This is a genomic window from Allobosea sp. P2_B12 (assembly GCF_056404835.1).
Genome location: NZ_JBFUDG010000003.1, coordinates 1 through 223,363, shown reverse-complemented (window position 1 = coordinate 223,363; position 223,363 = coordinate 1). Strand labels below are relative to the sequence as shown.

The window sequence follows — 223,363 nt, the reverse complement described above, 5'->3', positions numbered from 1 at the left end:
CCGCGCTCAAGCAGCACAAGATCGAGTGGAAATGGGTCAAGGGCCATGCCGGCGACGCGATGAACGAGCGCGCCGACGCACTGGCGCGGGCCGGCATGGCGCCGTTCAAGCCGGGGCGGTAGGGCGCAAACGCCTGCCGCCGCCCCTTCCCAGCGCCGCCGCGCCTGTGACAGGATCGTCCACCTGAACGGTCTATGTCCAAGGAGTTTCGCTATGCCCAAAGCCTACTGGATCAGCAGCTACCGCGCGGTCAGCAATCCCGACGCGCTCGCGGCCTATGCCAAGCTGGCTGGCCCGGCGATTGCCGCCGGCGGCGGCAAATTCCTGGCGCGCGGCCTGCCGGCACAGGTCTACGAGGCCGGGCTCCAGCAGCGAACCGTGCTCATCGAGTTCGACAGCGTCGCGCAGGCGCAGGCGACCCATGACAGCCCGGCCTATCAGGAAGCGCTCGCCGCGCTCGCCGGTGGAGCGGAGCGCGACCTCCGCATCGTCGAGGGTGTTTAGCTGCTGATCTGAGACGGAACCACTTCGTCATCCTGGACAAGCTGCGAAGCAGCGCAGATCCGGGATCCATCGTAAGGCGACAACGCTCTACGATGGATTCCGGGACGCCCTCCGGGCGCCCAGGATGACGCGCTTTTCTTTGCGAAGTCAGCGTGCTTTAGACATTCGGCCTCACCTCCAACCCAACCCCGGCGCGACCTGCGTCAGGATCGCCTCGATGACATGGGCGTTGTAATCGACGCCGAGCTGATTGGGCACCGTCAGCAGCAGCGTGTCGGCTTCCGCGATGGCTTCGTCCTGCGCCAATTCCCTGATCAGCTTGTCCGGCTCGGCGGCATAGCTGCGCCCGAAGATCGCCCGCGTGTTGTCGTCGATATAGCCGATGCTGTCGTCGCCCTGGTTGCCGCGGCCGAAATAGGCGCGGTCGCGGTCGTCGACCAGCGCGAAGATGCTGCGGCTCACCGAGACGCGTGGGCTGCGCTCGTGCCCGGCCTCCTTCCAGGCCTCGCGATAGGCGCGGATCTGCTTGGCCTGCTGGATGTGGAAGGGTTCGCCGGTCTCGTCATTCTTCAGCGTCGAGCTTTGCAGGTTCATGCCGAGCTTCGCCGCCCAGATCGCGGTGGCATCCGAGCTGGCGCCCCACCAGATGCGCTCGCGCAGGCCCGGCGCATGCGGTTCCAGCCGCAGCAGGCCGGGCGGATTGGGAAACATCGGGCGCGGATTGGGCTTGGCGAAGCCTTCGCCGCGCAGCACGTCGAGGAAGACCTCGGTGTGGTGCCGGGCCATGTCGGCGTCTGTCTGGCCCTCCGTGGGCGCGTAGCCAAAATGCCGCCAGCCCTCGATCACCTGTTCCGGCGAGCCGCGGCTGATGCCGAGCTGTAGGCGCCCGCGCGAGATCAGGTCGGCAGAGCCGGCATCCTCCGCCATGTAGAGCGGGTTCTCGTAGCGCATGTCGATCACGCCGGTGCCGATCTCGATGCGGCTGGTCCTCGCGCCGACCGCCGCCAGCAGGGGGAAGGGCGAGGCGAGCTGCCGCGCGAAATGATGCACCCGGAAATAAGCGCCGTCGGCGCCGAGTTCCTCCGCCGCCACGGCAAGCTCGATCGACTGAAGCAGGGTGTCGCCGGCCGAGCGGGTCTGCGATTGCGGGGAGGGGTTCCAGTGCCCGAACGAGAGGAAGCCGATCTTTTTCATGAAGTGCCGTCCGCGATGCGTTGCCGACGCAGCTGCGCCGGAGGTGAAACGATGTCACACCGGCATATAGGGATGGTGGCGTCCGCCCCCGATTGCGGCGATGCAAACGCGACGCTGCAGCAGCGCCATCGGCGGGCGGCATTCGAATGGAGGATGTGCCGGCGCCCAAGCTGGGCGGTAACGGCTTTGCGCGCGCGTGGCGATCGGATCAGGCGGCTTGCGGCATTCGCGAGGTGAAGGTCGCGCGCGTGATCGAAATGGTCATGCCGTCCGTGCTGTTGACGGTCTCCATGACTGCACCCAGCTGTTTGACGAGCGCCTGGATGATCGCGGTGCCCAACCCGCTATTGTGCCCGGCTGCGTCGTTGACGGTCTTTCCCGCGCCGTTGTCGGAAACGGTCAGTTTCCAGTCCGTGTCGTCGACCTCGTAAGTCACTCGGATCACGGCGTCCGTCCTGGCCGACGGAAACGCATACTTGACCGCGTTGATGATGAGCTCGGTGACGATCAGACCGAGGCTGACAGCCGTGTCCGACCCGATCTTGCCGCCGTGCGCCCTCACCTCGACGGCGATCGGCTGGCTTTCGCCGATCATCGAGGAGGCCAGGCTGCTGCACAGCTTGTTCAGGTAGGAGCTGACCTCGACCTGATCGATTCCTTCGGATGAGTGCAGGTGTCGTTGCACCTCTGCGACCGACATCACCCGCTGATGAGCGTCCTTGAGATGCTGGCGTGTTTCCTCCGACAGGACCCCCCGCGCTTTCAGCAGCAGGATGCTGGCGATGATCTGCAGGCTGTTGGCGACGCGGTGCTGCATTTCCTGCAGGAGAGTATCTTTCTGCCGCAGCAACTCCTTGGTTTGCTCCAGCAGCTGTTCCTTCTCCCGCTCGATCATGCGGCGGGCCGTGACATCCATGAAAGCGAGAAGGATCGTCCTCTTCGCGCTGTCTTCGTAGACCACCTGACGGGCATTCAGCAGCATCGTCCTGCGGCCGAGATTGGGAAAATCGTGCTCGACTTCGAAGCCATCCATGGCGGCATGCTGGGGAATGATCGTCTCAAGCAGCAGGCGAAGGGCGGGAATGTCCCATTGGCCGTCGCCGAGCGAATACAGCAGGTGTCCCAGCGTCTGCTCGGGCGCAACCTTGAAGGTGTTGTAGAACGACACGCTGGCGGCCAGCACGCGAAACTCGGCGTCGAGTGCGACGAAGGGCTCGGGGATGGTGTTGACGATCGCCTGGGCGAGCGTCTGGGCATCTTCGATCTTCTGGAAGTCCAGCATGGCGCGATCACTCAGTCCGATTGGAACGCGGATGCGCTCCTGCGAGCCAAGGAATGGACGACCCTCCAGGGAGATTACACCTTGTCGAGTGCGCTGTCGCGATTTGATCGGGCCTGCCATCGCCCTCGCGCGACGGACGAGAACCGTAGCGCGGTGCGAGCACGAATGCCCGCTCACCCCAGCGGCTGGCGATAGACGATGAAGCCCGCCTTCTCCGCGACCTTGTCATAGAGCGCCTGCGCCTGGAGGTTGCTCTCATGCGTCTGCCAGTAGACGCGGAAGCAGCCCTTGGCCTGCGCCATCTGCTTCACCGCCTCGATCAGCATGCGCCCGGCGCCGCTGCCGCGCGCTTCGGGGACGGTGAACAGGTCCTGCAGATAGCAGATGTCGCGGATGTTCCAGGTGGTGCGATGGATCACCCAGTGCACGATGCCGATGAACTGGCCGTCGCGCTCGGCGACGAAGCCGCCCATCGGTTCGACGAAGCCCGTCAGCCGTGCGAAGGTCGCGGCCGTGATGTCAGGGGTCAGCGAAGCCTTGTAGAATGTGAGATAGCCCCGCCAGAGCGGCTCCCAGGCTTCGCGATCGAAGACGGCGAGGGGGCGGATGGTGATCTCGGACGTCGCGGTCTCGCGCATGGCAGGCTCCGGCAGAGGCTCGGTCGCGCGGCTTGCGCGCAAACTCACCGGAATCTAGCGCCGGCCGCACCGCCTGTCTCATGACAAGGCGACATCGCATCGATCAAACGCCGCGCAGAATGGACATGAAAAAGCCCGCACCGACCCAATGTCGATGCGGGCTGATCAAGCCAGAATGCGGTCGCTCAGAGCTGGCCGAGCAGCGCCTCGGCGCCGGAGATCTCGGCCTTGCCCGGGCCTTCCTCGACATTGAGCGAGGTCACGACGCCGTCCTCGACGATCATCGAATAGCGCTGCGAGCGGGTGCCGAGGCCAAAGCCCGAACCGTCGAGCGACAGGCCGATTTCCTTGGCGAAGTCGGCGTTGCCGTCCGAGAGGAACTCGATCACGCCGGCGCCGCCGGTGGCCTTCGACCAGGCGTCCATGACGAAGACGTCGTTGGTGCTGGTGACCATGATCGCGTCGACGCCCTTGGCCTTGATCTCGGCCGCCTTGCCGATATAGCCGGGCAGATGGTTCTTGTGGCAGGTCGGCGTGAAGGCGCCGGGAACGGCGAAGAGCACGATCTTCTTGCCCTTGAACAGATCGTCCGTGGTCTTGGCGGCCGGTCCATCCGCAGTCATCACCCGGAACGTTGCCTGCGGAAGCTTGTCACCCACCTTGATGGTCATCGCGCCTGTTCTCCGTGAAGCTCGCGGCAGGGTGCCGCCCGGCTCACGGATTAGGGCTTGGCGGCGGGGATGTCGAGTTCGAGCCGCGTCTCGACCGCGTTCGGCTTGCCACGCACCGTGATGATGAAGGGCACCGGGCCGGCCGTGCCCTTGGGCTGCTCGGTGATCCGCAGCAGCGCGACGGTCGTCCCGTCGGCCTGGCGGCTCAGCGTCGGCTTGCTGAAGGACCACATCCCGGCCCCCTCGATGAAGACATCCTGGACCATGCCCTCGGGCGGTCCCTGCAGCACGAGGCGAAGGCCGGGATCGATCGCGCCGTGGTCGAGCTTGGCCTCCAGGACCGAGATCTTCTCCTTGTGCGGACCGAGCGCCACCGCCTTCGGCACGCGCGCTTCGAAGCTCTCCAGGCGCGGCGAAGTCACCGAGGTCACGCCCGGCTCCAGCCAGAGCCTGGCTTCGCCCTTCACGGGAATGCAGATCTTGTCACAGACCGCATAGTCGAGCTTCAGCACCAGCATGACCGGCTTGGCCGGATCCACCGGCTGCACCGAGACCGGGATCACCACCTCGCCGACATAGCCGATCGAGTAGCCGCCCGCGTCCTGGAAGCGCTCGGGCGTCGGCCAGCGCACGTCGAGTCCGCCGATATTGGTCGACCCGCTCCAGTCGAAGACCGGCGGCACGCCGAAATCGCCGGGGCTGCGCCAATAGGTCTTGTAGCCGGGCGCCATCACGATCTCGACGCCAACGCGCTGCTTGCCGGACGCAGCGGTTGCGCCCGCGATCAGGCGCAATGACGAATGATCGCCCTTCGACCAGGGCGACATCGCAGCCTCTTGCGCATGCGCGGGTGCCGTCAGCACGGCGACGAGGAGCGCCAGGAGGGGAAGTATGCGTTTCACCATCGGATTTTATGCGTTGCAGTTGGAAATTGCGACCAAAACCAGCGTGCCACGCCGAACAATCGCGTGATGAATCGGATCACATCATGGTGGCGCGGCATTGGAGCGCAATGACGGTGCGGGATTTTCCGGCGCCGCCCCCGTTCCCAGGGCGGGTCAAAGTGATCTAGCATGGCCTCCATGAAGATCGGCTCAAATCAGCGCGTCAGCGGTCGCAGCTATCTCGACGGGCAGTGCCTGATCGCGATGCCCGGCATGGCGGATACGCGCTTCAGCCGCAGCGTGGTCTATGTCTGCGCCCATTCCGAGGATGGCGCGATGGGCATCATCGTCAACAAGCCGGCGGCCGATACACGGTTTCCCGACCTGCTGGTCCAGCTCGACGTCATCCCGCCAGAGGAGCTGATTCGGCTCCCAAGCCAGGCCGAGCGCCTGCAGGTGCTGCGCGGCGGTCCGGTCGAGACCAAGCGCGGCTTCGTGCTGCACTCCGCCGACTTCTTCCTGGAGTCGGCGACGCTGCCGATCGACGATGGCATCTGCCTGACCGCGACGCTCGACATTCTCAGAGCCATCGCCATCGGCAGCGGCCCGGAGAATGCGGTGCTGGCGCTGGGCTATGCCGGCTGGGGGGCGGGCCAGCTCGAATCCGAGATCCAGGCGAATGGCTGGCTGCATTGCGCCGCCGATCCGGCCCTGCTCTTCGACGACGGCATCGACACGAAATACAACCGCGCGCTGGGCAAGATCGGCATCGACCCGGCCTTCCTGTCGAGCGAGGCCGGGCACGCCTGAGGCGGGCCTCCAGCCTCAATCACCATCGGCTTCGGCTGCAAGAGCAGCATGGATACAGTCGCCGAAGCGCTGATAATTTCCGGCATGCGCGGCTTTCGAGGCCTCCATCCAATGCTCGCGGACGATGCGGGTCAGGTCGACCGGGTGACCCGCCTGTCGTGCCAGAGCTTCCAGATAGAGCGCCTGCGTCCGCCCATTCCCTTCGCGAAACGAATGGACGTAGTTGATGTCGCCGATAATCTCGCCGGCCTTGTCGGCGAAGGCGCGTGCGGACATGCCCTTGAGGTAACCGGTGGCGACGATGCGCCTGTGAACATCGGCCATGCCGGTTGCGATATACTGGCGAAACTGGAACTGGTTGCCGCCCTTGGCGATCTCAACGGTGCGAAGCTCACCTGCCCAGTCGTAGACATCCTGGAACAGGTGGCGGTGAATCGCGCGAAGATGAGCGAGATCGAACTTTCCTGAGGGGATGCCTTCAGCCGTGCGTTGCGCAACAAGCTCCCTCTCGAAGAAATCGAGCTGTCCTGCATCCCTGAGATTGAGCTTGTTTCTCAAAACCAGATGATCTGGCGGGTAGCAGTAGATGGGATCGCTCATTCGGCGGCTGAAACGAAGCGCGCCTTGGCGACCCTCTCAAGAATGTAGGCCAACCGCTTTTCGTGCGGCCATCGCTCACGCTCGAACATCTCGAACATCGCGACTTGCTCAGTATCGAGTGGATTGCCTTCGATCTCTTGCAAGTGCATGGCAACCAGCCGCCGCTCGCGTGCGAACTCAGCATCGGACTCCGTCAATTGCTTCGGCACGTCATGCATGGGGCTACAATACCAGATCGAGCCGTTGAGCACCATCAGCTCCGCGCCCGGTCGGCTCCCTCAAGCCGCCTCGCTCGAACTCGCCGCAGCCGCGCCCATCAGCCTCCGCGCTTCGGCTGCGCTCATCGGCTGGCCGAAGATATAGCCTTGCGCGTACTGGCAGCCGAGTTGGTAGAGTTCGATCGCGTCGGACTCGCTCTCGGCGCCCTCGGCGACCACGTCCATGCGCAGATCGGCGGCGAGCTGGACGATCGAGCGCAGGATCACGGGCGGCTTGCCGTTGCCCATCTGGCGCACGAAGCTCTGGTCGACCTTGATCGTGTCGAAGGGGAAGCGCTGCAGATAGGACAGCGAGGAATAGCCCGTGCCGAAATCGTCGAGCGAGAGGCCGGCGCCGAGATCGCGGATGCGCGACAGCATCTGCGCGGCATATTCCGGGTTCTCCATCACCAGGCTTTCGGTGATCTCGAGCTTCAGCGTGCCCGGCAGGATGCGTCGGCGGCCGAGCACGGTCTTCACGTCGTGCAGCAGGTCGTGGCGCAGCAATTGCCGGCTGGAGACGTTGACGCTGGCGAAGATCGGCGGATCGACATCCAGCGCCGCCTGCCAGGCCTCGAGCTCGCGCGCGGTGCGGTCCATCACATAGACGCCGAGATCGACGATCAGCCCGGTTTCCTCGGCGATGGCGAGGAAGTCCTGCGGCATCAGCCGGCCTTCGCGCGGATGGTCCCAGCGCACCAGCGCCTCGAAGCCGGCGATGGTGCGGTCCTCCAGCCGGACGATCGGCTGGTAGACCACCTGGATCTCGCCGCGCTCGATCGCGCGCCGCAGGTCGCTTTCGAGCGCGAGGCGGTCGTTGCGGTCGGTCCGCATCGCCGGCACGAAGACCTCGATCTTGTTGCCGCCCTGGCGCTTGGCATGGGCCATGGCGAGCTCGGCGTTCTTCAAGGCGTCGTCCTTGCGCGCCGCCGGCGCGGGGTCGAACAGGGCCAGACCCACCGAAGGCGTCAGCAGGATCTCGCGCTCGGCGAAGGTGATCGGCGTGGAGACGGCGCGGCGCACCAGCTCGGCCAGCGCCAGGATGCGCTCGGGGTCACGCTCGGAGACGAGGATCATGGCGAAGGTGTCGCCGCCGATGCGCGCCAGCGTGTCCTGCGCCCGCAACAGCCGGCCAAGTCGGCGCGCCAGCGTCAGCAGGATCGAATCGCCGGCAGAGAAGCCGACGGATTCATTGACCTGCTTGAACCGGTCGATGTCGATGACCAGCACCGTCGGACGGATGCTTTCATCGGCGCGGGTGAAGCCGAACACGGCCGAGAGCCGATCCTGGAAGAGCTTGCGGTTGGGCAGGCCGGTCAGGTTGTCGTGGACGGCGTCATGCAGCATGCGCTCCTGCGCAGTGCGCTGTTCGGTGACATCCGCGAGCGTGCCGATAACGCGGACGACCTCGCCATCGGAGCCGATCACCGGTCGGGCCTTGAGATTGAACCAGTGATAGGCGCCGTTGGCCGAGCGCAACCGGACATCGAGGTTGAGCTTGCCCCGGCGCTGCTCCAGCACGGCGTCCAGCGAGACGCGGTAGCGGTCGCGATCGGCGACATGCATATGCTCGAACCAGCGCGCGGCCGAGCCTTCGAGCGCGCCTTTTCCCAGGCCCAGCAGCGCTTCGATCTGCGGCGAGACGAAGATCTTGTCGGCGCTGACATCCCAGTCGAAGACGAGGTCGCCCGATCCCGACAAGGCCAGCGCCCGCCGCTCGGTGTCGGAGACGAGGCCTTGCGACAATCCGCTGCCGGCGAAAGCGTGCTGGATCACGGTGAAGCCGATCAGCAGCACGATCAGCACGAGCCCGCCCAACAGGGCAGGCGCGACCAGATCGCGCTGAAACTGGCCGGTGACCGTGAAGCCCGCCGCCGTCACCCAGACCGCGAGCAGGAACCAGGTCGGGATCAGCATCACCGCGCGCTCATAGCCATGCGTTGCCAGATGCAGGATCAGCACGAAACCGACGGCCGCCACGGCCGCGATCGAGATGCGCGCGATGCCGGACGCCATCGGCGCGTCGAAGACGGCAAGGCCGACGAGTGCGGCCAGTCCCAGCATCCAGACGATGGTGACGTGGCTGTAGCGCACATGCCAGCGCGCCAGGTTGAGATAGGCGAAGAGGAAGACCAGCAGCGTCGCTGCCAGCACGACTTCCGCACCGGCCCGGTAGATTCGCTCGATTGCGGGCGTCAGCGGGAAGATGCGCTGGAAGAAGCCGAAATCGAGCCCGGCATAAGCCAGCACCGCCCAGGCCAGCGCCGCGGCTGCGGGAAAGATCACCGCGCCCTTGACCACGAAGATGATCGTCAGGAACAGCGCCAGCAGGCCGGCGATGCCAATGATGATGCCCTTGTAGAGCGTCAGCCCGTTGGTCTTCTGGCGATAGGCCTCCTGCTCGTAGAGATAGAGCTGCGGCAGGTTCGGCGATTTCAGCTCGGCGACGAAGGTCACGGTCGTGCCGGGGTCGAGCGTGATCAGGAAGACGTCGGCGTCGGGGCTGACCTCGCGCTCGGGGCTGAGGCCTTGGCTCGCGGTCACCGCCTCGATCCGGCGGTCGCCGAGATCGGGCCAGATCACGCCCGAGCCGATCAGCCGGTGGAAGGGGGCGACCAGCAGCCGGTCGATCTGCTCGTCGGAATCATTGGTCAGCGCGAACACGATCCAGTCGGGCCGCGCCCCGGATTCGCGCGCCCGGACCGCGATGCGGCGGACGATGCCGTCGGGCCCCGGCGCGGTCGAGATCTGGATGACGTCGCCGTCGGATTTGTTGCGCTCGACGACATTGGTCAGGTCGAGCACCGTGGCATCGACCGGCACGCGCACGGCCTCGACCGCCGCAGCCGGTTCGGCCGCCGCGAGCAAGAGCCAGAGCGCAAGCCCGGCGATAGCGAGGCCGAACCGGATCAGTCGGTCGGGGAGGGTCAAGCTGCGCTCGGATCTGGGGTGGGGAATTGTCATGCGTCTTCGGGGGTCAGTCCTATCGGCGGCTCGTGGCAAGGGCAAGGCATCCGACGCCCTGTCGGCGAGCCATGCACCGCCTGCCGTCACCGGGCGTCGCCCGGGAGCCTGTCGCTCGCCAGGGCGGCATAAAGCAGATGGTCGGCCCAGGCGCCGTTGATCCTGAGATAGGACCGCGCCATCCCCTCATGCTGAAAGCCGACCCGGTCGAGCAGCCGGCGGGAGGGCGCGTTGTTGGGCAGGCAGGCGGCCTCGACGCGGTGCAGCGCCAGCTCCGAGAAGGCAAAACGCAACGCGCCGCGCACGGCCTCACTCATATACCCCTTGCCGGCATGGCGCTGGCCCATCCAGTAGCCCAGCGTGCAGGCTTGGGCGACGCCGCGCCGGACGAGCCCCAGCGTCAGTCCGCCGAGCAGTGTCTCCGAGCGCCCGTCGAGGATGAAGAGCGAATAGGCTTCGTCGGCGGCGATCTCGCGGGCGGCGCGCTTGACCCGCAAGCGGAACGAGGTCCGCGTCAGGTCGTCCTCGTTCCAGGTCGGTTCCCAGGGCGTCAGGAACTCGCGGCTCTCCATGCGCAGCACGGCCCAGGCGGCATAGTCCGTCGCCTGCGGCGCGCGCAGGATCAGGTTCTGTGTCCGGATCAGCGGGCGGGTGGGCGGCTCTGTCGAGAAGCGGAACAGCGCCATGGTCTAATCCGCCGACCGCGCCGCATGTCGCAGCCGTTTGGCCGGGGGCAATCCCTGCAAGGGACCCACCGCCGCGATCGTCGGCTGATGGCCGAGCAGCGAGCGGCCGGCCGCCCGCACATCCTCGAGCGTCACCGCGTCGAGCCGCGCGGCCAGCTCCTCGCGCGGGATCGCCCGGCCGAACAGCAGCACCTGCCGCGCCATCTGTTCGAGCTTGCCGCCGGGGCTCTCCAGCGAGGCCAGCAACCCGACCTTCATCTGCGCCCGGGCGCGCGCCACCTCCGCCTCGCTCGTATCCTCCGCCGCCTGGCGCAGGCAGGCGAGTGCGACCTCGATCAGCTCGCCGACATCTTCCGGTCCCGTCCCCGCGCCGATGCCGAAGACGCCGCAATCGGAGAAGGGCCAATGGAAGGCGTCGATTGCATAGGCCAGGCCGCGCTGCTCGCGCACCTGCTGGAACAGCCGCGACGACAGCCCGCCGCCAAGCACCGCCGAAAAGATCTGCAGCGGATAATGCGCGCCGTCCTTGAAGGCCTGGCCGGGAAAGCCGAGCACGAGATGGACCTGCTCCTCGTCGCTGGTGACCCGCGCCTCGCCGCCGAGATAGCGCCCGTCCTCACGCACCAGCGCGATCGCCGGGCTTGCCGGCAGGGCCGCGAGGTGGGTCTCTGCGAGCTTGACCAGTTCGGCATGATCGACGGCGCCAGAGGCCGCCAGCACCATGTTGCCGGCATGGTAGTGTCGCGCCAGATAGGCGCGGATCGCCTCGGGGGTGAAGCTTTTGACCGTCTTGGCCGTGCCCAGGATCGGCCGGCCGAGCGGCTGGTCGGGGAAGGCGGCTTGCAGGAAACGATCATAGACGAGGTCGTCGGGCGTATCCTGCACGGCGCCGATCTCCTGCAGGATCACGCCCTTTTCGCGCTTCAGCTCCTCTGGGGTGAGCGAGGGCGAGGTCAGGATGTCGGCGAGGATATCGACGGCGAGAGGCAGGTCAGTGCCCAGCACGCGCGCGGTGTAGCAGGTGTATTCGACCGATGTCGCGGCATTGAGATCGCCGCCGACGCTCTCGATCTCCTCGGCAATCTGAAGTGCGTTGCGCCGCGCCGTGCCCTTGAAGGCCATGTGCTCGAGCAGATGGGCAAGGCCATGCTCATGAGGCAGCTCGTCGCGCGAGCCGGAGCCGATCCAGATGCCGAGCGACACCGTCGCGGCATGGTCCATGCGTTGCGACACGACGCGCAGGCCCGATGGCAGCGTCGCCAGCCCGACATCGGGGTCATGCGCGCCGCGCGTGCTGCTGGCCGCGACCTCGGCGATCTCGGCGGGACCGGTTGCGCTCATCTCCGCGCTCATGCCGCCACTCCCCGCACGGCACGGGCCTTGGCCCGGACGAAAGCTTCGATGGCGCTCTGGTCGTTCGGCAGCAGGGTGAAGCGCTCCTGCCGCTCCATCAGATCGGCGAGATGGGCGGGCAGGGCCGGCGTCACGCCGCTTGCGGCCTTCACCGCCGCCGGGAACTTGGCAGGATGGGCGGTGCCCAGCACGATCATCGGCGTCGCCGGATCCTTGGCAAGCCCGCTGCGCGCCGCCGCGACGCCGACCGCCGTATGCGGATCGAGCAGATAGCCGGCGTCGCGCCAGGTCTGGCCGATCTCAGCCGAGGTCGCGGCTTCGTCGATCCCGACCGCGTCGAATTCGGCCCGGATCGCGGCGAGCGGGCCGGGCGCGATCTCGAAGCGGCCGGATTGCTGCAGGGACTGCATCAGCCGGCGCACAGCTGACCCGTCGCGGCCATGCACCTCGAACAGCAAACGCTCGAAATTCGAGGAAATCTGGATGTCCATCGAGGGCGAGGTCGTGGCATGCACGCCCTTCATCTCATAGGCGCCGCTTTCGAGCGTACGCGCCAGGATGTCGTTGCTGTTGGTGCCGATCAGCAGGCGCTCGATCGGCAGACCCATCCGCTTGGCGACGAAGCCGGCGAGCACGTCGCCGAAATTCCCCGTCGGCACCGCAAACGAGACCTTGCGGCCGGGCGCGCCGAGCGAGACGGCGGCGGTGAAGTAATACACCACCTGCGCCGCGATCCGCGCCCAGTTGATCGAGTTGACGCCCGACAGCCCGATCTCGTCGCGGAAGGCGTGGTGGTTGAACAGCGCCTTCACCAAATTCTGGCAGTCGTCGAAGGTGCCGTCGATCGCGATAGCGTGGACGTTATCGGCCTCGACCGTCGTCATCTGACGGCGCTGCACATCGGAGACGCGGCCCTGCGGGTAGAGGATGAAGACGTCGACCCGCTCCAGCCCCTTGAAAGCGTCGATCGCCGCCCCGCCGGTGTCGCCCGAGGTCGCGCCGACGATGGTCGCGCGCTGGCCGCGCTGCTTGAGGACATGGTCCATCAGCCGCCCGAGAAGCTGCATCGCCACATCCTTGAAGGCGAGCGTCGGGCCGTGGAAGAGCTCCAGCACGAAGAGATTGTCGCCGATCTGGTTCAGCGGGCACACCGCCGGGTGGCGGAAGGTGGCGTAAGCCTCGGCGATCATCGCCGACAGCGCCGACCCCTCGATGTCGCCATCGGCAAGCGCGCCGATCACCCGCTCGGCGACCTGCGCGTAGCTCTGACCGGAAAACCCGGCGATCTCGTCGGGCGTCAGCGTCGGAAACGTCTTGGGCACATAAAGCCCGCCATCGCGGGCAAGCCCGGCGAGCAGCGCATCGGAGAAGGAGAGGGCGGGAGCCTCCCCGCGGGTGGACACATGCAGCACGGCGTCTTGTCTCGGTCTGGGCTCGTGGAGGTGGTGCCTGAAGCTATAGGCCCGTGGGCCGTGGAGGGCAAAGGGCCAAGGCTGCCCCAAACTCGGCCCTCATCCTGAGGAGCCGCGCAGCGGCGTCTCGAAGGGTGCTTTAGAAGCCTCCGGAACCGACTGGATCATCCTTCGAGACGCCGGCTTTGCCTGCTCGGCAGGATGAGGGCTGAGTATCGGACGGCGCCGTCTCAATCCGTCTCGTTGACTCTCCTGCGCCCCTGCCAGGCAAAGGCCACAAACACCCCGATCAGCGTCGCCGCCAAGCCGAACCAGGTCAGCGCATAGGACAGGTGGTTGTCGGGGATGCGCGCGATCAGCTCCTTCGCGTCGACGCCGGCCGGCGGCGTCAGCCCGTCGCCCTGGCGCTCGGCCTCGAGATAGAACGGCGCGGCGGCTCCCAAGCCCAACGAAGCGGCGATGGCCGCCGGGTCGCGGGTGTAGAACTCGCGATTGGCCGGCAAATCGGCCGGCGTGAACGAGCCGCGTGGCTCGGGCGCGCGCAGGAAGCCGGTGACGGTCGCTGCGCCTGAGGCCGGCTTGATCTCGCCGAGCCGGCTTTCCGGCACGAAGCCGCGATTGACCAGCACCACGCCGCCGTCAGTCAGCTTGAAACCCTGGAAGATCCAGCGGCCGAAGCCCGAGAGCTGGCGCGTGCCGGGCGCCCCGGCGGCGATCGTCGTGCGAACGCCGGCGAAGGCGCCGTCGAGGAAGCTGCCCTGCGCTGTGACGCGGGTCAGGTCGAGCGTCGCAGGATCGAGCCCGGCCCAGGAGGCCGAGGCCGGCATCGGCGCCGGAATGCCCGCCGACTGCGCGGAAAGCCGCTCGATGAAGACGCGCTTATCGCCCATGCGCGCGATCTGCCATGTCCCCAGCGTGCACAGGATCGTAACGCCCAGAATCGACAGCAGGGCCGGCCACAGCAAACGCGGGCGCGGCCCTTCGTGAGACGCTGTGCCGCTCACCTGTCCGAACCGCCCTTGTCGAGCCTGCCTTCCTGCGCCTTGTGGGCGTATTGCAGCGCGACCGCGAGTCCCTTCATCGGCCGCAGCAGCGACAGGCAGACGATCACGGCGAGCGGCAGCCAGATCATCATATGCACCCAGATCGGCGGCTCGTAGGCGATCTCGACATAAAGCGCCGAGCCCAGCACGGCGAACCCCGCGATCAGCATGATGAACACCGCTGGCCCGTCGGCCGAATCGGCGAAGCTGAAATCGAGCCCACAAGCCGAGCAGCGTGGCCGCACCTTCAGGAAGCCGTCGAACAGCTTGCCCTCGCCGCAGCGTGGGCAGCGGCCGGCAAGGCCGGTCGAATAGGGCGAGGGCGGGCTGTGCTGGTCGTCGGCCATGATGGCCTCCATGAAGCATGATGCTGGAGCATGATGGCCTCGGCCAGAACTGCGCCGTCATCCTGGACAAGCCGCGAATGCGGCGCAGCTCCGGGATCCATCATAGGGCTGCGCCGTGCCCTATGATGGATCCCGGGACGACCTTCGGTCGCCCAGGATGACGACGTGTTTCCACGCGAAATCATCAAGCTCCAAAAAGCGCAAAGGCGGCCGCGAGGCCGCCTTTGCCGTTGCGGTATCGTGTCGGCTCAGTGCGCCGCGGCGACGCCTGAGCCCGCCCCCCAGACATAGATCGCGGCGAAGAGGAACAGCCAGACCACGTCGACGAAGTGCCAGTACCAGGCGGCGAACTCGAAGCCGAGATGCTGGTCCGGCTTGAAGTGGCCGAGATAGGCCCGGTACAGGCAGATCGCCAGGAAGATCGTGCCGATCACTACATGGGCGCCGTGGAAGCCGGTCGCCATGAAGAAGGTCGCGCCATAGATGTGGCCGCTGAAGGCGAAGGAGGCGTGCGAGTACTCGTAGACTTGGCAGGCTGTGAACAGGATGCCGAGGATCACCGTCAGCCAGAGGCCCTGCTTCAACCCCTCGCGGTCGCCATGAATCAGGGCGTGGTGGGCCCAGGTCACGGTGGTGCCCGAGGTCAGCAGGATCAGCGTGTTGAGCAGCGGCAGGTGCCAGGGGTCGAAGGTTGCGATGCCGGTCGGGGGCCAGACGCCGCCGGTGAATTCCTTGCGGGTGAAGTTGATCGCCTCGCCCGAAAACAGGCTGGCGTCGAAGAAAGCCCAGAACCAGGCGACAAAGAACATCACCTCGGAGGCGATGAACATCAGCATCCCGTAGCGGTGATGCATCTGGACGACGCGGGTGTGGTGGCCCTCATGCTCGGCCTCGCGGACGACGTCCATCCACCAGGCGAGGAAGGTGTAGAGCACGCCGATCAGGCCGACGAAGAAGACGAGCGGGCCGAGCTTCATCCCGCCCAGCGTCATCGCCTTCATCCACATCACGGCGCCGGTCGCCATGATCGTCGCGCTGGCGGCGCCGACGAGCGGCCACGGGCTCGGATCGACGAGGTGGTAGTCGTGGTTCTTGGTATGGGCCCCGGCCATCGTAATCAGTCTCCGCGTCCGACTTTGCAGCACCCGTCTCCGGGGCCGATATTTACAGGTTCGATGTGGCTGCGTCACCCTTGGCGGGGGCATCCCCGCTTTGGGCGAGCGGCTGCCCCGCCTTGGAGGCGAAATAGGTGTAGGACAGCGTGATCGCGTTCATGCCGTCGAGCTCGCGATTCCCCGCGATCTCCGGGTCGATATAGAACACGACCGGCGCTTCCAGGCTCTCGCCCGGCTGCAGCGTATGCTCGGTGAAGCAGAAGCACTGGATCTTGACGAAATAGGCGGCGCCTTTTTCCGGCGCGATGTTGTAGCTGGCGATGCCGGTAGAGGCGCGGCTGGTCTTGTTGGTGATCTTGTAGAACACCGTCTTCGTCTCGCCGACGCGCAGGCGAATCTCGGGGCTTTCGGGCGTGAAGCTCCAGCCCAGACCCGGCGCGACATTGGCATCGAAGCGCACCGCCATCGTCCGGTCGAGGATCGTGCCCGCGCCGGCCGTCCCGGTCATCGGCGTGCCGCCAAAGCCGGTCGCCTTGCAGAACATGTCGTAGAGCGGCACGGCGGCGAAGGAGAGCCCGGTCATGCCCATGGCGACGCCGGCGCAGATCAGCGCCGTGCGGCCGAGATTCTTGGGCTTCTCGCGAACAGGCTCGGGCGCGCTCATCACAGCGGCCTGTTCATGATGGCGGGGCCGGTCTTCACCAGCGTCACCACGAAGAAGAACACCACGAGTCCGGCCAGAACCAGCGCCAGCGCGATGTTGCGGCGCTTGCGGCGGGCCATGTCCTCCGGCGAGAAGGCGGCCGGCGCGGGCAGCTTTCTGCGCGACTCGCTCATCCCATCACCTTCGGCAGCGCCCACATCAGGCCGAGACCGTTCTCGACCAAGAGGACAGCGAACAGCGCGAACAGATACAGGATCGAGAAGCCGAACAGGGAATAGCAGGCCTTGGTCGCGGCCTCGCCCTCGGTGATCAGCCAGACGCGGATGGCCAGCGCGATCATGGCAAGCCCGGTCGTGACCGAGACGACGAGATAGGCCAGCCCGCCGAAGCCCATCAGGGCCGGCAGCACGGCGACGGGCGCCATCACCAGCGAGTACAGCACGATCTGCCGGCGGGTCGCGGCGGGGCCGGCGACATTGGGCATCATCGGAATGCCGGCGCGGGCGTAGTCGGCCGACTTCACCAGGGCGAGCGCCCAGAAATGCGGCGGCGTCCACAGGAAGATGATCGCGAACAGCACCAGCGAATGCATGCCGAGATCGCCGGTGACGACGGCCTCGCCGATCATCGGGGGGAAGGCGCCAGCCGCGCCGCCGATGACGATGTTCTGCGGCGTCCAGCGCTTCAGCCACATCGAATAGACCACGGCGTAGAAGAAGATCGTGAAGGCGAGCATGGCCGCCGAGAGCACATTGGCGACGAGGCCCAGCACCAGCACCGCACCGATCGACAGCGTCAGGCCGAAGGCCAGCGCCTCGGCCGGCAGCACGCGCCCGGCCGGGATCGGCCGCTTGGCCGTGCGGGTCATCAGCACGTCGATATCGGCATCGTACCACATGTTGAGGCAGCCGGACGCGCCGGCCCCGACCGCGATCGCCAGCAGCGATGCCAGCGCGATGACGGGGTGCACCGAGCCCGGCGCCGTCGCCATGCCGGCCAGCGCCGTGACGATGACGAGCGACATCACGCGCGGCTTCAGCAGCGCGAAGAAATCGCGCGCCTCGCCGGTGGAGGTCAGCGCGACGCCGTCATTGCGGGTGTCGAAGGCAGCGGACATGAGCGTGGTCGTCTCGTTCCTCAAAAGCGCGTGGACGCGCCTGTGGGCTTGGTACGGCGGCGGGGTCCTGGGAGCCCCGCCGCCGAAAGATCAGTGGTCCGAGCCGGTGATGCGCGGCAGGGTCTCGAACTGGTGGAAGGGCGGCGGCGAGGACAGGGTCCACTCCAGCGTGGTCGCACCTTCGCCCCACGGATTGTCGCCCGCCAGCACCTTCTGCGAGAAGGCGACGTAGATACCGTAGAAGAAGATCAGCAGGCCGGCGGCGAAGATGTAGGAGCCGATCGACGAGACGAAGTGCCAGCCTGCGAAGGCGTCGGGATAGTCGGCATAGTGACGCGGCATGCCGGCAAGCCCGAGGAAGTGCTGCGGGAAGAACAGCACGTTGGCGCCGATGAAGGCGATCCAGAAGTGCAGGCGGCCGATCCAGTCCGGGATGATGTAGCCGCTCATCTTCGGGAACCAGTAGTAGAAGCCCGCGAAGATGCCGAACACGGCGCCCAGCGACAGCACGTAGTGGAAGTGGGCCACGACGTAATAGGTCGCGTGCAGCGAGCGGTCTACGCCGGCATTGGCCAGCACGACGCCGGTGACGCCGCCGACGGTGAACAGGAAGATGAAGCCGATCGCCCAGATCATCGGCGCCGTGAAGCGGATCGAGCCGCCCCACATCGTCGCGATCCAGGAGAAGATCTTGATGCCGGTGGGCACCGCGATGACCATCGTCGCGAACACGAAATAGCGCTGCGTGTTGAGCGACAGGCCGGCGGTGTACATGTGGTGCGCCCACACGATGAAGCCGACGACGCCGATCGCGACCATGGCATAGGCCATACCGAGATAGCCGAAGATCGGCTTCTTCGAGAAGGTCGAGATGATATGGCTGACGATGCCGAAGGCCGGCAGGATCATGATGTAGACTTCGGGGTGGCCGAAGAACCAGAACAGGTGCTGGTACAGGATCGGGTCGCCGCCGCCGGCCGGGTCATAGAAGGTCGTGCCGAAATTGCGGTCGGTCAGCAGCATGGTGATGGCACCTGCCAGCACCGGCAGCGCCAGCAGCAGCAGGAAGGCCGTCACCAGAACGCCCCAGGCGAAGAGCGGCATCTTGTGCAGCGTCATGCCGGGCGCGCGCATGTTCAGGATCGTGGTGATGAAGTTGATCGCGCCGAGGATCGAGGCCGCGCCGGCCAGATGCAGCGCGAAGATGCCGAAATCGACCGACGGGCCGGGATGGCCCGAGGACGAGAACGGCGGATAGATCGTCCAGCCGGTGCCGACGCCATGGGCGCCGGGAGCGCCCTCGACGAACATCGAGATGATCAGCAGGACGAAGCCGGCGACCGTCAGCCAGAACGAGATGTTGTTCATGCGCGGGAAGGCCATGTCCGGCGCGCCGATCATCAGCGGCACGAACCAGTTGCCGAAGCCGCCGATCACGGCGGGCATGACCATGAAGAAGATCATGATCAGGCCGTGGCCGGTGACGAAGACGTTGTAGCTCTGGCCGTTGGCGAAGATCTGCAGGCCGGGCTGCTGCAGCTCGATGCGCATCATGATCGAGAGGAAGCCACCGACGAGGCCCGCCATGATCGAGAAGATCAGGTAGAGCGTGCCGATGTCCTTGTGGTTGGTGGACATCAGCCAGCGGCGCCATCCGGTCGGATGCGCGTGTTCCTCGTCGTGATGTCCGTGGGCGTGAGCGTGCGGAGCCGCTGTTGCCATCGCCTTGGTCTCCTCGTGCGAATTCACTTCGCCACAGTCAGTCAAATCAGGTTCGATGCGGGCCCCGGAAGGCCCGCGACGCGTGAACGGGCCGTTACTTCGTCGCCGCCGCGACCTTGCCGACCGCATCGCCGGCATTGGCGAATTTCTGCTTCGATTCGGCGAGCCAGGCGGCATAGCGCTCCGGGCTGACGACGCGGAAGGCGATCGGCATGTAGGCGTGGTTCTGGCCGCAGATGAAGGAGCACTGGCCGTAATAGATGCCCTCGCGATCAGCCTTGAACCAGGTCTCGTTGAGGCGGCCCGGGATGGCGTCGATCTTGATGCCGAAGGAGGGAACGGTGAACTTGTGGATCACGTCGGCGCCGGTGACCTGCACCCGCACGATCTTGCCGACCGGCACCACCGCCTCGTTGTCGACGGCGAGCAGGCGCGGTGCCTCTTCGGCGGCGATCTTCTTGCCGGCGATGGCCTCGGCGCGCTGCTTCTCGTCCAGCATCAGCGAATCGAAGCCGAAGGCGCCGCCGTCCTGCGCGTATTCATAGGACCAGTACCACTGCTTGCCGGTCACCTTCATGGTGATGTCGGCCTGCGGGATTTCGAGCTGGAGCTTGAGCAGGCGGAAGGACGGGATCGCGATCACGACCAGGATCAGCACCGGGATCACCGTCCAGGCGACCTCGAGCAGGGCGTTGTGGGTCGTCTTGGAGGGAACCGGGTTGGCCTTCTCGTTGAAACGCCAGGCGATGTAGATCAGCAGCCCGAGCACGAAGATCGAGATGACGAAGATGATGACGTTGAGCCAGTCGTGGAACCAGTGGATGTATTCGGCGACCCCGGTCGCGGCACCCTGCAAGTTCAACTGCCAGGGGCTCGGCATGCCGGTTCCGGCGAACGCGTTGCCCGTGACGATCGTCGTCGCGGCGACGGCAAGGGCCGCGGCGGCCACGCTTGCTGGGGTCCTGCTCAGAAATCGCATCGATCCGACATAGCTCCTCAAATCATGCCCTGCATGGGGTGTTCGCCATGGCACATTCCCTGGGGAACGCACATGAAGAACGGATGTCCATGCGTGGCTCGTGCGACCGCGAGGCCACCTTGCTCTTCGAGATTGCGATAAATCAAACATCACGCTTGCGCCAGTGGGGCAATGCGGGGCGTCAACGCATCTCGTGCGGCATAATCGCGCGAGGTCTGGCGTGAACGGCACTCTCGGCTGAGCCCTTTGCCTTGACAGGACAGGGCCTGCATGGTCCCAACGCAATCCACGACGGGACGAAGCAGGATTCCGCAGCGAGGAGCCGGTTTTCTGCCCGAATTCCGCTCTTTACTTCGGTGACAGGTTTGCGCGGCAGGCGCCGGTTTGGAGGAATCGCAAGGATGGGTAGGCATATCGGACCTGTCTGGGCGGCTGTTCTTGTGTTCGTCGGTGCTGTTTGGGCCGCTGGCCCGGCTCTGGCCCAGGGCGCTGTCAAGTCGACCCATGGCGACTGGCAGATGCGCTGCGAGGTTCCGCCGGGCGCCAAGACCGAGCAATGCGCGCTCGTGCAGAACGTCGCGGCCGAGGACCGGCCCAATCTGACCCTCCTCGTCATCGTGCTGAAGACGGCCGACCAGAAGAGCAGGCTCTTGCGCGTCGTCGCACCGCTCGGCGTGCTGCTGCCGTCGGGCCTCGGCCTCAAGATCGACGACAAGGATATCGGCCGCGCCGGCTTCGTGCGCTGCCTGACGACCGGCTGCGTCGCCGAGGTGGTGATGGACGACGCCCTGCTCGGCCAGCTTAAATCAGGCAAAAGCGCCACCTTCATCGTATTCCAGACGCCGGAAGAGGGGGTGGGCGTGCCTGTCTCCCTCAACGGCTTCGGCCCCGGCGTGGAGACCTTGCCGTGAGTGAACAGCTTCTTCGCCGGCAAACCCTGCTGGCTCTCCCCTTTCTGTGTCTCGGCCTCGCCGGTTGCGGCTCGTCGAGTTCGTCCTCGGGCCAGCCGAGCACGATGCAGACACTGGGCAACGTCCTGATGTTCCAGTCGACGACGCCGCCGCCGCCCGATCAGTTGCCGAAGGACGAGGCGGAGGAGCAGCAGGTCTGTCCCCAGGTCATTATCGCGGACGGCGGCGCGGCCGTTCGGGCCCAGTCCGGCCAGGACAGCGGCAGCCTGCGCCACCAGATCTCGATCCTCAACGTCGCTCGCGAGTGCACGCCCACCGGCAATGGCGGCTTCCGCCTCAAGGTCGGTGTCGAGGGCCGCATCCTGCTCGGTCCGGCGGGTGGCGCCGGCAATTACGGCGCGACACTGACGACGGTCGTTATGCGCGGCACGACGCAGGTCGCCCGCCGCGCCGCCCGCGTCGGCGGCGCTGTAGGCTCGGGCCAGGGCGGCACCGACTTCTCGCATGTCGAGGACGGCATCGTCGTCCCGGCCGGCCGCGGCGATGTCGAGATCATCGTCGGCCTGGGCGGCGGCGCGGCCACGCCGGTGCGTTCGCGCCGGCGCTAGGCCGATTTGGTGACGCGCCGCAAAGAGCAGCGTCGATTGCCGTGAAACGAGGCAGCGCCGCGATTGACTTAGGGCGGCGCTCTTGTATCTCTGCCAACAGCCGCAACATCCCCGCGGGAGAGACCGGGACTGGTTTTTGGCCAGACCCGGCGCCGAAGGCGCAACCGCCCCGGAAACGCTCAGGCAAACGGACCGCGTGGGAACTGGCACTCTGGAAAGTGGTGGGGGAAACTCCGCCCACCGACGGGTGTAACCTGTCCGGCGCCACCATGCCGGTATGGGGAAATCTCTCAGGTTCCAAGACAGAGGGGGCGCGTTCCGGACACATCCGTCCGGGGCTTGCGCTTGTCTCTGGAAGGGGCCGTCCATGGCTGATGTTGCCGATGCCACCGTTGCCGATGTCGCGGCTGCGCCCGAGGCCGTCGTTCTCAAGACCCCGCTCCATTCTCGCCATGTCGCGCTCGGCGCCCGCATGGTGCCGTTCGCCGGCTACGACATGCCGGTGCAGTATCCGACAGGCATCCTGACCGAGCACAACTGGACGCGTGAGAAGGCGGGCCTCTTCGACGTCTCGCATATGGGCCAGTGCTTCCTCGTCGGCCCCGACCACGAGACCACGGCGCGTGCGTTAGAGGCCCTGATTCCCGCCGATATCGTCAATCTCGCTCCGGGCAAGCAGCGCTATTCGCAGCTCCTGAACGAGGAGGGCGGCATCCTCGACGATCTGATGGTGACGCGCTCGATCGATCCCGACGAGGACGGCGCGCTCTATCTCGTCGTCAACGCCGCCTGCAAGACGCAGGACTACGCCCATGTCGAGACGCGGCTGCCCGCCAATGTGAAGCTGATCAAGGCCGAGCATCGCGCTTTGATCGCGCTGCAGGGTCCTGCCGCCGAGGCCGCGCTGGCGGCCATCGCGCCTGAGGCTGCCGAAATGGGCTTCATGACCTCGCGCACCATGAAGGTCGCCGGGATCAAGGCCAATGTCAGCCGCTCCGGCTATACCGGCGAGGACGGCTACGAGATTTCCGCCGCCGCGACGAAGATCGGCGAGATCTGGGACACGCTGCTGCTCGACGCCACCGTCAAGCCGATCGGGCTCGGCGCGCGTGATTCGCTGCGGCTCGAAGCCGGGCTTTGCCTCTATGGCCACGACATTGACACCACGACCTCGCCGGTCGAGGCCGCGCTGACCTGGTCGATCCAGAAGCGCCGCCGCGAGGAAGGCGGTTTCCCTGGCGCCGGGCGCATCCAGGGCGAGTTCGCGAATGGCGTCTCCCGCGTCCGTGTCGGCCTGCTGCCGGAAGGCCGGGCGCCGGCCCGCGAGGGCGCCGAGATCGCGACCCCCGAGGGCGAGATCGTCGGAAAGGTCACCTCGGGTGGCTTCGGCCCCACGCTGAACGCACCCTGCGCCATGGGCTATGTCGCCAAGGCTCATTCCGCGCCGGGCACGCAGGTTCACCTGATCGTGCGCGGCAAGCCGCTGCCGGCCGTCGTCGCGGCGATGCCCTTCGTTCCCAACGGCTACAAGCGCTGATTCCCAACCGAACCCGTTCCCTATCCGGAGACTGAGATCCCATGGCCGAGACCCGCTACAGCAAGGACCACGAATACATCCGCGTCGAGGGTGACATCGGCACCGTCGGCATCACCGACTATGCCCAGGGCCAGCTCGGCGACGTCGTCTTCGTCGAGCTCCCCGCCATCGGCAAGGCCGTCGCCAAGGGCGGCGAAGCCGCGGTGGTGGAAAGCGTCAAGGCGGCCTCCGAGGTCTACGCCCCGGTCTCCGGCGAGGTGGTCGAGGTCAACAGCGCGCTCGAAGCCGCGCCCGGCACCGTCAACGAGGACCCGGCCGGCAAGGGCTGGTTCCTGAAGCTCAAGCTCAAGGACGTGGCAGAACTCGAAGGCCTGATGAGCGAGGCCGAGTACCAGAACTACGTCAAGACGCTGTGATTTCAGGCGCACCGTCATCCTGGACAAGCGGCGAAGCCGCGCAGCTCCGGGATCCATCCTAGAGCACCACAGCCCTCCGATGGTTCCCGGGACGACCTGCGGTCGCCCAGGATGAACGTTGCGGGTTTGGCCGGCCTCATCGCCAATTGAACGATACGGACATTTGCCATGCGCTATCTCCCCCTGACCGACACCGACCGCGAGGACATGCTCGCGCGCATCGGCGTTCCCGATGTCGACGCGTTGTTCTCCGACGTGCCGGCCGGCAAGCTGCTGACGGCCCCGCTCGATCTGCCCCGCACCAAGGGCGAGCTCGAGGTCGAGCGCATCATGGCGCGCATGGCGGGCCGCAACGTCGCGGCCTCCTCGGTGCCGTTCTTCGTCGGCGCGGGTGCCTACAAGCACCATGTCCCGGCGACGGTGGATCACCTGATCCAGCGCTCGGAGTTCCTGACCAGCTACACGCCCTACCAGCCCGAGATCGCGCAGGGCACGCTGCAATATCTTTTCGAGTTCCAGACCCAGGTCGCGGCGCTGACCGGCATGGAGGTCGCCAATGCCTCGATGTATGACGGCTCGACCGGCACCGGCGAGGCGGTGCTGATGGCCCATCGCGTCACCAAGCGCCGCAAGGCGGTGCTCTCGGGTGGCCTGCATCCGCATTATGTCGAGGTCGTCCGGACGCTGTCCGAGATGGCCAATGACGCTGTCGTCTCGCTGCCGCCGGACGTTTCGGCGAGCGAGGACATCCTCTCGCAGATCGACGACGAGACCTCCTGCGTCGTCGTCCAGAACCCCGACGTCTTCGGCAATCTGCGCGACCTGACGCCGATTGCGCAGAAGGCCCAGGCCCATGGTGCGCTGCTGATCGCTGTCTTCACCGAGGTGGTGTCACTGGGCGCCGTCGTGCCGCCCGGTGCGATGGGCGCCGACATCGTCGTCGGCGAGGGCCAGTCGATCGGCAATGCGCTGAACTTCGGCGGCCCCTATGTCGGCCTCTTCGCGGCCAAGTCGAAATATATCCGCCAGATGCCGGGACGGCTTTGCGGCGAGACGGTCGATTCGACCGGCCAGCGCGGTTTCGTGCTGACGCTCTCGACCCGCGAGCAGCATATCCGCCGCGACAAGGCGACCTCGAACATCTGCACCAATTCGGGCCTCTGCGTGCTCGCCTTCACCATCCACATGACGCTGCTCGGCCAGGCCGGGCTGTCACGGTTGGCGGAGGTCAATCACGCCAATGCGGTCAAACTCGCCGACATGCTGGCGGGCGTGAAGGGCGTGACGGTCCTCAACGCCAGCTTCTTCAACGAGTTCACGGTGAAGCTGGGCAAGCCTGCAGCCGCCGTCGTCGAAGCACTTGCCGCAAAGGGCATTCTCGCTGGCGTCCCGGTCTCGCGCCTGCTGCCGAAGGCCGGGCTCGACGACCTGCTCTTGGTCGCCTCGACCGAAATCAACACGGATGAAGATCGGGCGGCCTTCGTGGCGGCGCTCGCGGAGGTGCTGTGATGCTGAACCGTCAGGGACGACCCACCCAATCCAGCGCTGCCGCTACCGAGCAGCACGCCACCTTCACCGGCAACAAGGCGCTGCAGCAGATCGAGCCGCTGATCTTTGAGATCGGCCATCACGAGACCACCGGCGTCGATATCGACGCGCCGGCGCCGTTCAAGAGCCGCCTCGGCAAGCACGCCCGAAAGGGCGAGATCGGCCTGCCCGGCCTTTCCGAGCCCGAGACGATGCGCCATTACGTGCGCCTCAGCCAGAAGAACTACGGCATCGACACAGGGCTCTTCCCGCTCGGCTCCTGCACGATGAAGCACAATGCCCGTCTCAACGAGAAGACGGCGCGGATGCCGGGCTTCTCCGACGTGCACCCGCTCCAGCCGGTCTCGACAGTGCCGGGCGCTCTCGAGGTCATGCTCGAGCTCTCGCACTACCTGATGACGCTGACCGGCATGCCGGCCGTGGCGCTCTCGCCGAAGGCCGGCGCCCATGGCGAGGCCTGCGGCATGATGGCGATCAAGGCCGCCATTGCCGCCAAGGGCGAGGGCGCGACCCGCACCGTCGTGCTCGTTCCCGAATCGGCCCACGGCACCAACCCGGCGACGGCGGCCCTGATCGGCTTCTCGGTGCGCTCGGTTCCGGCTCGCGATGACGGCACGGTCGCGGTCGAGGACGTCAAGGCGCTGCTCGGCCCCGACATCGCCGCGATCATGCTGACGAACCCCAACACCTGCGGCATCTTCGAGCCGCAGATCGTCGAGATCGCTGCCGCCATGCATGAAGCCGGCGCCTATTTCTACTGCGACGGCGCCAACTTCAACGCGATCGTCGGCAAGGCGCGCCCGGGCGATCTCGGCGTCGACGCCATGCACATCAACCTGCACAAGACCTTCTCGACGCCCCATGGCGGCGGCGGGCCGGGCGCAGGTCCCGTCGTGCTCTCGGAGCGGCTGGCGCCTTATGCGCCGGTTCCGTTCATCCATGTCGAGGCCGGCACGCCCCGCCTCGTCGAAAACGCTGCCGACGCGCCGGCGGGCAACGTCCCCTTCGGCCGCATGACCGCCTTCCACGGCCAGATGGGCATGTATGTTCGCGCGCTCACCTACATGCTCAGCCACGGCGCCGACGGCATGAAGCAGGCCTCCGAGGACGCGGTCCTCAACGCCAACTACATCCGCGCCGGGCTGTCGGATCTGATGTCGCTGCCCTTCCCGGACCACCCGTCGATGCATGAGGCGCTGTTCGACGATGAATGGCTCAAGGGCACCGGCGTCTCGACGCTCGATTTCGCCAAGGCGATGATCGACGAGGGCTACCACCCGATGACGGTGTATTTCCCGCTCGTCGTCCATGGCGCCATGCTGATCGAGCCGACCGAATCGGAATCGAAGGCCTCGCTCGACCTCTTCATCGCGACGCTGCGCGACCTCGCCATGGCCGCCAAGGGCAATGACAAGGAGCGCTTCACGGCAGCCCCCCACCACGCCCCGATCCGCCGCCTTGACGAGACCCGCGCGGCCCGCCAGCCGGTGCTGAAATGGGTGAAGCCGGCGCCGGTGGCCGAGGCGGCGGAATAGGTAGCGGGCACAAGCTGGCGGCCCGGGCCGCCAGCAACATTCCGATACGGAAATCTCCGCGCGCCTTAAGGCTTCCTTGACCATGCGCGAGGGATGCTTGGCCTCATGCGCCGATGGCGCAGTGTGGGATTGACATCCATGGCCGTGCGTTTCGTCAGATCAACCGTCGCTGCGGCCTTTGCGGTCCTTCTCGGCACCACTGCCGTGCGCGCCAATGAGCCGAGCTACGGCCCCAACACCTATGACCGCACGCTCGACGCCCTGATCGCCCATGAGGACATCGCGGGGCGTGGCGGCTGGCCGAAGCTGCCCGGCAGCGTCACCGCGCTGAAGCCAGAGGCTCAAGGTCCCGATGTCGCGGCGCTGAAGCAGCGCCTGCTTTTGAGCGGCGATCTCTCGCCTGACGCGCTGCCGGGCGATGTCTACGACGCGAATGTCGTCGCCGCCGTGAAGCGCTTCCAGATTCGCCATGGCCTCTCGGACCTTGGCACCGTCGGCCGCCTGACCCTGAAGGCGATGAACACGCCGGTCGAGGTTCGCCTGAACCAGCTCACCGCGACGCTGGAGCGGCTGAAAGGCAACGGCTTTTCCTTCGCCGAGCGCTATGTCGTGGTCAATATTCCCGGCGCCAGCGTCGAGGCGGTCGAGAATGGCCAGGTCCAGCGCCGCCATCTCGCCATCGTCGGCCGGCCGGACCGGCCCTCGCCGGTGCTGCAGGCCAGCATCTCCTCGGTCAACCTCAACCCGACCTGGACGGTGCCGACCTCGATCGTGAAGGCCGACATCATTCCGCATATGCGCAAAGATGCCGGCTTCCTGACCAAGTCGCACATGCGCCTGCTGGGCGCCGAGAACCGCGAGATCGACCCGGCCACGGTCAACTGGGCGACCCTGACATCGCCCTATTTCACCGTGCGGCAGGATCCGGGTCCCGATAATTCGCTCGGCCAGATGAAGATCGACATGCCCAACACGGAGGCCGTCTATCTGCACGACACTCCCAAGAAGTCGCTCTTCCGCAACGATGTCCGCTTCAATTCCTCCGGCTGCGCCCGCATCGAGGGGGTGCGTGACCTCGGCGCCTGGCTGCTGGAGGGCACGGAATGGACCCTGCCGGCGCTCGAGGCCGAGATCGCCAAGGGCGAGCGCAAGAACATCCCCCTGAAAAAGCAGGTCCCGGTCGCCTGGGTCTACCTCACGGGCTGGCAGGGGGCCGACGGGCTCGTCCAGTTCCGCGAGGACATCTACGGCCTCGACACGCCGCAGGGCATCGTGACCTCGACGATTGCGGCGCGTAAGACCAAGCCGAAGCCGGTGCAGCCAAAGCTCGAGGCAAGGCCCGCGGTCGTTGCACCTGTGCGGCCGGCCAAGACACTGACCGTCTCGAACTGAGGTCTCTTACATCCCCTGCAGGATCGCCATCGTCGCGGCGATCGCTTGCGCGCGTGCATCGGCCTGCGTGCCGAGCGTCACCAACCCGTCCGCACGTTCCGAATAGCCTGCCTTGCGTTCGCGCAGAGGCAGGTTGGGATGGTCGAAGCCGTGATAGGCCTCGGGGTAGCCGACAAACTGTGCGCTGCCCTTGCTGGCGAGCCGCTGGCAAGGCGCAGCCGGAGTCCAGTCATCGGCCAACCCGTGCAGGATCGTCGTCGGGGCACGCGCAATCCAGCCGCGCTTGAGGAGGAGGCGGCAGGCTGGGTAGAACGCGATGACCGCGCGAAGCCCGCCCGCACCCGTTGCTGCGGTCTCTCCAGCGACCTCGAGCGCGGTCGATCCTCCGTTGGACCAACCGATGAGCCCGACGCGTTCGGATGCGATGAAAGGTTGTTGCGCCAGCCAGTCGCGCGCGCCGAACGCATCCTGCGCCCGGTCGGCAGGCATCAGGCTGCGAATTCGGTCATTGCAGAGGGCTGATACGCCACGAGGGCGAAAGCTGTCGGGCAGCAGCACGGCATATCCTGCGCCGACAAGCCGTGCGGTCCAGTCGGTTTCGCGAGCGCTCAACTGGCCGGAACCGGTCCACAACCCGGCGCAGCCATGCAGCATTATGACCGCGGGGAAGGGCCCCAGCCCCTCGGGCCTGGAGAGCCAGCCCGAGAGCATGGTCCCGTCACGCGAGGAAAAGGCAACCTGTTCCAGCGCCTGCGCTGGCGCCGCGATGCCGACGACCAGGGCGACGAGGCTACGAAGGAGCCGCATGACAGGATCCGTTTCGATTTAGAGCATTTTCGAGCGAAGTGGACACCGGTTCGCGTGAAGAAAATGCGATAAGACAATAGCTTGGAGAATTTTCGTGATTTAGAGAAGCGCGGAAATGCTCAGTTGCGCCAGAAACGTCAACGCCGCGATCCCGGGAGATCGCGGCGTTGACATCAATATCGGTGCGGCAGGCTTCAGTTCAGCTTCGCCTTGACCTCGCTCAAGCCAGCGGCGAACAGCGCCTCGCCGGTCTTGCCGCCCACCTGGGCGCGGATGATGACCTCGGCGGCCTTGGTCGCAGCCTCGGCGGCGGCGGCGCGGACTTCGGCTTCGGCCTGGCTTTCGGCCAGCGCAATCTTGTCTTCCGCCGATTTGGTCCGGCGGGTGACGAAATCGTTCAGCTTGGCTTCCGCCTCGGCAGCGAGGCGCTTGGCCTCTTCATTCGCGGCGGCGATGATCGAGGCGGCCTCGGATTCGGCAGCCTTCCGCTTGGCCTCGTATTCTGCCAGCAGCTTCTCAGCCTCGACGCGCAGGCGGCGCGCCTCGGCGAGCTCCTGCGCGACCTTCTCGCCGCGCGAATCAAGCGCGGTGACGATGGCCTTGGGCACGCCGAAATAGGCGAGGATGCCGATGAAGATGAAGAAGGCGACGCCGACCCAGAACGTATCCATTGATATTCTCCTCAGCCGCGCGCCAGAACCTGGTCGACCGCCTCGGACGCCTCGCTGGCGCTCGGAGCCTGGCCGGTCAGCTTGGTGACGATCGCGATGGCGACCTCGCTGCCGAGGCCGCGGACATTGGTCATCGCGCTGGTCTTGGTCGTGGCGATCGTCGCCTCGGCCTTGGCGAGCTTGGCCGAAAGCTCGGCCTCGACGGCATGGCGCCGCTCGTCCGACGCCTTGGCGCCGGCATCGCGTGACGCCTGGGCGATGGCCTGCGCGTTCTTGCGGGCCTCGGTCAGGGCGCTCTCATAGGCCTGGGCGGTCTCTTCCGCCTTGGCCTGCATCTGGGCGGCATTGTCGAGATCGCGCGAGATCGTCGTGGCGCGCTCCTCGAGGATCGCTCCGACGCGGGGCAGGGCGATCGTCGACATCAGCCAGTAGAGCGCGCCGAAGGTGATGGCGAGCCAGAACAGCTGACCCGAGAAGGTCGCGACGTCGAAGGGCGGGAAGGCGGCCTTTTCGCCGCTCAGCGGCGGCGTCGCGGCAGCAGCCGCTCCTGCCAGCAGCGTGGCGGACAGCACTGATGCGACGAGGCCGGCCCATCCGTGCCTGACGAACCGTGAAGATCGAACCGGCATGGGCTGCCTTTCAGCGGAAGGAACAGAAAGCCGCGCCCGAACCCTCGAGGGGCGATCGGGCGCGACGGGAAGCAGGTGGGCTGAAGCGTCAGACCACGAAGAGCAGGACGAGCGCCACGACGAAGGCGAAGATGCCCAGGCCTTCGGCGAGCGCCGCGCCGATGAAGGCGCGCGGGAACTGGCCGTCGGCGGCCGACGGGTTGCGCAGGGCGCCCGAGAGGAAGTTGCCGAAGATGGTGCCGACGCCGATGGCGGCGAGGCCCATGCCGAGCGAGGCGAGGCCAGCGCCGATGTACTTGGCTGCAACGGGATCCATGGTCTTTCTCCAGTGTGAAAAGGCTAAGAGGCGGGTTGGATGGTCTCGCGAACTCTGCCTGGCTCAGTGGCCGGGGTGCAGAGCGTCGTTGAGATAGACGCAGGTCAGGATCGCGAAGACATAGGCCTGCAGGAAGGCGACGAGGAATTCGAGGGCGGTCAGGGCGACCGCCAGCAGCAGCGGCAGCGGCGCGATGATGGTCGCAGCGCCACCGGCGGCGAACAGCGCGACGACGAAGCCGCCGAAGACCTTGAGCGCGATATGGCCGGCCAGCATGTTACCGAACAGGCGCAGGCTGAGCGAGATCGGCCGCGAGACGAAGGACACCGCCTCGATCAGCACCATGAAGGGCAGGAGCCAGCCCGGCACGCCTGACGGGACGAACAGGCCGAAGAAATGGCTGCCATGTTTGACGATGCCGTAGACCAGCACGGTGCCGATCACCAGGAAGGCGAAGGCGGCGGTGACGATGATGTGGCTCGTCACGGTGAAGGAGCCCGGGATCATGCCCAGCATGTTGCCGGCCAGCACGAACATGAACAGCGAGAAGACGAGCGGGAAGAACGTCATGCCTTCCTTGCCCATCACGCCGGTGACGGTGGAGGCGACGAATTCGTAGATCATTTCGGCGAGCGACTGCAGCCGGCCGGGAACGACCGAACGCTGGCTCGAACCATAGATCATGATGACCGAGACCACGGCCACAACGCAGACCATGAGCAGCGACGCGTTGGTGAAGGACAGGTCGAGGCCGAACGGCCGCAAGCCGACGATCGGCTTGATCTCGAATTGGTGGATCGGATCGATTCCGCCGCCAGCCGCCATGTCTCTCCAGCCCCTTGTCGTGCGGCCATCCGGCCGCCAGCCTCGGTCAGTCCTTCGGTGCGCTGTCCTTGGACCCGGAGGTCGGACGCGAACCGAGCCGATAGACGGAACGCAGCCCAGCCATGGCGCCGATCACCAGGAAGATGATCAACAGGAACGGAGACGTTCCAAGCCACCGGTCTGCGAGGATCCCGATCAGGGCGCCTGCGATGATGCCGCCTGCGAGATCCGTCGCGGCGCGAAAGCCTGAAGACATGGCACCTGCAAGGGCCCCGTCCGGTCCAGCCTGGCTCGCGCCCGGCTTTTCGTTCTTGTCGGCCTGCCCGAGGGCAGTCTTCAAAGAACCCAGTCTTGCGCGCAACTCCGAGTCTGAAGCGTTTTTGTCGGGTTCGGACATGGCAGCAGCTCCTTGTACGATCGTGAAATGGCCACGATCCTGCAAAAAAACCACACGATCCCTGTTCGAGCCCGCGCATCGAGCCGTCGTCAGCACGGCCTCCTTTATTGCCCGTCCCCGATGCTGTCAAGGCAGGGCAATGTCACCTAACGCATTGGAATATCTATAAATTCGGGGCAAGTGCGACATTCTTGCCGCATTGCGAAGACGATTGTGGCGTTTTTTCAGCCGCTCAGACCGCTTCGCGGATGCGCTCGGCCGTCGCGAGATCGACCGAGACCATCTGGCTGACGCCGCGCTCGGCCATGGTGACGCCGAAAAGCCGGTCCATCCGCGCCATGGTGATCGGGTTGTGGGTGATCAGGATGAAGCGGGTCTGGGTGTCGCGCGCCATCTCGTCGAGCAGGTCGCAATAGCGCTCGACATTGGCGTCGTCGAGCGGCGCATCGACCTCGTCGAGCACGCAGATCGGCGAGGGATTGGTCAGGAACACCGCGAAGATCAGCGCGGTCGCGGTCAGGGCCTGCTCGCCGCCCGAGAGCAGCGTCATCACCTGCGGCTTCTTGCCGGGCGGCCGGGCGAAGATCTCGAGCCCGGCATCGAGCGGGTCCTCCGCATCGACCAGTTTCAGCTCGGCCGTCCCCCCGCCGAAGAGCACGGCGAACAGCCGCTGGAACTGTCCGTTGACGATCTCGAAGGCGGCCAGAAGCCGCTCGCGCCCCTCGCGGTTGAGCGCGCTGATCGCCTGCCGCAACCGGCGGATCGCCTCGCTCAGATCGTCGCGCTCGCCCGTCAGCCCCTCGCGCTTGGCCTTGATCTCGATCAGTTCGTCCTCGGCCCGCAGATTGACCGCGCCAAGCCGCTCGCGCTCGGCCTTCAGCCCCGCTAGGCGCCGCTCGACCCCGTCCTGCTCCGGCGGGTCCTCGCCGGCCTTCAGCCCGGCCATCGCCTGTAAACCGTCGAGACGGGTCTCCAGACCATCCTCGATCTGCCGAGCCACATCCGAGGCGCGCTGGCGCGCCGCCTCCAGCTTGGCCTCGGCGGCGGCCCGGATCTCGCGCGCGCCCGACAGGCCTTCCAGCGCTATGCGCGCCTGCCGATCAGCCTCGGCCAGCGCCGCCTCGCCGATGGCCAGCCGGTCGGCAGCCTCGCGCCTTTGCGTCTCCGCGCTCTCGATCTCGGCGACCAGCCGGCGCCGCTCGGTCAGGAAGGTGTCGGGGGCCTCCAGCAGCGCTGCTTGCTCCGCAGCGACCGTCTCGATTCGGCGCCGCGTTTCCTCGGCAGTCTGGCCGCCGGTCTCTGCGCGCTCGCGCCAGGCTTTGACGTCGGCGGCGATGGCGGCGCGGCGGCTCGCCCGCAGTTCCGCCTCGCGCGACAGGGTCTGCACCCGCGCCCGGGCATCCGAGGCTGCGATGCGCTGTTCGCCAAGCGCGACGCGCGTCTTCAGCAGCGTGCTCTCCAATTCGGCCGAGGGCGGCAGCGCCGCGACCGACTGCTCCTGCGTTGCAGCCTGCGCGGCAGCCTCCGCGATGGTCTGGCCGAGCCGGCCGATCGCCTCCGTCAGGGCCGAGCGCCGCGTCGCGACCTCGCTGGCCTTGCGTTCCGCCACAGCGAACTGCTCGCGCGCCTGGTCGAGCAGGCGCCGCGCCTGGCGGGCGGCATCGAGCGCCGTCGCCTCGGCCTGCGCGGCCACTTTCGCGTCCTGCATCGCCAGATCGAGCGCCTCCCGGGCGGCTTCGGCGGCTTCCTGCGCGCCTTGCGCCTCGCGTTCGAGATCGCCGAGCCGGTTCTTCTCGGCGAGCCGCCGGGCGGCGGGGGAGGGCGCCTCGGCCGCGCCGGTAAAACCGTCCCAGCGCCAGATGTCGCCCTCGCGCGAGACCAGCCGCTGCCCGGGCTTCAGGGCTTCGCGCAGGCGCGGGCCTTCGCCGCGCGCCACGACGCCGATCTGGGCGAGGCGACGTTTCAGCGCGTCGGGGCCGCGCACATGCGCGGCAAGCGGCTCGGCGCCCGCCGGCAGGGCCGGATCGTCCGCACCCGGCCCGGTATCGCGCCAATGGCTCGGTGCGGAGAGATCGGTGGCGGCATCGAGATCGTCGCCGAGCGCCGCCCCCAGCGCCACCTCGAAACCCTTGGCGACAGCGATCGAATCGAGGATCGCTGGCCAGCGCCCGCCGCTCGCCGGCGCCAGCAGCTTCTGCAGCGTCCGGATCTCGGTCTCCAGCCGCTGCGCCCGGCGGTCGGCATCAGTCAGCGGCGCCCGCATCTGCGTCTCACGCTCGCGGGCAGTCGCCAATGCCGATCGTGCCGTGGCCGCAGTCGCATCGCTGTCGCGCATCGCGGTCTCGGCGCTGGCGACGGCATTGCGCAACCCTTCGAGCGGCACGGCGGCTGCGCTGGCATCGAGCGCTGTCTGGTCGCGCAGCAGGCGCTCGCGCTCCGAAGCCGCGCGGGTCTCACGCTCCCTGGTCTCGCGCAGCGCCCGTTCCAGCGCCCCGCGCCTCGCGCCGAGCTCGGACAGAGCCGCTTGCGCTGCGGTGTGGTCGGCCTCCGCCGTGGCGAGCGCGGCTTCGGCCTCAGCCAGCGCTGCGGCAGCCGTCTGGGCTCCCTCAGTCGCGCCCTCGCCATCGCGGGCCAGCGCCGCATCCTCGTCGGCCAGCCTTGTCAGGCTCTCGGTCGCGTCGCGCGCCACGCTCTCCTGCCGGGCGAGATCGCCCTGCAACTCCGCCAGCCGCCGGCCAAGCTCTTCGGCCCGCTGTTTGGCGCGCCTGTTCTCGGCTTCCAATTCGTCGAGCCCGCGTTTGAGCCGCACCAGCCCTGCAGCGGCTGACGCCTCGCCTTCACGCAGCGCCGGCAATTCATGGGCGGCCACGGCCTGCCGTTTGGCGGCTTCCGCCTGGATGCCGGTCTGGTCGGCGACCCCGCGCAGCGCCGCCTCCAGCGCCCGCTCGGCATGGGCCTCCTGCGTCCGCGCCTCGTGATGCGCGATCAGCGCCAGCGTCGCCTCGGCCCGGCGGATGTCGGAGGCGAGGCTACGATAGCGCGAGGCCTGCCGTGCCTGGCGCTGCAGCGCCTCGATCTGCTGGTCGATCTCGCCGAGCACATCTTCCAGCCGGGTCAGGTTCTCCTCAGCGCCCTTCAGCCGCAATTCCGCTTCGTGGCGGCGGCTGTGCAGCCCGGCGATGCCGGCGGCGTCCTCAAGGATGCGCCGGCGCGATTGCGGCTTGGCCGAGATGATTTCGGCGATCTGACCTTGCCTGACGAGAGCGGGCGAGCGCGCGCCCGTGGCGGCATCGGCGAAGAGGAGCTGCACGTCCCGCGCCCGCACCTCCTTGCCGTTGACGCGATAGGTCGAGCCCTCCTCGCGCTCGATCCGGCGGGTGACTTCGAGCACGTCGGTCTCGTTGAAGGCGGCCGGCGCCTTGCGGTCGGTATTGTCGAGCGTCAGCGCGACCTCGGCCATGTTGCGGCCGGGGCGCTCGTTGGAGCCGGCGAAGATGACGTCGTCCATCCCCGAGCCGCGCATGTTCTTGAATGAGCTTTCACCCATCACCCAGCGCAACGCTTCGACGAGATTGGACTTGCCACAGCCATTGGGCCCGACGACGCCGGTCAGCCCGGGCTCGATCAGGAATTCCGTCGGCTCGACGAAGGTCTTGAAGCCGGTGAGTTTCAGGCGCGTGAGATGCATCGACGCGCCTCGCTCGCCCTACCCACCGCCGTCATCCCGGACAAGCGGCGCAGCCGCGCAGCTCCGGGATCCATCATAGGGAACGACGGCGCTCTAGGATGGATCCCGGAGCTCCGCTTCGCTGCGTCCGGGATGACTTGGAGACTGTATCGACGAAGACAGCCATCCTCAGCCCGCCAGCAGCGGCTCCAGCAGCTTGTCGAATTCGGCGATCGAGAGCGCACCTGAACGCTTCTGCCCGTTGATGAAGAAGGTCGGCGTCGAGTCCACGCCAGCCTTGGCTCCACGATCCTTCACGACTGTGACGGCGTCATAGATATCCTGCCTTTTCAAGCAGGCTTCAAACGAATCCTGTGTGAAACCGGCCTGCTTGACCATGGCCGAGAGCGCATCGACCGGCTTGTCGGTGAAGGCCCAGGCCCGCTGCTGGGCGAAGAGCAGGTCGGTCATCGCGACGTATTTGTCGTTGCCATTGCAGCGCGCCAGCATGAAGCCCGCCGTCGCCAGCGGATCGAGCGGGAATTCGCGCAGCGTGAAGCGCACCTTGCCGGTGTCGATGTACTTCGCCTTCAGCGCCGGCCAGGTGTCCTTGTGGAAGGCCGCGCAATGGCCGCAGGTCAGCGAGGCGTATTCGATGATCGTGACCTTGGCGCTCTCCGGGCCGAGCCAGACATCGCCGAGCGGGCCGGGCGTGGCGAGATCGGCCTGGGCCTGCGCCGCGGGCGAACCCAGCATCGCGGCGGCCGCGAGCCCGGCTGTCCCCGTCAGAAGCTGTCGCCTGTTCGTCATGGTACTCGTCCCTGGAAGTGCAGATGGCTGAAAGTCGCAAATCGCTTGCCGGGACCATAGAGGCCGCAACGATTGTGGCAAGATCGTCACCGCCCGTTGTTGCGCCTGCTCACGAAGCCGTGTCGAGGGCGCTGCGCTTCGTGCCCTGAACCACATGCTTCTCCGCGACATGGCGCCCGAGCCGCTCCAGCGAAGCCCGCAAGGCCGGGTCGGAAACGCCGGAGACCTGCTGCTCGACACGCGCCGCGATGGCCGGATCAAGCGGCTGCGGCGCGCGTTTCGGCGCGGCTGCCTCGACCGGCCCCTGCTTGAGCACGAGCTTGCCGACGGCGCGCCAGCCGAGATGGGTGTTGACCCGTTCCAGCACGATCGGTCCGAGCTGCTGCATTTCGAGCGCAAAGGCGCTCTCGACGCGCACCACCATCGTCGCCGGCTCGGCCGTCTCGCCCGGCGCTGGCCTGCGGCGCGGCCAGTCGATCTTGAGCGGCCGCGTGCGCAGGCTCAGCCGCTCGCCGACGATCTCGGGCCAGAGCGAGACGATCGCCCGCCCGGCAAAGCCCTGCGCCGCCAGCGCGGGCGCCAGCAAATCGTCGATCAGATCGGCAAGGGGTTTCACGGCCATGCGCCATTGTGGGCGCGCGTCGATCCGCCCGCAAGCCTGCGGGCGGATCGGATCGTCAGGGTGAGCGGATCGTTGCGGCTCAGGCGTTAGCACCGCCATCGACGGAGATGCCGGTGCCTGTGATCTGCCGCGCGGCCGGGCTGGCCAGGAAGGCGACGGCCGCCGCGACATCCTCCGGCTTGCCGTAATGGCCGAGTGCGGTCAGTGCGCGCTGGCCGTCCGCGTCCTCGCCCGTCGCCGGGTTCATGTCGGTGTCGGTCGGGCCAGGATGCACCAGGTTGACGGTGATGCCGCGCGGCCCAAGTTCGCGGGCCAGTCCACGCGTGAAGGCGAGCAGCGCCGACTTCGTCATCGAATAGATCGTGATGCCGGGGAAGGGCACACGCTCGGCGAGGCAGGAGCCGATCGAGACGATGCGGCCGCCCTCCGACAGATGCGCGATCGCGGCCTGCGAGGCCAGCACGACGGAGCGGATGTTGACGGCGAGCAGCGCGTCGATATCGGCAAGGCTCGCCTCTGCCACGGGGCCACCACGGGCGATGCCGGCATTGTTCACGAGGATGTCGAGGCCGCCGAGGCTCTGCGCCGCCTGATCGACGGAGCGTTTCACGGCCTCCGCATCGGCGCTGTCGGCCTGGATCGCGAAGCCGCGCCGCCCCTTCGCCTCAATGGCGCGCACCACCTCCGCCGCCCGTTCGGCCGAGCGCTCATAGGTGATGGCGACATCTGCGCCCTGTTCCGCCAGCGCCAGGGCGATCGCCGCTCCGATGCCGCGCGATGCGCCGGTGACGAGGGCGCGCTTGCCAGTCAATTCAATCATGGTTCGATCTTTCTGTATTGAACGATACAGAATTAGCTAGGCACGTTGCCTCCTGGCGTCAAGGGAATTATATATCGACCGATGCAGAAATCGGGTGGACAGAATTCCGGAGTTGAGTCGGCGCGCAGCCGGGGCCGCCCGCGCCGCTTCGATCGTGAGGCGGCGCTGGCAACGGCGACCCGCCTGTTCTGGCTGAAGGGCTATGCGGCAACCTCCGTCGCAGACCTCACCGACGCGATGGGGATCGGTTCGCCGAGCCTCTATGCGGCGTTCGGCTCCAAGGAGGAGCTCTATGCCGAGGCTTTGCGCTATTACGCAGAACGTTACGAGGGCCTGGTCTGGCAGAACTTTCGCGCTGCTCCCACGGCACGCGAGGCGGTGACGGCGCTGCTCATGGATTCGGCGGCGGCGCTGACCGGCTCTTGCAGCCAGAACGACCCGCTCGGCTGTATGGTAACCCTCTCGGCCGTCGGCAGCGAAGGCCATGCCGAACTCGGCGAGCGGGTGCGGGCCGCGCGGACCTTGGCTCTGACGCGTGTGGAAGAGCGCCTCGCCCGCGCGGTCGCTGACGGCGAACTCCCCGCGGATACCGACATTCCCGGCCTCGCGCGTCTTGGTGTGGCGGTGCAGAACGGCATGTCGATCCTTGCCCGCGACGGCGCCAGCCGCGCCGAACTCGAGGCCGCGGCCCGTCACGCCATGCGAGCCTGGCCGGAGCCGGATCGAACCTGAACCACATCGACCATCGCATGATTGTGCGTCTGTAGCCGGGGTCCTAAAAGGCCCACGGGCTGGTTGGGGAACGACGATGCGCTGGGTTGTGGCGGCGATGGCCGCTTTTTTTGGGTTGGGTGGCGAGGCCTTGGCGGTCGAGTTCCTGCAGAAGGGGATCGTGCTGGCGATCGGCGGACCCATCCGCAATGGCGATCAACATCTGCTGCGCGACTATCTCGGGCGGCCGGAAGCCGGCCAGATCAAGGTCGTTTATCTGAGCAGCGTCGGCGGCTTCATCTTTCCGGCGAATGAGATGGCCCGGCTGATCCGTGAAAAAGGCTATGCCACGGTTGTCGACGCGGCTCGCGGACAGTGCAGCAGTGCCTGCACCGGGCTCTTCGCCGCCGGCACGCGACGTTACTACCTGAACGCCGGCTTTTCCGACGGTGACGCCAAGCAGCGCGGCGGCCTCGGTTTTCATGCCGGCAGCTCGGTCGGCCGTACCGGCCATGACTATTCCGGCGCTGCCAGCGCCGCCATGATCGCGATGTATTATGAGATGGGCGTCCCCGGCGCCGCCTCGTTGATGACGGGCTCCGAATTCAAGGGCGTCCATCGGCTCTCCGGCAAGACGGCGCTCTCGCTCGGCATCGCGACCAACCTGTCGCTTCCATGAGAGCAGGGCCCGCCGCCGCCGATCTCCTCGCCTGGTACGACCGCCACCGTCGTGTCCTGCCCTGGCGCGCGCTGGCCGGTGAGCGGGCCGATCCCTACCGGGTCTGGGCCTCCGAGATCATGCTGCAGCAGACCACGATCGCGGCGGTGAAGCCCTATTACGAGCGCTTCATGGCGCGCTTCCCGACCGTGGCCGCGCTCGCGGCCGCGCCCTCCGAGGAGGTCATGCAGGCTTGGGCGGGCTTGGGTTACTATTCGCGCGCTCGCAATCTCCATGCCTGCGCGATGGCCGTCGTCGCCAACCATGGCGGGCGCTTTCCCGACACCGAGGACGGCCTGCGCACCCTGCCGGGCATCGGCGCCTATACGGCCGGCGCCGTCGCGGCGATCGCCTTCAACCGGCCCGCCGCAGCGGTGGACGGCAATGTCGAGCGGGTGATGACGCGGCTCTTCACCATAGAGGATCTGCTGCCCGGCGCCCGCCCGCTGGTGCGCGAGCGCGTTCTGGCGCTAATGCCGCACGACCGGCCGGGCGATTTCGCGCAAGGCTTGATGGATCTCGGCGCCACCATCTGCACACCGCGCAATCCGGCTTGCGGCCTGTGCCCCTGGCGCGAGCCCTGCCTCGCCCGCATCGCGGGCACGCAGGAGAGCTTTCCGAGAAAGGCGGCGAAGAAGGCTGGCGCCACCCGCTATGGCGCGGCTTTCGTGCTGCGGCGCGAGGATGGCGCGCTGCTGCTGCGCACCCGTCCGCCCAAGGGCCTGCTCGGCGGCATGGCCGAGGTGCCGACCAGCGAGTGGCGCGCCGACTACGAGCTGGACGGCGCCGCTCAGGACGCGCCGGTCGTCACCCGCTGGCGCCAGTTGGCCCCGCCGGTGCGGCATGTCTTCACGCATTTCCCGCTGGAGTTGACGGTGTTTGTCGCGACGGCCCCCGCCGGCATGCAGGCCCCGCCGGGCATGCGCTTCACAGCCGTCGGCCGCCTCGGCGAGGAGCCGTTTTCGAGCGTGATGTTGAAAGTTCTGGAGACGGCCGGCGCTATGGCATGACGCCCCGGGCTTATTGCAACTCGAAGACGCGATAGGTCATCGTCGGCAGCTCGACGGCCCATTTCGCATAGCCCTTAGAGTAGATCTTGCCGCGATTGGGCGGCCAGGGGTCGTGGATCCGCAGAGTGGTGCCGAGCCCGTCGCCCTCGCCATCGCCGCGCATACCAACGATCACGATCATATGGCCGGGGCTGCCGCGGCCGGCGGTGTATTCACCGACGTTCCAGAGCATGTCGAACATCAGCGGGCCGCGCATCAGCGCCTGTTTCAGCTTGTCGACCGACCAGGATTGCGGCGCGTTGCAGAGCAGCCCGTGAATCTTGCCGTAGCGGGTGCCGGAGACGATGGCCTGGTCGGTTTCAGACGAGTTCGCCAGGCTGCCATCGGGCAGGATCATGTCCGCCGGCGTCTTGGCGATGACGATCGGCACCGTCGACCTCTTCATCATCGCGGTCGATGTCGCCCAGCAGGTCGTATTCGTCGGCTGGGCGATGAAGGAAATCTTGTGCAGGATCGGCGTGAAGGCTTCCGTGTTGTAGAGGCAGGACTGCGTGGCAGCTCCCGCCTCGCCATCCTCGACGAGCCAGTTCGCCTTCTGGAATGCCTTGACCGCGGTGCGCGTCAGGTTGCCGAAGCGTGCATCGGGTACGAGTGGCGGCTTGGGCTTCAGCTTGGCGTTCAGGGCTTCCTGGAGTTTCTTGACCTCCGCCCCTGTCGAGCCGGCCTTGAGGATCGTCACCATCGCCGCCGCCTCCGTGCCAGACGCCTCTCTTGGCGGAGACGACCATAGGTCAGCGCGGCAGGCCCAACGTCATTTGAACGAAGGATAGGCCGCCAAGATCGGCACTGGGGCCGCCTGTCAGGCCGCCGCCATCTGCGTCCGGATTTCGGCCCGAAGGTTGTCGAGCAGCATCAGCCCGCCCGGCCGTTCGACATGCCAGAAGGTCCAGCCATTGCAGCTCGGCAGGCCCTGCGCCAGCGCGCCGACCTTGTGGATCGAGCCGACTGCCGGCCCCAGCACCAGCGTGCCGTCGGCGCGGATCACCGCCTTGTGGCGGCGCTTCTCGTCGGTCACGGCCTCGCCGGCCTTGACCAGCCCGGCCTCGACCAAAGAGAGGAACGGCACGCGCGGCTCGCTGCGCTTGGAGGGCGCGATCGCGAAGGCCTCCGGCGGCAGCGGCGTGATCGCGTCGATGCGCTTGCGGGCGGCATCGGCATAGGTGGCGTCGCGCTCGCAGCCGATGAAATGCCGGCCGAGCGCCTTGGCGACGGCGCCCGTCGTGCCCGTGCCGAAGAACGGATCGAGGATCACGTCGCCGGGATTGCTGGCCGAGAGCATGACGCGGGCGAGCAGGGCTTCCGGCTTCTGCGTCGGATGCACCTTTGCGCCGAGTGCGTCCTTCAGGCGCTCCTCGCCGGTGCACAGCGGCAGATACCAGTCCGAGCGCATCTGGAGGTCGTCATTGCCCCCTTTCAGCGCCTCGTAATGGAAGGTGTATTTGGAACTCTCGCCGCGCGCCGCCCAGATCAGCGTCTCATGCGCATTGGTGAAGCGCCGGCCGCGGAAATTCGGCATCGGGTTGGCCTTGCGCCAGACGATGTCGTTCAGCATCCAGAAGCCGAGATCCTGCAGGATCGAGCCGACACGGAAGATGTTGTGATAGCTGCCGATGACCCAGAGCGCGCCGTCGGGCTTCAGCACGCGGCGGCAGGCCGAAAGCCAGGCGTGGGTGAAGGCGTCGTATTCGGCAAAGGACGAGAACTTGTCCCAGTCGTCGTCGACGGCATCGACGAGGCTGTCGTCCGGCCGGCGCAGATCGCCGCCAAGCTGGAGATTATACGGAGGGTCGGCGAAGACGAGGTCGACGCTGGCCGCCGGCAGCCGTTCGATCGCGGCGATGCAGTCGCCGACGAGGACCTGGTCGAGCGGGAGTTCGAGCGGGACGCTCGCAGGCTTCAATCGGGACTGCAGCGCGGGCCGTCCGGTACGCGGAACCTGAATCCGGACGGCGGCGCTGGTAGCCTCGGCACGCAAAATACCCATGACGCCCCAAGACCGTTACGCAACTTCAACAGTCGCGATCATGCCGAGTCAGGGTAAAAGCCGGGTTTCCGCGATGAAAAAAATGCGTCTCGTTTTGGGGCTGCAGTTTTTGCCCAGCCCCTTTGGTGGATAAGGGCAATTGCTAAGAGCGGGTTAATGGTCGGAGGCTCGCAGCGCACGCGATTCCCTCGCTGTCATGGTCGGGACAAGCCCGACCATGACAGCGGAAACGTCTGGCGACGCTCCCGGTCACCGCCGCCAGACGCCCTTCACCGGCGCGAACGAGTAGCGATGCTCGGCGCAGGGGCCGTGCGCCTGCAGCGCCGCGCGATGCTGCGGCGTGCCGTAACCGGCATGGGCCGAGAAGCCATAGGCCGGATAGCGCTGGCACAGCCGCGCCATCATCGCGTCGCGCGTCACCTTGGCGATGATCGAGGCCGCCGCGATCGAGGCCACCAGCGCATCGCCGCCGATGATGGATTCGCAGGAGCAGGCCAGCACCGGCGGGTCGTTGCCATCGACCAGCACGCTGAGCGGCTGGACCGGAAGCGCCGCCACCGCCCGGCGCATCGCCAGCAACGTCGCCTGCCGGATATTGATCGTATCGATCTCGACGGCGGTCGCGCTGGCGATGCCGATGGCGAGCGCCGATCCGGCGATGATCTCGAACAGTTCCTCGCGCCGGGCCGGCGTCAGGTTCTTGGAATCATCGAGCCCATCCGGCACGGCCTGCGGATCGAGGATGACGGCAGCCGCCACCACAGGCCCGGCCAGCGGCCCGCGCCCGACCTCGTCGATCCCGGCGAGCGGCCAGAGTCCTTTGGAGATTGCATGCGTCTCGCGATGGAAATGGGCGGTCATGGCGGGCTTATGCAACATCCGGTGCCGGTGTGCGATGCTCTCGACGAAGCTGTCCACGGCATCAGCCCGATCATTGCCGCCGAACGGGAGCCATGCGAGATTCTGCCAATGCAGGACGTGCCGTCATCCTCCCCGCCGCTGATCTCGATTGCGATCGAGCCAAAGTCCAGGGCCGATCAGGCGAAACTGGGCATGGCGTTGACGAAGCTCGCCAGTGAAGATTCGTATCTGCGCGTCTCGACCGATCCGGAGTCCGGGCAGACCATCCTGGGCGGCCGGAGCGAGTCGCACCTTGACGATGTCATCCATGCGTTGAAGGACGGATTTGGGCCCTCCTTCAACATCGGTGGGCCGCAGGTGGCCTATCGCGAGACGATCACCAGCAAGGTGGAGATCGACTACATCCACAAGACGCAGACCGGCGGCCTCGGCCAGTTCGCCCGCGTCAAGCTGGTGGTCGAGCCCAACGAGATCGGCAACGGCCTCGCATTCGACGAGGGCGTCGCGTTTGAGTCGAAGATCGCCGGCGGCGCGGTGCCGGAGGACTACATCGTAGGCGCCGAGAAGGGCGTGAGCTCGGTCATCGGCTCGGGTGTGCTCGCCGGTTTCCCCGTGGTCGACGTCAAGGTGACGCTGATCGACGGCGCCTTTCACGAGGTCGACTCCTCGGCCCTGGCCTTCGAAATCGCTTCGCGCGCTGCGTTTCGCAAAGGCCTGCAGCAGGGCAGCCCGGTGCTGCTCGAGCCGATCATGGAGGTCGAGGTCGTGACCTCGGAAGATTATACCGGTTCGGTCATCGCCGATCTCAAATCGCGCCGCAGCCGCGTCGAAGGCCGCCAGAACCGCGGAGCCGACATCGTCATCGACGCGACGGCGCCGCTCTCGCATCTGTTCGGCTACGCCACCCAGTTGCGCGCCCTGACCGAGGGGCTTGGCACCGTGACGATGCGGTTCTTCCGCTACGAAATGGTCCCTTCGACGCAAGATGGCGGCGAGCCTCCGCCCGCCGTTGCCGCGGCCCTGCGCGCCTGACGGCCACCGACCCGACCGCGCCGCCGTCAGAACAAGCTCAGCTGCACCTTCTCCTTCTCCGGCCTAAGGAACAGGTCGCTGCGCAGCCGCGTCCTTGCCCCGTTGAAGCCGAACCGCTCGGCCGCCATCTCGAAGCGCCGGCCGATCATCCAGGCATAGGGGCCCGAGCCGACCATGCGCTGGCCCCAGTTCGCGTCGTAATCCTTGCCGCCGCGCGTCGAGCGGATCAGCGAGACGACATGGCGGAGCTTGTCGGGATGGTGCGTCAGGAGCCAGTCCTGCACGAGGTCCTTCACCTCCAGCGGCAGCCGCAGCAGCACATAGCCAGCCTCGCGCGCACCGGCAGCCTTGGCGGCGTCGAGGATGCGCTCGATCTCGTGCTCGTTGATCGCCGGGATGATCGGCGCGACCAGTACGGTCACCGGGATGCCCGCCTCCGACAGCGCCTTGATCGTCTCCAGCCGCTTGGCCGGCGAGGCGGCGCGCGGCTCCATGCCGCGTGCGACCTTGGGGTCGAGCGTCGTCACGGAGATCGCCACCTTGGCCAGCCCCTTGGCCGCCATCGGAGCGAGGATGTCGATGTCGCGCTGCACCAGCGCCGATTTCGTCACGATCCCGACCGGATGGTTGAAGCGCTCCAGCACCTCGAGGATGCCGCGCATGATCCGCAGCTTCCGCTCGATCGGCTGATAGGCGTCGGTGTTGGTGCCGATCGCGATGGTGCGCGGCTGGTAGGAGGCCGCTGATAGCTCCTTCTCGAGCAGCAGCGCCGCATCGGGCTTGGCCGTCAGCTTGCTCTCGAAATCGAGCCCGGGCGACAGGCCGAGATAGGCATGGGTCGGCCGCGCGAAGCAGTAGACGCAGCCATGCTCGCAGCCGCGATAGGGGTTGATCGAACGGTCGAACGAGATATCGGGCGAGTCGTTCTTGGTAATGATGGTGCGCGCCCTCTCGACCGAGACCTCGGTCTTGAAGGCCGGCAACTCGCCGAGCGAGCCCCAGCCATCATCCTCAGGCGTACGCTGCTCGGCCTCGTAGCGCGCGCCCGGATTGAGCGTCGCGCCGCGCCCGCGCCGCCGGTCTGGATCGATGCGATGGCCGATATGGGCGAGCGGATCGACGGGCGCGACGCGCGCGGACACCGACATTGGCGCCGCGTCATGCCGCTTGAGCGGCTGGGCCGGAATCGGCCGCGATGAGGCTCTGCCTTGGCTCATGGCGTTGAACCATTCCTGAAAATCGCCGGGAATCGACGATATCTGTGACTGTGAATGTGAACATATAGAGAACAGATTGCAAGTGACAGGATTGCGACATGCTGCGCTGCGCCATAAGGATTTGCGCATGCTCACTGCGGTCATACGCGTCGCTGGCTCGGCTGAGGCGCTGGCCGCGACCTTCTCGGTTCTCATCCCGGCCGTCGCCGACGGCTTCCTCGGCCACGCCGTTGTGGTCGATGCATCGGGCCATGCCGATATCGAGCGCCTCGCCGATGCGACGGGCGCGAGCTATCTGCGCGTAGGCGGGGCCGAGGGCTGGCATCTCGGCGCGGCCCAGGCGCGCGGTGACTGGCTGTTCCTGCTCGAAGCAGGCGACGTGCCGCAGCCGCACTGGGCCCAGGTCGCCGAGCGCCATCTTATCGTCGCGCCCGACGCACCGGCGCTGATTCCGCTGCGCGGCGTCGCAGGCTCGCTACGCGAGCGGGCCGCCATCTCCTTCGGTCCCCGCCGCCTGCGTCCCGGGCTGATCGTCCCCAAGGGCCATGTCCTCTCGGGCCGCCTCGGAGCCGCGCCGCGTCGTCTGTCCGTCAGGCGCGAGCGCGCCGGGGACTGATGGGGGTGACGTCGCCGTAAGCCGGCGCACTGCGGCGTCAGGCTCTCCGGGCCATATCTATGCCGGAGACGGCAGTGAACAGGAGAAAGCGACGATGGAGATCAAGCGAAGCGGTTCTCAGCCCTCAGGCTAAGAGGTCGGCGGACCATTTCACAGGCGCTGTCCGCATCGGCCTGCTGTTCAACCCGCCCGAGCCGGCGCGGATCGCCACGGCGCTGGTCACCTTCGAGCCCGGCGCGCGCAGGGCCTGGCACACCCGCTCGCTCGACCTGACCCTGATCGTCACCGCCGGCTGTGGCTGGGTGCAGCGTGAGGGTGGCCCGATTCCGGCAGGCGCTTGAAAACGCCGCCCGCTTTTTGCGTGGGTTGATGATGAGGGGCGGGCGGCGCACCGCCAGGCGCGTTTTGTAATTTTCCGCAGAATGACCAGGCGCGGGGCCGGTTGGCCCGCGCCTGGCAACGGCGAGTGGGGCGAGGATCAGGCGGGCCTGACATTGAAGGGGTAGGGCGCGATCCCCTGCAGCACCCCGGTGATGGATTTGCGGTACGCTGTCTTGATGAAAAAGCGCCCGACGGGAATCGTCGCGCAATCTTCCATCGCCGTCGCGCCGATTGCCTCGGCGATGCGCGTCCGGTTCGCCTCGTCCTTCGCGTCGAGCCAATCCTGTATCATGGCCTCAGCCTTGGGGTTCTCCGGCCAGCCGAACCAACCAGATGTTCCCTGCTCGCGAACCAGCGAGGAGACCGCAGGGTTGGAGTAATTTGGTGCGCTGCCAAAGCTATGGAAAACGCTCCAGCCGCCCTTGTCGGTACTCTCGCGGCTGGCTCTTCTCTGCACCACCGTACCCCAGTCGCTTTCCCGGAGATCGACGTTGAAGCCGACGCGCTGCAGGAGGTCGGCAGTCACCTGCCCGAGCGGGCCGATGGCTGGAAAATCCGTCGGGTTGATGACGACGGTCTGCTCGCCCTTGTAGCCGGACTCCGCGAGAAGCTTCTTGGCAGCCTCGATATCGCCCTTCATGAGGGTCGAGCCGTAATCCTTTTCGTAGGCCGTCCCGCACGGATAGGGGCTCCGGCAGGCCGACCAGAGCGATTTGTCGTCGCCCTGTACAGCCTGCATGTAACTCTGCTGGTTCACCGCCATCATGAAGGCCTGGCGCACCTTCTTGTTGTTGAACGGCGCTTGGAGGTGATTGACCCGTGCGAAGGCGTGGCGCCCGCCCGGCTGATCGACCTGCAGCGTGATGCCGGCCTTCGCAAGCACCGGCAGAAGATCCGGCAGGGGCTGTTCCCACCAGTCGATTTCGCCATTCTGAATGGCAGCCGCGGCGGTTGCAGGGTCCGGCATGATGGTCCATTCGATGCGCGGAAAATGCGCGATCTTGGCCCCTGAACCCCATTCGACAGGCTCGGAGCGCGGAACATAGGCGCCGAATTTCTCATAGGCGCAGCGGCTGCCCGAGACGTATTCCCCGGGAAGGAAACGGTAGGGACCGGAGCCGACCGCCTCGGTGAAGGCCTTATAGGGATCGGTCTCGGCAAAACGCGCCGGCATGATCCAGGCAATACTGGAATCGGGTTTTGCGAGCGCATCCAAGAGGAGAGGGAAGGGGCGCGTGAGTTTGATGACGAGGGTCTTGTCATCCGGCGTCTCGTAGCGGTCGACGGTCTTCCCCATGATCTGGCCGAACGTGTCACGCTTGCTCCAGCGCTCGATGCTCGCCGCGCAATCACGGCTGCGCACGGGAGTCATGTCATGGAACATCAGGCCATCGCGCAACTTGATCGTCCAGGTGCGACCATCGTCCGAGACCTGGTGTCCCTCCGCCATCTGCGGGCGCGGCTTCATATCGGCCCCGCAGGCGTATAGGACGTCATAGACGTAATAGGCGTGGTTGTTGGTGACCGTTGCGGTTGTCCAGATCGGATCGAGCGACGTCAGATTCGCTTGCGGCACGAAACGCAGCGTCGCGACCTTCTGCGCGATGGCGGGCGCAGCAAAAAGCGTAGCGGCGCTTCCTGCCAGAAACGTACGGCGTCGCATGGTAACCTCCCTGTTATTATTTTTTTGAAAAGTAGGCTGTTGAGGCCAGTTTAGCGATGCCTTTTCTTCTCATTCCGGGCTGCACGGCGTACATCTATGATCGGGCTCATGGCGTGGCGCAGATCGGCCTCTCCCTCCCCGATCCGCGCCCTCATCCCCCTACAACTGCTGCGCCCTGAACGTGTCGCAGCTCTGCATCGAGCCGCTCTTCAGCCCGGTGTTGAACCAGCGCTGGCGCTGGGCCGAGGAACCATGCGTGAAGGAATCGGGCACCACCTCGCCGCGAGAGGCCTTTTGCAGCATGTCGTCGCCGATCGCTGCGGCCGTGCGCATCGCTTCCTCGACATCGCTCTGATCGATCCGCCCCATCGCCTGGATGTTATGCGCCCAGACGCCGGCGAAGCAGTCGGCCTGAAGCTCGATCCGCACCGAGATCTCGTTGGCCTTGACCTCGTTCGAGCGCTCGCGCAGCTCGTTGGCCTTGGGCAGGATGCCGATCAGGTTCTGGATGTGGTGGCCGACCTCGTGGCCGATCACATAGGCATAGGCGAAATCGCCGCCGCCGCCGAGCTTGCGCTGCATCTCCTGGAAGAAGGAGGTGTCGAGATAGACGCGCTTGTCGGGCGGGCAGTAGAACGGCCCCATCGCCGACTGCGCCCGGCCGCAGGCCGAACTGGTGGCGCGATTGAACAGGACCAGGCGCGGCTGCTCGTAGCGCTTGTTGGCCTGTTGCGGCAGAAGCTTCGTCCAGACATCCTCGTTCTGCGCCAGAACGGCCGAGACGAAGCGACCCATGTCGTCCGCCGGTGGCCCGGCCGAGCGGCGCGTTTCCTGCGTCGGAGCCTGTCGCCCACCGATGCCGCCGATCAGCTCTGCGCCGCCGATCAGCAGGCGCGGATCGATGCCGAGCGCCCAGCCGACGAGGCCGAGCACGACCATGGTGCCGATGCCCAGGCCTCCGCGCCCGCCGGGAAGGCCGGCGAAATCGCCGCCGCCACCGCCGCCGCGCCGGTCCTCGACATTCTCGGACTGGCGATAATCTTCCCATTGCATGGCGTCGGTCCCCGTAAGCCTGCGGGCAATCTCCGAGCCCGCCCGCAATCTCAAGGAGAGACGGCCGGAACTCAAGCCGTCATTCAACCCCGGCCGTCGCTGCCGGTTCCGGCGTCCCCGCCGCTTCGAGCGCCGTCTTCAGCGCCCTCATGTCGCGCCAGGCCAGGCGCTTCTGCAGCGGCTGGCGCAGCAGATAGGCCGGGTGCAGCGTCGCCATGGCGCGGATGCGCCGCGTGCCGGTGTCGTATTCCAGCCATTTGCCGCGCGAGGCCAGGATGCCGGAGAGCCCGAGCAGCCCCTGCGCCGACGGTCCGCCGATGCAGATCAGGATGTCGGGGTCGGCGAGCTGGATCTGGCGCTGGATGAAGGGCAGGCAGATCGAAACCTCCTGCGGCGTCGGCGTGCGGTTGCCCGGCGGCCGCCAGGGCAGCAGATTGGCGATGTAGACGTCGTCCTTGCGGCTGAGCCCGATCGCCGCCAGCATCCGGTCGAGCAACTGCCCGGAACGTCCGACGAAGGGCAGGCCGATCCGGTCCTCGTCGGCGCCCGGCGCCTCGCCGACGAACATCACGCGCCCGGCGGGGTTGCCGTCGGCGAAGACGAGGTTCTTCGCGGTCGCCTTGAGCGCGCAGCCCTCGAATTTTGCCAGAGCCTGCTTCAGATCGTCGAGCGTCGCCGCCTCCGCAGCCAGCACCTTGGCGCTGACCGTGGCGTCGTCGGGCGCAGTCGCAGTGGCCGCGCTGGGGCGTGCGACCACGGCCGGCGCCTGTCCGGGACGCGGCGGGAGCGTGGGGCGGGGGCGCGGTGCGTCGCCCACGGATTGCGTGCTTGCGACACGGTCCTGCGCCTGCGCGAAATGGTCGTGGGTCACCTCGTCCAGCGCCTCGGTGATGCCCATCTCGGCATACCAGGCGACAAGCTCGGCGGGTTCGGGCGTTGTGGTGAGGGACATCGTCGCGTGTCTACCACGGCTGCATGCGACTTCGCGAGCCAGCGCGGTTGCAAATTGGAACGCGTGCTTGGATAGAGGGTTTCCAGACTGTCGTTATGCCCGTCTTGAATGGGCAAGCAAGATAGTTCATATATAAACTAATTGGTTTTGAGGCCGGCGCGGGCCTTCGGGAGAGCAGGATGGATCTCGAACAGGCACAGGCCGAACCGCGCGAGAGCATGGATTATGACGTCGTCATCGTCGGTGCCGGGCCTGCGGGCTTGGCCGCGGCGATCCGCCTCAAGCAGCTCGACGAGAACATCTCGGCCGTCGTGGTCGAGAAGGGCGCCGAGGTCGGCGCGCATATCCTCTCGGGCGCGGTGATCGATCCCTCGGGGCTCGACGCGCTCCTGCCGGATTGGCGCGAGGACGCGGAGCGGCCCCTGACCACCGAGGTCAGCGAGGACATCTTTTATTTCCTGACCGAGCCGAACGGCATCCGCCTGCCGAACTTCGCCATGCCGAAGCTGATGAACAATCACGGCAATTTCGTCGGCTCGCTCGGGTTGGTGACGAAATATCTAGCGGCCCGCGCCGAGGCGCTCGGCGTCGAGATCTATCCGGGCTTCGCCGCTGCCGAACTGCTGTTCGACGAGAACGGCGCGGTGCTCGGCATCGCCACGGGCGACATGGGCATCGCCAAAAACGGCGAGGTCTCCGAGCGTTATACCCGCGGCATGGAATTGCGCGGCCGCTATACGCTGCTGGGCGAGGGGGCCCGTGGCTCGCTCTCCAAGATCGCGATCCGCAAATTCGGCCTCGACGCCGGCCGCGAGCCACAGAAATACGGCATCGGCCTGAAGGAAATCTGGCAGGTCAAACCGGAGAAGTTCCACAAGGGCCGCGTGCAGCACTCCTTCGGCTGGCCGCTCGATGCCGGCACCGGTGGCGGCTCCTTCCTCTACCATTTCGACGATAACCTGGTGACCGTCGGCTTCGTCGTCCACCTCAACTACACCAATCCGACGCTCTCGCCCTTCGACGAGTTCCAGCGCTTCAAGACCCACCCGATGATCCGCGACCTGTTCGACGGGGCCAAGCGCCTGTCCTACGGCTCGCGCGCCATCACCGAGGGTGGATACCAGTCCGTGCCGAAGCTGACTTTCCCGGGCGGCGCGCTGATTGGTTGCGCGGCCGGCTTCGTCAACGTGCCCCGCATCAAGGGCAGCCACAACGCCATCGTCTCCGGCATGCTGGCGGCCGAGAAGCTGGTCCCCGCGCTGGCGGCCGGGCGTTCGCATGACGAGATCGTCGAGATCGAGACGAGTTGGCGCGATTCAGCCATCGGCGCTGATCTCAAGCCGGTGCGCAACGTCAAGCCGCTCTGGTCGAAATACGGCACCCTGCTCGGCATCGGGCTCGGCGGCATCGACATGTGGCTGAATCAGCTCTTCGGCTGGTCGCCTTTCGGCACGCTCAAGCATGGCAAGCCTGACCACGCGACGCTGAAGCTCCTCAGCGAGGTCAAGCCGATCGTCTATCCCAGGCCCGACGGCAAGATTTCGTTCGACAAGCTGTCCTCTGTCTTCCTGTCCTCGACCAATCACGAGGAAGACCAGCCGGCTCATCTCAAGCTGACCGACCCCTCGATACCCATCGACAAGAACCTGCCGCTCTACGGCGAGCCGGCGCGGCTCTACTGTCCGGCGGGTGTCTATGAGGTCGTCTACAAGGATGCCGAGGCGAAGACCGATCCCCGTTTCGTGATCAACGCGCAGAACTGCGTCCACTGCAAAACCTGCGACATCAAGGACCCGGCCCAGAACATCACCTGGACGGTGCCCGAGGGCGGCGGCGGCCCCGGATACGCGAATATGTGATGCGGCCGATCATCGCGGCCTGTTCCCAAAATCTCAAAGAAAAAGGGCGTGCCGGGTTACGGCACGCCCTTTTCGTGGCTGTCTGCGTGATCGTCCGCGAGGACTGATCAGCCCTTGCGGATCACGGCCGGAGCCGGCTTCTCCGGCTGGGCGCAACCGGCAGCAAAACCGGCAAGCAGAACAACGGCGGCAACGCTGAGAACGATCTTTTTCATTAGAATGATCCTGTTCGAATCGTCGCGGCACAGGCACGACGCAAGCACAGTAGCGCGTCAATCCCTGATGTAACGATAACGAATGCTTGGGAACGTTGCGGCGCCGCACGGTTTCGCGCGACTGTGACATGGCCGCTACGGCGCCGCACCATTCGGCCGGCGCACGGCTTGCCCGCCCGCCTGGAAACGGCCATCTTGCACCTCTACGCGAAGCGGTCACGGTCGAGCACAAAGACCACGCCCCCCGCGACTGGCGAGGCGGCCGACCGAGGGAGAATGGCAGTCGTGGTATTTGGAATGAACAGCCGTGGCCCGATCACGGCGGCTGCCTTGGCGTTGCTGCTGGCCTTGCCGGTCGGCGCAGCGGCGCAAGGTGCGACTCCCCGCGCGCATGATCAGCTCGACACGGCCGAAAGCCTCGAGGGCAATTATCTCGCGGCCATCGTCGCCGGAGCCGGGCGAGATCTGGGCGCGGCCTCCGTCTATTTGCGCGAAGCGATCAAGGGCGATCCGCAGAACAATGACCTGCTGGAACGGGCTTTCGTCGCCTTTCTGGCCGATGGCGCGATGCCGGACGCCTTCCGCGCCGCCGACAGACTGATCCAGCGCGATCCGAGCAACGGGCTGGCGCAGCTCGCCGTCGGCATCCGCGCACTGAAGCAGAAGAGCTACCAGACCGCCCGCAACCACCTCCAGCGCGGCGGCCGCGGACGCGCCGCCGACATCACCGCGACGCTGCTCTCGGCCTGGTCCTATCTCGGCTCCGGCCAGGCGACGCGCGCCGTCGAGACGCTGGAGCGGCTGAAGGGCGAGACCTCCTACAACCTCTTCCGCGACTACCATGCAGGGCTGATTCTCGACGCCGCCGGCCGCAAGGCTGATGCCGAGAAGCGCCTGAAGAGTGCTTATGATTCGGAGAAGACGACCCTTCGCCTGGTCGATCTCTGGGCCCGCATGCAGGCGCGCAATGGCGATTTCGAGGCTGCCGCCGCGACCTATGGCGAATTCGATCGCCTGCTGCCCAATCATCCGATCGTGCGCGAGGGCCTCGCCAAGGTCGCCGCGAAGCAGGCTCCGCCTCGCCAGGTCGGCAATGCCCAGCAGGGCGCCGCCGAGGTGCTTTATGGCCTCGCCAGCGCCGGCAACCGCCAGGGCGACGAGGCGGCCGCGCTGCTCTATCTGCGGCTCGCCATCTATCTCGACCCCAACCACGATCTCGCCATCCTGACGCTGGGCGACATCCTGGAGCGCGCGCGCCAGCCCGAGGACGCGGTCGCGGTCTATGAGAAGATGCCGACGACCTCGCCGCTGCGTCCCAATGCCGAGATCCAGGCCGGTCTCGCGCTGGAGAACCTCGGCAAGCCTGACGAGGCTGTGAAGCATCTGACGGCGCTGATCAGCGAGCGGCCCGACGATGTCGATGCGCTCTCGGCGCTCGGCAACATCTACCGCTCGCGCAAGCTCTTCCAGGAAGCCGCCGACACCTATGACAAGGCGATCGCCAAGATCGCTGCGCCCGGCCGCGCCAACTGGGATCTGTTCTATTTCCGCGGCATCGCCCGCGAGCGCATCAAGCGCTGGCCCGAGGCCGAGGCCGATCTGCGCAAGGCGCTCGAACTCCTGCCCGAGCCGCTCGGCCGCGAGCGCGCGCTGGTGCTGAACTATCTCGGCTACTCGCTGGTCGATCAGCATCTCAAGCTCGACGAGGCGCTCGACATGCTGCGCCGCGCCGTCGAACTGCGCCCGCGCGACGGCTACATCACCGATTCGCTGGGCTGGGCCTATTACCGTCTCGGCCGCTATGCCGAGGCCGTGCGCGAGCTCGAACGCGCCATGGAACTGCGCCCCTCCGACCCGGTGATCAACGACCATCTCGGCGACGTCTACTGGAAGACCGGGCGCAAGCTCGAAGCCGGCTTCCAGTGGAACCATGCGCGCGACCTCAATCCCGAGCCCGAGGATCTGGTCAAGATCAAGCGCAAGATCGAGCGCGGCATCGAAGACGGCCCCTCCGCCAGCGCGGTCGATCCGAACGCGACCGAGCCCAAGAAGGACGGCGGCTGAACCCTGCCGCCGATCCCCGCGTGCCCGCATCGCTGACCACCCGCGCGCGGGCCAAGATCAACCTCACCTTGAAGGTGATCGGCCGGCGCGCCGACGGCTATCACGAGCTTGAAAGCCTGGTCGCCTTCGCCGGTGTCGGCGATACGCTGACGCTCGAACCCGGTCCCGAACTCGGGCTGACAATCGGCGGGCCGCGCGGCGAGGGCTTGGCTGTCGATGACAGCAATCTCGTCCTGCGCGCGGCGCGCGCACTCGCAGAAGAAATCGGCCCGCTTCGCAGCGGCCACTTCCACCTCGTCAAGCGCCTGCCGGTGGCCTCGGGCATCGGCGGCGGCTCGGCCGATGCGGCCGGCGCGCTGCGCCTGCTGGCGCGGCTGAACGGTCTGGCGCCGGACGATCCCGCGCTGTTTCGCGCCGCGGCTAAACTCGGCGCTGATGTGCCTGTCTGCGTCGAGTCACGCGCCCGCATCATGACCGGCATCGGCGAGCGCCTCGGCCCACCCCTGCCGCTGCCGCCTCTGTTTGCCCTGCTGGTCAATCCGGGCGTGCCGGTCGAGACGGTAGCGGTGTTCCGCGAACTCGGATTGCAGGCCGGCGAGGCGGGCTTGGGGGCAGGGATATCGGCCTCGCTCGTCCCCGACACGATGCCCGGCCTGATCGCGGCGCTTGCCACAAGCGGCAACGACCTCGAAGCCCCGGCACTGCGGGTCGCCCCGGTCATCGACGCGGTGCTGGCGGCGCTGCGCTGCCAGCCGGGCTGCCGTCTCGCCCGCATGTCGGGCTCGGGCGCGACCTGCTTCGCCCTGTTCGATGACTGCCGCGCGAACGCTGCAGCGGGCAGAGCGCTGGCGCAAGCGCAGTCGGGCTGGTGGGTCAAGGCCACCCTGCTGCGGTGAGACCGCACGCCGTTGCCCATGGGGCAACCAGGCGGTAGCGTCGAGATCGCGTTCGGACGCTCTGTGGCGTTGCGACAGACAGAAGGAATCCGCCCGATGCGTATCCTCCTGGCCTTGGCTCTCATTTTTTCGGCCGTTTGCCCCCTGCGTGCCGCAGCGCTCGATGATGCGATCGCGGCCTGGCTTGCGGGTGACGACGCGGTCGCGCTTCCTGCCCTGTCGGCTCTGGCGAAGGCCGGCGACGAGGACGCGATGCTGGCTCTGGGCGTGATCGAGCCTCGCGTCTGGCAAGGCGACTATGTGCCCGCTCTGGAGCGGGCGCAGCGCATCGCCCTGCTGCGCAAACCGGGCGGGCTTTCCGGCGAATCCTGGCTGAACAGCGTCAAGGCCCGGCGCGCGCTGGCCGAGGCGTTCGAGGCGGCGCAGCAGAAAAGCGATCCTGCGCCCTTGCTGGCGCTCGGCCAGATCGATGCGGCGCGGACGGCCCTGGCCATGGCGTTCAACCACAGGCCGGAATCGCTCGCCGAGTTCGATGCCGGGTCCCGCCTGCCCAACGAGATGCGCTTCTGGGTCTGGTGGGGCGCGGCGGTGCGCCTGTGGCCGGCGGCCTATCCGACACCGCCCGCGCCCGAGGCGGCCGGACGCTTGCGCGCCGCCGTCGCCGAGGCGCTGTCGCCGGAATGGACCGGCAGCCTGCAGCAGATGCTGTTCTTCAGCGTTGATGTCGGAGGCCTCGCGGGCATACCCGTTCCGACGGCGGCCAATCTCATCGGACGCGTCCTGCGCAAGGGGCGGATTGCGGCCGAAGCAGACGTCGCCTTCAAGGCCGCCTCCGCTCCGGCACGCGAGCAGGCCCTGACATCGGCGCGCGCCATCCTGATGACGGCCCCCGAGGCAAAGCCGGTTCGGGATTTCTGCGCCGCATCCTGTGCGGAAACGCGGGAGGCTTGCGTGGAAACGCTCTGGACGCTGACCGGCGGCGCCGAAATCCAGACCTTCCTGCACACGCCGCTCGACACGCTGATCCCGCAGCAGGCCTATCTCGGCAGCCCGCGCCATCGCGCCGACATGGTCCACATCGCCCGCAAGCGATTTCCGGCAGGCGCGCCGCCCAACCTCGACGCCTGCGGAGCAAAGCTGATGTTGGGCCGCTGAGCGCTGCCCGCCCGCTCCCGCAATCGGCGGTGAGCCGGATCACCCGGCATCCGGTGCGACGCTGTCGATCACCTCGTGATGCGTGACGTGCGCGTCATAGTCCCGCAGCGCGGCCACCGCGCCGGGCTCGACCACCGCCTTGGCTGCGTCCTCGCCGGCGAAGGTGCGGATCGCAGCCATCGACGCCCATCGCGTCAGCACCGTGAACTCGACCGCATCACCGAGATCGCGCCGGACAAGCTCCGCCCACAGGAAGCCGGGAACGTGCCGGAGTTCCTGCACCACCCTTGCGCGAAAATGCGCGGGGTAGGCGCCCGCTCGGCCGGGCTCGGCGCGGCCACGCCATTCTCGAAGGATCACGACAGCTCCTTGGTCATCACGTCGAAGGCTCCTCCCACGCCTCGCTTGCCGCTGCGCGTAGCCGGGCAGGAGTGGCTGCCAAGAGCCGGGCTCGCAGTTTGTTAAAGATGCACAGGCATTTTAAGTCCCGAAGCGAACCATATGCCTGGTCGGGGGTTGGTGGGCGTTATGGGAGTACCATCGATGGAACCGCTCGTCGTGCTGGTGATCGAGGATGAGCCGCTGATCCTCATGGATGTCGAAGCAGCTCTTGCCGAGGCGGGGTTCGAGGTCATCACCGCTTCCTCAGCCGCCGAGGGCATGGCGGCCTTCGATGATCGCGCGGGCGACATCAGAGCCGTTGTCTCGGACATCAGACTGGGTAAAGGCGTTAGTGGCTGGGAGGTCGGACGGCATGTCCGGCAAGCCGTGCCGACGATGCCAATGATCTATATGAGTGGCGATAGCGCCGTCGATTGGTCCGCACAGGGCGTTCCAAACAGCGTGATGATCTCAAAACCCTTCGCATTCCCCCAGATGATCACAGCGATTTCGACTCTGCTCAACCAGTTGGAGCAGATCGACGCCGTATCCGGCGGACTCGGAAACGATCGTTAGAGCGTTTTCGAGCGAAGTGGATACCGGTTCGCGTGAAGAGAATGCAGAAAACGAAATGCGTAGCCTGCGCTTGATGCCATCGCTGTGATCGCGATCCAGCGGGCATAACCCTCACCACCTTATCCCCGCCCCACCACTCCCATGCCTATCCTCCCCGCGCTGTGCCCGACCAAGGGGGCTGTCGCGAGGCGTCGTGCGGCCGGGTGCAGTTGCGGGTTTCGTGAGGTCTCGCCGTCGCTGGCGGGGACTTGCGGAGGCGACCCGATCCGACGTTCCTTAGCCAGGGACAATGGACCGGCCATGCCCAAAATCCCCGCGCGCGGAGCCGGGCGGCGCGAGATCGGCGTCGCATCGACATCTCGACATCGACATTCGACATCGGCACGCGGCAAAGCCCGCGCGCCCCCCGTCTCCGCGCATCCCCTTCGGGATCGTCTGTGAGAAACCCCGCGGCTTGGGGCCGGACGGGCCTTTCGGTATGCGGACAGGTCGAAGGCCGCGGGGAACCCTCTCCCGTAGGGAGAGGGTTCCCCGCGCTTGGCGCTTAGGCGTGGTGGGAGTTGATGCTCAATGCGCCCGCGCCACGCAGAAATCGACCGCCTCGTTCAGCGCCTGCTTCATGGCTGTGGCCGGAAACAGGCCGAGCGCGTCCTTGGCCATCTTGGCGTAGTGCTCGGCGCGCTGGATCGTGTCGTCGAGCGCGCGGTGGCGCTTCATGATGCCTTGCGCCTCCTCGAGGTCGCCGTCGCGGACGTCGCCGTTCTGCAGCGTGCGCTTCCAGAAGGCGCGCTCGGCATCGCTGCCGCGCCGGAAGGAGAGCACGACGGGCAGGGTGATCTTGCCCTCGCGGAAATCGTCGCCGGTGTTCTTGCCGAGCTTGGTGGCGACGCCGCCATAGTCGAGCGCATCGTCGATGAGCTGGAAGGCGATGCCGAGATTGAGGCCGTAGCTGCGGCAGGCGGCGGCGTCCGCCTTGGTCGCATTGGCGATGACCGGGCCGACCTCGCAGGCGGCGGCGAAGAGCTCGGCCGTCTTGCCGCGGATCACGGCGAGATACTCGTCCTCGGTGGTCTCGGTGTTCTTGGCGACCGAGAGCTGCAGCACCTCGCCCTCGGCGATCACGGCGGCGGCCGTCGAGAGAATGTCGAGCGCCCGCAGCGAACCGACCTCGACCATCATCTTGAAGGCCTGGCCGAGCAGGAAATCGCCGACCAGCACGCTCGCCTCGTTGCCCCAGAGCATGCGGGCGGCGAGCTTGCCCCGGCGCATGTCGCTCTGGTCGACGACGTCGTCATGCAGCAGCGTCGCGGTGTGCATGAACTCGACCGAGGCTGCGAGCTTGACATGGCCCTCGCCGCGATAGCCGCACAGCCCCGCCGTCGCCAGCGTCAGCATCGGCCGCAGGCGCTTGCCGCCCGACGAGATCAGGTGGTTGGCGACCTCGGGAATCATCGTCACGCTGGAGCCGGTGCGCGACAGGATCATCGCATTGACGCGCTCCATATCGGCGCGCACGAGCTCGACCAGGGTTTCGATCCGGGCATTGCCCTGGCTCTGGCCGGCTTCCTTGTCCTCGAACGCGACGACGACGCCCATATCATCCACTCCGGCAGCCTGCGCAGCTTGCGGCGCGGTACAGCCTTGCCACAACCGTCGCATGGGTGACCAGCCCCCGCACATTGGAATGACGCCGCAGGAGGGCAGGCGACGTGCAAGGGGCTTGCGCGGCGGTGCCCGGATGGGCTCCATCAGGCGATGCATGAACTCGTCCGTACCAACGACATCGTCCTGCTCGGCGCCATCGAGGCGCTGCTGGCTTCGGCCAATCTCGATTGCCTGATCGCCGACCAGCATATCAGCGCGCTCGAAGGCATGATCGGCGCCTTCCCGCGCCGGCTGCTGGTGCGCGAGGCCGACCGGATGCGCGCCCGCGCCTTGCTGACCGAAGCCGGATTCGGCCCCGAATTGCGCGATGGTTGAGACGTTTTCAGGGCTGGGCGAAATCGTCGAGGACCGCTTGCTCGACGGCCGCCTCCTGCTGCGTCAGCCCAGGCGCGGCCATCGCGCCGGCAGCGACGCGATCCTGCTCGCCGCCGCCGTGCCCGATCTTGGCGAGGGGCCGCTGCTCGACATCGGCGCCGGCGTCGGTACCGTCGGGCTGGCCGCCGCGCTGGCGCAGCCGGCCTTGCAAATCGTGCTGCTCGAGCGCGACCCCGATCTCGCGGCGCTGGCGGCCGAGAACATCGTGCTCAACGGGCTGACCGGTCGTGCGCGCGTCGTGGCGGCGGATATCGCCGGCCCGGCGGCGGAGACTGGCTTGCATGCGGGCAGCTTCGCCTGCGTCGCGATGAATCCGCCCTTCTACCCGCCGGGCGGGACCAGAGCCTCGCCCGTGCCCAACCGCCGCGCCGCCCATGTCGTCGATGGTTCGCTGGAGCCCTGGTTCAGGGCGGCGCGCCGTCTGCTGCGGCCGGGCGGGCGGATCGTGCTGATCCACCGGCCCGAGGCTCTGGCGGAGATTCTCGGTGCTCTCGGCACCGGCTTCGGCGATGTCGCCATCCGCCCAATCCATGCGCTGGCAGACCGGCCGGCGATCCGCATCGTCGTGACGGCGGTCATGAGTAGCAAAAAGCCGGCAGCGTTGCTGCCGGCTTTCGTTCTCAATGCGCCCGAGGGCGGCTTCACGTCGCAAAGCGAGGCGCTGCACCGGGGCAGGGCGGCGCTTGCGATGACGGCTGAGACCGGGCCATCACCGCCAAACCGCGATCAGTAATAATAGCGCGGCCCGTAGAACGGCACCGGCGGCACGAACAGCGGCGGCGGGCCATAGAAGCGCGGCGGCCCGTAATAGCGGCGCGGACCGTAATAGCGCGGCGGGCCATAGTAGCGGCGCGGGCCATAGTAGCGGCGCGGGCCGTAATAATACTGCGCCTGCTGCAGCAGGCCGGTCTCGGTCTGGACGCTCTGGCCGGCTGCGACCGGGGCGGCGCTGGCCGGGGCGGCGGCAAGCGATAGGCCGCCCAGGGTCGTCGCAGCTGCGAGGGCGAGAAGTGTCTTGCGGAACATGATCGTGATCCTCCTCGTTAGGGCGCCGCCAGCCTCTCGCTGCGCGGTCTGCCGCCGTCCTGAGTGCAAGGCTACTCTGACGTTCAAGGCTACTCTGAACGGCAGTTTAGGTTCCCAAAGCTGAACGGCACTTGGTCGCGCCGTTCAGCTTGTCTTCAGATTGAGGCCGCATCTCGGCAGCCGGGGCCGGGCTCAGCGGCAGACGCGCACCGGGCGTACCACCCAGCCATAGCCGGTCCAGACGCGGCGCTGGGTGACGAAGCAGCGCGGGCGATAGACCGGGCGGCCGTAATAGCGCGGCCGGCCATAATGGCGGCGAGGGCCATAATACTGCGCCTGTTCGACGAGGTCGCCCTGGGCCTGCGTGGTCTGGACCGTCCCAGTGGAAACCGGCGCGGCGCTGGCCGGAGCGGCGATGAAGGCGGAAGCGGCCAGGGTGAGCGCGCCGAAGGCCGCGGCGACGATGCGGGATGACAGCATGGTATTCTCCTACTCGACTTCGACGCCGCCGATCCGGCTCAAGCGCTCGCCCCGAACGCCGCGGATCTCACGGACGAGGGAGATTATCGCGCGCTGGATGAACGGAAGCTGTCCGGCTCCAATTGCCTCCCGCGCTTGACCGAAAGCACCGCCAGCCCCTAAGCACGCGGCCATTCCCGTCATTTGGAAGGCTTCGACATCTTGTCCGTCCTCGCCTCGCATCCCGTCGCCGCGACCTCGCCCGCAATGGACCCGACGCGCTCCTTCCAGGGGCTGTTGCTGACGTTGCAGCGCTTCTGGGCCGAACGCGGCTGCGTCATCCTCCAGCCCTATGACATGGAGGTCGGCGCCGGCACCTCGCATCCCGGCACGATGCTGCGCTCGCTGGGTCCCAAGCCGTGGAACGCGGCCTATGTCCAGCCCTCGCGCCGCCCCAAGGACGGCCGCTATGGCGAGAACCCCAACCGGTTGCAGCATTACTATCAGTTCCAGGTCATCCTGAAGCCGAACCCGCCGAACCTGCAGGAGCTCTATCTCCAGTCGCTCGAAGCCATCGGCATCGACATGCTGCTGCACGATATCCGCTTCGTCGAGGACGACTGGGAGAATCCGACGCTTGGCGCCTGGGGGCTGGGCTGGGAGTGCTGGTGCGACGGCATGGAGGTGAGCCAGTTCACCTATTTCCAGCAGGTCGCGGGCATCGAATGCGCGCCGGTCTCGGGCGAACTCACCTACGGCCTCGAACGCCTCGCCTGCTATCTGCAGAATGTCGAGAGCATCATGGAGCTCAACTTCAACGGCCTCGAAGGCGACGCGAAGGTGACCTATCGCGACGTCTTCCTGCAGGCCGAGCAGGAATACTCCCGCTACAACTTCGAGCACGCCGATACGGCCGCGCTGTTCCGGCGCTTCGCCGAGGCCGAGGCCGAATGCCGTGCCCTGCTCGACAAGGGCGAGAGCGGCGAGCGTCATCTGATGGTCCAGCCGGCTTATGACCAGTGCCTCAAGGCCGGCCACAGCTTCAACCTGCTCGATGCGCGCGGCGTGATCTCGGTCACCGAGCGCCAGAGCTACATCCTGCGCGTCCGCGAACTCGCCAAGGCCTGCGGTGCCGCCTGGCTGAAGACGGCGGGCGGGGGAGCAAACTGATGCCCGATCTCCTGCTCGAACTTTTCTCCGAAGAGATCCCCGCCCGCATGCAGCGCAAGGCGGCCGACGATCTGCGCAAGCTCGTCACCGATGCGCTGGTCGAGCGCGGCCTCGTCTATGAGGGCGCCAAGGCCTTCGCCACGCCGCGCCGGCTCACCCTGCATATCGCCGGCCTGCCCGTGCGCGGCAGCGATATCCGCGAGGAGCGCAAAGGCCCGCGCGTCGGCGCGCCCGATGCCGCTGTTCAGGGCTTCCTCAAAGCGTCCGGCCTCTCCTCGCTCGACCAGGCGACGATCGTCAGCGACCCGAAGAAGGGCGATAGCTACATCGCCGTCATCGAGAAGCCCGGCCAGGAGACGATCGCGGCCATCGCCGAGATCGTCCCGGCCGTGATCCGCGCCTTCCCCTGGCCTAAATCGATGCGCTGGGGCAAGGCCTCGGCGGCCGGCGCGAGCCTGCGCTGGGTGCGCCCGCTGCATACGATCCTCTGCACCTTCGGCGCCGAGACGGAAGAACCCGAGATCGTGGCCTTCGAGGTCGACGGCATCGTCTCCGCCAACATCACCTATGGCCACCGCTTCCATGCGCCGGGCGCGATCACGGTCAGGCGCTTCGACGATTACGTCGCGGCACTGGAGAAGGCCAAGGTCGTGCTCGATGCCGACCGGCGCAAGGAGATCATCCTCGCCGACGCGAAGACTTTGGCCTTCGCGCAGGGCCTCGAACTGGTTGAGGACGAGGGCTTGCTGGAGGAGGTCGCAGGCCTGGTCGAATGGCCGGTCGTGCTGATGGGCTCCTTCGAGGAACGCTTCCTCGAAATCCCCGCCGAGACGATCCGGGCGACGATCCGGGCGAACCAGAAATGCTTCGTGCTGCGCGATCCCGCCACGGGCAACCTCGCCAACCGCTTCCTGCTGACCTCGAACCTGATCGCCAGCGATGGCGGCGCGGCGATCACCGCCGGCAATGAGCGCGTCGTGCGGGCGCGTCTCTCCGATGCCGCCTATTTCTTCGCGACCGACAAGGGCAACCTGCCCGATCTCGACACGCTGACGGACAGCGCCGACAAGCTCGGGCTTGATCTGTCCAAGCCGCTCGACCAGCGCATGGCCAAGCTCGACAAGCTCGGCGTCGTCTTCCACGCCAAACTCGGCACGCAAGGCGAGCGGGTGCAGCGCATCGCGGCGCTGGCGCGCGAACTCGCCCCCATCGTCGGCGCCGATCCCGACCTCGCCGAGCGCGCTGCCAAGCTCGCCAAGGCCGACCTCCCGACCGAGATGGTCGGCGAGTTCCCGGAATTACAGGGCCTGATGGGCCGCAAATACGCGGAGCTTCAGGGCGAGCACGCTTCCGTCGCCGCGGCGATCGAGGAGCACTACAAGCCGCTCGGCCCCTCAGATCGGGTCCCGACCGATCCGGTTTCGGTGGCGGTCGCGCTTGCCGACAAGCTCGACACGCTCGCCGGCTTCTGGACGATCGACGAGAAGCCGACCGGCAGCAAAGATCCCTATGCGTTGCGTCGGGCCGCGCTTGGAGTGATTCGGCTGATTCTCACCAATGAGATTCGGATCGACATCGACCATGTCTTTGGCGGCGCTGCGGACAGGTACAGCGACGGCAATGCCAACGAGATCGATCCTAACGACGGGAAAACTGTCGATCTTACGGAGGTTTTTCTAGGCAGTTGGGCCTTCATCGATGGGTTCAATCAGTTCATCTATGAAAGATTGAGGGTTCTGATGCGCGATCAGGGCGCTCGCCATGATCTGATCGATGCCGTCGTGCCCCCTCCGGCCATCGTCACGGAAAGCAAGTTCAGCATCACGATTGCCGAAACGAACGACCTCCTGCTCATCACCCGCCGCGTCGCGACGCTCGGGCGTTTCCTCGAAACCGAGGACGGCAAGAGCCTGCTCGCCGGCTACAAGCGCGCCGCCAACATCCTCAGGGCCGAGGAAAAGAAGGACGGCGAGGGTGCCTTCGCCGGCGCTGCCGACCTCCAGCTCATCGCCGATGCCGGGCTGATCGAGGAGAAGGCGCTGGCAGTGGCGCTCGCACAGGCGACGCCTAAGGCCGAGGCCGCCGTCGCGGCCGAGGACTATGAGGGCGCGATGTCGGCGCTGGCGGAACTGCGGCCCGCCGTCGACGCCTTCTTCGACAAGGTCACGGTCAACGACCCCGATCCGGCGCTCCGCGCCAACCGGCTGCGGCTGCTGAACCAGCTCCGCGCGGCGACGCGCGCGGTCGCGGATTTCGGGCGCATCGCGGGATAGGCTCGGTCTCTCCGGAAGAGCGCGGGGAACCCTCTCCCGTAGGGAGCGGGCAGGGTGAGGGGTCGGCCGTTTGACACGGCTGCCGTGCCCTCACAGCCGCCAAACTGTGAGGGTATCGTCCCACTGGTCCAGGGGCCGACACCTCACCCCTACCCCTCTCCTTAAGGAGAGGGGTTCTCCGTCGCGGCTCCCAGCGTACCCGCCCCCTTCGCCAGCGAACCATCCCAACGGAACCAAGTCCCACACTGCGACGTTCTGTCATCGGATGGGGGTGCTGCGAATGCGTCGCGGCATCGGCTCCGGGGGGCCGGCTACGGCCGATTTAAAAGGTTCATTTTCATGAGCATTCTCATTTCTCTGCTGATCACCGTTCTCGTCATCGGTCTTGTGCTTTATCTCGTGCGGATGCTGCCGCTCGACAGCCAGATCAAGAACGTCGTCCAGATCATCGTCATCGTCATCGGCATCATTTCGCTGCTGCGCTATCTCGCAGTGTTCTGAGCCAAGGCCGTCATGCTCGCCCTTGTGGCGAGCATCCACGTCTTGAACACAGGTCTCGCCGAAGGACGACGTGGATGGTCGGGACAAGCCCGACCATGACGGCAGAGCGCCCAAAGCGCCCCGATTGACGCTGCGCTGTCGCTGCTGCACACTTGACTAGGTCCAGAGGGCCCCGGACGTTTTTGCGTCGCGGGGCCCTTTCCTATTGCAGGCGAACATCGCGATGAACGCGTCGAACCGCACGACCCATATCCGGCTGACCTCCCACCCCGAGCCCGGCAGCGCCGCGACGCGCTTCCCGATCCGCTGGGACGCAGAGACACCGGCGCAGCGCGGACCCGTCATCGCCTCGACCACGACGCCGGGAGACCGCAACGTCATCGGCGCCCATGGCGGCTCCTATTCGATCTATCGCGCGCTCGCGATCTCGGCCCGTGCCATGAACCCCTCGCAGCGCCCCGATCTGCACAACACTCATCCGACCGCCGAGATCCGCGAACAGCCGCAATGGTTTGCGCCGGGCAGGATCGTCTCGATGGACCCGTTTGGCCATCGCGTCGCGCAGGATTTCGGCCGGTTGATCGGCGAGGGCATCGACATCCGCCCGACTATCGCCGTCACCAAGGCCCGCCTCAACCTGCCCGAGATTCTCGCCGCGATGGCGGCCCACCGGCTCGCGCCCGACGACCACATCCTGCACAAATCCGGCGATGTCAGCGTCACCAAGATCGCGATCGACCCGGTCTGGCATCTGCCGGGCATCGCCGAGCGCTTCGGCACCAGCGAGAACGAGCTGCGCCGCACGCTGTTCGAGCAGACCGGCGGCATGTATCCTGAATTGGTGACGCGGCCGGATCTGCACGTCTTCCTGCCGCCGATTGGCTCGATCACGGCCTATGTCGTCGGCGAGGTTTCGGCCCTGTCGGATGGCAAGAGCCGCGTCGCCTGCCGCGTTCATGACGAGTGCAACGGTTCGGACGTGTTCGGCTCCGACATCTGCACCTGCCGGCCCTATCTCGTGCACGGCATCGAGGAGGCGGTGAAGGAGGCGCAAGGCGGCGGCGTCGGCCTGATCGTCTACAACCGCAAGGAAGGCCGGGCGCTCGGCGAGGTGACGAAATTCCTCGTCTACAACGCCCGCAAGCGCCAGGAGGGCGGCGATTCCGCCGCGACCTATTTCGAACGCACCGAATGCGTCGCCGGCGTCCAGGATGCGCGCTTCCAGCAATTGATGCCCGACGTGCTGCATTGGCTCGGCGTCACCCGGATCGACCGGCTGATGTCGATGTCGAACATGAAATACGATGCCATGGTCCAGTCCGGCATCGAGATCGGTGAGCGCGTCGCGATCCCGCCCGAGCTGATACCGCTCGACGCCTCGGTCGAGATCGAGGCCAAGAAGGCGGCAGGGTACTACTCGCCCGACGGCGCGCCGGGCGACAATGCGCTCAAGGCAACGGTCGGCCGCGAACTCGACAAGTTCTGACCATGCCAGATCGCGATCCCGAGGCCGTCCGCGGCTTGCTGAAACCGGCCGCCATCCGCGCCCGCGCCCAGGAGATGCTGGAGCTCGGCCTTGCCGGCAAGCTGCTGCATTTCACTGTCGCGCCGCAGCGGCTGGAAGCCTGCGCCGATTATGTGCTCGACACGGTCAGGGCCAATTATCCGACGCTCGACATTCCCTTCCATGCCCGCTGGCGGCATTTCGTCATCGCCGGGATGGATCGCTGGAGCGTGCTCGATCTCGGCGCGAACTTCCGCGATGCTGGCGAGCGCGGCCGCGCCGCTTACGACCTCGCCATCGTCAGCGTGCTGCTCGATGCCGGCGCAGGCGCGGACTGGTCCTATCGCGACGCGGTCAGTGGCAAGCAGGCCGCCCGCTCGGAGGGGCTGGCCCTGGCCTCTCTCGACATGTTCGCGGCAGGCCTGTTCTCCAGCGATCCCGGTCAGCCGCTGCGGGTCGATGCCACCGCGCTGAAGCGGCTCGATCCGGCTGCGCTGGCTGCGGGTTTCCAGGCCGGCCCGGCCAATCCGCTGCTTGCCGTCGAAGGCCGTGCGGCGCTGCTCAACCGGCTCGGCGAAGAACTCGAACGCCAGGGCATGGCGCGTCCCGGCGACCTGTTCGATCGTTTCGCGGGCGCAGCCGAGACCGGCACGCTGCGCGCCGGTCACATGCTGGCCGAGGTGCTGGCCTGTTTCGGTGGCATCTGGCCGTCGCGGCTGACGCTGGCCGGCGTCCCGCTCGGCGACACCTGGCGCCATCCCCTGATCGCGCAGGACAGCGTCACGGCGGGGCTTGTGCCCTTCCACAAGCTGTCGCAATGGCTGACCTATTCGCTGATCGAGCCGCTGCAATGGGCCGGCATCGCGGTCGTCGACATCGACGATCTCACCGGCCTGCCGGAATACCGCAATGGCGGGCTGTTCCTCGATTTGGGCGTGATCGCGCTGAAGGACGAGGCCGATGCGACGCGCGCCCATGAGCCCGGCTCGACGCTGGTCGTCGAATGGCGGGCGCTGACGGTGGCGCTGCTCGACGAGATCGGCAGCCTGGTCCGCAAGCGGCTCGGCCGAAGCCGCGAGGATCTGCCACTGGCCAAGGTGCTGGAAGGCGGCACCTGGGCGGCCGGCCGGCGCATCGCGGCGACGAAGCGTGAGGGCGGCGGTCCGCCCTTGACGATCATCAGCGACGGCACGGTGTTTTGATTCTGGCTGACCATCCATTCAGCCCTCATCCTGAGGAGCAAGGCGCGAGCCTTGCGTCTCGAAGGATGTTCCAGTGCGCTCTGGAGCATCCTTCGAGACGCCGCTTCGCGGCTCCTCAGGATGAGGGCTGAGGGCAAAAAAGGGGAATGGACCGCATGACCACGCAACAGGACGGAGTCACCGTCGTCGATCACCCGCTGGTCCGGCACAAGCTCACGCTGATGCGCGAGAAGGACCGCTCGACCAAGAGCTTCCGCCAGCTCCTCAACGAGATCGGCATGTTGCTCTGCTACGAGGTAACGCGCGATCTGCCGATCGAGATGATCGAGATCGAGACGCCGCTGACGAAGTCGATGCAGCCGATCATCTCCGGCAAGAAGATGGTCTTCGCGCCGATCCTGCGGGCCGGCGTCGGCTTTCTCGACGGCATGCTGGAACTCGTTCCGGCCGCCCGCGTCGCCCATATCGGGCTCTATCGCGATCCCGACACGCTGCAGGCGGTGGAGTATTACTTCAAGGCCCCCTCCGACGTTGCCGAGCGCATGATCGTGGTGATGGACCCGATGCTGGCGACCGCCAATTCGGCCGTCGCCGCCATCGACCGGCTGAAGGAACGCGGCGCCAAGGATCTGCGCTTCGTTTGCCTGCTGGCCGCGCCCGAGGGCATCGAGCGGCTGCGCGGCGCCCATCCGGATGTCCGGATCTGGACGGCGGCGATCGACGAGCGGCTCAACGACCACGGCTATATCGTGCCCGGCCTCGGCGATGCCGGCGACCGCATGTTCGGCACGCGCTGAGCCGGAGCCGACACTCTACAACACAAAGCCCGCCCCCTTTCGGGAGCGGGCCGCTGATCCGCCGGAGCGGTCAGGTCGCGATGACGCGACCACTCCGTGGACCATGCCGGATCAGTTGATGATCTGGACGATGCGGCGGGTGCGCGGCTCAACCACTACGGCACGATCGTTCACCACCGTGTAGCGATAGCCCTGCGCGCCATAGCCGGCCGGCACCTCGCGATAGACGACGCCCTCCTCCGGCAGGACCACGCCGACGGCGACGGGCTGCTGATAGCCGTAGGATGGGACGCGCTGCTCCATCACATAGGTACGGAAGCGCGGTGTATCGTCGATCATCGATCCACCGGCAGGATCGCGAGTCAGAGCCGGGCCGGGAGCCACGACACCAAGCGCAGGATCACGCGTCGCTCCTCCGGCCGGATCGCGGATGGCCGGACCGCTGCTCTGCGCGAAGACGGTGGCGGGAAGCACGGCAAGGGCCGCGGCAAAAGCTAATCTCTTCATCATGGTCGATCTCCTTGAGATGCTGGAGCGTTGCTGAGCGAAGTGGGTTGCGGTTCGCTGTGGGAGCAACGCGTCAAAACCAAAACACCGGAGCCTTGAACGGTCGCATGGGACCGAGACGTCTCCGAAGCTTATGGAATAAACGAGGCGGCCGCGCGGTTGTTCCGAACCCAGCAGGGCTCCAACACGAAAAGGCCCGCCCCATTTCTGGGGCGGGCCGATAGGCTGGTCAGTTCGATCGCAGGATCAGTTGATGATCTGGACCACGCGGCGGGTGCGCGGCTCGACCACGACCGGGCGCTCGTTCACGACCGTGTAGCGGTAGCCGGCGGGCGCGCCATACTCGGCGGGAACCTCGCGATAGGTGATGCCCTCTTCCGGCAGGACCGTGCCGACCGTGACCGGCTCGGCGTAGCGATAGGACGGCACGCTCTGCTCGACGACATAGGTGCGGAACTTCGGCGAGGCCGCGTCGCCGATGATGGCGCCGACCACCGCGCCGCCGACGCCGCCGACTGCGGCACCGACAGGACCGCCGACGATCGCGCCGCCGATGGCACCCGAGGTCGCGCCGCTGACGGCGCCGCCGGTGGCACCACCCGAGGGCTGCTGCTGGACCTGAGTCTGAGCGAAGGCCGTGGCCGGAATGGCGACGATGGCGGCTACAAGTGCAAGCTTCTTGATCATGGTTGTTCTCCTTCCGAGAGCAAGGTTTGCTCAAAGTTCGGAGGGACAACAACCAACCGCTGTGGCGGTTCCGCGACGATCGGTCACGACATGTTACATAACGTCACGCAGCGGCATGAAGCGACGGTTTATCAAAAGGTTGCCGCGTCAACTGCGGCATCGGCAAAAGCAAGCCTGAAACGAAAAACGGCGGGCCGGAGCCCGCCGTCATGTGATTTTTCAGTCGCGGCTGCCTATTTCGGAGCAGCCTTCAGCGCCGGATCGAGCTTGGCGGCGTCGCGTTTGATCAGGGCGGCGAAGCCGTCGGGCGTGCGCTCGGCTGCGGTCGGAATCACCGTGCCGAGATCGAGCAGGCGCTTCTGTGTGCCCTCGTCGTTCAGGGCCTTGTTGAGCGCATCAACCAGCTTGTCGACCGCCTCCTTCGGGATTCCCTTGGGCGCGGCGATGCCGTTCCAGGCCTCGATCTGGTAGTCCGGCAGGCCGGCTTCGGTGGTCGTCGGCACGTTCGGCAGGGCCGGCGAACGCTTCTCCGAGGCGATGGCGTAGGCCTTGATCGTGCCGGCCTTGACCTGTTCGGCAACGCTGACGATCTGGTCGCACATGAAGTCGATCTGGCCGGAGACGAGATCGTTCAGCGCCGGGCCGGTGCCGCGATAGGCCACCGCATTCAGCTTCGGCACGCCGAGCTGGCCCTTCAACAGGGTGCAGGTCGTCCACGAGACCGAACCGAGACCGGCATGGGCTTCGTTGAACTTGTCGGGGTTGGCCTTCACAGCCGCGACGAAGGCCTTCAGATCGGGCGCCTCCAGCGTCTTGCGGGCGACGATCAGGATCGGCGTGCCGCCGGCCAGACCGATCGCCTGCATGCCGGCGAAGGGATCGTATTTCAGGCCTGGATAGGTGGCTGGCGCCGCTGAGAAGGTGCCGAGATGGCCCATCGCGATGGTGTAGCCATCGGGAGCAGCCGTCAGGGCACGTGTGATGCCGGTGGTTCCGCCGGCGCCCGCGACGTTCTCGATCACGATCTGCTGACCGAGCGTCTTCGACATATGGTCTCCGACGATCCGGGCGATGATGTCGGTCGGCCCGCCAGCGGCGAACGGAACGATCATCGTGACGGGCTTCGTCGGATAGGCCTGGGCATTGGCGCCTCCGGCGAAAGCCAGGGACATCGCGGCCGCGAGACCGAGAGCGAGCTTCTTCATGGTGTTCCCTTCCTCATTCTTGTTGGACGGCAAGGTGGTACCGCGAGATCAACGCGGCAACCCCGTCATTCGGTGAAGACCTCGTCGCGCTTCTTGTTGATCGACGGCAGCAGGGCGATGGCGAGAACGGCCACGGCGACAAGCAGCAGCCCCGCCGAGATCGGCCGCTCGACGAAGGTCCAGAACGAGCCGCGCGAGATGATCAGGGCCTGCCGCAGCTTCTCCTCCATCAGCTTGCCGAGCACGAAGCCCAGCAGCATCGGCGCCGGCTCGAAGCCGAGCTTGATCAGGATGTAGCCGAACAGGCCGAACATCGCGGTGAAGGCGACGTCCACCGGCTGGTTGTTCACCGAGTAGATGCCGATGCAGCAGAAGATCAGGATCGCCGGGAACATCAGCCGGTAAGGCACCTGCAGCAGCTTCACCCAGAGCCCGATCAAGGGCAGGTTGATGACGAGCAGCATCAGGTTGCCGATCCACATCGAGACGATCAGGCCCCAGAACAGGTCCGGGTTCTTCGTCATCACCTGGGGGCCGGGAATGATGCCATGGATCGTCATGGCACCGACCATCAGCGCCATGACGGCGTTGGGCGGGATGCCGAGCGTCAGCAGCGGGATGAAGGCTGTCTGCGCGCCGGCATTATTGGCCGACTCGGGTCCCGCTACACCCTCGATCGCGCCCTTGCCGAAGCGGGACGGATCCTTGGCGATCTTCTTCTCGACGGTGTAGCTGGCGAACGGGCCGAGCACGGCGCCGTTGCCGGGGAGGATGCCGAGGATCGCGCCGATCGTGGTGCCGCGCAGCACCGGGTTGATCGACTGCTTGATGTCGCTCCAGTCCGGCAGGAGACGGCCGATCTTGGTGCGCACGACATCGCGCGCTTCGGGGTTCTCGAGGTTGCGCAGAACTTCGGCGAAGCCGAACACACCCATTGCCAGCACGGCGAAGTCGATGCCGTCGGCGAGCGGCGCGAAACCGAAGGTCATGCGCTCCTGGCCGGTTTCGAGGTCGGTGCCGACGGTGGAGAGCAGCAGGCCGAGCATGATCATGCAGAAGGCCTTGAGGATCGAGCCGCGTGCCAGCACGACCGCGAAGCACAGGCCCATCACCATCAGCGAGAAATACTCGGCCGGGCCGAACAGCAACGCCAGCTTGGTCAGGGGCGCGCCCAGCGCTGCGATGACGACGGTGGCGACGCAACCGGCGAAGAAAGAGCCCAGCGCCGCGGTGCCGAGCGCCACGCCGGCGCGGCCCTGCTTGGCCATCTGGTGACCGTCGAGCGTCGTCACCACCGAGGTCGCCTCACCGGGGATGTTGACCAGGATCGCGGTGGTCGAGCCGCCATATTGCGCGCCATAATAGATGCCGGCGAGCATGATCAGCGCGCCCACCGGATCGAGCCCGAAGGTGATCGGCAGCAGCATTGCGATGGTCGCGATCGGCCCGACGCCGGGCAGGACCCCGATCAGCGTGCCGACGAGACAGCCGACGAAGCAGAGCAGGATGTTCATCGGCAGGGGGATGGCGAAGGCGCCCTGCAGGAAGCCCGGCGCCCACCAGACGATCTTCCAAACCGTTGCGAAACCCAGGCCTAGATTGGCAAAAACGTCCATGATGACCTCAGATTCCAAGCAGCCAGGGCGCGAGCGGGATCGGCAGGCTCAGCGCGTATTTGAACAGGAGGGCGCAGAACGTCGTCATCACCACGGCGAAGATGATCAGCTCCTTCCACTTGACGTCTTCCGCGGCGCAGCCGGCGACCAGCACGACGAGAGGGCCGGACACGACGAGGCCGAGTTGCGGCACCTTGACCGGGCCGAGATCGAAGCCGCGGATGGTCAGGCCGAACAGGATCGCGCCGCCCAGCACGAAGATGACGCCGCGCCAGGACCAGCCGGCCAGCTTCTCGCCGTTGAAGCGCAGCGACGCCAGGCACAGCATCAGCCCGAGCGCGGCGCAGATCACCGCGAAGGATTTCGGCAGCATGCCCGGGCCGATCTGGCGCAGCGTGCCGAGCGGCAGGTCGCTGGACAGCACGAGGGCGAGGCCCGCGAGCAGGATCATGAACAGCCCGGCCGCCATGTCCTGGGAAGAGCGGATACGCAGCCCCTGCGCCCGTTCGATCTGGTTCAAACTCATCAGGCTCCTCCGACCGCCGACCCGACGAGGCGGGCGGTCCGTTTCAGCTTCGTTGCGGGAATGGCGAACGGCAGCACATGGCGTTCGTCGATCAGGGTGACGCTCTCGCGCAGGATGGCCAGGAAGTCGTCGCGGCATGCCAGCTTCTGCTGCGGCCGCCAGGCGATGCCGACGAGCGCGCCGGGGGGCGGCGGATCGAGCAGCGCGCCGCGCAGGCGCCGCATCGTCACGCCGGGAAAGCTCAGCCGCGAGACCCAGTCCGGCGCCAGCGCCATGCCCAGCCCCGCCGCGACGGCCGACATCATCGCCGGCTTTTCAGTGGCCTCGATGGTGACGTTGGGGACGGCGCCGACGCTCTCGAAATAGGCCATCACCAGATCATAGGCGAAGGGCCGGATGCGCTTGGAGGGAACCACGAAGGGCTCGCCGACCAAGTCCTGCATCGTCAGGGATTCGCGTGCGGCGAGCGGGTGCTTCTCGTGCAGAACGACAATCGGCCGCTCGACGCGCAGGATCTCGAAGGCGCAGTCGGTCGGCTTGCGCGGTGGTCGTGTCAAGGCGAGGTCGAGCTTGCCGACCTCCAGCATCTGGACGAGGGCGGCCGTCATCGCCTCGACGAACTTGATCTCGACCCCGGGATATTGCTGCCGGAAGGCGACCAGCGCTTCGGGCACGAAGCTCGACGAGGCGGCATCGATCGCGCCGACCCGCAGCACCCGGCCCGAAGAGAGCGAAGCCTGGCGCACGGCGCGCGAGGCATGCTCCATCTTCATCAGGATGCCCTTGGCCTCCTCGAGCATGATCAGCCCGGCCCGCGTCAGCGCGACCTGCCGGGTGGTCCGGGTCAGGAGGCTCACGCCGAGCTCGTCTTCCAGGCTGCTGATCTGCCGCGAGAGGGCTGGTGGTGCGAGGCCGAGCCGCTCGGCTGCTCGGCCGAAGTGAAGCTCCTCCGCCACCGCGATGAAACATCGCAGTTGCCGAACATCCATGGTGTTCCTCTGGTCCCCTCTGGCGTACCGATTTTTTCGATATCTTCCAGTCGTTGCGTTCTGCCCCGATAACGGCTGCTGCCGCGAAAGCGACCCTAGAACATTTCACATTTTTTTGGCAATAAAGCTCAGGCGGTTTGAGGAGCGGTGTGGTTTTCAGAGTCCGGCGGCCGGCCGCATCCGTCTGAAAAGCCTGCCGTCGATCAGGGCGAGCCCTGCGAAGATCGCCGCCATCCCGGCGAAATGGCGCGGCAGCAGGCTTTCGCCGAGCAGTCCGACGCCGAGCAGGATGGCACTGACCGGGATCAGGAAGGTCACCAGCATGACGTTGCTTGGCCCCGCGGTGCGCATGATCCGGAAGAAGAGGATGTAGGCCAGCGCCGTCGAGATCAGCGCCAGGCCGATGGCAGCCAGGACAGCCTGTTGCGAGGGCACGGGCAGCGTCCAGGGCGGATGCAGGACGAAGACGATCGGGATCATCATCAACGTGGAGGCGGAAAGCTGGCCGGTGGCGGCGACGAGCGGCGACAGACCGCGGAAACGCTTCCCGAACAGGCCGGAGAAGGCATAGGAGACCGCTGCGAGGACGCAGGCAAGCTGCGCCGCCAGATTGGAACCAAGGCCGCCGAACGCATCGGGGCCCATCAGAATGCCGACGCCGATGAGGCCGGCCAGCACGCCGCCGAGCTTCAGCCCGGTGGCCCTCTCATTGCCGAAGCAATGCATCACCAGCACGGCGAAGATCGGCGTCGTCGCGTTCAGGATCGAGGCGAGGCCGCTGGCGATCTGTTGCTGCCCCCAGAGGAACAGGCTGAACGGGATCAGATTGTTGAGGACGCCCATGCCGAAGAAGGCGAGCCAGAGGCTGCGACCTACCGCCATCGACTGTCCGCTGATCCGCACCGCCAGAAGCAGCGCCAGCGCCGCCAGCCCGACACGCACCTGGACCACCGCGAAGGGCGGCCATTCCGACACGGTGAGCTTGTTGAAGAAGAACGAGCCGCCCCACAGGAGCGACAGGACCACGAGCAGGAGCCACTCGGTCGGGCCCATGCGCAGCGAAGGAGCGGGAGTCGGCTGTGTCACGGCAGGACCTGTGCTCGCTGGGCGGGTCATCCTGCGTCAGTAGGCAGCCGGGCACGGCCCGACCACCCGATTCCCGCCAGCATTGGCCCGAAAAATGGAATGCGGTTTTCGGGGGAGGCGGATGCAAAAACAAGGGCCTGATCATCGGACCGGGCATGATGCTCGGCCCGATGATCAAGGGCGGCCTCAGGCTGCCTCGGCTTCGCGCGCCTGCCACATTGCCTTGAAGGCGGGGCGGGCATGGCAGGCGTCGAGCCAGGCTTTCACGCGCGGCGCGGCGTCGAAGAGCTGCGTCGCCGGCTTCGCATAGCGGATGATCTCGGCGACGTTGATGTCGGCAACGGTGAAGCGGCCGCCCATGACGTAGCCGCCACCCTCGGCCAGCACGCCGTCGAGGACCGTGAAGGGCGCGGGCAGGGCGGCGAGCGCCGCTTCCGCCAGCTCGGGCTTGCGCTTTTCGGGCGGATAGGCGGCCATGTGGTACTGGATGTTCAGCGCATGGGTCTCGCATTCCGTGGCGGCCCAGAGCGACCACATCACGGCCAGGCCCTCTTCCTGCGCATCCGCAGGCGCAAGCGGGCCGCCATGCTTGCGGGCGAGATAGAGGTTGATCGCCAGCGATTCGTGCAGCTTGAAGCCGTCATCATCGATGCTCGGGATATGGCCGTTGGGATTGACCTTCAGGAAGTCCGCGCTGCGCGTATGCAGCGGCGCATCCGCCGCCGACGGGTCGGGCAGCCGGTAGGCCTGGATCACCGGGACATGGGCGAATGCGAGGCCGAGTTCGTTGGCGAGCCAGACATTGCGTGTGGCACGCGAGCGATAGCAGCCATAGATCGTCAGGGTCATGGGCGGGGGCCTTTGCAGGAGAGATGCGACGGCCTTGTCGTTACAGCAGAGACCGGCTGCGCGCATCACGCCTGAAAGAATATTTGCCCTGCGAATACGCGGTTTCCGGATGGATGATCTCCATCGCTGCGTTACCGCCGGACGCTACGCCCCATCGGTGCATCCAGCGCGAAAGTCGTGGAATTTCCGGTTGACGCACGCAACGGGCGGGTGCAATGCGGCCGGCGCGGCGGCCGGTTCAGGTCCGCTGCTCAACAGGAACCCCCCTCCCGATGCCAAGCGACAGTCCCAGTCGACAGTCGATGCCGTCTGCCGCCGAAAAGCGGGCCTGACCGGGAAACCGGCTCGCCTGTGATCGGCCGATGACGGCCGATCACAAGGAACAGAGCCGATGAACGACATCATCGATCCCAAAGTCGTATCCGATCCCAAAGTTATTTCCGATCCGAAGACGGATCTGCTTGCGCGGACGCTCGCGGCCAGCCTGGCAGGCGAGCATGTCGCCGATATCGTCGAGACGCTGAACGACCAGGACGCCGAGACCGCTACCGCGGTCCTGCTCGCCCTGCCGTTCGAGCGCGCCGTCGAAGTGCTGGACCAGCCCGAATTCACGGCTGCTGCCGCGGCGCTCGCGCTGTTCCCCGATGAACGCACATCCGCCTTTCTGGGCGCGATGTCGGCCGACCGTGTCACCGATCTCATCGACGAGGTCGACGAGCCGGTGCGCGCGCGGCTGCTGAGGCATCTGGACAGCGAGATGCATGCGGCCGTGATCCGGCTGCTGAGCTATCCCGAGCACAGCGCCGGCTCGCTGATGACCACGGAGTTCGTCAGTGTCCCGTCGGATTGGACGGTCGCGGCAACGCTGGACCACATCCGCCATGTCGAGCGCTCGCGCGAAACGGTCTACGCGATCTACGTCCTCGACGGTGTCGGTGGTGCGCTGCTGCATGCGGTGCCGCTGCGCCGCCTGATCAGTGGCGATCCGATGGCCGCCATCGCGACGCTGGCGCCCGAGCACAAGCCCCTCACGGTCACGCCCGAGGTCGATCGCGAGGACGTCGCGCGGCTGATCTCCAAGTACAACCTCCTGGCCGTGCCGGTGGTCGATGCCGCCGGACACGTCATCGGCATCGTCACCGTCGACGATGTCATCGACGCGATGATCGCGGAGACGACGGAGGACGTGCAGAAGCTCGGCGGCATGGAGGCGCTGGACGAACCCTACAACCAGATTGGTTTCCTCTCGATGATCCGGAAGCGCGCCGGCTGGCTCTCGGTGCTGCTGGTGGGAGAGATGCTGACGGCCTCGGCCATGCAGGTCTACGAGGCCGAGCTCGAGAAGGCGATCGTGCTCGCCTTGTTCATCCCTCTGATCATGTCGTCCGGCGGCAATTCGGGTTCGCAGGCGACTTCGCTGATCATCCGGGCGCTGGCGCTGCGCGAGGTCTCGCTGCGCGATTGGTGGCGCGTCGCCCTGCGCGAGTTGCCGACCGGCCTGACGCTCGGCGCCATCCTGGGGGCGATCGGTATCGCGCGCATCGTGCTCTGGCAGAAGGCGGGTTTCTACGATTATGGCCCGCACTGGGTGCTCGTCGCCGCCACGATCGGCGCGACGTTGGTCTGCATCGTCACCTTCGGCTCCCTGACGGGGTCGATGCTGCCCTTTGCGCTCAAGCGGCTCGGCTTCGATCCGGCCAGCGCCTCGGCGCCCTTTGTGGCGACACTCGTCGATGTCACCGGGCTGGTGATCTATTTCGGCGTCGCGGCCGCAATCTTGAGCGGAACCCTGCTCTGAGCGCGGAAGCTCACGCGTCGTCGCCATCCGCGACGACGCGGTTGCGGCCGGCTGCCTTCGCCCGATAGAGGGCGCGGTCGGCGGCCGCGACCAGCTTCGGCCAGGCGCAGGGCCGATCCTCGATCAATGCGGTGCCGAAGCTGGCGGTCACCTCCAGGCTCCGGCCTGCTTCGAGCGTGTAGTGCGGAACCTGCAGGGCCAGCCGCAGCCGCTCGGCGATGTCGACCGGCGCTTCGGCGTCCTGGCCGAGCAGCAGGATGGCGAATTCTTCCCCGCCGAAGCGGGCGATGACGTCGTCCTGCCTGAGCGTGGCGCGCAGCCGCAGCGCCGTCTCCTTGAGAACCTCATCGCCGGAGGCATGGCCGAAGGCGTCGTTGATCGCCTTGAAGCGGTCGATATCGAGCAGGATGAGTCCGATCCGACGAGGTGTCGTTCCCGTCTCGGCGAGATGCGCGGTCAGCCTTTCCAGGGCGCCGCGATTCAGCACGCCGGTCAGCCCGTCGGTGTCGGCCTGCTGCTTCAGCCGGGCGGCGAGGGCGGTGCGTTCCCGGTCCAGCCCGTTGCGCTCGATCAACTGGAGCCGTAGCGCATCCAGCGCCTGGAACAGGCTGCGCATCTCGCCCTGCGCTCCACGCCCTGCGATGGGCTCATCGACCTTGCCTGCGGCGAGTGCGACGATGCGGTCGCGCGCGGCGAGCAAGGGCCGAAACAGCAGCGTCTGGCTGGCGGCGAGAAGCGAGAGTTCGACCAGCAGCACGAGACCGGTCGCCGCGCCGACCATCATCAGCGCTCTCCGGGCCGCCGCGCCTTCCACATGCAGTTGCGTCACAGCTGCGTCGAGGAAGGCGTCGCGAAGCTGTTCGAGCGGCGCGAAGCTCGGCACGATCGCGTTGGTGAACTCGGCCGGGCTGAGCCCGAACTGGCCGGTGCGGCCGGCGTCGAGGGTTCGCTCAAGCAGCGGCATGCCCTCGCCGAAGAAGCGTTCGACGACGGCGCGATGTGCGGCGCCGATCTGCGGATCGGCATGCGCGCCCGTCTGCTGCTGCGCGAGGTGCCAGAGCGCGACGACCCGTCCGCGCGTCTGCTCGAAGGCAGCGCGGCGCTCCGGTTCGATCGGGCTGGCATGGGCGATCGGGATGACAAGGTGCGAGCCCATGCGGCCGGCATGCTCGCGCAGGTCGCTGAGCATGCGGGCGACCAGGGCGCGTCCGATCAGGACGGGGTCATCGGCCAACAGGTTGGTCATGGCGGCATCGATGAGGGGCTGCGACGCATCGAAGACGCCGAACATCGCCTCGATGACGCGCTCGATGTCGGCATTGCTCCGCGCCGAAAAGGGCAGCCCGGACAGCGCATCGACCTGCCGCCGTGCCAGCTCCAGCCGCTGCCGCAGCGCGGCGGCGATCTCGGTCAGGGACGCGCTCGTGGAGACGCGCTCCAGCGCGGCATCGCTCGCGGCCCGAAAGGCCAGCAATCTCTGCTGTGAGGGGCTGTTGGGCGTGGGCTCCTCGCCCAGTACGGCATTGGTCGGCCCGCGTTCGGCCGACAGCCTGTTGGCGGCGGTCATGACCTCCCGGAAGGCCGTCAGCCTGGCGATGCTGCCATCATTGGCTTGCAGGTTGCTATGGAAGCCCGCGATGAGCGTGCAGCCCAGCGCGAGCGAACAGGCCAGGATGACGGCGATGGCCGCGAGGAAGCGATGCTGCAGGGTCGTGTTACTTAAGGAAAAGCGACGTCTTCCGGCATTCTTACTGTCTGGACGCATCGGAAGGGCGAAACTTTTCCAGATGTCTGCATCGCAAGCCCCGTGAAACCGGGCCTTTCGACAGAACAGAGGCAAGACGGGGCGGCTGATTGCGTGCTCTTGGCAGATTGATCCGGCCTCAGCAACTGGCCGTGGGAGAAAAAGCGCCGCTATCGTCGCGCCGGGCTCTGGAGCATCCGGGCCGGCGCAGCGCCGGCCCGGCCGATGCAGCAGCTTTCAGCCCGCCAGCACGCGCTGCGGCGGGAAGGTGATCTCGACCAGCGTGCCTTCCTTCTTGACTGAAGTGATCGACATGGCTGCCCGGTTGGCCTCGACCAGCGCCTTGGTCAGCGGCAGGCCTAAGCCCGTGCCGCCGGCCCGCCGCGTCGTCGGCACCTGGCGGAACGGCTGGAGCGCCAGTTCGATCTCCTTGTCGTCCATGCCGATGCCGGTGTCGCGCACCCGCAGGATCGCCTCGCCCTGGTCACCGAGCGCGGTGGAGATGATGACCTGCCCGCCGGCATCGGTGAACTTCACCGCGTTGGAGAGCAGGTTGATCACGATCTGCCGGATCGAGCGCTGGTCGGCGACAACCGGCGGCAGCTTCGGCGAGAGCCCCGAGCGCAGCACGACGCGGCCGCGCTGGGCCTCCGGCTGCAGCAGGCTGACCGCCGAGAGCGCGATCTCGTTGAGGTTGACGCTGACGAAGTCGAGGTCGAGCTTGCCGGCCTCGATTTTGGCGAGGTCGAGCAGGTCGTTGACGAGGCTGATGACGTAGCCGCCGGACTGGTGGATGTCGCGCAGATATTCCTTGTAGCGCTCATTGGCGATCGGCCCGAAGCGCTCCTCGGCCATCACCTCGGCAAAGCCGATGATCGCGTTCAGCGGCGTGCGGATCTCGTGGCTGATCTTGGCGAGCACGTCCGATTTCTGGGCGCTGGCCTTCTCGGCCGCCTTGCGCGCCTCGACCAGCTCGCCTTCAGTCTTCTTCCAGGCGGTGATGTCGCGCAGCACGGCGCAGAAGCGGCGCTCCGTGCCCTCGGCGATCTGGCCCATGGTCATGAACAGCGGGATCTTGCCGCCCTGGCGCACGCGGCCGACGACCTCGCGGCCATCGTTCATCACCGAGGCGACGCCGCCGCCTTTCAGCCCTTCGAGATAGTCCAGCGCCGGCGCATGGCTCTCGGCCGCGAAGAGCAGCGTGAACAATTCGCCGGTGACCTCGCGCTGGTCGTAGCCGAACAGCGCCTCAGCGGTCTTGTTGAGCGAGAGGATGCGACCGCGTTCATCGACCGTGACGACGCCGTCGGTGGCCGTGTCGAGCATTGCGACGAGCTCGCTGATGCGCGTATCGCGGACATCGGCATCGAGCCGCAGCGCCTCGACGCGAGCGGCGCTCTCGGATTCCTCGGCCTCGAATTCCGCCGCCAGTTCGGCTTCTTCGGCCTCCTCCGGCGTTAGGATCTTGACCTCGCCGCCGCCATTGGGGTGGCGGAAGGCCATCAGCGTCGCCTGCTCGCCCTGCCAGGCCACGCTGGAGAGCACGGCATGGACGCTGACGAGATGGCCGAGCCGGTCGATCAGGACCATGCTGCCGCCATCGGTGCGGGTCGCTTCCTTGATCAGGCGGCTGACGCCGCCGCCGGCCGCCAGATCGTCGAGATCGGCATAGTCCAGCAGGTCGAGCAGCGTCCGGTTGGCGTAGAGCGCCTCCTCGTTGCGATTGACCAGCACAGCGATCGGCAGCTTGTCGAGCACATCGGCATGGGAGTTGGGCAGACGCGGTCGCGTGCCGACAGCGGTCGCCGTCTCGGCCTCGACGCCGGCCTGCGGGATCTCATCGGGCGCGGCGGACGTGCCGGTCTCGTCCTCCTTCAGCCGCAGCGGTGCGGCCGGCGGTAGCCGCGGCGCCAGGGCCTCGTCGTCGCCGGCGATCCGCGCGCCGAGCGCCTTGGCGATTTCGCGGAACGCGTTGCGCTCGGCCGAGCTCAGATTCGGCTTCGAGGGTTCGAGCACGGGACGCATCGAGGCGAGGTGCCCGTTGCGCAGCGGCACGATGTTGGCCGCAGGCGCGGCAGCTTCGCGCGGCGCCGGTTCCTGCGGCGCCGATTCCTGTGACGGAGGTTCTGAAGCGGCTGGCTCTTCGACAGCCGCCAGCTCGGCTGCGGCAGTGTCCGGCTCGCTCGAACGGGTGGGGGACTCGGTGGCGATCTCCGCCTCGGTCGCGGGCTCGGCCTCAAAGGCCTCCTGCGCTGGCGCGACCACGGCTGCATCCAAGGCTTCGACGATCTCGGCCTCCGAAACCGGCGCTACCGTCGCAGGATCGCCGACGGATTCGTCTTCGACCGCCGCCCGGCCCTCGTCCTGGGGAGCGGTTCCCTCGGGAATGGCGTCCTGGAGGATGCCCGGCTCCTCAGGATGAGGGCTGACGGAATCGGACACACTCTCCAGCGGGGCCGAATCGGCCGCGGGCTTGTCCTCGACCGGCGCGGTCTCGGCGATCGGATCGGCCCCGGCCGGTTCGACAGGCAGCACGAACGGCTCCCGTGCCCCGGGGCGCACGACGCCGAAGCCTCGGAAGCCGGTAGCCTGCCGCGCGGCATCCAGCACCGGCACGCCCGACAGCTCGACGCGGGCACCTTCGCCCGGCGTCGTCCGCCACAGCACCTCATGGCCGCTCCAGGTCGCGCTGCCGGTCAGGCGCGCGACCAGGCCACCGCTGCGGTCAATGATGTCAGTGCCGATCAGTTCCGCCCAAAGACGGCCGGGGAGGGCGCCGGCGGCGTTGGCGCCGATCAGTTCGGCCATGTTGGGCGACAGGCTGGTGAGGCGCCCCTCAGGGTCGCTCTGCCAGAGGAAACGGATGGCGCGAGTGGGGGCTGCCGGTGTCGCGCGGGGCTCGTCCACCATCGGCGCCGGTTCTGCCACCACGGGAGCCTGCGGTGCGGGCTCGGGCGCGGCCGCGGGAATCACGATGCCGAGGCGCCGCAACTCCGCCGCCTGAACGGCGATGGCGAGCACCGGTTCACCCTCGCTGTCCGCGATGAGCTTGCAGCCGCAGGTCACGATCGTTGCGGCAAATCCGGCGGTCAGCCGCAGCCGCTCCAGCCTGATGCCGTCGCGTGAGGCGAGCCCGCCCGCGAGCAGGCTGAAGCGCTGGCGGGTCGGCGCGGGAAGGCTGGCAGCGTCGGCGTTCCCGGCTAGAAGCGCGTGGCCCGCAGGGTTGGCGAAGCCCGGCCGCTGCGCCTCGCGGTCCCAGAGCAGCAGCGCGCCGCCGGCCGCAAAGGACGCGATGCTCGCATCCCGTGCCGCCGCCGCGCCGCGTCGCGCCCAGTCCTGTCCGGCTTCGCTCATGCCCGCCCGCTCTTGGTTCGCGCCATCATGGTCCGCGCCATTATGGCTAACAAAGCTTTAATAGCGGTCAAATGCACGCAAATCCATGCGGCGGGTCTGCCTGTCCCCGCCCGCATCGAAACAACGTTAACGCGTGCGGCCGTTTGGGCTATGATTGTCATCGCAACGCAACAATGATATTGCACCGCACAATAAGCGGACGATGCGTGGCCGTCACAAGGTCAAGGCACAACGGTCGATACCACGGCAACCAGGAGGACGACCCCATGACAGACAAGACCCCCTACGAAGTTCCCCCCGAAATGCGCGAATTCGCCGAACGCAGCGTCGAGCAGGCCCGCAAGGCCTTCGACGGCTTCATCGGCGCGGCCACCAAGGCCGTCGATTCCGCTCACGGCTCGGCCGAGACCGCCCGCGTCAACACGCATGACGTGGCCCGCAAGGCGATCGGCTATGCCGAGAACAATGTCGCGGCGGCTTTCGAACTCGCCCAGAAGCTCGTCAAGTCAAAGGACCTGACCGAGGTCATGACGCATCAGTCGGACTTCATGAAGGCGCAGCTGGAAGCGCTCCAGACCCAGCTCAAGGACATGGGCGCAGCCGCGCAGGATGTCGCGACGAAGGCGGCCGAGACGATCACGAAGGCTGCCAAGCCCAAGTGACGGCTGATTAAGTGACGGCTGCAAGCCGATCGCTGCAAGACGACTGCGCCGACCTGATCGACAGGACAGCCCCGGCGCGACCCACAAACGAGCGGAAGGCCGGGCAACCCGCCCGGCCCCGGCTGTTTCAGCGCTGAAGGAGAACCGTGATGGTCAAGCCTGCTCCGACCCGGACCAAGTCCAAGGCCCCGGTCAGCCTGTCTCCGGTCAAGGCCCTCTCCGCCGCCGCGCCGGCCGAGGCTGACAAGCCGTCGCCCAGCGCCCCGCCGCCGAAACCGCCTGTGGCGGCCGCCTCGATTGCCGCTCCGGCCCCGGCGCCAAAGGCGCCCGAGACCAAGGGGCCTGAGACCAAGGCATCCGAGACGAAATCTGTTGCGCCTGCGGCGGCCAAGCCGGCTCCGGCCGCACCGGTTGCGCCCAAGCCTGTCGAAGCCAAGTCAGCTGCCGCCAAGTCAGCTGCCGTCAAACCTTCGGCTACCAAGGCGGCGGCTCGCTCCGTCAAGCCCAAGCCCGAGACGCGCGTCGCCTCCGTGAAGGTCCGCATCGAGAAGCCGATCGCCAAACCCGCCGTCGCTGCCAAGCCGGTCGTTGCCAAGCCTGCGCCGGTCGTCAAGCCCGCCGCCGCGCCTGCCCCCAAGGCGGTCGTCGCACTCGTGCTGAGCGAAGCTGTAGCGAAGGTTGTGGCCGCCCCCGTCGAGGCCGCCGAGACGGTGGCCAAGACCGTCGTCAATACGGTCGAAACGGTTCAGGCAAAGGTCAAGGCGATTCCGTCGCTGATCACCACGCCGCCGCCGAAGCCGCCCGAATTCGTCTCGATCACCTCTGCGACCGTGATGACGCAGGCCGTGGCGATGGCGAAGGCCTTCGGCGCGCTCCAGGCGACGATGCTGGACCATGCCTGCGCCGAGCTGAAGGCGACGCTCAGCGATGCCGAGACGCTGGCCCGCACCGACAGCGCGGCCGACGCCGTCGCCCTGCAGGCAAAGGCCGTGCGCCGCTCCTACGAATCCTATGCCGAGCACCTGAAGGAACTGGCGCGGATTGCCGGCAAAGCGATGGGCAAGGACTGAAGAGAGGTGACTGAAGCGGGGTATCGCGGGTCGGCCGGATTCTTAACCGGAAAACCCGCAATTCCCCGGTTGCAATCGCGGAGCGTCGGTTCTAGGTTCCGCGCCGCCGCCGATCTCGCGAAAGCGACGATCGCCAAGCGCCGGGTGCGGGCAGCCATAGCTCAGTTGGTTAGAGCGCTAGATTGTGGATCTAGAGGTCCCCCGTTCAAGCCGGGGTGGCTGTACCACCCGTCACCCGCACCGAAAGATCGCCCCGCGAATGATACTGGGTCGGCCGTCCCGCCGCCGCGCGGCGAGGGCGGGCTCAGGCCCTTGAAGCGGTCTCCGGCATTCGCCATATCTGGGTCAAGCGGAAGGGCTTCGCCTTTCGCCTGCGGGGCGCTGCGCTGGCGGGCTCCGGTTGATGGGGAGCGCCTTTCGGGGGCTCCGGCACGGTCAGGGCAAGGTCCTGAAATGACGCGTACGCCCAGTCTCTCGCATCCGTTCCTGCTCGGATTCGACGATATCGAACGAGCGCTCGATCGGGTCGCGAAAGGCGCCAGCGAGGGTTATCCTCCCTACAACATCGAGCGGCTGCCGCGCTCGGATGATGAGCCCGATCGGCTTCGCATCACGCTTGCGGTTGCGGGATTCTCCCGCGAGCAGCTTGAGATCACGCTGGAAGAGAACCAGCTCACCATTCGTGGCCGCCAGAGCGACGACAAGAGCCGGCAGTTCCTGCATCGCGGTATCGCCGCGCGGCAGTTCCAGCGCAGCTTCCTCCTTGCGGAGGGAATGCAGGTCCTGGGCGCCGATCTGTCGAACGGTTTGCTGGCGATTGATCTGGTCAGGCCGGAACCGGAGAGGCTGATCCGGCGTATCGATATCGTGAGCCGTGACTAGGGGCTCCAGAAACAACCTGATGAAGGACGCAAGCGCGGTTTTTGCATCCGTTCATAATTGCAGTCGTATCTTGATAACCGCACTCGCACTGCTCTGAAGGAGGGCGCGATGAACGAAGACAGGACGATGATCCAGACGAACCCCTTGACCCCCGCCGAATTTGCGGCGCTGGGAACCGGAGAGGTCGCCTATCTCAAGCCGATGACTTCGGACGAGCTGCTGCGGATATTCCCGCAGGCGCCCGAAATCCAGTCTGGCCTGCAGCTTTTCGCGCTGCTCTCGGCCGACGGCGCGCCGATCCTGGTGACCGATTCCCGCGAGGCGGCGACTGCCAATGCGTGGGAGCACGATCTCCGGATGGTCAGCGTGCACTGACCCGCTTCAAGGCGCGGTCGCGACACCCGCGACCGCCGCCTGCAGGCGCTGGATGTCCTGCGCCGTCGAGAGCCGGTGATCGCCGTCCTTGACGAGGGTCAGGACGACCGGATCGCCGCTCAGATGCTCGACAAGCTTGAGCGCCTGGCGCCATGGCACGTCGGGGTCCTGCATTCCCTGCAGGATATGGACGGGGCAGCCCGTCCTGATCTCGCGGCCGAACATGAGGTGGCTGCGCCCGTCCTCGATCAGCGCCCGCGTGATCGGTGTCGGCTCCGGCGAATACTCCGAAGCACGCATCCAGACGCCGTCGCGCATGATCGTCTCGCGGATCGCCTCGGGCATCCGCGCCCACATCAGCTCTTCCGAGAAATCGACGGCCGGCGCGATCAGCACCATGCCGGCCGGTGCGAACGCGGTGCCAAGCAGCCGCCGTGCGGCCAGCAGGGCGACCCAGCCGCCCATCGAGGACCCCACCAGGATCGGCCTCTGCTGGCAATGGGCGGCGATCACAGCGAGCGCATCGTCCAGCCAGTGCGACATGGTCCAGCGCCCGAAATCGTTGCCGCTCTCGCCATGGCCAGCATAGTCGAAGCGGACGAAAGCCCGCCCGGCCTCACGGGCCCAGCGCGCCAGCGCCTCCGCCTTGGTCGCGCGCATGTCCGAGCGGAAGCCGCCGAGCCAGACCACCGGCGCACCCGCGCCACCTTGCGTCAGGACCGCGATGCGGCGCTTCTCCGCGCCGTCACCGACCTCAAGCCATTGCGGGGCCTTGTGCTCCAACTCAAATCTCCTGTGACGAATCGGCGGTGCCGCGCGAATATAGGCTGCGCGTTTGGGCCATAGGCGGGCATACTCGCGCAAATCGAAAGCCGCGCGGGCACACTCGCGTGAACTGAAAGCATGTTTCCGAAACGGTGAGTATGTCCTTCCAGCCAGGCGCGCATCTTTCGCTGCCGTCGACCGAGGCGCACCCGCTCGTCGGGCGAACGATCCTGCAGATCATCCCCGATCTCGATACCGGCGGTGCCGAACGCACCGCCGTCGATATCGCCAAGGGTCTCACCGATGTCGGCGCCCGCGCTTTGGTCGCGACCGAGGGCGGCCGGCTCGTGGCCGAGCTCCAGGCCAAGGGCGGCGTCTGGCTGCCTTTTCCGGCGGCCTCCAAGAATCCGGTCGCGATGGCGCTGAACGTGCGCAAGCTCGCGCTGCTCTGCCGGCATGAGGGCGTCGAGCTGATCCATGCCCGCTCCCGCGCGCCGGCCTGGGTCGCGCTCGCGGCGGCCCGCGCGCTGAAGCTGCCCTTCGTCACCACCTATCACGGCTCCTATGCGACCCGCTCGACGGTCAAGACGCTCTATAACTCGGTGATGGCGCGCGGCGACGTGGTCATCGCCAACTCCGCCTATACCGCCGAGCTGATCCTGGCCAAGCACGGCTTCGCGCGCGACCGCATCCGTGTCGTCAACCGCGGCACGAATTTCTCGGCCTTCGCCCCGCAGGCGGTGGCGCCGGAGCGTATCCAGGCCCTGCGCCGGGCCTGGGGCATCGAGGCGCATCAGCGCATCGTGCTGCTACCCGGCCGCCTGACCAACTGGAAGGGCCAGCGCGTCCTGATCGAAGCTGCGCGCATCCTGCGCGACGGAGGCGATACCGACACCGCCTTCATCCTCGCCGGCGACGCGCAGGGCCGCGACGGCTATGTCAGGGAACTCGACCAGCTCATCGCGAAGGCGGGGCTGGAAGGCCGCGTCAAGCGCGTCGGGCATTGCGCCGACATGCCCGCCGCCCTGCTGGCGGCCTCCGTCGTCGCGGTGCCCTCGACCGAGCCGGAAGCCTTCGGCCGGGTCGCGGTCGAGGCGCAGGCGATGGGCACGCCCGTCGTGGTGTCGGATCTTGGCGCCGTGCCCGAGACGGTGCTTGCCCCGCCGCAGACCAGCCCGGCCGAGCGCACCGGCTGGCGGGTTCCGCCCGGCGATGCTGCAGCGCTTGCCGCCGCGCTGGAGGGGGCGCTCAGCCTGCGCCCTTCGGCACGCGACAACCTCGCCGGACGGGCACGCCAGCACGTCGAGCGGCATTTTTCGCTGGAATCGATGGTGAGCGAGACGCTCGACGTCTATTGCGCCCTGCTCGGGCGGTAACCACCTATCAAACCAGCCTCGTCCATTGACAACGCGCATCTTTGTGCAATGTGTCTGCTCACGGGCGCCAGAAGCGCCAGTCACAGGAGAATACAGCCATTCGTCGTCCTTTCCGCGCTGCCCCGACCCCGACCAAAGACGGCCCGCGTTCCAACCGCGACATCCGCGGCGTCCGCGACGTCCAGCTCATTGACGATACCGGCGCCAACCGCGGCGTGGTGTCGTTCTTCGAGGCGTTGAAGATTGCCGAGGATGCCGGTCTCGACCTTGTCGAGATCGCCCCCAATTCCGAACCGCCGGTCTGCAAGATTCTCGATTACGGACGCTTCCGCTTCCTGGAGCAGAAGAAGGCCGCCGAGGCGCGCAAGAAGCAGCGCACCATCGAGATCAAGGAGATCAAGCTGCGTCCGGGCATCGACAAGCATGACTACGACGTCAAGATGAAGGCCATGCTCGGCTTCTTCGAGGAGGGCGACAAGGTCAAGGTGACCCTGCGCTTCCGCGGCCGTGAAATGGCCCACCAGGATCTCGGTGTGAAGGTGCTCGAGCGGGTCAAGGTCGATCTGGCCGAGACCGCGAAGGTCGAGAGCGACTGGCAGCTCGAGGGCCGCCAGATGGTCATGGTGCTCGCTCCGAAATAAGCGACCGCTGATCGCCATGCGATTTGCATCAGGCCCGGCCCCAGTGCCGGGCCTTGTCATGTCCGCCGTCGCGATGCTTGGATTTGATCCTCGATTCATCGACCGCGAGCGACCTGCGCCATGCCCCAGCCCAGCATCACCAGCCAGCGCCGCGATCTCGCCGCCGCGCTCCGTCTTGCCGCGAAGTTCGAGCTGAACGAGGGCATCTGCAACCACTTCTCGGTGGCGCTGCCCGACGGCCCCGATGGCAAGCCGCGCTACCTGATCAACCCCTATGGCGTGCACTGGTCGGAGATGAAGCCGTCCGACCTGCTGCTGATCGACGACAAGGGCCAGGTGCTGGAAGGGGAGGGCGAGGTCGAGGCCACCGCCCGCAACATCCATGTCGCCGCCCACAAGGCCAACCCGCGCCATGTCGCGGTGCTGCACGTCCACATGCCCTATGCGACCGCGCTGACCATGGTCGAGGGCGGCCGGCTGGAGATGGCGCACCAGACCGCCTGCCGCTTCCATGGCCGCACGCTCTATGTCGATCATTTCGGCGGTCTGGCGCTCGACGAGAACGAGGGTGAAGCCATCGTCGCGGCGAGCAAGGGCAAGACCGATGACGGTGCCGACGTCGTCTTCCTCGCCCACCACGGCGTTACCATCGGCGGCCCCTCCGTCGCGGTCGCCTTCGACGACCTCTACTTCCTCGAGCGCGCCTGCCGGCAGCAGGTCCTGGCGATGTCCACCGGCAAGCCGCTGAAGCTGATCCCGCAGCAGGAAATCGACGCCACCGCGCGCGAATGGCGCCAGGTGCTGGTGCACCAGTCGGAGAAGCACTTCGAGGCGCTGACGCGGATCGAAGGCATCTGAAACGAAAAACGCCGCCCCTTGCGAGGCGGCGTCTCAAAGCCGGGCGCGACCGCCTAGCGGATCGGGTGCGGGTATTGCAGCCCGCCCTGCGAGGCAAGCGCGTTCAGGCCGCGCTTGAGCTGCAGGCGCGAGCCCATGCCGACATTGCGCTCGAAGCTTTCGCCGTAATTGCCGACATGCTTGACGATGCGATAGGCCCAGTCATTGCTCAGGCCGAGGCCCTCGCCGAACTTGCCCTCGACGCCGAGCAGCCGCTTGATCTCGGGGTTAGGTGACTTCAGCATCTCGTCGACATTGGCCTTGGTCACGCCGAACTCCTCGGCGTTCAGCATGGCGTAATGGGCCCATTTCACCAGGGTGAACCAGCTCTCGTCGCCGCGCTTGACGGCAGGTCCGAGCGGCTCGCGCGAGATCAGCGTCGGCAGGATGACGAAGTCGTCCGGCTTGGCGAATTTCAGCCGCTCGGCCGCCAGGCCCGAGGAATCGGTGGTGAAGGCGTCGCAGCGGCCCGCCTCCAGCGCCTTGACGCCTTCCTCATTGGTGGAGAAGCCGATGATCTCGTATTTGAGTTTGTTGGCGCGGAAGAAATCGGCGAGGTTGAGTTCGGTCGTGGTGCCCTGCGTCACGCAGATTGAGGCGCCGTTCAGCCCCTTCGCCTCGGTGAGGCCAAGCGACTTCTTCACCATGAAGCCCTGGCCGTCGAAATAGTTGATGATCGGCCAGGCCATGCCGGCCGTCGTGTCGCGCGACATCGTGTAGGTGGCGTTGCGGGCGAGCATGTCGACCTCACCGGACTGCACCACGACGAAGCGCATCTGCGGCGTCGTCGGCACGAACTTGATCTTGTTGGGATCGTTGAAGATCGCCGACGCCACGGCGCGGCACAGGTCGATATCGAGCCCATCCCAGCGGCCATCGGGGCCTTGCAGGCCGAAGCCGGGCAGGGCGATGTGGTTGCCGCAGATCAGTTCGCCGCGCGCCTTGACGCGGTCGAGCGTCGAGGTCTGGGCGTGGGCTCCGCTGGCGAATGCCGTGGCAGTGAGGCTCAGGCAAAGGCCGGTCAGCCAATGTTTCGATGTCATGGATAGTCCCCTGTTTTTGATTTTGAGATGGTTCGCGGCGCGCTAGCGCGCATCCGCGATCGCGGTATCGACGGCTTCTCCGAGCCGTTCGACGATCGTGTCCATCACCGCGGCATCCGCGATGAAGGGGGGCGCCAGCAGCACATGGTCGCCGGAGACGCCGTCGGCCGTTCCTCCCATAGGATAGACCAGGAGCCCGCGTGCCATCGCCGCCTGCTTCACCCTGGCGTTGAGCTTCAGCCCGGCCTCGAAGGGCGTCTTGGAGGCGCGGTCGGCGACGATTTCGATACCCCAGAAATGGCCGCGCCCGCGCACGTCCCCGACATGGTGGTGGTTGCCGAAGCGCTCCTTCAGCCGGCGTTCGAGATGGGCCCCCTGCAGCCGCACATCGGCGAGCAAATCGTCGCGCTCGATGACCTTCTGCACGGCGAGCGCGGTCGCACACGCCAGCGGATGGCCGTTATAGGTCTGGCTGTGCGGAAAGGCGCCCGAGCGCTGCCTGATCGCCTCGACGATCTTGCCCGAGGCCAGCATCGCGCCGATCGGCGCATAGCCGGCGCCCAGCCCCTTGGCGATGGCCATCAGGTCGGGCGCGATGCCCTCCTGCTCGCAGGCATGCAGCGTCCCGGTCCGGCCCATGCCGCACATCACCTCGTCGAGGATCAGCAGCACGCCGTGGCGGTCGCAGATCTCGCGGATGCGCCTGAAATAGCCGGGCGCCGGCGGCGAGGCCCCCAGCGTCGCGCCGACCACCGTCTCGGCGACGAAGGCTGCGACGGTGTCGGGGCCGAGTTCGAGGATCTTGGCCTCCAGCTCGTCGGCCATGCGCAGCCCATAGGCTTCCGGCGTCTCGTCCGCGTGTTGGCCGCGATAGGCATGGCAGGGTGCGATATGGTGGCCGGCGAGCAGCATCTCCTTGAACGGCGCGCGGTCCTTCATCCGCCCGCCGACCGAGAGCGCCCCGACTGTGATGCCGTGATAGCTCTGCCGGCGCGAGATGAAGTTGGTCCGGCGCGTCTCGCCAGTCTCGACGAAATAATGCCGCGCCAGCTTCAGGCAGGCCTCGATCGCTTCCGAGCCGCTGCTGCAGACGAAGACGTTGCTCAGCCCCTTCGGCGCGCGGGCGATCAGGTGGTCGGCCAGCTCCTCGGCGGGGTCCGAGGTGAAGAAGCTGGTATGGGCGTAGGCCAGCTTGTCGATCTGGGCGTGCATCGCGGCCAGGATATCGGGATGGCCATGGCCGAGGCAGGACACGGCCGCCCCGCCGCTGGCGTCGATATAGCTCCGGCCCTCGGCGTCGATCAGGGTGACGCCCTTGCCACCGACGGCGACGGGGTAGCTGCCGTTCAGGCTGCGGTGAAGCAGATGGCTCATGCGGGTCTCCGTTTCGTGCGGCGCGGGCTCTCGAAGGTCGAGAAGGCGTCGAGCTGGGCCTCCGAGGCGGCGATGGCGTCGAGCGCCGGCTGGCCGCGCCGCGCCGTCATCAAGGCCGCGAGGCATTCGACCGCCGCGAAGGCTGGCGTCATCGTGTGGAAGAAGGAGGGCGTCTCCGTGCGCACCAGCGCGAGTTCGTCGGCGAGTGCGGCCAGCGGCGAATGCGCGCTGTCGGTCAGGGCGACGATCGCCGCGCCCCTGTCGCGGGCGTAAGACGCGGCCTGGACGGTGAGCCGCGTATAGGGCGAGACGGAGACGACGAAGAGCACGTCGCCCGGCCCGATCCGGCGCAAGGCATCGATGCCGCGCCCGCCGGCACCATCGGCAAGCGTGGAGTCCGCTCCGATCAGCCCCCGGATGTAATCGAGCATATAGACGGACGGAAAGGCCGAACGCAGCCCGAAGCAGAAGACGCTGCGGGCGTCGGCCAGCCGTGCGGCGGCGCGTTCGAGCCGCGCCACGCAGTCGGGTTCGCGCAAGGCGCGGATATGCTCGGCCAATGCCGCGAACATGTCCTGCGCGATGGCGCTGTCGCCTTCCTCGCCATGGCGCGCCAGCAATTCGGTGGCGCGGTTGGCAAAGCCGTCGGGCCGCTGGCGCAGCGAGGCCGCGTAAGTCGCCCGCAAGGCGTCATAGCCCGAAAGCCCCAGCCGCTGCGCCAGCCGCGTGAAGGTCGCAGGCGTAAGGCCGGCGCGCCGCGCTTGCTCGCGGGTCGCCAGCAGGGCGACATCGGCGGGATGGTCGAGCACCCAGCGTGCGACCGCCCGCAACTGCGTCGGCAGCCTCTCGAATTGCGCGTCCAGCGCTGCGACGACGTCCTTTTGATCCATGGCTTCATCAATAACGGAAATCGCACGCGTCTGAAACAGATATCTCCTAATTCATAAAATGAAACATATGGAACACTTCGCATCGGACGGTTCCGCCTTCTCCCGCAGGCGCGAAACGCGGCCGTGACGGCGTTCATCTCGCGCCTGATGTCGCCGGGACGGTCGAGCCGCTTTGGATGCTGGGGATGAACGCTGCATTTGCTGCAAATTTATGCGAATCTCGAACCACTGACCCGGTGCGAATCAGCCCGGTTGATGGTCTGTTCCAAGGTGGATGCGCTTCCTTGACGTCGTCCTTTTCAGTCGCCCGCCTGGCACCCTCCGAGCGGGCGTCGGCCTGATAGAGAGCACCCAGGACTTGCAGACTCTGCACAAGGGGATTGCGATCGACCCGGCGCTTGCGGGCCTGATCCGGCACATGCGGGCGATCGACGATTATCGCCAGGTCTTCGATCGCCTCCAGGCGTCCTGGGATACGCTGACCCTGCTCGGCCAGCTGTCCGGCAACGCCACCGAAATGTCGGGCACGCGCTCGGCCTTCGAGGAGCTGACTGCCAGCCTGCTCGGCCATCTCGCCAAGGAAACCCGCGACAAGGTCATGACCGACCTGCGCATCAAGGCGCAGAACACCATCGACGTCCTGGTCCGCAACCTGTTCGAGCGCACGGCCGATATCGGCTTCCTCGCCGCCGATACCGATATCCGCGAGATGCTCGAGGCCAGCCCCTCAGCCGAGGCGCGCGCGGCGATCGAGGCCCGCTTCCGCGACTATGTCGCGAAATACTCGGTTTATTCCGACATCGTGCTGATCGATCGCGAGGGCGCGATCCGCGCCAGACTCGCACCGCATGAGGCCAAGACGGCGCGCCACGCGATCATCGACGAGGCTTTGAGCTCGAGCGGCGCCTATGTCGAGCATTACGGCGTGCTGGATTTCGTCTCGGACGAACAGGCACTGGTCTATGCCTGGCGGGTCGAGGATGCCAGCCGGCGCCCGCTCGGCGTGCTCGTCCTGGTCTTCCGCCTGGCCGACGAGATGGACGGCATCTTCCGCAAGCTCCTGCCGGAGCATGACTGGACCGTGCTGGGCTGCGTATCGCCGGAGGGCGACGTCATCGCGGGTTCCTGTGGGATCCAGCTTCCGGCCGGGCTCAAGCTGTCGCCCTCGGCGCTGCAGGGGCGCGATCCGATCATCAAGATCGGCGGGCGACAATATCTCGCCATGGCCTGCCGCAGCGCCGGCTATCAGGGCTATATGGGCCCGGGCTGGATCGGGCTCGGCCTGATCCCGCTGGATGCGGCGTTCGATCAGGACGAGGGCGAACTCAGCAAGGGCATCGGCGAGGATCTGCTCGCTGCCGTGACCAGCCAGGCCGGCCTGTTCTCCGCCGAACTGCGCGGCGTCTCTCGCCAGGCGGCGGCGATCCAGGGCGATCTCAACCGTTCCGTCTGGAACGGCTCGATCCGCCAAGCCGGCTCGACAGCCGCCAATGCGGCCTTCTCGAAGATCCTGCTCTGGGAGATATCGAGCGCCGGTCGCAAGACGCAGGCCGTCTGCGACGCCTCGATCGGCGATCTCCACCGCACCGTCGTCGCGGCGATCATGGAAAAGTGCCGTTCGCGCGCCGCCTTCGCCATCGACGTGATGGACCGCAATCTCTACGAGCGCGCCAATGACTGCCGCTGGTGGGCGCTGAACGCAACCTTCGCACGCGTGCTCGCCGCGCCGACGCCGGAGGGCAACCGTTCCTGCGGCGAGATCCTCGCCACCATCAACGCGCTCTACACCGTCTACAGCAATCTCATCCTGTTCGACGCGCAAGGCGTGGTCACCGCCGTCTCCCAGCCCTCGCAGGCGCATCTCGTCGGCCAGGTGCTCGACGCCGAATGGGTGGCCCGCACGCTGGCGCTGCGCTCCGGCCAGCACTACGCCGTCTCCGCCTTCGAGCCGACCGGGCTCTATGACGACGCCGCGACGCTGGTCTACACGGCGGCGGTGCAATCTCCGGCCGGCGGCAAGCCTTTCGGCGGCATCGCGATCGTCTTCGACTCGACCCCGCAATTCGCGGCGATCCTGGCCGATTCCCTGCCGACCAACGAGGATGGCGCGGCCTTGCCCGGCGCCTTCGCGGTGCTGGTCGGCAGCGACGACCGCGTGATCGCCTCGAGCGATCCGCGCTTCCCGATCGGCTCGGAAACGCCACTGCCGGTCGATCCTGCGAGCCTCGACCGCGACTGTGACCTCGCCTGCATACGCAGCTTCGAGGGCAAGCACATGGCCGTCGGCGCGGCACTCTCGAAGGGCTATCGCGAATACAAGACCAGCGACGGCCACCGCGCCGATGTCGTGGCGCTCTGCGCGGTGCCGCTGGGCGCCGTCGCGACCGGCGCGCTCGCCAGGCCGGCGGTCGGCGGGGCCGGACGGGGCACGCTCGCGGCGCACAAACCGGCTGACGGCGTCGAGGCCTTCGAGGTCGCGAGCTTCCATATCGGCCGGCACTGGCTCGGCGTGAAGGCCCGCGACGTCGTCGAGGCGGTCGACATCGTCGGCCTCAAGCCATCGGCACGCCAGGCCGGCGACGGGCTGCTCGCCGGCTACAAGCTGCATCATGGCCAGCCCGTTCCGGTGCTGCGCCTGGCGCGCCTGCTCGGCATTCCCGATGTCACCTCAGAGGAACAGCAGATCGTCATCGTCCGCGCCGCCGGCCGGACGCTGGGGCTGGTCGTCGATGCGCTCGGCCTGATCCCCGAGATCGCGGCGTCCGAATTGCAGCCGCTGCGCGATCTCACGGCCAAGACCGGCGTGCCGGCGCTCGGCGTCGTCGCGGCGCGTGACGCGCGGGGCGAATCGGCGGGTATGCTGATGCTGCTCGACGTCGACCGACTCGGCGAGCGTGTCACCGGCGAGAACGGCGAGAGCTTCATCCGCGCGGCGGAGTAACCTGCCTCAGGCGGCGAGCCCGAGCAGCGCCCGCGCCTCCTGGGTCGTCGCCGGCCGCCGGCCGTAGTCCGGGCAGAGGTCGACAACGCGCTGCACGAGTGCGGCATTGGACGGTGCCAGCCTGTCACGGTCGAGCCGGACATTGTCTTCCAGCCCGGTGCGGCAATGTCCGCCGAGTTCGAGCGACCAGCGGTTGAGCGTGATCTGGTCGCGCCCGATGCCGGCCCCTGTCCAGGTGGCGTCTGGTGCGAGCCGCTTCAGCGTCGCGATGTAGAATTCGAACACGGCGCGATCCACCGGCATCGCATTCCTGACGCCCATCACGAACTGCACATGCAGCGGCCCCGCGATCGCGCCGGCCACATTCATCTCGACGGCCTTGAAGATCATCGAGAGGTCGAAGGCTTCGATCTCCGGCTTGACGCCATAGCTGAGCATCTCGCTCGCCAGCCAATCGACGAGGTCGGGGCTGTTCTCGTAAATCCGGGTCGGGAAATTGCAGGAGCCGGTCGAGAGCGAGCACATGTCGGGTTTCAGCGGGATCATGCCGCCGCGCTCGCGCCCCGCGCCGGAACGCCCGCCGGTCGAAAGCTGTACGATCATGCCGGGGCAATGCTGGCGCAAACCCTCCAGCAGCCGGCCGAAGCGCTCGGGGTCGGAGGTCGGCGTGCCGTCGTCGTTGCGGACATGGCAATGCGCCAGCGACGCCCCGGCCTCGAAGGCTTCCTGCGTCGACTCAACCTGCTCCGCAATCGAGATCGGCACGGCCGGATTGTCGCGCTTGGTTGGCAGCGAGCCGGTCATGGCGACAGTGATGATGCAGGGTGTGGTCATGGGCGACTCCGGGCCTCGAGCGTTGCCTTGTCGCGGGTTCAGCCGAAGACGGCCAGCCGCAGGCCAAGCCCAATCAAGACGATGCCCATGACGACATCCAGCCCCGATTTGGCCCCGACATAGGCCCGGCTTACCGCAGGCACGGTGAAGAACAGCGTCACCGCGATCCACCACGCCGCCGAGACCGCGACGACGACGGCGACGGCCGCCCAAAACAGCCAGCTTGGTGCGCCGGCCGGGATCATCACGCCGAACAGACTGGCGTAATAGGCGACGACCTTTGGATTGGTGATGTTGGTGATGAAGCCGGCGCGGATCGCCTCCAGCCCCGATACCGGCTCCGACGCCGCATGGGCGGCGGCCGGGCCCTTGTCGCGGATGATCGCGATCAGGAGCTTCGCCCCGAGATAGATCAGATAGGCGGCGCCGGCGATCTGCAGGCCACGATAGGCGAGCGGGAAGCTTGCCAGCAGGGTTCCGAGGCCGGCGGCAGCGGCGATCGCCCATGTCACGGTCGCCAGCACCACGCCGAGGGTCAGTAGCAGCCCGGCGCGGCGATCGCCTTTGACCGCATAGCTCATGACGACCGCGAAGGTGGGGCCGGGGCTTGCGATGGCGAGCGCATGGATCGCCGCGATGCCCGCCAGAATGGCGACCTGATTCATGAACGGCTTCCCCCCGTTGTATGTTATCTCATGGACCTGTGGCGGCGTCATCAGGGCCGGGCACGCGACGCTGCCTCACTGCTACCGTCTTCCCTGGACGGTCTGAGGCACAGCGTCCCTTGCCACCCCCGTCCTTTTCTGTCATACGCGCGGCCTTCGATCGCCCGGCTGATAAGGGCTGCCGTGGCGATCGATCTTTGCTTCCAGCAAGCAAACATGAAGCGGCGCCGTTTGCGCGCTCGCGACCTATGAGGAGCGAAAATGCCCAAGATCAAGACGAAGTCGAGCGCCAAGAAGCGCTTCAAGATCACCGGAACCGGGAAAGTGCTCTACGCGCAGGCCGGCAAGCGTCACGGGATGATCAAGCGGACCAACAAGCAGCTCCGCAATCACCGCGGCACCACCACCCTGTTCGAGGGTGATGCGGCCAACGTGAAGAAGTATTTCCTCCCCAACGGCTGACGCCCCCTAACCTTTCCGGAGATCAAACATGGCTCGCGTGAAACGGGGCGTAACGTCCCATGCCAAGCACAAGAAGACACTCAAGGCCGCCAAGGGCTTCTATGGCCGCCGCAAGAATACGATCCGCGCCGCCAAGGCGGCCGTCGATCGCTCGATGCAGTACGCCTATCGCGACCGCAAGAACCGGAAGCGCTCGTTCCGCGCGCTCTGGATCCAGCGCCTGAACGCTGCGGTGCGCGAGCACGGCCTGGTCTACTCGATGTTCATCAACGGCCTGCACAAGGCCGGCATCGAACTCGACCGCAAGACCCTCTCGGCGATGGCAATCGACGAGCCCGCCTCGTTCACCGCGGTGGTCGAGATGGTCAAGGCCGCGCTCGGCTCCGAGGCGGAAGCCAAGGCTGCCTGAGCTTAGGGCTCTAAAGATATGAAAAAGGCCGGCAGCGATGCCGGCCTTTTTCTTGTCGTGAACATCCGCGCTGCCGTTCCAAGGCGGCCTTCTCCCTCGTTCCCGAGATCACGTGCGACGGCAGCCGCCAGCCGCTCCAACCACACGCGCCACCTCTTCAAGGCGGCAGAATATCGGGACGATGAAATTCAAGATGCTCGTCAGCCGACGGCGCGAAACAAGGGCATGCGCGAGGGAATGGAAGGCTGCCGGAGGGATAGGTCGGGAACTCTGACCGCTAATTCATCGAGGAACATGGGTTTCGCGAAATAATAGCCCTGCGCGAGTCGGATGCGAGTCGCAGCCTGGAGGTACAGGAGTTCCTCAACGGATTCGACGCCTTCGACGATGATCGACATATCCAACGCCTCGGCCAGCGACTCGATCGTCTTGAGGATGCTCTGGCTGCGCGGGCGCTGGTGGATCGCGGTGATGAAGGAACGATCTACCTTGATCTCGTCGGCCGTGATGTCGGCCAGGGCCGACAGCGACGAATAGCCAACGCCGAAGTCGTCGATCGAAACGCGCGCTCCCACCTCGCGGATCATCGGAAGGACCTGCGTCTGGAAGCGGCTCTTCGATAGAAAAGCCTCCTCGGTCAGTTCGATCATGAAGCGTCGGGCAAAGCCGGTGGCCTCAATGGCATCGACCAGCGAGCGCATGAACAGGGGCTCGTCCGCCTGCCGCGCGGCGACATTGAGGCTGATGGTCGAGGTCGCGCCGAACGCATCGTTGATGCGGTCGATCGCGCCTGTGGCCTCTGCAAGGACGAGATGCGTGATCTCGTCCATGAGGCCCAATTCCACGGCCAGATTGACGAAGTCGCCGGGCGGCTGGATTGCGCCTTCCTCGTCCACCCAACGCAGCAGCACCTCGACGCCGACGACGTCGTTCGTGCGGAAATCGACCTTCGGCTGATAGGCGCAGCGCAGGCGCCGGTCCCGCACGGCCAGCCGAAGTCGCTGCTCGACCTTCATGCGTTCGCTTGCGGCGTGATCGACGCCAGGGCTGTAGAACTGCACGCTGCCCTTGGTGGTGCCCTTGATGCGGTACATCGCGCGATCGGCGTTCGTGCAGAGCGCGTCATAGGAGCGGCCATCGGCCGGGTAGAGGCTGACGCCCACCGAGGCGGAGATGAAGATCTCGCTGCCGTCGATGAAGTAGGGCTCCTTCAGCCTGGACAGGAAATGCTCGACCCTGGCGGCGACCTCTTCCACCGGCCCGGCCGGCGAGAGCAGCAGCACGAACTCGTCGCCCCCGACGCGCGCCAGCAGATCGACGGGGCGCAGTTCGCCGCCGAGGCGCTGGGCGATCTTGACCAGTAGCGCGTCGCCGACGGCATGCCCGTAATAGTCGTTGATGTTCTTGAAGCCGTCGAGATCGAGAAAGGCGAGAGCGAAAGTCGTCTCGGAGCCCGATTCGATCAGCGCCGCCACGCTGCGCTCGAGCAAACCGCGGTTGGGCAGGCCGGTCAGACCGTCGAAATAAGCCCGCCGGAACAGATCGTCTTCCAAGGCGCGTTGTTCGGCAACGTCGAGAGTCAGACGGATCTGATGCGGCACGCCGCCGATGGAAAGCGATAATTGCTGTTCGCTGATGGCATCGTCGGATCCCGCGGCGCCGCGCTGGCCGCAAGTCGAGAGAGCGTGCGCCATTGCCTGACGGTTCGCATAGATCGGCATGTCCTGGCTTGAAGCGGCGATTCCGATCGGAATGCCGTCGAGGACTTCCAGCAGCGTCTCAAAGTCGATCGATGTGGTCATCTGCGATGCCGCGGCTATCGCTTGAGTATCTGCTGGCGAGCGTTTTCGAGCAGGCGCGAAACGCCGGAGCCCGGCGTTTCGTCGGAGGTCTCGGTCGCCGGCGGCTCCCGGACGAGAGCGACTCCCGGCTCATCGTCCTTCACTGTTCCGCGCCACCGCGCCACGACGCTCGTGATGAACTCGCGCTGCGACGCCATCTGAGCGTCAGCGAGCGAGGAAGCGGTCGACTCGCTACGCGGCACTGCGGCCTCCTCCAGCCGGCGGAACGTCAGGCGGGCCGGCATCGGCATGCCCTCTCCGAAGCCGACGACCTCGCCGGTGCCGAGCGAGGGAACGAAATCGAGCAGGTTCGCTCCGGCATCGGCGACGGCCGAGCGCAGCAGCGCCTGGTCGTGGTCGTTGGCCATCCGCATCGCCAGCAGGGTGGAACATTGCGAGATGATGGTGGCATCGAGCTCGGCCGGCCGCTGGGTGACGAGACCGAGGAAGACGCCATATTTGCGGCCTTCCTTGGCGATGCGGGCCAAAGCGCGGCGGGTTGGGCCAAATCCGAGGCTGTGATCGGCCGCGGCGTAGCGATGCGCTTCCTCGCAGACGAAGAGCAGCGGCATCGCGCCGTCGCTCCAGAGACCGAAATCGAAGGCAAGCCGGCACAGAACGCAGACCACCGCATCGACGACTTCCACGGGCAGGCCCGCGAGCTGCATCACGGTGATGGGCTTGCCGTCAGGCTCCAGCCTGAAAAGATGAGTGAGCAGGCCAACCATCGTATCGCCGCCGACGCTGGCATTCTCGAACATGAAGGCGTAGCGCGGATCGTTCTTGATGGTCTCGATCCGCGTCATCAGCCGATGATAGTTCATGCGCGAGGAGCGGTTCTCGAGCTTGCCCATGCGATCATCGATAAGCGTCAGCAGATCCTGCAGCAGATAGGGAACCGGCGTGTCGACGGTATAGCCGGTCAGCTTGGGATTGCCGCGTTTGAAGCCGAGCCGGTCGCTGGCCGACTTGTACTGCAGATAGGTGCTCTTCGCGATCGGGATGAGCTCGGACAGGATCTCCAGTTCTTCGGCGACGGCCGGGCGGCCGCCATAGATGACGTCGGTCAGTTCTTCGAAGCTGAAGAGCCAGAAAGGCAGTTTCAGATTGCGAGGGTTGATGACATTGGCCCGTTCGCCGAAACAGCGGCCATACTCGTTGTGACCATCGAGCAGGAAGATCCGCACATCAGGTCGCGCATCGAGGATTTCCTGAAGGATGACGGTGACGCCGCTGGACTTGCCGACGCCGGTGGAGCCCAGAATCGCAAAGTGCTTGGAAATCAGGTTATCGACGTCCATGCGGGCCGCGATGGAACTGTCGTGGTTGAGATGACCGATATTGATCGTGCGTTGGCCGGCCGGGGTGTAGATCAGTCGCAGATGTTCGCGGCTGATGAGATAGGCCGCATCGCCGATGGCCGGGTAGTCGGAAACACCGCGGCGGAATGACTGAGAGGCGCCGGTATCCCCGACGATTTCGCCCATCAACGCGATCTGCGCCACCGCACGGTGCTCTCCGGCGGCCTCGTTGGCGGACCGCTGCGTCGAGACCTCGGTGATCATCCCGATCAGGGACTTGGGGCCTGCTTCGATGGCCAGGAACCGACCTACGGTTGCCCTCGCGCCGCCATGGGGCCAGGTCGCAGGCAGGTCGACATGCGCCTCGGAACCGCGCACGGAAAGCACATGGCCGATGGGGCCGGTCTCGTCGGACCCCGGTTTTGTGTGGGCGTTGCTGAACTGGTTCAAGAGAAGACCTCTTTGGGCAGAAAGCAGCCCGCGCCGGAACTGAGCATCAAAGGGCTTTCGAAGAGGTTGACCCGATCGCTGCAAAGCGGGGCGGATTGGCGTTGGAGTTTCCGCCCCCTTAACGTGCCCCGCCGCCACCGATGGTCCCGCAGGCTGCTCGATCGGCGCAACGACCTGGATTCGCGTGTTGAGAAGTGGAAATCCGGATCCAGTTCAGCGGCAGAGAGTTGGCGCCAGGTCTATGGCTCACCCGAACGTCTCATCCCTTCTTGTCGCCCTGTTCGCGGAACCGAGACCGCCCGGCCAACTGCGGCAGCGCCTCTCGACCCAGGCCTCACGTCTGCACGCTGTCCTCCGTCGCCGGCCGCCAATTGTCTCCCGCTCCCTCGACGATGCGGGCATAGGCCTCCTCGGCTGAATCCGCGTAGCAGAACAGGGCGAGATCCTCGGCCCGGATCATGCCGGCATCGGCCATCACGTCGAGGTTCAGCAGCGCCTTCCAGTAGCGGCTGTCATAGAGCACGATCGGGATCGGGCGCATCTTGCCGGTCTGCACCAGCGTGATGATCTCGAAAAGTTCATCGAGCGTGCCGAAGCCGCCGGGGAAGACCACCAGCGCCGAGGCCCGCATCGCCAGATGCATCTTGCGCATAGCGAAATAATGGAAGCGGAAGGTCAAATCCGGCGTCGACCAGGCATTGGGCTCCTGCTCATGCGGCAAGGTGATGTTGAAGCCGATCGAGAGCGCGCCTGCCTCGGTGGCGCCGCGATTGGCTGCCTCCATGATGCCCGGCCCGCCGCCGGTGGCGATGACATGGTCGCGCCCGAGATCGCCGACCGACAGCGCGCCGCCACGCTCGGAGGCGAGCCTGCCGAAGGCGCGCGCCGCCTCGTACCAGGGCTCGCCCTCGCGCACCCGCGCCGAGCCGAAGACGACGATGGTCGAGAGGATGCCGCGCGCCCTTAAGTGGTCCTCGGCCTTCTGGTATTCGAGCATGAAGCGCGCGCCGCGCGTCGAATCGCCGAGCAGGAAATCGGGGTCGAGCGCCGCCAGGCGATAGGAGGGCGAGTTCTTCTGCGCGCTGCTGTCGGGCTTCGTGGCGGTATCAGGCTTGGTGGCGCTGTCAGGCATGATGCGAATCCGTTCCGGCGATGCGCGGCCAGCTTACGCCAGATAGGAGCGCAGCACCGCCGCCATGCGCTGCGCCCCGGTGTTGTGCGGCAGCAGGGTCAGGAAACGGCCCCGGCGATCCATCAGATAGGTCAGCGAGCCATGGTCGACCGCGTATTCGCCTTGGCCATGATGAGGCTGCGTCAGCTTGCGGCGATGGACCTTGTAGGCTTTCGCCGCAGCCGCGATGTCAGCTTCGCTGCCGGTCAGCCCGACCAGCGCCGGATGGAAGGCGGCGACATAGGCCGCCAGCACCGGCGGTGTGTCGAAAGCCGGATCGACCGTGATGAAGAGCGGAACGACGCGCTCCGCCAGGGGGGCGAGCGCGTCGAGCGTCTGGGCGATGGTCGGCAGGTCGATCGGGCAGGTGTCGGTGCAGCGCGTGAAGCCGAAATAGACCAGCATGAAGCGGCCGCGATAGGCTTCGTCGCTGACGGCCTTGCCTGTATGGTCGGTCAGCGAGAACGGTCCGCCGAAGCGCCCGGCGAGAGGATCGGGCGTCGCTGAGGCGGCACTGCCATGGACATGCCCGCCCTGGCTCTGCGCTTGCGCGGAGGCGACGGCGAAACCGGCAAGCCCGGCCAGGAACGACCGACGCGCGACGACCCCCGGCATACCTGGCCTCAAGGCTTCGGCTTGGGCACGAGGCCCTTGATGCCGAGGGGGCCGTCTTCCGCGATGATGCGATTGGCCTGCGGGTCGGCGCGCCACCATTCCTCGGCCTTGCCGTTGCGCGCCTCCCATTCCGCCTTGAAGCGCTCGGCCGGAACGAAGGGTTCGGCGTTGCCCTCGGTGCGGACGCCCTGGACGAAGAACAGGGTAATGGCCGGGTTCTCGATCAGAAGCCCGTCGGCCTCGATCGCCTTGCCGCAGAAGCCGATCAGATCGGGGATCGCGGCGGCGAAATCGACATTGCCCTTGGCGATCAGCCGGAACGTGCCGTCGGCGAGGACGAGGCCGAGTTGGCGCTTGCCGGCACCGCAATCGGGCGCGCAGCGCCCTTTCAGATGGCACAGCGCATCGACGAGCCGGCCCTTCAGCACGAGCGGCTTCTCATGCGGGATGCCCCAGGGCTCGGCTGCGGGAGCGGCAACGGGCACAAGGACCGCCAGTGTTCCGATGCCAAACCCCAAAGCCCTCATCCTGAGGAGCCGCGCAGCGGCGTCTCGAAGGATGCTCCAGATAGTTCGGGAGCCTTCTGGAGCATCCTTCGAGACGCGCTCCTCTGGAGCGCTCCTCAGGATGAGGGCTGGAGAGACATTCATCGCCTCAGTTCCCGAACGGCTGGATGCCGTATTCGTCATGGGTCATCGTGATGATGCCCTTGTCGTCGGCGATCTTGTCGACCAGCAGGTATTTCACCCCGTCGCGCTCAAGCAGCTCACCATCGACGGTGACCTCATGCGTCGCCATGCGCGCGATGCGGGGATTGGCGACGCTGTCCTCGTCGTCGCCGATCCTGAGGATGAGGTAGAGGTCGCCCCTGGCATCGCGGATGCTGACCGGAATGCCGCCGAGCGCGCACCAGACCGCGCATTGATGGTGCGCCGTGCCCTTGGCGAACATCAGCCCGCTGATCGAGCACCAGGTGTCGCTGATCTCGCCGGTGACGCTGACGCGCCGGCCGTCCTGCGCCACCGACGACGAGGCCGCGAGAACGGAGAGCAGCGCTGCCGCCGCGAGGCTTCGCCAATGCGACATCGTTGTCATGCAATTGCGGCCATCATGGCGAAAAGCTCCGGATTGACCGTCGCGGCGCTGCTTTGCCGGCGTGATTGCCTCTAGCATCGACGCTGGCGACACCCTAGAAGATGCCTCGCAAACGGACCAGAGCAGGTATGAACGAGATCGATCACTTGGGCGCGAGCCTTCTTGCCGACGTCGCCAGCGCGCAGGACGAAGCGGCGCTGGAGCAGGTCAGGATCGCCGCCCTGGGCAAGGCCGGCTCGATCTCGGCCCTGCTCAAGACGCTGGGCGCGATGACGCCCGACGAGCGCAAGGAAAAGGGCCCGCTGATCAACGGCCTGCGCGACAGCGTCCAGACCGCGCTGACCGCGCGCAAGGAAGCGCTGGCCGAGGCCGTGCTCGAGGCGCGTCTGTCCTCCGAGCGCATCGACGTCTCGCTGCCGGTGCAGGAGGGGCCCGAGGCGCGCGGCCGCATCCATCCGATCAGCCAGGTTATCGACGAGATCACCGCGATCTTCGGCGATATGGGCTTCGCTGTGGCCGAGGGGCCGGATGTCGAGACCGACGACCTCAACTTCACCAAGCTGAATTTCCCGGTCGGCCACCCCGCCCGCGAGATGCACGACACCTTCTTCTTCCACCCGGACTCCAACGGCGAGCGCAAGCTTTTGCGCACCCACACCTCGCCGGTTCAGGTCCGCACCATGCTGGCGCAGGAGCCGCCGATCCGCGTGATCTGCCCCGGCCGCACCTACCGGATGGATTCCGACCAGACCCACACCCCGATGTTCCATCAGGTCGAGGGCCTCGTCATCGACAAAAAGGCCCATATGGGCCACCTCAAATGGATCCTGGAGGAGTTCTGCAAGGCGTTCTTCGAGATCGACACGGTCAAGATGCGCTTCCGGCCGTCCTTCTTCCCCTTCACCGAGCCTTCGGTCGAGGTCGATATCCAGTGCTCACGCAAGGGCGGCGAGATCCGCTTCGGCGAGGGCGAGGACTGGCTTGAAATCCTCGGCTGCGGCATGGTTCATCCGAACGTGCTGAGGAATTGCGGGCTCGACCCGGAGGTCTATCAGGGCTTCGCCTGGGGCATGGGCATCGACCGCATCGCCATGCTGAAATACGGCATGCCGGATCTGCGCCCGTTCTTCGAGGCCGATGTGCGCTGGCTCGCGCATTACGGCTTCCGCCCGCTCGACCTGCCGACCCTGACGGGCGGGCTGTCGTCGTGAGCGCTGCGGTGGTCCAAGGGTGGGCGCGATGACCCCGGCGGGATGGGCGGGGCTGTTCGCGGCGCTGCTCGTCGCGACGAACCTTTTGTGCCAGGCGATCGCCTTTGTGCGCCTGCGTCGGAAGGATCGGCGTACGGCCTTGCTCGCGGCCCTGCCGCCGGTGACGATCGTGCGCCCCCTGCGCGGCATCGAGGCTTTCAGCCGCGAGACGGCGATCTCGGGGCTGGAACTCGATTATCCCGACTATGTCACGATCTTCGCCGTGGCCGATGCCGATGATCCGGTCGTGCCGCTGATCGAGGAGCTGATCGGGATCTATGGCGAGGCGCGCGCGCGCCTGATCACCGGCGATGTCGCGGTCAGCGCCAATCCCAAGCTCAACAACTGCGTCAAGGGCTGGGAAGCGGCGACGACCGACTGGGTCATCCTGGCCGATTCCAACGTGCTGATGCCGAAGGACTATATCCAGCGCATGCTGGCCTCATGGCGCGACGACACCGGGCTGGTCTGCTCGACGCCGGTCGGCTCGCGGCCCTACGGCTTCTGGTCCGAGCTGGAATGCGCCTTCCTCAACACCTTCCAGGCGCGCTGGCAATATGCCGGCGAGGCCTGCGGCTTCGGTTTCGCGCAGGGCAAGTCGATGCTCTGGAGCAAGCCCTTGCTCGAGGCGAATGGCGGCATCGCGATCCTCGGCGAGGAGATCGCCGAGGATGCGGCGGCGACGAAGCTGGTCCGCCGCGCCGGCAAGCATGTCCATCTCGTCGGACAGCCCTTCGAGCAGCCGCTGGGCAAGCGCAGCCTGCACGACGTCGTGCAGCGACAGTTCCGCTGGGCCAGGCTGCGGCGCGTCACCTTCCTGCCCTTCTTCCTGCCCGAGATCCTGTCGGGCCCGCTGCTGCCCGTGCTGCTGCTAGCATTTGCTTTGCCGGCCTTCGGCCATTCCGCCTGGCTCGCGCCGCTGCTCGTGCTGATGCCCTGGTATGCCGCCGAACTGGCGCTGGCCAAGGGCGTCGGCTGGTATTCCTCCTGGCGCATGCCGCTGGCGCTGCTGCTGCGCGACATCATCTTCCCCGGCGTCTGGGCCTATGCCTTCGTCGCCGGCGAGGTGAGCTGGCGCGGCAATTCCATGAAGATCAAGACGGATGGGGAGGACGAGCTGAATGCGGCCTCGGCCCCGATGTCCCACGCGAATTTGAGAAGTGACGGACGATCATGAAGTTCACGCTGTCCTGGTTGAAGGACCATCTCGACACGACCGATTCCGTCGATGCGATCAGCGAGGCCCTGACCCGGGTCGGGCTCGAGGTCGAGGGCGTCGAGGACAAGGCCAAGGCGCTGTCGGCCTTCACCATCGCCTATGTCATCGAGGCCAAGCAGCATCCCAATGCCGACCGCCTGCGCGTCTGCATGGTCGATACCGGCACGGGCGAGCCCGTGCAGGTCGTTTGCGGCGCGCCCAATGCCCGCACCGGCATGAAGAGCGTTTTCTCCCCGCCCGGCACCTATATCCCCGGCAAGGACATCACGCTCGGCAAGGGCGTCATCCGCGGCGTCGAATCCAACGGCATGCTCTGCTCGGCGGCGGAACTGCAGCTCTCCGAGGATCATGACGGCATCATCGATCTCCCCGAGGATGCGCCCGTCGGTCAGCCCTATGCGGCCTATGCCGGCCTGAGCGACCCGGTGATCGAGATCGCGGTCACGCCCAACCGCGCCGATGCGCTCGGCATCGCCGGCATTGCCCGCGACCTTGTCGCCGCGGGCCTCGGCAAGCCCACGACACCGGCCGTCCAGTCGGTTCGCGGCACGTTTCCTTGCCCGGTTGGCGTCAAGCTGGAGCTGGCCCCGGAAGACAAGGCGCTCTGCCCGGCCTTCGCCCTGCGTCTCGTGCGCGGCGTCAAGAACGGCCCGTCGCCCGATTGGCTTCAGGCCCGCCTGCGTGCGGTCGGCCTGCGCCCGATCAACGCGCTGGTCGACATCACCAATTTCATGACGCTCGACCGCAACCGGCCGCTGCACGTCTTCGATGCCGCCAAGGTCAAGGGCGACCTCGTCGTCCGCCGCGCGCTCGACGGCGAGACGATTCTGGCGCTCGACGGCAAGACCTACACACTGACCGACGAGCAGATCGTGATCGCCGACGACGCGGGCGTCGAATCGCTCGCCGGCATCATGGGCGGGCAGGCCAGCGGCTGCGACGAGGGCACCACCGATGTGCTGGTCGAAAGCGCGCTGTGGGACCCGCTTAATGTCGCCCGCTCGGGCCGCGCGCTCGGCATCAACTCGGATGCGCGCTACCGCTTCGAGCGCGGCGTCGATCCCGATTTCTGCCGGCCCGGCCTCGACCTCGCCACCACAATGATTATGGAGCTTTGCGGCGGCGAGGCCTCCGAGATGGTCTTCGCGGGCGAACTGCCCGAGAGCGGCGGCGCGATCGATTTCCCATGGTCGGAGGTCAAGCGCCTGACCGGCCTCGAGCTTGGCCAGGTCGAGATGAAAGTCGCGCTGACCTCGCTTGGCTTCCACGTTTCCGGCGCAGGCGACCGCGTCAAGGTCGCAGCGCCGTCCTGGCGCGCCGATGTCGGCGGCAAGGCCGATCTGGTCGAGGAGATCCTCCGCATCGCCGGGCTCGACCGCGTCGCTTCCGTGCCGCTGCCGCGCATCAAGGGCGAGGTCATCAAGCCGGTCCTGACCGTGCTGCAGAAGCGGACGCGGGCCTCCAAGCGCCTGCTGGCCAGCCGCGGCATGGTCGAGGCCGTGACCTGGTCCTTCATCTCGCATGATCAGGCGAAGCTCTTCGGTGGCGGCGCGCGCTCGCTCACGCTGGCCAACCCGATCGCGGCCGACCTCTCCGACATGCGGCCCTCGCTGCTGCCGGGGCTGATCCGCGCCTCGCAGGCCAATGCCGATCGCGGCCTTGGCGATGTCGCGCTGTTCGAGGTCGGGCAGGTCTTCCAGAGCGACGAGCCGGAAGGCCAACTCATCGCCGCGACCGGCCTGCGTCGCGGCACCGCGCGCCTCGAAGGCGCCGGGCGCCATTGGGACGGTGCCGCCAAGCCGGTCGATGCCTTCGACGCCAAGGCCGATGTCATGGGCCTGCTGGCGGGCTTGGGCGTGCCGGTCGGCGGCTTGCAGATCGTCGCGGGCGGGCCGGACTGGGCTCATCCCGGCCGCTCCGCCACCTTGCGCTTCGGCCCCAAGGGCGTCATCGGCGCTTTTGGGGAGGTCCACCCCCGCGTGCTCAAGGCGCTCGACGTCAAGGGACCGCTGGTCGCCTTCGAGATCCATCTCGATGCGCTGCCGCTGCCGAAATACAAGCCGACCAAGGTCAAGCCGAAGCTCAGCCTCTCGGGCTTCCAGCCGGTGACCCGCGACTTCGCCTTCATCGTCGACAAGGCGACCGCCGCCGGCGAAATGGTCAAATCGGCGCAGAATGCCGACCGCGCGCTGATCTCCGACGTCTCGGTCTTCGATCTCTATGAGGGCGCCGGCGTCGAGACCGGCAAGAAGTCGGTCGCGCTCGCGGTCACGCTCCAGCCGGTCGAGAAGACGTTGACGGAAGCCGAGATCGAGGCGGTCGGCGCGAAGATCGTGGCCGAGATGGCCAAGCGCTACGGGGCGGCGCTGCGGGGGTAGGGCAATTCGTCATGGTCGGGCTTGTCCCGACCATCCACGTCTTCCTTCGTCGGGGGCGGTGTTCAAGACGTGGATGCTCGCCACAAGGGCGAGCATGACGGGCGGGCGGGGCCGGCGAGACCTCACCACCATTGATCAGGATTGTGTAATAATCGGCGCGCGCAATCGTTGAGCAATCAAGCTAATTGGCTATGGCAATGTTGCAATAAAGCGCACGAATGTCCGTCACCGATCTGACTGTCACCGACAGCCTCTTTCCAGGCTTCCGCCTCCTCGACGTCGCGACGTCGGGCGCGCGGATTCGCGTGCGGACGGGCGGGCAGGGGCCGGCGTTGCTGCTGCTGCACGGCTATCCGCAGACGCATGTGCTCTGGCACAAGCTCGCCGAGCGCCTGAAGGGCCGCTTCACGCTCGTCTGCGCCGATCTGCGCGGCTATGGCGACAGCGACAAGCCTCTGAGCGACGCCGCGCATTCCCCCTATTCGAAGCGCGCCATGGCGCTCGACATGGTCCAGGTGATGAGCGCTCTTGGCCACGAGCAGTTCATGGTCGGCGCGCATGACCGCGGCGCCCGCGTCGCCCATCGCCTGGCGCTCGACCATGCCGACCGGGTGACAAGGCTCGCCACGCTCGACATCGCGCCGACCCGCGAAATGTATGCCGGCACCACCGATGCCTTTGCGCGGGCCTACTGGCACTGGTTCTTCCTGATCCAGCCGGCGCCGTTCCCGGAGAAGCTGATCGGCGCCGATCCGGAGGCTTATTGGCGCAAGAAATGTGGTTCGGGTTCGGCCGGCCTGACGCCCTTCACGCCGGAGGCGCTTGCCGAATATCTGCGCTGCTTTGCCGATCCGGGGACGATCCATGGCAGTTGCGAGGATTACCGCGCTGCCGCCACCATCGACATCCGCCATGACGACGAGGATGGCGAACGCAAGCTGGCCCAACCGCTGCTGGCGCTCTGGGGTGGCAATGGCATCATCGGCAAATGCTTCGATCCGCTGGCGCTGTGGCGGCAGCGCGCGGAGAATGTGCAAGGCCGCAGCCTGCCCGGCGGGCATTATCTGGCCGAGGAGATCCCCGATCTCGTCGCTGCCGAATTCACGGCCTTCTTTGGAGACACGCCATGACCCGCACCAACCGCGTCTACCGTATCGCCGCCATTGCCGGCGACGGCATCGGCAAGGAGGTCATGCCCGAGGGCCTGCGCGTGCTGGAGGCGGCTTCCAAAAAATACGGCTTCGAACTGCGCCTCGACGAGTTCGATTTCTCGTCCTGCGACTATTACGCCAAGCACGGCAAGATGCTCCCCGACGACTGGAAGGAGCAGATCGGCGGCCATGACGCGCTCTTCTTCGGCGCAGTCGGCATGCCCCAGCAGGTGCCCGACCACATCTCGCTCTGGGGCTCGCTGCTGCTGTTCCGGCGCGAATTCGACCAGTATGTGAACCTGCGCCCGGTCCGGCTGATGCCCGGCGTGCCTGGCCCGCTCGTCGGACGCAAGCCCGGCGACATCGACTTCTTCGTCGTGCGCGAGAACACCGAGGGCGAGTACTCCTCGGTCGGCGGCCGGATGTATGCAGGTACCGAGCGCGAGATCGTCATGCAGGAGACGGTGATGAGCCGTGTCGGTGTCGACCGCGTGCTGAAATACGCCTTCGAGCTCGCCATGCGCCGCCCGCGCAAGAAGCTGACCTCGGCGACCAAGTCGAACGGCATCGCGATCACGATGCCCTACTGGGACGAGCGGGTGAAGGAGATGGCCAAGAACTATCCCGACGTTACCGTCGACCAATACCATATCGACATCCTGACCGCGCATTTCGTGTTGAATCCGGACCGTTTCGACGTGGTCGTGGCCTCGAACCTGTTCGGCGACATCCTCTCGGATCTAGGCCCGGCCTGCACCGGCACGATCGGCATCGCGCCATCCGGAAACATCAACCCGACCGGCGAGTTCCCGTCGCTGTTCGAGCCGGTTCACGGCTCGGCGCCCGACATCTACGGGCAGGGCATCGCCAACCCGATCGGCCAGATCTGGTCGGCGGCGATGATGCTCGACCATCTCGGCGAGACGGAAGCCGCCAAGGGCATCGAGGCCGCGATCGAGCGGGCGCTGGGCGATGCCCGCACCCGCACCCGCGATCTCGGCGGCACGCTCGGGACGGAGGCCGCCGGCAAGGCGGTCGAACAGGCTCTGGGCTGAGGCGGCTGCGCCGGTCCAGCAGGACAAGCGCGGCAGGATTGGCTAGATACCGGTCTACTACGACAAGAAGGGGCTGAGCTTTATGGATATGTCCTCGATCGCGTTTCTCGATCCTGCCCTGTGGGGCAAGCTGGTCGAGATCATCGCGCTCAACATCGTGCTGTCGGGAGACAACGCGGTGGTGATCGCGCTGGCCTGCCGCGCGCTTGCGCCCGATCAGCGGGTGAAGGGCATCGCGCTCGGTGCCGGCGTCGCGGTCGTCCTGCGCGTCGTCTTCACGGTGCTGATCGCCTCGCTCCTGAACATGCCGTTCCTGCATATCGTCGGTGCCGTGCTCCTGGTCTGGATCGCGGTCAAGCTGATCGTCGAGGATGGCGAGAGCGACGAGGATTCGATCACCGCCAGCAGCAAGCTCTGGAAGGCCGTCCAGACGGTCGCCATCGCCGACATCGTCATGAGCCTGGACAATGTGCTGGCGATCGCCGCCGTCGCAAAGGACTCGATTCCCTTGCTGGTCGCGGGCCTCGTCATCTCGATCCCGCTGATCGTCCTCGGCGCCTCGCTGATCACCAGCCTTTTGACCCGCTTCCCGGTCCTGGTCTGGGCGGGCGCTGCCCTGCTCGGTTGGGTCGCGGGCGAGATGTTCGACAGCGACCCCTGGCTCATCACCCGCTTCGGTGCCGAGACGCTCCACCGCCTCGAATACCCCGCGGCCCTGCTCGGCGCACTTCTCGTGCTCGGCCTCGGCTATCTCCTGAAAAACCGCCGGCCAGATCCGGCCCTCTGACAAAGGGACTGACCGACCTATGGACTTCTCATCCTCCCAATTCTGGGTCTCTTTGCTCCAGATCATCTGGATCGACCTGCTGCTGTCAGGCGACAATGCGGTGGTGATCGCGCTCGCCTGCCGGCAGCTGCCTGAAAACCAGCGCAAGGTCGGCATCTGGCTCGGCGCCTCGGCGGCTATCGGCCTGCGAATCATCTTCGCGCTGGTCGTGACCTATCTGCTGCTGGTGCCCTATCTGAAGATCATCGGCGGCCTGCTGCTGTTCTGGATTGCGGTCAAGCTCGCCATGGGCGAGGACGAATCGCATGCCGAGATCGATGGCGGCTCCACGCTCTGGCAGGCGGTGCGCACCATCGCCATCGCCGACGCCGTGATGAGCCTCGACAACGTCATCGCGATCGCGGCTGCCTCGCGCGGACACCCCGAACTCTTCATCTTCGGCCTGCTGCTCTCGATCCCGCTGATCATCATGGGCGCGCAGTTCCTGACCGCGATCATCACCAAGTACCCGATCCTGATCTGGCTCGGCGCGGCCCTGCTCGGCTGGATCGCGGCCGAAATGATCCTGGGCGACATCGCCGTGCTGCAATGGCTCCATGTCAACATGCCGACCTGGGTCAAGACGGTGTCGACCGATGTCAGCGCCATCGGCATCGGGCTGGCTTCGTGGCCCCACTATGTCAGTTCGACCATCGGAGCGGTGCTGGTCTGCGCCGTCGCCTATGCCCTCAAGAGGAAGCCGGTCGACCAGCCGGGCTGAGCGCCGGTTTCAGTCGAGCACCACCATCGCGGCGGCCAGGATCTCCTGGCCGCCGTTTTCAATGGTGCGGCTCATTCCTTCGTGAGCGATGGCACGCAAGGAGTCGGAGACCTCGAACCGGTCCGCCGACAGGAGCGTGACGGCGAAGCTGTCCGGCGCGCGGGTGAAGCCCGTGCCGAGCGCCTTCACATAGGCCTCCTTGGCGGCCCAGAGCCGCGCGAAGGCGAGCGGGCGTTCATCCTCGCGCAATCCGCGCAGCATCGCCGCTTCCTGCTGATGGAGAGCCGCGAAAGGCGGCGTCGCGGTTGCATCCACGCGCTCGACATCGATGCCGACGGGCCGCCGCGCCTGCGCCACCGCGACCAGTCCGGAGCGCGTCGCCAGCGACAGATGCAGCCCCGTGCCATGCGGCCCCGTGAGCAGGGGACGCCCCTTCGCGTCGTGCCCGATCGTGACGGCGCCGAAGGGCATGCCGAGCTGCCTCGCGATGATCTGCCGCGCGGTGTCGCGACGCAGCTGCGAGCGCTCCGTCAGATTGCCGGGCAGCGCCCCGGTCGCGATCAGCCAGGCTGCCGGCAGCGTGGCGGCGGTCATGTCGATGGAATCCAGCCAGATCATCGCGGCAGGTTAGAGCAGTCGCCCCGGTCCCGTAACCATTGCCGCCAACTCCTGGCACCGTCCTGTGTCAGGGGCATGCGCCCCTTCCGCGCCGAGCCGTTGACCTCGCGCCGGCTTCGGACTTGGAAGGGTGGTGTCTCGCGCGCAATGCCGATGAGGCGACTTCGCGCTTCGAAGCCGGATTGACGGCCGCAAGGGAGGGCCGAACCGATGGACAATGCTGCAGTTCCGGTCTCCGGCGCGGGCATGCTGCTGGGCATCCGCAAGGTCTCGGTGCTGATCCCTGGCATCATCGTCTTCGCCGTCGCCTTCGGCGCTGCCGCTTCGGCCAAGGGCATGAGTCTGATCGAGGCGATGCTGATGAGCGCGCTGGTTTATGGCGGCGTCTCCCAGCTCGTGGCGATGGAGCTCTGGCGGCCGGAATGGAGCTGGGGCGCGATCATCGGGCTCGCAGTCGTGACCGCCACGGTCAATGCCCGGATGATCCTGCAGGGCGCCTCGCTGCAACCCTGGTTCGCGCCCTATTCGAAGACGCTGAACGCCTGGCACCTGTTCTTCTTCACCGATGCCAACTGGCTGATCGGCACGCGCTATTACGCGGAAGGCGGCCGTGATCTCGGCGTGCTCATCGGGGCCGGCCTCGTGCTCTGGATGGTCTGGATCCTGTTCACCGGACTCGGCCATCTGCTCGGCGCGCTGGTCTCCGATCCGCGCGCCTACGGCATCGACCTGGTCATGCCGATCTTCTTCGCTGCGATGATCGTGCCGCTCTGGCGCGGAAAGCGGGCGGCCGTGCCCTGGGTGGTTGCCGGCATCGTCGCGCTGGTCACGGCCAAGCTGGTCGACGGCTACGCCTTCATCATCGTCGGCTCGCTCTCGGGCGCGCTCGTGGGAGCGTTTGCCGATGACGCTGCCTGATCCCGGCGCCTGGGGACCGATCCTCGCCATCCTCGCCATGGCGGTCGCCACCTATCTCTGCCGCATCTCCGGCGTGGTCCTTATGGGCTTCATCCCGCTGACGCCGCATGTCCGGCGCGGGCTCGCGGCGCTGCCCGGCTCGATCATCGCAGCCACGGTGCTGCCGCTGATCGAGCGGCTCGGGCTGGCGGCGGCGGTCGCCCTGCTCGCCGCCGTCGGCAGCATGGTGCTGCGGCGCAGCGAGCTCCTCGCCCTACTCGTCGGCATGGGTGTGATCGCCGGCCTGCGCGCGCTGGGGTTCTGATCCGTCACCTGATCCATCACCCCTCGCGATCGCTTCCATCACATCCCGTCATCGGGTTGTGCAGGCCTGCATGTTGACGCAGGTCCGTGCGCGGCAGACGGTGGCCGCCATCAACGACCGGCAGATCGGAGCACGGAATGGCCTGGTACTCGCAGACATGGACCTGGTTCGAGGGGGAGTGGCACGAGGGCAATCCGCCGATCATGGGCCCGCGCAGCCATGCGACCTGGCAGGGCTCCTCGGTCTTCGACGGCGCCCGCTATTTCGACGGCGTCGCGCCTGACCTCGATCTCCACGCCGCCCGCGTCAACCGCTCCGCCGTGGCGCTCGGGTTGAAGCCGACGCAGTCGACCGAGGAGATCATCGCGAGGGCGCGCGAGGGCATCAAGAAGTTCAGCGGCGACGTCGCGCTCTACATCAAGCCGATGTACTGGGCCGAGGCGGACGGCGTCTCGACCATCATCGCCGACGAGGACTCGACACAATACTGCCTGTGCCTGTTCGAGGCGCCGATGGGCGCTCCCGGCGCCGGGCTTTCGGTGACGCAGGGCGCCTTCCGCCGCCCCTCGATCGAGACCGCCCCGACCGACGCCAAGGCCGGTTGCCTCTACCCCAACAATGCCCGCACCTTGAAGGCCGCCAAGGCGGCCGGCTTCGACAATGCGCTGGTGCTCGACATGCTCGGTAACGTGGCGGAGACCGCGACCTCAAATATCTTCCTCGCCAAGGATGGCATCGTGAAGACGCCGGTTCCCAACGGCACCTTCCTGAACGGTATCACCCGCCAGCGCGTCATCGGCCTGCTGCGGCAGGGCGGCGTCACGGTCGAGGAGGTGAGCCTGCGCTACAGCGATTTCGAGCAGGCCGACGAGATCTTCTCCTCGGGCAACTACTCCAAGGTCGTGCCGGTGGGACGCATCGACGATCGCCAGCTCCAGCCCGGCCCGCTCTACCGCAAGGCGCGCGAACTCTACATGGACTTCGCCAACACCAAGACCGCCTGAGCCATGGCCGGCCTCGTGACCCGTCTGACGCGGGGGCTCGGCATCGAGCACCCTGTCCTGTCGGCGCCGATGGCGCTGGCGGCCGGTGGCGCGCTCGCTGCGGCCGTGACGCGGGCCGGGGGGCTGGGCCTGATCGGCGGCGGCTATGGCGACGCGGCCTGGCTCGAGACGCAATTCGGCCAGGCCGGCAACACCCGCATCGGCTGCGGCTTCATCACCTGGTCGATGGCGAAGCAGCCAGATCTGCTGACCGACGCGCTGGCACACCGTCCGGCCGCGCTGATGCTGTCCTTCGGCGATCCGCAGCCCTTCGCCGCCGAGATCGCGGCAGCCGATGTGCCGCTGATCTGCCAGTGCCAGTCGCTCGACCATGTCAGGCAGGCGCTGGATGCGGGCGCTGGGATCATCGTCGCGCAGGGGGGCGAGGCCGGGGGCCACGGCCACCGTCGCGCGACGCTGCCCTTCGTACCCGAGGTCGCCGACCTGCTCGCCCGCCAGAGCCCCGAGACGCTGCTGCTGGCAGCGGGCGGCATCGCCGACGGGCGCGGGCTCGCCGCCTCGCTGATGCTCGGAGCCGACGGCGTGCTGGTCGGCACCCGCTTCTGGGCGAGCCGCGAGGCGCTGGTCCATGCCGGCCACCATGCGGCAGCTCTCGCCGCGACCGGCGACGGCACGGTGCGCACCTCGCTGCCCGATATCGCGCGCCGGCTCGACTGGCCGAAACCCTTCGACATCCGCGTCGCCGCCAACGCCTTCACGATGCGTTGGGCCGGCCGCGACGACGAGCTTAGAGCCGATATCGAGCAGCAGGCGCTCGCCTATCGAGAAGCCTTCATGGCAGGCGATGCCGACAACGCCGCCGCGATCGTCGGCGAGGCGGTGGGTCTGGTGGCGGATGTCCCGCCAGCCGGCGAGATCGTCACGCGCATGGTCGAGGAGGCCGCGATGCTGCTCGGCGAAAAGGCGAGGGGCTTCGTCGCCTGAACGCTTGGAGCGTTTTCAAGCGAAGTGGATACGGGTTCGCGTGAAGAAAACGCGACGATGCAAAAATGCTCTAGCGCAGCATCCGCAGCGTTCCAGAGGCCTTCAATCCGCCGACGACCACGACACTGTAGAGCCCTCCCGCGATCATGCCGATGACGGCGAGTGCGGCCAGCCGCGGCTCGTAAGGAAAGCTCCCCATCGCCGCGAGCAGGAGCGGCGTGGCGACACGCGCCACGATGCCGGCGAGGACGGCGGCGCAGAGCGTCACGACCACCAGTGTCGCCAAACGCGGCTCCGGACGCGCCCAGCCACGCTTGACGCCGAGCACGAACAGCGCGCCGAGATTGATCCAGGCTCCCGCAGCCGTCGCCAATGCCAGGCCCGGCGCTCCGAAATCGCGCCATAACAGCAGCTTCAGCGCGACATTGGCGCCGATGGCGGCCAGCGAGACCAGCATCGGCGTCGTGGTGTCGCCGCGCGCCTGGAAGGTCGAAAGCTGCGTCCGGATCAGCACGATCGCCGGCAGGCCGGCCGCATAAGCGAACAGCACCGCGCCCGCCGCCTGGCTCGCAGCAGCATCGAAGCGCCCGCGCTCGAACAGCGCCGAGACGATCAGTTCGGGAATCGCGAGGAAGGCGGCGGCAAAAGGCGCAGCCGCGACGATCGTCAGCGCCACCGCCCGGTTCTGGGCCTTGTCCGAGCCCGCTTCGTTGCCGGCCGCCAGCAGGCGGCTCATCGTCGGCAGCAAGACGGTGCCGACGCCGATCGCGATCACGCCGATCGGGAGTTGATAGAGCCGCTCGGCATAATAAAGCGAGGCATAGGCGCCAGCCGGCAGAAGCGAGGCGATGATGGTGTCGGCGAACAGCGCGATCTGCACGCCGGCCGAGCCGATCACGGCCGGGCCGAAGGCCTTGAAGAAGCTCCTGACATCGGCATCGAGGCGCGGGCGCGTCAGCGCGGCCGCGACGCCGGCGCGCCGTGCCGCGATGGCAACAAGCAGCCATTCGAGCACGCCCGCCGCAGCCATCCCCCAGGCCGCCGCATAGGCGGCGTTCGGGAACAGGAAAGCCACCGCCAAAGCCGCGATCAGGCAGATGTTCATCAGGATCGGCGCCGCGGCTGCTGCCGCATAGCGGTCGACCGCGTTGAGATTGGCCGAGAGCAGCGTCACCAGCGTGATGAAGAGCAGATAGGGAAAGGTGATCCGGGTCAGCGCGACAGCGAGATCGAAGCGCTGCGGATCGTTGGCGAAGCCCGGCGCCAGCAGCCGCACGATCTCGGGCATCAGCGGCAGGGCGATCGCGACCAGCACGAGCTGCACGATCAGGTTCAGGCTGAAGACGCGGTTCGAGAACAGCGCGGCGGCTGCCTCGCCGCCCTGCTGCCGGATGCGCGCATAGGCCGGGATATAGGCCTGGTTGACGGCACCTTCTCCGAAGATGGCGCGGAAATGGTTCGGCAGCCGCAGCGCCACCGAAAACGCATCCATCATCGCGCCGGCGCCGAGCACGGCGGCGAGAACGATGTCCCGCGCGAAGCCGGAAAGGCGCGATAGAAGAGTGAAGCCGCCGACGGAGAGGATTTTGCGAAGCATCTGGGCGTGACGACTTTTCTCACAGCCAGCACGCGGTCATCCTGGGCGGAGCGAAGCTGAGACCCGGGATCCATGCCTGAGCCTGACGCGGAGACGCTCCGGAATGGATCCCGGATCGGCGCGGCTTCGCCGCTTGTCCGGGATGACGGTGCGTGTCGGCAAGGACCGGCAGCAAACGATGCCGCCTTCATCCCAGATCGGCGCGCTGGCGTCTACCGGATCAGCGGCGGCAGCGCGTCGCCGCGGGGGTGGTCGACGGTGCGGGCGTCGAAGCCGACGCGCTCGCCGATCAGATAGAGCGGCCGGCGCTTCACCTCGGCGAAGATACGCCCGACATATTCGCCGATCATGCCCAGCGAGACGAGCTGGATGCCCGAGAAGAACATGATCGAGACGATCAGCGATGGGAAGCCGGGCAGGTCGGTGCCGTAGAACAGCGTGCGGATGAGGAAGAACAGCGCCGTCAGGGTCGAGATCAGCGCGATGACGGCCCCGGCCCAGGTCGCGATCTTCAGCGGCACGGTCGAGAAGGACGAGATGCCGTCGAAAGCGAAGGAGAACAGCTTGCGATACCTGAACTTCGTCTCGCCATGCTCGCGCTCGGCGACGTCGAAGGTCACGCCGGTCGAGGGAAAGCCGACCCAGGCATAGAGTCCCTTCGAGAAGCGCGCGCGCTCCGGCAGGGCGCGCAGCGCATCGACGACCTTCCGGTCGAGCAGGCGGAAATCGCCCGCTCCCTCGGGCAGCTCGGTCTCGCCGAAGCTGGCAAAGAGCCTGTAGAACAGCTTGGCGAAGTTGCGCTTCAGCGCGCTCTCACCGTCGCGGTCGGAGCGCTGGCCGTAGATGTTGAGGAAGCCCTCGCGCCATTTGTCCAGGAAGACGAGGATCGTCTCGGGCGGGTGCTGGAGGTCGGCATCCATGATGACGACGGCGTCGCCCGAGGCATGGTCGAGCCCGGCCGCGATCGCGATCTCCTTGCCGAAATTGCGGCTGAACGAGACGGCGCTGATTCGCTTGTCCTGGGCACTCAGCAGCTTGAGAACCGCCAGCGTGCCGTCGCGGCTGCCATCGTCGACGCAGACCAGTTCCCAGGACGAGACCTTGCCATCCAGCACCTGCTTCAGGCGCTCGACCAGCAGCGGCAGGTTCTCGGCCTCGTTGTGCACGGGCACGACGATCGACAGCTCGGGCCGTTTCACGGGCGCAGCCGGAGAGACGGCAACGGATGGGGGCGATATTTCGGACACGAACCTTGACCTCTTGGCGACGCCACGGCGGCACCGGCCAGAAGGCCGGGTCGTCGCGGGTGACGCGCCCCGCACAGAACCGTAAAGCTTGCAAGCTCACAAGCCTGATGGGCCTTTAGCGCATCGCGGCTGAATGGGGGACAACAGACGACATGGCGAGCGGATTTGTTCTCTGCGCTGATGACTTTGCCATGACCGATGGAGTCAGCCGTTCGATCCTGGCGTTGATCGAGGCGGGCAAGCTTTCGGCAGCCGGCGCCATGACGAACCGGCCGCATTGGGCGAGCTTCGCCGGGGACTTCGGCGCGCTCGCGGAAAAGGCCGATCTCGGCTTGCATCTCAACCTGACCTGCGCCGCACCGCTTAGCACGATGCCGCGTCTGGCGCCGGGCGGGGAATTCCCGCAGTTGCGCGATCTCGCACGGGCGGCCGCGACATCGCCCGCGGCGCGCCGCGAGATCGCAGCCGAGATCGGCCGCCAGCTCGACGCCTTTGAGGACAGGCTCGGCCGCGGGCCCGATTTCATCGACGGCCACCAGCATGTCCATGTCCTGCCGGGCGTGCGCCGGAGCCTTCTCGACGCCGTTACGAGCCGCTACGCGGCCGGCAGTGTCTATCTGCGGGACCCGGCCGATTCGGCCGCGGCGATCCGCGAGCGCGGCGTCGCGGTCGGCAAGGCGCTGACGATCGCCGCACTGGCGCTGGGCTTCCGGGGCGCGGCCCTGCGGCGCGGCATTCCCGTCAACAGCGGCTTTTCTGGCGTCGCACCCTTCGACCCGGCGCGCGACTTCGGCGCCGATCTCGCCCGCTTCCTGTTGCGGCCCGGGCCGGCTCATCTCGTCATGTGCCATCCCGGCTTCGTCGATGACGAACTCGCGCGGCTCGACCCGGTCATCGCCACGCGCCCGATCGAGCATGCGGCGCTGGCTGCTTTCGAGCCTGCGGAGCTGGCGATGGTTCGCTTCTCGCAACTGCGCTGACCCGCCGGCTACGCAATCGATTGTTTACCAAACTCTGGCAGCTTCGCTGTCGAGGTTCGTCCGCGACGACAGTCGCTGATCGGAGCCAAGTTCGGGGATACTCAGCGCAATGACGTGGTTCAAGCGGGCGGCCAGGACGGAGACCGCTGCGCAGGCACTTCCCGCGGAGCGCAGATCGGGCCGTTCCCTCAGCAGTCGGATCGCGGCTGCGGCGGTCGCCATCGTTGCGCTGGCGATCATGCTCGTGGTGATCGCGGCGGCGCGCTACAACGATTCCAAGACGCGTGACGACCTCGAGCAGAAGATGACGGCCCTGACGCTGATGGTCGTCAATGCGGCGCCATCGCTCATCCTGTCGCGCGACACCAACACGCTGGGCTATATTCTCGACTCGCTCCGGCGCGATCCCGATTTCGAAGCCGGCTTCGTCGCCGATGATCTTGCGGCCCTGGCGAGCGCGGGGCGGACCGAGGCTGCCCGCCTTGCGCTGACGCCCCGCACGGTGGAGGCCAGGCTCGGTCGCGATCCCTGGGACGTGCTGAAGGACGTGGCTTCGACCGAGATCGAAGACGACACCTTCGTGGTCAAGCTCCATGTCGTCAGGGTCGGCGGCCATCAGAAGCAGATCGGCTATATCGCGCTGCGCTTCGACAAGACCCGCCTGCTCGCGCGTGCCGGCTTTGAACAGGTCGCCACCATCGCCTTTGGCGTGCTGATCCTGCTGATCCTCGGGCCGCTGCTCTGGTTCTCGCTGTCGCGGACGATGAAGCCGCTGAAGAGCATGACGCAGGCGATCGTCAGCATATCCGACGGCAAGCTCGATACGCCGATCGACGCGCTGGCACGCCGCGACGAGATCGGCGCCATCGCCCATGCGCTCGGCATCCTCAAGCTGCGTCTGGCCGAGCGTGCGGCGCTGCAGGAGAAGCAGCACGTCACCGAGGCCGAGCGCCGCCAGCACCAGCAGGGCGTCGACGAGGCGATCGGTCTCTTCCGTGGTGAAGTCGGTGTTGCGCTCGAGGCCTTCAAGAGCAACGCCGACCGCATGAGCGAAGCCTCCGACGGGCTTGCCCGGGTGGCCGCCGAATCGTCGGGCCGTGCCGCGCGTGCCGCTCAGAACGCCCATGGCGCCTCCGGCAATGTCGAGAGCGCGGCGCAAGCCGCCGAGGAGATGGGTGCTGCCATCCGCGAGGTCGAGTTCCAGATCCGGCGCGTCCGCACCGAGATCGTCGAGGCGGCCTCGATCTCCCGGGATACCGCGACCTCCGTGCGCGCGCTGGACGAGACGGCGCGCGCCATCGGCGAGGTCGTCAACCTGATCCGCGACATCGCCGCCCAGACCAACCTGCTCGCGCTCAACGCCACCATCGAGGCGGCTCGCGCCGGCGAAGCGGGCCGTGGCTTTGCCGTCGTCGCCTCCGAGGTCAAGAGCCTGGCCTCGCAGACCGCCGATGCGACGGACCGCATCGTCGCCCAGGTCAGCGCGATCCAGGGCGCAACCGGCGAGGTCGTCGGCTCGATCCAGAATATCGCCGAACGCATGAGCGCGATCGAGAACTTCGCCAACTCCGTCGCGGTCTCGATCGAGCAGCAGGCCATCGCCACCGGCGAGATCGCCAGCGGCGTGGCGATGGCGAGTTCCTCGGCCCTCTCGGTGTCGAGCGATCTCAGCGTGCTCGCCGACTCCGTCGAGGAGACCGGGCGCTCGGCGGAAGAGGTGCGCGGCGCGGCCGGCGAGGTCGCGGCCCAGGCGCTGCGCCTGCGCTCGACGGTGGATCAGTTCCTCCACAGCGTCGCCGCTTGAGACCTTTCTACGCCCACCACACTGGGCGTCATCCCGGACGCAGCGAAGCGGAGATCCGGGATCCATGCCGGAGCGTCGATCGGAGAGGTTCCGGAATGGATCCCGGGTCTCCCTGAGGTCGCCCGGGATGACGGCGCGGTTGCTTGGGAGAGCCGGACGCCGCACGCGCTATGGCAGTTTCCCACAAAAAACGGGGCCGCGAGGCCCCGTTTTCGTTTGTCCGGTCGTTCAGGCTCAGGCCTTGGCGCCGTCATACATCTCGGCGACGTAGTCCCAGTTTACCAGGCTCTCGAGGAAGGCCTTGAGATAGTCGGGACGGCGGTTGCGGTAGTCGATGTAGTAGGAGTGCTCCCAGACGTCGCAGCCGAGGATCGGGCTGGCGCCGTTGACCAGCGGGCTCTCGCCATTGGGGGTCTTGGAGACGGCGAGCTTGCCGCCCTTGACCTCGAGCCAGGCCCAGCCCGAGCCGAACTGGCCGACGCCGGCCGCGACGAAGTCTTCCTTGAATTTCTCGACCGAGCCGAAGGAATCGACGAGCGCCTTCTCCAGAACGCCGGGAATCTTGCCGCCGCCATTGGGCTTCATCCACTTCCAGAAGTGGAGGTGGTTGTAGTGCTGGCCGGCGTTGTTGAACACGGCCGGGTTCTTGCCGTGCGAGGCCTTGACGGTCTCCTCGAGCGACTTGCCCTCGAATTCCGTGCCCTTGATCGCGTTGTTGCCGTTGGTCACATAGGCGAGGTGGTGCTTGTCATGGTGAAACTCGAGCGTTTCCTTCGACATGAAGGGCTGGAGCGCATCATGGGCGTAAGGCAGGTCGGGAAGGGTGAAGGTCATGGGGCCTCTCCTTGGGCTGGCAAAAATCGCGTGAACTGAGAATGGCGTTCTGAACTGAGAATGGCTTGCCGCTGGACGGCCCGGGCCGGTTGGTTGCCGCTGGGGCGCCCGCCATTCCCGTCGTTAGTTAAGCCTCTGGCGGCTCCCCGGCAACCGCCCATGCCGTCAATAGCGGATGTCGTTGCGACGAGTCTGCCTCAATAACGCCCGATTCCTTTCCGCTATGCGGGAACCCGATTTGAAACTGTCTCTTATTCAATACGTTACAAGATGGGGTGACGGGTGGGCCGATATCGGCCGGCCGGGCGACGTGCCAAGTTTGCTTTCGAGCGTGCTCCCGAGGACTCGACTTTGATCATCGTTTTCATCTTGCTCGGCCTTGGCTTCCTCTGCGGCGGCGTCGCGGCCATTGTCGATGGGCTGCCCTATATGGTGCTCGAGCGCGGCTTCACGCAGGTCATCATCGGCACGGTCGTGGCGGTCGCGGGTGTCCTGATGCTGGCGCTGTCATGGGTGCTCGTCGAGATCAGGCGGCTCAAGCAGACGCTGTCCAATGCCGCAATGGCGATGTCGGTCGCATCGGCCTTCGCAGGCCCGGCGAGCGAGCGCGATCCCGCCTCGCCGCATGCGGAAGTCCGCTCCGACGATTCGGCTGCAGGGGTGCCGCCTGCCGCCCCCGCCGCCGGCATCGGTGCGCTGGCCGGGGCTGGCGCCGTTCTTGCCGCGACGCAGGCCCTGGGTGCGCCTGCGCGTCAGGAGCCTTTGCATCAGGAGCCTGCCGAGGCGTCACAGGAGCCCGCCGACAAGCCGGCCGAGCCCCGTTCCTCTGGTGGCGACACTGCCGAACATGCGGGCGAACAGGCCGGCCTGCGTGCCGATGAGGCGCCTGTGGTGCCCGAGGCCACACGCGAACCCGATGTTGATGCGATTCCCGCCTTTGATCCCTTCCGACCGATCGACCCGCAGGGCGTGCCGGAGTTCGAGGCGCAAACCAGGACATTCGACGCTGGGGTTGAGCCCGTCGGGTCTACCGCCCCGCTGGCCGAAATCGCCTCCATCAGCGAAAGCGAGCGCGACGCGGTCGAACCCGCTGCCGAGGCCTCGACGGAAACCCCTGCCGATGACGGCCCAGCCGTGCCTGCTGCGCCGGGACCGTCCGATATCGACGATCCGTTTGAGCGCGATCTGGTGTCCGCCACCTCGCGCGACGCCGACACCGCGCGCACCGCGCGCGAGACCGACGAGTTCGGCCTGCTGCGCGAGAGCCTGACGGCGTTGCGGCTCGAAGTGGAGCCTGCCGGTGGCCGCATCGAACCCTCGTTCTCCGGAATCGATGGCGGCGGGGCATCCTCGACGGAGGGGGCCGGCCGCAGTCTCGACGACCTCGCCGCAGCCGGGAACTGGATGGAGCCAGCCCTGCAGCGTCGCGCACCATGGTTCGGCGACACGGGTGAAAAGCCACGTGAGGAAGCGCCACACGACGAAAAGCCGGGTGAGGATGTCGCGCAGCCCGAGACCGCTCCTGAGCCGGCCTGGCCGGCGACCTCCTGGCCCGAGCCTGTTTGGCTGGCGCCCGAGCCGGAAGCGCCGCTTTGGCCTCCGCAGACGCGTGAAGCCACTGCCTTCGAGCCCGAGCCCGAGCCAGCTGCTCCGGCGGCAGCCAGCGAGGAGCCCGCCCGCGACGCGGCCGCTTTCGAGGAGGCGCCGCCCTTCGTGCCTGAAATTGCGCCGGCAGAAGCCGACGTACCGGAGTCGGCCGAGCCGGAACCGACCGCCCCGGACGCCGATGGGGCCGAGCCGTCTACCGGCGCCACCTCCGACGAAGGCATCGTCGGCGCCTATCAGGTCGGCGAGGCGCATTTCACCATCTATGCCGACGGCTCGATCCAGGCGCGCACGCCCGATGGCGACTACAGCTTCACCTCGATGGACGAGCTCAAGATCTACCTCGCCAGCGAGAAGAGCCGGCTGGGCGTCTGATCAGCTCGAAGCCGTCTCCGGCCAGCCCTCTCCGACGGCCTGGATCGCGAAGGCATAGGCCAGCGCGGTCTCCTTCAGCGAGTCGAAGCGGCCGGCCGCGCCGCCATGGCCGGCCTCCATGTTGGTGTGCAGCAGGATCGGCCCGCCGCCGGTCATGGTCGCGCGCAGACGCGCTACCCATTTCGCCGGCTCCCAATAGGTCACGCGCGGATCGGTCAGACCGCCCATCGCCAAGATCGGCGGGTAGGCCTGCGCCGTGACGTTGTCATAGGGCGAATAGCTGCGGATGGTGTTGAACGCAGCGATGTCGCGGATCGGGTCGCCCCATTCCGGCCATTCCGGCGGCGTCAGCGGCAAGGTGTCGTCGAGGATGGTGTTCAGCACATCGACGAAGGGCACCTCGGCGATGATCCCGGCGAAGAGCTCGGGCGCCATGTTGGCCACTGCACCCATCAGCATGCCGCCGGCGCTGCCGCCCTCCGCCACGATGCGGCCGCGCGCCGTGAAGCCGGCATCTGCCAGAGCCTCCGCCGCGGCGATGAAGTCGGTGAAGGTGTTGGTCTTCTTGTCGCGCTTGCCGTCGAGATACCAGCGCCTGCCCTTGTCGGTGCCGCCGCGGACATGGGCGATGGCATAGATGAAGCCGCGATCGACCAGGCTGAGCGGCCGAATCCGGAACGAGGCCGACATCGCCGAGCCATAGGAGCCGTAGCCATAGAGCAGGCAGGGCGCCGAGCCATCGAGCGGCGTATCCGCGCGGTGCAGCAGCGAGACCGGGACCTGCGCGCCATCCTTCGCCGTGGCGAAGATGCGGCGCACCCGATAGGCCGCTGGATCATGGCCCGAGGGTACCTCCTGCCGCTTCAGCAGTACGCGCTCAGCCGTCGCCATGTCGTAGTCATAGGTCTCGGCCGGGCGCGCCATGGAGGCGTAGATGAAGCGCAAGGTCGCGGTGTCGAACTCGTAGCCCGCATCCAGTCCCAGCCCATAGGCCTCCTCGTCGAAGGCGATGCTGCTTTCCGCGCCCGTCGCCAGGTCGCGGATGACGATGCGCGGCAGGCCGTCCTCGCGCTCCAACCGGATCAGCCGGCCCTTCAGGCAGACGAGGCTGAGGATCAGCTGGCCCGCCTTGTGCGGAATCAGGTCGCGCCAGTTTGCGGGCGCCGGATCGGCGACCGGTGCGGTCACGATCTTGAAGTCCTCGGCAGCGTCGGCATTGGTCAGGATCAGAAGCTCGTCGCCGTGATGCTCGACCTCGTATTGCCGGCCGACCTCGCGTGCCGCGATCGTGACGGGCTGAGCATCGGGCTGCCAGAGATCGACGACCCGGATTTCGGAGGTTTCATGATCGCTGATCGAGATCAGCAGGAAGCGCCCCGATTGCGTCTTGTCGATGTCGACGAACATGCCGGCATCGGCTTCGTCATGCAGCAGCGCGTCCTGCGCCGGATTGTCGCCCAGGCGATGGCGGAAGACTTTCGAGGGTCGGTGGTCGGCATCGACCCCGACATAGGCGAAGGACAGGCTGTCGGCCGCCCAGACGATGTCGCCCGTCGTATCGGCGATGCTGTCGGCCAGATCGTCGCCGCTGGCGAGGTCGCGGACCCGGATTGTGTGAAGTTCGGAGCCGGCCTCGTCGGCGCTCCAGGCGAGCAGGCGATGATCGGGGCTGTGGGCGGTGTCGCCGAGGTCGAAGAAGTCCTTGCCCTTCGCGAGCGCGTCGGCATCGAGCATGATCTGCTCGCGGCTGTTGCCGCTGCTTGTCTCGGCCGAGGCGGGCTGGCCGGTCCGCGGCCTGCGACAGATCAGCGGGTGTTCGCCACCCTTGCGATAGCGCGAATAGTACAGGAACGGCCCATCCGGCTGCGGCACACTGGCATCGTCTTCCTTGATCCGGCCGCGCATCTCCTTGACGAGGTCGCGCTGCAGGCTCCGCGTCGGCGTCATCAGCGCCTTCGAATAGGCGTTCTCGGCCTCGAGATAGGCGCGGATGTCCGCGGGCAGCGCCTCGGGCTCGCGCAGAACCTCCTTCCAGTTCGGCGCACGCAGCCAGTCATAATCGTCGCGCAGCTCGACACCATGGACGGTGGTGACCTTGGTGCGGATCTCGGCGCGCGGCGGGGAGGCCTTGCGCCGTCGGGGCGTCGCTGCGCCGGAAACCATGTTTGAGCGCATCGCGACGTCTCCACCATCCGTTGGCTCAGACAGGTAGAGAGCAGAGCCCGGTGTGGCAAGAAGCTCAGCCTGGCAAGAAGCTCGGCGTGGCAAGACGCTCAGGGTGGCAAGACGCGCGACATGCAGGCAGATGCAGGCTTGTGCGGATTTCAGTTACCATGATCATCTGGACGTCATCGCAATATTTCGTTGTGATAATCGTATTCGCGCCCGCACTACGTCTTGCAGCGTCGTAGCGCATCGACTAAACGGTCTCCATCGACCCATTGCGGGTGAGTCTGAGTCGATTGTGCTTTGTCCTCTTGGTCAGGACCACACAAGGCACCGATGCATGATGATGAGGTCGGTGATCGAAGATTCTGAAAAGAGACATCTCAAGGAGAGGCGCCATCATGGCTGATATTGACGGCTCGGATTTCATCGAACTGACTGCGGATATTGTGTCCGCTTATGTCTCGAATAATTCTGTTCCCGCGTCCGACTTGCCTGCGCTGATCGCCGATGTGCATGCCGCATTGGGCCGCGTCGTCGGTGGTGTCGCTCCGGTCGTGCCGGTCGAGGCGCCCAAGCCCGCCATTCCGGTGAAGAAGTCGATCACGGCCGACTATCTGATCTGTCTCGAGGACGGCAAGAAGTTCAAGTCGCTCAAGCGTCACCTGCGCACGCAGTACAACATGTCGCCTGAGCAGTACCGCGAGAAGTGGGGCCTGCCGCCGGACTATCCGATGGTTGCGCCCAACTATGCCGAGGCGCGCTCGCAGCTCGCCAAGAAGATGGGCCTGGGCCAGCAGCGCCGCAAGCGCCGTTGAGCCGACGCCTCAGGGCGGATCGGGACGAATTCGAAAGGCCGCTGGCATTCCGGCGGCCTTTTTCATGCCGATGCATAACCGCCCCACGTCGTTGGAGCACCGCTTTGGGGGAATCGGGCTCCTGCCATGATCTGGCGGGGATAAAGCGATGGCGCCGTACGGCTGCCTTGATATAGGAATATTTTCATGCATCCTAGATGCCGACACCGCCGAACTCGGCGACAGGCAATAGGAACATATCATGAACATGCTCGAGCCGGAAACGATCGACCCTGTCCGCCATGCGGCGCTGGCGCGGCTCGCCGAAGTGGCCGTGGCGGCGGTCACGCGGGTGCCGGCCGCGAAGCTGCGCCACCCGCGGCGTGGCCGGAGGCCGATCGCGCTGGCGCGGCAGACGGCAATGTATCTCGCCCATGTCGCCTTCGGACTGACCTTCACCCGCGTCGGCATCTGCTTCGGGCGCGACCGGACGACCGTTCGTCATGCCTGCGCCCTGATCGAGGATCGCCGCGACGATCCGGCGCTGGAGTTCGCCCTGTCGGCGCTGGAGGCCGGCTTGCTTGCATTGTCGAGATCGCTGGCTGCCGCGACCCGGCCGCAGGTCCAGTCATGAGCCGGGCAGGGGAGAAGCACGGCGAGACCGGCGCCGCGGTTCGCCGATTGCTGCATCATCTCGCCCAGCCGGGGGCTTTTGGCTGCATCTCGCCGCTCGGTTGCGGGCGGATCGCACTCTACCGGAGCACCAATGGCACCAGTCTCGGCGCCGGCTACGTGCCGTCCGAGGCGGCGGAAGCCCTCCTTGCCGACGGACGCGCGATCTGGGCTGGCGAGGGCAGCGCCCGGCGCCTGCTCGCCGCCGAGCCCTCGGGCGGCGCCGCACGGGTGCTCGCGGAGGCTGTCGTCCATATCGACGGCCACGAGCAGACGGTGATGCTGGATGAGCGCGAAAGTCCGTTGCTCTGGCTGCATTGCCGGCCAGGCAAGGACGGTAAGGCGCAGATCTCGGCCGAGGAGTTCGCCGCCGGCGAGCGCTTCCGCGCCGATCTGACGTTCGCCCAGATGATGCCGCGCACGACGATGAACTGGGACGCCTCGCTCGCGCCGGGCACGCGCGGATCCGGCGCCGGCGACCCGGCATGCGCGTCGGATGTGGCCCTTGCCGCCCGCCAGCGCGTCAGTACGGCTTGCGATCGGCTCGGGCCGGACCTGTCGGGCCTCGCCATCGATGTCTGCGGCTTCCTCAAGGGGCTCGATCGCGTCGAACGCGAGCGCGGCTGGCCGGCGCGCTCGGCCAAGGTCGTGCTGCGCCTGGCGCTCAAGGCACTGGCCGCGCATTACGGCATCGCGCCGCCGCCTCGCGGTCCATCGCGCGCAAATTCGGTCTGGCATGGCGAGAATGCCCGTCCGCATCTGATGCCGGAACGCGCCCCCTGAGGCGGCGGGGACGACCGGGGTCCGGACTTAAGCTGCGGTCGCGGCGCGCGCGTCGGATTTGATGCGCTCGATCATCGAGCGCACGCCGTTGGAGCGTTGCGGCGTGAGATGGGCGGCGAGCCCGAGCTTCTCATAGATCGCGAAGGCGTCCGTCGCCAGAATCTCGGAAGCGGTGCGCCCGGAATAGATCGCCAGCGCCAGCGCGACCAGCCCGCGCACGATATGGGCGTCGCTGTCGCCCCGAAAATGCAGCTGCGTCTCCGGGCCCGGCCCGCCTTCGAGGCGCCCTTCCAGCCAGACCTGGCTGGCGCAGCCGCGGACCTTGTTGACGTCGTTATGGGCGTCCTCCGGCAGCGGCTCGAGGCCCTTGCCGAGTTCGATCAGATAGCGATAGCGGTCGTCCCACTCGTCGAGCAGGTCGAAATTGGCGATGATCTCGTCGAGTGTCGCGCTCATGTCCCGTCCGCTGCCGGCAGCCTTGCGGCAGGCCGGCTCCCGCTCTGTCAGGCTTCAGGCCAGCGTCTTCGGCGCGTCCGACGGCGCCGTCAAGCGCGGGGCAGGGGTGCAGGCCTGTGATGTGTCAGCGCGTCGCTGTCGTGGGCCCGCGTTCGCGCGTCTCGCTCTTGCCGCCCAGACTGGCCGCCGTCAGCGCCATGACGCGCTGGCGCGTCTCGGGGTCGAGGCCGGCCAGGATCTGGGCCGCTTCGCGCGCCGCGGTAATGCTCGACATCGCGCTGTGCGGATCGATCTGCACTGCTGCCCTGGCGACGTTGCGAACCGTCGCGACGGTGCCGCCCGCATCCGATCTCTCACCATGCACAGGCGAGTTCAGCGCGATCACGCCGATCACTGCCAGGCTCCGCAGGATATACGCCATGCCGGTCCCCGTTGTCTCGAAGCTGACGCGGCTGGCGCCTCGCTTCGGAAAACGACCCTAGACCGCGATCCGGAAAAATCGCGTCATTCCAGACGGTCAAATGCGATTCAAAGGCGCTGGCCGATCTTCAGCTTCCGTTCACCCTGCTGGCAACATCGAGGTCTGACGGGGATGCTCTCCAAAGCAACCGCTAAGAGGCTGATTTATTGTCATAAAATTGAAAACGAAGCGGTCTCGGTGCCGATTTGCCGGCCGCAGCCTTAAGCCCCGCTTAAACCGGGCAGGGCGAGATTGCCGGCAAGCGGGCACACGGTCCGCGCAGCTAGGCGTTGCGTTGCTCATGAAGATGCAGGCGGTCAGGACACAGGTGGCGGCGATGGTGCACGCATCCGTGCTGCCCAATTCGCTCGAGCGCATGCGCCATGAGCGCTTCATCCTGACGCGCCTGCTGGTCGGCGCGGTCGCGCTCGGGCTCGCTCCGGCCTATCTCGCCTGGCGCGGGTCCCTCGGCGCGCTTGAGGCCGCGGTGATCGTGGCAGCCGCCCTGCCGCCGCTTGCTGCGGTCGTTTTGTCCCGCACCGGCCGCCTCGACATCGCCCATTGCATGTCGGCGGCGGCTCTCGCACTGTTTATCGGCGCCGTTTCCGGCATGACAGGCGGCTCCGCCTCGCCCTTGCTGCTCTGGCTCGCCGCCGTGCCGGCCGAAGCGATGTTCTTCGGCTCGCGGCATTATGTGGCGCGCGCCAGCGCGATCGCGGCGACCGCGCTCGCAGGCGTCATGCTGCTCGATCATCTCGATATCTTCGCCGGTCAGGCGTCCTGGGCCAATGGCATGATGCCGACCCTGGTCATGGTCGCGATCCTGCAGGCCATGGTCGTGGCTATCGGCTTCCTGCGGCGTCGCCGCGAGGAACTGCGCGAGCATCGCGCCTCCGACCAGCGTGCCCAGCTCCTGCTCGACCATGTCGGCGATCTCGTCACCTGGCACGATGCCAGCGGCGCCGTGGTCTTCGCCAATGATGCCGCCCGCTCGCTGGCCGGTGCCGAGCCGCGCGAACTGCATGGGCGCGGCCTGTTCGATCGGGTTCACGTCGCCGACCGACCGCTCTTCCTAAAGGCTCTGAGCGACGCCGCCCATGGTGCCGGCTCCGCGACCGCCTGCTTTCGCACCCTCTTCGTTCCGCCCGGTGATCAAGAGCAGCCGCACCCCGTCTCGCTCTGGCTGGAGATGAAGGCGCACCGGATCGAGACCGCCGGCCCCGGCGACAGCGCCGCCGTCGTCTGCGTGATGCGCGACATCACCGCCCGCCGGGCCTTGGAAGACGAGCGCGCCCGCGGCCATGCCGAGGCGGTGAAGGCTAGCGACGTCAAGGGCCGCTTCCTGGCAACCGTCAGCCATGAACTGCGCACCCCGCTGAACGCGATCATCGGTTTCTCCGAGATGCTCACCACGGACGGCCAGCTCAAGCTCGACGCCGAGAAGCGGCTCGAATACGCCCAGATCATCCACAGCTCGGGCCATCATCTGCTCGACGTCGTCAACACGTTGCTCGACATCTCCAAGATCGAGAGCGGCACCATGACGATCGAGCAGGAGCCGCTCGATCTCGCCGAGATGACCCGCGATTGCTGCGCGCTGATGGCGCTGCGGGCGCAGGCCGGGGAGATCGCGGTCGAGCGCGTCGTCGGGCCGGATATGCCCCCCCTGCTGGGCGACCGCCGCGCGCTGAAGCAGGTCATGATCAACCTGCTCTCCAATGCCATCAAGTTCACGCCGGCCGGCGGCCGCGTCGTGCTCGCCGTCGTGCGCGACGGCGACATGGTCGACCTGTCGGTCGCCGACACCGGCATCGGCATTTCCGCCAACGACCTGCCGCGCCTGGGCGACCCCTTTTTCCAGGCCAAGGGCTCCTATGACCGCGCCTATGAGGGGACGGGCCTCGGCCTCTCCGTCGTGCGCGGCCTCGTCGGGCTGCATGGCGGGCGCCTGACCATCGAGAGCGCGCCGGGTGTCGGAACGCGCGTCGCCGTCAGGCTGCCGCTCGGCGGGGTCGAGGATGCGTCCCAGCCCGTCAGCATCGCGACCTTCGCCCGCGCCCCGCGTCGGGGTTTCGAAACCAAAGCGCCTTTTCGTCTGACCGCCTGAGTACGAGCGAGCCCCATGTCCGCCACAATCGCCGCCCGCGCCCATTCCAGTGCCTCGCTCTCCGCCCCGGTCAGGCGCGCGGCTCTGCAGCCACGCCGCAAGACGAACTGGTTCGGCCGGATCGCCCGGCTGGCGGCGCGTCGACCTGGCCGCGCCTTCGTGCTGGTGGTCTTCGCCGGCATCTCCGCCGCGATCCTCGCCAATGCGCTGATCTTCCAGAAGGCGCGCCATCCCGCGCCGATGATCTCCGCCCCGTCGCAGACACCGCCCGCCCGCAATGCCGAGCGTCGCGCCGAGCAGCCCGTCACCGCGTCCGCCGCCTCGGGCACGGCGACTTCGGCCCCGCTGCCGCCGACTCGCCCCAACGACTTCTCGCAGCAGCCCCGCGACGCCGTGGTGCGCCCGCCGGCAGCCGTGACCAATGTGCCGCGCACGGCTGCCGCACCCGCCTCCGCGCCGGCCCCAGCCGCGCGCGCCGCGGCCCCGCGCGATCCGATCGCCGACCTGATCAACGGCGCCGACATCCGTCCGCCGGCCGAGGTTCGCGGCGTCGCCCAGGCGAAATCCGCCTCGCCGCGCCGCAGCGCGGAAAACTGAAACCGCGCGATGGCGCGTCTCACCAGCGAGTTCTGGGTGTCCGCCTATCTCAGGCAGGCCGCGCATGACGGGTTCGTCGCCGTGCTGAGACGGCGCGGCGCTGCCGAGGCCGGCGCGATCTTCGTCAAGCTCGACCGGCTCGACGGCACGGCGGCGCTTTACGGGCCCGCGCCGCAATCTATGGCGCAGGATGACGGCGTGCGCCGCTTCCAGCTCATTCTCGACAGCGATCCCGGCAGCGTCGAGGAGCGCGTCGAACGCGAGCGGCGCTTCGATTCCGACCTCTGGCTCGTCGAGATCGAGAACCGGCAGGGCGACCCAAGGCTCGATCTCATAGCGGAATAGGGCGTACTCGCCCTTGCGTCGCGATCAGCCCTGCTCGCGCCTCACGCCCAGCTTGCGCAGAATATCGGCTGTTGCGCTTTCCGGGCGTGCCGGGCCGATCCGCGCGGGCGTGCCGCTCGGATCCATCGCCGGCTGATACTGACCCTTGCGCGTCGCTGCCGGCATCGGCGTACCGCTGACCTGCATCACCAGCCGCAGCGCCACCGTGGGTCGCACCGAGCGCATCAGGGCGACCACGGCGAAGATCCGCTCGACCGAATGAGCCGCCTCGTCGCCGAGCCTGATCAGGAAGCGCGTCGCATCCTCGACGCTCGCGCCGGCCGCGGTCAGGGAAAGTGCGGCGAGGTCGCGCGAGTGGTCGGCCGCGATCGCGCGGGCGAGGGCCGGCCCGCCGCCAAGATGGCTCGCGAGAGCGCCGAAAGCCCCGTTCTGATCGTCCGCCGCCATTGCAAGCCAACCCATGAAGGCGTCGTGGGAGACCGGCTGGCGGCGCTCGGAGGGGCTGAGCGAGTCCTGCGCCGCCAGCGAATCGAGCATGGCGCGGCGCCGGTCGAGCCCTGCAAACAGGAAGAGCGGCGCCAGTTCGGCGCTGGAGATGTCGCGGCGGGCCAGCAGCGGATGGGCGTAACCGGCATCCTCGCGCGAGCGGGCGAGCAGCAGGTCGAGCGCGGTGCGGGGCAGGTTGATGGCGGTGTTGGCCATCAGAGCAAAGTCGATCGTCCGGTCGCCGCGCTCGGCCAGCATCAGAGTCGCGGTGGCGGTGAGATCGGCCCGCTCCCCCAGCGCGCCGGCCAGTGCCGAATCGTCATGGCCGGCGAGCGCTTCGAACTCGATCGGGTGCAGCGGCATGCCATGCCGCACCAACGCCACGAGTACGTCGCCGCCGCGCGCCCGCAACGCCTCAAGTACCGAAGGCGGCGCGTGGCGCCAGCCCGCGACCTTGCGGGCAAGAATGACGGCGGTTGCCTCGTCGACGCCGGGAACCAGCGCTGTCGCCATCTCGCCGAAGAGTGCCAAGTCGTCAGGCGCCGGATGTGGCGTCGACATCAGGAGGTCGGCCTTCACCCGCAGCGAGACCTGGCTGAGATCGAGCCCGCCATCGCGCGCAAGACGGGCGAGATGGGCGAGTTCGGCGGAGATTCGCGACGGCATGGGACACTCGGCTGTGATTCTTGGCGCCGGCCAAGAGTAATCCCCGAGGCTTTAAGGGAGCGTTAACCATGTCGGGGCCTGATGCTGATCGGAAGAGCGATCTCCCGCGACCCAAACCCAGGCGCCAAGACACGGAGGCGCATCATGGCCGTCGTCATCCCTCTTGCGCCACATCGGCGGGCGCAACCATCCGAAGCTTCGGCCGCCTCGCGGCAGGAGCCGGCAACGATACTGTTCTTCACCGGCGTTCGCTACGAGCGGCAGGCCGAACCCGCAACAGCCGAGCCGGCGGTGCGACGCAGGCCGCGCGCCCTGGCGGCGACGCCGGCCAGCGGTCCCAAGCGGCCGAAGAAGGCGACAAACGCCAGGCAGCCGGCGTGACGTTCGAAGCTGCCGATGGCCCACGCACCGCGCTCTGGCGGAGCGGCCGGCTGGCCGTGTTGCTGATCGGCCTATCGATTGGTGCCTGCGCCGGCCCCGGAGATCTCGGCCGTCCCCGGCCTGATGTCTTCAGCCAGTTGGTCGCGCCCCAGGTCGGCTTCTGGTCGGCGACGGCCCGCGGCGAGGCCGCCTCGCATTTCCGCATGACCGATGACGAAGAACAGCTGCGCGACCGCGCCTGGCGCTTCATCATGCCCGGCCATGAGCGCAGCACTTTCCAGGGCCGCGTCTCCGACCTAGCCCATTCCCGGATTCTGCCCGTACAGGTGCAGTCGAGCGCCGCATCGGACTACTTCAACGCGCTGACCTCGGGCTCCTTCGCCTCGCAGGTCTCGCGCTATTCACGCTTGGCCGAGGACGCCAATGCCGACCGCCTGCTGATCGGGCCGTTCCGCGCCAATGCGATGCGGGTGGTCTCGGCCGACAGGGTGCGGATGCGCACGGCCGAGGGCTCGCCCCATGTCGCGCCGGGGCAGATCGATCCGGCCTATGCGCGCGTCGTCGAGAATGAGGGCCTGATCCTCTGGGTCTGCGAGCGCGTCGGCTTCCGGCTCGAGAGCTACCGCTACGCGCTCGCCAATCTCGTCGTCGAAATGCCGTCGCGCGAGGCGATCCGCGCCGAACGTGCCATCATGGCGTTCGAGGCCGAGGCCGGGCCGCTCTGCAAAATGCCACTGATCGGCGTCTTCGGGGATCGCGGGGGCGAGGGCGCCAAGCCTCCGGTCGTCTACAAGGGCTGACGGTTCGGACGTCTCTGAGGCCTCAACGTCTCGGAAGGTTCAATCTGCCATGCCGCAGGCGACGCCGCTCGCCAGGGCCTCCGCGTCGGCACGATCCGAGGGCTGCGGCACCAGCACGCGCGCCACGATCAGCCCCTGATCGGTCTCGGAGACCACCCGCAACTCGCGCGCCGCCTCGCCCTCCTCGTCGCGTGCGATCCGCTCGTCGCGCTGTTCTTCGGTCATCACCACGAACTCGACGACGCCGCGGATCGCGGCGCGGTCGGTGATGGCGTAGATAACGCCGCCGCCGCGCCGGTGCAGCGTCAGGCCGAGTGGCAGCGTGCCGGCGCGGGCGACGACGCGCATCGGTCCGGCCGTGAGGTCGTAGCTGCAGACCGCCGTGACCGTCGCCGGGTCGGCCTCGCGGGGCAGGGGCAGGCCGCGCGCGTCGCTGGCGGAGATCAGCTCGGCCCGGCCGCCGGTTCCGAGCGCGCGGTAGGCGGTGTTGGCGTCGCTGGCCGAGAGCACGGGGATGAGCAGGATCGTCACGATATGGACGATGGCGGCGAGCACGAGCCCGGCGATGGTCGCCAGTAGCAGGCGGCCGGCGGCAGCGGTGATCCGCGCTGCCCAGGGCAGTCGCCGTGGGGCGAGCCGGGGATCAATAGCAGAGTCGGCGCGCGGGATTTGTGAGACGTCGTGACCGGTCGCGCTCATGAGCAGTCCGTCCGCTCGATGCGCGGCAGGCTCTCAGCCCGCGTCTCTGCGGCCTGGGTGGCAATCGGCGTGTCGTAGAGCCGCAGGCGGAACTGGAAGCGCCCGCTCGTCGGCAGCGGCAGCCAGTTGCCGGCCTGCGGCGTCGCCGCGGCGGCGATGCGCAGGACTCCCGCCTCGTCGCGCACGATTTCGGCATCGGTGAAGCCGCTGCGGTCGAGCGGCAGGCGGAACGGGCGCCCCTCCGCGTCGGTGATGGTGAGCGTCCAGCCGCGCGTCGTCGGCGTCGATCCGGTCAGAGCATAGCGGCAGCGCCCGTTGAGCGTCCGGCCCTGGTCGTCCTGCTCGGCGATCAGCTCCAACCCTTCGCCGGCGCCCAGCGGCAGATGCACGCCGCGCGCGAGATAGGCGCGCATATAGGGGTCGATGTCGCGGCCGCCGCTGCGGGGCCAGGTCTTCCAGGCGCCGATCTGGGCCATGCCAAGCAGCGGCCGGCCGGCGACAGCGAAATGGGCCGACGTCAGGCCGAGCCCCGCGCCGAGCGTGATCAGATAGGCGAGATGGAAGACGCGCACGACCCTGCTTTCAAAACCGGCCCTGCGATGGCGGCCGGTCGAGGGAGTTGAACCAGCCGGTGGGAGCGCGTCAACACTGTCGCCATGGTTCCGAGCCCGAGCCGAGACCCTACCGAATCCGTGTTTCGCTGCCCGTGGCGGAGACCTCGCGGATGCCGACCTGCATCCGTGGCCCGGCGGTGCGCGCCGGCTCGATCGCCTTGAACATCGCGCCGACCGCCGAGAGCACCTCGAAGGACTGGCGCGGCATATGGCCGGCTCCCGGCCCGGCCGCCGGAGCGATCGCGTTCGCCGGCGGGCTTGCCCTGGCGATGGTCGCGGCCTTCGGATCGGGCGGCGCGACGCCGGGGATCGGCTTCAGCTCCAGCCCCTGATGGGCGAACTGCATGATTTCCTTCCAGGTCATGGCCGGCAGCGAGCCGCCAGTCATGTTGGCCGTTTCGGAGGAATCGTCGTTGCCGAACCAGACCGCGCCGACGAGATTGCCGGAATAGCCGACATACCAGGCGTCCTTGTAGCCATTGGTCGTGCCCGTCTTGCCGGCGGTGACGACGCCGTCGAGCGCGGCGCGGCGGCCGGTGCCCTCGGTCGGCACCTTGGCGAGCATGAAGTTCATGTCTTGCGCGACCTGCGTGCTGAGCACCTGCCTGGGGGCGGGCTCGTCGCGATCGTGCCTGTAGATCGGCTCGCCCTGCGAGTTGTGGATCTCGATTGCCGCATAGGGCTTGGCCCGCTTGCCGCCATTGGCGAACACGGAATACCCCGCGGCCATGTCGATCACCGTGACCTCAGCGGCGCCGATCGGCAGCGAGACCGTATCGGTCAGTGGCGAGTTCAGGCCCATGGCGCGGCTGGTCTCGATGATCTTCATCCGGCCGATCCGGGCGGCCCGCGCCTCATGGGTCTCGCCTGTCGCCTTGCCGATGGCGATCGACATCTGCACCGGGATCGTATTGATCGACTTGGCCAGCGCGACCGTCAGCGGCATCGAGCCGGCATAGGAGCGGCCGTAATTGTTCGGGCACCAGTTGCCGATGCAGACCGGCCGGTCGGTGACGACCGTGTTGGGCTTGTAGAGTCCCGCCGCGAGCGCGGTCGCATAGACGAAGGGCTTGAACGACGAGCCCGGCTGCCGGAGGCTCGCGGTGGCGCGGTTGAACTGGCTGGCGCCATAGTCGCGCCCGCCGACAATGGCGCGCACCGCTCCGTCGGGGTCCATCACGACGGTCGCCGCCTGCTTGGCCCGGTAGCCCGGCCCGTGCTGGCGCAGGATCGACTCGATCGCTTCGTCGGCGCGATCCTGGATGGCGGGATCATGTGGCGTCTTCACGGTCAGCACCCGGTCGGCGCCGATCTTGCCGTCGTCGGCGAGGCCCTTCACCTGCTCGAAGGCCCAGTCGAGATAGTAGTCCGGGCTGGAGTCGCGCCGCCGGTCGACCGGCGTCGCCGGGTTGCGCTTGGCGCTGTCGACCTGGCCCGCCGTCATGAAGCCGGCATCGACCATGGCGTTGAGGACGTCGTTGGCGCGGGCGCGTGCGGCAGGCAGGTTGACATGGGGGGCGTATTTCGTTGGCGCCTTGAACAGGCCCGCCAGCATCGCGGCTTCCGCCAGCGAGACGTCCTTGACCGACTTGCCGAAATAATACTCCGCCGCCGCCGCGACCCCGAAGGTGCCGCCGCCCATATAGGCGCGGTCGAGATAGAGCTTCAGGATCTCGTTCTTGGTCAGCCGGTATTCGAGCCAGACCGCGAGGAAGGCTTCCTTGATCTTACGGTCGAGCGAGCGCTCATTGGTCAGGAACAGGTTCTTGGCGAGCTGCTGCGTCAGTGACGAGCCGCCCTGCACGACGCCCGAGGCCCGCGCATTCACGCTCACGGCGCGCAGCGTGCCGAAGATGTCGATGCCGAAATGGTCGTAGAAGCGCCGGTCCTCGGTCGCCAGCACGGCCTTGATCAGATGGTCCGGCATCTGCTCGAGCTTGAGCGAATCGTCATGCCGGGCGCCGCGATGGCCGAGCTCGGCGCCATAGCGATCGAGGAAGGTCACGGCGAAGACCTGGTTCTTCAAGGCCTCTTCGCGCCCCTCGTTGAAGGAGGGGATGGCCAGCGAGAGCATGAGGAATGCGCCGACGATACCGATATTCAGCCCCTCGCTGGCGAATTCGGCGGCGAGCCGCTGACCGCCGCTGACGGTGAGGCGGTCGGTGAAGCTGCGAATGCGTTCATAGGTGTCGCCAGCGCGCCGCGCCACGCTCCACAGCCCGGCACCGACCCATGCATCGACAGCCAGCGCAAAGCGCTTCAGTCGGGTCGTCCAGCCTGTCTTCCTGAACTCCATCGCGTCCTGCGATCCCGATGAGGGTCGCCGCCTCGACGAGACGGTGACATGGCCCTGCCGCGCTCTGGCCGTCTTGGTAACATAATCCGGCCCGGCGGCGGATTACATAGTGACTCTTCATCCCGGTGTCAGTGGCCGGGGTCCAATGGTGATCGACAGCAGGTTCCGGGCCAAGCGTTTCTGTCCCGTTCTGGCACGCTGAAGGCTGTTACGGTGCGAGGCGGCGCGCGGATGCGGGCCGGTCGCGATTCCAGTACGGGGCGCCCCACGCTTCCCTCGCAGCGTGCTGCGGCGCATAAGGCGGCATGACCGGCGACCGAAACCCAGACGAGCCCTTCTGGCTGACCACCTCGCTCGAGGCGATGAACCGCGAGCAATGGGAATCCCTCTGCGACGGTTGTGGCCGCTGCTGCCTCGTCAAGCTCCAGGACGAGGATACCGATGCGATCCTGGCGACCGATATCGGCTGCCGCCTGTTCGACGCGCAGACCTGCCGCTGCAAGGACTACGAAAACCGCTCGACCAAGGTGCCGGACTGCGTGACGCTGACGCCCCATGACGTGCGCACGCTGCCGTGGCTGCCGCCGACCTGTGCCTACCGCCTTGTCGCGGAGGGGCGCGATCTGCCCTGGTGGCACCCGCTGGTCTCGGGCGATCCCGAGACGGTGGTCGAGGCCGGCGTCGCGGTGCGCGGCCGCGTCTTCGCCAGCGAGGACGACGTGCCAGACGAAGACGTGCCCGACCGCATCGTCAACTGGCCGCTCCGCTGGCCGAAGAAGGCGAGAGCGCGCTGAGACGCTCTCGCCCGATCCCGGCAGGTCAGCCCTCAGAGAGCTCCAGCTCGGACGCACGCTGCCCTTCAAGCCAGTCCATGATCTCGTCCGGGAAGCCAAAGCTGCGGAAAGCATCCGCCGGCACGCCATGGTCGGCGAGCGCCACCGCACAGCCCAGATAGTCGCGCGGCGCCGGTTCGGCGATCTCGTCGGCTTGCGAGGCGAAGGACAGCGTGCCCAGCGCGTTGTCGCCATAGCCATGGCGCGTGCGCCAGTCCGCGCCCTGTTCCAGCAGCAGCCGCGCCATCGCGGCGTCGCCGGCGAAGATCGCGAGGTTCAGCGCCGTGGCCTGCCAGCCCTCCTTGACCTCTCGCGGCCAGCCGAGCGCCAGCATCGTCCTGACGCCCTCTGTCCGGCCGATGCTGGCGAGCTGGGGCATCGCCTTGAGCTCGGCTTCGCTGAGACGCGAGAGCATGTCCGGTGCAGTGCGCAGCATTGCTTTCGCCGTGGCCTCGTCGGCGCGCGCACACGCCGCGACGAACTCCTCCTCGGAGGTCAAGATGTCGGCGCTGCCGCGCTCGCGCAGCAGCGCCATCACGTCCTCCCGGCCTAGGCGGCTCGCGAAAGCGTAGACGCTCGTCCCGGCCCGGTCGCGTGCCAAAAGATCGGCGCCGGCCTCGACCAGTGCACGGATAGACGCGATCGAGCGTCCCCGCAGCATGGCGTGATGCAGCCAATGCGTCTCGACGGACCCTTCGCGCTTCGCCAGCAGCAATTGCAGCGCCTCGGGCCGATCGTAGTCGAGCGAGCGCGCCACGGCGTTGGTTCCGACGACGCGCGCGCCCGCGGCGAGCAGCAGCCGGGTGCAGGACAAATCCTTGCTCTCGACCGAATGATAGAGCGATTCATTGTCGTTCGGGTTCGCCCCCGCTTCGAGCAGCAGCGCGGTCATGCCGGCGTGATGCGTCCGTCCGGCCGCGCCATAGAGCACGGAGAGCGGATCATCCGGGAAGCGCGGATCGATCCAGCGGCCGTTCACATCGGCACCATGGCCGATCAGCAGGCGCGCGCTCGCAAGCAGTCTGTCCTCGTATCCGGGTTCGCGGATCAGTTGCGAGGAGGCGATGGCGGCAAGCGGCGGCATGGCCCAAGGCCCGCCGGGCCGGTTGGCGAAGTCCGGATCGGCCGCGAGCGCGCGCTCGATCCGTGCGACATCGCCGACGACGCAAGCCAACCAGGGATCGCCGGAGACCAGGCTGGGCTCCTCGCCCAGCATACGCAGCGCAAGCGCGCGCTCGCGCGCCTGGCCCTCGAAGACGAAGCCCAGCCAGCGCGATAGCCGCTCGACGACGGCGCTGCGGGCCCATTCGACATAGCGCTTGATCTCGGTCCAGGAGCGGAAGCCGTGCTCGCGCGCGATGACCGATTGGGCGTCGTGCAGCCGCAGCGGGTGTTGCGCGAGAGCGGCGAGCGACAGGTCGCGGGCCGCCGGCAATGTCGTGGCGAAGCGTTGCAGCGCCTCGCCTGTGCCTTCGCGGGCGGCGCGCAGCAGGCGCTTGGCCTGCTTGCGCAGATGGTCGAGATCAGGGGATGGGGGAAGATGTGACATGACGCCTCCAGTGCATGAGGCCGAAGACCCGCAATCGGCTGCACAGGGGCAGACGCGTCAGTTTATCGCTGTCGAGCAGGTTAGACCTTTTCCGCGGGTCCGGAGGCGTCTCGTCTCGCCTGCAACCACCATATTCGTGGCGGCCGCGCGCATCAAGTCGCTCCGCGGCCGCGATGCGAAGCCGCTTGCGCAATTGATTGTTCCTGCGCTTTTCGGCATGACCACGCCGGGCCCGTCGCTGGCATACCTGATGCTGGCGACGCTTCGCGGAAACTTTTGGATCGCCGTCGCGTTGCTGCGACCGGCTGTATGACGAGGGATATGTGATGGCTGGTGGGAAATGGGTCTACACCTTCGGCGACGGCAAGGCCGAGGGTGAGGCGAGCATGAAGAACCTGCTCGGCGGCAAGGGTGCGAACCTGGCCGAAATGAGCAATCTGGGTCTTCCGGTGCCGCCCGGCTTCACCATCACAACCGAGGTCTGCACCTGGTATTACGACAACGGCAAGCAATTCCCGCCCGAGCTCGAGGCGCAGGCCAAGGCGGCGCTGGCCGAGATGGCCGAGCTGACCGGCAAGGCCTTCGGCGACCCGGCCAATCCGCTTCTGGTCTCGGTGCGCTCGGGCGCCCGCGCTTCGATGCCGGGCATGATGGACACCGTCCTGAACCTCGGCCTGAACGACGTCACCGTCGAGGCGGTCGCCAAGGCCTCGGGCGACGCCCGCTTTGCCTGGGACAGCTACCGCCGCTTCGTCACGATGTATTCCAACGTCGTGCTCGACGTCGATCACGGCCATTTCGAGGAGGCGCTCGAGGACTACAAGGAGCGCAAGGGCTACCAGCTCGACACCGAGCTTTCGGCCGATGACTGGAAGGTGCTGGTCAGCAAATACAAGGACATCGTCAAGAAGGCGCTCGGCAGCGAGTTCCCGCAGGAGCCGCAAGCCCAGCTCTGGGGCGCCGTCGGCGCCGTCTTCTCCTCCTGGATGAATGCGCGCGCGATCAAGTATCGCGAACTCAACGGCATCCCGGCCGCCTGGGGCACGGCGGTCAACGTCCAGTCGATGGTGTTCGGCAATATGGGCGATACCTCAGCCACCGGCGTTGCCTTCACCCGCAATCCCTCGACCGGCGAGAACGCGCTCTATGGAGAATTCCTGATCAATGCCCAGGGCGAGGACGTCGTCGCCGGCATCCGCACGCCGCAGGACATCACCGAGATCGCCCGCAAGGAAGCCGGCTCAGACAAGCCCTCGATGGAACGCGAGATGCCGGAGGCCTATGCCGAGCTCGTGCGCATCTACGGCGTCCTCGAAAAGCACTATCGCGACATGCAGGACATGGAGTTCACCATCCAGGAGGGCAAGCTCTGGATGCTGCAGACGAGGTCCGGCAAGCGTACCGCCAAGGCAGCGCTCAGGATCGCGGTCGAACTCGCCAAGGAAGGCCTGATCACCGAAGAAGAGGCCGTCGGCCGCGTCGAGCCCGGCGCGCTCGACCAGTTGCTGCATCCGATGATCGATCCCAAGGCCGAGCGCCGCGTCCTGACGACCGGCCTGCCGGCCTCGCCGGGCGCCGCCGCAGGCGAGATCGTCTTCAATTCCGACGACGCGGAAGCTGCGAAGAAGGCCGGCCGCAAGGTTATTCTCGTGCGCGTCGAGACCTCGCCGGAGGACATCCACGGCATGCACGCCGCCGAAGGCATCCTGACCACGCGCGGCGGTATGACCTCGCATGCGGCCGTCGTGGCGCGCGGCATGGGCAAGCCCTGCGTCTCGGGCGCCGGCCAGATCCGCGTCGATTATGCCAAGGGCACAATGAGCGTCGGCCCGACCACGCTGAAGGCCGGCGATTTCATCACCATCGACGGCGCCGCCGGCCAGGTGATGATCGGCGAGATCAAGATGCAGCAGCCCGAGCTTTCGGGCGAGTTCGGCACGCTGATGGGCTGGGCCGACAAGGTTCGCCGCCTCAAGGTCCGCGCCAATGCCGAGACGCCGGAGGACGCCCGCACCGCGCGCGAATTCGGCGCCGAGGGCATCGGTCTTTGCCGCACCGAGCACATGTTCTTCGAGGAGGACCGCATCCAGTCGGTGCGCGAAATGATCCTCGCCAGCGACGACAAGGGCCGCCGCGCTGCGCTCGCCAGGCTCCTGCCGATGCAGCGCCAGGACTTCGTCCAGCTCTTTACGATCATGCAGGGCCTGCCGGTGACGATCCGGCTGCTCGATCCGCCGCTGCACGAGTTTCTGCCGCATAGCGAGGCCGAGATCGCCGCCGTCGCCAAGGCGCTGGGCGTGACGCCCGAGGCGCTGAAGCACCGCGCCACCGAGCTGCACGAGTTCAACCCGATGCTCGGCTTCCGCGGTTGCCGTCTGGCGATCGCGTATCCCGAGATCGCCGAGATGCAGGCTCGCGCCATCTTCGAGGCGGCGGTGATCGCGGCCCGGGAAACCGGCAAGCCGGTGATTCCCGAGGTCATGATCCCGCTGGTGATGGGCGTGCCGGAGTTCGACCTGGTCAAGGCCGGCATCGACGCGATGGCCAAGGCGGTGATGGCTGAGAGCGGCGTCGCTCTGACCTATCAGGTCGGGACCATGATCGAGTTGCCGCGAGCCTGCCTGCTGGCGGAGGAGATCGCCGGCACGGCCGAGTTCTTCTCCTTCGGCACCAACGACCTGACGCAGACCACGCTCGGCATCAGCCGCGACGACGCGGGCTCCTTCCTCGGCTCCTACACGGCCAAGGGCATCCTCGCTGCCGATCCCTTCGTCACCATCGATCAGGAGGGCGTTGGCGAACTCGTGAAGATCGCCGTCGAGCGCGGCCGCAAGGCCCGTCCCGACATCAAGCTCGGCATCTGCGGCGAGCATGGCGGCGATCCGGCCTCGATCGGCTTCTGCGAGAGCGTCGGGCTCGACTATGTCTCCTGCTCGCCCTTCCGCGTGCCGATCGCCAGGCTTGCGGCGGCGCAGGCCGCGCTCGGCGCGGTGCGGGCGAAGGAGGGCTGAGGAGGGGCGCCCTCAGGCGGCTGTCAGCACGGGAATATGCGAGACATCGACGTCTCGCTCGGCGTGCCAGGCGTCATAGGCTGCCTGCATCCGCAGCCATGACGCGGTGCTGCCCCCAAAGGCCTTCGCGATCCGGGCCGCCATGGCCGGCGATAGCGGCTTTTTCCCGTCGAGTACCGCATAGAGGTACTGGCGGGAGATGCCGAGCAAGCTGGCAATCTCGGTCTTGCTCTTCCCGACATCGGGAATGATATCGTCGAGAACGGCTCCGGGGTGAAGCGGCGCCCGCTCTGTCGGGTTACGATGGACGACGATGTCGGTCATGGGTTCAGCCCCTCGATCATCTAGTGATACTGCTCGAAATCGACACGATGGGCGTCTCCGTCCGAAAACTCGAAGGTGATGCGCCACGGCCCGTTGATGTGGACGGTATAGCGTGTGGGGTCGAACCCACGCAGGGCGTGGAAATCGTACCCGACGATATTCATGTCTTCCGGCTTTCCCGCGGCGTCCAGGCTCGTCAGTCGGGCAAGGATGCGACGCTGCATCTTGGCATCGATCTTCGCGGTTTTCCCGGTCTCCCACAGCACCGCTAATGCCTTGTTCCGGAAGCTCTTGATCATGAGAGAATGTAATCCGATCGGCAGAAATCGTCAACCGATAGGATGACAGTCAGCTACCGCTTCGCCACCGCCTGCGCGGCAACCGCCGCCGCCAAGCGCAGCCTGGCCTCATAGGTCTCCGGCGAGGGCGGCGTCCCCATTTTCGCGCCGATGGCGGCTCGGGCCAGCGTCTCGACGATTCCGATCGGCTCGAGCGATCCCAGTGAAATCTCGCCCGCCGCTGCGGCCTGCGTCAGCAGCGCCGTCGCGTTCACGGTGAAGATCCGCTCCAGCGCCTGCAATTCGCGCAGCGCGATGCTGGCCATCAGGGCCTTGAGTTCCTGCAGGTGCTCGCCATCGCCGAAGGCGGCGTAGCCAGTCGCGAAATGCGCCAGCATCAGCGCCGCGAGCTTTTCGGGAAAAGGCAGGGGCCGCGCCATCACTGCAGCGCAACGCGCGTCGATCTGCGCCCCGAAGCGCTCGATCATCGCCCGGAAGACGTCGTCCTTGCCTTTGAAATGCAGGTAGATCGTCGCCTTGGCGAGGCCCGCCTCGCGCGCGATGTCCTCCATCGAACTGCGCTTGAAGCCATAGCGCCCGAAACGCCGCAGCGCCGCATCGGCGATCTGCTCGATGCGGGTCCTGGCTTCATCCGGCGGAGCCGGGGAACATTCTCGTGAGGTGCTCATTCTCAGTCTTGACGAATTCCAGACTTTAAGCGACCATACCGATTAGACTGGATTTATCCAAATAGTCCATTCGGCGGCCGGGGCGGGCTGCCACTGCACGACGCTAGGCCGGAAAGGGTTCGCAAGTTAACCCCCGCGCCGGCGCGTCGTTCCGCTTTCAACACTGCATTTCATCCGCGAGGCAGCCATGGCTCACACGCTCACCATCAATGGACGCTCGCACAGCGTCGATGTCGACGACGACACGCCCCTGCTCTGGGCGATCAGGGACAATCTCGGCCTGACCGGCACCAAGTTCGGCTGCGGTGTCGCCCAATGCGGCGCCTGCACGGTCTGGATCGACGGCCAGCCCGTGCGCTCCTGCGTCACGCCGGTCTCGGCGGTCGAGGGCAAGGTCATCACCATCGAGGCGCTGGAGGGCAAGGAGGCCGCGGCGGTTCAGGCCGCCTGGGACAGCCTCGACGTGCCGCAATGCGGCTATTGCCAGTCCGGCCAGGTGATGAGCGCGGTCGCCCTGCTGAAGGAGAACCGCAAGCCCAGCGATCGCGACATCGATCTCGCCATGAACGGCAACATCTGTCGCTGCGCCACCTATGCCCGCATCCGCACGGCGATCCATGCCGCAGCCCGCACGCTGGAGGGTTGAGCATGACCGCCCACGATCTCACCCTCTCGCGCCGCTCGCTCCTCGCCGGTGCCGGCGGCCTCATCATCGCGTTGCATCTGCCCAAGGCCGCCCGCGCCCAGTCGGCAGGTTCCGCGACCTTCGCGCCCAACGCCTTCATCCGCGTCGCGCCCGACCACAGCGTTACCGTGCTGGTCAAGCATATCGAGTTCGGCCAGGGGCCTTTCACGGGCCTCGCCACGCTCGTTGCCGAAGAAATGGATGCCGATTGGGGCCAGATGCGTGCCGAGCATGCGCCGGCCGACGTCAAGCTCTACGCCAATCTCGCCTTCGGCGTGCAGGGCACGGGCGGCTCCACCGCCATCGCCAATTCCTTCGATCAGATCCGCAAAGCGGCCGCGACCGCCCGCGTCATGCTGGTGCAGGCCGCGGCGCAGGCCTGGAAGGTGCCGGCTGGCGAGATCACCATCGAGAAGGGCGTGCTGACCCACGCCTCGGGCAAGCAGGGCCGTTTCGGTGACTTCGCCGAAGCCGCCGCGAAACTGCCGGTGCCGGAGAACGCGCCGCTGAAGCAGCCGGCGCAGTTCAAGCTGATCGGCAAGGAGGGCGTGGTGAAGCGCCTTGACGGCGCCGACAAGGCCCGCGGCAAGACGAAGTTCACCATCGACATCAGCGCTCCGAACATGCTGACCGTCGTCGTCGCCCGCCCGCCGCGCTTCGGCGGCAAGGTCGCGAGCTTCGACGCAACTGATGCGCTCAAGGTCAAGGGCGTCGTCGACGTCAAGCAGATCGGCTCGGGCGTCGCCGTCTATGCGCAGGGCATGTGGCCGGCGATCAAGGGTCGCGAGGCTCTCAAGGTCGTCTGGGACGAGAGCGAGGCCGAGAAGCGCGGCAGCGCCGAACTCGTCGCCGAGTATCGCGCGCTCGCCCGCACGCCGGGGAAGGTCGCAGGAAGTCATGGTGATGCGGAGGCCGCGCTTGCCAAGGCCGAGCGGGTGATCGAGGCGGAATACGTCTTCCCCTATCTGGCGCATGCGCCGATGGAGCCGCTCGACGGCTATCTCGAATGGAATGCGCAAGGCGCGCTCGCCCGCTTCGGCAGCCAGTTCCAGACCACGGAACACCAGACTATCGCCCAGATCCTCGAACTGCCTCCGGAAAAGGTGCAGCTCGAGACCATGCTGGCCGGCGGCTCCTTCGGCAGGCGTGCTCAGGTCAGCCAGCATCTGGCGGCGGAGCTTGCCATGTGCGCCAAGGCGATCGGCCCCAACCGGCCGGTCAAGCTGGTCTGGACCCGCGAGGACGATCTGACCGGCGGCTATTACCGCCCGCTCTTCGTCCACCGCATGCGCGGCGCGGTGAAGGACGGCAAGATCGCCGGATGGAGCACCAGCATCGTCGGGCAGTCCTTCATCCTGGGCACCTTCTTCGAGCAGATGATCGCCAAGAACGGCCTGGATTCGACGATGTTCGAGGGCGCCAACGAACTGCCCTACGAGATCTCCGATTTCCACTGCGAGGTTCACGCCACCAAGGTCGGCGTTCCCACCTTGTGGTGGCGCTCGGTCGGCCACACCCACACTGCCTATGCGGTCGAGTGCTTCATGGATGAATTGCTCCAGGCCGCAGGCCAGGACCCGGTTGCCGGCCGCCTCGCCTTGATGGGCAAGGAGCCGCGTCTCGCCGGCGTGCTGAAGGCGGTCGCGGAACTGGCGAAATGGACCGGTCCCGACGCCGGCAACGGCCGGGCGCGCGGCGTAGGCGTCGCGGAGAGCTTCGGCACCTTCGTCGCGCAGATCGCCGAGGTCTCGGTGGGCGAGGGCGGTGAGCCGAAGGTCCACAAGGTCTGGTGCGCGGTCGATTGCGGCATCGCGGTCAACCCGGATGTCATCCGCGCCCAGATGGAGGGCGGCATCGGCTTCGGCCTCGGCCATGCCCTCTATGGCGAACTGACGCTCGACAAGGGCAAGCCGGTGCAGACCAATTTCGACAGCTACCGCTCGCTGCGCATCCACGAGATGCCGGAGGTCGAGGTCAAGATCATCGCCTCGACCGAGAAGCCAACCGGGGTCGGCGAGCCCGGCGTGCCGCCGATCGGCCCTGCCGTCGCCAATGCGCTGGCACGTCTCGGCCAGGGTCGCCCGCGTCGCTTGCCGATGGTCGGGGGGATCGCGTGATGCAAGGTCGGACACTTCTTGGTCAGACACTTCTTGCCGCCGTCGCCGGCCTCGGGCTCGTGGTTGGCGGTGCGGCCCTCACGGTCGCCCAGACCGCGACGCCGGCTGCCGGCACGCTGCAGCCGGTCGAGAGCTTCCAGTCGATCGGCCAGCGCGAGGCACGCTCGGCTGCGCTCTTCACCGAGATGGGCAAGGTCCTGCAGCATCCGCGCTGCGTGAACTGCCACCCCGCGACCGAGCGTCCGCGCCAGACCGACGCGCAGCGCCCGCACCAGCCGCTCGTCGTGCGCGGCAAGGACGGCCATGGCGCGCCGGGGATGGCCTGCTCGACCTGCCACGGCAAGGAGAACTTCGATCCGGCACGCGTGCCGGGCGATGGTCACTGGGCGCTCGCCCCGGCCTCGATGGCCTGGGAAGGCAAGACGCTGGGCCAGATATGCGAGCAGATGAAGGACCCCAACCGCAACGGCAGCCGCGACCTCGCCGCGCTGATCAAGCACATCTCCGAGGACACGCTGGTCGGCTGGGCCTGGCGCCCGGGGCCGGGCCGCCAGCCGGCGCCCGGCACGCAGGACCAGTTCGGCGCGCTCTTCAAGGCCTGGACCGAGACCGGCGCGGTCTGCCCGCGCTGAGACTCAGTCAGCAGATAAGACAGAGCGGCGGGCTCCAACGAGCCTGCCGCCCTTTGCATTCCGGCGCCACCGCTGGACCCGCATTGCGTTTTGTGCTAGCTCCACCCATGTAAGACGAGATGCGGCCGGGTTCTGGCCATCCTCCGCGCGGTTCACTCCGGTCGGCGGGCACGATTCAGATCCACCACACATCGACTACAAGACCATGGCAGGCGTCCGCGCGCCGCGCCGTGTCTTCATCACATACGCGGATCTGAAACGTGAGGACTACCTTCCATGGATAAGGGCACCGTCAAGTGGTTCAACACCACCAAGGGCTACGGCTTCATCACCCCTGAGAACGGCGGGCAGGACATCTTCGTCCACATCTCCGCCGTCGAGCGGGCCGGCCTGCGCGAGCTGGTCGAAGGTCAGGTCGTTTCCTACGAGCTGATCGCCGATCGCAAGACCGGCAAGTCCTCGGCCGGCAACCTCGCCGTCGCCTGAGACTAAAACGACCATCGACCGGGCAGGCGCGTCTTGCGCCCGCCCGGCTTCGAAAACGACACCACTATCGAATACACCTTCCGGCGCTGTGGCTTAGCGGTTCGCCGGCAGGACAGATCCAATATTCAAGGCCGGGCGCAATCCGGCGGCACAGCCGATACCCACATGTGCCCCTTGCGTCACGGCGTCCGGAAAGACCTGTTTTGACTCAATTCACCGACCTCGGCCTGGCCGAGCAGCTTCTCAAGGCGCTCGCCTCCGAAGGTTACACCACGCCCACGCCGATCCAGGCCCAGGCGATTCCCCAGATTCTCCAGGGCCGCGACCTTCTCGGCGCCGCCCAGACCGGCACCGGCAAGACCGCCGCCTTCGCGCTGCCGCTGATCCAGCGCCTGCTGACGCAGCCCCGCCGCATGGAGACGCGCTCGGTTCGTGCGCTGATCCTGTCGCCGACCCGTGAGCTGGCCGCCCAGATCGAGACCTCGATCCGCGCCTATGCCCAGTTCACCACGATCAAGTCGACCGTCGTCTTCGGCGGCGTGCCCGTCGGCAAGCAGATCCGCGCGCTCGGCCAGCATGTCGACATCCTCGTCGCCACGCCCGGCCGCCTGCTCGACCTCGTCGACCAGCGCGCCGTCTCGCTGCGCGAAATCGAATACCTCGTCCTCGACGAGGCCGACCAGATGCTCGATCTCGGCTTCGTCCATGCGCTGCGCCGGATCGCCACCCTGATCCCCAAGAAGCGCCAGACGCTGCTGTTCTCGGCGACGATGCCCAAGCCGATCCGCGAGATCGCCTCGGCCTATCTGACCGATCCCGTCGAGGTCTCGGTCGCGCCGGTCGCGACTACGGCCGAGAAGATCGACCAGCGGGTGATTTTTACCCAGCCCGGTGAGAAGCCGGCGCTGCTCGCCAAGACCCTGAGCGTTCCCGAGATGCAGCGCGCCATCGTCTTCACCCGCACCAAGCACGGCGCCGACAAGGTCGTCCGCCAGCTCGAGATCTCCGGCATCAAATCGGCCGCGATTCATGGCAACAAGAGCCAGGGCCAGCGCGAGCGGGCGCTCGGCGCCTTCCGTGACGGTGACCTGCGCATCCTCGTCGCCACCGACATCGCGGCCCGCGGCATCGATGTCGATGGCATCAGCCATGTCGTCCAGTTCGACCTGCCCAACGTCGCCGAGACCTATGTCCACCGCATCGGCCGCACCGCGCGCGCCGGCGCCTCGGGCATCGCCATCGCCTTCTGCACGCCGGAAGAGCGCGGCGACCTCGCCTCGATCGAGAAGCTGACCCGCGTCGCCATCACGCCCATGGGCGAGGTGCCGTACTGGGACGGCCGCACGCCGAAGAAGCCGCCGCAGAACCAGGGTCGCGGTGGACGCGGCCAGCAGGGCGGCGGTGGTCGCGACCAGGGCCGGCCGCAGGGCGAGCGCTCGGGTCGTCCCGCTGCCAAGCCTGCCCATGGCGGTGGCCAGCGTTCGGATGCCGCCCGCAATGATGCGCCGCGCAACGACCGGCCGCAGCGCAGCGAGGCTCAAAGCCCACGAAAAGACGGTGGGCCGGCCAAGGAAGGGCTTGGCGGCGTCGCGTTCTTGCAGCAAAGAACACAGCAACCACGCACCAACGGCGCCCGGCGGCGCGCGAACTGACGCGCAGCAGGCCAGAAGCGGAGAGAGGCGGTCAATGAGCCGTCTCCTCCAGCGCCAAACGGGCACACGAAGGACGACAGAATGGCTAAAGAAGAACTTCTCGAATTTGACGGCACGGTGGTCGAAGTGCTGCCGGACGGCAATTATCGGGTGAAGCTCGACAACGACCACGTGATCCTGGCCTATGCGGCCGGCAAGATGAAGAAGAACCGTATCCGTACCATCGCCGGCGACCGCGTCGTCGTGGAGATGTCGCCCTACGATCTCGATCGCGGCCGCATCAACTTCCGCCAGAAGACCGCCGGCCCCGCTCCGGGCGGCCCGCCGCGCAACCAGAACTTCCGTCGGCGCTGATCGGCACGATGCGGTTCACGCGCGTCGAGCTGGTTTTCGTCGCGTTCGGCGCAGCCCTCGGCGCGATCGTGTCAGCCGTCTTCAAGGCGGGCTGGATCGCACCCTCGGCCACCTTCCCGCCCTTCATCCTCGTGCTGCTCGGTCTGGGTCTCTCCGAGATCGCGGCCGGGCTGGCGCTGGGTCGTGCTCCCGGTAGCCTGATCGGCATGCCCGCTCGCATGCTCGCCTTCCTGATCGGCGTCGGCGTGCTCGCACTGCTGATGGGCGGGCTGGGGTAGGGCGGACTGCCTCGCTTCATCGCGGCGGCTTCGAGATCAGCTGCCCTTTTTCGAAAACCACCACCGTCATCCTGGACAAGCCGCGAAGCGGCGCAGATCCGGGATCCATCATACGACGCCGTCGTGCCTTATGATGGATCCCGGGACTTCGCTGCGCGAAGCCCAGGATGACGGTGGTGGTTTTTTCGTAGCCAAGACGCAGACCCGAATCCCCATAAAAAAACCCCGGCGCGAGCCGGGGTTTGAGTGGTCTTTTCCGTAGTCAAAGGGTCTGCACGTAAAAACTTGAGGTTAGAAAACTCAGTAGCCGGCCTTCTGCCATTGCTGCGAGCCGGGGCTCACCAGCACCTGGCGGTGGTAGGTTTTATAGACGGCCGGAATGGTCTGGCTGAGCACCTGCGTCGGCCGCACCATCACCTTGCGCTGCTTCTGCGTGTAGACCGCGGGAACCGTCTCGTATTCGACGGTGGCCGGCGAAACCTCGACGGTGCGCTGGCGGAAGCCGTATTGCGGCTGGTCGTAGACCCAGCAGCCGGTGGTGCGGCCATAGGCGTCGGTGGTGACCTCCCAGCGCTTGCCGCCGGGCGAAATCATCACCTTCTCGGAGATCGCGGAATACTGCGCCGGGACATGATGCGGGATCTGCCGTGCCGGCTGGATCATCACGTTCTCGGTGACGTAGTCGTACTGGGCCGGGACGACGCGGCGCTGCGTCTGCGACTTCCGCACCAGCTGCGTCTCGGCGATGGTGTCATAGACCGGCGGTGTCTGGACCAGATTGTAGCAGGCCGAACCCTGGCAGGGCGCTGGGCGGCACGACGAGCCGTAGCAGCCGCCGGCCTGGGCGGCCGTGGACGCCAGCAGCAGCGCGGCCGAGAAGGCCGAGGCCGTGAGAGCCGAAACGGTGAGAACCTTGCTGATCATGTAAGACAACCTGCCCCGCCAACCTTGTGCGACGCCATGCGCCGCTCGTTGACCGGAGAAAGCCGGGAAATAGTGATGAACGCAAGGTAAACGCCGAAACAAGGTAAAATTAACCAAGCCCAACGGCGCCTGTGGATTCATGCAGTTTGACGTTGCGTGAAGCGGAAGGCTCGCATTTGAGCGGGTTTTGCGGGGCTTTCGGCACGCCGCCCTATCCGATCCGCGCGTCATTCCGGACAAGCCGCGCAGCGGCGCCGCTCCGGAATCCATCTTAGAGCGCCGGAGTCATCCGATGGATCCCGGGGCAGGCCAGGGATGACGAGATAGTTCCTGCGCGTCCTTTACTTTGCGGAAGGCGCCATTTCATGCTGTCGGTGAACGACGTGCCCGAGATGCGCGAGCTGTTCGCCTAGGCGACGATCGAGACGGTCGAGACGGTCGAGCTGAGCTATCAGGCGGCCAGCACTGAGCCCTCGTTAAGATTTTCTTGCCATTGCACGGGGTATGGTTAACGGTCGGTTTACCGGGCTAGGAGACACTGCGATAGGTTACAAGAAGAGAGTGGGACATGCGCGCAGTTGTGATCGACCAGCTTTCGGGTCGACAGGTTCCCGCTGGTCCCGAAGAGATCGATGCCACCCAGCCTCTCATTTTCTATCTCACACAACGATTAGGCTGGAATCCCCGGCAGCTGATGGCTTGGCCGCAATGGCGTGTCCCGAAGAGCCCATCAGGCTCGCGCAACGGTGGCTATCCGGTCGATCTGGCGATATTTGACTCTGCCGAGCACGTCGGCGATCCGGATCACGTCCGCATTCTCTGCGAATGCAAAGCTCCCGACGTAGAAACCGGCATCACACAGCTGAAAACTTACCTAAACCTTGAACCAGAGGCGCGCGTCGGCGTCTGGTTCAATGGCGACAAGCACGTCGTCGTGTATAAGCTGCCGGGACGATTCCTGGTGTCCGACGTCGCCGTTATTCCACGGCCTTCGGACCCGTTGGCGCCCGCCGAGAACCAGCCTCCGCTTCAATTCAAAGATCTGCTGCCGCCGCCGAGCATCAGCGAGGTTTTCTCCCGCCTGCGGGATCGGATCGCGGCACAGGACTCCCATGTCAACCGGGACGAGTTCATCCTAAACGACTTGGCGAACTTGCTAATATGCAAAATCGCCGACGAGCAGCAGGGAGAGGTCGAGCCGGAACGCAACCTTCATTTCCAGCGGGCGGGGGACGCCGCCACGACGGGGCACGCCATCCGGCAGTTCTTCCTCGACGTAAAGCGTCGATACCCGTCGATCTTCACCGATGATTCCGACCGGCTGAACATCGACGACAACAGCCTTCAAGCCGTGGTGGAAACCCTGGAGCGCTATCGGCTCCTCGGGTTCGATCGTCACGCGGTCGGCACGGCATTCCAGATCCTCCGCGGGAGGGCGCTCAAGGGAGAAGAGGGCGCATACTTCACTCCCGCCCCACTGGTGGATTGCATTGTCCAGGTCCTCTCGCCGGATCATAAGACACGGCTCATCGACCCGGCTTGTGGCACGGGCGGCTTTCTCGCCGCGTCCCTCGATTACGTCTTCGAGAGCGTCGATTCTCGAGAGAATCTGACGGACGCTCGGAAGGAGATCGTAAAGCGCGACTGGGCGCAGGATCAACTGCACGCCGTTGACAAGGACGTAGTGTCGACCAAGCTGTGCAAGGCATACCTCACCTTACTGGGCGATGGCCGGGCCCATGTGTTCCGCGCCAACATGATCGATCGCAGGGATTGGTCGGCACGGACCGACGACCTCGCTCGCTCTGTGTCTTCCGGCCGGTTCGACATGGTCATGAGCAACCCGCCTTTCGGCAAGAACCTCACGGTCAGTGTCGACGTCGGCCGAGCGGAACGTCTCATCACATGTCGGAAGTGGCGGCAGTCGGGCGATGCCTGGGAGCCCACGGAGACCGTCGTCGAGCAGCAGCTCGGCATCGCGTTCTTCGAAAGGGGCATGGACTTGCTCAAGCCTGGCGGGCGAATGGCAATCGTTCTCCCCGAGACCTTCCTCTTCTCCAAGACGTTTCGTTGGTTCGTGGACTGGATGTGCCGAACAGTTACGGTGACGCACGTTATCGACGTGCCGATGGTGGCCTTCGAGGAGTTCTGCCGGGCGAAAACCTGCATCCTTTTCGTTCGGAAGGAACCACCGACGCCCGGTCATCAGGTCATCATGAGCTTCCCGAAATCGATCGGCCAGGACCGTCGGGGCAGGCCGATCTTCGCCTTGAACGACGAGGGCAAGCGGGTAGGCTTACTCGATAACGAGATGGCTGATGCTGCGGCTGAGCTCGTTGGACGTGAATATCGCGGGGAGGCCCGCACGACGCGTCCGACAAGAGGGGATAGCCGGCTGCACTTCCGCGTTCAACAAGAAGCTATCCGAAAGCGGGGCATCATGGTGCCGCGCTTCTGGTGGCGAAAGGATGCGGAGCAAGCCCTAAAAACTTGGAATCACGAGCACGCATCGACCCTGGTGACGCTGGGCGAGTTGGCCGATCAAGGCATCCTCGAAACCTTCGAAGGGCATGGATCGCCACCGGCCGACGCCCGCGCCACCGGCGATATTCCATACGTGAAGGTCACTGACCTCAAGAACTGGCGGATCAACGAGAACCCCACCAATTTCGTCCATGCGAAGGTTGCCGATAGCCTGCGTCGCAACGGGGTCAAGCTCCAGTATGCGGATCTGATAACCCCCGCGCGCGCCTCGTCGAACATCGGCCAGTTCAGCCTGGTACTGCCCTGGCAGACGAACGTCTTGGTAACGAAGGAAGTGCTTGTGCTCCGGGTCGCGCCGGCCAACGTGTACGGGCTGACGCCCTCGTTGCTGCTAGCGCTCATGTCGCTCAAGGTCGTGCAGGAGCAGTACAAGACCTTGGTTTTGATGCAGACCAATCGGGAGCATCTAGGCGACCATTGGCGGGAAATCCAAATCCCGCTGCCGCAATCTGAGGCGGAGCGCGAGACCATAAGCGGCGCGGTCGCCGCCTACTTCGACGGCATCGTGAAGGCACGCGAGTCATTGGCCATGCTCAATTCAACTATCGACCCGTCTCTTTTCGGAACGCGGCCCTAAGCGAGGTGAGCTGCGCTGGAGGTTATGGCGACAGCGGATCCCACCTCGTCGAACGCGACCGTTCCCCAAACGGTTTCTGTTGCCATTTGATTATCCGCTCGTTGCCATCTGAAAGTTCACGCTACACAAAAAGCGAAATGCGGGCGGACCCACCCCTCACGTCTGCCCAGGCCGCAGCTTGTAAAAAACGTGCTGGCCGATCGTGTCCATCTTCTTGAGCTTCTTGGCCCAGTACGGCCGGACATATTGCGCGTGGTAATGGGTGGAGGCGCCGACTTCGGGCATGTAGGTCGTGCCTTCATAGACCTCGCGGGCGATGCGGACCGCGTCGCGCCAGGGGGCCGGCTCGGTGATGCGCAGCGACTTGCCCTCGCAGGTGAAGGTGAACTGGCAGGCGAGGTAGCGGTGGCTGTTCTGGTAGACCACGCCGCAGACGCTGTCGGGATAAAGCCCGCTCTTGACCCGGTTGAGCACGACCTGGGCCACCGCGGCGCGGCCCTCGTCGGTTTCCGAGCGCGCCTCGAAATAGACCGCCTCGGCCAGGCAGCGCTGCTGGCGGGCCATGTCGGCGGGCACGATCAGCCCGGTATAGATCTCGCGGGCGCCGGTTTCGGCCCCGCTGGCCCGGCGCTCGGGCGAGGTCGGCGCGCGCGCGAGCAGGCCGGGCCGTTCCGGCGCGGCAGGCGGGATCAGCGCCGGCACCAGCGTCGTGACATTGTAGGAGACGGCCGGCGTCGACGAGGCCTGCGCGGTGGCGGAGGTGACGCTGGGCGTCGCGCCGTCGATCGTGCGCGGCACCGCGCCATAGGGGTTGGCCTGTTTCAGCGCATCGGGCGAGGCGTCAGAGAGGGCCGGGTCGGTTAGGCCCTGGTCGTTGGCATAGGGCTCGAAGCCGATCTGCGGCCCGCTGATGCCTTCCGCCTCGCGCTGGGCGTCGAGCGAAAAACCGCCCGAGATCAGGCCGGGCTGGGTGTCGCCGAAGACGACGCGTTCGAGCTCGCGCGGGGCTTTCGCCGAAATGCTCGGCCGCAGCCGCGGCAGGGCGTCGCCCTTGGCGGTGCGGTCGACTTCGGGGAAGCCTGCGGCGCTGCGCTTCATCTCCTCGCGCGGCTGGCGCGGATCGATCACCACGCGCCGCTCGGGATCGTCGAAGGAGAGATGCGCCTGCCGGATCGCCGAGGACAGCGACAGGCCGGGCAAACGGAAGGCGCTCGCCGCGATCAGCATCGAGGGGCCTTCCTCGAGCTCCGAGGCCGGGCCGGGTTCGCTGCGTGACAGCGATGTCGAGGGCAGGGTGTCGATGCCGAAATTCTGGCCGGCCGAGGCGGTGAACGAGACCAGCATCCCGGCCGCGAGCGCCCAGGGCGCAACCGTCGCCAGGGCCCATTTCAGCCCGGCCGACCGATTGCGTCCCGTACGCCTGCGCAAACGCAAATGACTCAAAACCGCTCACCCGTCCCGAACACGAGGGCGGCGACCGCGCGCAACGACGCGCATTCGCCTGGTTCCGTTATCACCCCGGTAGGGTTGAGCGGCGGTTAACGGCGGTGTTCCACTCTCAGCCCTTATCCTGAGGAGCCGCGTAAGCGGCGTCTCGAAGGATGCTCCAGCTGGTTCCGGAGCCTCCTCGCGCATCCTTCGAGACGCCATTCCCGCCGGAGTGGCTCCTCAGGATGAGGGGTGAGGGAAATCTCTTGCTCCCATGTCGACCCGCGCTCCTCCCATGCAAGGGCGTGATGCGCCATGCCACGAATTCGCGTTGTCCGAGCGGCGATATCGGCGGTAACGTGCAGGCACACATCCCATTGCATGGCTTCGGAGATTCATCATGAGTGTCACGCCGAGTGCCGCCCCGGGGCGCAGCTATGCTCCCGAGATCATCGTCGCGGCGGGCTGCCTGATCGCGCTGATCACCTTCGGGCCGCGCGCCAGCGCCGGCCTGTTCCAGATCCCGATGACCGTTCAGTTCGGCTGGGGTCGCGACACCTTCGGCCTGGCGCTCGCCATCCAGAACCTGCTCTGGGGCTTGGGGGCGCCCTTCGCTGGCGCCGTCGCCGACCGGTTCGGCACGGTGAAGGTGCTCTGCTTCGGCGCGCTGCTCTATGCGGCGGGCCTCGTTACGATGGCCTATGCGACGACACCGCTGCAGCTCCATCTCGGCGCCGGCGTGATGATCGGCTTCGGACTCTCGGCCTGCTCGTTCAACCTCGTGCTCGCCGCCTTCGGCAAGCTCCTGCCCGAATCCTGGCGGCCGATGGCGTTTGGCGCCGGCACCGCGGCGGGCTCCTTCGGCCAGTTCCTCTATCCGCCGATCGGCAACATCCTGATCGAGCAGATCGGCTGGAATCAGGCGCTGATCATGTTCGCGCTGACCCTGCTGCCGATCCTGCCGATCTCGATCTTCCTGTCGACGCGCAAGCTCGGCGGCGCGGTCCAGGCCTCCGCTGCAAACCTGCCGAACCAGTCGATCCCGCAGGCGCTGGCAGAGGCCTTCAAGCACAAGAGCTATGTCTTCCTGGTGCTGGGCTTCTTCACCTGCGGCTTCCAGCTCGCCTTCATCACCGTGCACATGCCGGCTTATCTCAAGGATATGGGCCTGCCGGCCTGGGTCGGCGGCTGGACGCTGGCGGTGATCGGGCTGGCGAACGCGGTCGGCTCGCTCTCCTCGGGCTGGCTCTCGACGCGGATGCCCAAGCGCCATCTGCTGGCCTGGATTTATCTCGGCCGCTCGCTGGCCATCGCCGCCTTCATCATGCTGCCGCCGAGCCCCGCGACTGCGATCTGCTTCGGCATTGTCATCGGCCTGTTCTGGCTCTCGACCGTGCCGCCGACCTCATCGCTGGTGATGCTGATGTTCGGCACGAAATACATGGCGATGCTCTATGGCTTCGCCTTCTTCTCGCATCAGGTCGGCGGATTTCTTGGGGTCTGGCTCGGCGGCATCCTCTACGAAGCCTCGGGCTCCTACATCATCGTCTGGTGGCTCTCGGTCGCGCTCGGCATTGCGTCCGCGCTGATCAACCTGCCGATCGTCGAGAAGCCGGTAGGCCGGCCGCTGGCGCAGCCGGCCTGAGCCGGGCCTGACGAAAGACGCAGGCCGCCGCGGGCTTGCCGCGCGGTCGCGGCTGCGTATCTCCTGCGGGCGAGACCGTTCAGGAGGAGATGCCGATGTCCAGCTTCAAGGCCCTTGTCGCGACCAAGGGCGAGACCGGCCCCAACCTCGCCTTCACGGAGTTCGCCGAGAGCGACCTGATGGAGGGCGACGTTACCGTCCGCGTCACGCACTCCACGGTGAACTACAAGGACGGCCTCGCGCTGACCGGGCGGGCCCCGGTGATCAGGCGCTGGCCGATGATCCCCGGTGTCGATTTCGCCGGCCGTGTCGAGACATCGGAGCATCCCGAGTTCAAGCCGGGCGATCTTGTCGTCCTCAATGGCTGGGGCACGGGCGAGACGCATCTTGGCGCCTATGCCCAGAAGAGCCGTGTCAGGGGCGACTGGCTCGTGCCGCTGCCCGCCGGCATGAACCCCGACGAGGCCATGGCGATCGGGACCGCCGGCTACACCGCGATGCTTTGCGTGCTGGCGCTGGAGCGGCACGGGCTGAAGCCGGCAGACGGCCCCGTCGTGGTCACCGGCGCGGCCGGTGGCGTCGGCTCCGTCGCGGTCTCGCTGTTGGCCAAGGCCGGCTGGCATGTGATCGCCTCGACCGGGCGGCCGGAAGAGGCGGAGTATCTCAAGGGTCTCGGCGCGGCCGAGATCATCGACCGCAATGAACTCTCGGCGCCCGGCCGGCCGCTCGCCAAGGAGCGCTGGATCGCTGGTGTCGACGCGGTGGGGTCGCATACGCTCGCCAACCTGCTCTCGATGACGAAATATGGCGGTGCCGTTGCCGCTTGCGGCCTGGCACAGGGCATGGATCTGCCGGCCTCGGTCGCGCCCTTCATCCTGCGCGGGGTAGCGCTGCTCGGCGTCGATTCCGTGATGTGCCCGAAACCGCGCCGCCTCGAAGCATGGGCGCGGCTGGCGAGCGATCTCGACCGGAACAGCCTCGCGCTCATGACGACGACGATCCCGCTCGCGGATGTGATCGAGACGGGCAGGGCGATCGTTGATGGGAAGGTCAGGGGGCGTGTGGTGGTGGAGATCGGCTAGGGGGCTGCGGCGGAGCCTCGACCGGCCCGCTTTGTGTCAGCGTGGCGCAGCCGCCCGCCGCAGACGGTCATTGATCGCCTCGCCAAGCCCGTGCATCGGAATCGGCGCGATGGCGATCATGGCCGGGCCCAGCGCATCGAGCGCGCGCAGGTGGCCGAAGAGGTTCGCCGCGGCCTCGGTGAGGTCGCCGCGAGGGCTCAGATTGAGGGCATGGCCAGTTGTGGCCAGACCGTCAGGCTCGGGGCCGAAGCCAAGCCACGCTTCTCCAGACCGGGGCGCCTGCGCCTCCAACCGAACACCGGCCGACGGCGCGTAGTGCGAGGCCAGCAGCCCGGGCGAGATCGGCGCCATGCCGGCTTCGCCCGCCAGTACCAGTGGCCGCCCGATCACGCCCTCGATCGCGCTGCGCGACACGCCGCCCGGCCGCAGCAGGCGCGGCGCGCCATCCAGACAGGCGACGATGGTGGATTCGACACCGACCTCGGTCGGCCCGCCATCAAGCACTGCCTCGATCCGGCCGTCGAGATCTTCAAGCACATGCGCGGCGCTGGTCGCGCTGACGCGGCCGGAGCGGTTAGCGGAGGGCGCGGCTATCGGCCGTCCCGCCGCTTGCAGCACCGCATGGGCGATCGGATGCGAGGGCACCCGCAGCGCCACCGAAGCCAGACCGGCGCGGGCGAGTTCGCTGACCTCGCAGCCCGACGAGACCGGCACCACCAGCGTCAGCGGCCCCGGCCAGAACGCCTTGGCTAGCGCCAATGCATTGGCATCGAACAGGCCTTGCCGGCGGGCGGCTGCGAGATCAGGCAGATGCGCGATCAGGGGGTTGAAGCTCGGCCGCTCCTTCGCGCCATAGATGCCGGCGACAGCCTCGCCGGAGGTCGCGTCGGCGGCAAGCCCGTAGACGGTCTCGGTTGGCAGCGCGACGAGCCGGCCCTGCCGTAGCAGTTCAGCGGCGCGGGCAATGCCCTGCGCATCGGCGCTGAGGCGCTCCGTCACGCGGCTGAATCCCTGATCCTGCTCCAAGCGGCACCCATCGTCAGGCGTTCCGCCCGATTGACCGAAGATTGTTTACAACTAAACTATATCCGGCGCCCGACCAAACTTGCCGTCATGCGCGCGTGGCATCGGGGATAGTTCCTCGCTACCATCGCGGCAACGCCAAAAGCGGGGCCGGTCGGTACCGGCTGATCGAGAACAAGGCATGGCCGGCTGCTCGCATGCGGCACGGGCCGGCGTCGAGGGAGAACGACCATGAGCTATCGCGCCCCTGTCGAGGACATCCTCGCCACGATGCGCCATGTCGCGGGCCTGGACCGGCTGATCGCCGACGGCCTCGCGCCGGAACTCGACGGCGACATGACGCAGGCCGTTCTCGACGAAGCCGCGAAGTTCGCTGGCGACATCCTCGCCCCGCTCAACCGCATCGGCGACAAGCACGGCTCGACGCTGAAGGATGGCGCGGTGACCACGCCGCCGGGCTGGAAGGAGGCCTATACCGCTTGGGCGCAAGCCGGCTGGAACGCGCTGCCGGCGCCGGAAGAGCATGGCGGGCAGGGGTTGCCGGCGCTGCTGCAATCGGCCTGCACCGAGATGTGGAACTCCGCTGCGTTTGCCTTCGCGCTCGGGCCGCTGCTGACGGTCGGCGCCATCGAGGCGCTGCATGCCCATGGCTCGGAGCACCTCAAGGAAACCTATCTGGCAAAGCTCGTCTCGGGCGAGTGGATGGGCACGATGAACCTGACCGAGCCGCAGGCCGGCTCCGACCTCAACGCCCTGCGCAGCAAGGCCGAGCCGGCGGGAGACGGCACCTATCGCATCACCGGCCAGAAAATCTTCATCACCTATGGCGAGCACGACCTGACCGAGAACATCGTCCATCTGGTCCTGGCGCGCCTGCCCGATGCGCCGGCCGGCACGCGCGGCATCTCGCTGTTCCTCGTGCCGAAATATCTGGTCAATGCCGATGGCTCGCTCGGCGAGCACAATGATCTCCGCTGCTCCGGCATCGAGCACAAGCTCGGCATCCATGCCTCGCCGACCTGCTCGATGGCGTTCGGCGACAAGGGCGGCGCCATCGGCTGGCTGATCGGCGAGGAGAATCGCGGGCTGGCCTGCATGTTCACGATGATGAACAATGCCCGCCTCAACGTCGCGCTCCAAGGCGTCGCCATCGCCGAGCGCGCCTATCAGCAGGCATTGGGTTTTGCCCGGGAGCGCCGGCAGGGCGTGGCGCTCGATGCACCCAAGGGCGCCCCGATGAGCCCGATCATCGTCCATCCCGACATTCGCCGCATGCTGATGGAGATGCGCGCCAAGACGCAAGCGGCGCGCGCCATCGCCTATCAGGTCGCCGAGGCGCTCGACCGCTCCCGCCGCGAGCCCGACGAGGCCAGACGCAAGGCCGCCAGCGAGCGCACCGCGATCCTCACCCCCGTCGCCAAGGCCTATGCCACCGATATCGGTGTCGAGGTCGCCTCGACCGGCATCCAGATCCATGGCGGCATGGGCTATATCGAGGAGACCGGAGTGTCCCAGCATCTGCGCGATGCCCGCATCGCCACGATCTATGAGGGCACCAACGGTATCCAGGCGATCGACCTCGTGTTGCGCAAGCTGCCGCTCTCGGGCGGCAAGGTCGTCGCGGCTCTGATCGCCGAGATGCGTGGCGTCGTCGCGCAGGTCGAGACCGCCAACACGCCGGGCTTTGGCCACAGCGCGACCCGTCTACGTGCCGCCGTCGATGCGCTGGAGCGCGCGACGCAATGGATGCTGGCGACGATGGGCGAGCGGCAGGGCGACGCGCTGGCCGGCGCGACGCCCTATCTCAAGCTCTTCGCGCTGGCCCAGGGGGGCACCAGTCTCGCCCGCAAGGCGCTGGCGACGCGCTCCGAGGATCACGCATCAGGCGATCTCGCCACCGCCCGTTTCTTCGCCGAGATCCTCGCCACCGAGGCACCGGCGCTGGAACTGGCCGTGACGGAAGGTGCCGGAGCGGTCGAGGACGCGGCCGCGGTCTTCGCGGCGTGAGCGAACCGGACCGTCCGCTCTCCGAACGTCCGCTTGCAGGCCGGGTCTGCCTCGTCGCGGGCGCCTCGCGCGGCCTCGGACGTGGCATCGCCCGGGCACTGGGGGAGGCCGGCGCGACCGTCATCGTCACCGGCCGCTCGAGCGAGGCCGGCGCTCACACCGACAATCGGCCTGAGACCTTCGAGGACACCGCCCGCGAGGTCGAGGCGGCCGGCGGCAAGGGGCACCCCTATCGATGCGACCATACCGACGAGCGCGAGGTCGATGGGCTGGTGTCATGGTGCCTGCGCCGCTTCGGCCGGCTGGATTGCGTCGTCGATGCCGTCTGGGGCGGCAATGAGGGCTATGACGGCGTGCGCTATCCCGATGGTTCGGCCTTCGGCGCGCCGTTCTGGCGCAGGCCCGTGGCGCGGCTCGGCCAGAGCTTCGAGAGCGGCGTCTATGCCCAGTTGCTGCTGGCACGGGCGGTCGCGCCCGCCATGGTCCAGATGCGCAAGGGCCTGATCGTGACGGTGAGCTTCGATACGCAAGCCGGCTATCTCGGCGATGTCTTCTACGACCTCGCCAAGGCGGCGATGAACCGGCTGACGCTGGCGATGGCGGCGGAACTGAAACCCTTCGGCGTCACGGCGCTCGGGCTGTCGCCGGGCCATGTCCTGACCGAGCGGGTTCGCGATGCCGGCATGGCGGCTGAGACCACCGAGACGCCGCTTTATGCCGGGCGCGCGGTCGCGGCGCTCCTGGCCGATGCTGAGGTTTCGCGACATGCCGGACAGGTGCTGCATGTCGCCGACCTTGCCCGCGATTACCGCTTCACCGACCGCGACGGCAGCCAGCCGGAGCGCTTCACCATCCCGTCCCGATGATCGGGGCCGCGCGGCCGGTCATTCGTTTGACATCGCGCTGGGATCGGAGTTCCTGCGGCGCGGACGATCCGCCAGACTGCGACAGAGGCCTCCATGCTGCTGATCCACGGAATCTGCCCCGATACGGGCGACAGGCTCATTCACCGGACCTTGAAGGTCGAAGAGGAGATTCCGGCCGGTTCTGTCTGGATCGACCTGCTGAATCCGACTGCGGGTGAGGACAAGAAGATCGAGACCCATCTGGGCATTTCGATCCCGACGCGCGAGGAGATGCACGATCTCGAACCGTCGGAGATCATCTACACCGAGAACGGCGCGCATTACATGACCGCGCGTGTCATCTGCCAGTCCGACACCAACGTCCCCAAGCTTGCCGACGTCACCTTCATCCTGACCGAGAGCGCACTTGTCACGGTGCGTTACGACGAGCCAGGCGCTTTCTCCATCTTTCTCAACCGCGTCGGCAAACCCGGCGGCTGCGGCATGCAGCCGGCCGCCGTGATCGAAGGCCTGATCGAAGCGATTGTCGATCGTGCCGCGGAGGTTCTGCGTGGCGTCGCCGACCAGATCGATGGCGTCTCGCGACGCGTCTTCGAGGGCAAGAGCGCCGATGTCGAGCAGAACAGCGCCTATCAGGCCGTCATCCGCAAGATCGGACAATATGAGCACATCATCTCGAACGTGCGCGAGAGCATGGTCTCGGTCGAGCGGGTGCTATTGTTCCTCTCCGCCAATTTCAAACGCCCGGCCAAGGCGGCCAGCGGCTTCGTGCCGGAATGGCGCACCTCGGTTCGCGACGTGCAGGCGCTGGAAGAGCATGCGACCTTCATCTCCAGCAAGTTGTCGTTCATGCTGCAGGCCACGCTGGGCCTCGTCGGTCTCGAGCAGAACAAGATCATCAAGCTGTTTTCGGTCGTCGCGGTGGTGCTGATGCCGCCGACCCTGATCGCCTCGATCTACGGCATGAATTTCGAGAAGATGCCGGAGCTGAAATGGGAATTCGGCTATCCGATGTCGCTGGGGATGATGGTTGTCGCCGCTATTCTGCCCTACCTGTTTTTCAGGTGGAAGAAGTGGCTGTGACGGGAGCCGCCTGAGAAGGCGGTTGCTCCCGTCTCTCAGCCGGCCCCCAGCGTAAGGACATGCCGTGATGGCCCATGACGAGATCACCGAAGCCGCGATGCGGGCCGGGAGAGCAAGCTTCGAGGCGACAACCGGCCGGGTGCCGGAGAATTTCACCCTTCTGGCCGAGCATGCGCCCGGCGCCTTCGCGGGCTATGGCCTGATCCGGGCTTCGATCATGCGCGACCGGGATGCGGGCGGGGCGCTCGATCTCAAGACGAAGGAGTTGATCTTCGCCCTGCTCGACACGTTGATCGGCCAGAAGACCGGGGCCAGGAACCACGCCGCCAATGCGGTGAGGCTTGGCCTGACGCTGCCCGAACTCGCCGAGGGCCTGGTCCAGGTCATCATGGCCGGCGGGATCACGACCTGGAACGAGACCGGCGCCGACGTCATGCGCCACTGCGTTGAGCTGCAATCGGGACAAGCCGGCTAGCCGGAGAAAATGCCGATAAGGTCTGGCCGAACGGGAGCGGTGGCTTTCGCCTGGCAGACGCGCAAGGCAACGGACGCTTGCAGGCCTGCCTATGAACTCTTTTTGCCACCCCGTTCGATCAGAACGGCCTGTTGCCAACGGCTTGGCGCCTTGTCGGTGCGGTGAATGCAGCCTGCCCAACAGCACGGCCGCTTCATACCTTCCAGAATTTCCTCGCAGGTTCGCTTGATGCGGCGTTCGCGCGTCTTGGGCTGCTTGGCATCATCGACCCAGCAGATGAACTCGTTCCGGCCGAGCGGCGTCAGGCTTTTCCACAGCGCGACGATCCTTGGGTCCGATCGTATCGCCGCCTGAAAATCTTCAGCGGCCTCATGGACAGTCCCGTGCGGAAAAGCGCTCACCACGAACTCCCAGGCAATGCAGCGACAGGCCGGCCCCATAACGTCGGGTAGGACGGCGGCGTTCGATCCTGCTCGCCGGATCGCTGAATGTCGCCGACCGGTAAAATCCGGATATGGCCACGTCAAGCGCTCAATCCGCCCGCGCCACCGCGTCCCCCAGCCGCACCATCCCGCCCGAGACCACCCGCGCCGTGATCCCACCATGGCCGCGCACGGCGTTGTAGCCGCCGGCGCCGAGGATTTCTTCCATCCGCGAGCAGGGATGGCACTCGCCGGTCGCCTCCAGCACAACGTCGCCCAGCATGAAGCGCCGGCCCTTCAGCGCCGCGAGATTGATGCCCGCCACCACGATGTTGCGCCGAAGCTGGTCAGGCGTGACGGCGTCGGGCCCGAGATGGGCGGCGATCGCGGAGAGATGCTCGGCCTGGATCAGCGTGACGTGGCGGGCGCCGCCCGTGCGGCTGCTGTAGTGGTCGCCGACCAGGCCCTGCTCGACATCAAGCGTCGCAGCCTCGACCACCTGCATCGGCGCCCGCCGCACCGGGCGCAACCCGATCCAGACGACGCGCCCCGGCCGCATCGGCGCATCCAGCAGGCGCGCCAGCGGCGAGGCGGGGTCGAGCGGCACGGGGCCTTCAGCCCATCACCCGCGCCACCACGTCCTTCAGCGCCGAGCTGTCGCGCTCCAACCAGCCTGGCACCGGCAGGCCCTTCGAGCGCAGGAACTCGGGGTTGAACAGCTTCGACTGGTAGCGCGTGCCGTAGTCGCACAGGATCGTCACGATGGTGTGGCCCGGCCCCATCTGCTGCGCCAGCCGGATCGCGCCGGCGACATTGATGCCTGAGGAGCCGCCGAGGCACAGGCCCTCATGCTCGAGCAGGTCGAAGACGATCTGCACCGCTTCCGCATCGGGGATCTGGAAGGAGACGTCGATCGGCGCATCGACCAGATTGGCGGTGATCCGGCCCTGGCCGATGCCCTCGGTGATCGAGGAGCCTTCCGATTTCAACACGCCGGTGGTGTAGAAGGAATGCAGCGCCGCGCCCATCGGGTCGGCGAGGCCGATCGTGACCTTCGGGTCGAAGCCCTTGAGCGCGATGCCGACGCCGGCGAGCGTGCCGCCGCTCCCCACCGCGCAGATGAAGCCGTCGACCTTGCCGTCCGTCTGCGCCCAGATCTCGGGGCCGGTCGTCTCGATATGCCCCTGGCGGTTGGCGGTGTTGTCGAACTGGTTGGCCCAGACCGCGCCATTGGGCTCGGTCTTCGCCAGTTCCTCGGCGAGGCGGCCTGAGACCTTCACATAGTTGTTGGGGTTGGCGTAGCCGACGGCCGGCACCTCGACCAGCGTTGCGCCGGCCAGCCGCAGCATGTCCTTCTTCTCCTGGCTCTGCGTCTCCGGGATCACGATGACCGAGCGATAGCCCAGCGCATTGCCGACCAGCGCGATGCCGATGCCGGTATTGCCGGCGGTGCCCTCGACGATCACACCGCCCGGCCGCAACTGCCCGCGCCGTTCGGCATCGCGGATAATCGCGAGCGCGGCGCGGTCCTTGACCGACTGGCCGGGGTTCATGAACTCGGCCTTGCCGAGGATGGTGCAGCCGGTCGCCTGCGAGGCGCGCTTGAGCTTGATGAGCGGCGTATTGCCGATGGCCTCGATGACGCCGTCGCGGGTGGTCATGCCGAAATTTCCCTGTTTGCCTGCAACCTGATAGGCGAAACGCGAAAGCAGGTCATCAGCAACTCGCCATCCGCCACGACGTCGGATGATGTGCCGTTCACGATGGCCCCTGCGGAGACACTTCGACAACGATGACGCTCGCCATGAACGAAATCCTGACGGTGGCCCGGCTCGGCCAGCGCGGCGACGGCATCGCCGAGGCGCCGGGCGGCGACGTTTTCGTGCCCTATGCGCTGCCGGGCGAGACCGTGCGGGTGGTGCGCGACGGCGATCGCGGGCAACTCGTCGAGATCATCGCTCCCGCCGATTCGCGCATCGCGGCGATCTGCCCGCTCTTCACCCGCTGCGGCGGCTGCGCGGCGCAGCACATGTCGGAAGGCCTCTATCGCGAATGGAAGCGCCGGCAGGTCGTGACCGCCCTGTCGCGTGCCGGTGTCGAAGCGCCCGTCGCCGAGATCGTCGATGCCCATGGCGCCGGGCGTCGCCGCGTCACCTTCCATGCGAGGCGTGAAGGCCTCGGCATGCTGGTCGGCTTCATGGCCGCCCGCAGCCATGATCTTGTCGCTGTCCCGGCCTGCCCGGTGCTGGCGCCGGGCCTTGCGCGCGCGCCGGCAGCGGCGCAGCTTCTCGCTAACCGGCTCGGTGGCTCGAACAAGCCGCTCGACATCCAGCTCACGGCCTCCGAAGCCGGGCTCGACGTCGATATCCGCGGCCATGGCCCGGCCGGCGACAAGCTCAGGCTGTCCCTGACCGAGGCCGCCGAACGCCTCGATCTGGCGCGGCTCTCCATGCATGGCGAGATCATCGTCGAGCGCAGGCCGCCGCAGCAGCGCATGGGCAAGGCGATGGTCGCGCCCGCGCCCGGCGGCTTCCTGCAGGCGACGAGCGAGGGCGAGGAGACGATCGCTGGCCTCGTCGTGGCGGCGCTGCCCAAGGCCAAACGTGTGGCCGATCTCTTCGCGGGTTGCGGCCCCTTCTCGTTCCGGCTGGCCGAGCGCGCGCAGGTCTATGCCGTCGAGAGCGACAAGGCAGCGGTGCTCGCCCTGACGCGCGGTGCCGCGATGACGCAAGGCCTGAAGCCGATCGCGACCGAGACCCGCGATCTCTTCCGCCGCCCGCTGCTGGAGCATGACCTCAACGCTTTCGATGCCGTGGTGCTCGATCCGCCGCGCGCCGGCGCGGAGGCGCAGGCGCGTCGCCTGGCAGCCTCGAAGACCGGCACGATCGCTTATGTCTCCTGCGATGTCGGCAGCTTTGCTCGGGACGCCGCGATCCTGATCGCGGGCGGTTATGCGCTGGAGGGCGTCACGCCCGTCGACCAGTTCCGCTATTCCGCTCATATCGAACTCGTCGGTGTGTTCCGGCGGTCGAAGAAGACATAAGATCCGGAGGCATCCTTGAGCGCATCCATCCTGGACGACATGGCCGCAATCGTCGGCGCGAAGAACATCGTCACCGATGCCGACGCGATGGTGCCCTATCTCAAGGAATGGCGGGACCTGTTCCGCGGCAAGGCGCAGGCGATCGTCCGGCCGGGCTCGACCGCCGAAGTCGCCGAATTGCTCAAGCTCGCGGCCAGGACCGGCACGCGGCTGGTGCCGCAGGGCGGCAATACCGGGCTCGTCGGCGGCCAGATTCCGATCGCCGAGGGCCGCGAGATCATCCTGTCGCTCCAGCGCATGGACAAGATCCGCGCCGTCGATGCCGACAGCGACACGATGACCGTCGAGGCCGGGCTGACGCTGCAGAAGGCGCAAGCGGCGGCGGAAGGGGCAGGGCGCCTCTTTCCGCTCTCGCTTGCCTCGGAAGGCTCGTGCACCATCGGTGGCAACCTCTCGACCAATGCCGGCGGCACCGCGGTTCTGGCCTATGGCAATGCCCGCGAGCTCTGCATGGGGCTGGAGGTCGTACTGGCCGACGGACGGATCTGGAACGGCCTGCGCCAGCTCCGCAAGGACAACACCGGCTACGATCTGAAGAACCTCTTCATCGGCGCCGAAGGCACGCTCGGCATCATCACCGCCGCCGTTCTGAAGCTCTTCCCGCTGCCCGCCGCCCGCGCCACCGCCTTCCTCGCCGTGCCTTCGCCCGAGGCGGCGCTGGCCCTGCTCAACACCGCCAAGGCGGGCGCCGGCGGCACGCTGACCACCTTCGAGCTGATGCCCCGCATCGGCGTCGATTTCGTCCTGCGTCATGCCTCGGGCGCGCGCGATCCTCTCTCGGAGCCATCGCCCTGGTACGTGCTGATGGAGGTCTCGGCCCAGTCCGCCACCGGGCTCGACGAGGCGGTCGAAGCCTTCCTCGGCGAGGCGATGGAGCAGGGGCTCGTGACGGATGCCGCGCTGGCGGGATCGCTGACCCAGCGCGCCGATTTCTGGAAGCTGCGCGAGATGCTCTCCGAGGTGCAGACTTATGAGGGCGGCTCGATCAAGCACGACGTCTCGGTGCCGCTGCATGCCGTGCCGGAGTTTCTGGCACGCGCGACGGCAGCCGTCGAGGCAATGGTGCCGGGCTGCCGGGTGGTTCCCTTCGGCCATCTCGGCGACGGCAACATCCACTACAACGTCAGCCAGCCGGTCGGCGCCGACAAGGCCGGCTTCATCGCCGGCTGGAGCGCGATGAACCAGGCGGTGCATGCCATCGTCAGCGAGATGCACGGCTCGATCTCGGCCGAGCACGGCATCGGCCGCCTCAAGCGCGACCTCCTGCCTGGCGTCAAGGACCCGGTCGAACTGGCCCTGATGAAGACGCTGAAGGCAACACTCGACCCGCAGGGCATCCTTAATCCCGGTGCCGTTCTGGCGATGTAAGTTCTAACAGTTCGGGCCGGAAACGGCGCGTCGGCTGGAACTGAACTCGGTCGCTTAGAACAGGCTGCCCTGGGCATCATTCTTGGCGCGCGTCGCGCGGGCAGGCGGGTTCGACGCTGCCTTGGCCGCCTCCGCCTTTGCGCGGTCGAAGGCCTCCTGCACCTCCGGCCCGTCATTGGCGACCTTGTTCACGGCGTTGTCGATCGCGACCATCTCCAGCAGGTCGTCCGGCGGCGGCCTGAGCAGATGCGCGGTGTCCTTCGCCTCCGCCATCGGGTCGAGCCAGCTGTCGAAATCCCGGGGCGCGATGATCACCGGGCAGCGTTCATGGATCGCCGCCATCAGCCCGTTGGCCGGTCCGTTGACCAGCGCGACCGTGTCGATCTCCGAGCCGTCGGGCGAATGCCACGTCTCCCACAGCGCGGCAAAGGCGAACAGGCCGCGATCGGGCCGGCGGAACATGTAGGTCCTGCTCTCGGCCTGGCGGCCCTGGCCGAGACGATGCCATTCATAGAAGGCATCGGCCGGCATCAGGCAGCGGCGCCGCGTCAGCGCCGCCCGGAACGACGGCTTCGTGGCGGCGCTTTCGGAGCGGATGTTGATGACGAGGGGAAAATCGTTGGGGTCCTTGACCCAGCCGGGAATGAAGCCCCAGCGCATCAGCATGAACTGCCTGTTGCCCTCATGCAGCCGCACGACCGGGACCGGCTGCGTCGGCGGGATGTTGTAGCGCGGCGGAAAATTAGGCTGCTCGCGATAGGCAAACAGAGACCGCATCGCCTCGGGGGGCAGGGTAATGGCGTAGCGACCGCACATGGATCGCAGATGTGGCAATGGCTTGCGTCCGGATCAACACTTTATTTGGGTTTGCCCAAGCATAGTCGCGCCAGTTTGGGGATTATGATGAGCGTTCCCGCGATCAAGGGGCTGGCTGGATCGACGGACGCTCGGATGGAGACGTCCCAGCAGCCGCGTCTCTCGACGGACTTCCTCAATCGTTACGCCGAAGCCTTGATGCTGATCGAGATGGCGGCGGTTGACGACGGCATCGTCGACGACCTGAAGGCCTGGCGCAGCATCACCTATCGCGAGCATTTCGAGGTGTCGGGGCTGCGCTGTGCACCCGCCGCGCTCGCCGCCTATGACAGCGTGGCGCCGGCCCGGCGGGCGGGTTTCGAGGAGCTCTGCCGGGCGATGGCACGGCTGATTTCCACGGCAACCGCGCTGCTGGCCGACAGGCGCGAGGGTCTCGATGCCGCGACCATCGTCGATGTCGCCAGTGAAGCCCTGCGCCGGCAGATCGGCCGCGCGACGCAGTTCATCAACGCGAATGGCGCCATGGACATCGGCAGCATCGAAAGCCGCGCGCTCCAGGCCGAGATCGACGCGCTGCTGGTGCGCTGATCAGCCGAGGCGCCGCCCGCCGATCAGGAACTCGCGGTTGCCGTCGCCGCCTTCGATCGGCGAGGGCACCGGCCCATCCACCGCGAAGCCAAGCCCGGCCATGAGTTCGGCAATGCCCGCGCAGACGATCTCATGCACCGCTGCGTCCCGCACGATGCCCTTCTTCAGGGCGGCGCGACCGGCCTCGAATTGCGGCTTGATCAGCGCCGCGATCTGAGCGGTCGGCGCCAGCAGCCCTGCGACCGCCGGCAGCACCAGCCGCAGCGAGATGAAGCTGACATCGATCGCGGCCAGCGACGGCGTCTGCGGCAGCGCGGCCGGCGTCAGCGTGCGGATGTCCTGAGCCTCCAGGCTCAGCACGCGTTTATCGCTCCGCAGCGAAGCATGGAGCTGGTCGCGCCCGACATCGACGGAAACCACGAAGGCCGCGCCGCGCTTCAGCAGAAGGTCCGTGAAGCCGCCGGTCGAGGCACCGACATCGAGGCAGGCGCGGCCTGCCGGGTCGAACCCGAAGACGTCGAGCGCTTCCGCCAGCTTCAAACCGCCGCGCGAGACGTAAGGATGCGGCGCCTGCGCCGTCACCACGGCAGTCCCCGCCACCATCTCGGAGGCCTTGCGGACCACGCGGCCGTCGGCCGTGACGAGGCCGGCTGCGATCGCGGCTTGCGCGCGTGCCCGGCTCTCGAACAGGCCGCGCTCGACGAGCAACTGGTCGGCCCGGCTCTTCATGAGGCTACCCGAGCTGTCTCAGGCCCGCTTGATCGCGGCGGGTACGCCGAGCGCGCCCTCGACGGTGCGCACGATGCCGGCGGCGTCGAGCCCGGCCTTGGCGTACATCGCCTCGGGCTTGTCATGATCCTGGAAGATGTCGGGCAGGGTCAGTGTCCTGACTTTCAGCCCGCCATCGAGCAGGCTGCTGCGGGCAAGCAGATGCAGCACATGGCTGCCGAAGCCGCCGACCGAGCCTTCCTCGACCGTGACCAGGATCTCATGCTCGCGCGCCAGCCTCAGGATCAATGCCTCGTCCAGCGGCTTGGCGAAGCGGGCATCGGCGACCGTCGTCGACAGGCCGCGCTGGCCGAGCAGTTCGGCCGCCGCCAGGCACTCCGCCAGCCGGGTGCCGAGCGACAACAGCGCGACGCGCGTGCCCTCTCTGACGACACGGCCGCGGCCGATCTCCAGCGGCACGCCGAAATCGGGGATCTCGACGCCGACGCCTTCGCCGCGCGGATAGCGGAAGGCGATCGGCCCCTCGTCGAAGGCTGCCGCTGTCGCGACCATATGGGTCAGCTCGGCCTCGTCGGCAGCTGCCATCACCACCATGTCGGGCAGGCAGGCGAGATAGGCCACGTCGAAGGCGCCCGCATGCGTCGCGCCGTCGGCACCGACCAGCCCGGCCCGGTCGAGCGCGAAGCGCACAGGCAGCTTCTGGATCGCGACGTCGTGGACGACCTGATCGTAGGCACGCTGCATGAAGGTCGAATAGATCGCGCAGAACGGCTTGTAGCCCTCCGTCGCCAAGCCCGCCGCGAAGGTCACGGCATGCTGCTCGGCGATGCCGACATCGAAGGTGCGGGCCGGAAACTCCTTGCCGAAGGCATCGATCCCGGTGCCCGAGGGCATGGCGGCGGTGACGGCGACGATCCTGCTGTCGTTGCGTGCTTCCTTGATCAGGGCGCTGCCGAAGACCGACGTATAGCTCGGCGCATTCGCCGGCGCCTTGGCCTGCAGGCCGGTGACGGGGTCGAACCGGACGACGGCGTGGTATTTGTCGGGCGTGGCTTCGGCCGGGGCATAACCCTTGCCCTTCTGCGTCACGACATGGACGAGGATCGGGCCGGTGCCGGCGTCGCGGACGTTGCGCAGCACGGGCAGCAGATGGTCGAGATTATGCCCGTCGATCGGGCCGACATAGTAGAAGCCAAGCTCCTCGAACAGCGTCCCGCCGGTCCAGAAGGCGCGGGCATATTCTTCCGTCCGCTTGGCCTTGTCGTGGAAGAAGCGCGGCAGCCGCTCGGCGAGGTGCTTGGCGATCTCGCGGATCGAGCGGTAAGTCCGCCCCGAGACCAGCCGCGCCAGATAGGCCGACATCGCACCGACCGGCGGGGCGATCGACATGTCGTTGTCGTTCAGGATGACGACGAGGCGTGAGCCGAGCGCACCGGCATTGTTCATCGCCTCATAGGCCATGCCGGCCGACATCGCGCCGTCGCCGATCACGGCGATGACGTTGTTGCTGCCGCCAGCGAGGTCACGCGCCACCGCCATGCCGAGCCCGGCCGAGATCGAGGTCGAGGAATGCGCGGCGCCGAAGGGATCGTATTCGCTCTCGGAGCGGCGGGTGAAGCCGGAGAGCCCGCCGGGCTGGCGCAGCGTGCGGATGCGCTCGCGCCGGCCGGTGAGGATTTTGTGCGGGTAGGCCTGATGGCCGACATCCCAGATAAGCCGGTCGCGCGGCGTGTCGAAGACATGGTGCAGGGCGACCGTCAGCTCGACGACGCCGAGCCCCGCGCCGAGATGTCCGCCCGTGACTGAGACCGCATCGATCGTCTCGAGACGCAATTCGTCGGCAACCTGACGCAGGTCGCTGTCGGGCAGCTTGCGGAGATCCTCGGGCGTGTGGACGCGGTCGAGCATCGGCGTGGGTGGGCGCTTCGTCACAGGCCCGGTCTATCGCATCCCGACCGGGCGGCACAAGGGCGGCCGGTGCAACGCAAAGTCGCGCTACCGACGACAAGCGGTCATGCGCCTGCGCTAATCGGTCTGACGGCTGGCCCGTAACTTGCTGCGAATCGGACGCGGGCCTGCAACAGTCGCGTCGAGGGGGAAGTTGTCATGGTCGATCGTTCGCATCACTGTCGTTCCGGGGGCGCCCGCCTGCGCTCGGCTCTGGCAGCCTTCACTGTGGCGGGACTTGCCCTGGCGGGCGCGGCGGAGCCGGTCCGCGCGCAGGGCACGCTGCGTCTGGCGATGACGGCGTCCGATATTCCAACGACGACCGGTCTGCCCAATAACGGCTTCGAGGGCATGCGTTTCCTCGGCTACCCGGTCTTCGAGAGCCTGGTGCTGTGGGATCTGACCACGACCGATCGGCTGGCGCCGCTGCGGCCGGGCCTCGCGGAACGCTGGGAGCAGGTCCCCGAGGATCCGAAGACCTGGCGCTTTCATTTGCGCCGCGGAGTCACCTTCCATGACGGCACGACGTTCAACGCCGATGCCGTGATCTGGAATCTCGAACGCTATTTCAATAAGGAGGCGCCTCAGTTCGAGCCGCCTGCCGCCGGCATCGTGCGCGCAAGGGCGCCGATCATGACCGGCTATCGCAAGATCGACGACATGACCGTGGCGATCACCACCACCAGCCCGGCCTCGTATTTTCCCTATATGACCGCCTTGATCCTGCTGTCCTCGCCGGCGTCCTTCGAGAAGGCCGGGCGCGACTGGGGCAAGGTCGGGATGCAGGGTTCGGCCGGCACCGGGCCGTTCCGGATCGCCAGCGTCGCCCCGCGCGAACGTGTCGAGCTCGTCCGTCATGACGGCTACTGGGACGCGACGAAGAAGGCCAAGCTCGACAAGGTCATTCTCCAGCCCATCCCCGAAGCCAATGCTCGCCTCGCGGCGCTGCGCTCCGGCCAGGTCGACTGGATTGAGGTCCCGCCCGCCGACGGCATTCCCTCGCTCAAACAGGCTGGCTTTTCGATCGCGACCGGGTCCTACCCGCATGTCTGGCCGTGGTTCTACAATATCGGCGCGACGAACAGCCCCTTCCGGGATGTGCGGGTCCGACAGGCACTGAACTATTGCGTCGATCGCGACTCCATCGTTGCCCTGCTCAACGGCACGGCGGAGCCCGCCATCGGCTGGCTCAAGGCCAGCGATCCCGATTTCGGCAAGCCGGCGAACCGCTACCGCTTCGATCCCGCCAGGGGCAAGGCGTTGCTGGCGGAGGCCGGTTTCACCGCCCAGAAGCCGCTCTCGTTCAAGGTGATGATCTCCACCTCCGGCTCCGGCCAGATGTCGCCGCTGCCGATGAACGAATTCATGCAGGCCAATCTCAAGGAGGCCTGCGGCGTCACGGTCGAGTTCGTCGTCACCGAATGGCAGGTTCTGCTGAACAACATGCGCGCTCTGCCCGATGCGCCCGCGTTGAACGGCGCGATGTCGCTGAACATCAGCTCGCCCTCGTCCGATCCCAGCGTCATGGCCCGCTACTTCGCCGCCGCCGGGGCGCCGCCCAACGGCTTCAATTTCGCGCAGTGGAAGGACGATGCTTTCGAGGCCGCTTTCGTCAGGCTTGCCGAGGCGAGCGATCCCAAGGTCGTGGCGGAGGCGACGGCGGTCGCCCATGAGCGGCTCGTGGACAACCCGCCCTGGCTCTACATCGTCCATGATCTCAACCCGCGCGCCATGTCCCCGAAGGTTAAGGGCTTCATCTCGCCCCAATCCTGGTTCGTTGATCTGACGCTCGTCAGCATGCAGTGAACGCCATGAATGACGCCTCCACCCACGTCACCGATCCCGCGCTGCTGCCGGCCCATGTCCTGGCCCGCGAGATCGCGGCAAGACGGCTCTCCCCGGTCGAGGCCGTCGATGCGCTGCTCGCGCGCATCGAGCGTTTCGAGCCGAAGCTGCGATCCTTCGTGTCGGTCTATGGCGCGGATGCGCGGCTAGCGGCAGAAGGAGCCGACAAGGCGATCCGCTCCGGACATGCCGTCGGACCGCTCCACGGCGTGCCGGTCGCGCTGAAGGATCTGGTCGAGTTGGAAGGTCGCATCACCACGGGCGGCTCGGCTAACTGGCGCGAGCGCCGCTCCACCCTGACCGCGACGATCGCGCAACGAATGATCGCGCAGGGCATGATCGTGCTCGGCAAGACCCACACCGTCGAGTTCGCCTTTGGCGGCTGGGGCACCAACCAGCATATGGGCACGCCCTGGAATCCCTGGGACCCGGTCCATGCGCGCACGCCCGGCGGCTCGAGCAGTGGCTCGGGCGTCGCGGTCGCGGCCCGACTCGCGCCCTGGGCGATCGGCACCGACACCGGCGGCTCGGTGCGCCTTCCGGCCTCGTTCTGCGGCCTGACCGGGCTGAAAGTCACGATCGGCCGCGTTTCCGTCCATGGCGTCCTGCCGCTCTCGACCTCGCTCGACACGCCCGGCCCGATGGCGCGCGATGTCATGGATGTGGCGCTGCTCTACAACGTCCTGCAGGGGCCCGATCCGCTCGATCCCAACACGCGCGGCATCCTGCCGGTCGATCCGATGCCGACCCTGACGCGCGGCGTGCGCGGCTTGCGGCTGGCCCGCATGCCGCACAGCGAGCGCGCCGGTTGTTCGCCCGAGATGCTGGAGGCCTATGACCGCTCGCTCGAGACACTCGGCGGCCTTGGCGCCGAGATTGTCGAGATCGCCTTGCCCTTTGCCTTCTCCGATTTCCTCAACGCGCAGGCCATCCTGGAGGCGGAGGCCTATTTCAACGACGGCGCCCTGGCGGAGGATGCCGGCGCGCTGCTCGACGATGCGGTCAGGGCACGCGTGCTCGCCGGCGGCCGGGTCCAGGCGCAAGCTTATCTCGCGACCAAGCGCCAGCAGGCCGAATGGAAGCGCCAGATGGCTACGGCCATGGCCGGCATCGACGCGCTGCTGACGCCGAGCACGACGACGGCGGCGATCCGGCTCGACGAGGTCGACCAGGCCGTAATGCCCTCGCGCTTCACCCGCTTCGGCAACTTCCTTGAGATGTGTGCGCTCTCGCTGCCCAATGGCTTCACCGCTGGGGGACTGCCGCTCTCGCTGCAGATCTGCTGCCAGGGCTATGAGGAGGCGACGGCGCTGCGCATCGGCTACGCCCTGCAGCAGGCGACCGATTACCATCTCAAGGTTCCGCCTATGGTGGCGTGAGCACAGCGCGTCCGAGCCCGCATCCATTGCGGTCTGGCAAGCCAGAAATCGGGTGGGCTGTTCGCCAGTGGAATGAGACAGCTTGGACCTCCGCAACGCAGGGCCAGGCCATGTCGCCATCGATCCCGATCGCTCTCCTTCTCGCCGGCGTCGCGGCTCAGTTCGCCGACAAGCTTGCGCTGGACACCCTGACGCTGGCGGCAACGCAGGCCGGCGCCAGCCCGCGCCTCGTCGGCCTGCTGGTCGCGGCGCAGTCGGCCGCCTGGCTCCTGGTCTCGCTGCCGGCCGGCGTCTACGCCGACCGCGTCGCGCCGCGATCGCTGGTGGTCCTGGGCAGCCTGCTGATGATGGCGGGCTCGCTCACTGGCACGGCGCTGCTCAGCACCGGTGAGGTCGGCTGGCTGCTGGCGCTCTCGACCTTCATCGCTGCATCGGGCCCGGTCGTGATCGCGCTCTCGATCTTCGTGCTGCTGCCGCGCATGGTCGCGGTCGCCAACCTCCCGCGCGCCAATGGCCGGCTCGAACTCGGCCGCGCCTGCTTCAGCCTGGCGGCGCCGCTGATCGCCGGCTGGGCTGTGGCGCATGGCGTCAGCGCGCTCGGCCTCGGCCTCTGCGCGCTGCTGGGCGCGCTCGTCCTGATCGCGGCCCTGAAGCTGCCGGGCGAACGCCCCCCAGTGCAGCCGCGCCTGCCGTTGCACCGCGCCATCGCGGAAGGCGGCGCCTTCGTTGCGCGTCATCCCTATCTCAGGCCGATCGCGCTCTGCGCCATTGGCTGGAACGTCGCCTTCTTCGCCTTCCTCGCGATCGTCACCCCCTATGCCGCGCGCATCCTGCTGCTGGCGCCGGAGACGATCGGCTTTGCCTCCTCGGCCTATGGCGTCGGGCTAGTGGCGGGCGCGCTCAGCGGCGCGAGCCTGATCGCAAGGCTGCCGACGGGCCTGCTGCTCGTCTTTGGCCCGGCCTCGTCCTTTGCCGGTGCCGCCCTGCTGGCGCTGGCGCCGGCCTCGCTCGGTTGGCCGGTGCTGGCGTTCGCCTTCTGCCTGTTCGGCTTCGGCCCGATCCTCTGGTTCATCACCCAGACGAGCCTGCGCCAGGCCGTGACGCCGCAAGCCCTGCTCGGCCGTGTCAGCGCCACGCTCACCACCGCGATGTACGGCATGCGCCCGGTCGGCGCGCTGGCTGGAGGGCTCGCGGGCGAATGGTTCGGCCTCGCCACCGCGATCTGGCTCCCGGTCGCGCTCTTCGGGCTCTCGACGCTGGCGATCCTGGCGTCGTCGATGCCGGGGCTGAAGGCGCTGCCGGAGGCCCAGCTCAGCCCAACGTGATCGGCGGTCGCGCCAGCATCAGCCAGATGATCGCAAGCACAGCGGCGAAGGCCGGAAAGCCGCAGGCAAACCAGATTCCGTAAAGCCGGTGATAGGCGGCCGGCAGCGTCGAACGCGAGGTGGCGGCCTCCCGCGCCAGATCGCGCAGGCGCTTTTGAATCCAGACGACCGGTAGCCAGAACAGGCCCGCCACGACATACAGTGCCAGCGACAGGACGATCCAGCCTTCCGACAGAGGCCAGCCGATTTCGCGCGCGAGCAACGCTCCCGTGATGGGCTGCAGCAGCACGGCGAGCATGGTGAAAAGCCAATCGGCGATTACAACCGTGCCGGCAACATGCGCTATCAGCACCGGCTCGCGCGTGCGGTTGGCCATGACCATGAAGAAGGCGATGCCGGCCCCGGTGCCAAGCAGAACCGTCGCCCCGATGACGTGCAGCCAGCGCAGGGCGATCAGCCAGTCCATCAGCGCTCGTCCGACAAGGCGAGCGCCGCAAGCGCCAACGCAATTGCAGGCAGAATCTTGACCAGCGGTCCGAGCGGATCGGCCCAGAGGTCAGGTTTCAGGAGCGTCCCGCCGGCGAGGTAGAGGAGCGAGACCGCAATCGAAGCCAGCGCTGCGCTTCGAAACCAGCGACGGACGAGAAAACCGATGCCGATGGCCAGATCAACCAGCGATCCCGCGACGATGGCCGCCACTCCGGCCGGGCCGGGTAGAGTTCCGGGAATCATGGCCGCGGCCGTTCGCCATTGCCACAGGCCGATCAGGCCAGACAGCAGCCAAAAGGCCACCAGCGTCACGACGAGTGCCGGGAAGACCAGTTGCGCCTTGGCGAAGACGCGCTCCTGTCGCGTTGAGGGCATGGCTGTCAGCGTCTCGTCCAGGCTCAGCAAGCTCCGGCCGGTTGCGCGCTCAAAGGCCGCGCCGTCACCTCGCACATGCGCGGCGAGAACGCTAAGCGCGGTGCTGCGCAAAGGCGAGCGCCAACCGAACCGGCCGGCAAGATCGGCAAACGCGGCGACACCAAAGCCGATCCATTCTGGCAAAGCCAGAACCCACCGAGCAGGGGGCAGGCCGAGCCAGGCACGAAAGCGGCGGACGATGGCCCGCAGCGTGTGGACTTCGGGCGCGACCAGATCAAATGACGATCGCTTGGGCATGTTCCCGGCGATCGCCATGACGACCACGTCCGCGACGTCACGGGATGCGACCGTCTGAATTTCACGATCGGCAAGCACCAGAATTTCGGCGAAAGGCAGGCCGGCCAGCATTCGCAGTAGCGCGGTGCCGCCATAGGCATTGGGGCCGATCACGAGCCCGGGCTTCAACACGGTCCAGTCGAGTGCGCTGCACATCAGCGCGCGGTCTGCGAGGCCCTTTGTCCGCAGGAAGGCGGTCTGCGCGTCAGGCGCTGCGCCGGGAGCCGAAATCTGGACAAAATGGCGCAGGGATTGCGCTTCGCAGGCTGCAATCAGCGCCTCGATCGCATTCTGCTGGGCGGCAACGACGTTGTCGCGCGCCCCATCCTGCAAGGCGCCTGAGGCATTCACCACCGCCTCAATCCCAGCGAGATGCGGTGCCCACGCTTCCGCTGTCGTCAGATCCGCGAGATCGGCGGCGATCCAGCCGATCATCGGCAGCAGGCGTCGGCCGAACGCGACATCGCGGCCAAGCCCGACGACCTCATGGCCGGCGGCACCGAGCGCGCGTGCGACTTCACTGCCGATAAAGCCATAGCCCCCCAGAACCAGGATGCGCATCGTGTGGCCGATGTCCTCGCTCAGCCCTCGGGCAGCGGAATGAACTCGGCCTCGTCGCCGGGCACGGTGTCGAAGCGGCCGGCCTTCCATTCGGCCTTGGCCTGGTCGATGCGCTCCTTCGAGGAGGAGACGAAGTTCCACCAGATGTGGCGCGGCCCGTCCATCGGCTCGCCGCCGACGATCATCAGCCGGCTCTGGTCGATGCCGAGGATCGAGATGCGATCGCCCGGCTTGAAGATCAGGAGCTGCCCCGCACCGAATTCGTCGCCGGCGATGTCGATCTTGCCGGAGACGATATAGATCGCCCGCTCGTCATAATCGGGGTCGAGCGGCAGGATCGCGCCCGGCGACAGCACGGCCTCGGCATAGAGCGCGTCCCACGGGAACTTGACCGGCGAGGTCTGGCCATAGGCCGACCCCATGATCAGGCTGATGCGCTTTCCGCCTTCGACGATGCGCGGCAGTTCCGGCGCGGCGTGATGGACGAATTCCGGCGCGGTTTCCTCATGCGATTTCGGCAGAGCGAGCCAGGCCTGGATGCCGAACAGCTTCGGCGGCTTCTGGCGCTCTTCCAGCCCGGTGCGCTCGGAATGGACGATGCCGCGCCCCGCCGTCATCAGGTTGACCGCGCCCGGCCGGATCGCGAGTTCTGTGCCCAGCGAATCGCGGTGCATGATCTCGCCGTCGAACAGATAGGTCACCGTCGAGAGCCCGATATGCGGATGCGGGCGGACATCGATGCCCTGTCCGAGCAGGAACTCCGCTGGACCCATCTGGTCGAAGAAGATGAAGGGGCCGACCATCTTGCGCCCGATCGAGGGCAGTGCCCGCCTGACCGAGAAACCGCCGAGATCATGCGCGCGGGGCACGATCACCTGCTCGATCGCCTGGCAGGAGCGGGCATCGCCCAGAATGGGGTCTTCGGCGGGGAGTTGGGACATGGACTGCGCTCCTGTGTTGGAGGAAGCCTGACGGGAATGCGCGTCAGCGGCAAGACCCCGCCCGGCGTCCGGGAGGGCAGGCGGTCTGTGCGCCCGCGCTTACTTGTCGACGTCCAGCGGGGTCGTTCCTGTCGGCTTGCCGTCGGCACCGAGCGTGATCTTCTCGATGCGGGCCTCGGCCTGCTTCAGCAGCGCGTCGCAGCGCGCCTTCAGGGCCTCGCCGCGGGTGTAGATCGCGATCGATTCCTCAAGGGCTACGTCGCCGCGCTCCAGCCGGGCGACGATGTCCTCGAGCTGCTTCAGTGCCGCCTCGAAGGGCAGGGCGACGACGTCGTCATTGGTTTCGCTCACAGCGTGATTCCCGTTTGCGGGATGCTTATCGGCCGGAGCGGCGGTGCCCGCAACCCCGGAACCGGAACAAGGCCCACGCTGCTGACAGCCGTCAGACCGGCAGCGCCGAGCTCTTCTTGATGCTGCGCAGCGTTAGGGTCGACTGGACGCGAGTGACGCCCGGAAGCTGCGTGATGATGTCGGTGTGGATGCGCTCGAAATCGGCGCTGTCGCGATAGATCACCCGCATCAGATAGTCATGCGCCCCGGCCAGCAGATGGCATTCGAGGATCTCGGGCAGGTTCAGTACCGCCTGCTCGAAGCCTTCCAGCGAGGCGCGGCCCTGCTGGTCGAGCGTGACGAAGACAAAGGCGGTGCCGGGAAAGCCCGCGATCTTGTCGTCCAGGATCATCGCATAGCCGCGGATCAGCCCGCTCTCCTCGAGCTGGCGGACGCGGCGCAGGCAGGCCGAGGGCGAGAGATGCACCTTCTCGGCCAGGTCCGAATTCGTGATGCGGCCATCGGCCTGCAGGATGCGCAGGATGGCACGGTCGCGTGAATCGAGTTCGATGGTCATGATGCCGATATCCCCTGCGCGATGCATTGTCGCAAATTCCGCTCAGCGCAAGCAATGATCTGCATCGATTTTGGGATATGCCGCTGATATCAGCGGCAACGCGGTCAAAAGCTGCACGAAGCTGTCTGGTTCGTCCGGCTGTTTGCGGCTTGTCAGGCCAGGCGCAGCGCAAACGGTGTCCCCTCGAAGGCCTCGGCGCCGCGCCCGATCTGTTCGATCGCCGTGCTCATGCGGCCATCTCGGCCCAGGATGCCATCTGCAATCGCCACGAGGCGTGCATTGGGCGTCGCCGATGGCGAGACCAGGCGCAGGTCGCGCGCGATCTCCTCTTCGTCGCGTTCGGGCCCCAGCGCACAGGCGGCTATATAGGCAGCGGCCGTCGAGCGGCTGATGCCGGCCCAGCAATGGATCACCAGCGGCGCGGCGCGGTCCCATTCCCTGACGAAGGCGAGGAAGCGTTCGACATGCTCTTCCGCCGGCACGACATGGCCATCCATCGGGGCGCTGATGTCGGACATGCCGAGAAAGAGATGGCGGCTCTCGATGATGCCTGCCGGACGCTCGACCACCGTGTTGACGTTGATCAATGTTACCAGATGGCTGGCGCCGACCGCAGCCACGGTCTCATGCAGCTTCGACAGGGACGAGACATGCAAGGTCGGCATCGAAGGTGTCCTGCTGGGCGGCCATTCGACGTGCTGATGATCCCCGCCTCCTCACGCTGTTAAGCCACCCGAACCACGCCGTCATCCTGGGCGACCGCAGGTCGTCCCGGGATCCATCGGAGAGTTCAATTCCCTATGATGGATCCCGGAGCTGCGCGGCTTCGCCGCTTGTCCAGGATGACGGCGCGGTTCCAACTTGAATCGCCGCGCTCTAGACGCGGCGCAAGGATGCTCCCGTCGATCCGCGAGGCTTGCGATGAATCTCTGGTTCCGCCTGATCTGGCTGCTGCTGACCAGCCCGTTCGGGCCGCGGCTCAAGGCGCTGGGCGATCCGTCGCTGCTGGGCTTCCGCGTCTGGCCGCATGACCTCGACACCAGCCTGCACATGAACAATGGCCGCTACTGGTCGCTGATGGATCTCGGGCGCACCGATCTGATGCTGCGGACGGGCCTGTGGCGGGCCGTACTGCGGCATCGCTGGATCCCGGTGGTCAATGCCGGCATGATCCGTTTCCGCCGCGAATTGCGCCCGTTGCAGCCGTTCCGGATCGAGACCGCGATCCTGTGCTGGACCGAATCCTGGCTCGTCATCCAGCATCGCATACTGAGCCGCGCCAGCGACGGCTCGGAGATCGTCGCAGCCCATGCACTCGTGCGCGCCGCGCTCTATGACCGCACTGGGCGCGCCTATGTGCCCGTCGCAAGGCTGATGGCCGAGATCGGGACGCTGGAGGAAAGCCCGCAGCCGGGTCCCGAAGTCGAGGCCTTCCTCGCCTCGGAAGCCGCGATGCGGGAGAGCGGGACCGTCCGGCCCTGAGCAGCGCTACTCGGCTGCGACCCGGGTCGCGCGCCATTGCGCCAGCAGGGCGCGCAGCGCGCCGGGTTTGAGCGGCTTGTTGAGCAGGTGGACGTCGAGCGCAGCCGCCGCCTCGCGCACATTCGGCGAACGGTCGGCCGTCAGCAGGATCGCCGGCGTCGGCGCGCGCGCGCGCTCCCGCAGCGTGCTGATGGCGGTCAGGCCGTTGCCATGGTCGAGATGGTAGTCGGCGATGACCACGTCGGGCTCGCGCCGCTTCACCAGCACCAGCGCCTCGTCGAGCCCGGCTGCCGTCGCGACGGTGCAGCCCCAGCCCTCGAGCAGGCGCTTCATCCCATCGAGGATCGCCGGCTCGTTGTCGATGACGAGGAGCTTGAGCCCGGCGAGCTGTCCGGCCGGAATCTGGCGCGGCGTGGCGCTCGTGCTCATCTCGGGCAAGGGCGAGGCGCGCGGCACCAGCACCGCGAAGCGGCTGCCCCGGCCGGGCACCGAATCCAGCGTCAGCTTGTGGTCGAGCGTGCGCGCGATGCGCTGGACGATCGAGAGCCCGAGCCCGAGCCCGCGCGCCACCCTGGCGCCCTGGTCGAGCCGCTGGAATTCGCGGAACACGGTCTTCTGCTTGCCCTGGGGAATGCCGAGCCCGGTGTCGAGCACCTCGACGGATATCTGCGGGCCGCGCCGGCGGAAGCCGATCAGCACCTTGCCGCTCGGCGTGTACTTGATCGCGTTCGAAACGAGGTTCTGCAGCAGCCGGCGCAGCAGCCTGCGGTCTGAGCGCAGCGCCAGGCTGGTCGGCATGAATACCAGCTTGAGGCCCTTTTCCTGGGCGCTCGGCTCGAATTCGCGCTGGAGCTGGCGGATCAGCTCGTCGAGCCGGAAGGAGGTCAGCTCGGGCTTCAGCGCCCCGCCGTCGAGGCGCGAGATCTCGAGCAGCGCGGTCAGGATCTCCTCGACCGCGTCCAGCGAGGCGTCGATGTTCTCGGCGAGGTCGGGGCTGCCGGCGGTCCGATCGCGCTCGACCAGCGAGGTCGCATAGAGCCGCGCCGCGTTCAGCGGTTGCAGGATGTCGTGGCTGGCGGCGGCGAGGAAGCGCGTCTTCGAGGCATTGGCCTCCTCCGCCTCCGCCTTGGCGCGCTGGAGCTCGGCATTGACGCGCAGGATCTCCTCGGTGCGCTCGACGACGCGCCGCTCCAGGCTCTCATTGGTGCGCTCCAGCTCCTCCTGCGCCTCGACGCTTTCGGTGATGTCGGTATAGGTCGTGACGAAGCCGCCATCAGGCAGCGGGTTGGTGCGGATCTCGATGACCTTCTTCGAAGGATGGAGCTTGAGCCGCACCGGCTCGCGGTCGCGCACGAAGCTTTGCAGGCGCGCCGCCATCAACTCGTCCTGCTGGCCATCGCCATAGGCGCCGCGCGCCGCGTTGTAGCGCACGATTTCGTCGAGGCCCGTGCCGAAGCGCACCATCCCGGGCGGCAGGTCGTAAAGCTGGATGAAGGCCTGGTTCCAGGCCAGCAGCCGCAGGTCGCGGTCGAGCACGGTGATGCCCTGCCCGGCATGGTCGAGCCCGTGCTGGAGGATGTCGCGGTTGTATTGCAGCGCCGCCGAGGCGTCGTCGAGCAGCTTGAAGGCGGCCTCGGTGGTGAGGTTGCGCCGTCGCAGCAGGAGCGACAGCACGAGCCGCGAGGACGCCGCGCCGATCGCCGAGGAGAGCAGGTGCTCGCCGAAGCGCAGCAGGTGGATGTCGGCGTCGCGCGTCGGGGTCGGCGCCTCGCCGCGGCTGCTGGCGAAGCCCTCGAAGGCGCGCTGCGTCCGCTCCTGGCCAAGATAGCGCCCGATCGTCGATTGCAGCTCGGCTTCGGTGACGCTGGAGCGCCAGAGCGAGAAGGACTGCGCCATCGTCGCCCGGTCGGATTCGACGAAGGCATTGGCCTGGAGACGCTCCATCGCGGTGGCCGGGCGCAGCAGCGAGAAGCCGATATAGGCCAGGATGTTGAGCCCGAGGCTCCAGACCACGCCATGGGGCAGGGCCGGCAGGTCGAGCCCAAACAGCGCCTCCGGCCGCAGCGCTGCCTTGCCCAACGGTCCGAGCGCGACAATCTCGCTCCAGTAGCTGCCCGGATGCGCCAGGCTCGGCATCAGCAGCGTATAGGCCCAGGTCGCGATGCCGATGATCAGCCCAGCCGCCGCCCCCAGTGCCGTGCCACGGCGCCAGACGAGCCCGCCGAAGAAGGCCGGCGCGATCTGGGCCGTCGCGGCAAAGGACAAAAGCCCGATCGCCACCAGCGCCTGTTCGCCCGCGGCGCGATAATAGGCATAGCCGAGCAGGATCACGCCGAGGATCGCGATGCGCCGGATGATCACCACCTGCGAGCCGAGATCGCCGCCCATGGTGCCGTAGCCCGCCCCTTGCGCTTCGAGCTGGGCCTTCGAGCCGGCGGGATCGCTCAGGCCACGGCGTCCGCGCAGCAGGAGCGGCATCACGAGGTGGTTCGAGATCATGATCGCGAGCGCGACCGAGGCGACGATCACCATCGCGGTCGCGGCCGAAAGCCCGCCGACGAAGACCAGCAGCGCGAGCAGTCCGGCGTCGCGCTGCAGCGGCAGCAGCAGCACCGTCATGTCGCGGTCGACGCCTGCCCCCGGCATCAGCAATTCGCCGGCGATGGCGAGCGGCAGCACGAACAGGTTGATCAGGATGAGGTAGATCGGGAACATCCAGGCGGCGCGGCGGACGTCGCGCGCATCCCGGTTCTCGACGATCGTCATGTGGAACTGCCGCGCCAGCAGCAGCGCAGCGCAGGCCGAGAGCAGCGTCAGCGTCAGGAAGGTCGGCCAGTTCGAGGTCCGCTCCCAGATCGGCGTCATGCCGTCTGGAAGCTTCGCTGCCTGTTCGAGGAGGTCGCCCGCGCCGTCATAGAGCCCGTAAACGACGAAGACGCCGAGCACGAGGAAGGCCACCAGCTTGACCAGCGACTCGACCGCGATGGCGAGCACGAGGCCGTCCTGATGCTCGGTCGCATCGATATGCCTTGTGCCGAAGGCGCAGGCGAAGCCGGCCAGCACCAGCGCGACCAGGAAGGCGAGATCGGTGAGGACCGGCCCGTCCGGTGTCGCAGGGCGCCCTCCGGTCGCGGTCAGCAGCACGGAGAGCGAACTCGCCACCGCCTTGAGCTGCAGGGCGATGTAGGGCAGGGCGCCGATCACGGCGACAAGGCAGACCAGCGCCGCGACGCGCTCGCTCTTGCCGTAGCGGGCCCCGACGAAATCCGCGATCGAGGTGATGTTCTGCGATTTCGCAATGCTGACGATGCGGCCGACGAAGCGGTGGCCGAAGCCGATCACCAGGATCGGCCCGACATAGATGCCGAGGAAGTCGAGCCCTGCCCGGCTGGCAAAGCCGACCGAGCCGTAGAAGGTCCAGGAGGTGCAGTAGACCCCGAGCGCCAGCGCATAGATCGTCGCACGCGCCCGCCCGCTGACAAGCCGGTGGCCCGACGTGTCGGCGGCATGGGCGACTGCAAACAGCGCGCACAGATAGGCCAGCGCCACCAGGACGACGGACCATGCCGGAATCATGCTGCCTCCATCGTCGGGCGCCGCGCTGGCCGGACCCTAGATCAGGAGCTTAGCCGGTGGGAACTGGTTTCCACATCCGACATTCTTCTCTAGCGTCTGGCATTGCGACGCGGCGTGGCCGGACCGGGTTCAGGGCGCCAGACTGGAGAAGGGACCAAGCATGATCGAGGAATTCAAGAAATTCGCGCTGAAGGGCAATGTCGTCGATCTCGCGATCGGCGTGATCATCGGCGCGGCCTTCGGCAAGATCGTCGATTCACTCGTCAACGACATCATCATGCCGTTCATCGGCGCGCTCGGCGGCGTCGATTTCTCGAATTATTTCATCGGTCTCAACAGCGGCATCACCGCCACGAGCCTGGCCGAGGCCAGGAAGCAGGGCGCCGTGCTGGCCTATGGCAACTTCATCACCATCGCGGTGAACTTCATGATCATCGCCTTCGTCCTGTTCCTAGTCGTCAAGGCGATCAACCGGCTGCAGAAGTCGCAAAAGGAAGAGCCGAAGGCTCCAGCCCCGCCGGCCGAGGACGTGGTTCTGCTCGGCGAAATCCGCGACCTGCTCAAGCAGAAGACGGTGTGACGCTGCCTGATCGGTCACGCTGATTCATCACCGTGACCGATCGACCCGATCTCGCGATTTCATGCGTGCCGGCGCCGTCATCGGCTAAAGCTGGCGGGTCACAGTCGCGAGGTTGCCGCCATGTCCACCGTCACGCTTCCAGGCTCCGGCCTGATCTCCGATCTGCGCCCGGAGGCCTGCAATGCCCCCGAGAGCGGCATCGTCGAGGTCGTCAACCACGGCCGGCTTAAGGAGGGGCTGATCCCGCTCTGGGTCGGCGAGGGCGATCTGCCGACGCCCGATTTCATCGCGCGCGCCGCCAACAAGTCGCTGGCCGACGGCGAGACCTTCTACACCTGGCAGCGCGGCATTCCCGATCTGCGCGAGGCGCTCGCACGCTATCACACCGCGCTCTACGGCCAGCCCTTCGCGATGGACCGCTTCTTTATAACCGGCTCGGGCATGCAGGCGGTCCAGATCGTCGTGCGCATGATCACCGGCCCGGGCGACGAGGTCGTGATCCCGACGCCGGCCTGGCCGAATGTCGCGGCCGCCATCGGCATCGGCGGCGCGATTCCGGTCAATGTTCCCATGGACTACGTTCATGGCCGCTTCTCGCTCGATCTCGACCGGCTGGCCGCCGCGATCACGCCGAAGACGCGCGCGATCGCGATCAACTCGCCCGCCAACCCCACCGGCTGGACGGCGACCAAGGATGAACTGGCCGCGATCCTGGCGCTGGCGCGCAAGCATGGAATCTGGATCATCGCCGACGAAATCTATGCCCGCTTCGTCTATGACGGGTCGGCCCGCGCCGCCTCCTTCCACGACGTCATGGACGAGAATGACCGCGTCCTCTTCGTCCAGACCTTCTCGAAGAACTGGGCCATGACCGGCTGGCGCGTCGGCTGGATCGAGGCGCCGCCGGCCTTCGGTCAGATCATCGAGAACCTGATCCAGTATTCGACCTCGGGTTCGCCGGTCTTCGTCCAGCGCGCCGCCATCGCCGCGCTCGAACAGGGCGAGCCCTTCGTCGCCGAGCAGATCGCGCGCGCGACCGAAGGGCGCAGGATCATCGCCGAGGGGCTGAAGGCGACCAACCGGGTGACGCTGGCCCCGCCGGACGGCGCCTTCTACCAGTTCTTCTCGGTCGATGGCCGCGAGGATTCGCGCGCGCTCGCCATCGAACTCGTCGACACCGCCAATGTCGGCCTCGCGCCCGGCACCGCCTTCGGCGCGGGCGGCGAGACGGGCTTGCGGCTTTGCTTTGCCCGCAAATCGTCTGATCTCGTCGAAGTCGTGGCACGGCTGCAGCGGGCGCTCGCGGCGGGCTGAGGCGCTTCGATCGGGCGCGCGCCTGCTCTGCATGCAAGGCAGGCGCGCGTGCTTGCGACGCGACGGAAATTGACCGCCCGACGCAGGCCGATCATGAACGCCGCAGGCGACGCATGACGGCGGCGCGCAGCGCGGACGCCATGGCACGCTCACCGATCCACTCGACGCGACTGACGACGCTGCGGCGCGAGATGGCCGTGATCGCCCTTGCGGGCTGTGGCGGAGCGGCACTCTCCCTGTTCGATGTCCCCGCTGCCTGGCTGTCGGGGTCGATGCTGCTGGTTGCGGTCGTCGGCGTGCTCCGGCCGCTGCCCGACCTGCGCAAGCCATGGTTCGACGCCACGATGCTGGTTTCAGGAGCGCTAATCGGCTCTGCAGCGACACCAGAGGCCGTGGCCGCCGCTGCGCGCTATCCAGGCTCGCTCGCCATGCTGTTCCTTGCGCTCATCGCGATCATGCTCGCGAGCGGCGCCTATCTCCGGTATGTGGCGCGCTGGTCCTGGATCGACTCGCTGCTGGCTGCCGCCCCCGGCGCCTTATCGGCCGTCATTGCGGTGGCGCAGGCCAAGGGCGCCAACATCGGCAAGATCGCCGTCATCCAGCTTTTCCGCATCCTCGTGCTGGTCGCGTTCCTGCCGAGCATCATGCAGATGGCCGGCCAGGGCATCGTCGGCCTGCCGCCGGTGTCGCATGTCGTCGGCGCGGGCGATCTTTTGCTGCTGCTCGCCTGCGGTCTCGCTGCCGGCCTTCTGTTCGAGCGCATGGGCGTCACCGCGCCGATCATCCTCGGCTCGACCCTGGCCAGCGCTGCCCTCCATGGCAGCGGCTACATCCAAGGCACGCTGCCCGGCTCGATCCAGATCGCCGTGCTGATCCTGCTCGGGGCCGTGATGGGCGGTCGCGTCTCGACGGTGAAGCGGCATGAGCTTGCCGCGCTGTTCCCGCTTGCGATCGGCAGCTTCGTCGTCGCGCTCGTGGTCGCTTTTGCCTTCGCCTGGCCGGCCGCCTGGCTCGCGGACGTGCCCTATGCGACGGCGATGGCGGCGTTTGCGCCGGGCGGGCTGGAGGCGATGGCGATGCTCGCCTTCGCCATGGGGCTCGACCCGCTCTATGTCGGAGCCCACCACCTTGCGCGGTTCGTGGTCCTGGGGGTGGCGATGCCGTTCATCGTGGCCCGGTTGAAGCCCGAACCGCCGAAGCCCTGAGGCTCCGGCGGCGATCGGTTCAGTCGACGCCGACCGTGGTCAGGTCCTGGAACCAGTGCTGCGCCAGCACGAACTTGGTCACCTTGGGTGAGAGCGCATGCGGGTTGGTGTCATGCACCACCCAGCCGAGCACGGCGTCGTCGACGATCAGGCTGTGCGCCTTGGCCAGAAGCTCGTCCTGCTTGGCGACGTCGAAGCTCTTGGCCGCCTCGTCGAGCAGGGCGTCCACCGCCGGGCTCGACCACGTCCCCCAGTTCACGCCGACCGGCGCGACCTGGTTGGAGTGGAAGAAGCGGATGATGGCGTAGAGCGGGTCCGAGGTGACATAGGCGATGTTGTTGGAGGTGACGTCGGCGTTCATCTCGTCCTTCGCGCCCTTGCGCCAGCGCGTGTAGAGCACTTCGAGCTCGACGACCTTGAACTCGATCTCGATGCCGACATCCCTAAGGTTCTGCTGGATGAACTCGTTCATCGGCAGCGACTGCATCTGGCCGGACCCGCCCTGCGCGATGACGAAGGTGGTCTTCAGCGGCTTCTGCTTCGAGTAGCCGGCCTCGGCCAGCAGCTTCCTGGCGGCTTCAGGATCGTATTTGATCTGGAAGGAGGGCTTGCCGAACCACGGGCTGGTCGGATCGACCTGGCCTGAGGCCGGGCGCGCCAGACCGTTCAGCAGCGCGACGATGCCCTCGCGATCGATGGCAAGGTTGAGCGCCTTGCGCAGCCGCACATCCTGCCAGGGCGAGCCCGGCGCTACGGAGAGATGGTAGTTCCAGACATGGGGCGTGACGTTCTCGACAATCCGCATCTTCGCCGATTTGAGCTGCGGCACGGTGTCGGGCGCGGGCGTCTCGATCATGTCGACCTGGCCGGTGATCAGCGCGTTGGTGCGCGCCAGCACCTCGGGCATCGGCAGCAGGATCAGCCGATCGACCTTGGCGAGGCGCTTCTTGTCCCAGTACTCGGCGTTCTTGACGAGTTCCGCCCGCTCGCGCGGCACGAACTTGTCGAGCTTGAACGGGCCGGTGCCCGAGGGCGTCATCGCGAACTTGTCCCAGTCCTTGCCGACCTTCTCGTATTGGGCCGGCGAGGACACCAGGAACCAGAGCATCTGGTAGGGGAAGAAGGAATCGATCGCCTTGGTGGTGATCTCGACGGTCCTGGCATCGACGACGCGGTAGCTCGCGACGGAGGGCAGCCGCGGCTTGACCTGGGCGGCCTGTCGTCGGTCGTAATGGGCCGCCTTCTCGTCCAGCACCTTGTCGAGGTTCCAGACCACGGCGGCGGCATCAAGCGTCGAGCCGTCATGGAACTTCACGCCGGCGCGCAGCGTGAACAGCCACTTCTTCTGGTCGGTGGCATCGACCTTCCATTCGCTGGCGAGTCCCGGCACGAGCTTGCCCGGCCGATCTGCCACGTCCATCTCCCAGGCGACGAGCGGGTCGTAGAGCGTGTAGCCGGTGAATTTGTAGGCGCCGGCGCCACGATCAGGCTGGCCCGAGGTCAGCGGGATGTCCGCCAGCGAGATGCCGTAGCGCACGACGGTCTCCGCCTGCGCCGCCGTGGCGAGGGAAAAGGCGAGTGCGGCCGAAATAGCCAGACGTTTGAACATGCATGCAGCTCCGAGGGGCAAGATGCATGCAGTTGAGCAAGGGCTGTGCCACGGGTGACGGCGCTACGCACACGTCATTGCGAGCTTTTGTCGCTCAGCGATCCCCGGGCCGCACGGCGCCGTTCGTGCTCGTGATCACCGCATAGAGCGAACTCGTGCCGCAGATGAACAGCCGGTTGAGCTTCGGCCCGCCCCAGCAGACATTGGCCACGACCTCGGGGATCGCGACCTTTCCGATCAGCGTGCCGTCGGGATGATAGATGTGCACGCCATCGGCGGCGCTCGTCCAGATGCGGCCTTCGACATCGAGCCGGAAACCATCGAACAGCCCGGCCGTGCAGGTCGCGAAGACGGTCGAGCCGCCAAGCCCGCTGCCGTCCGCCGTGACCTCGCAGGCGCGGATATGGCGCGGGCCGTTGACCGGATCGTGGCTCGCGCCGGTGTCGGCGATGTAGAGGATGCGCTCGTCCGGCGAGAAGGCCAGCCCGTTCGGCTTGACGAAGTCGTCGGCCACGATCGTCACCGCGCCCGTCTCGCCATCAATGCGGTAGACATGGCAGGCCTCGATCTCGCTTGGGCTTTTGTTGCCCTCGTAGTCGCTGAGGATGCCGTAGTCGGGATCGGTAAACCAGATCGATCCGTCCGACTTCACCACGAGATCGTTGGGCGAATTCAGCCGCTTGCCCTGCCAATGGCTGGCGAGCACGGTGATGCGTCCATCATGCTCGGTGCGCGTCACCTGCCGGGCCCCATGCTCGCAGGTGACGAGCCGGCCCTGTCGATCGACCGTGTTGCCGTTGGAGTTCCGCGCCGGCTGGCGGAAGACGCCGACCTGGCCGGTCAGCGCATCGAAGCGCAGCATCCGGTCATTGGGGATGTCGGACCAGACCAGCGTGTTATGCGCCGGAAACCAGGCCGGCCCCTCGGCCCAGCGCGACCCGCTCCACAGCCGCTCGACCCGGGCGGAGCCGGGAATCACGCGGTGGAAGCGCGGGTCCAGAACGGTCGAGCCTGTGCCTTCGATGACGCCGAACATCAATCTGGTCTCCGAATTTCAGTCGCAGGGTCGGGCGCGGCAGCGCGCTTCACAGTTCCAGCCCAGCATCCCAATACGGCGTCTGCCCGTAGAGATCACCGAGATAATCCACGAAGGTGCGGACCTTCTGCTCCATGTGCCGGCGACTCGGATAGACGGCATGGACCGCGACCCTGCGGCCGACCGAATAATCCGGCAGGACCCGGCGCAGCGTCCCCGCCTTGAGCTCCGGCCCGACATCCCAGGTCGAGCGCAGCGCGATGCCGAGCCCGGCAAGCAGCGCCTCGCGCACCACCTCGCTCGAATTCGTCCGCAGCGGGCCGCTGACGCGCACCGTGACCGGGCCGCCCGGTCCCTCCAGCCGCCAGTTGTCGGCATTATGCGTGATCAGCGTATGCCGGGACAGATCCTCGATGCGCGTCGGTTCGCCGAAGGCCGCGAGATAGCCCGGCGCGGCGCAGAGCACGCGGTGATTCGGCGCGAGCCGCTTCGCCACCAGGCTCGAATCTCTGAGATCGGCGATGCGGATCGCCAGGTCGAAGCCCTCGCCGACGATGTCGATGAAGGCGTCGCTCAGCACGAGATCGACCGTCACCAGCGGATGGGCGTCTAGGAAGGGCTTGAGATGCGGCGCGATGTGGAGGCGCCCGAACGAGGTAGGGGCCGAGACGCGCAGCGTGCCGCGTGCCTGGCCGGCGCCGCTCGCGACCCAGGCTTCGGCATCCTCGATCGAGGACAGGATCGAGACCACGCGCTCATAGAAGCCCTGTCCAGCCTCGGTCAGCGAGAGCTGCCGCGTCGTTCGCTGCAGGAGCCTGACGCCCAGCCGCTCCTCGAGCCGGCGGATGCGCTTGGAAATGACGGCCGGCGACAGGTTGAGCTGCCGGCCCGCTGCCGACATGCTGCGCGCGGTCACCACATGAGCGAAGACGTCGAGATCTCCGAAGCGATCCATATGAAGCGTCGTCCCGCTGTTATCTTTTCTGAATTGGAAACAATCATGCGCGTTGGTCGCACTGCAAGCAGTTTCGATTTCGTCTAGGGTCGAGACCGCCGCCGAGGAACCGCGCCCATGTCCGCCATTGCCTTTCCCGTACCCGATCAGAGCATCCTCGCGCGACGGGACGCGATCATTGCCGGCCTGGCCCGCCTGGTTCCGCCCGAAGCCCTGATCACCTCGGCCGATGAGCGCCGTCCCTACGAGACCGACGCGCTGACCGCCTATCGCCGCCTGCCGCTGGCCGTCGTGCTGCCCCAGACGACGCAGGAGGTCGCGGCGGTTCTGAAGTTCTGCGGCGAGCAGGGCGTGCCAGTCGTGCCGCGCGGCGCCGGAACCTCGCTCGCCGGCGGCGCGATCCCGCAGGAGGATGCCGTCGTCATCGGCGTCTCCAAGATGAATCGCATCCTCGAGATCGACTATGCCAATCGCACTGCCAGGGTGCAGGCCGGCGTCACCAATCTCGCGGTGACCGGCGAGGTCTCGGCGGAAGGGTTCTTCTACGCGCCTGATCCGTCCTCGCAGCTCGCCTGCTCGATCGGCGGCAATATCGGCATGAACTCCGGCGGCGCGCATTGTCTGAAATACGGCGTCACCACCAACAACGTGCTCGGCGTCACCTTGGTCATGCTCGACGGCTCGATCGTCGAGATCGGCGGCGCCCATCTCGATGCGCCCGGCCTCGACATCCTCGGCCTGATCGTCGGCTCCGAAGGCCAGCTCGGCATCGTCACCGAGGCGACGGTTCGCATCCTGCGCTCGCCTGAAGGCGCGCGCCCCGTGCTGTTCGGCTTCCCGACCAGTGAGCAGGCGGGCGAGGCGGTCGCGGCGATCATCGGCGCCGGCATCATCCCCGTGGCGATGGAGTTCATGGACAAGCCCGCCATCGATATCTGCGAGGCCTTCGCCAAGGCCGGCTACCCGATGGATGTCGAGGCGCTGCTGATCATTGAGGTCGAGGGCTCGGATGTCGAGATGGATGCACAGCTCGCCCGCATCGTCGCCATCGCCAGGGAGCACGGCGTCAAGACGGTGAAGGAGAGCAAGTCCGCGATGGAGGCCGCCGCGATCTGGAAGGGCCGCAAATCCGCCTTCGGCGCCACCGGGCGCATCGCCGACTACATCTGCATGGACGGCACGATTCCCACGGGCCAGTTGCCCTATGTGCTGCGCCGCATGGACGAGATCGTGAAGGGCTATGGCCTGCGCGTCGCCAACGTCTTCCACGCCGGCGACGGCAATCTGCACCCGCTGATCCTCTACAACTGCAACGACCCCGTCGAGGCGCAGAAGGCGGAGGATGCAGGCATGGACATTCTCAAGCTCTGCGTCGAGGTCGGCGGCTGCCTCACCGGCGAACACGGCGTCGGCATCGAGAAGCGCGACCTGATGACCTTCCAGTTCAACCCCGAAGACCTGAACCAGCAGATGCGGGTGAGGGCGGTGTTCGACCAGGCCTGGCTGCTGAACCCAGCGAAAGTGTTCCCGCTCGAAGGGCGGGTGGCGGCGTGACCCTCCACATCCCCGCCACCGAGGCGCAGGCCTGCGCCATCGTGAAATCCGTGATCGAGAGCGGCACGCCTTTGTCGATCATCGGCGGCAACACTCGCGCCGGCCTCGGCCGCCCGACGCAGACGCAGAGCACGCTTTCGAGCGCCGGACTGAACGGCATCACGCTCTATGAACCCTCCGAGATGGTGATCGGCGCGCGCGCCGGCACGCCGCTCGCCGAGGTGCAGACGACGCTCGCCGATCGCGGCCAGATGCTGCCCTTCGAGCCGATGGACCATCGCGCCTTGCTCGGCAGCGAGGGCGAGCCGACCATCGGCGCGGTCGCCGCCGGCAACATCTCCGGCCCGCGCCGGATCAATGCCGGGGCGGCGCGCGATTCTCTCATCGGCATCAGGCTGGTGAACGGGCGTGGCGAGGCGATCAAGTCGGGCGGGCGGGTGATGAAGAACGTCACCGGGCTCGACCTGGTGAAGCTCGTCGCGGGCAGCCATGGCACGCTCGGCTTCCTGACCGAGGTGATCTTCCGCGTGCTGCCGACGCCCGAGCGCATCATCACGCTGGTCTGGCGCGGTCTGTCGGACGAGGCGGCGGTCGCACTGCTCTGCACGGCGCTGGGTTCGCCCTTCGAGCCCTTCGCCGCCGCGCATCTGCCCGAAGGCATCGGCGCCGACCAGGCCCGTACGCTGCTGCGGCTGGAGAATTTTTCCGCTTCGATCGACTATCGCAGCCGCGAGCTTGCGACCTTGCTGGGCGTCCATGGAGCGCCCGAGATGATCGAGGGCGAGGCTTCGCTCGAACTTTGGCGCGAGGTGCGCGACGCGCGCTTCTTCGCCGGCACCGACGAGGCCGTGTGGCGGCTGTCGGTTGCGCCCACCCATGGCCCGAAGGCGACGGCGGCAATCGCCGCGCGCGCGCCCGGCGCGCGCTGGTTCTATGACTGGGGGGGCGGGCTGGTCTGGCTCGCGGTGCCGGCGGGCGAGGCCGCGGCCGCGACCGAAATCCGCGCCGCGCTGAAGCCGCTCGGCGGCCATGCGACTCTGGTGCGCGCACCCGCCGCGATCCGCGCCGCCGTGCCGGTGTTCGAGCCGCTGGCGGAGCCGCTGATGCGGGTGAGCACGGGGATCAAGACGAGTTTCGATCCCGCCGGGATTTTCGAGCCGGGCCGGATCTATGCGGGGGTTTGAGATGGGCGCGGGGAACCCTTCTCCCGTGTGGGAGAAGGGCAGGGATGAGGGCCGGACGGTGCCGGATGAACCAGCGGCGGTCCCTCATCCGACGCTCCGCGCCACCTTCTCCCATCCGGGAGAAGGGAGAGCCGTAGCGGGTGACGGGACGATCAGAGCGTAATCATGCAGACCAACTTCACCCCCGCCCATCTCGCCTCGGACCCCAGGCTGCCGGCCTCGGAGAAGATCCTGCGCACCTGCGTGCATTGCGGCTTCTGCACCGCGACCTGCCCGACCTATCTGCTGCTCGGCGACGAGCTCGATTCCCCGCGCGGGCGCATCTACCTGATCAAGGACATGCTGGAGAACGGCAAGCCGGCGACGCAAGAGGTGGTCAAGCATGTCGACCGCTGCCTCTCCTGCCTCTCCTGCATGACGACCTGCCCCTCGGGCGTGAACTACATGCACCTCGTCGACCATGCCCGCGCGCATATCGAGGAGACCTATGAGCGCTCCTGGCACGACCGGGCGCTGCGGCGCATCCTCTCGGCGATCCTGCCCTATCCCGGCCGTTTCCGGGTCGCCATGCTCGGCGCGATGCTGGCCAAGCCCTTGGGACCGGCGCTCGGCGCGCTGCCGCTGATAGGCGAGCGGCTGAAGGCGATGCTGGCGCTGGCACCGGCCCGGCTGCCCTCGCGCTCGACCATGGAGGGGCCGCAGACATTCGCCCCCGCCGCTGCGCCACGGGGCAAGCGCGTTGCCATCCTGTCCGGCTGCGCCCAGCCAGTGCTCGACCCCGCGATCAACGAGGCGACGATCCGGCTTCTGACCCGCCATGGCGTCGAGGTCGTGCTGCCGAAGGGCGAGGGCTGCTGCGGCGCGCTCGTCCACCACATGGGCCGCGAGCCTGACGCGCTTTCCTTCGCCCGCGTCAATATCGACGCCTGGATGGCCGAGTTCGAGGGCGCGGGGCTGGATGCGATCCTGATCACGGCGTCGGGCTGTGGCACGACGATCAAGGATTATGGCTTCATGTTCCGCAACGAGCCGGCCTATGCGGCGAAGGCGGAGCGGGTCTCGGGCCTTGCGAAGGACGTCACCGAGTTCCTCGAAACGATCGAGCTTGCGCCCGTCCGGGATGTCGCGATGCCGATCGCCTACCATTCCGCCTGCTCGATGCAGCATGGCCAGCAGTTGAAGGACGGGCCCAAGCGGCTGCTTTCCGCTGCCGGCTTCAAAGTGAAGGAGGTGCCGGAGGGCCATATCTGCTGCGGCTCGGCCGGCGTCTACAACATCCTCCAGCCGGAGATCGCCGGGCGCCTGCGCGAGCGCAAGATCGGCAATATCGAGAAGACGAAGCCCGTGCTGGTCGCGACCGGCAATATCGGCTGCATGACCCAGCTCGCCAAGGGCTTCGCCGACAAGGGCGCCACCACCCCGGTCGTCCACACCGCCGAACTGCTCGACTGGGCGACCGGCGGCCCGCTGCCGGAGAAGCTGGCGCGGGCAGGGATTGCGGATGCGCCGCTAAGGGCGCCGGCGCTGATCGCAGCGGAGTAGCGCGATCGTCATCCCGGACGTAGCGAAGCGGAGATCCGGGATCCATGCCTGAGCATGTATCGGAGAGGTTCCGGCATGGATCCCGGGTCAAGCCCGGGATGACGCGGCGTTTCAGAGCGCAGCCAAGGCGATCTCAACTCCCATAAACCAGCCGCCGCAGCTTCTGCTGGGCCTCGACCATCGAGCGCTGTTTCGAGGACATCGCCGTCATCGCGGCCTGCACCTTGGCCCGCAGCGCGGCGTTGCTGATCTCGATCTGCGAGCCGCTGAGCTTGATCGCCGGGCGGTTCGTCTCGATCAGTTCGGCCATCGCCAGAACCGCGCCGAAAGCCTCGTCCGTCGGCGGGAAGATCTCGCGGAAGGTCGCGACCGGCTGCGTCACCAGCTTGTCGTAGGTCGCGGCATAGACGCTGGCGAGATCGTCCGGCTGCTTCAGCGCCGCCCGCTCGGCATCGGCCGCTGCCGCCGCCTGGTCGAGCGCTTCCTTCATCTTGACGAAGCCGGCGCGCACCGCCGCGATATCGACCTTGCGCGTCACCACCTCCTCGATCGAGCGCGGCATGCCCTTGGCCATCGCCTCCTGCATCGGGTTGGCGACGGAATTGTTCATCCGCTCGTGGAAGCGCGTGATCACAGCATAATGGCCGGCATAATCGCCGAAGGGCTTCAGCTTCTCGGCATTGGGCTGCGGCACGCGCGCGCCCTGCTTCGGCAGCACGTCGGTCTGGAGGAAGGCGATGAAGGCCTTGCGCTGGTCGGCCTCGCTCGGGCTGCAGGCGGCGAGCAGCAACCCGGCCATCAGGCAAGTCAAAAGGGTTACAAGCCGACCCGCCATGGTGCCCTCCTTGTCGATGATGCGTGTCATGCTAACCGAAGGTTGCGGCCGGGCCTATCGCCGAACGCGCCTCTGTCGCTCGCCACTTCACTTGCCCCCTTCGCGTCAGCGGGCTAACCCCTCGGCCAGACCATTTCGGCGCCTCGCGGCAGCCTGCACGACCAGAGAAGCGAAGATCCCATGTCGAAGCCCGACAAGCTCAAGGCCCGCCAGCCGCGCGGTTTCGTCGATCGCGGCCCGGCCGATGTCGCCGCCACCGAGCGCATGCTCGCCGTCATCCGCGACAGCTTCTCGCGCTATGGCTTCGATCCCGTCGAGACCCCCTTCGTCGAGTTCTCCGATGCGCTCGGAAAATTCCTGCCCGATCAGGACCGCCCGAACGAGGGCGTCTTCTCCTTCCAGGATGATGACGAGCAGTGGCTCTCGCTGCGCTACGACCTGACCGCGCCGCTCGCCCGCTATGTCGCGGAGAATTTCGACGCGCTGCCAAAGCCCTATCGCAGCTATCGCGCCGGCTACGTCTTCCGCAACGAGAAGCCGGGGCCGGGCCGCTTCCGCCAGTTCATGCAGTTCGATGCCGACATCGTCGGCGCAGGCAGCGTCGCAGCCGATGCCGAGATCTGCATGCTTGCGGCCGACACGATGGAGGCGCTCGGCATCAAGCGCGGCGACTATGTCGTCAAGGTCAACAACCGCAAGGTATTGGATGGTGTGATGGAGGCGATCGGCCTCGGCGGCGAGAACAATGCCGGGCGCCGGCTGACCGTGCTGCGCGCGATCGACAAGCTCGACAAGTTCGGTCCGGAGGGCGTGCGGCTGCTGCTGGGCGAGGGGCGTAAGGACGAGAGCGGGGATTTTACCAAGGGTGCGGGGCTGAGCGGGGAGCAGTCAAATGTCCTCCTCGCCTTTTTAGAGATCGATTTGGTCCATAATCCGAGTGCCGCGCTGATGCCGCGGGAAAACCCTAAGCTGGCCGGTATGAAAGGGGGAATCCTCATGCGTATTCCGGCTGCCGTTGACCGTAGCCCTGAATACGCAGAATCCGTTACTCAAAGTGATCTGATAAGGGCGGGAGTGTCTGAACTCGATACGATTAGGCTGCTGGTTGAGGCCGCCGGATATGGAGAGGATCGGATCGTAACTGATTTTTCGATTGTCCGCGGCCTCGAATACTATACCGGCCCGGTCTACGAGGTCGAACTGACCTTCCCGGTCACCAATGAGGATGGTCAGGTCGTGCGCTTCGGCTCGGTCGCGGGTGGCGGGCGTTATGACGGGCTGGTCGGCCGCTTCCGGCCCGAGCCCGTGCCGGCGACCGGCTTTTCGATCGGCGTGTCCCGGCTCTATTCGGCGCTGAAGGCGGTGAAGTCGCCCATCGTCGATGCGAAGAGCGAACTGCCCCTCGTCGTCGTCACGGCGATGGACAACAAGTCGCCGGAGTTCATGCCAGGCTATCAGGCGATGGTCTCGGAGTTACGCAAGGCCAGCGATGCCAACGGCAAGCCGCTGGTCCGCGCCGATCTCTATCTCGGCTCCTCGGGCTTCAACGCCCAGATGAAATATGCCGACCGGCGCGGCGCGATCTGCGCGGTGATCCAGGGCTCCTCCGAGCGCGAGGCCGGCACGGTCATCATCAAGGACTTGATCATGGGCGCCGAACTCGCCGCGGCCGGGCGCGAGCTCAAGGATTCCGCCGAGCACAAGGCCAGGCAGGCGGAGGCGCAGTTTGCCGTGCCGATGGCGGAGTTGGTCGAGGGTGTGAAGCGGGTGCTCGCGCGGCATTCGTCGTAGCGCGCGGGGAACCCCTCTCCTGTAAGGAGAGGGGCAGGGGTGAGGTGTCGGCTCCTGGACCAGTTTTGCACGGTTTCGACCGCAGCCGCGGTGAGGTTTCAGCCCAAATGTCCAAGGGCCGACCCCTCACCCTGCCCTCTCCCTACGGGAGAGGGTTCCCCGCGCCGCCCGAGCATGACGCCGGTGGCTACGATTCCCGTTCACCCAATTCCCTCAAATCAGTCGAAAATTGCAGCCGTCGCTGCTAGGACAGCCGCGCCAACAGGATTGAACCGCCGTGCCCGCTATCGCAGCCAGCATCGAGACCGTGATCGCGCTGTTTGCGCGCGAGGGTTATGCCCGCGCCGAGCCGGCGATCCTGCAGCCGGCGGACGTCTTCCTCGATCTGTCGGGCGAGGATATCCGCCGGCGCATCTTCATGACGCAGGACGCCGAGGGCCGCGACTGGTGCCTGCGGCCGGAATACACCATCCCCGTCGCGCTTGATCACATCGCCTCAGGTCAAACCGAGCCCGCAGCCTACGCCTATGCCGGCCCGGTCTTCCGCATGCGGAGCGGAGAGGCCGGCGAATTCGCTCAGGCCGGGCTGGAATCCTTCGGCCGCGACGATTTCGCCGCGACCGACGCCGAGATCATGGCGCTGACCGTCGAGGCGGTGGCCGCGCTCGGCCTCTCGCGGCCGAAGATCGTGATGGGCGACGTTGCGCTGCTGGGCGCGCTGCTCGACGGGCTTGTCGTTCCCGCAGGTGCTCGCCGCCGTCTGATGCGCGCCGTCGTGCAGGGCAAGGGCACGCAAGCCGTCGATGCGCTCGATCCCCCGGTGGCGGAGGGCGACGCCGCCCATGCCGGCTTGCTCAAGGCGCTGGAGGGGCAGGACCCCAAGGCGGCGAAAGCCTTCGTCGAGGATGTGCTGTCGATCGCGGGCATCTCCACCGTCGGCGGCCGCAGCGCGGGCGATATCGCCGAGCGCTTCCTGGCCCGCGCCGCCGAGCGCGAGAACCCGGTCAATGCCGAGGCCAAGGCGCTGCTGGCGCAGGTGCTGACGATCTCAGGCGATCCCGATGCGGCCTCGGCCGCGCTGCGTGCGCTGGCCGAGCAGGCCTCGCTCGATCTCGGGCGCCAGCTCGATGCCTTCGACGAGCGCACCGGCTTCCTCGCCGTGCGCGGCGTCGATGTCGCAGGCATAGCCTTCCAGGCCGCCTTCGCCCGCAATCTCGACTACTACACCGGCTTCATCTTCGAGCTTCACGACGATGCCCGCAGCGACGGCAAGCCCGTCGCTGGCGGCGGACGCTACGACCAGGTGCTCGGCCGCCTCGGCGCGGCTGCGCCGATCCCGGCGGTCGGCGCCTCGATCTGGCTCGAGCGGCTGGCGGGAGACGCAGCATGAGTGACGCCCCTCTCGTGAATGATGCTCCGCTCGTCCTGGCCGTGCCGTCCAAGGGCCGGCTGCAGGAAAACGCTACCGCCTTTTTCGGCCGCGCCGGCCTGAAATTCGTCAAGTCGCGCGGCGAGCGCGACTATCGCGGCTCGATCGCCGGCGTCGAGGGGGCGGAGGTCGCGTTCCTGTCCGCTTCGGAGATCGTCTCGCAGCTCGCTTCGGGCGCCGTCCATCTCGGCATTACCGGCGAGGATCTCGTGCGTGAGCAGGTCGCCGGCGCCGATGCCGCCGTCGCGATGCTGACGCCGCTCGGCTTCGGCCACGCCAATGTCGTCGTCGCCGTGCCGCAGGCCTGGATCGACGTGCGCACGATGGCCGATCTCGACGACGTCGCCTCGACGATGCGCATCCGACAGGGCCGCAAGCTCCGCGTCGCCACGAAATACGTCAATTTGACCCGGCGCTACTTCGCCAGCCACGGCCTCGCCGATTACCGCATCGTCGAGAGCCTCGGAGCGACAGAGGGCGCGCCGGCCGCCGGCACGGCCGAGATCGTCGTCGACATCACCACGACCGGCGCGACGCTCGCCGCCAATGCGCTCAAGATCCTCGACGACGGCGTGATGCTGGCGTCCGAAGCCAATCTCGTCGCCTCCGTCCGCGCGCCCTGGGGCGAGCGGGCGAGGGCGGCGGCCAATGCCATCCTGTCGCGGATCGCGGCCGAAGAAGAGGCGCGCTCGGTCAGGGAAGTCAGGGCGCGGCTCGATGCGGCCTCGGACACGCTGGGGGATCTCGGCGCTCTGTTTGGCGCCAGGCTGCCTTTGGGCGCAAGCGCGCCGGGCGGCGTCGTGACGATCCATTGTCCGGAGAAGGCGGTGTTTTCGCTGGTCGATCATCTGGCCAAGGCGGGGGCCGACGACATCACCGTCAGCGCGCCGGCCTATGTCTTCCGCAAGGCCAATCCGCTGATCGAGCGGCTCCAGTCGCGCATCTGACGACAAGCCTGCCCCAACGACGGGCTGCATTCGACATCCCCGACAAGAACGAGGCCGCTGCTGGGGGCAGCGGCCTCGCCTGTCGCAGACAGCCCCGGGGGGATGGGGCCGGCCACTGGACCTCGTGTTTCCGACGTATTTGATGCCTACGACTCCGCGCGGGATCCGGATGCAGGTGCGGGCAAAATCTCCGTGCCGGCATCTCGACGATCGGCCTGAAATCATATGCTGCGTCGCTTGCCGGTTGATTGCGGGACGATACGTCGCTACGCGCTTTCACAGGGGCCGGCCGATGCGCTAGGGTCCTATATGCGACTTCAGGTTAGACGACCGGGTAAGACGACAATGATTCAACGCCTTGGCTATGCCGCCGTGCTCACCATTCTGGCTGCGCCCATGCTGATGCCGACCGATGCGCTGGCGCAGCGCCGCGGGCAGATGCCATCCCGCGAGGAACTGGGGACGCCGCAATCGGCACCGATCCAGCAGCAGCAGGAGAAGAACTTCCCGCTCGGCGCCGCCTGGACCGCGGTCTCGCTGAACGGCAAGCCGATCGCCGACCGGCGCGCGACGCTGCTGGTCGACCAGAACCTGCGCGGCACGGGCTTTGGCGGGTGCAACACCTTCTCGGCCTCGGCCTACCCGCTGCGGCAGCAATCCTTCGCGGTCGGCCCGCTCGCCTTGACCAAGCGCACCTGCGACAAGGGCCTGTCGGACTTCGAGCGGAGCTACCTGACGGCGCTGCGCGCCACCCAGAAATGGGACCTGATCGACGGCAAGCTCGTGCTCAAGGGCGGCGCCGGCGAACTGCGCTTCGACCGCGCGCTCTGAAAAGTTAGAAGCGGGCTTCGGCCCCCTTCGGCGCTTCGCTATTGCAAGAAGTAGCTGATCCAGGGCGACTGCGCGTCCTCTCGGCCGAAGCTCGTATTGGGCTTCTCCTGTCGAAATATCTCCCGCAAGGATTCGTCGCGGACCACGATGTGATTCAGTCCGACCGGACGAAAATTTTTGGGGAATTCGTCCCCGTCGCCATGGTCGTCCTGGCCGCAATCGACCTGAATTTCCCCGTCATCGAAAAAGACGACATGGCAGACGGGCCTCGTATTCTCGAAGATGTGGTTGCAGACGAAGCATCTTCTCTCGGCCACCGCTTCGCTCCTGAGCCTCACGCCTTCGCCAGCATCCGCGGCGTGAAGGTGCCGTCCTCGTTGGGCTCCATCGTCACCACCGCGTCGTGCATCTCGCGCAGCGTGCTGCGATGGCCGATCGAGACGATTCGTGTCTCCGGCAGGGCCGTGTCGAGAGCGGCGTAGAGCTCCCCTTCCAGCTTCTCGTCGAGCGAGGCCGTGGCCTCGTCCAGGAACAGCCAGTCCGGCTTGGCGAGCAGCGCGCGCGCCACCGCCAGCCGCTGCTGCTCGCCGCCCGACAGGCGCTGGCCCCAGAGATCGACCTCGTCGAGCCGGTCGCGCAGATGGCCGAGCCTGACCTTGTCCATCGCGTCCTGGATGGCCGCATCGGCGTAGGCATCGGCCTCTGAGGGATACGCCAGCGCCGCACGAAGCGTGCCCTGCGGCAGATAGGGCCGCTGCGGCAGCAGCATAATCTCGGCGTTGGCGGGAATGCCGACCTTGCCTTCGCCGAAGGGCCAGATGCCGGCAATCGCGCGAAACAGGGTCGACTTGCCCGAGCCGGAAGGCCCGACCACCAGCGTGCGCCTGACCGCGCCTAGATCGAGATCGTCCACCCGCACGATCGGCGCCCCATTGGGCAGCGTCAGTGTCGCTCCGCCGACATGGACGTTGCGGTCGGGCGCGGGGGTGCGGTGGATGGTTTTGTCGCCGACGCCAGCCGCCTGGGCTTGCGCGATCGCGGTCTCGAAGGAGGTCAGGCGGTTGATGGCAGCGACATATTGGGCGATCGCTTGATAGCTACTGATGAAGAACGACATCGCCGTCTGTACGCGGTCAAAGGCCGATGCGACCTGTGTCATGATACCGAGCGTAATCTTGTTGGAAAAATAGTGCGGCGCCAGCAAGATGTAAGGCACGACGACGTTTGCTTGCCCGAAGGAATACGTGAAGGTGCTTAACTTGAGCCGTGCCCAAACCAGCCGATAGAAATTCGATACGATGTCGCCAAAGCGGTCGCTGAGATGACGCTGTTCTGAGGCTTCGCCGCGCATTAAGGCGATCTGTTCGGAATACTCGCGCAAGCGGGCCAGTGAGAAGCGAAAATTCGCTTCGCGGCGCTCTTGTTCGAACTCTAGCGAGATTAGTGGTTTGCCGATCATATGCGCAATCCAAGTCGCTGCGATGGAATAGAATAGGGCCATCCAGAAGATGAAGCCGGGAATGCTGATGTCGGTGCCCGGCACCATGCTCGCCACTGGGATCGACCAGAGGATGATCGAGAAGGAGACCAGCGTCGAAATTTGTGTCAGCAAAGGCAGCGCAAAATTATAGGTGTTGTTGACGAAGGCCCGGGTGTCCTCTGCAATGCGCTGGTCGGGATTGTCCGCAGCTCCCGCCAGCGCCACACGATAGTGGTTGCCGTTGTGCAGCCATGCAGCGCTGAACTTCTCAGCCATCCATCGGCGCCAGCGGATTTTCAATGTGTAGTCGGCCAAGAGCTCGATCAGGTTGGAGACCACCGAGATCGCGGCCCAGACGCTGAAAACATAGATCAACTGGTACCAGAAGCTCGCCGCGTCCTTCTCCTGAATCGCGTTGTAGAAATCGCGGTTGAAGAATGACAGACGCAGCGAGATGCCGACCTGGATCTGGTTCAATACGACCAGGAAAACGAGCAGCAACACGCCCAGCCGCCCGGTAGCGATGCTGAAAGGCCCGGCCGGCCACAACTGAGCCTTGGTCGATTCCGGAGCCTCGAAATAAGGCGAGGCCAGCCGCGCGATACGTTGGATGCTGGGAACGAACGAGATCGCGTAAACCACGAGGCCGAAGACTGCGATTGTGATCGCCAAGCTGGGCGGTGGTGCGAGCGCTTGGAGGCTCACGGGCCAGTAACCGAGTTGAGCCAGTACCGAGCCCGCGCCGGTCAGAACATACTCGACCGCGAAAATGGTCGAGAAGATTCTGAGGAAAGTGGCGATTGTCTGCGCGCGCCAGGTCGCGAAAGCCAGCAGCAAACCGACCACGCCCATGCCGATGGTGCTGGCGGAACCGCTCTGCTGTCCGACGACGAGCGCCACGACGGCAAGCGCGGCGACGGCAAAACTCAACGGGCGCATCGGCGATATCCTGGCTGGGCTGATCGGCGGCGGACGCCGCGATTCGAACCATGGTCCAGTGCAACGCAACAGACAAGAAAGCTCGGCTCAAGGCGAACCGCGCCGGTTCAGCGCATTGTGAAGAGCCGATCGATGAAGGCCAAGGCGCCGTTCAACTCGCCAGCTTGCGCGTCTGCATCAGCCGGTCGGTCTTGTCGTCGATCAGGGTGATCAGGCATTGCGTCGCGCTTTCGCCGCTGGATGCGGGAAAGTGACGGATTCCGGCGATGCGCTTGCCGTTCCCCGGTGTTGCGATGGTCTGGACTGTCTCCCGGGTTCCGGTCTCGGCGATCGGCGTCAGCCTGGCGGTACCGTCGATCTTCTCGGCCGTGTCGTCCTCGAAGACCTCCTGCGCGGTCCGCCCCATGATCGCTTCGCGGGACATGCCGAACAGGACTTCCGCGGCGCGATTGACGAAAAGATAGCGCTTGGTGCCCATGTCCTGAGCCAGGATGGCCTCGTCGATGTTTTCGACCACAGCGCCGAACAGCCGCTCGATGCGTTCCAGCATGCGCTCGAGCTGGTGCTGCTTGGTGAAGTCCTCATGGGTTGCCACCCAGCCGCCATCCGCCGTCGGCTGTTCGAAAACCCGAATCCAGCGCCCATCCTTCAGGTTGACATGGCTTGTCGATGGCTTGCCCAGGCCGATGCGGGTGAGGATCGTTTTAACATATGCCGACGGGTCGCCAGAAAAAAGGCCGGCTTCGGCGCGGTGAGCCAGGATGTCGCGTAGGCTGCATCGTGTATCCATGATATTGGTCGGAAGTTTATACATTTTTCTGTAAGATTCATTCATCAGAATGACGTTAGCGTGTGCGTCTAGCATCACTAGGCCTTGTGCCATATTATCAATGGCAGAAATAAAATGAGCTTCGTTGCTCTTGAATATTTCACGCTCACGTGCCGTCTTGATTTCGTTCTTCAGAAGGTCCTCGTTATGCCGGATGACCTTCTGAAGCTGCTGTACCGCATCCGCCAGTTTCCCGATCTCGTCATCTCTTGCGATGTGCGGGATCGTCATCACGACCATGCCGGAGGCAATGCGGTCTGTTGCGGCCGTGATGTCGAGCAGCGGGGCGATCACCGAGGCCTTGAGCAGGAACGCGGTCACGCAGGTGATGGCGACGGCGCCAATGCCCAGGATGACCAGCAGGAGCTTCGTGAGCTGCATCCGCTCGCCCATCCGGGCGATGACATTAGCGCGCTTGAAGTAGACCGTTCCCAGGGCTGCGAGGTCTTCGTTGAGTGCGCTGCGCACCGAGCGATTGGCTTCGTTGTCGCCCCATTCCCGACCAGCCTCCTGGCTGATGGTCGTGGCGCGACGCACCAACTCCGCACGAAACCGAATGAATTCGGAGACGCGGGTCTTGAAAGCCTCGAACAGCTCGAGATCGTCGGCGCGAACGATGCGCTGCCATTGGTCCATGACATCCGCCAGCTCACGGTTCCGTCGCAGCAGCGCGGAACTGTAACGCTGCACGGTCGCCGCATCGCTCGACATGTAGATGCCGCGCGATTCCATGACGACCGCAAAGATCAGTCCATTGGCCTTTTCAATGTTGATGGCCGCCTGAGAAGAAGTGTCGAGCTGATCCTGATACGCGGATTGTTGCTGAACGGAGTAAACCGAAACTGCAGTCAGGGTTAAGATCAGGAAAAGAAGCCCGGCGAACGCAGCATAGAAATTGATCCGTACGCTACCTCTGAGAGGGCGGTCTGACGATTTATGTTTGAAATTCGACATCATCCGCGCCTGAAATTGCCTGTAAAAGCAAGCCTAGGCCGAGATGATTGAGGTTTGATTTCGCATTCGAATATTCTTTGACGGTTGACCAGGCTAGCGGCGCCGTCCTTGCCGCCGCTGAATGACCTGTGCCGGATGCTGGCGATTTGGCCGCATCGGCAGGGCAGCGGAGCGGTAGCAATGACCACCCGGGAAGCCTGACGAAAAAAGGCCCGGCTTGCGCCGGGCCTCCATAGTCTTCGCAGAAAGCGAAGGTGGCTTGGATCAGAAGTCCATACCGCCCATGCCGCCGCCGCCGCCCATCGGCATCGGCGAGTCCTTCTTCGGCAGCTCTGCAATCATCGCCTCGGTGGTGATGAGCAGGCCGGCGATCGAAGCCGCGTCCTGGATGGCCGTGCGCACGACCTTGGTCGGGTCGATAATGCCGGCCTTGACCAGATCGCCGTACACGCCGGTCTGGGCGTTGTAGCCGAAGGCGTATTCCTTGGACTCCAGCAGCTTGCCGACCACGACCGCGCCGTCATCGCCGGCGTTGTCGACGATCTGCTTGGCCGGGGCCATGATCGCCTTGCGGACGATCTCGACGCCGGTCTTCTGGTCGTCATTGGCGGTCTTGATCGCCTTGACGGTCGACAGAGCGCGCAGCAGCGCAACGCCGCCGCCCGGAAGGATGCCTTCTTCGACCGCAGCGCGGGTCGCGTTCAGGGCGTCGTCGACGCGATCCTTCTTCTCCTTGACCTCGACCTCGGTCGCGCCGCCGACGCGGATGACCGCGACGCCGCCGGCGAGCTTGGCCAGACGCTCCTGGAGCTTCTCACGATCGTAGTCCGACGAGGTCTCTTCGATCTGCGCCTTGATCTGCGAGACGCGGGCCTCGATGTCCTTCTTCTTGCCGGCGCCGTCGATGATCGTGGTGTTCTCCTTCTCGATGCGCACCTTCTTGGCGCGTCCGAGCATGGCGAGCGTCACGGTCTCGAGCTTGATGCCGAGGTCTTCCGAGATCATCTGGCCTGCGGTCAGGATCGAGATATCCTCGAGCATGGCCTTGCGGCGATCACCGAAGCCCGGAGCCTTGACGGCCGCGACCTTCAGGCCGCCACGGAGCTTGTTGACGACGAGCGTGGCCAGGGCCTCGCCCTCGACGTCCTCGGCGATGATGAGCAGCGGCTTGCCGGTCTGCACCACGGCCTCGAGGATCGGCAGCATCGCCTGGAGCGAGGACAGCTTCTTCTCGAAGATCAGGATGTAGGGGTCTTCCAGCTCGGCGACCATCTTCTCGGAGTTGGTGATGAAGTAGGGCGAGAGATAGCCACGGTCGAACTGCATGCCCTCGACGACGTCGAGCTCGGTCTCGGCGGTCTTGGCTTCCTCGACAGTGATGACACCCTCGTTGCCGACCTTCTGCATGGCGGTCGCGATCATCTTGCCGACCGACTCGTCGCCATTGGCCGAGATGGTGCCGACCTGCGCGACTTCCGCGTTGGACGTGACCTTCTTGGAGTTCTTCTTGAGGTCGGCGACGATGGCCTCGACGGCCAGATCGATGCCGCGCTTCAGGTCCATCGGGTTCATGCCGGCGGCAACCGACTTCAGGCCTTCGCGCATGATGGCTGCGGCGAGGACAGTCGCGGTCGTGGTGCCGTCGCCGGCATGGTCGTTCTGCTTCGAGGCCACTTCGCGCACCATCTGGGCGCCCATGTTCTCGAACTTGTCGGCGAGCTCGATCTCCTTGGCGACGGTGACGCCGTCCTTGGTGATGCGCGGAGCGCCGAACGACTTGTCGATCACGACGTTGCGGCCCTTGGGGCCGAGCGTCACCTTGACGGCGTTGGCGAGGATTTCGACGCCGCGCAGCATCCGGTCGCGCGCATCGGTGGAGAACTTGACGTCTTTGGCTGCCATGAGAGCAACTCCTTATGAATTGACGGGAAGAGCGGTCTCAGGCGTTCAGCCGATGACGCCCATGATGTCGGATTCCTTCATGATCAGGAGATCCTGGCCGTCGATCTTGACCTCGGTGCCGGACCACTTGCCGAAGAGGACGCGATCGCCCTTCTTGACGTCGAGCGCGACAAGCTTGCCGGCCTCGTCACGGGCGCCGGGGCCCACGGACACGACTTCGCCCTCTTGGGGCTTTTCCTTGGCGGTATCGGGGATGATGATGCCACCCTTGGTCTTCTCTTCGCCATCAAGGCGACGGACCACAACGCGGTCATGCAGCGGACGGAACTTCATGGTTCTGTCTTCCTCTTACATATAATTCGGTGCGGGCTGAGAGCCCGCGATGGGCATCTGTTAGCAGTCTCAATCTGCGAGTGCCAACGGATGGCGCGGAGATAGGCGCGTGCCAGCGGAGAGTCAAGAAATCATCCCGGAGAAAGGTGAATGCGTCGGGTCGCCGGGCCTGCTGGCAACGGGCTTCGAACACGCTAGCATGGCGGAATGACGACAGATGCGCCCGAACCCGCCTCGACCGGCCCCGCTCTCGAAGACATCGCCCGGGCATGCGTCGCGCTTCATGTGCGGATGACGGCGCGGGCCGTGACGCGGGCCTATGACGAGGCGATGCGCCCGAGCGGACTCAAGATCACCCAGTTCGTCCTGCTCTCGGCGCTGAGCACCGGCGCCTGGCGCTCCGTCACCGAACTCGCCGAGCGTTTCGCGCTGGAGCGCACCTCGCTGACGCGCAACCTGCAACTGCTGGTGGCGTCCGGGCTAATCGAGCCGGTCGAGTGCAAGGGGCGCGCCTCGATCCATGCCGTCACGGACAAGGGGCGGGCCGCGATCGAGACCGCGATCCCGCATTGGCGACAGGCGCAGGAGCGGATCGAGGGTGGGCTCGGCAAGGACAACTGGTCCGAGACGCGCGACCGGCTGAAAGCACTGCGTCGCGTCGCCCGCGGCACGGTCTGACGGCAGCTTGACCACGGCAGCATCCAACCCCTAACGTGCATCTACACGTTAGGGGTGAGGGCAGGTGATGGCGCGGGACGTTGGAGTGGTATCGCGGGAGACCCTGCTGGCCGGCAGCGGCCTCGATTTCCTGCGCAGCATGGTCGAGGGACGCCATCCCGGCCCGCCCTTTGCCGAGGCGATGGACTTCGATCTGGTCGAGGTCGAGGAGGGCAGGGTGGTCTTCGTCGGCAGGCCCTCGGCGCGCTTCTTCAACCCGCTCGGGACGATCCATGGCGGCTGGACCGCGACGATCCTCGATTCCGCCATGGCCTGCGCGACCCATGCGACGCTGAAAGCCGGCGAGGGCTACACGACGCTGGAGATGAAGGTGAACTATGTCCGGCCGGTCATGCCCGACAGCGGCACGGTACGCTGCGAGGGCAAGCTGATCCATCGCGGCGGCACGGTCGCGACCAGCGAGGGACGGCTGGTCGATGAGCGCGGCAAGCTGCTCGCGCACGGCACCGAGACCTGCATGATCTTTCCGGCGAAGGCGGCGGGCTGAAGCGTTTTTGAGCGAAGTGGATACCGGTTCGCTTGAAGAAAACGCGACAAAATAAAACGCCCTAACGCCGGCTGATCGCCACCGCTCCCGCCACGATCAGCAGCGCGCCGGCATAGGTCGTGATCAGCGGCACCTCGCCGAACGCGAAATAGCCGAGCAGGCTCGCCCAGATCAGCGCGGTGTATTCCAGCGGGGCGAGCCGCGAGGCCTCGGCCCGGGCGAAGGCCGAGGTCAGCGTCAGATGGCCGGCGACACCGAGCGCGCCCGCCGCGAGATAGACCAGCAGGTCGTGCGCCGTCATCGGCACGAAGGCGAGCGCGGCGGGAATGGCGAGGCAGAGCGCCGGCCCGCAGTTCTGGAAGGCGACGATAACAGCCGGATGCTCCTTCATCGCGATCCGCCGCAGCAGGATCAGGTTGAAGGCATAGGCGACGGCCGAGAACAGCGCGGCGGCGACGCCGAGGCCGGCGCCCGTGACATGGCCCTGCAGGCGCGGCCAGACCATCACCAGCATGCCGGCGACGCCGAAGCCCAGCGCCTGCAGGATCCGGCTGTCCAGCTTCTCCTTGAGAAGCAGACCGCCGAGCAGGGCGACGAAGACCGGCGCCAGGAAGGACAGCGTCAGCGTCTCGGCCAGGGGCAGCACGGACATCGAATAGAAGAAGCTGCCGGCGGTCAGGACCACGATGGGCACGCGAACGGTGTTGCCGATCAGGCTCGCGCGCGTCGGCGCGGGCGGCCGGACGAAGGCGAGCACGACGAGCGCGCAGAGGCCGCCCATGGCAAAGCGCATGAACAGCGTCAGGATGAACGGATGCGTCTGCATCTGCGCCTTCACCACCGCATCCATGACGGTGAGGAGCGCGATGCCGAGCAGGGCACGCAGCATAGGGCCTGCGCTCATGACCGCGTCGGCAGGCGCAGGCGGAAAGGATATTCCCAGGTTGCGGAGACGTCGGCGAGGTAGCGCTCGCCTGGCCAGCGCTGGAAGCCGAGCTTCTCGTAGAAGCGGTGGGCGCGGGCGAAGCGCGAATCCGACCAGAGCATCATCTCGCCGAAGCCGCCTTCGTGCGCAAAGCGCAGTGCCTCGTCGAACAGGGCCTGCGCCAGCCCGGTGCCGCGGAAGGCCGGGGCTGCATAGACCTTGGTGATCTCGACGGCGTTCTGCTCGGGCACGGGCGTGGCGCCAAGCGAGGCGGCGATGCCGCCGCCGGGCGCATCCGCGATCCAGAGCCTGCCGCCCTTGGCGGCGAAATAACTGGCGGGCCGCCGCAGTTCGGGAAACTCGTCCCATGCGAACAGGCAGTTCGGATATTCGGCGAAGCTCGCCGCAATCAAGCTCGCGAGCGGCTCTGAATCGTCGTCACGGGCTGGGCGCAGGGGAGGCGGCAGGCTGGTCATGGCGGATCGATTAGGGGCAATTCAGGTATCGCGATAGGGGGCTGCCGCGATCCTCCCCTATGCCGTCAGCGCAGCAGAGCAAGTGCAGCATCGACCGTCAGCTTCAGCGCGGCGACGGCGAGCAGCCCGTAGCACCAGACGAACAGCGTCTTCTGGTCGAGGCGCCGATGCACGACATGGCCGAGCCAGATACCCACCGGCACGGCCGGCGCCAGCGCCAGCGCGCCCCACAGCGCTCCGGGGTTCTTCAACCCGAGCATGAAATAGGGCGGCAGCTTCATCCAGTTGCCCAGCGTGAACAGCGCGATCGTGGTCCCCACCAGGACGCTCTTCGGCAGCCCGCGTCTGAGCAGGTACATCGCCACCGGCGGCCCGCCGGCATGGGCGACGAAGGTGGTGAAGCCCGAGACCGTGCCGGCCAACAAGGCGAGCTTGCCCGAGACGGGCCGCGCACCTGGCGCCGCGAGCCGGCCTTTGAGGAACCATTGCAGCGTGAAGGCGAGCGTCGTCACGCCGATCACGAGGGTGACGATGCGCGGGTCGATCCTGATGAAAACGAGGTAGCCGATGCCGATGCCGGCCGCGAGGCCCGGCACCAGCCAGGCGAGGTCGGGCTTCGACCAGCTCTCGCGGCCGAAGCTGCTCAGCGCCATGATGTCCATCAGCGAGACCAGCATCGCGATCATGATCGCTGCATCGAGCGGCTCGACGACCATAGCCAGCAGCGGGATGCCGAGGATCGCGAGGCCGCCGCCAAAGGCGCTCTTGCCGATGGCGATGACGAGCGTCGTCGCCCAGCCGACGAGATAGAACAGCGGCTCGCTGGGCATGGAGCGGGAGCTTCCCCTTGGAAAACGCCGGAGGGCTATCTATGCCCAACAGGCGCAAGGTTCCCACCGCTAGCCCTGAGTCGCCAAGCCCCAACGTAGGGCCGGCCCGCGAAGACTACGAAGCCTGCTGCGCCTGATCGGCGCACAGGGCTCGTGCAAGCGACACGGCGGCATCGAAGCTGAGCTGCGATCGATCGATCTTGCCGGGAAAGCCATGCGCGGCGAAGATCGGGTCCTGCTCGGCGCTGCGTCGGTAGCCGCCCATCGTCCAGTTGTGGAATGCGCGGCTCTCAGTCGGGTGGATCGCGATGACGGACACGTCGCGATGGCGTTCGTCCTTCGCGATCCGTGCCATCGTCGCCTCGACATTCTCGCGCGGGCCTTCCAGCACCTGGACGAAACTGTCGCCGTCGAACATCAGATAGCCTGTGACGTCGGACGTCTGGTTGTTCTTGCGCGACTGGGAGAGGATGGCGCGAAGCGCGGAGAGTTCGTTGTCGACCCGCCCCGCCCGATAGATCGAGGAATACACTAGGCGATAAAGCGGCGTCGAAGGCATCGGCTGTTCCTCGCAGGAGAGACGTCGTGGGCCCAACGCGTTCCGTGCCCGTTCGGTTCACGCCATTGATCGCCTCATCAAGCTGCGCTTGGAAAACACGGGCGCGCCCGTTACGGCAGGGAATGGTGCGGACGCGGCGGCCGAGTCGGATGGCTCCCCGTCGACACATCGATCCGGCATCGATGAACGCGACGGACATGATTGAGACGGAATGACGGTCCTGCTGCCCTTCGTCGTCAATGCCGGGCTGAACTTCGTTCTCGGTCTCCTGATCGCGTTTTTTCTCGGCCCGGAGGAATTCGGGCGCTACGCTATCGGCGCGGCCATCATCGTGCTGGTCAACACGGCGATGCTCGACTGGATCAAGCTCTCCGCCATGCGGTTCTATTCGCTGTCGACGCGGGAGACCCAGCCCGAGATCCGCGCGACGCTGGACTGTCTCATCGCCGGCATCAGCATGAGCCTCTGCGCACTATTGCTGGCCGCGATCATGGCCGGCATCGATTTTCGCATGCCGGCCATGATGCTGGCCGCATCCGTCCTCGCCGGCGTCGGCGCGGGCTTGTTCGACTATCATGGCGCGATCGCGCGAGCCCGTTTCCTCGATGCGGCCTACGCGCGGCTGGTCATCGTCAAGAATGTTCTGGCGCTGGTCCTGATGGTCGGCGGTGCCTGGTGGACGCGCGATCCGACGGTGGTCCTGCTCGGCGGGCTGCTCAGTGCTGCCGTCGCACTGATCTCGGTGCGCAAAACCTTGGCCGACGCGCCCTTGTCGTTCTCGGCGGCGCGCCGCGACCTCGCCTGGACCTTCGCGAAATATGCTCTGCCGCTCGTCGCCGGCAATGCGATCTATTCCCTGATCCCGCTGCTCAACCGCTCGCTGATGGCGGGCGCCCATGGCTTCGCCGAGGCCGGCTATTTCTCGCTCGCCTCCGATATGGGCCTGCGCCTGTTCGGCACGCTTGGCGCGACGCTCGAGATCGTGCTGCTGCGGGCTGTGATCCGCCTCGACGAAACGCGCGGGCGGCGCGCGGCGCAGAAGCGCATCGCAGCCAACATCGTGATCGTGCTGGGTGTGGCGCTGCCGACAGTCGTCGGGTTCTGGCTCGCCTTGCCTGCCTTCGACCGGATGCTGGTACCGCCGAGTTTCCAGGGCCGCTTCTCGGCCTATATGGCGCCGCTGCTGCCGGGCTTCGTGGCGATCACGATCTTCCAGGCCGCGCTTTATCCGGCCTTTCTGATCGAGAAGCGCACGCTCGTGACGACGCTTGCGGCTGTCATCGGCCTTGGCGTAAATCTCGCCATCGTGGTGACCTTCGCGGCGTCGGGCCCAATCGTCTACGCCTTGGCGCAGACGGCAGCCTTTCTGGCCGTGCTCGCGATCACCGCCACAATGGCCCTGCGTTCGCTGCCGGTGCTGCCGCCGCTGCGCGACTGCGGCGCCATTCTGCTCGCGGTCGCTGTCATGGCCGCCGCGATCTGGCCGCTGCGGGACCGGTTTGCTCCCGCAATCGAGCTCGCCTTGCAAGTCGTCATCGGGGCGCTGGTCTATGGCGCAATCATCCTCATCTGCGACGTCGCGCGCTGGCGCACGCTGTCGCAGCTCTGGTGGGCCACGCGGCGTGCAGCGCGGCGCTGACCACGCCGGCAACCGGCAGAAGCGGACCGGCAACGCTTCCTTCACCTTGTCCCTTTCCCCTCCACTAAGGTTAATTCGTTGAATTGGCTGGTTTAGCGGTACTGTTGACCAGCAAGAGTCAACGATTCACCATTCCTTTTAAGACGCGCCGGCAGGCTCCCAGCAGTCGATGTCGAGAGAGTTGCGTCATGCGTCCAGTCCTCTTCGTTCCATTGTTGGTCCTGTCGGGAGCGCTCGCCGTTCCGGGATCGGCGCAAGCGCAGAGCTATGGCAATCCGCTACCCGCGGATCCCAGATATGCAGACCCTATGACGACCGCCTCGACGGCGCGGGCCAATTATGGCGGCGGCTTTATCGAAATGCTGATGACCGGCCGCGATCCGTCGCCGCAGACGCGGGGCGGGGCGGTCTACAACCGGCCGGGTTACTCGGCCTATGGCCAGGGCGGCCGCGCGGCCGCCGGCTACGAGGCCGATCCGTTCCAGCCGCCGGACCGGCAGCCCGCACCCGGCCGCCGCGTCGCGGCCTATGGCCAGCCGATCGAGATGGAGCGCCCGATCGAGCGCGTCATCGATCCGCGCTTCCACAAGCAGGAGGTCGCCTATGACGGTCCGCACAAGCCGGGCACGATCATCATCGACACGCCCCAGCGTTTCCTGTTCCTGGTCCAGCCGGGCGGCCGTGCGCTGCGTTACGGCATCGGCGTCGGCCGTCCCGGCTTCTCCTGGGCCGGCATGAAGAGCGTCAGCCGCAAGGCGGAATGGCCGACCTGGACGCCGCCGCCCGAGATGCTGAAGCGCCGGCCCGATTTGCCGCGTTTCATGCCCGGCGGCCCGGAGAACCCGATGGGCGCGCGCGCCATGTATCTGGGATCGTCGCTCTACCGCATCCACGGCACCAACGAGCCGCACACCATCGGGCAGGCGGTGTCCTCCGGCTGCATCCGCATGACCAATGACGACGTCACGGACCTGTACGGGCGCGTTCGCGTCGGCGCCAAGGTGCTGGTGATCTGACCCGCTGCGCCATGCCGCAGGCCTGACAAGAAAAAAACCCGCCCGGCATGTGCCGGGCGGGTTCGTCATTTGAGGCTAGGGCGGATCGCGTCAGGCCCAGTTGTCGTCGTCGCCGCCGCCGTCGAAGCCGCTGGAGCCGTCGTCATAGCCGGCATCGACGGGTTCCTCATGGGCGGCCTGCTGGTGGTTGCCCGCATTGGAGGAGCCGTCGTCATAGCCGGCCGATTGCGTGTCCGTGCCAGCGCCGTAATTGGACGAGCCGTCATTGTAACCGGCATTGCTCGCAGCCGCGCCGGTGTTGCCGCCGACGCTGTCGGCAAGGTTGGAGCCGGCCGCGCCTTCCGCGGCCTTGGCTGCGCCGCCGGCGCCGCTGAAGGCGTTGGTCAGCACGCTGCCGAGCATCATGCCGCCGGCGACACCGGCCGCAGTGGTCAGCGCGCTCGCCATGAAGCCGCCGCCACGTCCGGGAGCCTGCTGCTGCGCCGGCTGGTTCGACCAGGGGCCGGGCTGCTGGGGAGCGGGGCCGGGCTGTCCGCCGGGTGCTGCCTGCATGGTGCCGGGCTGCTGGTTGTTCCAGGCGGGGGAGGGAGCATCCGGTCCACGCTGCGGAAAGGACGGAACCGAGCGCGGCCGCGCCGGCTGCGCGCCGCCACCGAAGATGCCGGACAGGAAGCCGCCGGACTGAGCGGGAGCCTCGGCCTGCTTGGTCTGCAGCTCGCTCATCTGCGCCTGCAGATCCTCGACCTGCGCCTGCAGGTTGGTCAGCGCCTGTTCCTGGACATAGACGGACTGCGCCATCGCGTAGGGCGCATAGGGCTGCTCGCGCAGGCGCTCCGCGATGTAGCGTTCAGCCTCGGGGTCGCGGGGCTGGTTGGCCGCCTGCTTCAGGCGGTCGAAAATCCCGGCGATCACGTCGCGTTCTTGCGGCGTCATCGTCATCTCCTCTCATGTCGGGCGGCGCGGATGCGCCGCCGCTCAAGAGGTGGTGTGTGCGTGTGACGGTATCAAGGCGGCAAACGCCGTTCTCTGCCGCAAGGTCAGCGGGCTTTCAGGCGTTGCCGACATTGCTGTAGTCGAAGCCGCGGCGGCGCATGTCGTCCGAGCGGTAGATGTTGCGCAGGTCGACGACGATCGGCGTGCGCAGGCCGGTCTTGACGCGGTCGAGGTCGAGCGCGCGGAAAGCGTCCCACTCGGTCACGATCACCAGCGCATCGGCGCCCTCGATGCAGGAATACGGGTCGGCCGCGAAGCTGACGCCGCTGAGCAGAGCCTTGGCTGGCTCCATGCTCTCGGGATCATAGGCGACGACGTCTGCGCCCGCGTCCTGCAGCACGGCGATGATCGACAGCGAGGGCGCCTCGCGCATGTCGTCGGTGTTGGGCTTGAAGGCGAGGCCGAGAACGGCGATGCGCTTGCCGCGGACGCTGCCACCGCAGGCTGCGATGACCTTGCGCGCCATGGCGCGCTTGCGCTGGTCGTTGACGGCGACGACCGTCTCGACGATGCGCAACGGGCTGCCGAGGTCCTGCGCCGTCTTCATCAGCGCGAGCGTGTCCTTTGGGAAGCAGGAGCCGCCGAAGCCGGGGCCCGCATGCAGGAACTTGCCGCCGATACGGTTGTCGAGGCCGATGCCGCGCGCCACCTCCTGGACATTGGCGCCGACCGCCTCGCAGAGATCTGCCATCTCGTTGATGAAGGTGATCTTCATGGCGAGATAGGCGTTGGCGGCGTATTTGATCACCTCCGACGTCCGGCGCTGGGTGAACAGCAGCGGCGCCGCGTTGAGGTAAAGCGGCCGGTAGAGCTCTTCCATGACGCCGCGGGCGCGCTCGTCCTCGGTGCCGATGACGATCCTGTCGGGGCGCTTGAAGTCGCCGATGGCGGCGCCCTCGCGCAGGAATTCCGGGTTCGAGACCACGGCGAAATCGGCGTCGGGCCTGGTCTCGCGCATGATCCGCTCGACCTCGTCGCCGGTGCCGACCGGCACGGTCGATTTGGTCACGATGACGGTGAAGCCGTCGATCTCGGCGACGACGTCGCGCGCCGCCTGATAGACATAGGAGAGGTCGGCATGGCCGTCGCCGCGCCGCGTCGGCGTTCCCACCGCGATAAAGACGGCATCGGCACTGCTGACCGGTCCGGCGAGTTCGGTGGTGAAGCTGAGGCGACCTTCGCGCACGTTCTTGGCGACGAGATCGTCGAGACCGGGCTCGAAGATCGGGATCTCGCCCCGGTTCAGCGCATCGATCTTCGACGCATCGGTATCGACGCAGGTCACGACATGGCCGAAATCGGCGAAACAGGCACCCGAGACCAGGCCGACATAGCCTGAACCGATCATCGTCACGCGCATCGAATGCACTCTCCCCGCTGGCTGGGCGCGATCCCGTCACGCGCAGCAAGTGCACGCGCAGCAAGTGCGGCGGAGACGCCCAACATTATCCGCCTACACCAAATTGCTGCACCTGCACAACAGAGCGTGCGACGCGACGTGCAGCGTGGTGAAGACCGCGGGTGTCAGGCGGATGACGCAGGGTCTGCCCAAACGTCAGATGCTGCCGTCGGAGGTGAATTCGTCGAAGACCTCGCCGGGTTCCGGCGTCAGCAACTGACGGCGGTTCAGGACCACGACTGTCGTGCCCGTGGGGACACGGCTGTGCAGGTCGATGATGTCCTGGTTGAACATCCGGATGCAGCCGCTGGAGACGGACTGGCCGATCGACCAGGGCTCCGTGGTGCCGTGAATCCGGTACATCGTGTCGCGGTCGCCCTGGTAGAGATACAGCGCGCGGGCGCCGAGCGGGTTCTCCAGACCGGACTTCATGCCGCCCGCCCAGGGGCCGTTCTTCTCCGGATCGCGCGCGATCATCGCAGCGGTCGGCGTCCAGCGCGGCCAGGCCGCCTTGCGGCCGACCGTGGCGCGCCCGCGCCATGACATGCCCTGCTTGCCGACGCCGATGCCGTAGCGGATGGCGCGGCCGTTCTCGCGGACGAGATAAAGAAACTTGTTGTCGGTATCGACGATGATGGTGCCAGGCTGCTCGCGCGTCGGGTAGGCCACCTCACGGCGCAGGAAGCGCGGATCGACCTCGGACAGGTCGGTCGCAGGAAGCGGAAACTGTTCGTCGGGGCGTTCGCCATACATCATCAGATATTCGGCGCTGACGTTGAAGCCGGGCGTATGCGCCACTTCGAAGGGCTGCTGCTGCCCGCCGACGCAGGCCGCCAGAAGCAACGGCATCAGCAGCGCCGACAGACGCTTCAAGGGGCGCTCGAACATAGGGAAGGAGAAGCGAGTGGCGGGCGAAGCAACGGGCATGAAGTTTGGCTCTGCTTTATTGGTCTTGCGGATGCGGCTGAACAACGGCGGAAAGGCATCGGCGTTCCACTGGTCACGCCGCATGACGTTCAAGGCGCACGGCGTGGCCGTGGGGTGAACGCGATGTGGCGGAAATGTGGCGGGCGGCATCTGTGGCGGATGGGCAACAAAGATGGCGGCAGGGCCGGCGTCGATGGGCGGGGCGGGTCCCGCAGGATCTGTTGACTGCCCTCCATCTCGCGCCAGCCATCCGGACAGGTCGCCCTAGGTTAAGTCATTCTTCACGCGTTTGGTTAAGTCTAATTCTAATCTGCGTGGATGCCGCAGCGGTCGAGTAACTCTCCGCTGATCAAGACTACGAAGAGATTGAACTGGCCTATGCCTATATTGCGCTTCATCGAGCACAATCGCCTTCTCATAAGATTCTAAATCCCGGCACCGTCAGGCCATGGTCGAATATCTGAGGAAAGAGTTCGACATGTGGGCCGGCGCCGCTTTCAAACTGGGCCGTCCATGAAAAAGCTCCTCTCCATTCGTCTTCCGATCGCGACCCGCCTCGCCATCGTCGGTGTCTTTTTCGTCGGCGTTGCCGTCGCGGCATCCGTTCTGGTGTCGCTTCAGGCCGCAGAGAAAGCGATGCGGGAACGAGCCCAGGTCAGCCTGTCGGTCAATATCAACCTCCTGCGTGATCTGCTGATGACCAAGGGCGAGCCCAGGCTTGAGGGCGACAAGCTGTTCTTCGGTAACGAACTGGTGAACGGCAATTTCGCCGCGGTCGACAAGGTCAAGACGCTGGCCGGCAGCACTGCCACGGTTTTCATGGGTGACGTCCGCGTCGCAACCAATGTGCAGAAGCCCGATGGATCGCGCGCCGTTGGCACGAAGCTCGCTGCGGGCGCAGCCCATGATGCGGTCTTCAAGCAGCGCGCCACCTATTCCGGAGCGGCCGACATTCTCGGCACGCCCTATTTCACGATCTACGAGCCGATCATTCAGAAGTCCGACAACAGCGTCATCGGCGTGCTCTATGTCGGCATCAAGCAGCAGGATTTCCTGGCGGTCATCAGCGAGATGATCACCGGCAACGTCATCGCCGGCCTGGTGATCGCGGTTGTCGGCGGAGCAGCGCTGTTCATGCTGGTGCGCCGCATGATGAAGCCGCTCGGCAGCCTCAAGGGCGCGATGGAGCGGCTCGCTGCCGGCGATCTCGTCTCGGCCGTTCCGCGCTTCCGCACCGGCGAGTTTGCCGACATGGCCGGCGCCGTGGACGTGCTGCGCAGCGCTGCGATCGAGAAGGAGAGGCTGGAGGCCGAAGCTGCTTCCCAGGCCAGCCTGATGGACGAGACGCGCCGGTCGACGGAAGAAGAGCGTCAGATGGCCGGCCAGCAGCGCTTGCAGCAGGCGAGGGAGCTGGAGAAGGTGGTCGAGGCGATCGCGACCGGCCTCGCCGAGCTGTCGCATGGCAATCTGACCCACCGCATCGAAGCTGATATGCCCGCCGATTACGTGACGCTGCGCGACGATTTCAACGCGACCGTCGACCGTCTCTCCTCGACGGTGCGGACGATCCAGGTGACCTCGGCCGATGTCGGTCTCGCCGCCCGCGAGATCAATATGGGCGCCGACGATCTCTCGAAGCGCACCGAGGAGCAGGCATCGAGCCTGGAGGAGACCGCAGCCACCACCGAGCAGCTCGCAGCCTCGGTGAAGGCCTCCGCCCAGGCCTCGAAGGACGCAGCCGCGATCGCCAATGACGCGATGCAGGCGGCCCAGTCGGGCGGGACCATCGCCGGCCAGGCGGTCGACGCGATGGCGCGCATCGAGAGCGCCTCGCAGAAGATCTCCGACATCATCCGGGTGATCGACGACATCGCCTTCCAGACCAACCTGCTGGCCTTGAACGCGGCGGTGGAAGCGGCCCGGGCGGGCGATGCCGGCAAGGGCTTCGCC

207 protein-coding genes, 1 tRNA gene, 2 pseudogenes and 1 riboswitch (1 of these 211 cut by a window edge) are annotated in these 223,363 nt (G+C 66.8%); of the genes and pseudogenes, 102 read left to right on the top strand and 108 right to left on the bottom strand.

All coding sequences use genetic code 11. From position 1 onward, the window contains the following. Both rnhA and AC1DYU_RS09920 read left to right on the top strand, forming a co-directional pair. On the top strand, positions 1 to 122 hold the end of the coding sequence (gene rnhA / locus AC1DYU_RS09925) for a ribonuclease HI (protein ID WP_476791477.1). It extends 325 nt beyond the left edge of the window; the window shows 122 of its 447 coding nt (coding positions 326-447); its start codon lies off the left edge, out of view; the stop codon is at positions 120 to 122. Between the two features lie 91 nt (positions 123 to 213). Continuing rightward, positions 214 to 504, top strand: a complete 291-nt coding sequence (locus tag AC1DYU_RS09920) for a DUF1330 domain-containing protein (protein WP_476791476.1) — start codon at positions 214 to 216, stop codon at positions 502 to 504. A 171-nt stretch (positions 505 to 675) separates the two neighbouring features. On the opposite strand, the gene AC1DYU_RS09915 is transcribed toward AC1DYU_RS09920, so the two are convergent. The 5 genes from AC1DYU_RS09915 to AC1DYU_RS09895 form a co-directional block, all read right to left on the bottom strand. Next, positions 676 to 1,698, bottom strand: a complete 1,023-nt coding sequence (locus AC1DYU_RS09915; protein ID WP_158482955.1) for an LLM class flavin-dependent oxidoreductase — start codon at positions 1,696 to 1,698, stop codon at positions 676 to 678. A gap of 208 nt (positions 1,699 to 1,906) precedes the next feature. Continuing rightward, positions 1,907 to 2,980, bottom strand: coding sequence for a sensor histidine kinase (locus AC1DYU_RS09910; protein ID WP_476791475.1), 1,074 nt, complete (start codon positions 2,978 to 2,980; stop codon positions 1,907 to 1,909). 173 nt (positions 2,981 to 3,153) lie between these two features. Beyond that, positions 3,154 to 3,618: an N-acetyltransferase family protein gene (locus tag AC1DYU_RS09905; RefSeq protein ID WP_476791474.1), complete on the bottom strand. Its 465-nt coding sequence runs from the start codon at positions 3,616 to 3,618 to the stop codon at positions 3,154 to 3,156. A gap of 185 nt (positions 3,619 to 3,803) precedes the next feature. Then, positions 3,804 to 4,289: a peroxiredoxin family protein gene (locus tag AC1DYU_RS09900; protein ID WP_158482958.1), complete on the bottom strand. Its 486-nt coding sequence runs from the start codon at positions 4,287 to 4,289 to the stop codon at positions 3,804 to 3,806. Between the two features lie 50 nt (positions 4,290 to 4,339). Beyond that, on the bottom strand, positions 4,340 to 5,191 hold the full coding sequence (locus AC1DYU_RS09895) for a protein-disulfide reductase DsbD domain-containing protein (RefSeq protein WP_476791473.1): 852 nt from the start codon (positions 5,189 to 5,191) through the stop codon (positions 4,340 to 4,342). A 171-nt stretch (positions 5,192 to 5,362) separates the two neighbouring features. On the opposite strand from AC1DYU_RS09895, the gene AC1DYU_RS09890 reads away from it, so the two are divergent. Next, on the top strand, positions 5,363 to 5,983 hold the full coding sequence (locus tag AC1DYU_RS09890; protein WP_158482960.1) for a YqgE/AlgH family protein: 621 nt from the start codon (positions 5,363 to 5,365) through the stop codon (positions 5,981 to 5,983). 15 nt (positions 5,984 to 5,998) lie between these two features. Here the strand turns inward: AC1DYU_RS09890 and AC1DYU_RS09885 are convergent, their stop codons facing one another. The 14 genes from AC1DYU_RS09885 to coxB all read right to left on the bottom strand — a co-directional run bounded on the left by AC1DYU_RS09885 (position 5,999) and on the right by coxB (position 20,242). Continuing rightward, on the bottom strand, positions 5,999 to 6,583 hold the full coding sequence (locus AC1DYU_RS09885; protein WP_476791472.1) for a Fic/DOC family protein: 585 nt from the start codon (positions 6,581 to 6,583) through the stop codon (positions 5,999 to 6,001). After that, positions 6,580 to 6,837, bottom strand: a complete 258-nt coding sequence (locus tag AC1DYU_RS09880; protein ID WP_158482962.1) for a hypothetical protein — start codon at positions 6,835 to 6,837, stop codon at positions 6,580 to 6,582. The genes AC1DYU_RS09885 and AC1DYU_RS09880 overlap by 4 nt, the downstream gene beginning before the upstream one ends. A 24-nt stretch (positions 6,838 to 6,861) precedes the next feature. Beyond that, positions 6,862 to 9,804, bottom strand: coding sequence for an EAL domain-containing protein (locus AC1DYU_RS09875; protein WP_476791471.1), 2,943 nt, complete (start codon positions 9,802 to 9,804; stop codon positions 6,862 to 6,864). 86 nt (positions 9,805 to 9,890) lie between these two features. Beyond that, complete coding sequence (locus AC1DYU_RS09870; protein ID WP_476791470.1) at positions 9,891 to 10,490, bottom strand: GNAT family N-acetyltransferase; 600 nt, start codon at positions 10,488 to 10,490, stop codon at positions 9,891 to 9,893. 3 nt (positions 10,491 to 10,493) lie between these two features. After that, positions 10,494 to 11,831 (bottom strand): M16 family metallopeptidase, encoded by a 1,338-nt coding sequence (locus tag AC1DYU_RS09865; RefSeq protein ID WP_476791469.1) that lies wholly within the window; start codon positions 11,829 to 11,831, stop codon positions 10,494 to 10,496. Positions 11,832 to 11,839: 8 nt separating this feature from the next. Then, a complete protein-coding gene (gene thrC / locus AC1DYU_RS09860; RefSeq protein WP_476791468.1) occupies positions 11,840 to 13,255 on the bottom strand; it encodes a threonine synthase in 1,416 nt (471 codons plus the stop codon). 230 nt (positions 13,256 to 13,485) lie between these two features. After that, complete coding sequence (locus tag AC1DYU_RS09855; RefSeq protein WP_476791467.1) at positions 13,486 to 14,259, bottom strand: SURF1 family protein; 774 nt, start codon at positions 14,257 to 14,259, stop codon at positions 13,486 to 13,488. Then, positions 14,256 to 14,645, bottom strand: a complete 390-nt coding sequence (locus AC1DYU_RS09850) for a DUF983 domain-containing protein (RefSeq protein ID WP_476791466.1) — start codon at positions 14,643 to 14,645, stop codon at positions 14,256 to 14,258. Before AC1DYU_RS09850 ends, AC1DYU_RS09855 begins: the two co-directional genes overlap by 4 nt. Positions 14,646 to 14,893: 248 nt before the next feature. Further along, positions 14,894 to 15,757, bottom strand: a complete 864-nt coding sequence (locus AC1DYU_RS09845) for a cytochrome c oxidase subunit 3 (RefSeq protein ID WP_476791465.1) — start codon at positions 15,755 to 15,757, stop codon at positions 14,894 to 14,896. Between the two features lie 52 nt (positions 15,758 to 15,809). After that, positions 15,810 to 16,424 carry a cytochrome c oxidase assembly protein gene (locus AC1DYU_RS09840; protein WP_476791464.1) on the bottom strand — a complete coding sequence of 205 codons (615 nt, stop codon included), beginning with the start codon at positions 16,422 to 16,424 and terminating at the stop codon, positions 15,810 to 15,812. Further along, positions 16,424 to 16,597 carry a hypothetical protein gene (locus AC1DYU_RS09835; RefSeq protein ID WP_476791463.1) on the bottom strand — a complete coding sequence of 58 codons (174 nt, stop codon included), beginning with the start codon at positions 16,595 to 16,597 and terminating at the stop codon, positions 16,424 to 16,426. The genes AC1DYU_RS09840 and AC1DYU_RS09835 overlap by 1 nt, the downstream gene beginning before the upstream one ends. After that, the gene (locus AC1DYU_RS09830; protein WP_476791462.1) at positions 16,594 to 17,541 is read right to left on the bottom strand and encodes a heme o synthase; all 948 of its coding nucleotides are present in this window, start codon (positions 17,539 to 17,541) and stop codon (positions 16,594 to 16,596) included. The genes AC1DYU_RS09835 and AC1DYU_RS09830 overlap by 4 nt, the downstream gene beginning before the upstream one ends. Before the next feature lie 90 nt (positions 17,542 to 17,631). Further along, a complete protein-coding gene (gene ctaD / locus AC1DYU_RS09825) occupies positions 17,632 to 19,263 on the bottom strand; it encodes a cytochrome c oxidase subunit I (RefSeq protein WP_476791461.1) in 1,632 nt (543 codons plus the stop codon). Between the two features lie 94 nt (positions 19,264 to 19,357). Continuing rightward, positions 19,358 to 20,242, bottom strand: a complete 885-nt coding sequence (gene coxB / locus AC1DYU_RS09820; RefSeq protein ID WP_158482973.1) for a cytochrome c oxidase subunit II — start codon at positions 20,240 to 20,242, stop codon at positions 19,358 to 19,360. A 401-nt stretch (positions 20,243 to 20,643) separates the two neighbouring features. Between coxB and AC1DYU_RS09815 the strand changes: the two genes are divergently transcribed. From AC1DYU_RS09815 to AC1DYU_RS09785, 7 genes are all read left to right on the top strand, one after another. After that, a complete protein-coding gene (locus AC1DYU_RS09815; protein WP_158482974.1) occupies positions 20,644 to 21,153 on the top strand; it encodes an invasion associated locus B family protein in 510 nt (169 codons plus the stop codon). Further along, on the top strand, positions 21,150 to 21,761 hold the full coding sequence (locus AC1DYU_RS09810) for a hypothetical protein (RefSeq protein WP_158482975.1): 612 nt from the start codon (positions 21,150 to 21,152) through the stop codon (positions 21,759 to 21,761). The genes AC1DYU_RS09815 and AC1DYU_RS09810 overlap by 4 nt, the downstream gene beginning before the upstream one ends. Positions 21,762 to 21,865: 104 nt before the next feature. Then, positions 21,866 to 21,966: riboswitch (glycine riboswitch) on the top strand. A 162-nt stretch (positions 21,967 to 22,128) separates the two neighbouring features. Beyond that, complete coding sequence (gene gcvT, locus AC1DYU_RS09805) at positions 22,129 to 23,298, top strand: glycine cleavage system aminomethyltransferase GcvT (protein WP_476791460.1); 1,170 nt, start codon at positions 22,129 to 22,131, stop codon at positions 23,296 to 23,298. A gap of 41 nt (positions 23,299 to 23,339) precedes the next feature. Next, complete coding sequence (gcvH, locus tag AC1DYU_RS09800; RefSeq protein ID WP_476791459.1) at positions 23,340 to 23,714, top strand: glycine cleavage system protein GcvH; 375 nt, start codon at positions 23,340 to 23,342, stop codon at positions 23,712 to 23,714. 168 nt (positions 23,715 to 23,882) lie between these two features. Further along, on the top strand, positions 23,883 to 25,223 hold the full coding sequence (gene gcvPA, locus AC1DYU_RS09795) for an aminomethyl-transferring glycine dehydrogenase subunit GcvPA (RefSeq protein ID WP_476791458.1): 1,341 nt from the start codon (positions 23,883 to 23,885) through the stop codon (positions 25,221 to 25,223). Then, on the top strand, positions 25,223 to 26,797 hold the full coding sequence (gcvPB, locus tag AC1DYU_RS09790; protein ID WP_476791457.1) for an aminomethyl-transferring glycine dehydrogenase subunit GcvPB: 1,575 nt from the start codon (positions 25,223 to 25,225) through the stop codon (positions 26,795 to 26,797). The genes gcvPA and gcvPB overlap by 1 nt, the downstream gene beginning before the upstream one ends. A gap of 138 nt (positions 26,798 to 26,935) precedes the next feature. Then, complete coding sequence (locus tag AC1DYU_RS09785; protein ID WP_476791456.1) at positions 26,936 to 28,189, top strand: L,D-transpeptidase family protein; 1,254 nt, start codon at positions 26,936 to 26,938, stop codon at positions 28,187 to 28,189. 6 nt (positions 28,190 to 28,195) lie between these two features. Here AC1DYU_RS09785 and AC1DYU_RS09780 read toward each other — a convergent pair whose 3' ends face one another. The 10 genes from AC1DYU_RS09780 to AC1DYU_RS09735 form a co-directional block, all read right to left on the bottom strand. Continuing rightward, a complete protein-coding gene (locus AC1DYU_RS09780) occupies positions 28,196 to 28,900 on the bottom strand; it encodes a dienelactone hydrolase family protein (RefSeq protein ID WP_476791455.1) in 705 nt (234 codons plus the stop codon). 290 nt (positions 28,901 to 29,190) lie between these two features. Beyond that, on the bottom strand, positions 29,191 to 29,667 hold the full coding sequence (locus tag AC1DYU_RS09775; protein ID WP_158482982.1) for a F0F1 ATP synthase subunit B family protein: 477 nt from the start codon (positions 29,665 to 29,667) through the stop codon (positions 29,191 to 29,193). An 11-nt stretch (positions 29,668 to 29,678) separates the two neighbouring features. Continuing rightward, positions 29,679 to 30,296 (bottom strand): F0F1 ATP synthase subunit B family protein, encoded by a 618-nt coding sequence (locus AC1DYU_RS09770; RefSeq protein WP_476791454.1) that lies wholly within the window; start codon positions 30,294 to 30,296, stop codon positions 29,679 to 29,681. Between the two features lie 88 nt (positions 30,297 to 30,384). Next, positions 30,385 to 30,612 carry a F0F1 ATP synthase subunit C gene (locus tag AC1DYU_RS09765; RefSeq protein ID WP_043231023.1) on the bottom strand — a complete coding sequence of 76 codons (228 nt, stop codon included), beginning with the start codon at positions 30,610 to 30,612 and terminating at the stop codon, positions 30,385 to 30,387. 63 nt (positions 30,613 to 30,675) lie between these two features. After that, positions 30,676 to 31,437, bottom strand: a complete 762-nt coding sequence (locus AC1DYU_RS09760; RefSeq protein ID WP_476791453.1) for a F0F1 ATP synthase subunit A — start codon at positions 31,435 to 31,437, stop codon at positions 30,676 to 30,678. A gap of 46 nt (positions 31,438 to 31,483) precedes the next feature. Continuing rightward, positions 31,484 to 31,834 (bottom strand): AtpZ/AtpI family protein, encoded by a 351-nt coding sequence (locus AC1DYU_RS09755; RefSeq protein ID WP_476791452.1) that lies wholly within the window; start codon positions 31,832 to 31,834, stop codon positions 31,484 to 31,486. A 232-nt stretch (positions 31,835 to 32,066) separates the two neighbouring features. Next, positions 32,067 to 35,522: a chromosome segregation SMC family protein gene (locus AC1DYU_RS09750; protein ID WP_476791451.1), complete on the bottom strand. Its 3,456-nt coding sequence runs from the start codon at positions 35,520 to 35,522 to the stop codon at positions 32,067 to 32,069. Between the two features lie 168 nt (positions 35,523 to 35,690). Next, positions 35,691 to 36,311 (bottom strand): DsbA family protein, encoded by a 621-nt coding sequence (locus AC1DYU_RS09745; RefSeq protein ID WP_476791450.1) that lies wholly within the window; start codon positions 36,309 to 36,311, stop codon positions 35,691 to 35,693. 109 nt (positions 36,312 to 36,420) lie between these two features. Further along, on the bottom strand, positions 36,421 to 36,933 hold the full coding sequence (locus AC1DYU_RS09740) for a DUF721 domain-containing protein (protein ID WP_476791449.1): 513 nt from the start codon (positions 36,931 to 36,933) through the stop codon (positions 36,421 to 36,423). Positions 36,934 to 37,012: 79 nt separating this feature from the next. Then, entirely contained in the window at positions 37,013 to 37,753 is a 741-nt protein-coding gene (locus AC1DYU_RS09735) for an SDR family oxidoreductase (protein ID WP_476791448.1), read from the bottom strand. An 81-nt stretch (positions 37,754 to 37,834) separates the two neighbouring features. Here AC1DYU_RS09735 and AC1DYU_RS09730 point away from each other — a divergent pair, with 81 nt between their 5' ends. The 3 genes from AC1DYU_RS09730 to mutY all read left to right on the top strand — a co-directional run bounded on the left by AC1DYU_RS09730 (position 37,835) and on the right by mutY (position 40,192). Further along, on the top strand, positions 37,835 to 38,485 hold the full coding sequence (locus tag AC1DYU_RS09730) for a TetR/AcrR family transcriptional regulator (RefSeq protein ID WP_476791447.1): 651 nt from the start codon (positions 37,835 to 37,837) through the stop codon (positions 38,483 to 38,485). Positions 38,486 to 38,582: 97 nt separating this feature from the next. Next, positions 38,583 to 39,143, top strand: a complete 561-nt coding sequence (locus tag AC1DYU_RS09725) for a hypothetical protein (RefSeq protein WP_476791446.1) — start codon at positions 38,583 to 38,585, stop codon at positions 39,141 to 39,143. Beyond that, positions 39,140 to 40,192 carry an A/G-specific adenine glycosylase gene (gene mutY, locus AC1DYU_RS09720; protein ID WP_476791445.1) on the top strand — a complete coding sequence of 351 codons (1,053 nt, stop codon included), beginning with the start codon at positions 39,140 to 39,142 and terminating at the stop codon, positions 40,190 to 40,192. The genes AC1DYU_RS09725 and mutY overlap by 4 nt, the downstream gene beginning before the upstream one ends. 10 nt (positions 40,193 to 40,202) lie before the next feature. Here mutY and AC1DYU_RS09715 read toward each other — a convergent pair whose 3' ends face one another. From AC1DYU_RS09715 to AC1DYU_RS09705, 3 genes are all read right to left on the bottom strand, one after another. Beyond that, the gene (locus tag AC1DYU_RS09715) at positions 40,203 to 40,934 is read right to left on the bottom strand and encodes a peptidoglycan-binding protein (RefSeq protein ID WP_476791444.1); all 732 of its coding nucleotides are present in this window, start codon (positions 40,932 to 40,934) and stop codon (positions 40,203 to 40,205) included. 117 nt (positions 40,935 to 41,051) lie between these two features. Continuing rightward, positions 41,052 to 42,236 carry a DNA methyltransferase gene (locus AC1DYU_RS09710; RefSeq protein ID WP_476791443.1) on the bottom strand — a complete coding sequence of 395 codons (1,185 nt, stop codon included), beginning with the start codon at positions 42,234 to 42,236 and terminating at the stop codon, positions 41,052 to 41,054. A 249-nt stretch (positions 42,237 to 42,485) separates the two neighbouring features. Further along, the gene (locus AC1DYU_RS09705) at positions 42,486 to 43,115 is read right to left on the bottom strand and encodes a ribonuclease HII (RefSeq protein ID WP_476791442.1); all 630 of its coding nucleotides are present in this window, start codon (positions 43,113 to 43,115) and stop codon (positions 42,486 to 42,488) included. Between the two features lie 117 nt (positions 43,116 to 43,232). On the opposite strand from AC1DYU_RS09705, the pseudogene AC1DYU_RS09700 reads away from it, so the two are divergent. After that, positions 43,233 to 44,129 (top strand): annotated as a pseudogene (locus tag AC1DYU_RS09700) (translation factor GTPase family protein); the annotation flags it as partial. 26 nt (positions 44,130 to 44,155) lie between these two features. On the opposite strand, the gene AC1DYU_RS09695 reads toward AC1DYU_RS09700, so the two are convergent. Then, on the bottom strand, positions 44,156 to 45,277 hold the full coding sequence (locus AC1DYU_RS09695) for a PA0069 family radical SAM protein (protein WP_476791732.1): 1,122 nt from the start codon (positions 45,275 to 45,277) through the stop codon (positions 44,156 to 44,158). A 196-nt stretch (positions 45,278 to 45,473) separates the two neighbouring features. On the opposite strand from AC1DYU_RS09695, the gene AC1DYU_RS09690 reads away from it, so the two are divergent. Together AC1DYU_RS09690 and AC1DYU_RS09685 are read left to right on the top strand one after the other, a co-directional pair. Next, positions 45,474 to 45,962 (top strand): glycosyltransferase family A protein, encoded by a 489-nt coding sequence (locus AC1DYU_RS09690; RefSeq protein WP_476791441.1) that lies wholly within the window; start codon positions 45,474 to 45,476, stop codon positions 45,960 to 45,962. A 94-nt stretch (positions 45,963 to 46,056) separates the two neighbouring features. Further along, positions 46,057 to 46,288, top strand: a pseudogene (locus tag AC1DYU_RS09685) (cupin domain-containing protein); the annotation flags it as partial. A gap of 152 nt (positions 46,289 to 46,440) precedes the next feature. Here AC1DYU_RS09685 and AC1DYU_RS09680 read toward each other — a convergent pair. The 3 genes from AC1DYU_RS09680 to AC1DYU_RS09670 all read right to left on the bottom strand — a co-directional run bounded on the left by AC1DYU_RS09680 (position 46,441) and on the right by AC1DYU_RS09670 (position 50,011). After that, on the bottom strand, positions 46,441 to 47,811 hold the full coding sequence (locus AC1DYU_RS09680) for an ABC transporter substrate-binding protein (RefSeq protein ID WP_476791440.1): 1,371 nt from the start codon (positions 47,809 to 47,811) through the stop codon (positions 46,441 to 46,443). 354 nt (positions 47,812 to 48,165) lie between these two features. Beyond that, complete coding sequence (ypfJ, locus tag AC1DYU_RS09675; RefSeq protein WP_476791439.1) at positions 48,166 to 49,059, bottom strand: KPN_02809 family neutral zinc metallopeptidase; 894 nt, start codon at positions 49,057 to 49,059, stop codon at positions 48,166 to 48,168. Between the two features lie 79 nt (positions 49,060 to 49,138). Beyond that, positions 49,139 to 50,011, bottom strand: a complete 873-nt coding sequence (locus AC1DYU_RS09670; RefSeq protein ID WP_476791438.1) for a uracil-DNA glycosylase — start codon at positions 50,009 to 50,011, stop codon at positions 49,139 to 49,141. Between the two features lie 179 nt (positions 50,012 to 50,190). Here AC1DYU_RS09670 and AC1DYU_RS09665 point away from each other — a divergent pair, with 179 nt between their 5' ends. The 4 genes from AC1DYU_RS09665 (at position 50,191) to AC1DYU_RS09650 (ending at position 56,200) form a co-directional block, all read left to right on the top strand. Next, a complete protein-coding gene (locus AC1DYU_RS09665) occupies positions 50,191 to 51,870 on the top strand; it encodes an electron transfer flavoprotein-ubiquinone oxidoreductase (protein ID WP_476791437.1) in 1,680 nt (559 codons plus the stop codon). Positions 51,871 to 52,382: 512 nt separating this feature from the next. After that, positions 52,383 to 54,149 carry a tetratricopeptide repeat protein gene (locus tag AC1DYU_RS09660; RefSeq protein WP_476791436.1) on the top strand — a complete coding sequence of 589 codons (1,767 nt, stop codon included), beginning with the start codon at positions 52,383 to 52,385 and terminating at the stop codon, positions 54,147 to 54,149. A gap of 20 nt (positions 54,150 to 54,169) precedes the next feature. Further along, positions 54,170 to 55,045, top strand: coding sequence for a 4-(cytidine 5'-diphospho)-2-C-methyl-D-erythritol kinase (locus AC1DYU_RS09655; RefSeq protein ID WP_476791435.1), 876 nt, complete (start codon positions 54,170 to 54,172; stop codon positions 55,043 to 55,045). Between the two features lie 96 nt (positions 55,046 to 55,141). After that, positions 55,142 to 56,200: a hypothetical protein gene (locus AC1DYU_RS09650; protein WP_476791434.1), complete on the top strand. Its 1,059-nt coding sequence runs from the start codon at positions 55,142 to 55,144 to the stop codon at positions 56,198 to 56,200. Between the two features lie 39 nt (positions 56,201 to 56,239). Here AC1DYU_RS09650 and AC1DYU_RS09645 read toward each other — a convergent pair whose 3' ends face one another. Next, positions 56,240 to 56,560, bottom strand: coding sequence for an antibiotic biosynthesis monooxygenase family protein (locus AC1DYU_RS09645; protein ID WP_476791433.1), 321 nt, complete (start codon positions 56,558 to 56,560; stop codon positions 56,240 to 56,242). Positions 56,561 to 56,743: 183 nt separating this feature from the next. Here AC1DYU_RS09645 and AC1DYU_RS09640 point away from each other — a divergent pair, with 183 nt between their 5' ends. Beyond that, positions 56,744 to 57,157, top strand: a complete 414-nt coding sequence (locus AC1DYU_RS09640) for a response regulator (protein ID WP_476791432.1) — start codon at positions 56,744 to 56,746, stop codon at positions 57,155 to 57,157. Positions 57,158 to 57,724: 567 nt separating this feature from the next. Here the strand turns inward: AC1DYU_RS09640 and AC1DYU_RS09635 are convergent. Beyond that, positions 57,725 to 58,753, bottom strand: coding sequence for a polyprenyl synthetase family protein (locus AC1DYU_RS09635; protein WP_476791431.1), 1,029 nt, complete (start codon positions 58,751 to 58,753; stop codon positions 57,725 to 57,727). A 159-nt stretch (positions 58,754 to 58,912) separates the two neighbouring features. Here AC1DYU_RS09635 and AC1DYU_RS09630 point away from each other — a divergent pair, with 159 nt between their 5' ends. Continuing rightward, the gene (locus AC1DYU_RS09630; protein ID WP_068176224.1) at positions 58,913 to 59,137 is read left to right on the top strand and encodes a putative signal transducing protein; all 225 of its coding nucleotides are present in this window, start codon (positions 58,913 to 58,915) and stop codon (positions 59,135 to 59,137) included. Next, entirely contained in the window at positions 59,130 to 59,930 is an 801-nt protein-coding gene (locus AC1DYU_RS09625) for a tRNA1(Val) (adenine(37)-N6)-methyltransferase (RefSeq protein WP_476791430.1), read from the top strand. The genes AC1DYU_RS09630 and AC1DYU_RS09625 overlap by 8 nt, the downstream gene beginning before the upstream one ends. Here the strand turns inward: AC1DYU_RS09625 and AC1DYU_RS09620 are convergent. Together AC1DYU_RS09620 and AC1DYU_RS09615 are read right to left on the bottom strand one after the other, a co-directional pair. After that, on the bottom strand, positions 59,924 to 60,223 hold the full coding sequence (locus tag AC1DYU_RS09620) for a hypothetical protein (protein WP_158483849.1): 300 nt from the start codon (positions 60,221 to 60,223) through the stop codon (positions 59,924 to 59,926). The genes AC1DYU_RS09625 and AC1DYU_RS09620 overlap by 7 nt on opposite strands. A 192-nt stretch (positions 60,224 to 60,415) precedes the next feature. Beyond that, the gene (locus AC1DYU_RS09615) at positions 60,416 to 60,703 is read right to left on the bottom strand and encodes a hypothetical protein (protein ID WP_476791429.1); all 288 of its coding nucleotides are present in this window, start codon (positions 60,701 to 60,703) and stop codon (positions 60,416 to 60,418) included. Positions 60,704 to 60,949: 246 nt separating this feature from the next. Here AC1DYU_RS09615 and AC1DYU_RS09610 point away from each other — a divergent pair, with 246 nt between their 5' ends. The 6 genes from AC1DYU_RS09610 to upp all read left to right on the top strand — a co-directional run bounded on the left by AC1DYU_RS09610 (position 60,950) and on the right by upp (position 68,129). Continuing rightward, entirely contained in the window at positions 60,950 to 61,852 is a 903-nt protein-coding gene (locus tag AC1DYU_RS09610) for a glycine--tRNA ligase subunit alpha (protein ID WP_476791731.1), read from the top strand. Further along, positions 61,852 to 64,125: a glycine--tRNA ligase subunit beta gene (gene glyS, locus AC1DYU_RS09605; protein WP_476791428.1), complete on the top strand. Its 2,274-nt coding sequence runs from the start codon at positions 61,852 to 61,854 to the stop codon at positions 64,123 to 64,125. Before AC1DYU_RS09610 ends, glyS begins: the two co-directional genes overlap by 1 nt. Before the next feature lie 339 nt (positions 64,126 to 64,464). Continuing rightward, positions 64,465 to 64,626: a Thivi_2564 family membrane protein gene (locus AC1DYU_RS09600; RefSeq protein WP_171905132.1), complete on the top strand. Its 162-nt coding sequence runs from the start codon at positions 64,465 to 64,467 to the stop codon at positions 64,624 to 64,626. Between the two features lie 223 nt (positions 64,627 to 64,849). Further along, the gene (locus AC1DYU_RS09595; protein ID WP_476791427.1) at positions 64,850 to 66,112 is read left to right on the top strand and encodes a GTP cyclohydrolase II; all 1,263 of its coding nucleotides are present in this window, start codon (positions 64,850 to 64,852) and stop codon (positions 66,110 to 66,112) included. 2 nt (positions 66,113 to 66,114) lie between these two features. After that, on the top strand, positions 66,115 to 67,332 hold the full coding sequence (locus AC1DYU_RS09590) for a URC4/urg3 family protein (protein WP_476791426.1): 1,218 nt from the start codon (positions 66,115 to 66,117) through the stop codon (positions 67,330 to 67,332). A gap of 155 nt (positions 67,333 to 67,487) precedes the next feature. Beyond that, positions 67,488 to 68,129 carry a uracil phosphoribosyltransferase gene (gene upp, locus AC1DYU_RS09585; protein WP_158483844.1) on the top strand — a complete coding sequence of 214 codons (642 nt, stop codon included), beginning with the start codon at positions 67,488 to 67,490 and terminating at the stop codon, positions 68,127 to 68,129. Between the two features lie 111 nt (positions 68,130 to 68,240). On the opposite strand, the gene AC1DYU_RS09580 is transcribed toward upp, so the two are convergent. The 8 genes from AC1DYU_RS09580 to AC1DYU_RS09545 form a co-directional block, all read right to left on the bottom strand. After that, complete coding sequence (locus AC1DYU_RS09580) at positions 68,241 to 68,639, bottom strand: DUF1236 domain-containing protein (RefSeq protein ID WP_476791425.1); 399 nt, start codon at positions 68,637 to 68,639, stop codon at positions 68,241 to 68,243. Positions 68,640 to 68,882: 243 nt separating this feature from the next. Further along, positions 68,883 to 69,323, bottom strand: coding sequence for a DUF1236 domain-containing protein (locus AC1DYU_RS09575; RefSeq protein ID WP_476791424.1), 441 nt, complete (start codon positions 69,321 to 69,323; stop codon positions 68,883 to 68,885). 233 nt (positions 69,324 to 69,556) lie between these two features. After that, the gene (locus AC1DYU_RS09570; RefSeq protein ID WP_158483841.1) at positions 69,557 to 70,528 is read right to left on the bottom strand and encodes a tripartite tricarboxylate transporter substrate-binding protein; all 972 of its coding nucleotides are present in this window, start codon (positions 70,526 to 70,528) and stop codon (positions 69,557 to 69,559) included. Between the two features lie 65 nt (positions 70,529 to 70,593). After that, a complete protein-coding gene (locus AC1DYU_RS09565; RefSeq protein WP_476791423.1) occupies positions 70,594 to 72,144 on the bottom strand; it encodes a tripartite tricarboxylate transporter permease in 1,551 nt (516 codons plus the stop codon). A 7-nt stretch (positions 72,145 to 72,151) separates the two neighbouring features. Next, entirely contained in the window at positions 72,152 to 72,670 is a 519-nt protein-coding gene (locus tag AC1DYU_RS09560) for a tripartite tricarboxylate transporter TctB family protein (RefSeq protein WP_476791422.1), read from the bottom strand. Beyond that, on the bottom strand, positions 72,670 to 73,659 hold the full coding sequence (locus AC1DYU_RS09555) for a LysR family transcriptional regulator (RefSeq protein ID WP_158483839.1): 990 nt from the start codon (positions 73,657 to 73,659) through the stop codon (positions 72,670 to 72,672). Before AC1DYU_RS09555 ends, AC1DYU_RS09560 begins: the two co-directional genes overlap by 1 nt. Positions 73,660 to 73,815: 156 nt before the next feature. Then, positions 73,816 to 74,712, bottom strand: coding sequence for a DMT family transporter (locus AC1DYU_RS09550; protein ID WP_476791730.1), 897 nt, complete (start codon positions 74,710 to 74,712; stop codon positions 73,816 to 73,818). Between the two features lie 219 nt (positions 74,713 to 74,931). Further along, positions 74,932 to 75,594 carry a glutathione S-transferase family protein gene (locus tag AC1DYU_RS09545; protein ID WP_476791421.1) on the bottom strand — a complete coding sequence of 221 codons (663 nt, stop codon included), beginning with the start codon at positions 75,592 to 75,594 and terminating at the stop codon, positions 74,932 to 74,934. A 391-nt stretch (positions 75,595 to 75,985) separates the two neighbouring features. On the opposite strand from AC1DYU_RS09545, the gene mgtE reads away from it, so the two are divergent. Further along, positions 75,986 to 77,392, top strand: coding sequence for a magnesium transporter (mgtE, locus tag AC1DYU_RS09540; protein WP_476791420.1), 1,407 nt, complete (start codon positions 75,986 to 75,988; stop codon positions 77,390 to 77,392). Between the two features lie 10 nt (positions 77,393 to 77,402). On the opposite strand, the gene AC1DYU_RS09535 is transcribed toward mgtE, so the two are convergent. Then, on the bottom strand, positions 77,403 to 79,157 hold the full coding sequence (locus tag AC1DYU_RS09535; protein WP_476791419.1) for a GGDEF domain-containing protein: 1,755 nt from the start codon (positions 79,155 to 79,157) through the stop codon (positions 77,403 to 77,405). Between the two features lie 216 nt (positions 79,158 to 79,373). Continuing rightward, positions 79,374 to 82,490 carry a PAS domain-containing sensor histidine kinase gene (locus AC1DYU_RS09530; RefSeq protein WP_476791418.1) on the bottom strand — a complete coding sequence of 1,039 codons (3,117 nt, stop codon included), beginning with the start codon at positions 82,488 to 82,490 and terminating at the stop codon, positions 79,374 to 79,376. Between the two features lie 266 nt (positions 82,491 to 82,756). On the opposite strand from AC1DYU_RS09530, the gene AC1DYU_RS09525 reads away from it, so the two are divergent. From AC1DYU_RS09525 to AC1DYU_RS09505, 5 genes are all read left to right on the top strand, one after another. Continuing rightward, positions 82,757 to 83,152 (top strand): phasin, encoded by a 396-nt coding sequence (locus AC1DYU_RS09525; RefSeq protein WP_476791417.1) that lies wholly within the window; start codon positions 82,757 to 82,759, stop codon positions 83,150 to 83,152. A gap of 149 nt (positions 83,153 to 83,301) precedes the next feature. Beyond that, positions 83,302 to 84,222, top strand: a complete 921-nt coding sequence (locus tag AC1DYU_RS09520; RefSeq protein ID WP_476791416.1) for a phasin family protein — start codon at positions 83,302 to 83,304, stop codon at positions 84,220 to 84,222. Between the two features lie 150 nt (positions 84,223 to 84,372). Then, positions 84,373 to 84,449, top strand: a tRNA-His gene (locus AC1DYU_RS09515). A 226-nt stretch (positions 84,450 to 84,675) separates the two neighbouring features. Further along, entirely contained in the window at positions 84,676 to 85,104 is a 429-nt protein-coding gene (locus AC1DYU_RS09510; protein WP_158483857.1) for an Hsp20 family protein, read from the top strand. A gap of 108 nt (positions 85,105 to 85,212) precedes the next feature. Then, positions 85,213 to 85,479, top strand: coding sequence for a BQ00720 family protein (locus AC1DYU_RS09505; protein ID WP_476791415.1), 267 nt, complete (start codon positions 85,213 to 85,215; stop codon positions 85,477 to 85,479). A gap of 6 nt (positions 85,480 to 85,485) precedes the next feature. Here AC1DYU_RS09505 and AC1DYU_RS09500 read toward each other — a convergent pair whose 3' ends face one another. Continuing rightward, a complete protein-coding gene (locus AC1DYU_RS09500; RefSeq protein ID WP_476791414.1) occupies positions 85,486 to 86,262 on the bottom strand; it encodes an alpha/beta hydrolase in 777 nt (258 codons plus the stop codon). Positions 86,263 to 86,402: 140 nt separating this feature from the next. Between AC1DYU_RS09500 and AC1DYU_RS09495 the strand changes: the two genes are divergently transcribed. The 3 genes from AC1DYU_RS09495 (at position 86,403) to AC1DYU_RS09485 (ending at position 89,119) form a co-directional block, all read left to right on the top strand. Next, on the top strand, positions 86,403 to 87,620 hold the full coding sequence (locus AC1DYU_RS09495) for a glycosyltransferase (protein WP_476791413.1): 1,218 nt from the start codon (positions 86,403 to 86,405) through the stop codon (positions 87,618 to 87,620). Between the two features lie 98 nt (positions 87,621 to 87,718). Beyond that, on the top strand, positions 87,719 to 88,261 hold the full coding sequence (gene infC / locus AC1DYU_RS09490) for a translation initiation factor IF-3 (protein WP_054207672.1): 543 nt from the start codon (positions 87,719 to 87,721) through the stop codon (positions 88,259 to 88,261). 120 nt (positions 88,262 to 88,381) lie between these two features. Next, positions 88,382 to 89,119, top strand: coding sequence for an aldolase (locus AC1DYU_RS09485; protein ID WP_476791412.1), 738 nt, complete (start codon positions 88,382 to 88,384; stop codon positions 89,117 to 89,119). A 53-nt stretch (positions 89,120 to 89,172) separates the two neighbouring features. Here the strand turns inward: AC1DYU_RS09485 and AC1DYU_RS09480 are convergent, their stop codons facing one another. The 3 genes from AC1DYU_RS09480 to AC1DYU_RS09470 are packed head-to-tail and all read right to left on the bottom strand — an operon-like array spanning position 89,173 to position 92,465. Further along, positions 89,173 to 90,201 (bottom strand): amino acid ABC transporter substrate-binding protein, encoded by a 1,029-nt coding sequence (locus AC1DYU_RS09480; RefSeq protein ID WP_476791411.1) that lies wholly within the window; start codon positions 90,199 to 90,201, stop codon positions 89,173 to 89,175. A 42-nt stretch (positions 90,202 to 90,243) separates the two neighbouring features. Then, entirely contained in the window at positions 90,244 to 91,575 is a 1,332-nt protein-coding gene (locus AC1DYU_RS09475) for an aspartate aminotransferase family protein (RefSeq protein WP_158483828.1), read from the bottom strand. Next, positions 91,572 to 92,465, bottom strand: a complete 894-nt coding sequence (locus AC1DYU_RS09470; protein ID WP_476791410.1) for a MurR/RpiR family transcriptional regulator — start codon at positions 92,463 to 92,465, stop codon at positions 91,572 to 91,574. Before AC1DYU_RS09470 ends, AC1DYU_RS09475 begins: the two co-directional genes overlap by 4 nt. A 358-nt stretch (positions 92,466 to 92,823) precedes the next feature. On the opposite strand from AC1DYU_RS09470, the gene AC1DYU_RS09465 reads away from it, so the two are divergent. Continuing rightward, entirely contained in the window at positions 92,824 to 95,406 is a 2,583-nt protein-coding gene (locus AC1DYU_RS09465; RefSeq protein WP_476791409.1) for a chemotaxis protein CheW, read from the top strand. A gap of 6 nt (positions 95,407 to 95,412) precedes the next feature. On the opposite strand, the gene AC1DYU_RS09460 is transcribed toward AC1DYU_RS09465, so the two are convergent. Together AC1DYU_RS09460 and AC1DYU_RS09455 are read right to left on the bottom strand one after the other, a co-directional pair. After that, on the bottom strand, positions 95,413 to 96,240 hold the full coding sequence (locus AC1DYU_RS09460; RefSeq protein ID WP_476791408.1) for a 3-oxoadipate:acetyl-CoA acetyltransferase: 828 nt from the start codon (positions 96,238 to 96,240) through the stop codon (positions 95,413 to 95,415). Between the two features lie 38 nt (positions 96,241 to 96,278). Further along, a complete protein-coding gene (locus tag AC1DYU_RS09455) occupies positions 96,279 to 96,905 on the bottom strand; it encodes a LysE family translocator (protein WP_476791407.1) in 627 nt (208 codons plus the stop codon). Positions 96,906 to 97,166: 261 nt separating this feature from the next. Here AC1DYU_RS09455 and rpmI point away from each other — a divergent pair, with 261 nt between their 5' ends. Both rpmI and rplT read left to right on the top strand, forming a co-directional pair. Then, the gene (rpmI, locus tag AC1DYU_RS09450; RefSeq protein ID WP_054207640.1) at positions 97,167 to 97,367 is read left to right on the top strand and encodes a 50S ribosomal protein L35; all 201 of its coding nucleotides are present in this window, start codon (positions 97,167 to 97,169) and stop codon (positions 97,365 to 97,367) included. A 28-nt stretch (positions 97,368 to 97,395) separates the two neighbouring features. Further along, positions 97,396 to 97,776, top strand: a complete 381-nt coding sequence (rplT, locus tag AC1DYU_RS09445) for a 50S ribosomal protein L20 (RefSeq protein ID WP_158483823.1) — start codon at positions 97,396 to 97,398, stop codon at positions 97,774 to 97,776. Between the two features lie 200 nt (positions 97,777 to 97,976). Here the strand turns inward: rplT and AC1DYU_RS09440 are convergent, their stop codons facing one another. The 6 genes from AC1DYU_RS09440 to AC1DYU_RS09415 all read right to left on the bottom strand — a co-directional run bounded on the left by AC1DYU_RS09440 (position 97,977) and on the right by AC1DYU_RS09415 (position 104,249). Beyond that, the gene (locus tag AC1DYU_RS09440) at positions 97,977 to 99,578 is read right to left on the bottom strand and encodes a putative bifunctional diguanylate cyclase/phosphodiesterase (RefSeq protein WP_476791406.1); all 1,602 of its coding nucleotides are present in this window, start codon (positions 99,576 to 99,578) and stop codon (positions 97,977 to 97,979) included. Positions 99,579 to 99,592: 14 nt separating this feature from the next. Next, positions 99,593 to 101,368, bottom strand: a complete 1,776-nt coding sequence (locus AC1DYU_RS09435; RefSeq protein WP_476791405.1) for an ATP-binding protein — start codon at positions 101,366 to 101,368, stop codon at positions 99,593 to 99,595. 334 nt (positions 101,369 to 101,702) lie between these two features. After that, on the bottom strand, positions 101,703 to 102,500 hold the full coding sequence (locus AC1DYU_RS09430) for an LOG family protein (RefSeq protein WP_158483821.1): 798 nt from the start codon (positions 102,498 to 102,500) through the stop codon (positions 101,703 to 101,705). A 33-nt stretch (positions 102,501 to 102,533) separates the two neighbouring features. Next, entirely contained in the window at positions 102,534 to 103,154 is a 621-nt protein-coding gene (locus AC1DYU_RS09425; protein ID WP_476791404.1) for an SCO family protein, read from the bottom strand. An 8-nt stretch (positions 103,155 to 103,162) separates the two neighbouring features. Next, positions 103,163 to 103,672 (bottom strand): hypothetical protein, encoded by a 510-nt coding sequence (locus tag AC1DYU_RS09420; RefSeq protein WP_476791403.1) that lies wholly within the window; start codon positions 103,670 to 103,672, stop codon positions 103,163 to 103,165. Between the two features lie 136 nt (positions 103,673 to 103,808). Further along, positions 103,809 to 104,249: a hypothetical protein gene (locus AC1DYU_RS09415; RefSeq protein ID WP_476791402.1), complete on the bottom strand. Its 441-nt coding sequence runs from the start codon at positions 104,247 to 104,249 to the stop codon at positions 103,809 to 103,811. A gap of 128 nt (positions 104,250 to 104,377) precedes the next feature. On the opposite strand from AC1DYU_RS09415, the gene pheS reads away from it, so the two are divergent. From pheS to AC1DYU_RS09380, 7 genes are all read left to right on the top strand, one after another. Continuing rightward, positions 104,378 to 105,460: a phenylalanine--tRNA ligase subunit alpha gene (gene pheS / locus AC1DYU_RS09410; RefSeq protein ID WP_476791401.1), complete on the top strand. Its 1,083-nt coding sequence runs from the start codon at positions 104,378 to 104,380 to the stop codon at positions 105,458 to 105,460. 28 nt (positions 105,461 to 105,488) lie between these two features. Then, positions 105,489 to 106,676 carry a ceramide glucosyltransferase gene (locus AC1DYU_RS09405; protein WP_476791400.1) on the top strand — a complete coding sequence of 396 codons (1,188 nt, stop codon included), beginning with the start codon at positions 105,489 to 105,491 and terminating at the stop codon, positions 106,674 to 106,676. Beyond that, positions 106,673 to 109,096 (top strand): phenylalanine--tRNA ligase subunit beta, encoded by a 2,424-nt coding sequence (gene pheT / locus AC1DYU_RS09400; RefSeq protein ID WP_476791399.1) that lies wholly within the window; start codon positions 106,673 to 106,675, stop codon positions 109,094 to 109,096. The genes AC1DYU_RS09405 and pheT overlap by 4 nt, the downstream gene beginning before the upstream one ends. 218 nt (positions 109,097 to 109,314) lie before the next feature. Then, positions 109,315 to 110,226, top strand: a complete 912-nt coding sequence (locus AC1DYU_RS09395) for an alpha/beta fold hydrolase (RefSeq protein WP_476791398.1) — start codon at positions 109,315 to 109,317, stop codon at positions 110,224 to 110,226. After that, a complete protein-coding gene (locus AC1DYU_RS09390) occupies positions 110,223 to 111,302 on the top strand; it encodes a tartrate dehydrogenase (RefSeq protein ID WP_158483814.1) in 1,080 nt (359 codons plus the stop codon). The genes AC1DYU_RS09395 and AC1DYU_RS09390 overlap by 4 nt, the downstream gene beginning before the upstream one ends. 88 nt (positions 111,303 to 111,390) lie before the next feature. Next, positions 111,391 to 112,089 (top strand): TerC family protein, encoded by a 699-nt coding sequence (locus AC1DYU_RS09385; protein WP_476791397.1) that lies wholly within the window; start codon positions 111,391 to 111,393, stop codon positions 112,087 to 112,089. Positions 112,090 to 112,108: 19 nt separating this feature from the next. After that, positions 112,109 to 112,849 (top strand): TerC family protein, encoded by a 741-nt coding sequence (locus AC1DYU_RS09380; protein ID WP_158483812.1) that lies wholly within the window; start codon positions 112,109 to 112,111, stop codon positions 112,847 to 112,849. A 9-nt stretch (positions 112,850 to 112,858) separates the two neighbouring features. Here the strand turns inward: AC1DYU_RS09380 and AC1DYU_RS09375 are convergent, their stop codons facing one another. Then, positions 112,859 to 113,443, bottom strand: coding sequence for a 4'-phosphopantetheinyl transferase superfamily protein (locus AC1DYU_RS09375; protein WP_476791396.1), 585 nt, complete (start codon positions 113,441 to 113,443; stop codon positions 112,859 to 112,861). A gap of 234 nt (positions 113,444 to 113,677) precedes the next feature. On the opposite strand from AC1DYU_RS09375, the gene AC1DYU_RS09370 reads away from it, so the two are divergent. The 4 genes from AC1DYU_RS09370 (at position 113,678) to AC1DYU_RS09355 (ending at position 116,677) form a co-directional block, all read left to right on the top strand. Further along, positions 113,678 to 114,385: an AzlC family ABC transporter permease gene (locus tag AC1DYU_RS09370; protein ID WP_476791395.1), complete on the top strand. Its 708-nt coding sequence runs from the start codon at positions 113,678 to 113,680 to the stop codon at positions 114,383 to 114,385. Further along, positions 114,372 to 114,689: an AzlD family protein gene (locus tag AC1DYU_RS09365; RefSeq protein WP_476791394.1), complete on the top strand. Its 318-nt coding sequence runs from the start codon at positions 114,372 to 114,374 to the stop codon at positions 114,687 to 114,689. Before AC1DYU_RS09370 ends, AC1DYU_RS09365 begins: the two co-directional genes overlap by 14 nt. Before the next feature lie 137 nt (positions 114,690 to 114,826). Further along, on the top strand, positions 114,827 to 115,693 hold the full coding sequence (locus AC1DYU_RS09360; RefSeq protein WP_476791393.1) for a branched-chain amino acid aminotransferase: 867 nt from the start codon (positions 114,827 to 114,829) through the stop codon (positions 115,691 to 115,693). Between the two features lie 3 nt (positions 115,694 to 115,696). After that, the gene (locus AC1DYU_RS09355; RefSeq protein ID WP_476791392.1) at positions 115,697 to 116,677 is read left to right on the top strand and encodes an NAD(P)H-dependent flavin oxidoreductase; all 981 of its coding nucleotides are present in this window, start codon (positions 115,697 to 115,699) and stop codon (positions 116,675 to 116,677) included. Between the two features lie 70 nt (positions 116,678 to 116,747). On the opposite strand, the gene murJ is transcribed toward AC1DYU_RS09355, so the two are convergent. Then, on the bottom strand, positions 116,748 to 118,274 hold the full coding sequence (gene murJ, locus AC1DYU_RS09350; protein WP_476791391.1) for a murein biosynthesis integral membrane protein MurJ: 1,527 nt from the start codon (positions 118,272 to 118,274) through the stop codon (positions 116,748 to 116,750). A 212-nt stretch (positions 118,275 to 118,486) separates the two neighbouring features. Next, positions 118,487 to 119,473, bottom strand: a complete 987-nt coding sequence (locus AC1DYU_RS09345) for a glycosyltransferase family 2 protein (protein WP_476791390.1) — start codon at positions 119,471 to 119,473, stop codon at positions 118,487 to 118,489. Between the two features lie 200 nt (positions 119,474 to 119,673). Between AC1DYU_RS09345 and AC1DYU_RS09340 the strand changes: the two genes are divergently transcribed. Beyond that, a complete protein-coding gene (locus AC1DYU_RS09340) occupies positions 119,674 to 120,501 on the top strand; it encodes a ChbG/HpnK family deacetylase (RefSeq protein WP_476791389.1) in 828 nt (275 codons plus the stop codon). A gap of 109 nt (positions 120,502 to 120,610) precedes the next feature. Then, positions 120,611 to 122,305, top strand: a complete 1,695-nt coding sequence (locus AC1DYU_RS09335) for a HAMP domain-containing methyl-accepting chemotaxis protein (protein WP_158483803.1) — start codon at positions 120,611 to 120,613, stop codon at positions 122,303 to 122,305. A gap of 234 nt (positions 122,306 to 122,539) precedes the next feature. Here AC1DYU_RS09335 and AC1DYU_RS09330 read toward each other — a convergent pair whose 3' ends face one another. Continuing rightward, a complete protein-coding gene (locus tag AC1DYU_RS09330) occupies positions 122,540 to 123,139 on the bottom strand; it encodes a superoxide dismutase (protein ID WP_476791388.1) in 600 nt (199 codons plus the stop codon). 351 nt (positions 123,140 to 123,490) lie between these two features. Between AC1DYU_RS09330 and AC1DYU_RS09325 the strand changes: the two genes are divergently transcribed. Further along, on the top strand, positions 123,491 to 125,119 hold the full coding sequence (locus tag AC1DYU_RS09325; protein WP_476791387.1) for a DNA polymerase III subunit gamma/tau domain-containing protein: 1,629 nt from the start codon (positions 123,491 to 123,493) through the stop codon (positions 125,117 to 125,119). Here the strand turns inward: AC1DYU_RS09325 and AC1DYU_RS09320 are convergent, their stop codons facing one another. Next, entirely contained in the window at positions 125,120 to 127,294 is a 2,175-nt protein-coding gene (locus tag AC1DYU_RS09320) for a S9 family peptidase (RefSeq protein WP_476791386.1), read from the bottom strand. Between the two features lie 392 nt (positions 127,295 to 127,686). Here AC1DYU_RS09320 and AC1DYU_RS09315 point away from each other — a divergent pair, with 392 nt between their 5' ends. From AC1DYU_RS09315 to AC1DYU_RS09305, 3 genes are all read left to right on the top strand, one after another. After that, the gene (locus AC1DYU_RS09315; RefSeq protein ID WP_158483800.1) at positions 127,687 to 128,103 is read left to right on the top strand and encodes a Ros/MucR family transcriptional regulator; all 417 of its coding nucleotides are present in this window, start codon (positions 127,687 to 127,689) and stop codon (positions 128,101 to 128,103) included. Positions 128,104 to 128,344: 241 nt separating this feature from the next. Further along, positions 128,345 to 128,716: a helix-turn-helix domain-containing protein gene (locus AC1DYU_RS09310; RefSeq protein WP_476791385.1), complete on the top strand. Its 372-nt coding sequence runs from the start codon at positions 128,345 to 128,347 to the stop codon at positions 128,714 to 128,716. Continuing rightward, the gene (locus AC1DYU_RS09305) at positions 128,713 to 129,537 is read left to right on the top strand and encodes a DUF6456 domain-containing protein (RefSeq protein ID WP_476791384.1); all 825 of its coding nucleotides are present in this window, start codon (positions 128,713 to 128,715) and stop codon (positions 129,535 to 129,537) included. Before AC1DYU_RS09310 ends, AC1DYU_RS09305 begins: the two co-directional genes overlap by 4 nt. Before the next feature lie 27 nt (positions 129,538 to 129,564). On the opposite strand, the gene AC1DYU_RS09300 is transcribed toward AC1DYU_RS09305, so the two are convergent. Next, on the bottom strand, positions 129,565 to 129,993 hold the full coding sequence (locus tag AC1DYU_RS09300; protein WP_476791383.1) for a SufE family protein: 429 nt from the start codon (positions 129,991 to 129,993) through the stop codon (positions 129,565 to 129,567). 124 nt (positions 129,994 to 130,117) lie between these two features. Then, positions 130,118 to 130,414, bottom strand: coding sequence for a hypothetical protein (locus AC1DYU_RS09295; protein WP_476791382.1), 297 nt, complete (start codon positions 130,412 to 130,414; stop codon positions 130,118 to 130,120). Between the two features lie 340 nt (positions 130,415 to 130,754). Between AC1DYU_RS09295 and AC1DYU_RS09290 the strand changes: the two genes are divergently transcribed. From AC1DYU_RS09290 to AC1DYU_RS09280, 3 genes are read left to right on the top strand one after another with little or no spacing between them, the layout of a single operon-like run. Then, positions 130,755 to 132,560: a sensor histidine kinase gene (locus AC1DYU_RS09290; protein WP_158483796.1), complete on the top strand. Its 1,806-nt coding sequence runs from the start codon at positions 130,755 to 130,757 to the stop codon at positions 132,558 to 132,560. A 15-nt stretch (positions 132,561 to 132,575) separates the two neighbouring features. Then, entirely contained in the window at positions 132,576 to 133,157 is a 582-nt protein-coding gene (locus AC1DYU_RS09285) for a hypothetical protein (protein ID WP_158483795.1), read from the top strand. Positions 133,158 to 133,166: 9 nt separating this feature from the next. Continuing rightward, complete coding sequence (locus tag AC1DYU_RS09280; protein ID WP_158483794.1) at positions 133,167 to 133,502, top strand: DUF1491 family protein; 336 nt, start codon at positions 133,167 to 133,169, stop codon at positions 133,500 to 133,502. Between the two features lie 24 nt (positions 133,503 to 133,526). Here AC1DYU_RS09280 and AC1DYU_RS09275 read toward each other — a convergent pair whose 3' ends face one another. Then, positions 133,527 to 134,654 (bottom strand): hypothetical protein, encoded by a 1,128-nt coding sequence (locus AC1DYU_RS09275; RefSeq protein ID WP_476791381.1) that lies wholly within the window; start codon positions 134,652 to 134,654, stop codon positions 133,527 to 133,529. A 377-nt stretch (positions 134,655 to 135,031) separates the two neighbouring features. Here AC1DYU_RS09275 and AC1DYU_RS09270 point away from each other — a divergent pair, with 377 nt between their 5' ends. Further along, positions 135,032 to 135,835 (top strand): hypothetical protein, encoded by an 804-nt coding sequence (locus AC1DYU_RS09270; RefSeq protein WP_476791380.1) that lies wholly within the window; start codon positions 135,032 to 135,034, stop codon positions 135,833 to 135,835. A 39-nt stretch (positions 135,836 to 135,874) separates the two neighbouring features. Here AC1DYU_RS09270 and AC1DYU_RS09265 read toward each other — a convergent pair whose 3' ends face one another. The 3 genes from AC1DYU_RS09265 to AC1DYU_RS09255 all read right to left on the bottom strand — a co-directional run bounded on the left by AC1DYU_RS09265 (position 135,875) and on the right by AC1DYU_RS09255 (position 139,444). Continuing rightward, on the bottom strand, positions 135,875 to 136,534 hold the full coding sequence (locus AC1DYU_RS09265) for a DUF1254 domain-containing protein (RefSeq protein WP_476791379.1): 660 nt from the start codon (positions 136,532 to 136,534) through the stop codon (positions 135,875 to 135,877). Then, entirely contained in the window at positions 136,531 to 137,106 is a 576-nt protein-coding gene (locus AC1DYU_RS09260; RefSeq protein WP_476791378.1) for a DUF1214 domain-containing protein, read from the bottom strand. Before AC1DYU_RS09260 ends, AC1DYU_RS09265 begins: the two co-directional genes overlap by 4 nt. A 109-nt stretch (positions 137,107 to 137,215) precedes the next feature. Next, entirely contained in the window at positions 137,216 to 139,444 is a 2,229-nt protein-coding gene (locus tag AC1DYU_RS09255; RefSeq protein WP_476791377.1) for a transglycosylase domain-containing protein, read from the bottom strand. A gap of 305 nt (positions 139,445 to 139,749) precedes the next feature. Here AC1DYU_RS09255 and AC1DYU_RS09250 point away from each other — a divergent pair, with 305 nt between their 5' ends. Continuing rightward, the gene (locus tag AC1DYU_RS09250) at positions 139,750 to 140,238 is read left to right on the top strand and encodes a YcgN family cysteine cluster protein (protein ID WP_476791376.1); all 489 of its coding nucleotides are present in this window, start codon (positions 139,750 to 139,752) and stop codon (positions 140,236 to 140,238) included. Between the two features lie 25 nt (positions 140,239 to 140,263). Here AC1DYU_RS09250 and AC1DYU_RS09245 read toward each other — a convergent pair whose 3' ends face one another. Then, the gene (locus AC1DYU_RS09245) at positions 140,264 to 141,826 is read right to left on the bottom strand and encodes an ankyrin repeat domain-containing protein (protein ID WP_476791375.1); all 1,563 of its coding nucleotides are present in this window, start codon (positions 141,824 to 141,826) and stop codon (positions 140,264 to 140,266) included. Here AC1DYU_RS09245 and AC1DYU_RS09240 point away from each other — a divergent pair. Together AC1DYU_RS09240 and ppdK are read left to right on the top strand one after the other, a co-directional pair. Next, positions 141,825 to 142,139, top strand: coding sequence for a hypothetical protein (locus AC1DYU_RS09240; RefSeq protein WP_158483785.1), 315 nt, complete (start codon positions 141,825 to 141,827; stop codon positions 142,137 to 142,139). The genes AC1DYU_RS09245 and AC1DYU_RS09240 overlap by 2 nt on opposite strands. 13 nt (positions 142,140 to 142,152) lie before the next feature. Continuing rightward, positions 142,153 to 144,837 (top strand): pyruvate, phosphate dikinase, encoded by a 2,685-nt coding sequence (gene ppdK, locus AC1DYU_RS09235; RefSeq protein ID WP_476791374.1) that lies wholly within the window; start codon positions 142,153 to 142,155, stop codon positions 144,835 to 144,837. A gap of 12 nt (positions 144,838 to 144,849) precedes the next feature. On the opposite strand, the gene AC1DYU_RS09230 is transcribed toward ppdK, so the two are convergent. Genes AC1DYU_RS09230 through AC1DYU_RS09220 form a run of 3 tightly spaced genes read right to left on the bottom strand, consistent with a single transcriptional unit; the run spans position 144,850 to position 146,128 of the window. Next, a complete protein-coding gene (locus AC1DYU_RS09230; RefSeq protein WP_476791373.1) occupies positions 144,850 to 145,161 on the bottom strand; it encodes a HigA family addiction module antitoxin in 312 nt (103 codons plus the stop codon). Between the two features lie 20 nt (positions 145,162 to 145,181). Next, positions 145,182 to 145,460, bottom strand: a complete 279-nt coding sequence (locus AC1DYU_RS09225; RefSeq protein ID WP_476791372.1) for a type II toxin-antitoxin system RelE/ParE family toxin — start codon at positions 145,458 to 145,460, stop codon at positions 145,182 to 145,184. A gap of 53 nt (positions 145,461 to 145,513) precedes the next feature. Next, a complete protein-coding gene (locus AC1DYU_RS09220; RefSeq protein WP_476791371.1) occupies positions 145,514 to 146,128 on the bottom strand; it encodes a TetR/AcrR family transcriptional regulator in 615 nt (204 codons plus the stop codon). Positions 146,129 to 146,315: 187 nt separating this feature from the next. Between AC1DYU_RS09220 and AC1DYU_RS09215 the strand changes: the two genes are divergently transcribed. From AC1DYU_RS09215 to AC1DYU_RS09185, 7 genes are all read left to right on the top strand, one after another. Continuing rightward, entirely contained in the window at positions 146,316 to 146,774 is a 459-nt protein-coding gene (locus tag AC1DYU_RS09215) for a (2Fe-2S)-binding protein (RefSeq protein WP_158483780.1), read from the top strand. A gap of 2 nt (positions 146,775 to 146,776) precedes the next feature. Beyond that, on the top strand, positions 146,777 to 148,930 hold the full coding sequence (locus AC1DYU_RS09210; protein WP_476791370.1) for a xanthine dehydrogenase family protein molybdopterin-binding subunit: 2,154 nt from the start codon (positions 146,777 to 146,779) through the stop codon (positions 148,928 to 148,930). Next, entirely contained in the window at positions 148,930 to 149,562 is a 633-nt protein-coding gene (locus AC1DYU_RS09205) for an Isoquinoline 1-oxidoreductase subunit (protein ID WP_476791369.1), read from the top strand. The genes AC1DYU_RS09210 and AC1DYU_RS09205 overlap by 1 nt, the downstream gene beginning before the upstream one ends. Positions 149,563 to 149,838: 276 nt before the next feature. Continuing rightward, positions 149,839 to 150,048: a cold-shock protein gene (locus tag AC1DYU_RS09200; protein WP_103720295.1), complete on the top strand. Its 210-nt coding sequence runs from the start codon at positions 149,839 to 149,841 to the stop codon at positions 150,046 to 150,048. Positions 150,049 to 150,251: 203 nt separating this feature from the next. Next, on the top strand, positions 150,252 to 151,700 hold the full coding sequence (locus tag AC1DYU_RS09195; protein ID WP_158483777.1) for a DEAD/DEAH box helicase: 1,449 nt from the start codon (positions 150,252 to 150,254) through the stop codon (positions 151,698 to 151,700). An 81-nt stretch (positions 151,701 to 151,781) separates the two neighbouring features. After that, a complete protein-coding gene (gene infA, locus AC1DYU_RS09190) occupies positions 151,782 to 152,054 on the top strand; it encodes a translation initiation factor IF-1 (RefSeq protein WP_054207590.1) in 273 nt (90 codons plus the stop codon). An 8-nt stretch (positions 152,055 to 152,062) separates the two neighbouring features. After that, on the top strand, positions 152,063 to 152,332 hold the full coding sequence (locus tag AC1DYU_RS09185) for a hypothetical protein (RefSeq protein WP_158483776.1): 270 nt from the start codon (positions 152,063 to 152,065) through the stop codon (positions 152,330 to 152,332). A 300-nt stretch (positions 152,333 to 152,632) separates the two neighbouring features. On the opposite strand, the gene AC1DYU_RS09180 is transcribed toward AC1DYU_RS09185, so the two are convergent. Next, complete coding sequence (locus tag AC1DYU_RS09180) at positions 152,633 to 153,256, bottom strand: hypothetical protein (RefSeq protein WP_158483775.1); 624 nt, start codon at positions 153,254 to 153,256, stop codon at positions 152,633 to 152,635. 568 nt (positions 153,257 to 153,824) lie between these two features. Between AC1DYU_RS09180 and AC1DYU_RS09175 the strand changes: the two genes are divergently transcribed. After that, complete coding sequence (locus AC1DYU_RS09175; protein ID WP_476791368.1) at positions 153,825 to 156,377, top strand: N-6 DNA methylase; 2,553 nt, start codon at positions 153,825 to 153,827, stop codon at positions 156,375 to 156,377. A 156-nt stretch (positions 156,378 to 156,533) separates the two neighbouring features. Here AC1DYU_RS09175 and AC1DYU_RS09170 read toward each other — a convergent pair whose 3' ends face one another. After that, positions 156,534 to 157,805 carry a cell wall hydrolase gene (locus AC1DYU_RS09170; protein WP_476791367.1) on the bottom strand — a complete coding sequence of 424 codons (1,272 nt, stop codon included), beginning with the start codon at positions 157,803 to 157,805 and terminating at the stop codon, positions 156,534 to 156,536. Between the two features lie 400 nt (positions 157,806 to 158,205). Between AC1DYU_RS09170 and AC1DYU_RS09165 the strand changes: the two genes are divergently transcribed. Both AC1DYU_RS09165 and acuI read left to right on the top strand, forming a co-directional pair. Beyond that, positions 158,206 to 159,450 (top strand): MFS transporter, encoded by a 1,245-nt coding sequence (locus AC1DYU_RS09165; RefSeq protein WP_476791366.1) that lies wholly within the window; start codon positions 158,206 to 158,208, stop codon positions 159,448 to 159,450. Positions 159,451 to 159,545: 95 nt separating this feature from the next. Next, on the top strand, positions 159,546 to 160,532 hold the full coding sequence (acuI, locus tag AC1DYU_RS09160; protein ID WP_476791365.1) for an acrylyl-CoA reductase (NADPH): 987 nt from the start codon (positions 159,546 to 159,548) through the stop codon (positions 160,530 to 160,532). Positions 160,533 to 160,568: 36 nt separating this feature from the next. Here acuI and AC1DYU_RS09155 read toward each other — a convergent pair whose 3' ends face one another. Then, positions 160,569 to 161,531 carry an L-threonylcarbamoyladenylate synthase gene (locus AC1DYU_RS09155; RefSeq protein ID WP_476791364.1) on the bottom strand — a complete coding sequence of 321 codons (963 nt, stop codon included), beginning with the start codon at positions 161,529 to 161,531 and terminating at the stop codon, positions 160,569 to 160,571. Positions 161,532 to 161,786: 255 nt separating this feature from the next. Between AC1DYU_RS09155 and AC1DYU_RS09150 the strand changes: the two genes are divergently transcribed. The 4 genes from AC1DYU_RS09150 to AC1DYU_RS09135 all read left to right on the top strand — a co-directional run bounded on the left by AC1DYU_RS09150 (position 161,787) and on the right by AC1DYU_RS09135 (position 165,986). Beyond that, on the top strand, positions 161,787 to 163,562 hold the full coding sequence (locus AC1DYU_RS09150; protein ID WP_476791363.1) for an acyl-CoA dehydrogenase: 1,776 nt from the start codon (positions 161,787 to 161,789) through the stop codon (positions 163,560 to 163,562). Further along, complete coding sequence (locus AC1DYU_RS09145; RefSeq protein ID WP_158483723.1) at positions 163,559 to 164,428, top strand: SDR family NAD(P)-dependent oxidoreductase; 870 nt, start codon at positions 163,559 to 163,561, stop codon at positions 164,426 to 164,428. Before AC1DYU_RS09150 ends, AC1DYU_RS09145 begins: the two co-directional genes overlap by 4 nt. Before the next feature lie 93 nt (positions 164,429 to 164,521). Then, positions 164,522 to 165,511, top strand: coding sequence for a magnesium transporter CorA family protein (locus AC1DYU_RS09140; RefSeq protein WP_158483724.1), 990 nt, complete (start codon positions 164,522 to 164,524; stop codon positions 165,509 to 165,511). A 67-nt stretch (positions 165,512 to 165,578) separates the two neighbouring features. Beyond that, positions 165,579 to 165,986, top strand: coding sequence for a carboxymuconolactone decarboxylase family protein (locus AC1DYU_RS09135; protein ID WP_476791362.1), 408 nt, complete (start codon positions 165,579 to 165,581; stop codon positions 165,984 to 165,986). A gap of 89 nt (positions 165,987 to 166,075) precedes the next feature. Here the strand turns inward: AC1DYU_RS09135 and AC1DYU_RS09130 are convergent, their stop codons facing one another. The 3 genes from AC1DYU_RS09130 to AC1DYU_RS09120 form a co-directional block, all read right to left on the bottom strand. Next, entirely contained in the window at positions 166,076 to 166,387 is a 312-nt protein-coding gene (locus tag AC1DYU_RS09130; RefSeq protein ID WP_476791361.1) for a YdeI/OmpD-associated family protein, read from the bottom strand. Between the two features lie 130 nt (positions 166,388 to 166,517). After that, on the bottom strand, positions 166,518 to 167,015 hold the full coding sequence (locus AC1DYU_RS09125; protein ID WP_476791360.1) for an MOSC domain-containing protein: 498 nt from the start codon (positions 167,013 to 167,015) through the stop codon (positions 166,518 to 166,520). 7 nt (positions 167,016 to 167,022) lie between these two features. Further along, the gene (locus AC1DYU_RS09120; RefSeq protein WP_476791359.1) at positions 167,023 to 168,069 is read right to left on the bottom strand and encodes a cysteine synthase A; all 1,047 of its coding nucleotides are present in this window, start codon (positions 168,067 to 168,069) and stop codon (positions 167,023 to 167,025) included. 143 nt (positions 168,070 to 168,212) lie between these two features. On the opposite strand from AC1DYU_RS09120, the gene AC1DYU_RS09115 reads away from it, so the two are divergent. Together AC1DYU_RS09115 and AC1DYU_RS09110 are read left to right on the top strand one after the other, a co-directional pair. Next, the gene (locus AC1DYU_RS09115; RefSeq protein WP_476791358.1) at positions 168,213 to 169,451 is read left to right on the top strand and encodes a class I SAM-dependent RNA methyltransferase; all 1,239 of its coding nucleotides are present in this window, start codon (positions 168,213 to 168,215) and stop codon (positions 169,449 to 169,451) included. 39 nt (positions 169,452 to 169,490) lie between these two features. Further along, positions 169,491 to 170,879 carry an FAD-binding oxidoreductase gene (locus AC1DYU_RS09110; RefSeq protein WP_476791729.1) on the top strand — a complete coding sequence of 463 codons (1,389 nt, stop codon included), beginning with the start codon at positions 169,491 to 169,493 and terminating at the stop codon, positions 170,877 to 170,879. 54 nt (positions 170,880 to 170,933) lie between these two features. On the opposite strand, the gene AC1DYU_RS09105 is transcribed toward AC1DYU_RS09110, so the two are convergent. Then, entirely contained in the window at positions 170,934 to 171,695 is a 762-nt protein-coding gene (locus AC1DYU_RS09105) for an SOS response-associated peptidase (RefSeq protein WP_476791357.1), read from the bottom strand. Between the two features lie 135 nt (positions 171,696 to 171,830). Here AC1DYU_RS09105 and AC1DYU_RS09100 point away from each other — a divergent pair, with 135 nt between their 5' ends. Continuing rightward, a complete protein-coding gene (locus AC1DYU_RS09100; RefSeq protein WP_158483730.1) occupies positions 171,831 to 172,283 on the top strand; it encodes a hypothetical protein in 453 nt (150 codons plus the stop codon). On the opposite strand, the gene AC1DYU_RS09095 is transcribed toward AC1DYU_RS09100, so the two are convergent. Together AC1DYU_RS09095 and dxs are read right to left on the bottom strand one after the other, a co-directional pair. Next, positions 172,284 to 173,012 carry a TlyA family RNA methyltransferase gene (locus AC1DYU_RS09095; RefSeq protein WP_476791356.1) on the bottom strand — a complete coding sequence of 243 codons (729 nt, stop codon included), beginning with the start codon at positions 173,010 to 173,012 and terminating at the stop codon, positions 172,284 to 172,286. It abuts the gene before it with no gap. 18 nt (positions 173,013 to 173,030) lie between these two features. Next, a complete protein-coding gene (dxs, locus tag AC1DYU_RS09090; RefSeq protein WP_476791728.1) occupies positions 173,031 to 174,920 on the bottom strand; it encodes a 1-deoxy-D-xylulose-5-phosphate synthase in 1,890 nt (629 codons plus the stop codon). Between the two features lie 198 nt (positions 174,921 to 175,118). On the opposite strand from dxs, the gene AC1DYU_RS09085 reads away from it, so the two are divergent. The 3 genes from AC1DYU_RS09085 to AC1DYU_RS09075 all read left to right on the top strand — a co-directional run bounded on the left by AC1DYU_RS09085 (position 175,119) and on the right by AC1DYU_RS09075 (position 179,508). Beyond that, positions 175,119 to 176,765, top strand: a complete 1,647-nt coding sequence (locus tag AC1DYU_RS09085; RefSeq protein ID WP_476791355.1) for an ABC transporter substrate-binding protein — start codon at positions 175,119 to 175,121, stop codon at positions 176,763 to 176,765. A gap of 5 nt (positions 176,766 to 176,770) precedes the next feature. Beyond that, positions 176,771 to 178,183, top strand: coding sequence for an amidase (locus AC1DYU_RS09080; RefSeq protein WP_158483734.1), 1,413 nt, complete (start codon positions 176,771 to 176,773; stop codon positions 178,181 to 178,183). Between the two features lie 110 nt (positions 178,184 to 178,293). Next, on the top strand, positions 178,294 to 179,508 hold the full coding sequence (locus tag AC1DYU_RS09075; protein ID WP_476791354.1) for an MFS transporter: 1,215 nt from the start codon (positions 178,294 to 178,296) through the stop codon (positions 179,506 to 179,508). On the opposite strand, the gene AC1DYU_RS09070 is transcribed toward AC1DYU_RS09075, so the two are convergent. The 6 genes from AC1DYU_RS09070 to AC1DYU_RS09045 form a co-directional block, all read right to left on the bottom strand. After that, positions 179,495 to 179,974 carry a DUF2269 family protein gene (locus AC1DYU_RS09070; protein ID WP_476791353.1) on the bottom strand — a complete coding sequence of 160 codons (480 nt, stop codon included), beginning with the start codon at positions 179,972 to 179,974 and terminating at the stop codon, positions 179,495 to 179,497. The two genes, AC1DYU_RS09075 and AC1DYU_RS09070, sit on opposite strands and share 14 nt — an antisense overlap. Beyond that, positions 179,974 to 181,269: an SDR family oxidoreductase gene (locus tag AC1DYU_RS09065; protein ID WP_476791352.1), complete on the bottom strand. Its 1,296-nt coding sequence runs from the start codon at positions 181,267 to 181,269 to the stop codon at positions 179,974 to 179,976. The genes AC1DYU_RS09070 and AC1DYU_RS09065 overlap by 1 nt, the downstream gene beginning before the upstream one ends. A 20-nt stretch (positions 181,270 to 181,289) precedes the next feature. Then, the gene (locus tag AC1DYU_RS09060; protein WP_158483738.1) at positions 181,290 to 182,210 is read right to left on the bottom strand and encodes a pirin family protein; all 921 of its coding nucleotides are present in this window, start codon (positions 182,208 to 182,210) and stop codon (positions 181,290 to 181,292) included. 99 nt (positions 182,211 to 182,309) lie between these two features. Continuing rightward, positions 182,310 to 182,561 (bottom strand): exodeoxyribonuclease VII small subunit, encoded by a 252-nt coding sequence (locus tag AC1DYU_RS09055; protein ID WP_476791351.1) that lies wholly within the window; start codon positions 182,559 to 182,561, stop codon positions 182,310 to 182,312. Positions 182,562 to 182,652: 91 nt separating this feature from the next. Continuing rightward, on the bottom strand, positions 182,653 to 183,117 hold the full coding sequence (locus tag AC1DYU_RS09050; protein ID WP_108044714.1) for an Lrp/AsnC family transcriptional regulator: 465 nt from the start codon (positions 183,115 to 183,117) through the stop codon (positions 182,653 to 182,655). A gap of 152 nt (positions 183,118 to 183,269) precedes the next feature. After that, a complete protein-coding gene (locus tag AC1DYU_RS09045; protein ID WP_476791350.1) occupies positions 183,270 to 183,782 on the bottom strand; it encodes a tyrosine phosphatase family protein in 513 nt (170 codons plus the stop codon). 256 nt (positions 183,783 to 184,038) lie between these two features. Here AC1DYU_RS09045 and AC1DYU_RS09040 point away from each other — a divergent pair, with 256 nt between their 5' ends. Then, the gene (locus tag AC1DYU_RS09040) at positions 184,039 to 184,599 is read left to right on the top strand and encodes a thioesterase family protein (protein WP_476791349.1); all 561 of its coding nucleotides are present in this window, start codon (positions 184,039 to 184,041) and stop codon (positions 184,597 to 184,599) included. 6 nt (positions 184,600 to 184,605) lie between these two features. Here the strand turns inward: AC1DYU_RS09040 and AC1DYU_RS09035 are convergent, their stop codons facing one another. Beyond that, positions 184,606 to 188,175: a PAS domain-containing hybrid sensor histidine kinase/response regulator gene (locus AC1DYU_RS09035; protein ID WP_476791348.1), complete on the bottom strand. Its 3,570-nt coding sequence runs from the start codon at positions 188,173 to 188,175 to the stop codon at positions 184,606 to 184,608. Positions 188,176 to 188,335: 160 nt separating this feature from the next. Between AC1DYU_RS09035 and mscL the strand changes: the two genes are divergently transcribed. The 3 genes from mscL (at position 188,336) to AC1DYU_RS09020 (ending at position 191,274) form a co-directional block, all read left to right on the top strand. Beyond that, positions 188,336 to 188,755, top strand: a complete 420-nt coding sequence (mscL, locus tag AC1DYU_RS09030; RefSeq protein ID WP_158483743.1) for a large conductance mechanosensitive channel protein MscL — start codon at positions 188,336 to 188,338, stop codon at positions 188,753 to 188,755. A gap of 120 nt (positions 188,756 to 188,875) precedes the next feature. Next, positions 188,876 to 190,069 (top strand): pyridoxal phosphate-dependent aminotransferase, encoded by a 1,194-nt coding sequence (locus AC1DYU_RS09025; RefSeq protein WP_158483744.1) that lies wholly within the window; start codon positions 188,876 to 188,878, stop codon positions 190,067 to 190,069. A 140-nt stretch (positions 190,070 to 190,209) separates the two neighbouring features. Then, positions 190,210 to 191,274 (top strand): AbrB family transcriptional regulator, encoded by a 1,065-nt coding sequence (locus tag AC1DYU_RS09020; protein ID WP_476791347.1) that lies wholly within the window; start codon positions 190,210 to 190,212, stop codon positions 191,272 to 191,274. A gap of 19 nt (positions 191,275 to 191,293) precedes the next feature. On the opposite strand, the gene AC1DYU_RS09015 is transcribed toward AC1DYU_RS09020, so the two are convergent. The 3 genes from AC1DYU_RS09015 to AC1DYU_RS09005 all read right to left on the bottom strand — a co-directional run bounded on the left by AC1DYU_RS09015 (position 191,294) and on the right by AC1DYU_RS09005 (position 194,874). Then, complete coding sequence (locus AC1DYU_RS09015) at positions 191,294 to 192,883, bottom strand: ABC transporter substrate-binding protein (RefSeq protein WP_476791346.1); 1,590 nt, start codon at positions 192,881 to 192,883, stop codon at positions 191,294 to 191,296. A 94-nt stretch (positions 192,884 to 192,977) separates the two neighbouring features. Continuing rightward, positions 192,978 to 193,919, bottom strand: a complete 942-nt coding sequence (locus AC1DYU_RS09010; protein ID WP_476791345.1) for an SMP-30/gluconolactonase/LRE family protein — start codon at positions 193,917 to 193,919, stop codon at positions 192,978 to 192,980. Positions 193,920 to 193,968: 49 nt separating this feature from the next. Next, a complete protein-coding gene (locus AC1DYU_RS09005) occupies positions 193,969 to 194,874 on the bottom strand; it encodes a LysR family transcriptional regulator (RefSeq protein WP_476791344.1) in 906 nt (301 codons plus the stop codon). A 117-nt stretch (positions 194,875 to 194,991) separates the two neighbouring features. On the opposite strand from AC1DYU_RS09005, the gene AC1DYU_RS09000 reads away from it, so the two are divergent. The 3 genes from AC1DYU_RS09000 (at position 194,992) to glcF (ending at position 199,154) form a co-directional block, all read left to right on the top strand. Beyond that, positions 194,992 to 196,428 (top strand): FAD-linked oxidase C-terminal domain-containing protein, encoded by a 1,437-nt coding sequence (locus AC1DYU_RS09000; RefSeq protein ID WP_476791343.1) that lies wholly within the window; start codon positions 194,992 to 194,994, stop codon positions 196,426 to 196,428. Next, positions 196,425 to 197,612 carry an FAD-binding protein gene (locus AC1DYU_RS08995; RefSeq protein WP_476791342.1) on the top strand — a complete coding sequence of 396 codons (1,188 nt, stop codon included), beginning with the start codon at positions 196,425 to 196,427 and terminating at the stop codon, positions 197,610 to 197,612. Before AC1DYU_RS09000 ends, AC1DYU_RS08995 begins: the two co-directional genes overlap by 4 nt. Before the next feature lie 165 nt (positions 197,613 to 197,777). Further along, entirely contained in the window at positions 197,778 to 199,154 is a 1,377-nt protein-coding gene (gene glcF / locus AC1DYU_RS08990) for a glycolate oxidase subunit GlcF (RefSeq protein ID WP_476791341.1), read from the top strand. Between the two features lie 133 nt (positions 199,155 to 199,287). Here glcF and AC1DYU_RS08985 read toward each other — a convergent pair whose 3' ends face one another. Beyond that, entirely contained in the window at positions 199,288 to 200,019 is a 732-nt protein-coding gene (locus tag AC1DYU_RS08985) for a DUF3053 family protein (protein WP_476791340.1), read from the bottom strand. Between the two features lie 150 nt (positions 200,020 to 200,169). Here AC1DYU_RS08985 and hisS point away from each other — a divergent pair, with 150 nt between their 5' ends. From hisS to AC1DYU_RS08965, 4 genes are all read left to right on the top strand, one after another. Continuing rightward, positions 200,170 to 201,780 (top strand): histidine--tRNA ligase, encoded by a 1,611-nt coding sequence (hisS, locus tag AC1DYU_RS08980; protein WP_476791339.1) that lies wholly within the window; start codon positions 200,170 to 200,172, stop codon positions 201,778 to 201,780. A gap of 277 nt (positions 201,781 to 202,057) precedes the next feature. Next, a complete protein-coding gene (locus AC1DYU_RS08975) occupies positions 202,058 to 203,170 on the top strand; it encodes an ATP phosphoribosyltransferase regulatory subunit (protein ID WP_476791338.1) in 1,113 nt (370 codons plus the stop codon). Next, positions 203,167 to 204,156 (top strand): ATP phosphoribosyltransferase, encoded by a 990-nt coding sequence (gene hisG, locus AC1DYU_RS08970; RefSeq protein WP_476791337.1) that lies wholly within the window; start codon positions 203,167 to 203,169, stop codon positions 204,154 to 204,156. Before AC1DYU_RS08975 ends, hisG begins: the two co-directional genes overlap by 4 nt. Before the next feature lie 345 nt (positions 204,157 to 204,501). Further along, on the top strand, positions 204,502 to 204,987 hold the full coding sequence (locus AC1DYU_RS08965) for an META domain-containing protein (protein ID WP_476791336.1): 486 nt from the start codon (positions 204,502 to 204,504) through the stop codon (positions 204,985 to 204,987). 334 nt (positions 204,988 to 205,321) lie between these two features. On the opposite strand, the gene AC1DYU_RS08960 is transcribed toward AC1DYU_RS08965, so the two are convergent. The 4 genes from AC1DYU_RS08960 to groES form a co-directional block, all read right to left on the bottom strand. Next, positions 205,322 to 207,397 (bottom strand): ABC transporter ATP-binding protein/permease, encoded by a 2,076-nt coding sequence (locus AC1DYU_RS08960; RefSeq protein WP_476791335.1) that lies wholly within the window; start codon positions 207,395 to 207,397, stop codon positions 205,322 to 205,324. 160 nt (positions 207,398 to 207,557) lie between these two features. Next, positions 207,558 to 209,189 (bottom strand): PAS-domain containing protein, encoded by a 1,632-nt coding sequence (locus tag AC1DYU_RS08955; RefSeq protein WP_476791334.1) that lies wholly within the window; start codon positions 209,187 to 209,189, stop codon positions 207,558 to 207,560. A 264-nt stretch (positions 209,190 to 209,453) separates the two neighbouring features. After that, positions 209,454 to 211,091 carry a chaperonin GroEL gene (groL, locus tag AC1DYU_RS08950; protein ID WP_158483758.1) on the bottom strand — a complete coding sequence of 546 codons (1,638 nt, stop codon included), beginning with the start codon at positions 211,089 to 211,091 and terminating at the stop codon, positions 209,454 to 209,456. A 45-nt stretch (positions 211,092 to 211,136) separates the two neighbouring features. Continuing rightward, positions 211,137 to 211,424 carry a co-chaperone GroES gene (groES, locus tag AC1DYU_RS08945; RefSeq protein WP_126113207.1) on the bottom strand — a complete coding sequence of 96 codons (288 nt, stop codon included), beginning with the start codon at positions 211,422 to 211,424 and terminating at the stop codon, positions 211,137 to 211,139. 207 nt (positions 211,425 to 211,631) lie between these two features. Between groES and AC1DYU_RS08940 the strand changes: the two genes are divergently transcribed. Further along, complete coding sequence (locus AC1DYU_RS08940) at positions 211,632 to 212,102, top strand: MarR family winged helix-turn-helix transcriptional regulator (protein ID WP_476791333.1); 471 nt, start codon at positions 211,632 to 211,634, stop codon at positions 212,100 to 212,102. Between the two features lie 67 nt (positions 212,103 to 212,169). Then, on the top strand, positions 212,170 to 212,649 hold the full coding sequence (locus tag AC1DYU_RS08935; RefSeq protein ID WP_476791332.1) for a PaaI family thioesterase: 480 nt from the start codon (positions 212,170 to 212,172) through the stop codon (positions 212,647 to 212,649). Positions 212,650 to 212,710: 61 nt separating this feature from the next. Here AC1DYU_RS08935 and AC1DYU_RS08930 read toward each other — a convergent pair whose 3' ends face one another. From AC1DYU_RS08930 to AC1DYU_RS08915, 4 genes are all read right to left on the bottom strand, one after another. Further along, entirely contained in the window at positions 212,711 to 213,553 is an 843-nt protein-coding gene (locus tag AC1DYU_RS08930) for a DMT family transporter (protein WP_476791331.1), read from the bottom strand. Beyond that, the gene (locus AC1DYU_RS08925) at positions 213,550 to 214,050 is read right to left on the bottom strand and encodes a GNAT family N-acetyltransferase (RefSeq protein ID WP_476791330.1); all 501 of its coding nucleotides are present in this window, start codon (positions 214,048 to 214,050) and stop codon (positions 213,550 to 213,552) included. The genes AC1DYU_RS08930 and AC1DYU_RS08925 overlap by 4 nt, the downstream gene beginning before the upstream one ends. A gap of 65 nt (positions 214,051 to 214,115) precedes the next feature. Further along, positions 214,116 to 214,880 (bottom strand): sulfite exporter TauE/SafE family protein, encoded by a 765-nt coding sequence (locus AC1DYU_RS08920; protein ID WP_476791329.1) that lies wholly within the window; start codon positions 214,878 to 214,880, stop codon positions 214,116 to 214,118. Between the two features lie 115 nt (positions 214,881 to 214,995). Beyond that, positions 214,996 to 215,439: a BLUF domain-containing protein gene (locus AC1DYU_RS08915; protein ID WP_476791328.1), complete on the bottom strand. Its 444-nt coding sequence runs from the start codon at positions 215,437 to 215,439 to the stop codon at positions 214,996 to 214,998. 211 nt (positions 215,440 to 215,650) lie between these two features. On the opposite strand from AC1DYU_RS08915, the gene AC1DYU_RS08910 reads away from it, so the two are divergent. Both AC1DYU_RS08910 and AC1DYU_RS08905 read left to right on the top strand, forming a co-directional pair. Next, positions 215,651 to 217,078 (top strand): lipopolysaccharide biosynthesis protein, encoded by a 1,428-nt coding sequence (locus tag AC1DYU_RS08910; RefSeq protein ID WP_476791327.1) that lies wholly within the window; start codon positions 215,651 to 215,653, stop codon positions 217,076 to 217,078. Positions 217,079 to 217,386: 308 nt separating this feature from the next. Beyond that, the gene (locus tag AC1DYU_RS08905; protein WP_476791326.1) at positions 217,387 to 218,094 is read left to right on the top strand and encodes a L,D-transpeptidase; all 708 of its coding nucleotides are present in this window, start codon (positions 217,387 to 217,389) and stop codon (positions 218,092 to 218,094) included. Positions 218,095 to 218,184: 90 nt separating this feature from the next. On the opposite strand, the gene AC1DYU_RS08900 is transcribed toward AC1DYU_RS08905, so the two are convergent. The 3 genes from AC1DYU_RS08900 to AC1DYU_RS08890 all read right to left on the bottom strand — a co-directional run bounded on the left by AC1DYU_RS08900 (position 218,185) and on the right by AC1DYU_RS08890 (position 221,374). Continuing rightward, positions 218,185 to 219,027, bottom strand: coding sequence for a DUF2076 domain-containing protein (locus tag AC1DYU_RS08900; protein ID WP_476791325.1), 843 nt, complete (start codon positions 219,025 to 219,027; stop codon positions 218,185 to 218,187). Positions 219,028 to 219,142: 115 nt separating this feature from the next. Continuing rightward, the gene (locus AC1DYU_RS08895) at positions 219,143 to 220,447 is read right to left on the bottom strand and encodes a UDP-glucose dehydrogenase family protein (RefSeq protein ID WP_158483767.1); all 1,305 of its coding nucleotides are present in this window, start codon (positions 220,445 to 220,447) and stop codon (positions 219,143 to 219,145) included. Positions 220,448 to 220,642: 195 nt separating this feature from the next. Further along, positions 220,643 to 221,374, bottom strand: coding sequence for a L,D-transpeptidase (locus AC1DYU_RS08890; protein WP_476791727.1), 732 nt, complete (start codon positions 221,372 to 221,374; stop codon positions 220,643 to 220,645). A 16-nt stretch (positions 221,375 to 221,390) separates the two neighbouring features. Between AC1DYU_RS08890 and AC1DYU_RS08885 the strand changes: the two genes are divergently transcribed. Next, positions 221,391 to 221,531 (top strand): hypothetical protein, encoded by a 141-nt coding sequence (locus tag AC1DYU_RS08885; RefSeq protein ID WP_476791757.1) that lies wholly within the window; start codon positions 221,391 to 221,393, stop codon positions 221,529 to 221,531. 395 nt (positions 221,532 to 221,926) lie between these two features. After that, positions 221,927 to 223,363: methyl-accepting chemotaxis protein (locus AC1DYU_RS08880; protein ID WP_476791324.1), on the top strand; the 1,437-nt coding region annotated here is incomplete at its 3' end.

Excerpts from the sequence above, each read along its gene's own strand:
- AC1DYU_RS09095 (WP_476791356.1), bottom strand. The coding sequence starts at position 173,012 with ATGAAGAGCCGGGCCGACCAGTTGCTCGTCGAGCGCGGCCTGTTCGAG.
- AC1DYU_RS09610 (WP_476791731.1), top strand. The coding sequence starts at position 60,950 with ATGGACCCGACGCGCTCCTTCCAGGGGCTGTTGCTGACGTTGCAGCGC.
- AC1DYU_RS09640 (WP_476791432.1), top strand. The coding sequence starts at position 56,744 with ATGGAACCGCTCGTCGTGCTGGTGATCGAGGATGAGCCGCTGATCCTC.
- AC1DYU_RS09040 (WP_476791349.1), top strand. The coding sequence starts at position 184,039 with ATGAATCTCTGGTTCCGCCTGATCTGGCTGCTGCTGACCAGCCCGTTC.
- AC1DYU_RS09520 (WP_476791416.1), top strand. The coding sequence starts at position 83,302 with ATGGTCAAGCCTGCTCCGACCCGGACCAAGTCCAAGGCCCCGGTCAGC.
- AC1DYU_RS09390 (WP_158483814.1), top strand. The coding sequence starts at position 110,223 with ATGACCCGCACCAACCGCGTCTACCGTATCGCCGCCATTGCCGGCGAC.
- groES (WP_126113207.1), bottom strand. The coding sequence starts at position 211,424 with ATGAAGTTCCGTCCGCTGCATGACCGCGTTGTGGTCCGTCGCCTTGAT.
- AC1DYU_RS09875 (WP_476791471.1), bottom strand. The coding sequence starts at position 9,804 with ATGACAATTCCCCACCCCAGATCCGAGCGCAGCTTGACCCTCCCCGAC.
- AC1DYU_RS09715 (WP_476791444.1), bottom strand. The coding sequence starts at position 40,934 with ATGGTGACGATCCTCAAGGCCGGCTCGACAGGGGCGGAGGTCAAGAAA.
- AC1DYU_RS09560 (WP_476791422.1), bottom strand. The coding sequence starts at position 72,670 with ATGAGTTTGAACCAGATCGAACGGGCGCAGGGGCTGCGTATCCGCTCT.
- coxB (WP_158482973.1), bottom strand. The coding sequence starts at position 20,242 with ATGCGATTTCTGAGCAGGACCCCAGCAAGCGTGGCCGCCGCGGCCCTT.
- AC1DYU_RS09240 (WP_158483785.1), top strand. The coding sequence starts at position 141,825 with ATGACGCCTCCAGTGCATGAGGCCGAAGACCCGCAATCGGCTGCACAG.
- AC1DYU_RS09360 (WP_476791393.1), top strand. The coding sequence starts at position 114,827 with ATGGCCTGGTACTCGCAGACATGGACCTGGTTCGAGGGGGAGTGGCAC.
- AC1DYU_RS09690 (WP_476791441.1), top strand. The coding sequence starts at position 45,474 with ATGCTCACTGCGGTCATACGCGTCGCTGGCTCGGCTGAGGCGCTGGCC.
- AC1DYU_RS09200 (WP_103720295.1), top strand. The coding sequence starts at position 149,839 with ATGGATAAGGGCACCGTCAAGTGGTTCAACACCACCAAGGGCTACGGC.
- AC1DYU_RS09475 (WP_158483828.1), bottom strand. The coding sequence starts at position 91,575 with ATGAGCCATCTGCTTCACCGCAGCCTGAACGGCAGCTACCCCGTCGCC.
- AC1DYU_RS09505 (WP_476791415.1), top strand. The coding sequence starts at position 85,213 with ATGAACGAAGACAGGACGATGATCCAGACGAACCCCTTGACCCCCGCC.
- AC1DYU_RS09275 (WP_476791381.1), bottom strand. The coding sequence starts at position 134,654 with ATGCCGTCGCGAATCTCCGCCGAACTCGCCCATCTCGCCCGTCTTGCG.
- glyS (WP_476791428.1), top strand. The coding sequence starts at position 61,852 with ATGCCCGATCTCCTGCTCGAACTTTTCTCCGAAGAGATCCCCGCCCGC.
- AC1DYU_RS09460 (WP_476791408.1), bottom strand. The coding sequence starts at position 96,240 with ATGACCACACCCTGCATCATCACTGTCGCCATGACCGGCTCGCTGCCA.
- ppdK (WP_476791374.1), top strand. The coding sequence starts at position 142,153 with ATGGCTGGTGGGAAATGGGTCTACACCTTCGGCGACGGCAAGGCCGAG.
- AC1DYU_RS09735 (WP_476791448.1), bottom strand. The coding sequence starts at position 37,753 with ATGATTGAATTGACTGGCAAGCGCGCCCTCGTCACCGGCGCATCGCGC.
- dxs (WP_476791728.1), bottom strand. The coding sequence starts at position 174,920 with ATGCTCGACCGCGTCCACACGCCCGAGGATCTCCGCAAGCTGCCCGAC.
- AC1DYU_RS09365 (WP_476791394.1), top strand. The coding sequence starts at position 114,372 with ATGACGCTGCCTGATCCCGGCGCCTGGGGACCGATCCTCGCCATCCTC.
- AC1DYU_RS09075 (WP_476791354.1), top strand. The coding sequence starts at position 178,294 with ATGTCGCCATCGATCCCGATCGCTCTCCTTCTCGCCGGCGTCGCGGCT.
- AC1DYU_RS09305 (WP_476791384.1), top strand. The coding sequence starts at position 128,713 with ATGAGCCGGGCAGGGGAGAAGCACGGCGAGACCGGCGCCGCGGTTCGC.
- AC1DYU_RS09880 (WP_158482962.1), bottom strand. The coding sequence starts at position 6,837 with ATGGTGCTCAACGGCTCGATCTGGTATTGTAGCCCCATGCATGACGTG.
- AC1DYU_RS09650 (WP_476791434.1), top strand. The coding sequence starts at position 55,142 with ATGCGTATCCTCCTGGCCTTGGCTCTCATTTTTTCGGCCGTTTGCCCC.
- AC1DYU_RS09290 (WP_158483796.1), top strand. The coding sequence starts at position 130,755 with ATGAAGATGCAGGCGGTCAGGACACAGGTGGCGGCGATGGTGCACGCA.
- AC1DYU_RS09910 (WP_476791475.1), bottom strand. The coding sequence starts at position 2,980 with ATGCTGGACTTCCAGAAGATCGAAGATGCCCAGACGCTCGCCCAGGCG.
- AC1DYU_RS09000 (WP_476791343.1), top strand. The coding sequence starts at position 194,992 with ATGTCCGCCATTGCCTTTCCCGTACCCGATCAGAGCATCCTCGCGCGA.
- AC1DYU_RS09845 (WP_476791465.1), bottom strand. The coding sequence starts at position 15,757 with ATGGCCGGGGCCCATACCAAGAACCACGACTACCACCTCGTCGATCCG.
- AC1DYU_RS09265 (WP_476791379.1), bottom strand. The coding sequence starts at position 136,534 with ATGAGCGCGACCGGTCACGACGTCTCACAAATCCCGCGCGCCGACTCT.
- AC1DYU_RS09225 (WP_476791372.1), bottom strand. The coding sequence starts at position 145,460 with ATGATCAAGAGCTTCCGGAACAAGGCATTAGCGGTGCTGTGGGAGACC.
- AC1DYU_RS09580 (WP_476791425.1), bottom strand. The coding sequence starts at position 68,639 with ATGATGAAGAGATTAGCTTTTGCCGCGGCCCTTGCCGTGCTTCCCGCC.
- AC1DYU_RS09665 (WP_476791437.1), top strand. The coding sequence starts at position 50,191 with ATGGATCTCGAACAGGCACAGGCCGAACCGCGCGAGAGCATGGATTAT.
- AC1DYU_RS08895 (WP_158483767.1), bottom strand. The coding sequence starts at position 220,447 with ATGCGCGTGACGATGATCGGTTCAGGCTATGTCGGCCTGGTCTCGGGT.
- AC1DYU_RS09530 (WP_476791418.1), bottom strand. The coding sequence starts at position 82,490 with ATGAGCGAAGCCGGACAGGACTGGGCGCGACGCGGCGCGGCGGCGGCA.
- AC1DYU_RS09660 (WP_476791436.1), top strand. The coding sequence starts at position 52,383 with ATGAACAGCCGTGGCCCGATCACGGCGGCTGCCTTGGCGTTGCTGCTG.
- gcvPB (WP_476791457.1), top strand. The coding sequence starts at position 25,223 with ATGCTGAACCGTCAGGGACGACCCACCCAATCCAGCGCTGCCGCTACC.
- AC1DYU_RS09405 (WP_476791400.1), top strand. The coding sequence starts at position 105,489 with ATGACCCCGGCGGGATGGGCGGGGCTGTTCGCGGCGCTGCTCGTCGCG.
- AC1DYU_RS09525 (WP_476791417.1), top strand. The coding sequence starts at position 82,757 with ATGACAGACAAGACCCCCTACGAAGTTCCCCCCGAAATGCGCGAATTC.
- AC1DYU_RS09815 (WP_158482974.1), top strand. The coding sequence starts at position 20,644 with ATGGGTAGGCATATCGGACCTGTCTGGGCGGCTGTTCTTGTGTTCGTC.
- AC1DYU_RS09480 (WP_476791411.1), bottom strand. The coding sequence starts at position 90,201 with ATGACATCGAAACATTGGCTGACCGGCCTTTGCCTGAGCCTCACTGCC.
- AC1DYU_RS09100 (WP_158483730.1), top strand. The coding sequence starts at position 171,831 with ATGGAGACGTCCCAGCAGCCGCGTCTCTCGACGGACTTCCTCAATCGT.
- AC1DYU_RS08935 (WP_476791332.1), top strand. The coding sequence starts at position 212,170 with ATGGCGCGGGACGTTGGAGTGGTATCGCGGGAGACCCTGCTGGCCGGC.
- AC1DYU_RS08955 (WP_476791334.1), bottom strand. The coding sequence starts at position 209,189 with ATGTCGAATTTCAAACATAAATCGTCAGACCGCCCTCTCAGAGGTAGC.
- pheT (WP_476791399.1), top strand. The coding sequence starts at position 106,673 with ATGAAGTTCACGCTGTCCTGGTTGAAGGACCATCTCGACACGACCGAT.
- AC1DYU_RS09165 (WP_476791366.1), top strand. The coding sequence starts at position 158,206 with ATGAGTGTCACGCCGAGTGCCGCCCCGGGGCGCAGCTATGCTCCCGAG.
- AC1DYU_RS09220 (WP_476791371.1), bottom strand. The coding sequence starts at position 146,128 with ATGAGCACCTCACGAGAATGTTCCCCGGCTCCGCCGGATGAAGCCAGG.
- AC1DYU_RS09775 (WP_158482982.1), bottom strand. The coding sequence starts at position 29,667 with ATGGATACGTTCTGGGTCGGCGTCGCCTTCTTCATCTTCATCGGCATC.
- ypfJ (WP_476791439.1), bottom strand. The coding sequence starts at position 49,059 with ATGCAATGGGAAGATTATCGCCAGTCCGAGAATGTCGAGGACCGGCGC.
- AC1DYU_RS09770 (WP_476791454.1), bottom strand. The coding sequence starts at position 30,296 with ATGCCGGTTCGATCTTCACGGTTCGTCAGGCACGGATGGGCCGGCCTC.
- AC1DYU_RS09415 (WP_476791402.1), bottom strand. The coding sequence starts at position 104,249 with ATGACAACGATGTCGCATTGGCGAAGCCTCGCGGCGGCAGCGCTGCTC.
- AC1DYU_RS09315 (WP_158483800.1), top strand. The coding sequence starts at position 127,687 with ATGGCTGATATTGACGGCTCGGATTTCATCGAACTGACTGCGGATATT.
- AC1DYU_RS09695 (WP_476791732.1), bottom strand. The coding sequence starts at position 45,277 with ATGTCGGTGTCCGCGCGCGTCGCGCCCGTCGATCCGCTCGCCCATATC.
- AC1DYU_RS09105 (WP_476791357.1), bottom strand. The coding sequence starts at position 171,695 with ATGTGCGGTCGCTACGCCATTACCCTGCCCCCCGAGGCGATGCGGTCT.
- AC1DYU_RS09570 (WP_158483841.1), bottom strand. The coding sequence starts at position 70,528 with ATGAAGAAGCTCGCTCTCGGTCTCGCGGCCGCGATGTCCCTGGCTTTC.
- AC1DYU_RS08965 (WP_476791336.1), top strand. The coding sequence starts at position 204,502 with ATGATTCAACGCCTTGGCTATGCCGCCGTGCTCACCATTCTGGCTGCG.
- AC1DYU_RS09150 (WP_476791363.1), top strand. The coding sequence starts at position 161,787 with ATGAGCTATCGCGCCCCTGTCGAGGACATCCTCGCCACGATGCGCCAT.
- AC1DYU_RS09470 (WP_476791410.1), bottom strand. The coding sequence starts at position 92,465 with ATGGATCAAAAGGACGTCGTCGCAGCGCTGGACGCGCAATTCGAGAGG.
- AC1DYU_RS09115 (WP_476791358.1), top strand. The coding sequence starts at position 168,213 with ATGAACGAAATCCTGACGGTGGCCCGGCTCGGCCAGCGCGGCGACGGC.
- AC1DYU_RS09035 (WP_476791348.1), bottom strand. The coding sequence starts at position 188,175 with ATGATTCCGGCATGGTCCGTCGTCCTGGTGGCGCTGGCCTATCTGTGC.
- AC1DYU_RS09725 (WP_476791446.1), top strand. The coding sequence starts at position 38,583 with ATGGCCGCTTTTTTTGGGTTGGGTGGCGAGGCCTTGGCGGTCGAGTTC.
- AC1DYU_RS09915 (WP_158482955.1), bottom strand. The coding sequence starts at position 1,698 with ATGAAAAAGATCGGCTTCCTCTCGTTCGGGCACTGGAACCCCTCCCCG.
- AC1DYU_RS09615 (WP_476791429.1), bottom strand. The coding sequence starts at position 60,703 with ATGCTGTCATCCCGCATCGTCGCCGCGGCCTTCGGCGCGCTCACCCTG.
- AC1DYU_RS09535 (WP_476791419.1), bottom strand. The coding sequence starts at position 79,157 with ATGCGTCCAGACAGTAAGAATGCCGGAAGACGTCGCTTTTCCTTAAGT.
- glcF (WP_476791341.1), top strand. The coding sequence starts at position 197,778 with ATGCAGACCAACTTCACCCCCGCCCATCTCGCCTCGGACCCCAGGCTG.
- AC1DYU_RS09835 (WP_476791463.1), bottom strand. The coding sequence starts at position 16,597 with ATGAGCGAGTCGCGCAGAAAGCTGCCCGCGCCGGCCGCCTTCTCGCCG.
- AC1DYU_RS08930 (WP_476791331.1), bottom strand. The coding sequence starts at position 213,553 with ATGAGCGCAGGCCCTATGCTGCGTGCCCTGCTCGGCATCGCGCTCCTC.
- AC1DYU_RS09545 (WP_476791421.1), bottom strand. The coding sequence starts at position 75,594 with ATGACCCTGACGATCTATGGCTGCTATCGCTCGCGTGCCACACGCAAT.
- AC1DYU_RS08915 (WP_476791328.1), bottom strand. The coding sequence starts at position 215,439 with ATGCCTTCGACGCCGCTTTATCGCCTAGTGTATTCCTCGATCTATCGG.
- AC1DYU_RS09780 (WP_476791455.1), bottom strand. The coding sequence starts at position 28,900 with ATGCTCTCGGGCTGGCTCTCCAGGCCCGAGGGGCTGGGGCCCTTCCCC.
- AC1DYU_RS09750 (WP_476791451.1), bottom strand. The coding sequence starts at position 35,522 with ATGCATCTCACGCGCCTGAAACTCACCGGCTTCAAGACCTTCGTCGAG.
- AC1DYU_RS08920 (WP_476791329.1), bottom strand. The coding sequence starts at position 214,880 with ATGCCCAGCGAGCCGCTGTTCTATCTCGTCGGCTGGGCGACGACGCTC.
- AC1DYU_RS09425 (WP_476791404.1), bottom strand. The coding sequence starts at position 103,154 with ATGCCGGGGGTCGTCGCGCGTCGGTCGTTCCTGGCCGGGCTTGCCGGT.
- AC1DYU_RS09205 (WP_476791369.1), top strand. The coding sequence starts at position 148,930 with ATGCAAGGTCGGACACTTCTTGGTCAGACACTTCTTGCCGCCGTCGCC.
- AC1DYU_RS09080 (WP_158483734.1), top strand. The coding sequence starts at position 176,771 with ATGAATGACGCCTCCACCCACGTCACCGATCCCGCGCTGCTGCCGGCC.
- AC1DYU_RS09295 (WP_476791382.1), bottom strand. The coding sequence starts at position 130,414 with ATGGCGTATATCCTGCGGAGCCTGGCAGTGATCGGCGTGATCGCGCTG.
- AC1DYU_RS08905 (WP_476791326.1), top strand. The coding sequence starts at position 217,387 with ATGACGACCGCCTCGACGGCGCGGGCCAATTATGGCGGCGGCTTTATC.
- AC1DYU_RS09255 (WP_476791377.1), bottom strand. The coding sequence starts at position 139,444 with ATGGAGTTCAGGAAGACAGGCTGGACGACCCGACTGAAGCGCTTTGCG.
- AC1DYU_RS09890 (WP_158482960.1), top strand. The coding sequence starts at position 5,363 with ATGGCCTCCATGAAGATCGGCTCAAATCAGCGCGTCAGCGGTCGCAGC.
- AC1DYU_RS09395 (WP_476791398.1), top strand. The coding sequence starts at position 109,315 with ATGTCCGTCACCGATCTGACTGTCACCGACAGCCTCTTTCCAGGCTTC.
- AC1DYU_RS09840 (WP_476791464.1), bottom strand. The coding sequence starts at position 16,424 with ATGAGCGCGCCCGAGCCTGTTCGCGAGAAGCCCAAGAATCTCGGCCGC.
- AC1DYU_RS09620 (WP_158483849.1), bottom strand. The coding sequence starts at position 60,223 with ATGTTCCGCAAGACACTTCTCGCCCTCGCAGCTGCGACGACCCTGGGC.
- AC1DYU_RS09060 (WP_158483738.1), bottom strand. The coding sequence starts at position 182,210 with ATGTCCCAACTCCCCGCCGAAGACCCCATTCTGGGCGATGCCCGCTCC.
- AC1DYU_RS09330 (WP_476791388.1), bottom strand. The coding sequence starts at position 123,139 with ATGACCTTCACCCTTCCCGACCTGCCTTACGCCCATGATGCGCTCCAG.
- AC1DYU_RS09300 (WP_476791383.1), bottom strand. The coding sequence starts at position 129,993 with ATGAGCGCGACACTCGACGAGATCATCGCCAATTTCGACCTGCTCGAC.
- AC1DYU_RS09215 (WP_158483780.1), top strand. The coding sequence starts at position 146,316 with ATGGCTCACACGCTCACCATCAATGGACGCTCGCACAGCGTCGATGTC.
- AC1DYU_RS09375 (WP_476791396.1), bottom strand. The coding sequence starts at position 113,443 with ATGACCGCCGCCACGCTGCCGGCAGCCTGGCTGATCGCGACCGGGGCG.
- AC1DYU_RS09905 (WP_476791474.1), bottom strand. The coding sequence starts at position 3,618 with ATGCGCGAGACCGCGACGTCCGAGATCACCATCCGCCCCCTCGCCGTC.
- AC1DYU_RS09335 (WP_158483803.1), top strand. The coding sequence starts at position 120,611 with ATGACGTGGTTCAAGCGGGCGGCCAGGACGGAGACCGCTGCGCAGGCA.
- gcvH (WP_476791459.1), top strand. The coding sequence starts at position 23,340 with ATGGCCGAGACCCGCTACAGCAAGGACCACGAATACATCCGCGTCGAG.
- AC1DYU_RS09755 (WP_476791452.1), bottom strand. The coding sequence starts at position 31,834 with ATGTCCGAACCCGACAAAAACGCTTCAGACTCGGAGTTGCGCGCAAGA.
- AC1DYU_RS09710 (WP_476791443.1), bottom strand. The coding sequence starts at position 42,236 with ATGGGTATTTTGCGTGCCGAGGCTACCAGCGCCGCCGTCCGGATTCAG.
- AC1DYU_RS09455 (WP_476791407.1), bottom strand. The coding sequence starts at position 96,905 with ATGAATCAGGTCGCCATTCTGGCGGGCATCGCGGCGATCCATGCGCTC.
- AC1DYU_RS08925 (WP_476791330.1), bottom strand. The coding sequence starts at position 214,050 with ATGACCAGCCTGCCGCCTCCCCTGCGCCCAGCCCGTGACGACGATTCA.
- AC1DYU_RS08910 (WP_476791327.1), top strand. The coding sequence starts at position 215,651 with ATGACGGTCCTGCTGCCCTTCGTCGTCAATGCCGGGCTGAACTTCGTT.
- AC1DYU_RS09370 (WP_476791395.1), top strand. The coding sequence starts at position 113,678 with ATGGACAATGCTGCAGTTCCGGTCTCCGGCGCGGGCATGCTGCTGGGC.
- AC1DYU_RS09185 (WP_158483776.1), top strand. The coding sequence starts at position 152,063 with ATGCGGTTCACGCGCGTCGAGCTGGTTTTCGTCGCGTTCGGCGCAGCC.
- AC1DYU_RS09680 (WP_476791440.1), bottom strand. The coding sequence starts at position 47,811 with ATGAAGCCGCGCCCGCAGATGGCGGAGGGACACCAGGTCTCGGACGAT.
- AC1DYU_RS09495 (WP_476791413.1), top strand. The coding sequence starts at position 86,403 with ATGTCCTTCCAGCCAGGCGCGCATCTTTCGCTGCCGTCGACCGAGGCG.
- AC1DYU_RS09510 (WP_158483857.1), top strand. The coding sequence starts at position 84,676 with ATGACGCGTACGCCCAGTCTCTCGCATCCGTTCCTGCTCGGATTCGAC.
- infA (WP_054207590.1), top strand. The coding sequence starts at position 151,782 with ATGGCTAAAGAAGAACTTCTCGAATTTGACGGCACGGTGGTCGAAGTG.
- AC1DYU_RS09555 (WP_158483839.1), bottom strand. The coding sequence starts at position 73,659 with ATGGATGTTCGGCAACTGCGATGTTTCATCGCGGTGGCGGAGGAGCTT.
- AC1DYU_RS09175 (WP_476791368.1), top strand. The coding sequence starts at position 153,825 with ATGCGCGCAGTTGTGATCGACCAGCTTTCGGGTCGACAGGTTCCCGCT.
- AC1DYU_RS09865 (WP_476791469.1), bottom strand. The coding sequence starts at position 11,831 with ATGAGCGCAACCGGTCCCGCCGAGATCGCCGAGGTCGCGGCCAGCAGC.
- AC1DYU_RS09785 (WP_476791456.1), top strand. The coding sequence starts at position 26,936 with ATGGCCGTGCGTTTCGTCAGATCAACCGTCGCTGCGGCCTTTGCGGTC.
- AC1DYU_RS08900 (WP_476791325.1), bottom strand. The coding sequence starts at position 219,027 with ATGACGCCGCAAGAACGCGACGTGATCGCCGGGATTTTCGACCGCCTG.
- AC1DYU_RS09005 (WP_476791344.1), bottom strand. The coding sequence starts at position 194,874 with ATGGATCGCTTCGGAGATCTCGACGTCTTCGCTCATGTGGTGACCGCG.
- AC1DYU_RS09310 (WP_476791385.1), top strand. The coding sequence starts at position 128,345 with ATGAACATGCTCGAGCCGGAAACGATCGACCCTGTCCGCCATGCGGCG.
- AC1DYU_RS09740 (WP_476791449.1), bottom strand. The coding sequence starts at position 36,933 with ATGGCCGTGAAACCCCTTGCCGATCTGATCGACGATTTGCTGGCGCCC.
- AC1DYU_RS09430 (WP_158483821.1), bottom strand. The coding sequence starts at position 102,500 with ATGCCTGACAGCGCCACCAAGCCTGATACCGCCACGAAGCCCGACAGC.
- AC1DYU_RS09015 (WP_476791346.1), bottom strand. The coding sequence starts at position 192,883 with ATGTTCAAACGTCTGGCTATTTCGGCCGCACTCGCCTTTTCCCTCGCC.
- AC1DYU_RS09065 (WP_476791352.1), bottom strand. The coding sequence starts at position 181,269 with ATGCGCATCCTGGTTCTGGGGGGCTATGGCTTTATCGGCAGTGAAGTC.
- AC1DYU_RS09760 (WP_476791453.1), bottom strand. The coding sequence starts at position 31,437 with ATGGCGGCTGGCGGCGGAATCGATCCGATCCACCAATTCGAGATCAAG.
- AC1DYU_RS09245 (WP_476791375.1), bottom strand. The coding sequence starts at position 141,826 with ATGTCACATCTTCCCCCATCCCCTGATCTCGACCATCTGCGCAAGCAG.
- mgtE (WP_476791420.1), top strand. The coding sequence starts at position 75,986 with ATGAACGACATCATCGATCCCAAAGTCGTATCCGATCCCAAAGTTATT.
- AC1DYU_RS09565 (WP_476791423.1), bottom strand. The coding sequence starts at position 72,144 with ATGGACGTTTTTGCCAATCTAGGCCTGGGTTTCGCAACGGTTTGGAAG.
- AC1DYU_RS09705 (WP_476791442.1), bottom strand. The coding sequence starts at position 43,115 with ATGTTGCATAAGCCCGCCATGACCGCCCATTTCCATCGCGAGACGCAT.
- AC1DYU_RS09180 (WP_158483775.1), bottom strand. The coding sequence starts at position 153,256 with ATGATCAGCAAGGTTCTCACCGTTTCGGCTCTCACGGCCTCGGCCTTC.
- AC1DYU_RS09830 (WP_476791462.1), bottom strand. The coding sequence starts at position 17,541 with ATGTCCGCTGCCTTCGACACCCGCAATGACGGCGTCGCGCTGACCTCC.
- AC1DYU_RS09730 (WP_476791447.1), top strand. The coding sequence starts at position 37,835 with ATGCAGAAATCGGGTGGACAGAATTCCGGAGTTGAGTCGGCGCGCAGC.
- AC1DYU_RS09745 (WP_476791450.1), bottom strand. The coding sequence starts at position 36,311 with ATGACGAACAGGCGACAGCTTCTGACGGGGACAGCCGGGCTCGCGGCC.
- AC1DYU_RS09380 (WP_158483812.1), top strand. The coding sequence starts at position 112,109 with ATGGACTTCTCATCCTCCCAATTCTGGGTCTCTTTGCTCCAGATCATC.
- AC1DYU_RS09135 (WP_476791362.1), top strand. The coding sequence starts at position 165,579 with ATGGCCCATGACGAGATCACCGAAGCCGCGATGCGGGCCGGGAGAGCA.
- AC1DYU_RS09765 (WP_043231023.1), bottom strand. The coding sequence starts at position 30,612 with ATGGATCCCGTTGCAGCCAAGTACATCGGCGCTGGCCTCGCCTCGCTC.
- AC1DYU_RS09850 (WP_476791466.1), bottom strand. The coding sequence starts at position 14,645 with ATGGCCGACGACCAGCACAGCCCGCCCTCGCCCTATTCGACCGGCCTT.
- AC1DYU_RS09250 (WP_476791376.1), top strand. The coding sequence starts at position 139,750 with ATGACCGGCGACCGAAACCCAGACGAGCCCTTCTGGCTGACCACCTCG.
- AC1DYU_RS09025 (WP_158483744.1), top strand. The coding sequence starts at position 188,876 with ATGTCCACCGTCACGCTTCCAGGCTCCGGCCTGATCTCCGATCTGCGC.
- AC1DYU_RS09920 (WP_476791476.1), top strand. The coding sequence starts at position 214 with ATGCCCAAAGCCTACTGGATCAGCAGCTACCGCGCGGTCAGCAATCCC.
- AC1DYU_RS09050 (WP_108044714.1), bottom strand. The coding sequence starts at position 183,117 with ATGACCATCGAACTCGATTCACGCGACCGTGCCATCCTGCGCATCCTG.
- AC1DYU_RS09010 (WP_476791345.1), bottom strand. The coding sequence starts at position 193,919 with ATGTTCGGCGTCATCGAAGGCACAGGCTCGACCGTTCTGGACCCGCGC.
- AC1DYU_RS09020 (WP_476791347.1), top strand. The coding sequence starts at position 190,210 with ATGGCACGCTCACCGATCCACTCGACGCGACTGACGACGCTGCGGCGC.
- gcvPA (WP_476791458.1), top strand. The coding sequence starts at position 23,883 with ATGCGCTATCTCCCCCTGACCGACACCGACCGCGAGGACATGCTCGCG.
- AC1DYU_RS09485 (WP_476791412.1), top strand. The coding sequence starts at position 88,382 with ATGCCCCAGCCCAGCATCACCAGCCAGCGCCGCGATCTCGCCGCCGCG.
- AC1DYU_RS09340 (WP_476791389.1), top strand. The coding sequence starts at position 119,674 with ATGGCGAGCGGATTTGTTCTCTGCGCTGATGACTTTGCCATGACCGAT.
- AC1DYU_RS09280 (WP_158483794.1), top strand. The coding sequence starts at position 133,167 with ATGGCGCGTCTCACCAGCGAGTTCTGGGTGTCCGCCTATCTCAGGCAG.
- AC1DYU_RS09900 (WP_158482958.1), bottom strand. The coding sequence starts at position 4,289 with ATGACCATCAAGGTGGGTGACAAGCTTCCGCAGGCAACGTTCCGGGTG.
- AC1DYU_RS09550 (WP_476791730.1), bottom strand. The coding sequence starts at position 74,712 with ATGGGCCCGACCGAGTGGCTCCTGCTCGTGGTCCTGTCGCTCCTGTGG.
- mutY (WP_476791445.1), top strand. The coding sequence starts at position 39,140 with ATGAGAGCAGGGCCCGCCGCCGCCGATCTCCTCGCCTGGTACGACCGC.
- AC1DYU_RS09110 (WP_476791729.1), top strand. The coding sequence starts at position 169,491 with ATGGCCGCAATCGTCGGCGCGAAGAACATCGTCACCGATGCCGACGCG.
- AC1DYU_RS09285 (WP_158483795.1), top strand. The coding sequence starts at position 132,576 with ATGTCCGCCACAATCGCCGCCCGCGCCCATTCCAGTGCCTCGCTCTCC.
- AC1DYU_RS09670 (WP_476791438.1), bottom strand. The coding sequence starts at position 50,011 with ATGTCCCTCACCACAACGCCCGAACCCGCCGAGCTTGTCGCCTGGTAT.
- AC1DYU_RS09595 (WP_476791427.1), top strand. The coding sequence starts at position 64,850 with ATGAACGCGTCGAACCGCACGACCCATATCCGGCTGACCTCCCACCCC.
- AC1DYU_RS09630 (WP_068176224.1), top strand. The coding sequence starts at position 58,913 with ATGCATGAACTCGTCCGTACCAACGACATCGTCCTGCTCGGCGCCATC.
- hisG (WP_476791337.1), top strand. The coding sequence starts at position 203,167 with ATGAGTGACGCCCCTCTCGTGAATGATGCTCCGCTCGTCCTGGCCGTG.
- groL (WP_158483758.1), bottom strand. The coding sequence starts at position 211,091 with ATGGCAGCCAAAGACGTCAAGTTCTCCACCGATGCGCGCGACCGGATG.
- AC1DYU_RS09885 (WP_476791472.1), bottom strand. The coding sequence starts at position 6,583 with ATGAGCGATCCCATCTACTGCTACCCGCCAGATCATCTGGTTTTGAGA.
- ctaD (WP_476791461.1), bottom strand. The coding sequence starts at position 19,263 with ATGGCAACAGCGGCTCCGCACGCTCACGCCCACGGACATCACGACGAG.
- rplT (WP_158483823.1), top strand. The coding sequence starts at position 97,396 with ATGGCTCGCGTGAAACGGGGCGTAACGTCCCATGCCAAGCACAAGAAG.
- AC1DYU_RS09870 (WP_476791470.1), bottom strand. The coding sequence starts at position 10,490 with ATGGCGCTGTTCCGCTTCTCGACAGAGCCGCCCACCCGCCCGCTGATC.
- AC1DYU_RS09230 (WP_476791373.1), bottom strand. The coding sequence starts at position 145,161 with ATGACCGACATCGTCGTCCATCGTAACCCGACAGAGCGGGCGCCGCTT.
- AC1DYU_RS09575 (WP_476791424.1), bottom strand. The coding sequence starts at position 69,323 with ATGATCAAGAAGCTTGCACTTGTAGCCGCCATCGTCGCCATTCCGGCC.
- acuI (WP_476791365.1), top strand. The coding sequence starts at position 159,546 with ATGTCCAGCTTCAAGGCCCTTGTCGCGACCAAGGGCGAGACCGGCCCC.
- rpmI (WP_054207640.1), top strand. The coding sequence starts at position 97,167 with ATGCCCAAGATCAAGACGAAGTCGAGCGCCAAGAAGCGCTTCAAGATC.
- AC1DYU_RS09635 (WP_476791431.1), bottom strand. The coding sequence starts at position 58,753 with ATGGGCGTCGTCGTCGCGTTCGAGGACAAGGAAGCCGGCCAGAGCCAG.
- AC1DYU_RS09070 (WP_476791353.1), bottom strand. The coding sequence starts at position 179,974 with ATGGACTGGCTGATCGCCCTGCGCTGGCTGCACGTCATCGGGGCGACG.
- AC1DYU_RS09210 (WP_476791370.1), top strand. The coding sequence starts at position 146,777 with ATGACCGCCCACGATCTCACCCTCTCGCGCCGCTCGCTCCTCGCCGGT.
- AC1DYU_RS09320 (WP_476791386.1), bottom strand. The coding sequence starts at position 127,294 with ATGCGCTCAAACATGGTTTCCGGCGCAGCGACGCCCCGACGGCGCAAG.
- AC1DYU_RS09120 (WP_476791359.1), bottom strand. The coding sequence starts at position 168,069 with ATGACCACCCGCGACGGCGTCATCGAGGCCATCGGCAATACGCCGCTC.
- AC1DYU_RS09440 (WP_476791406.1), bottom strand. The coding sequence starts at position 99,578 with ATGACCACATCGATCGACTTTGAGACGCTGCTGGAAGTCCTCGACGGC.
- AC1DYU_RS09355 (WP_476791392.1), top strand. The coding sequence starts at position 115,697 with ATGGCCGGCCTCGTGACCCGTCTGACGCGGGGGCTCGGCATCGAGCAC.
- upp (WP_158483844.1), top strand. The coding sequence starts at position 67,488 with ATGACCACGCAACAGGACGGAGTCACCGTCGTCGATCACCCGCTGGTC.
- murJ (WP_476791391.1), bottom strand. The coding sequence starts at position 118,274 with ATGCTTCGCAAAATCCTCTCCGTCGGCGGCTTCACTCTTCTATCGCGC.
- AC1DYU_RS09085 (WP_476791355.1), top strand. The coding sequence starts at position 175,119 with ATGGTCGATCGTTCGCATCACTGTCGTTCCGGGGGCGCCCGCCTGCGC.
- AC1DYU_RS09600 (WP_171905132.1), top strand. The coding sequence starts at position 64,465 with ATGAGCATTCTCATTTCTCTGCTGATCACCGTTCTCGTCATCGGTCTT.
- mscL (WP_158483743.1), top strand. The coding sequence starts at position 188,336 with ATGATCGAGGAATTCAAGAAATTCGCGCTGAAGGGCAATGTCGTCGAT.
- AC1DYU_RS08985 (WP_476791340.1), bottom strand. The coding sequence starts at position 200,019 with ATGACACGCATCATCGACAAGGAGGGCACCATGGCGGGTCGGCTTGTA.
- AC1DYU_RS08940 (WP_476791333.1), top strand. The coding sequence starts at position 211,632 with ATGACGACAGATGCGCCCGAACCCGCCTCGACCGGCCCCGCTCTCGAA.
- gcvT (WP_476791460.1), top strand. The coding sequence starts at position 22,129 with ATGGCTGATGTTGCCGATGCCACCGTTGCCGATGTCGCGGCTGCGCCC.
- AC1DYU_RS09140 (WP_158483724.1), top strand. The coding sequence starts at position 164,522 with ATGCTGCTGATCCACGGAATCTGCCCCGATACGGGCGACAGGCTCATT.
- AC1DYU_RS09385 (WP_476791397.1), top strand. The coding sequence starts at position 111,391 with ATGTCCTCGATCGCGTTTCTCGATCCTGCCCTGTGGGGCAAGCTGGTC.
- AC1DYU_RS09625 (WP_476791430.1), top strand. The coding sequence starts at position 59,130 with ATGGTTGAGACGTTTTCAGGGCTGGGCGAAATCGTCGAGGACCGCTTG.
- AC1DYU_RS08890 (WP_476791727.1), bottom strand. The coding sequence starts at position 221,374 with ATGTTCGAGCGCCCCTTGAAGCGTCTGTCGGCGCTGCTGATGCCGTTG.
- AC1DYU_RS09045 (WP_476791350.1), bottom strand. The coding sequence starts at position 183,782 with ATGCCGACCTTGCATGTCTCGTCCCTGTCGAAGCTGCATGAGACCGTG.
- hisS (WP_476791339.1), top strand. The coding sequence starts at position 200,170 with ATGTCGAAGCCCGACAAGCTCAAGGCCCGCCAGCCGCGCGGTTTCGTC.
- AC1DYU_RS09590 (WP_476791426.1), top strand. The coding sequence starts at position 66,115 with ATGCCAGATCGCGATCCCGAGGCCGTCCGCGGCTTGCTGAAACCGGCC.
- pheS (WP_476791401.1), top strand. The coding sequence starts at position 104,378 with ATGAACGAGATCGATCACTTGGGCGCGAGCCTTCTTGCCGACGTCGCC.